The following is a 230686-nucleotide window of genomic DNA, read 5'->3' as shown; positions in this document are numbered from 1 at the left end:
CCTGTGGTTTGGTAAATATATTCAAGCATGGCAATTACCCTTCGCTTTTAATGTCAGTTGCCGTTGCAGCGGCTTTATCCAAGTTTTTCAGCAAACGGGCTTCCATGACTTTGCTGAAAACCACGAACACGATGTAGGAAGCAATGGCCGTTGGCAGCGCCCACAACGCCATGGTTTCTAACTGCACATCCAACTTGTTGTCAGCCATCACGCCTTTAATCAGCAGGATACCGCCCGTGCCGATAAACAGCAGTTGGCTGAAGAAGTTACCAAAGTTTTCACTGGCAGCGGCGAGTGCGCGAATGGCCTGACGCTTCTCTTCTTGCAGCTTCGGTGAAACTTTCTCTGCTGCCGCTTCCGCCATAGGCGCAATGAGAGGACGGATCATGGATGGGTGACCACCGATACTCAAGCCCATGCCATTCGTCACTTTCCGCAGCAAAAGGTAGGTCATCAGAATTTTGCTGACAGACGCTTTTTTCATGGAACCAATCAGCTGTTCTGCGCGTTGGCGAAGACCATAACGTTCAAGAATGCCGATCATTGGAAGAATAAGGATGAAAAGGGACATATAGCGGTTTTGAGTGAAGGACTGGCCGAGTGTGGAAAGAATATCCATCAAGGCGATGTCAGCGACCAGGCCCGTTGCTACCCCAGCAACTAAAATAACAAGCAAGGTGTTTAGCTTTAATGCCAACCCCACCGTAATTATTACGATGCCAATCAATGGCCAGAAATCTATCATGTTTGCCCTCTACACGGCGTTATTATTGTGTTTGTGGGCAGGTTTTTACCTGCCTTCCACCCGAGTATACGAGAGCCGAAATTTCTCCTCCAATCAGAGTTTTTTGTTATAACAACCAATAAATCACTTCAATTAATCCAATTATTCATTTCCACCACTAAAGTTGGATAACTCTCTTCCAGTAAAGTAAGAACCCTGCTTTGGTCTGCCTATTTATTTTCCTTTGGCTCTAGCTTCAAAGGCAATGAGCGCTTCAAATACGGCCACCGGGCAAAAATTGAACGAAATGCGCTAAAACCAAGCAACTATTAGAATTATCACTTTATCCAGAGGTTGTGGTGTTTAGGTCTCAATTTGAAAACAAAAATGAGCTGCGAAGCTGGATATACTGGGCGCTTGTTTTGTTGTCGCGAATCGACGCAGTCAATAAGGAAGTATGATGGCACCGACTCGTTCTCTGCTAACTCTGATTTTATCTATCTCAACGCTGTCAGCCTGCACCAATCAGCCGGAACCCATTAAACCCATCCAGCTTTATAGCAATAAAGAAACGGTTCAAATGTCTTACTGTGCTGAGCTTGCAGACATGGCATACCTTGTCGCCTCTCAGAAGTTACAAGAACAACCCAAGCAGTCCCAGATTGATCGTTTTGCTACCGGCACTGCCGCGCAAATCAAACTCAATCTGGTTGAAGACGTTTACGCTGCAGATTTCACCAGCGCGTGGGATTACTCAGTGGCTCTGTTCGACCAATGCGCAGTGAAAGTGGCTAATGTTCCACAAGAAAGATTGAATATCGCCAGCTTTTGCGCGCAGAAGTCTTTGGTCGCCGGTGGCGCGTATGATCTCAAACAAGCTGGCGCGCCCAAGCTTGATGCCTACATGGTATTTGCAAGCTACAAAGCGACCAAGCCGTACGAGGTGATCGACGCAGTTTACGAGAAATCCTCTTCACATGATGCGGTTGCAAAGAAGACTTGGGACAGCTGCATCGACATTCTCGCTGAATAACACACCAGCGTAATCATCAGTTTGAGAGCCCCATTCCGCTGATGGGGCTTAATATCACTTCTGAAACACCACCTTTTTCACATCCCTTGTTTTACTGTTTTTCGATACGCCATGCCGTTTAAATGATTGGCTTACGGGCTTCTTATTGCGACTTTTCTGGTGTTGTCACCAATAATGAAACGGAACACTTAAATTTTAGGGATGCCATGAAATCGTTTTTCAGAGCGCTGAGTCTGGTTTTTCTGTGCAGTGCAGTATTCTCAGCCAATGGAATGGAAGCGGAGCACAAAATCGATTTAGTGAAAGTCGACAAATCTGCTCGTAAGATGTACCTGATACAAGGGAACAAAATTGTCCGTTGGTACAGCATTTCCCTCGGAGCAAACCCCAAAGGCCACAAACTCCGCGAAGGTGACAAACGCACGCCGGAAGGCCGCTATTTCCTCGACCTGATTAACGAACAATCCAGCTTCTACCGTTCAATCCGCATTAACTACCCCAACGAAACCGACAGCAAACGCGCCGAAAAGCTGGGTTTTAGTCCTGGCGGACAGATCATGATCCACGGACAGAAAAATGGTAACGGTCCTCATCCCAGTATTAAACGGGGCAAAGACTGGACGGATGGTTGTATTGCCATTGATAACGAGGAAATGGATGAGTTTTTGAGCCTCGTTAAAGTAGGCACCCCTATCGATATCGAGTGGTAAGAAAAAAGCCCAACAAGATTAATCCTGTCGGGCTTTGTTCATTTCGCCTTGTTTTTAAAACCTACGCTGTTTCTTGCGTGCCATCTGCAATGAGCACAAGAAGCTCAGGAGCAACAGCCAAACTGATGCACCACCACCTCCACCACCGCTGATTTCTGGTTCTCCATTTTCAGGTGTTGTCTCCGGTTCATCAGTTAGAAGAATAGTGAGTGTTGCCGTTGCCTCCCTTCCATACTGAGGATCAAAAATATAGTAAGTGATATTCACTTCCTGTGATTCAGGCATCGTGGTTGGGGCTGTAAACCTGATCATGTCATTATCAAGGGCAACACCGAATACGCCTGATGTAGAAGCACCTGAAAGGTAGAAGTAATCACCGTCATGGTCGTAGTCATTGCTTGTAACATCGTAGTAAACCGTTGTCCCCAGAGTTTGGGTGGCATAATCATCCAAAGCGACAGGCACACTGTTCTCAACGGTCAAACGAATAACCTGTGTCGTCACTGCACCGCGAACATCAGTAACTTCCACTGAAAACTCCAGAATGTCATCGGCCTTTACAGAGTCAGGGACAACAAACCGAATTGAGGCTGTATCCAGACTCTCTGCCATTGTCACTTTGCTATCGATTGACCATTGGTAAGACACGGCATCGCCATCAGCATCTGTCACTTCTGCACCTAGAGTCACACCATTTCCAGGGGTCAGAGAAGCATAAAAAGGAACGATCATGACTTCAGGGGCATTGTTTGTCTCCGTAACTTCAACTGTTACTTGAGCAATATTCGATTGTTCTCCGCTATCCTCTTCCACCAGACGATAGGAGAAGCCATCTACTCCTACAAAACCTGTATTAGGGATGTATTGTTCACCCTCTACTTTTCCGTTTTGTGGCGATTCAACGACCTCAACTTGGTACGACTCCCCAACCTTGTAGAAGTCATTTGTCAGCAAGTTCAGTGCAACGGTACCGTTTTCCTGTACTCGCACATTATCATTGGTTGCGACTATCCCAGCAGGAACATCATGATCAAACAGCGCTGCAAATGGCGTCGTATAATAATTTCGCATAGTAAGGCCCGTCGAGGACGCTTGTGACTGGTCTCCAAACCATACCCTTTCTATGCGACGATTCTCTGCGACCTCAGGTTGCGCAAACAGATAGTTTGCCTCAAACATCGCGGTACTTTCGACTTCGACCACCAGCAAGTGTTTGCCGGCGTTAAATACAAACGGGGTATCAAATAAAATCCGTCCCCCTTTCTCTGTTTGTCCTTGGTGAATAAGGTCTGCTGCAGAGGTGTCTATGCTAAGGTTGCCAAACACTGGCGCACTGTAAGGAAGACGCCAAACCTTGTAACTATGCTCAGTAAAGAACGATGTTGGCGATACATGGAACTGAACACCATCAAGCCTTGCGTCGGTTTGGATCTCAAAGGCAAATGCCGCCATATCTGGCTGCTGTCTGTCATCAACATATGACCTTTCAAAGGTTGTCAGCAAGCCAAAGCGGTTGCCAGGCTCAGGTTTATCGACAAAGAAGCTTGCCTTGGATGAATTAGCATTAATACCCGATATGCTTAAATTGCTCGGTTGGCCCGTAATAGATTGCAAAGACGGTTGAGTGCTATCTGAAATTTCCGTTTTTCCATACAGGCCGGGGAATATATCCCCCGAATCTGAGCGGCCACCAATCTCAAGATCCTCTCTGTTGTCAGCTTGAAAGACTTGCACCTGCATTGGACCAGTGTGGTTGAACGCGTTATTCACATTCACGCTGGTCATCAGCAACCCTGTCGCAGCAAGGGCTTGGTCGTAGCCATCAGACACACGGTTTTCCAGATACAGTTTGGAGCCATATTCGCGAAGATAAGGGTCCAAATGCACAACTGCAGCTTCCTGGTTGTCTATTTCTACAAAGTTGTCGCTCGGGACGATTTCGCGTGGAACGAAAAACCCGGCTTGCTGTTTACTCCATGCCGTCATATTTACAGGCGTTTCGCCTGGGTACCGATCTCCAGGTTTCATCCCCCATGAGCCCGCGCCCATTAGGCCCCAACTGCCAATAGACCCATCGTGTTCATACGAGTACAGGTCTGGCAAATCCAGCATTAAGTGTCCTAGTTCGTGCGCGATCACCCCCATGGTGGATTGATGATCACCTTGGAAGTCAGCGAACAGGCAGTAACTGCGGATCTCTTTGCCATCGACAAAAACCGAATCATGAGAGAATTTATGAGGCCAAATCGCTGGGCTTCCAGATAAGGAACCATACGACATATCGTTGCCCGCAAACACAAACATCACCGAGAGTTCATTGGGCGAAATTGTGCCGTCACTGTTGCTGTCGTAGGCCGAAAAATCCAAATGGCTGTCTAAAGAACGATAAGCCTCTTTGAAGACTTGGTTTAGCTTCAAATCACAGAACGAACCACGGTGACAGTTGGGGTGATCAAGATCCAAAGAGACAGAAATGACACCATCATTAACTTGCCCTTGGGATTCAACAGCAGGCACGACACGATAGTTGTTCATTGAGTTTTTAAGGAAGTAATCCGTCACACTCTGCTTGCCATCTGTGCCGAAAATCAGTGGCTGGAAATCATTTTGCATCACCACGTCTTTGAAAGAGACTGTCACCACAAGCAGAGGCTGCTCGACAGAGCTGGAAGCAAACGAGACTCCCTCTCTAGCCACAGGTGCCGGAGATGTTTGCATTTGTGAGTAGGTAAACTGGGCGGTTTTGTCAGCCATGAGCTGTGCTCGGGCGAAGGGATGAACAGATACAGATTCAGGTCTGTATTGAGAGAGTGCCACCGTGTGTTCTTCGCCCGTTTTTAACACCCCCGTTGATTTAAGCAGGGCTTGGCCGTTTTCGAGACGCATTTCAGCCAAATACCAGTTTTGGTCCTCGAAAACCAAAGCATTGCCTGCTCTATCTTCGTGCCAATGAAACGCTTCATTACCCCGAAGTCTCACTTCTATCTGATCGCCACTTTCCAACTCTACCTGATGCCAGACTGGTGCTGGCATTGTTGTAGAAAATGCGCTGCTGGAGACCACAGATCCCAACATGGCGATCATCAGGCTTGTTACCTGTTTGCATCCATTCATAAAACCCCGTTACCCCTTCTACAGCGAGAAAAATCGCTAGCTTAATATTTCCCTTATCAATGCAAGCGGGGTATTTAGGCATCTTTTATCAATATTGAGAATGCACCGGAAAACACCTGTCGACCGAAATCACCTTTTCAACTTGGCGGCCTCGTCAAATTTAGGGAAAGGTGTTCGGTAACTTTAATAAGTAAAATTCGACGGGTCAGAGAGTTAGGTAGGGCCTGTCGTCTGCATCCTTCAAAAAGCCCAAATTAAAAGGCATCGCTGAATTTGTCTCTGTATTTAGACGTTGCAATCGCTTTCACCGATCCGCCTCCAAAGTGTAAGAAAAGCTTCATACACCCCTCCTAGTTTTAGCGCTGGAAAACATAACAACTCAGTTGACTAGGGATAGAACTATGGCACAAATAGAAGCTGTGAATCAGCAGGCGGAGAAGCCTGTCAGTTTCATCGTATGGCTAAAAATCGTTGTACTCGTCTACTTGCTCCTGCTGGCAGTAGGCATGATAGGAACAGGCTTTAAATGGGCGACAGGTGGACAGGCGAAAGAACTGTTCGAATTTGCTTCAAACCCCTTTACAGCACTCATCATTGGTACGGTTTGTACCGCTCTGATTCAAAGTTCCAGCACAGTGACATCTATCATCGTAGGGATGGTGGCAGGCGGTCTTCCCGTCGCTACTGCAATCCCCATGGTGATGGGGGCGAATATTGGTACCACCATCACCAATACCTTGGTGAGTCTGGGTCATGTGCGTGACAAGGAAGAATTTAAGCGCGCATTTGCTGCCGCCACGGTCCACGATTTCTTCAACCTTATTTCCGTGGTTATCTTCCTGCCTTTAGAGATCGCAACTGGGTTCCTTCAGAAGATAAGCGCATGGATGGTGGCCCCTCTTTCCAGCACCGATGGGATGAGTATGGGTGACCTTAACTTTATGAAGGCCATCACCAAGCCGATCATCAAATCAGTGCAAGGTGCCATGGAAGTGCTGGGTGACCCTTGGGGTGGCGTGGCTATGATTTTGCTGGGCATTGGTTTGATTTTCGTTTCTATCACCTTTATCGGCAAACTCCTGAAAGTTGCCATGGTAGGTAAAGCCAAGCAAATCCTGCATAACGCGATTGGCCGTGGTCCTGTTACCGGCATTTTCTCTGGCACCATTATTACCATTCTGGTTCAGTCGAGCTCTACAACCACCAGTCTTGCAGTCCCATTGGTTGGCTCGGGCGTATTTAAAGTGCGGGATATTTATCCCTTCACGCTGGGCGCGAATATAGGTACCTGTGTGACTGCCTTACTTGCCGCCACAGCGGTGAGTGGTGAACTCGCCAACGCCGCCTTGCAAATATCCTTGGTGCACCTTGTCTACAACGTGCTCGGGGTCGTAGTGATATTTGGCATACCCTTGTTGCGGGAGATACCGCTTAAAGCCGCAGCATGGCTCGGCAATCTCGCCGCCGAGAATAAACTCTATGCCGTTGGTTACATCCTATTCGTGTTCTTTGTTATTCCGTTGTTCCTGATATTGCTGAGCTAGGAGGAAACCATGCCAGATACCAAAATGTCTTACGACGAGCTGGTTGAAGAGATCAACCGCGCACGCCGACTCTTGTCTCAGTTGGAACTCGCCGCACAAGAGGAGGAAGAACGTCAAAAGCACTTGATGATCGACAACCTTGAAGCCGTCATTGAAGACACTGAACACAACGGTGCGAATGTAAAAGAGTTCAGCAAACTTGCGGCAAGCGAGCTCAAAGCCTTGATCGAGAAGCTGCATAAAAAGCTTCATGATTGAGTGTTAGCGTTAAACCGTTAACTACAGCACTCACCTAAGAAAAAAGCCCGGTGCAGTCCCCCGCACCGGGCTTTTTTTTGCTTCTATGTTCTTTTAATTATGCTGCTTATTCGCAGTCGAAAGCACCTTTGTCACTCCACGCTTCTGGTGCAGAGGCTGGGCTGCTGTTTACCCACCAGTTTGCCTGATATAGACGACCTTCGAAGATCACTTGCTCACCCGCCAAATACGCTTTACCTGATGTCCACGCTACTGGCATTTGACTGATCAGTTTCCACGCATCACTGGAATCCGGTGAAGCGCCCTGAACCCAGTATTTCGCTTCCCATACCAAGCCATTGAAGTTAACTTTCTCACCGCCAGTATACGTCGTCGCATTTGACCAAGCTGGGTGGTTAACGGCTTCAGGGTCTGTGCCACATTGCTCGCCTTGTTCCAGTAAGAAGAAGTCAAACATTTGCTGATCGACCAGATTGCCTTCTGCATCTTTTGCTCGGGATACCAGCATATGGTGACCGGCTTTTGCGTTTTCCAGCACCATATCAACAGCGGTCGATGTGCCATCAGCCAGAGACAGTTTTTCGTACGCCAGTGCTTCCTGAGCATGGTTATAAACTGTCATTTCAACGGTCAGATCGCCAGAAGCGGTCACAGCCAGATCCAGCGCCACCTTGCCGTCACTAATCACATATTCCTGCGCCACACCATCAATGGTCACGGTGTATTCCGGCTCGGGTGATTCAATCTCGTAGCCCACTTCTACACGGGTCAAACCGCTGGCTGATTTCAGGTAGATTGGGTTTGCGCCAAACACTGGGTTAAACGCGCCGTTGGCATCACGCTGACCCGCCTGGATGTTCTCATTTTTCTGGTTGATTTTGGTCGCCAGATTGTAAGACCAGGTATTCGCTTCACCGGCTTTTGCACTGTCGATGTCAAGACGGGTAGACAACTCTGGGCGCTCGCCTTCTGAATCAAATACACGGGTAAACACGGCATCACCCTTTGTTAGGTTCATACCTGGGTTGATTTGGCCGCCTTGCGTCCACTCTGGCAGTACAGGCAGGTCACCATCAAATTGCACGTCAATGACGTTATAGAACGCAGCAGCAGTATCACCCACGTCCCATACCGCCAGAATCACGTGGTAACCTTCACGCTCTGGCACATCACAGCTGTGCAGCATGGTTTTCGGTGGCTTTTGCATGTTGCCTTCAACCACACAGAAAGGATTCAGATCGAAGGTGCTGCGCGCCAGCGGCAGGTTCGGGTTCCAATCTGCTTTTGTGATGTAGTATTCCCAGTTACGGGTGACGTGGTTAGCCGTAAAGGTCCACTCGAAGTCGTTCATACCCGATTTGATTGGCTGTTTTACCCAGCGCGATGCGGTTTGTTCGTCAAGCGGAGAAAACTGAATCAAGCCAGCACTGGCGATTTTGCCGTCTTCAGGACCGAACTCAGGAAAGCCTTCTGGGCCTTCAACGCTTTGAGGTTCCCATTGAACCTGACCACACGCAGAGTTCTGCTCGCCGGTTGGTGTGCTGTATTTACAAAGCGCGGCACGGCCAGCAGCAATGCCACCGTCTTTGGCACTGATGTAACCGTGGGACATAACACTTGCGCTGAAAAGCGCTGCCGCGACTGGCAGAAGAGTGGTTTTGAGTTTGAGCATTTGTGTGCTTCCTAATGGCTATTTTTGTTTTGTTAACCAAGCACGGACAAACTTTCGCATCGGAACATTTTCGGCCCTGAATACTGGCTTTCGAAAATGGCGGCCCCGCTATCGTAAGTGACATTCAAATCACTCTTAGACCGGAAGCTTTGCGTCCTACCTTTTCAGGCAGTTTGCCGTTGACTGTGGAATGGCGCGCATCGTATTCAGAAATTGATATCGCACAATCTTTTTCTTCATCAAAATTTGCCAATCGATCTATTTAATGAACCAAGATCACAAATTTATCGCTATTTAGGCGATTATTTACTCTGGCAGCATGTGGAGATAACCTGCTGTAATAGAAAGAAAAAAGCCAGACATCCTGTACAGCCTGTCTGGCTTTTCTAACTTCATTGAGCCGTTAAGCGATCTGCTTTGTCATCCGGTAGAGTGTCCACTCCTCTCCCTGAAACTCACGTGTTTTTGTTTCATCGGGAAGCAATTCAAAACCTAACGATTTGTAACAGCGAACCGCCGCCTCGTTATGCGCGAATACGGCCAGCGACGCAGTGCGAATTTTTGGATCTTCGCTCACCACATCAAGCGCCAGTGAAACCAATTGTTTCCCCAGCCCCTGACCACGTGCCGATGTGTCGGCAATCAACACCCGACATAAACGGACTTCAGACTTGGAAACCTGGTAAATATCGATGTAACCGACGGCAATGCCGTCGTGCATCACCAGATAAGGAGTGACCTCCTTTTTCGCAATGTGTTCGCGCACTTTATCGACCTGCAAAGGAAACTCAAAGGCCGGGCCTCCCCATAGGAAGTTATCCCGGGCACTTTTTATCCAATCGCAGATCTGTGGTGCGTTCTCATCGCGAAACGGGACCAATAGCATCAGGCTGGTTTTTCCTCGGATTTGTCTTCAGCGTCATCGTTGAAGTCATCGAGGTAACCTTTGGGCGGCGGCGTCCACTCACGCTCTGTCATGCTGTGACGATCCATTCTGTCTTCGCTCATCGCTTCACGAATGGTTTCTTCAAGCTGGATAAACAGATGCTGGTAATGGGTATCGTAAGACTTGGACTCCTCGCCCCCCATCCAGGATTCATAGAGCTTCTCAGAACTGTCCTTCTCAATACGGTTAAACGTCGCTTTCTGCTGCTCTACCGTGAATGGGTGTGTGCCCAATGCTCGCAGCGCCTCCGAACCAAGTTCAAGCGCAGAATGGAAGGTCTCTTTCACCACATAATCCGCACCCGCATGACGAAGCATGTATGCATGTCCGCGGTCAAATGCACGAGCTAGGATCTTCACATTTGGATAGGTCTGTCTAACGTATTCCACCAGCTCTGTCGTGGTTTCCTGATTGTCCATCGACACTACCAGCAAGGCCGCTTCTTCAATCCCTGCGGTGTGTAGATGCTCTGGTCGCGTTGCGTCGCCAAAGTAGCTTTTGATGTTGATTTGACGAAGGTTTTCCACCTGCGTCGCTTCGTAGTCAAGGACGACGGTTTTCACACCATTAGCCGTCAACATACGGTTCACTACCTGACCAAAACGGCCAACACCCGCGATAATTACACTGCCCTGCTCCTCAATTTCATCGGCTTCACGATCGTTCGAGCTTTTCTCGAAGCGCGGCAGAATCACTTTGTCATACAAGATGAATAAGCCCGGCGTCAGGAACATCGAAATCGCCACCACCAGAGACAGCAATTGTGCAACGTCCATTGGCAGTACATGGTTCTGCATGGAGAAACTCAGCAACACGAAACCAAATTCACCTGCTTGCGCAAGGCTCAGGGTAAACAGCCAACGAGCCGTTCCTTTGATTTTAAAAATCAGCGACAGAATGAACAGAATCGCCGCCTTCAGAACCATCAAACCAATGGTTAATCCAATGATGACAAAGAAATCATCAAACAGAATGCCAAAGTTAATGCCCGCGCCGACGGTGATAAAGAACAAGCCCAACAACAAGCCTTTAAACGGCTCAATGTTAGATTCCAACTCGTGGCGGAATTCACTGTTCGCCAGTACGACACCCGCAAGGAAAGTTCCCAGTGCAGGGGAAAGTCCAATCAAGCTCATCAGCGCGGCGATTCCAATCACCAGCATCAATGCTGTCGCAGTAAAGATTTCGCGAAGACCAGAGCTTGCCACAAAGCGGAAAAGTGGACGGCTTAAGAAATGCCCGCCAACAACCACACCCGCAATTGCACCTGTGATGACCAAGCCCAGCGCCCAGCCCGGAAGACCAGCCACCAGACTCATTTCTTCATGGTGATCAGCCGCTGCAGCGGCGGCAGATTGAGCCTGTTCTACCAGTTCAGGCAATGCCAGAAGCGGGATAAACGCCAGCATTGGGATGACGGCAATATCCTGGAACAACAACACAGAAAATGCGCTGCGACCACCTTCGGTTTTGGTCAAACGCTTTTCATTGAAGGTTTGCAGCACGATGGCGGTAGAAGACAGCGCGAAGATGAGACCAATCGCCAGCGCGACGCTCCATACCTGATTCAGCGCCAGTGCAATACCCATGACGATGGCCGCAGTCAGGCCGACCTGTAAGCCACCCAAACCGAGCAGTTTATTGCGCATCGCCCACAGCATTTTTGGCTCAAGCTCAAGGCCGACCAAAAACAGCATCATCACGACACCGAATTCCGCAAAATGCTGAATGGTGGTGGTTTCGTCACCCACCAAACCAATCACAGGACCGATGACCACACCAGCAATCAGATAACCCAGTACGGAGCCCAAGCCCAGTTTCTTGGCAATTGGCACTGCAACAACGGCAGCAATCAGGTAAATGAATGCCTGAAGAAAAATCCCTGTCATGACTCACCTTCCTTGAGCACGTGACCAATATTGGTTGCGGTAATTTTCTCGCTCGCCGCTGCCTTTTCCAGATCGACAGTGCCGTTCACAAACGCATTCAACAGCATTTCATAGCTGGACGTATGTCGTGAAACTTTGCCGTCTTCCACCGCAGTCCGGGAACCAAACAACGCATAAGGTGCGAGATAATTCATACCCGTCAGATTGGCCATTTGCTCCATAGGTGCCAACAGCTCACGGATTTTAAAGTGGTTAAAACCATCTGCTTTATAGGCTTCTTCCTTACCCCCAGCAGTGATAGCACATAAAAATTGCTTTCCGTGCAGCGCAGTGCCTTTCGAGCCATAGGCAAAGCCATATTCCAACACCAAATCTTGCCATTCTTTCAAAATGGACGGCGTGGAATACCAATAGAGAGGAAACTGGAAAATCACCACATCATGCTCAAGAAGACGTTTTTGCTCCAGATCGATATTGATGTGGTAATCGGGATATTCAGCGTAAAGGTCAACGGTTGTCACTCCCTCCACGGACTGAGCCACTTTATAGAGTGGCGCGTTCACTTCTGATCGCCTTTGCGAAGGATGCGCAAACAGCACCAGAACCTTGTTTTTATTGTCTGCCATAGCTTTCCTTAGTGACTGACTGAGTTAAGTCGCAAAAGCGAATCAATGTGTGACCCACTGCGTCTAGTCTAGTTGTTAGGGTCTGTTGACCTTTGGGTAAGTGTTGTTATTGCAACAATCATCACCAAAGATCAGCCGCACCTCATAAATTACAGCCCTATCTTACCTTCTGAATCTAACTAATATTTTCTCAATTTAGCAATTACTCACCAAATGGTTACTAAAAGTATACTGGTTGACAGTGGTAACCTAGGTTAGCAAAGTATGCGAAGTAAAAACAATAACGCATGCAAAGAGGCAGAAATGAACATCCTGGTTATCAATGGTCACCACTACTATCCGTTCTCTGAAGGTCACTTGAACAAAGCAATGGTAAATGTGGCTTCTGAGACACTAACAGCACTGGGTCACAGCGTAAGATTGTCTTCAAGTGAAGACTATGAGGTGGCAGAAGAAATCGAAAAACACCAATGGGCTGACGTTGTTATCCTGCAATCCCCGGTCAATTGGATGGGTGTGTCATGGAAAATGAAGAAGTACATGGACGAAGTCTACACTGCGGGTATGGGCGGTGAACTCTGCGCTGGTGATGGCCGTCATCGTGACACCGATGATCAGTATGGCACTGGCGGAACCCTCAGCGGCAAGAAGTACATGCTTTCTCTGACTTACAACGCCCCGAAAGAAGCGTTTGATGATGAAGGCCAATGGCTGCTGCAAGGCAAAGGGGTTGATGACATGTTCTTGCCGATGCACCTAAACTTCCGCTTCTTCGACATGGAAGCTTTAAACACTTTCGCGTGTTTTGACGTGATGAAAAATCCAGACACAGAAAACGACAAGATCCGCTTTAAAGCGCACTTGGAATCACAACTGGGAGGCTAGAAAATGGCATATTCAAACAAACTGGCTGCGGGAGGCGAATTCCCATCAATAACGCTGAAGGATCTTGAAGGCGGCGAGCATACGCTTGGCAAGCCGCGCGAGGGAGCAACCTGGCAGATGGTAGTGATTTACCGCGGTCGTCACTGTCCAATGTGTACGCGCTACCTGAACCATCTTGAAGATTACAAAGATAAACTGGCGGATATTGGCATCGATATCGTTGCTGCATCTGGTGACAGCAGCGCTCAGCTCGAAGAGCACATGGAGCGCTTGGAAGTGTCCTTCCCGCTTGCATACGGCTTATCTGAAGCGCAAATGAAAGAGCTGGGTCTTTGGGTTTCTCTTCCGCGTTCAGAGCAGGAAACTGACCACAACTTTGCTGAGCCAGGACTTTTCGTGATTAACGAGCAAGGTACAGTGCAAGTCGTCGATATTTCCAATAACCCATTCGTTCGCCCTGATGTAGAAACGCTGGTGAATGGTCTGGCGTGGATTCGTAATCCAGATAACAACTACCCAATCCGTGGTACAGCGCCTTACTAACAAGTTAAAAATGAAAGCCTCGCTTGAGGCTTTCATTTTCTCCCTTCAGTCAAAACGCGTGCTTAATCGTCAGCCAAAACTCGTCATCTTCATCAGCATTAATGGCTAAACTGGTTTCCGGTGAAATGTTGTGACCAACCTGAGTCACCATTTCAAACAACCTGATCTTCCTGCCATCCAGACTGTAGGTGTACTGGGGAACCAGATTGACGAACCAGTCATCGCTCACTTGCCAACGCACAAAGGTATACAAGGTCGCGATAGAGGTATTCGGAAAAGCAGTCCGTTTTACCCGTTCATCATCTGTCCAGGTCTCGCCGTAGAGCAATGCCGGATTCATTCTTAAATTGTCGCCAACCGGAATGATTTGAATCACACCCAGTGATGCCCTGTTCACCGCAAACTGACCGCTGTTGTCATGTTGACCATCAAAGAAAATTCCGGTGCCGCTTCCTTTGTACACAGAAAAATGACGCAAATGAGCGGTTTCAAAATCGTTCTTCAATTGAAAGAAACTGTTGTGTCCAAAGGTGCTTTCTTCATCATTGAGGCCGACCTGAAAAATGGCGCCATATCCGTTTGTACCTGTCCGTAAACCCACAAATGAACTGATAGAGGTAGGATCATCTTTATCCCCAACAATGGTCTCGGTGGCAGAAACCATAACCGCTGCCAACATGGTGACCAGATACAATGTGATTGAGCCAAATAATGACTTCATCTTGCTCTCCTTGCCTATTTTCAGACAAGACTCACCCCGGCCAGAGGTCCTAGCCTCTGCCCTGCGAACTGATGAGCATTGTCTATTTGAATGAATTAGTTATTCGAACATGGGAAAAACAATTCGAACTTGCTGGTTGTGGTGTAGAAGGTTTTAGGGAAGTACTCACCCATGACGGAAGGAATGTCTTTGTCCTGATAGATATTCTGAATGGCCTGTTTAAACTCAGGTTTAGCCAGCATATGTCGAATTTGAACAATCGATGCATCGTCATCAAACACGCCATCTCCATCATCTGCCATCGGAATCCAACCAATACCGCACTCAGGAAACGCATTTCTGGGTCTGTCTGATTCGCGGCTCACCACCACGGTAAAGTAGCCATTTTGATCAACCGGGATATGCTCGTCATAAAGGCAATCATTCACGCGGGTGTCCGCAAAACCTTTGTTGGAGCACACAGACCAATAACGCAGATCACCGGCTCCCATGGTCTTATCACCGTTAAAGGTTTTCGGAGTGGTAGGTGCCTTTGCTCTCAGCACAAATACGGGCCCTAACTTACGGTTAACCACCGTACGAATGTAGTTGTTATCCAGGTTAGGATAAAAGCCTCCTTCACTTCGGCGCGAGTTGGGGTCGATGTCTCCCGTAAAGATCCCCAGCAAGCTCTTTCGGTCTAACTGGATGTGCCATTTCGCAGGATTTGTGGCAGGAAACCCAAGGGGCTTGTCGGGCTGGTCGGCAAGTTCGATGTATTGCGCAACTGGAATACCTAATGCGCTAAAATTCGCTCTTAACATCTGCTTGGCATTTAGCGCATCACAGGCGTCCTGCCCTCGCAGCTCTTTTCCATCCGCCAAGGTAACCACAGGAGTTGGCAACGGACTACCCGCGGTTTCCCCAGTATTTTGATCTTGCGCGTAAATTCGGTAAATCAACACTTGCTGCCCATTGGCATAGCTTGGCGCGTGAATAACATCAGATTCAAATCCATCCCGCACCAAAGCGCCAGTATAATCTTCAGACGGTTTTGCATCCCGCACCTTGACGTAATAGCTTCGTTGCTCGCTATCTCTTGGACTCCCTTCGCGGTAAGGATTCTCACTGCCTTCCAGCGGTTTTATCGCGTAGTCAGGCAGGGATTGGACCGGCCTTCCTCCTTCGTCATAGCTAATGAGGGACATGTATCTGGAATAAGGAAATTCGCCTTCCAGATGCATTTTGGCACCCTTGGGAACACTGAACGCTGCTCCCCAGTATTTCACCGCTGCATCGGGATATGCCACATTGATGTAGGGGTCGGCTGAAACAGGCCCATAGCGGAACAGGCAGGAACGTTCGCCGGGCAGGCTTTCAAAACCCTCCGTTGCAGATGCCTGAGACGCTAGGAGTCCTGAAAGGATCATCAACAGACTTAAACTTGTCGCCATCTTCTTTGAACGATAGTGATTTCGCAGTTTTTTCATTCTCGATACCTCATTCGTAGTTTTAATTGCTTTAGAATCGACTTAACAATTCATTAACAACGGTATCAGTGCGTTGATCGAGAGAATGTCAAAAACCCTACATTTGAAAAATTCGTCATTGGAACGGGAAGAAATTCGCCATGAGTTGTTTAGCAACGGAGCATTAGCCACATTGCCGAAAGAGGCGATTGAAGAGCTGGCGCAAGGCGCAAAGCTTGAGCATTACAAGATACCGACGCTGCTCAACGCCGCTCATCAACCCGTCGAGATGATGCGCTTGGTCGTTAATGGTCACGTCGAATTGTTAGGAAGAAACATTGACGGCGATGAAGTGTGTATTGCCGCTTTGGGTGCAGGAAGCTGGATCACCTGGTTGGGATGTTTTGACGACACACCATCGCATTACGACTTCTATACCTCAACCAATACCACTGTGATATCACTCCCCACCAAACACATGCGAAATGTGGCGAATCGCTACCCTGAGCTCTATCAAATTGCTATCCGCGCCATCAGTTACCGCTTCCGGTTACTAATGGAGTGGACCACAGACTCCGCAATGCTGAAAAACGAATACCGCGTCGCCAAGCTGTTGTTGCTCCTCAGTAAGCTCAACGCTTCGCACGGCGAGATTTGCCCAATCTTTTACACTCAGGACAAGCTGGCTCATTTACTTCGCTATACCCGACAGACCGTCAATCGCTCACTCAAGCTACTCGCCAAAAAGAGGCTCATCCAATTGGGCTACAAACGCATTGATATCGTCGACAGCGATAGGATGGAAGATTTCATCAACAGCGGGGATTTACATTCTGAGAAAGAGCTTGAGGAGTGACCCATGAAGGAGAAACAAAAAGGCCCCAAATGAGGCCTTTCATAAATTTCGGTAATGCAAAAGGCTACTTGGTGCTGGTAAACAGCAACTTCACACCAAATGCCAGCATCACTGAGCCAAGCACACGATCAACCCAGTGGCCGATACGCTTGAACTTGGCCTGCACGGTAGGTTTGGAAAGTACCAACGCCACTGAACCAAACCAAACCAGCTGGATGAACATCATCCATACACCTAACAGGAATAATTCAATCACTGGCATTTCTGGCGACAGCACAAGGGTGAATACCGACAGGAAATAAAGCGGCGCTTTCGGATTCAACGCGTTACACACAAAGCCCATCGAAATCAGCTTGGATGCGGAGCGGGGCTTCACATTCACGTTTTGCTCATCATCACCCACCGCGGCTTTGCTGCGAATACCCTTCCAGCCAAGGTAAATCAGATAGGCCGCGGCCAGATATTTCATCACCGTCAGCACCATCGAAGATTCACTGATCACAGTCGCTAGGCCAATGGAGGAATATATAATGTGAACAGAAAGGCCGAGAGCAATACCAAGACTAACAAGAAGGCCGGCACGACGACCGTGGACGAGAGACTGCTGCGAAACCATCACAAAGTCTGGACCTGGTGAGGCGGCACCTAATAAGTGCACTAAAGTTAATGTTAAAAACGCCTGATAGAACTCCATTCCCTTTCTCCTTTGCTTTGATAACTTTCTTAGGATGATATTATGGCGATCCGATTTGAAATCAAGGTCGTACTGTAAAGTACATTAGACAAATAAAAGTGCTCCGATGACCTTCACCCTTTTTTACGATGGCAGTTGTCCACTTTGCGTGGCTGAGATGGATCAGCTGCGGGCGCTTAACCGCGCGGAAAACCTGAAGTTTGAAGATATACTCGCACCGGATTTCAAAACCCGCTTTCCAGATATCGACCCAATAGAAGCAAGCAATATTCTGCATGGCAAATTGAGCGATGGTACTTTGTTGTTAGGGCTAGATGTCACCCATAAAGCCTGGTCTCTTGTTGGGAAAAAACGCTGGATTGGTTTACTTCGATTGCCAGTTATTCGCTGGTTTGCAGATAAAGCCTATCTTTTCTTTGCCAGAAACCGCTATAAAATCTCTTACCTCTTCACCGGCCGCTCAAAATGCGAGCCTTGCCAGAATGGTGTTTGCACAATTGCGGATAAAAAACCAACAGATAATGAAAGGTGACCAAAAAGCACTCTCATTACGCAACCAAACTTCAATCTAACGTAATGATTGTTATCAAATTAATTGAATTTTTGTGGCGCCCTTCAATCTATTGACTAAACAGTCATTACCCCTCACCATCGTGGCAGTACAATATGTGTCGCAACATTAAGAAGAAGAAGATGGCTTAGGTTCATCCAAACAAGCGATGCGCATCAACTGCTCTATTTGAAACATGAAAACCACCGATATTCTTACACCTTCAGAATTCCTGCCAACGCTGCCTGTTGGAACGCCTTTGACTTTCGAACTTAGGTACAAAGACAAGATCAAAGCGTTTGGTGGCGCCTCACGCCTTATAGGATACCGCGAGAAAAAGTACATCCTGCTGGAAACGCCCACTGATCCCGAACTCTCGAAACTGCTGACTGATACATCCGGCATGCAGGCGGTTGTCCGGGGGTTAACCTCATCACGCTATGGTGAGATCTTTGCGTTCAAATCCCATATTCTCAGCGTATTGCACCGCCCAGAGAAAATGATCGCGATAGCACTGCCTCCTCAAGTGAGTATCCATCGCATGCGCTCTGATGCCAGATATGCTGTTTCGCGTATTGTTCATCTCATTATTGATGGACGTAAAGCCTTGGCTAAGCTGTCTGACTTTTCGTTAAGCGGTTGTGCCATTCGCGTGTCCAGCAGCCAGTTCATTGATGAAGGTGAAGCCATCGGGTTTGTCATCAATGCGCTGTTTGATTACCCCGTGGAATTTGAAGGAACGGTCATGAACGTGACCAGCAATGGCGAGGGTGTTCAACTCGGCATCAAATTTAGTGACGCAAGTAAAAGCAAATCTCGCGATACCTTGGCTAAACTCATTCTGGCGTCCGAATTGAGTGCTGATAACTCCACCAGCGCTGTCTCAACTGTCTCCTGACAGCCGCTACTCCCCTTCACGACAAGGAACACAGATTATGCAAGAATCCTTTATCGACAGTGGCGTGCTTTTTCGTCAACACCAATTCGACCTGCCGCTCAACTACAGCGAGAAAGATGGCACTCGCATCACCGTGTTTGCCCGTGAGGTAGTGGAATTATCGAAAGCAGACGCAAATCTTCCATGGCTGGTTTACTTTCAGGGCGGCCCAGGATTTCCCTCTCCGCGTCCTGATTCAAAAAGTGGCTGGCTGAAACGCGCCCTGCAAGATCACCGTGTATTACTGCTGGATCAGCGCGGTACAGGCATGAGTTCGCCGCTGACTCACCAGACCTTGAGCCATATGGACGACGCAAAGCAGGTCGAATACATCAGCCAGTTCCGTGCAGATAACATCGTCCGTGACGCTGAAGCCATTCGCGAAGCGTTGGGGGCGGAGAAATGGTCAATTCTGGGCCAAAGCTTTGGTGGTTTCTGCTCTCTAACCTATCTGTCGTTCTACCCACAAAGCCTGCATCGCGTTTACATTACAGGTGGTGTGCCTTCTCTCACCCGCCATGCTGATGATGTCTACCGTGCCACGTATCAACGCGTGTTAGACAAGAACAACGGCTTCTTTGACCAGTTCCCATCCGCACAAAGACGCTGCGCAGAAATTGCTGAATTCTTGCGAACGCGCGATGTGAAGCTGCCAAACGGTCAAACCTTTACCGTTGAGCAGTTCCAACAGATTGGCATCAATTTGGGCCGAAGTGGTGCAAATCTGCCTATGTACTACCTGTTGGAAGAGGCCTTCACTGAAACCGCCCAAGGCAGAGTGCTGAGTGTCAGTTTCCTCCAGGCGATGTTGACGGAACAAAGCTACCAGACCAACCCGATTTACGCTTTCCTGCATGAACCGATTTACAATCAGGGCGAGGCGTCAGTTTGGTCTGCACACCGCATTCGCAATGCGGAATACGCCGAGTTTAATTACGAACCTGGTAAACCTTTCCTGTTTACCGGTGAAATGGTTTATCCGTGGATGTTTGACCAATTGCAAAACCTGCTACCACTCAAACAAACTGCAGAAGCACTGGCCACCAAATCGGACTGGCCAGCACTTTACGATGTTGAGAAACTCACTGAAAACACGGTACCTGTTACCTGCGCCGTTTATGCTGACGACATGTATGTCGAAATGGATTACTCACGCGAAACCCTGAAAGGCATTCCAAACAGCCACGCTTGGATCACCAATGAATACGAGCATAATGGCCTGCGTGCGGACGGTGAAAGAATACTAGGTAAACTCATGGAGATGGGCGAGCAGATTGGGAACCTACCTAACTAGCTCAGAACCCCTTCGTGGGAAAGGTGTGCAGTTTAAGCACACCTTTTTTATTCATTTCATCAATGATGACTGCCTTTCGAAATATCCATAAACCAGGAAATCACCTTATCTACCCGTTTCGGTTGATTGAAGGTATTGAGCTTGATGATGTAGATATGGTTAAACAGTGGCTCCGATACTGTGGAGCCTAATTGGCACTCATGTAATTGCCCACTATCGATGTATTCCTGCACACAGTGACGTGGAAACACTGACACTCCCAAGCCACCCAGCACCATCAAAATCGCCCCTTCAATGCTGTTGATGCGCCCGGCAAAGTGAACAGATAAATCATTGATAGAATGCTGATTTGGGAAGAAGTGACGACGCCAGAAATTGAAATAAACATCCATCCCCGGGTATTCGATGTAATTGTATTCGAGAATGTTCTCCTCGTTTATCTCAGACACTTCGCAGGTTGGCGCTGCGACCATCACATACTCTTCCTGACAGAAGCTGAAATACTCCAGCCTAGGATGGTCGACTTTCTCGGTCACAAAGCCAAAATCGACCTGACTCGACAACACTTTATCGAACACCTGACTGTTGTGGATCAGGGTTAAATCAATTTCCAGTCTTGGGTAATCCAAACGCCGTTCAAGCAGCATGGGAAAGTGAGGAGAAAGCAAACATGACGGCGGCATCGCATAAGCGACAACCCCCTCTATTTGATTGAAGTCGCTCTTTACTTCCAGAGAGAAATCGCTGTTTAGATCTTCGATATTTTTGATGTGTTGGAGCAGTTTCTTGCCAGCATCCGTCATCACCGGACACTTGGGTGTCCGGATAAACAGCTCATACCCAACTTGTTCTTCTAAACTGCGGATATGTTTGCTGATGTTTGCTTGTGTCATCGCCGCCATTTCGGCTGCGTCATTAAAACTGCGTGATTCCGCGACCGCTTTAAACGCGCGGAACAGCTTCGGATCTAAATGCATCATTATCTCTTCCCTCTGCCTGCTAAAAGTTGAGAGCACCACTGAGCATTTCTTGTTGTCATTTTCGTTTAAAACAAAAACATCAAATTAGTATGAGTGTAGCGCCTAGCTGATACACCAAATGTCGCGTTACGAATACACCTTCCAAAAAAAGAGCAGCGAGTAATTTCGTTATAAGGGGTATAACAAATTGGATTTGTCTTCTTAGTAGAGAGCTATCAATACTGTTGTTTTCTGTGCCTTTATCGAAACCAGACTTGGGGAGTAGATATGAAGACAAAACTCATCACGCCGAACGGGATCCGCGTATGGCAAGGCTATCGCAGCCAGCAATACCAAGGTAATACGCAAGGTTTTCTGGAAAAACTGGGGCAGATATTTATTCCCATCACAATGCAACTGATGTCGCCTATGGGTCTTCGGATGTATTACCCTGCTCTTGTCCCCCAAGCCCCTGATTGCCGCCAAATCAGATTACCTGATGAAATCGCATTGGTCGGGTATCCATCCCAGCAGATGTATTTCGATGCCTCCCGACACACTGTTGCGGGCAGAGCCTATTCGTCGCTCCATGAAACAGTGTTTAACTTCTCGGCGGGCACGACACCCGCTAGCTTTTCGGACTTTCCCATCGCCTATCCCGGCGCTTCTGAGTTCCAATGGAAAATCCCGTATTACTTCTCTGGCGAAGCTATCGACTGGCATGGACTGTATGTCGGTGTGCTGATTTGGATGTGGCCAGACGACGCTTTGGATAACAAAACCCAAGTCGCCACAGCGCTTTTGGATCTATGCAATCAACGAATCACAGGTAACAGAAATCTGTTCGAGATCATCGCCGTGTTGCAGGAAGACTACGGCATTTTATGGTTCGCCTCAGACGCCCTGAGTTGGCCTGATAGCATTATTCACTTCTTGGGCGACAGGCAGTGCAACATTGCCATGCAAGCTTTCCATGATATCGCGAACATCTCCCCTCTATTCAGCGAAGACGATGACGGCCTCAAGGTCTCTGTGGGACAGGCGCTCGATGTCCGCCTGTCGACTTAGCGCCAGCACACCACTTTTCTAAAACCAATAGCACATCAGGTATCTATTCAATACAACAAATAAGGAACGCGCCATGAATACAAAAGCGCTCATCGAAGTCACGGTATTGCCGGATAACTCCCTTCAACTGGAAACGTTGCCCAAAGTCCAAATCGGTACTGACTGCCATACCGTCAATGCCAGCACCAGTGTCGAAGTCAACGGCACCTCGTTTTCTCTTTTCTCGCAGCAGGATCCAGACACTTTTATTGTCTGTAAAACCTACGATGTCGAGACAGAGAGCTACTTTAAACAAGAAGCAGTGATTCCCGCCAAATACCCCATTGCTATGCTTCACAGCTTCTATTTCGGCGGGCAGCCTTGGCTGCTGAGTTATCACCCTGATTCAGACTATGTACAGTTTTACCGCTTCGACGGTGAAGCTATCACTATTATTCCAGTAACCTCCATCCGGGTGGGCAAAGGGTTTACGACTGTTCAGCCGCTTTACTATCGCAACGATGTTTTCTTCGTCGCATACAACAAAGAAACGGGCGATGTGGTGAAGATGCAAATCGTCGCACCTGCATATTCCGAGCTTTATGCCCAAAAGGTATGGTCAGCAACATGGGCGCAGGGCTGGACGCGGTTTTCTTTCTTCCGCCTTGGAGCAGAAAACTTCTTCATCAAAACCAACGAGAACTACCACAAGGTCAATATCGACCACTTTATGGATAGCATTGAACTCGGCTCTCACCCTGTGCTGAACGAACCCGCATCTCAGGAGATGCTGAGCCTATCCGATGTACAAACCTTCTACGACATAAGCCAGAACCCTTACTTCTTTACCTATGAGCCAAACGGCAAGATGACCTTTAACCGGTTTGATGGCGACTGTGAAGGCTGGCAATTGGCACTTTCAAGTCAACAAGCGGCGGACACCTCGCTCCGTCATACCGTTCAGCTTAAAGAGTGCACCTTGATTTTGATGCTATAAGCCGTCCAATTAAGATAAGGAGATAAAACCGTGTCTCGTTATACCGATATCAATATAAGCACGCCCCAGCTTTTCACTGCCGCATCCAATACACCGTCATCTAATTCACTTCCTTTGCCCACGGTAGATTGGCAAGCCATCAAACGATCTGCGCCCGCTCAACTGAGTATTGAGCCTGGCAAATTGCCCAAGGCAGATATCATTCTGGTCACCTGGACATCTGCAGAGTGGTCGGCGCTGGATCATGTCATGCTGAACAGCGGGGAAAAACGCTACCCGGATGATACCGACTGGCGCAAAGAGTGGCTGGGATATGCGGAAAATCAGGAAGTCTCGCCTTACTGTGACTCGCCTGACGACAATCCTATTTTTTACTTCCAACTGGTTGGCGTGAATGACTCCGCTAACCAGCAACAGCGTGTCTTGCTGGTTAAATCTCAGGTTCACCTCGCCCATCCGCCATGGATTTCAGGACTGGAAGCCATGATTGATATTTTGCTTCAAAACGTCGGGGCAAAGCGGATAATCTCAACAGGAACAGCGGGAGGTGGCGCACTGACCGACATGTTGGGTGCTGCGGTCGTTACCAATAAGGCACACATCCTTCTAGCCAAACAGGAAAACGAAGGCTGTGATTACAACCACCAAACTTTTACCTGCGACACTTGGTTTCCTTCCCAGTCCTTATACCAACCTGCTCAGGATGCTCTGATGTTTGGCATGGATCAGGTATGGAATGACCACACCATCAGCGATGCCATCGCCGAGCTTAATCAAGACCCACAGGGCGACCAAAGTACCAATCAGCCAACTTATACCTATGACGACCTGATCAATGCCCCCCTCGACCCTGCGAATCTCAAACAGGCGCAGATAAAAGTCGCTAAAGACCAACCTCTTCTTACGACGGATTACTATTTTATCGAAGGAGAAGAGCCGAGCGACCCCTATTGTTTTCTGGAAATGGATGATGCTGTTGTCGCGCATCAGGCAGCAAAAGCGGGCGTCGATTATGCCTTCATCCGCAATGTCTCCGATCCAATTGTTGTCACTCACACTGCTTCAGGTCAGCCTATTCCGGATTCAGTGCGTGGTAATTGGTCTGGCATTATTTATAAGCGATGTGGTTTTTATAGCAGCTTCAACAGCGTGTTGATGTGTTGGGCGGCCATTGCCGGCGAGGGAAGAAACGACGATTAATTTCTCGCTTTCGCTATAAAGCAAACGAGGTTTAATCCATTCGATTAAACCTCGTTTGCTTTTGGGCTACTGGTTCGCCACCAGAGTCTGTTGAGCTTAGGGATACTTGGTGAGCTTAGTGGCAATCTTGCTCGCCTTACCCGACAACAAACAATGCTCAGGATTACCCGGAATGGGGTCAGTCACTACCTTCGCACCCGCTTTGTTGAGCCCGGCAACCGTTGAAACACAGTATTGGCTGTAACCTCCAATCCCGTTCAGGTAATTGGAATAGGCCGCTTTGTTGCTGGTATTGGTTGTGCAATTCACGCTGAGGCCGGAGATGGTGTCACCGTCGCTGCTGACATGAACGCCACTGCCGTTCTTAAAAGCGGTTGCAGAGCATTGCCCTGCCCGTACGACCAATCCTGTTTTCAATGGCGGATTAGCACCAAGTAAGATTTCTTGTCCGTCGTTTTCCTGCTTGGTGCAACCTGACAAAAGCATTGCCAGCAACGGCGCAGCAAGAATGAATTTGGTAGAAATACTATCGCGGTTCATATCAACCTCCCATCACTTGGCTAGAGGAAGCACTGGCTTGTTGGTTAAGGCGCTGCAGCTCAGAAAACCCCTCAACCGCTTTGGTTAACTGCGGTTTACTTCCCGGGTCCAGGCTGAACTTCAAATTGCAGCAAGGACAGGAGAAAGAGGTGCCTGAAAGCAGCATTTTCAAGTCAAAAGAGATACTGGTTTTGCAGTCTGGGCACGGTAGCTCGCTTTTCATAATTGCTCTCCCATTTGGAAAAAGCCCGGCTGTTCAAAGAGCCAATGACTCCGGCAGGCAAACAGCCAGGTGGAAAAAATGGCAACGAAAAATCTTTAGAAAATGAGGACGGAATTAAGACGATTTTTCTGCCGCTTTCGCTGACCCAAGGGTGATTGGGCTAATGCTGTTGGTGAACGCCTGAATAATGGTCGTTACACCTTCCGGCAACGAGAGTTGCCCAGCGTGCACACTCACCGTGTACTTGGCGTTGTTGCTTTTCTGATAGGTCGATTTCTGTGCCGAAGCGGATTGGCTGTCGTGACTGATGCTGCCTTTCACTTCCACCGACCACCAGCCTTCGCCCAGTTTGGCGGAGAAGCTGCCTTGCTCGCTCGTTTTGCTGGATGTAGATTGCGACGACTCATCGGTATAGCTCGACTTCACTTCCATTTCGAAATCGACCTGAACGTTGTCGACACCCAGAGAGTTGAGCGGAACAATCGTCAAAAGAGGCACATCAAATTCTGTGGTGACTTCCGTCACGTTCACCTCCGGTGGATCACCTTCTTTGGTCTCCCCTTCAGTGATTACGCCACGGGTGATTTGCATCGTCACCATGATGGGTTCGAGCGTATCTTTCCCTTTATCCTCGGTATCTGATTTTTTGTTGAAGCAGGTATCCAACATAAATTTGGTTTGGGTTACCGCCATCATGCTGTTGGCTTGTGCAGCTGCGTTTAACGGGCCCCCGATCAGGGCGTGCATTGGTAGCCCGGCAAATTGCTGAGCCATCGAGACCAGTGCTGGTCCAGTATTGACGTCTGGCATGGTATTTCTCCTGATTGATGAATAATTGCAAAATTAAGCCAGACCCAATTAACCAGGGATCTGCGCTCTTAGTGCTCTGTCATAACCTTCAATTAATTTCCTTAATCCTTCGGGCGGTTCATCGGCATTAATAGTTATTTCTAATTCAGCCATATGATTAGGTTTTTTATCCGATTTAAATAAACCGCCTGAATTATTCCCAACGAAAGAAACTTCCAGCGCATTACTTTCATTTACGTTAACTTCTAGATTGGTTCTAAATTTCACCTCACTCACTCTAGGACTCGCCACCGGAACCAAAGTGAGCAAAGGAACATCAACCGCTAAGGTCTGAAGTCCGTCTGTGGTATCCGTCGGATATTCAATGGTCACATATTTAGGGCGATAAGCAGTTCGCTCCGGCTCTTCTGGGGTTTCGGCACTTCCCAACCTTCCTGAATTACTGCTTGGGACTTCGTCGAAGAAACGGCTGATCAACTCCTGGTTTTCGTTCTGTAGCGCCTGATTGGCTTTAGTCACGCTCAAATGAACGGCCGAAACCAAAGAGTCTAAATTAATCATGACTTGTTCCTTTCGCGTTTTATTTTGATAGATCCAGTTTTGGTAAATAAAGAAAAGAAGACAAATCGGATTTGGAATAGAGGATATAACGAAGGAGAAAGCCAAGAGCTAAGATAATGAAAAGGATGAATTTCATAAAATAATATCAGAATTAAATTTTCCAGTATTATTTATATGGTACAAGCCCACATTCCTATAAAAGAAAATGGCATGGGCGCTTACCTACTGCTTTGCATTTTGTTGCACGGCCTAAGTGGTTTTTCTCACCTAAACAGGTAAAATCACGCCCCCAAACCGAGATACCGATAGACGATGACCATGCACCAAGAAAAGCTGTTTACCCCTGATGAATTGTTCACCCGCTTTCAAGGCGATACCGAACAGTTCGAACTACCAGGTGCATTTACCTTTCCTTTTTACTATCAGCCACATCCGCTTTGTGTTTTGGCAGCCGATGAACTGCAACAACACCTCGCAAGTCAGACAGATTGGCAACATGATTTCGGTTTAGACGAGGCTCTGGCTCCGCGACTTGATGAATCGGCTGAAGGTACAGGCAAAATGTTTGGTGTGCTGCTGGTGCGATCGCCACAAGGTGAGCTCGGCTATTTCAGTGCCTTCTCCGGCAAAATTGCCGACCAAAACTTACTGCCTCACTTCGTTCCACCTGTGTTCGACATGCTCGCGGAAGAGTGTTTCTTCAGAACAGAACTGGAAGAAATCACTGAGCTAAATACCCAAGTCTCAGCACTTTCTTCCAATCCGTTGTTAGAGAAGTTGGGTGCTCAACTTGCTCTAATGCAGGCCGAATACGACGCAGATGAACTGCAACAACGCCATCGCATGATTGAAGGCCGCGCCGCACGAAAACAAGAACGTAAAATCGCAGAAGAAACCTTAACAGGCGATGCCCTGAAAGCGGCATTAGACGATCTGGCAAAGCAAAGCGTGGCAGAGAAAAACACGCTCAAATACCTGAAAATGGCGTGGGACGAAAAGATCCAAGCTATCGAATCACAGCTCATTGCATTAACCACAGATATCGAGCACGCGAAACAGCAACGTAAAACGCTCTCGAATGCCCTTCAGAACAAGCTTTTTGAGCAATATCGTTTTCTCAATGCGCTTGGTGAAGAGAAGTCACTAAAGGCAATCTTCGCGCCCACCACTAACCCAACACCACCAGCGGGTGCCGGTGAGTGTGCAGCACCTAAACTTCTTCACTTCGCCTACAAACACGGTTACACACCGTTGGCGATGGCGGAATTTTGGTGGGGCGTTTCACCGAAATCTGAAGTCCGTCAGCACAGGAAGTTCTACCCTTCTTGCCACGGTAAATGCCATCCCATCCTTGGGCATATGCTGGAAGGCTTAACGGTTGACCCAAACCCACTTGAACAAAACTGGGCAGAAGATAAAACGCTGGAAGTGGTTTATCAGGACGAAGCGATTGTTGTCGTCAACAAACCTTCTGGCATGCTCTCAGTACCGGGTAAGACAATTAAAGATTCCGCCTACACCCGCGTGATTGAAATGTTCCCAGATGCAGAAGGCCCTTTTGTGCTTCATAGATTGGATCAGGCGACATCAGGTTTGTTGGTATTCGCCCTCACCCGTCGCGCGAATAAAAGCCTGCAAAAGCAGTTCATCACCCGAGGTGTGGAGAAGCGCTATATCGCCATGGTGGAAGGTGTGATTGAGCAAGAACAGGGTGAAATAAACTTGCCGATGCGCGGCGACCCAGACGACAGACCCCGCCAGTTGGTCTGCTTTGAACACGGCAAACCCGCCACCACTTATTGGCAGTTGATTGAAGTAAAAAACGGCCGCAGCAAACTCTACATGCACCCCAAAACCGGCCGCACCCACCAACTCCGCGTCCACTGCGCCCATTCGAAAGGACTAAATATGCCCATGGTCGGCGATGTGCTTTATGGCGAACCCGATACCCGTCTTCACCTGCATGCTGAGCAGTTGTCGTTTGATCATCCGTATACGCATGAGCGAATGACGTTTGAGGCGGAGTGTGGGTTTTAGAGGAATTAAAAGCTAAGGCTGAGGTTTGGCTGTTTTTGGGCTGAAGCGTTTTTGGACAATTCTGAGTTAGGAATTGTATCCGTAGCAGCTCACTTCGGATAAGTTGAGTTTGGGCAAAGAATGGATTTTGAGTGTCTGATGAAGATTTATGAAACTGATTTACAACGCTTGTCTATTAATAAGTGACGGGCGTACACCCACACTGCGCTCATCCTAGCAATTTACTAAATAAAGGACGGGCTTGTTCAACACCCAAATAAAGTGTCGACTGCGCGACACTTATTCTTATCTGTTAGCCGATACACTAGCTACTACTTTGAAGCTAACCATACTTCCTCAAACTGCTCTTTAGTAAGTTCAATTCCATCGAGATTCTCTTTTGAATACTCAATATCCTCTTCTCTAACTTCAGGTTGATCAGTGAACATGTAACATTCATCTTTTTCCTCATGGAGAGTTGACCATTTCAAATCTCCATCAATCTCCACTATCTGACGGGTAATTTCTCCATTGATGACTTCTGAATAGTAGAATCCATCAGATTCTTCACCTTCCCAGATACATCTAAAGTATTTCGAGCTCATATTCCTTGCCACCTAAACGTTGAAATAACGGGCGCTTATCAAACCGCCCCAAACTGCTTTAATCCTTTGCATTCACAACCCTTTGAAAAGCTGCCACAGTGACAAAGCGTCTCGTTGAGAGCCTTGGTATGACGACTTTTTACCATTCCTCTAACTCTAAGATTTTAACCAACTCAGTGAATGAATCAGCCAACTCCTTCATAGTGCCAGGAAACTGGTTTTCGGAAGGTTTGAACTTTGCTATTTCTGCTTCAAATGTGTCTTCTGACATTTTACTGATCGTAGGGTTTGATTCGCAAAAGTATATTTTTCCAAAACTATCCTCTCGTAGGGATATCACTATTTCTCCTTCCTGTACATCAACGAAAGGAACCATACCTATCGGGAAAGATACTCCTGCACGAGTGTCATAATTTAAGAACAATGTATCCGAGGGTAAAAACATTTCAAATTCTAATTTTTCCCGTGTACCAAATGGCGCGTCGAACCTGTAGACGAACATTAGATCTTGGTTTATTAGTTTAAAGCCATTGTATTTACGATAGAAATCGTAGAATTCCTGCGGTATTGAAAATGGGTACTTATCAAGAAACTCGTCAATTTCTCTGGTCGATGGTTCCTCGTAAAACCCTTTACCCCTTTCGTCCAGTACATTCATAATCTTGATTTCTTAAACGTGTCATAACGTCGCAATAACGGGCGATTACCAAACCGCCCAAAACCGCCTTAATCCTTTGTATTCTCGACACTTTGAAAGGCTGCTAAATTGACAAAACGTCCCGTTGATGGCCTTTATTAGCAAATTCACCTTCCAGTACTTATTCGATTTGATAAAACATTATGAATATCTTCCGCTGTTATAGTTACCGTATTAGACGTGTAAACTCTAGCTGGAATGAGTTTAGAAGGCCTCATTGACTCTAAATGAATACATACGTTTTGGTTATTATTTCTTAGGTCGAAGTTCCTAAATAGATGTTTGTTGAAACTCCCATCGGACTTCATGTGTGGGCTTAAATCCGAAAAGTCTATTGGTGCAACATTATGTATATCGCGAGTGTTGAGATAAATGTTGTATGTATATAATTCTTTAATCGGATTATTGGCCAGAGCATCTTGAATGACATCTCTATTATAAAATTGATTTTTTATCTCTTTACCATGCATATATACCCCTGATGCTCTGAGGCGAGTCAATTCATGCTTTTTATCACAAAAGTATACGCGAGGAGAAAACGGGGCTTGATACTCAATAGAGCTATCCCATAAGTTCTGGGATGATGACAAAGTCACTAGCAACATCTCCTTACCGAGAAGTTTCTTCATTTTAGCTTCTCGATACTCAATGGAAAACCTCACGTCTTGTGATAAATATAACTCGTTGTTTTCACTTACATACAACACATTCAGTGACGAAATAGAGAGATCATCAATAGGTTGGGACGAGCAACCCAAGAGTAGAGTGCTCAACAATATGCACGTTAATACATTGTTCATATGTTCTCGCTAACGCCTGCAGTTGCGGCTGGCTTGGACCGCAGCGGAAAATCAGTCCGACAACCTGCGCTTGTTAGGCAATTGGGGCTACCTTAACGAATGGTAAAGTAGGAAATACCCTTACTAATACTTCGCTGTCTTGATGCTTTTTGATGTTAACCACAAAGAGCCCAGTGTTTGCGCGAATATGAATCCATATTTTAGATTCTTCACCTAAAGCTGATTTTAAAGCCGATTTATGCTGCCCAGCATTTTCGATTATGGCTAAGTCTTGGCCGCTGATAATATTACCCCCTATTTCCTTCTGATCAAAGAAGGTAAACATTTCTAGATTTGCTTCAGAGAAATCACAATCTTCAACCTTGCCTCTGATGCGCCCTGACCATGTACCTTTAAACTTACAATTTACAAAGTTTGCCTCTATGGTACTTACGGACATCTTTCTTCCTGGCCAGATTAAGCAATTAGTAAATGTATTAGTACCGAGTATGTTTGGCGTAGCAGACGAGTTTGAATTAACTCTTATACAGCAGTTCTCAAAAGTACAATTCTGGAAAATATGAACCGCATTTTTAAACCCGAGGTCGATTTCAACTCCCTCGAAGGGTTCATTGTAATATTTGTGTTGCACCTGTTCCGGCACATTGTGTTCGAGTTTACGGTACATACCTGTATTCCTAACGCCTAAAGCAAGCGCGCGTTTACGCGTCGCTTTGCCTTTGATTGTTATGTGCTAATTGCCGAAATACACTCTTCGCGAGCGCTCCATACCCTATCAAATTCAGCCTCACCAAATTCTCTGCGCACGTACTCTCTATGATATTCCTGCTTCTCAGCTCCTATTCCCTGAGGTTCAATAACTTTCTCAGTCAGAAATTCAGCGATTTCCTCTTCAGCCTGAGCTCCATGTCTAGTCAAGTCGATCCTACTTCCACTATACCGCAGATAGCAGTGTGCCTCAGGTATGTATGCTAATCCATATTCACTTAGAACATCCCCAACACCTGGAGTATTATTCTCGTGCATGAGATAAATGCCAACAATAAGATCAATATCTAAAGCCAGCTCGTTCGACAAAGCCTTCAACAGTGCATGCTTGGTACTACAAGCACCTTTTCCTTCAGAAAGTACCAAATCCCAATTCGATCGATCACTCGTCCTCCCATAAGGAAGCTTCCATACATATTCACAGGCCTCATGAAAGTCAGAAACACCAACCTCCCGAAACATATTTGAATACTTCCCTGAGTTCAGAAGTTCTCTATTTGGAATGGATTTATACATAATTCTCTCTTTGCACATAACGTCGCAATAACGGGCGCTTATCAAACCGCCCAGAACTGCTTTAATCCTTTGTATTCACAACACTTTGAAAAGCTGCCGCGTTGACAAAGCGTCCCTGTTTATAGCCTTGTTATACGCTACAAAAAGACAATCGCGGCTTGCCGCCAACACCCTTTTGAACAAGACCTTTTGACTTAAATTCAAACGAAGCAGCTTTAACAAACCACCAAGAAAAAGCCTTTTCGTTTGAACTCAACACTGAAACCTGAGAAACAAACACTTTAACCAATCCGCCAGATGACAATTCAAAGCAAAATCAATTTAAACCGCCTGCTATGAAAAGCGGGTTTAGCTTGCCAAACCTCGGACTGAGTAAACACAAAAAGATTAAGCGATATAACAGTGTATTGGACACCAAAGTGGTGAACTTAAACACCCCATTGTGTCCAACAATAACAAGCCACTGTATTTTTAAAGTAGCTTTCCCTATGTTTTAAACGCCCTTTCTCGCAGTGCTAAAAATGGCCTTGTGAAAACGCCCCAAAATGGGGCTACGTAGGTATTATGCGACACCTTTGTGTTTACTGTGTGTACCAACAGTGAAAAAGCACGTTTAGGATTACAAAAAGTAGGGTGAACAGGAGACTTTTAAACACCTCATCAAAAATGATGCTGGCTTACTTTGGGGCAAAGAAGAGCCAGCGTAGGTATCGCTAGCTCGAAGGTGGGCAAGGCTATCCAATCACCTGAAAGAACATTTTTGCACTGAGCATGACGCAAAGGATACCGATGAATTTCTTGAGTGTTTCACTTGGGAAATAGTAGGCCAAACGGACACCCACACGCGTTGTTAGATAGCTACTGATTGAAAAAGCAATCAGCGCTGGCAGGTAAATGTATCCCAAAACCATGTTGCTCATATCTGTATTGTGCAAGCCGTTTATGAGGTAACCAAAGGTACCAGACAGGGCAATAGGAAAGCCGATAGCGGCAGAAGTACCAATTGCCCGTTTTATCTCAACGTTTTGTTGTACAAGGTAAGGGATGGTCAACCCTGCACCGCTTATTGAAACAAGCGCAGAAACCGATCCAATTGAGAAGCCAGTAAAGATATTCCCCACAGGGCCTTGCGGATTTTCGTTATAGTGATGCAGTTTCTTCTTGAACATTTTGAAAGCCACATAAAGCATGAATAAGCTGAAGAATCCCGCCAGATAAACCCCATTTAGATACGATGCGATGAAAGTGGCCAAAAATGTTCCGACAAGTACAGCGCCCGACATTCTTATTGCCATTTTTGTATCCACGTTTCCTTTTCTCAAATGGGCTTTCATGCTGCCAAAGGTGGTGAAAATCATCGCGGCCATTGATGTGCCCAGTGCTAGGTGAACCACATCATCATGCCCAATTCCCTGTTTTGTGAATAGAAAGGTAAAAATGGGCACGGCCATGCCTCCACCACCAACACCGACAAGCCCAGCAAGTAACCCAATGCCGAGTCCTGCTGCTATGTAATAGGAAATAAACAGATACTCGTTCATAAGAACTCCATTTCAAACATTCGGTTGGTAATCTGAAATGCTAAGTGAAAGTAAACGTGTTGTGATAATGTTATTTGGACATTAAATAATGAAAAATGGCCATCTATGAAACGTCGGTTACAGAGTGATAATTGTGACTATAGCGAGTGGAGGGAGGGTGCCGAACTCATTGCCCGACAATGGTTACATGAACGTGAAGACAAGATCTCTCGCTCTCAGCGACCCTATAAAAGCCATAAGCATTATCGGGGGCAGCTAATTTGTATCGATGAAGGACTGATACAAGTTAACACCGAAGAGGGGACGTGGTTATTGCCTCCTCACCGTGCAGGATGGATACCACCGGAAGCAATGCACAGTGTCTACTTTCATGGGTCGGTGAAAGGTTGGTCACTGTTATTTTTACCTTGTGCCTGTCATCAACTCCCAAAATCCCCATGCGTTATCGGTATGAATGATGTGATTAAAGTACTTGCGAACCGCACACTAGGTTGGAGTAAAACCACGGAGGTCTCGCCAGACCAATCACACATTCTCTGCGTTATTCTCAATGAGATTCGCCGCGCTCCCCATGAAGATCTTTATTTTCCGCTACCGAGAGACCCAAGGTTACAAAGGATAACCCATGCAATGCTGGATAATCTTGGCAGTACAAAGTCTGTCGAGCACTGGGCCAGTATCGGTGCCACGTCTTCGAGAACACTGAGAAGATTGGTAAGAACCGAGCTGAATATGAGTTTTAACATGTGGCGACAACAGATACAGTTGATCCACGCAATGGAAATGCTGGCTCGTGGGAAATCCGTCGGAGACGTTTCATTTGCTTTGGGTTACGCGACACCGAGCAACTTTATTGCCATGTTTCGCAAAGTCTACGGCGAGTCCCCTGCACGCTATTTTTCCAAACGTCCTGCAAAATATACCTAAGCCAACTGAGTTCGAGCATCGTTAGCTAGATTAGGTATACGTGGTTATGAATTCGTCTTAGAAGGCCGAGGGAAAATGAAAACCAAATTAGTCATGTCGTTTGCGTTAGCTCTGTTGTGCTTCAGCGCGAGCGCCGTTGAACCTAAATACCATTCTTCGCTGACGGTTAAGTCGGTATTCAGCGGTGACAGAAACAAGCCTGTCGACGTGTATTACTGGTATCCCACGTGCAAAGAAAATACCAATTTTACGTTTGGTAATGGCAACCTTTTTAAGGCGGTCGAAACGCAGTTAGATGCCCCTTTAGCTGGAGAGAAATTTTCCGTCGTTCTCTTGTCTCAGGGCGGAACACGGTCAGCGTTTTCACACAGTGGGTGGATAGCATCAAGCTTGGCACAACAAGGTTATATCGTTGTTGTGCCAAAACCTCCTGCTCCCAACGAAATCACGCCAGACAAAGCAGTCGATGAAATTACACTCAGAGCCAGTGATTTGAAGCTTGGGCTGAAGACACTAAATTCAGTTGAGGCATTATCTGGAGGGGCGGATACGGATGAGGTTTTCGGTGTCGGCTTTTTTCTGGGGGGGACATCAATGCTAATGTTATCCGGCGCTCAAATAAGCCCAGAGAAGTACCGTGCATCTTGCGACAACAAAACAAATATAGACTGTCGTTGGTTACGTAATAACAACATAGACGTTGCTACTATACCGGATGAAAAATTCCGCCCACTTCAGACTGAAAACAAACTGAGATCAGTGGTTGTTATCAGCCCAGAGCTAACTGCAACCTTTGCTGCCGATACGCTGACCATGATAGACAATCCGATTACGTTGATTACGCTGTCTGCCAATCAACACCCTGAACTGGTGCCTGCCCAATCAATGATTGAGCTTTCTTCAGTAACGCTTAAAGACATTCCAGGCGCGAACCAGTTTAGTGCATTTTCTGAGTGTACTGAGCGTGGTTTCAGCATCCTTGCCTCAGAAGGAGAAAAAGCACTTTGTCAGGAACCGGGGCAGGTTTCCCGAGTGGAAAATCATCAGGAAATTTTAGATGCGATTTTGACTGCTCTGACTCGGTAAGAAACAAGGAACGAAAGATGAAAGAATGAAAGAATGAAAGAAGGACAGTCACTTTTAGCTATCATCTCTTTCGGATTAGGAATTTTAGGGTGAACTAGCAAAATGACATTCGAATAAATTGAATTTTCTAAGCCAAAATGGGGCAATACCTTGTCAGAACCATACTTCATCCCAACCTTTCCCTTAGAAAGGGAGAGGACTAATAGCGGGATTGGAGACGGAATCTACCTCAACGACTACCAAGCAATTAAAAGTGACAGGCTGAACGCTTTGCAATGACCAAAATTCCGAGTAAAACACTCAACTTTTAATGTTAATCTATTTCGCATAATCCTGTTAGATAACTGTTATTTCAACCATTGCGAACATCCGAAAATTCACCATTTCTATACGTCCACACAAATCTAAAGCTCAACACGTTATTCTTTCATCTTTGTCACTTTACAAATCCCGATCTCGCTATACAATCGCGCATCCTCTGACCACTTTTCATCCAGGTATTTATCTATGAGTCCAACACGTTTTGGTAACGTGATGGCGGCTGTTGCCTTCCTGTTTTGGGGCGCAATGCCGCTCTATTACCAATTTTTACCCAACGCAGCCATGGATGAGCTGTTGGCACTTCGTATTCTCGCGTCGCTGCCGTTTTTGCTTTTGGTGCTTCAACTGCGCAATGCCAAGTCGCCAAACTGGGCAGCGCTGATTGCGGACAAACGCTCGTTTCTTTTCTCTGGCATCGCCTCTGTCATGATGTGTGTGTCGTGGAGTGCCTTTACGTGGGCGATGACAAACGATCGCGTATTGGATGCGAGCCTTGGCTATTTCATTAACCCACTTTTAGTGATTGCACTGGGTGTGGTGGCGTTTAATGAAAAGCTCTCTTTGGGGCAGAAAGCCGCTGTCGTTTTCGGCACCTTGGGGTTGAGCTATCAAATCTGGCAATACGGTGAGCTGCCTGTTGCTGCTTTGCTGATGGCGGTGGGTTTTGCGCTGTATGGCTGGTGTAAGCGTCATGTGAAGTACGATGCGATTTCGAGTCTGTTGGTGGAAACCATTGTGCTTCTGCCGATTGCGGCAATCTACATGGCGTACAAGATGGGTTCAGGTACCAGCGTGGCGGTATCCGGTGATATGTCTACTCTGTTGCTTTACCTCGGTGCTGCGCCAGTGACCTTGTTGCCGCTGTTCTTCTTCTCCGAAGCAGTAAAATATGCGCAAATGTCGATGATTGGCTTTATGCAGTACATTGAGCCGTCATTGCAGTTTGTTCTGGCGGTCGCAGTATTTGGTGAGACGTTTGATAGCGTGAAAACCGTGAGCTTTGGTCTGATTTGGCTGGGCTTGGCGATCAGCATTATCGAAAGTCTAGTGAAGGTAAAACCTAAGCCGGACTTACCGCAGCACTAGGGTCTGTTGGCCTTTGGCCGATTGGCTTTCTAGAAAAGCTTTCGAAAGTAAAAGTTAAGGGGCGTCATGCCCCTTTTTTGATCAAATCACATATCGTCCGATGCGCATTTATCCAGTTGCTCCGCGGTCAGTCCCGTCATCTTGGGCACTTTTTCCGTCAGGCACACGGACATTCCTTCAAGGGTTTTAATCTCGTCATAGCACTGGAAAAGAACCTCTTTGTACCCTTGCTTTAACTCGCTTTCAGACTTGCCAGAACACTTGGCGATGGACCCAAGAATTCCGCCCGCTTCCAACATCATCATAGTGCCGGATACGAATTCTTCTTTCTGCGCATCAGTCAGCTCCAACGCAGTAGCTGAAGGCGTAATACCTGCGGTAAACAAAGACAACGAAACCCATGCACATTTAGCGATTTTTGTTATACCCGACATACAAACTCCTTTTTGGAACATGCTCTTAGGTGGCTCTGATTGAGCCAAGTATTTCTACTTTTTATCAGGGTATTCTAAGGCGACGCCGCAGCCTTTCTTCTCCCTTTTTTAAGAAGGAAAGGTATCTTTCTTGAGGCGTTGGATAAAAAAATCCCCGGGCAATGCCCGGGGATTGGTTCGTACTTACTGATAAATTCAGCTAACAATTAGTCTTCCAGTTCCACCAGTTTGGTTGAACCACCGTGGTGTTTCTCTCGACCTTTCTGGATGAGTGCGAAGAAACCAGGGATCAGGAAGGTACCGGCCAGCAGCACACAGAGCAGGCCGCCCGTCAGCGAGATACCGAGTGAGTTCTGGCTGATGTGGCCAGCACCGCTTGCGAAAATCAGCGGCAGAATACCCAGAATGAATGACCAGGAAGTCATGTTCACCGCGCGGAAACGCAGCTTACCGCCCTTCACAGCTGCCTGCTCAATCGGCAGTTCATTCTGTTCACGCTCGTTCTTACCGAATTCCACAATCAGGATGGCGTTCTTCGCTGCCAGTGCAATCAGCAGAACCAGACCAATCTGTGCGTACAGGTTGAGTGGTGTGCCTGTCATTGCCAACGCCAGGAAGGAGCCAAGCGTTGCCACTGGAACCACCAGAATGATCGCCAGCGGAATACTCCAGCTTTCATACTGTGCCACCATGAACAGGTAAATAAAGATCAGTGCCAGTGCAAACGCGTAGATAGCCAGGTTACCTGCTTGTTTCTCTTGGTAAGCCATACCTGTCCACTCGTACTGGTAGCCTTGTGGCAGCATTTCTGCCGCAACACGCTCCATGGCTGCAATCGCATCACCGGATGAGTAACCCGGTGCTGGAGAGCCCTGAATCACGGCAGAACGGTACATGTTGTAACGCCACGCAACGTCTGGCTCAAACACCTGCTCCACATCAATCAGCGTACCCAGTGGGATCATCTCACCAGAGGTTGAACGCACATGGAAACGGCTCATAGATTCCAGGTCATTACGGTAGTCGCCATCCGCCTGAATGGTCACGCGGTAGTTCTTACCGAACAAACTGAAATCGTTCACGTACATACCTGCCAGATTGCCCTGCAGTGTGGTGAAGATTTCGGAAAGCGGAATGCCCAGCTGTTTTGCTTTTTCTCGGTCAATGTCGATGTAGAAGTGCGGTACGTTCGCACGGAAGGTGCTGAAGGTACGCGCAATTTCCGGCTGCTCATTCGCTTTTTCCATCAACTGCTGCATCACCATCGCCAGATCGCCACGGCTACGCCCAAGCGTGTCTTCCAGCACGAATTCGAAGCCTGACGCTGGACCCATACCCGGCACTGCAGGCGGCCCCATCGCGAAGACAACGGCTTCTGGTAACTGCATCGCCGCTTTCATGTTGATGCGGTTGATGATGTCGAACGACGAATGATCGCCATCCAACGTCTGACGGGTCTCCCAATCTTTCAACTTCACGAACATCGACGCACCGTTAGATGCTGCCGCACCGGTCAGGAACGCATAACCGTTCGCAACCGTTGCGCCATCTACGCCCGGCTCAGACGTTACGATTTCACCCAGTTTACGGGTGACTTCTTCGGTACGGGACAGAGAAGCCGCGTCAGGAAGCTGAACGTTAATCAGCATCACGCCTTTATCTTCCTGCGGAACAAAACCGGTTGAGGTCGTTTTCGCGAAGTAGCCTGCGGCACTGACCGCGACCACAAACAACACACCCAGCACCGCGGTTTTACGAACAAGGAAGCCTGCCGCTGCACCATATTTGTTCGTCACTTTCTCAAGGCCATTGTTGAATGCCTTGAACCAGCGCGCGTGGTTATCACCACCCTGACGCAGCACCAGCGAACACATTGCAGGAGACAAGGTCAGTGCGTTGATAGACGAAATCAGTACCGAAATACAGATGGTCAGCGCGAACTGGCGATACATGATCCCCGTGATACCCGGCAGCATAGCAACTGGCAGGAACACCGCCAGCAGTACCAGCGTAGAAGTAATGATTGGCCCTGTTACCTCTTTCATCGCCAACAAGGTTGCCTGACGAGGAGTGAGAGATGGGTCTTTCGACATGTTGGTATCTACGTTCTCGATAACCAGAATGGCGTCATCCACCACAATACCGATAGCGAGGATAAGACCAAACAGAGTCACTGTATTGATGGTAAAGCCTGCTGCCAACATGACCGCAAAGGTACCAATCAAGGAAACCGGAATCGCAACAACTGGGATCAGCGTTGAACGGAAACTACCAAGGAACAGGTAAGTAACCGCGATGACAAGAAGCACCGCTTCCACCAGCGTTTTTACTACGCCCTTGATGGACTCAGCGACAAACAGCGTGGTGTCGTAGCTGGTTTCGTAGGTCATACCATCAGGGAAGTTCTGGGAAAGCTGCTCAAGACGATCCATTACCAAACCACCACTTTCCAACGCGTTCGCGTCAGATTGCAGGTTCAGAATAACAATGGACGCAGGCTGGTCACGGAACTGACCATTACCGGTATAGAACTTCTTGCCCAGTGAGATTTCTGCGATGTCTTTCAGGTACACCATAGAACCGTCTGGGTTCGCGCGGACAACCACGTTTTCAAACTCTTCCACTGAGCCTAAACGGCCTTTGGTCACCAGTTTGAACGTCATTTCCTGTGCGTTGTTGAACGGTGGCGCACCAATATCACCGGCAGCTACCTGCACGTTCTGCTCAGAAAGCACCGAGCGCACATCAGACGTCGTGATACCAAGGTTAGCCATCTTCTCTGGGTTCATCCAAATACGCATCGCGTATTCGCCGCCACCCAGAACGTTCACTTCACTGATGCCTTTAACACGCGCGATCTGGTCTTTGATGTTCAGGTTGATGTAGTTCACCAGGAACTGGTCATCGTACTTGCCTTCCGGCGAGTAAAAGTTCAGAACCATCAGAAGGTCAGGAGAACGTTTTTTCACCGTCACACCGACCTGACGCACTTCCGGCGGAAGCTTAGATTCAATCTGCGCCACACGGTTTTGCACGTTCACCTGCGCCATGTCAGGGTCAGTGCCGATATCAAACGTCACGTTCAGGTTATAGGAGCCATCGTTCGCACTCTTGGAAGACATGTATATCATGTCTTCCACACCGTTGACCGAGGTCTCTATCGGGTCGGCAATGGCCTGTTCAACCACCTCTGCACTCGCACCGGAATATACCGCTGTCACGCTCACCGAAGGCGGGCTGATGCGCGGATATTCCGCCACTGGCAGGTTAAGCAATGCGATGGCACCTGCGAGCGTCAGAATAATAGATATCACCAGCGCAAACTTAGGGCGCTGGATAAAAAAGCGACTCAACATATTCGGTTACGCCCCTTGCCCTTCAAGGCGAACAGTCATGCCATTGCGCACGCGTTGCAGACCTTTGGTTAGCACTTGCTCACCATTGCTCAGACCTTCGCGGATAATCACACCCTGCTCGGTTTGAGGGCCCAATTCGACGTTGCGGCGCTCAACAATGTTGCCTTCTTTCAGCACCATCACGAAATCGCCTTCAAGGTCAGTTTGTACTGACAAACGTGGGATAACCAGTGTCGGCGTGGTGTTCTTGTCTTTCACAATCACTTCCACGTACTGACCTGGCAACAGGCGGTGCTCTGGGTTAGGAAATTTGGCACGAAGTGCAATGGTACCGGTTTGGGTGTCGATACGGTTGCCAAGGTAGTCAAGTTGGCCAGCGTGCTCATAGTCGAAGCCTTTGCCGAGTTTCAGCCAGACTTCCACATCACCACTGCGACCTTTGCCAAGACCTGACATTCGGTCAGCACCAGATTGCAGGCGATCTTTTTCACTCATCGAGAAAGAAGCTTGCATTGGGTCAAGGCTGACGATGGTGGTCAGAACGCCCGTTGAAGGCGATACCAGATCACCGATACTTGCACGGCTTTCACTGATGCGGCCGGTAAACGGCGCACGAATCGTGGTGTGGGAAAGGTCAGTTTCCGCCGCTTGAAGCTGTGCTTCTGCTGATTTCAGCGCCGCTTCCGCCTGCAGTTTCACAGCAGTTAATCGGTCGAATTCAGATTGGCTAATACCGCCACGCGGCAGAAGGTCCTTTCCGCGATCGTGGTCGAGGTTGGCATTGGTTACGCCTGCTTTAGCCTGTGCTACTGAGGCTTTTGCACTCGCGACTTTTGCTTCGTAGAGGGAAGGGTCGATTTGATAAAGAAGTTGGCCGGTATTCACCATTTCGCCTTCGTTAAAATAACGGGACTTCAGGTAACCGGAAACCTGAGGAACAATGCCGACGTCTTCCAACGCTTCGGTGCGACCGACAAAGCTTTTCTGAGGCTGGTAATCAATGAACGCCGCTGATTCAACAGCAACCAGTGGCGTGAACGCATTCTTCTGTTGCGCATCCTGACCACCACAACCGGCCAGAAGCGTTGCGCTAATCAGCGCAGGAAGTAACAACTTCCGTTTAATCATTTTTTTCTCCTTCCCTCAACCAAAGGTCAACAGACCCTAAATAAGCCGAGCAAAAATAATGGATATGATGCAAAAGCACCGGGCTGGCATAGCTCGACGGGACTTGATTGTTTTTCGTGGAAAGGGTGGGTGCAGTTGAGAATAACTGTCCGTAAATTTGCCACTTTTTGCCGCTCAGCGGCCATGCCGCTTTGATTATGCCAGTGGTTCCTTACGGGAACCTGTACGAGCCCAGTAAACATCGACTCAGAGCAAAAATTTAGAGAAAGGAATCAACACGTAAGAAACAAAAAAAGGCCAACAACGTAACAATTGTTGACCTTCCACTCAAAAGCGCTATTTCTAGCGTAATTGTGCCATGGCTTCTACCAGCTGAGCATCGAGAGATTCATCGCTCAATTTGCCTGTTTCTACATCGAAATTATCGTAGAACGACGGCACAGAAAGCGTGGCTTTGACATCGCCATTGAAATGAGGAATTGAGGTGGTTGCAGACGCCAACACATTCTTCGCGCCGCCTGGACCCGGTGACGTTGAAAGCAGCACCATCTTCTTGCCTTGGAACACTTTCTGATTAATGCGGGAAGCCCAATCAAACAGGTTTTTGTAAGCCGCAGAATAAGAGCCATTATGTTCTGCGAAAGACACCACTACCGCATCAACTTCACCGATTTTGGCAAAGAATTGTTGCGCTTTTTCAGGGCTTCCAAGTTCTTGTTCAACATCCACGCTGAAAAGTGGCATTTCATAATCATTCAGATCCAACACTTCGGTTTCAGCATCTGCCAGCAGACTTACTGCGTAAGTCACAAGTTGTTTGTTGATCGACGTTTTGCTGTTTGACGCTGCGAAAGCAAGCACTTTCATAACCTTCTCCTTGTTCTAATAAATCCTGACTAATTTAGTCATTTCTGATGCTTCTACTCTCTAAGTCTCAGCAAATAAAGTCAATGCCTATGTGTAAAGTTAAAAATCACTATTAATTCATGATTTTCATAAGGTTATTCATAATAGTGAGAATTATTGAGACATATGCTTCTAAATTAAGTCAAAGCTTAACTACACTTTTGATTATCAAATCAATTATTAGCTGCAGGTCTACTCGGCCCATTTGTTAACTTTTGAACGCCAAGGTAGTTGAAATGAAGACAGTCAAAGCGTTGTTAAAAGGTGTTTTAATTTTTGTTCTTTTCGCTCCTATGGCCATTTGGGCCAAGCCTGTCCCTAACTCTCACCTGAAGGTTTTTATTCCGAGCCTCCCTTATATCTATATTTCCCACTCTATTAATGCCGCCTTGCTTCGTCCGGCAAATAACGACAAAGGCTGGGAATACGATATGGCGGTAGCGCACCGAAAAATCGATGACAAAACCTATGAATTCGATCTTCGCCAAGGTGTGAAATTCCAGGATGGTAGCCCGTTTAATGCGGATGCCGTCATTATGAACATGGAATATTTCAAAAAAGAACCATTCCTCTTTACCAAAATTGATAGCGTTTTTGACCGTGCAGAGAAAGTTGATGATTACACGGTACGTTTCCACCTGACTGAGAAATATGGCCAGTTCTTGAATGACGCCATTTGGATCCAGTTCTACACCCAGCCTTACCTAGAAAAATACGGCTGGAACGGCAAACCAACCTGCCCCAACCTCGCTGAGCCCGGACCATACGGCTTGGGGCCTTACATTCTGAAAGAAGGTTATATCGAAGGGGATCGCCAAACACCTAAAGCGGTATTGGTTGCCAACCCAAATTACTGGAATCCCGAATACCCAAAAATTGAAACCGTGACCGTTTATACCGAGCTCGACAGCAAAGTGGCCTTAGAGATGGCAGCTGATAAAGAAGGTCAGTTAGACATTATGCCCATCCCGGTTTCAGAGAAAGACCGCATTGTCAGTTCGCGGTATTCGAAGCTGGTGACCGCTCCATCAACAGATAACATTGCCATTCACATGAACCTTCGAAATGGTAACGAGCGCTTGATGGATGAAGAAGTCCGCGTCGCGCTGAACAAAGCTATCGACCAACGCAGGCTACTGAACAAATACTACCAAGGCGAGGGTCAAATAAAGCCAACACTGGCAGCCCCGCTCTACCCCGGCGTCGATAAAGTCGTCAGAAATCTGAAAGCTTATTCCGAAGTGCAGGATCCGAAAGCGATTCGTGATGATCTAAAAGCCAAGCTCGATGGGTTGGAGCTGAATGTTTATACCCAAGATCGCTTTATGTACCTCTGGAAAGGGATAGACCGCGATCTGCGTAAAGTCGGCGTGAAGTTGAATTTCGATATTACATCTAGCGAAAAAGATGTCTTCAGCCAACTGCTTTCAACCAATGCCAGAAAGAACACCAAAGAATGGGATTTGCTGGTGTGGGGCGATGACGATTGGTACTACAACCACCCTTGGTCTGCATTCCTCGTCTACCGCACACACAATTACTGGAGCACCATCTTCCCTGACAGCAAGCTGGACGGATACATCGAAGAAATGTTCAGGGAATCTGTCGGCACACCTGCTTTTGATCAGGTGACCGAAAAAATCATGAATCATGTTTATAACAGCGGATACATGCTGTTTGTACCTACACCTAACAAGGTGTTGGCGGTGAACAAGGAAGTGACATACACCCCTTACCGGATGGCCAACATGCCTCTTTGGGAAATTGAGGTTTCGCCATCTCACTGGTCGGTGCGCTAACGCGTAATCCGCCAGTTGCACTTTCGCAATAGTAGGGAAGCTTCTTCACAGAAGCTTCCCGTTCGACAATAAAAGGGTGTCAGATGTTCGGAAAGCTAAAGATCAAACTCTTGCTTATCTTCCTCTTTATTGGCGTTTTGCCCATTTTGGTGGTGGGTTATCTAGCGCTGGTAAAATCCAGCGATGCGCTGCATAAACAGGCCTTTGCTCAGCTTGTCAGTATGCGGGAAGTCAAGAAAACCCAAATCGAGTCCTACCTAGACCGGGCGATGAAGGACATCCGTATCCTTGCTGGTAGTGAAGACACCAAACTAATCCAGAAGCAGCTCTCTTTCTACGCTGTCGATGAAGAAATTGAGGCCGACGAAGAGTTTCTGACCGACACCTACGAATACGAGGAAATCTGGCAAGCCAGCGGCAAAACCCTCAACGACTTTGTGAATGTTTACGGCTACTCAGACGTTTACATCATTCAGGCGGACACAGGCCATGTAATCTTTTCCGCCCGCAGGGACAAAGATCTTGGTGCAAATTTGGCTTCTGGTGAATACAGGGATAGCCCGCTCGCCACCTTATACCGCCAGGTTATCAGCACCAATGCGATAGCCGTCCAGGACTATGAACGCTACGAAGTAAAAAATAATCAACCTGTAGCGTTTGTTGGTAGCCCTATTACAGACTTAGGCGGTAATACACTGGCCGTTGCGGTGCTTCAGTTGTCGATTGATGAGATCAACCAAATCATGCTGCAACGCACCGGGATGGGCGAAACTGGCGAAACTTTCCTGGTTGGCCCTGATTTCCTGATGCGTTCAGATTCTTACCTTGCGGATCAAAGCCACTCTGTTGTCGCTTCCTTTGCTGACCCGGCAAATGGCAGCGTAAAAACGGACATCACTGAAAAAACGCTGGAGGGCGAAACCAATTTCGAAGTCGCTCTCGATTACCGTGGTGTGCCGGTACTTACGGCATACTCCCCCATCAAGTTCGGTGATACCACATGGGCACTGGTTGCAGAAATAGACCGCGCTGAAGCGTTTAGCGAGGTAGACGCGCTGAAGTGGCTCATTGGCTTTATTTTGCTGGCAGGCGTTGCTGTTATCACCACGATCGCCATGTTAGTCACACGCTCGCTGACTCAGCCAATTCTAAAACTGACTCACAGCCTTGAAAACGTAGCTGTCACGGGGGATTTTTCTACCCGCGTCGATGTGACGAGCCGCGACGAAATTGGCCAGTCTGCTGTGGCCTTTAACACCTTGATGGACAGCACTCAAAGCGCGGTTGAAGACATTAAGAAAGTGATGGAAGGTTTGGCAGAAGGTGACTTCAGCAACCGCATCGATTCAGACCTTAAGGGCGACCTACTGGTTATCAAGCAGGCGACAAATACTTCACTGGAAAACGTTGAACATTCAGAGCGCGCCAAAGCGAAACTGGAATGCGAAGCGCAGGAAAAAGCCGAAGAGAATGCCCGGGTGCGACAAGCGTTGGATAACGTTTCCACCAATACCATGATTGCTGACCGCGATTACAACATTATCTACATCAATAGCGCCGCAACGAAAATGCTTACCGATGCCCGGGAAGATTTCGCCACTGTGATACCGCAGTTCAACCCAGAGAATGTCATGGGTCATAATATTGATTTCTTCCACAAAAACCCTTCGCATCAGCGACGTATTCTCGATCACCTTGAGGATGTTTACAAAACAGAGCTCATGGTTGGCGACCGCACAATGGCCATTTCTGCCAACCCTATTCTTGATGAAAACGGAGAACGAATTGGTACCGTTATCGAATGGAAAGACAGAACAGCAGAAGTCGCGATTGAGCGTGAAATTGACCAAATGGTCGATGCTGCGTCCCGCGGCGACTTCTCCATTCAGCTGTCGCTCGAAGGCAAACGCGGCTTCCATAAAAATCTGGTGAAAGGCTTAAACGGCTTAACCACGAACACAGACGCGGCGTTAGCCGACATGCAACGCATTCTTGGTGCCATGGCACGCGGTGACCTGACAGAGCGTATCGACAAGGATTATCACGGTCGTTTTGCGCAGCTCAAGATTGACGCGAACTCAACGATTGAGCGGCTGACACAGGTCATCGGTAATATCCGACATGCCGCCTCAACAATCTCTAACTCTTCGAACGAGATTGCCTCTGGCAACCGGGATCTCAGCCAACGCACGGAAGATCAAGCAACCTCGTTGCAAGAAACCGCGGCCAGCATGGACACCATGACGGATACCGTCAAACAAAGCGCTGAAAATGCCGTATCTGCAAACAAACTCAGCGATGAAGCGGTGGACAAAGCCCGAGAAGGTGGCCATGTCGTCATGCGTACTATCACCGCGATGGATCAAATCAGCGGCGCGAGTAACAAGATTTCCGACATTATTGGCGTCATCGATGAAATCGCCTTCCAGACCAATCTTCTTGCTTTGAATGCTGCGGTAGAAGCCGCGCGTGCCGGTGAGCAAGGACGTGGTTTTGCTGTTGTTGCAGGTGAAGTGAGAAGCTTGGCTCAACGCTCCGCAGGGGCGGCAAAAGAGATTAAAGACTTGATCCGTGATACCAACAAGAAGGTTGAGGATGGCGCAATCTTGGTCAGTGAGTCCGGTGATACCCTGCAAGAGATTCTCAGCATGGTAGAAGAAGTGGGAAGCAAAATGTCTGAAATCAGCGAAGCCGCCCAAAACCAGAGTTCAGGGATTGAGCAGGTTAACATTGCTATTTCCCGCATGGACACCATGACTCAGCAAAATGCGGCTTTGGTTGAAGAAGCTGCAACGGCTGGTGAGAGCATGCTCTCACAAGCTCAAGACATGAGCACCATGATGGAATTCTTCACCATTGAAGAAAACAAGGAGCCCGTAAAAACACCCAAGTTCAACAAGACGCGCAAGAAAGCCGTCTTACCTAAAAAAACAAAAGCGAAGCCCAAACCAAAAGTCGACGATGACGACGAAATAGAATGGGACGAGTTTTAAGCAACATTTAGGGGAGCAAATGCTCCCCTTCTTTTTTGTTGGCCAGTCTATTGGCCTTAAGCGATGGCAGGACGCAATTCCGGCTGCTTGTTTCGCTGCTTCAGAATGTCATGCCACATCACTGGAATCACCACTGAAGCCAGCACCACATTCGAAATGGGCATTGCCAGCCAAACACCTTCCACGCCATAAAACTTTGGCAAAGTATAAAGGAATGGGAACTGCACCAGCATGTTGGCGACCGAGATGCTCAAAGATTTTCCACCTTTGCCGACAGACAAAAAATACATGGACGCAAGAATGATCAAACCATCCAGATACATTGCCGAAAGGTGCAGCCTGATCCCCACAGTTGCTTCCTTCAGCAAAGCCTCGTTGCCACTGTTAAACATGCCAATGACAAAGTCCGGGAACAGGTTCAGTACTGCCAGCCAAATAAAACCCGCAGCCAGCGACACCATAGTGGCCAGTTTCGCGACCTTCACTATCTTCGAGTAAGACTGCGCACCGTGATAGAAGCTCACCTGCGGCTGCATACCTTCTGCGATACCTTCGGCAACCACATAGTAAAGCGTCATCAAGTAGCCCACGACTGCAAACGCTGCCACACTCACAGGCGTACCGTATTCAGCAAACAGACGGTTATGGAAACCCACCAGCACGCCGTAATACATGAACATCACTAACGACGAGCAGCCAAGCACCAGACTTTGTCCCGCATCGGACAGACTCAGCTTGAGTGGATGACGAAAGATGGCCAGAAATGAGCGTGAAGAGCAGAGATAAATCAGTCCCATCGCCACACTGACTAATTGTGCTAACACAGTCGCGACAGCAGCACCTTTCAGACCCCATCCCAATACACCAATGAAGAGGTAGTCCAACACGATATTGGTCAACGCACCCACCACCATCATGGATGTGGCAACGAAAGGGCTATCATCATTTCGGATCAAGAACGGCAAGGCGCCTGCAGCGACGGTTGCCACTGCGCCATACTTGAACACGTCCAAATAGTTGTTGGCATAGCCGTAAGCCAGACCCGTTGCGCCTTGTAGATTGACCAAGTTATTGCCGAACAAGATCAAATACAGGGACGCCAGAGCACCCAGCACAATAGTTAACGCTAATCCTGTTGCCATTGCACTGCGGGCTTTACCCAGGTTTTCCTCTCCCCGGTAAATGGAAACCAGACTGCCTGCCCCCATGCCAATCATTAAGCCAAGGCCACCTACTACGGCAATCACAGGCCAGGCAATGTTAATGGCTTCAAGGCCTTCCGCACCGATGTAGTGGCCGACAAATATACCGTCCACCAACTGATAGAGACCGTTGACGATCATTGCTGCTATGGCAGGAATGGTGAATCGCCAGAAAGTTTTGGTGATGGAATCACCTTGGTTGAGATCTGTTACAAGCATAAAAGAAAAGCTAAAAATGGAAATGAACAAGGGGATTTTCCCGTTGTATAGCTATAGATTAAAGTTACAATTAATCCGAAAAACGGATAGGTCAAAACGAGAACTGCTCATGCAATGGACATTGGAACAACTCAAAGCGTTTGTAGAAGCGGCAGAAACCGGCTCATTTTCAGCGGCGGCGAGAAAGCTCGGGAAGGCGCAATCCCGCGTCAGCACAGCAATCGCTAATCTCGAAATTGATCTTGGGTTTGAGCTTTTTGATCGCAGCGCCAAACTACCCGTGCTGACAGAAGCGGGAAAAGAAATGCTGATCGATGCCAAGGCGATTTTACAGCAATGCCACCGAATGAATTCACGTGCTATGGCGGTAACCGGTGGTGAGCCAGTCGCGTTCAATGTCGCTATGGATGAAGCAGTGCCCATCCAGACGTTTGAAATCCTATTTGAACGGCTTGCGGAAGCGTTCCCTGAGCTCAAACTCACCATTCTCAATGGCTCTCAGGACGACATTGCCACCTGGGTTAATGAAGGTCGGGCAGATATTGGATTTATTTTCCGCGTAAAGCCGCTTTCGGAATCTTTAGATTGGTATGACATTGAAACCGTGAAGCAGTGCCTGATCACTGGTCATGACCACCCTCTTGCCCTTATTGAACATCCTCACGAGGATGACTTGGTAAAATATCGCCAACTCGCGATTCGAGATCGACTCGGCTATTCGCAAGAAGAGCCGCTTTCTCCCCGCTACTGGCACGTTGACAGCTATTACTACATTTCAAACCTGATCACGCGAAATCTCGGCTGGGCCTTTGTTCCTGAACATATCGTCACCCATGAATGGATGGAGGGCTCGGTGAAAGAACTTTCAACGGCAGAGTTATCAAGTCCGCCTTTGCTCACTCTTAGCGCCATCAAACGTAAAGCCAGAGGGTGGGACAAGGTGATGATTTGGATTGATACCACCCTGAACACTTTGTTCCATAACCAATAAGCGCAAAAAAGCCCGCTATTTGCGGGCTCTCACTTAATCCTTTAGCTCAGGCTTTATTCATCGTCATACGGTTCAATCGCTGAACCCTCGAGCAGGTAACCTGCTTGGGCAATGTCGTGGCTCACTGTCTGTGTTTTCAGTTGACCAACCACGTACACCACATCCCAAAGTTCCTGTACCGGCGCACCTTCTTCAAACTTCACATAGACGATTTGATTTGGTGGCGGTGGCGGTACGTGGATACAAGCGCCAAAGAAAGGAACCAACAAAAACTCGGTCACTTTGTTGGCGTCGCCTTCAAGCGGAATCACAAAGCCCGGAATTTTCACTTGGCTGTTGTTGAGCTCAGGACGGACATTGCCGACCAAGTTTTGCAATGGCGCTTCGTTGGAGTGGTCAATCATCGGCATTCCGCGATCGTTGAACTGATTACGCTCAGACTCAGGGATCAAATCTAACCAATCCAGTTTCAGCGCCTCATCAGCCTGCGCAATCATTGGCAGGCAAGCGGTTAAAACTAATAACCATTTTTTCATTATCTATATCCGTATCGTCATGCCGTCTGACAAAGATTGGCGATACGCTCGAAGCGCAGGCAACACACCAACCAGAAAACCTGCTACCAGAACAATGCCAAGCAGCATCCATTCATGTTGACTCAAAAATGCCGCGGAAAGTTGCAATCCATATTGGCTCAACACAAAAGGAGCAGCCAGATTAATCATAATTAGCAGCACTGTCACCCCAGCAATGATTCCCAGCAGAGTGAGAAACAAAGCTTCGCTGATAAGCAGGAAGAAGATATGCGCAGGTCTTGCGCCCATTCCCCGCAGTATTGCCATTTCACGACGGCGCTCGTTCAGGCTGGTCAACAGACTTGAGAGCATCCCCATCAAGCCTGCAACCACCACAAATCCGGACACCACCAGCAAAGCTTGTTCAGCTACCGACATCATGCCCCACAGCTCATGCAGCGCGATACCCGGCATAATTGCCGTCAGCGGTTCTTGTTTATATTCATTAATGGTTCGTTGCAAAGCAAATGTCTGAATGCGGCTTTTCAGCCCGAGCAACACCGCTGTAATTTGCTCTGGCTGCAGCGAGTCTGGATCGATATCCTCAGGTTTTACACCCGGCCCCATTCGAGCGCCGCTTTCCCAACCAATGTGAATGGCTTCGATAGCAGGTAGCGACACATGCACGCTGCGATCCACCGGTGTGCCGGTTGGCGCTAGGATGCCAGTGACCTTAAATGGAAGGTTATCGTGTCGGGCAAAACTTTTATCAGCCAAACCGTGAGCAATGACGATTTCATCACCCAGCTGGTAGCCAAGCTTCTTGGCCACTTCTGAACCAATGACCGTATCAAACAATCCATCAAACGGCTTACCTTCTTTGAAAGATAACAGCTGTTTTTGGCCGTAACGATAGTATTTGAAGTAGTCGTCTGTTGTACCGACAACACGGAATCCACGGTGAGAGTCGCCCAGCGAAATCGGGATAGACCAGGCTACAGAAGGGTGATTTTTAACATCTTCAACGCTTTTCCAATCGATGTTATTCGTCGCGTTGCCGATGCGGAACACAGAGTAAAGCAGCAGATTCACTTGCCCAGAACGCGCGCCAACAATCAGGTCAGTACCTGAAATGGTGTTGGCAAAACTCTCTTTTGCTTGTGTTCTTACGCGCTCCACACCAATCAACAAGGCCACTGAAACTGCCACGGTAAAAATGGTCAGAAGCGCCGTCGCTTTGCGGTTACGAAGGCTTTGAAGTGCTAATCGGAGGATAGCCATTTAGAGCACCTCCGTTGGTATTGCCGCACGGTTGAGTTCCGGCAGGGAAATTGAACGATCAAAGTGCGATTCAAGTGAACTGTCGTGAGAAACAAACAACAGGCTGGAACCGGCGTTCTCACACTCATTCATCAAAAGGGAGATAAACGCATTACGCGTATCCGCATCCAGAGCGGAAGTCGGTTCATCAGCTAAAAGCAATGCAGGCTTACCAATCAATGCTCGCGCTGCAGCCACACGTTGTTGCTGACCAATACTGAGCTCGGTTACCGGTTTATTGAGGCAATTCTCTGGCAATGCCAGCGCACGGAGTAATCGCTCCGCTTCTTGCTGTAAGTTCTCCCCTGCCTTTTCTTTGCGCGCTTTAGAAAAACGACAAGGCAGAGTCACGTTATCAATCACAGAGAGGTAGGGAAGCAAATTGAATTGCTGGAAAATATAGCCAAGATGATCCGCACGAAAAGCATCGCGTTTAGCACCTTTCAGAGCGGTTAAGTCCGTCCCCTGAATATGCAACGAACCTTGATCAGCGGTATTAATACCAGCAATCAGACCCAGTAAGGTGGACTTACCACACCCACTGGCGCCTTTGAGAAAAACGCGCTCTTTGGCTTCGAGAGAAAAATCTGGAATATCAATCTGCCATTGTTCTTGGCCTGGCCACCTGAAACGGAGGTCTTTAATCAATAACATAGAATTACAACCAAAAGGCCCCCGAAGGGGCCTGAAAATTTAAAAACGGAACGTCGTAGACGATGGCAGCAGTTCTGCGGCCGCTACACCTTTATCAGTCACAGCCTGAACACTGATTTTCTCAGTGTTACCAAATGCCGTGAACCAATCCGTTGTAATAGATTGAATCTTGGCTGGCTCTTTACAGTGGAAGGTATATTGTGCTGAGAACTCGCCATGTTGCGCTTTCTTGTGGTCATGTCCGTGGTCATGGTCTTCATGATGATCGTGCCCTTTGTGTTCGTCATGGTGATCATGATCATCGTGATGGTCATGGCCTTTGTGCTCATCATGATGATCGTCATGCTTGTCATGGTCGTGGTCATCGTGATCATGACCATGGTGGTCATCATGCTTATCGTGGTCATGGCCGTCGTGATGTCCATGACCATGGTCGTCGTGGTCATCTTCACCTAGCGTATGACTTACCTGCTGGGCTTCCAGTTCACAGCCAGCTTCTGCATTGATTGCAAACAAAGCGCCCGGTTTTGCCAGTGCAGCGACCGCTTTTTCAATCGCAGCTTTTTGCTCTGCATTTTCTGGCGCGTGCTCGAAACCCACTACATCGCTACCAGGTGCAGTGATTTCTGCAAGAAGCTCGTCGCCATCTTGCGCAATATGCCACTCAACAACACCATGTTGGTGAGCGTCATGCTGACGGAATTCATGGTTTTCTGCAGACGCTGCCGACGTCACACCCAAAGCAATCGCACTCAGTGCAAACAAATGTTTAGTACGCATAATTTCTCCAAAGATTAGTTTTTAAAATGTAGATGATTGAAAAGTTTAACTTTGGCGGGGAACGCGCATTTTGGGCGATATGTGCTGTCGACAGAGACGAAAGCCAAAGGGTAGGTTCTGTGAAAGTCAGTATGTTGTTTAAGGGGGAGTCAACAACATCGACTTCAATGACTGGCATACCGAGAATACAAAGCGTGCATTCATGATCGACTTTGTGCTCGTGGTGATGTTCGCCCTTATGGTGCGCAACCGCAAAACCCTGCCAGCCGAGAAGTACAGCTAACAGTAAAGGGAGCAATTTGCGGAAGGGTAACAACATGATCCATCAAGAGCCTTGAGCAATAATGTTATAATATAACATTACGTTCTCACCAATTTGAACGGATTTATTGAAATAATCTGCTGAAATTTAACGAATGTAGGTTCTTGAAATGGAGCTGTTGAGAGTTGGCGGTTATAGAATCGCCAGACCGAAAAGATTCTGTTTATCAAGGGGGTAAACGAAAAAAGCCCCGTCTTCCGACGAGGCTTTAAATCGGGCCGCGCAGGTTTGGCTCCCCCTGCTGGACTTGTGACGGGGCCGCCTAGGTCAGCGACATATCGCGAAGCGACCGTCTCGACAGTTTCATCCATTCCTAAAGAAGTAAACGAAAAAAGCCCCGTCTTTTGACGAGGCTTTAAATTTGGCTCCCCCTGCTGGACTTGAACCAGCGACATACGGATTAACAGTCCGCCGTTCTACCGACTGAACTAAGGGGGAATAGTCTGTGTTCCTGAGAACGAGGTGAATATTATGGAAACCGCCCAAGCCTTGCAAGCACTAATTTGTGTTTCAGGTCGAATTTAGTCTCAAGTGACTAAATCATGAGCTATTCGCCTTTCAAATCAGCAGATTCCTCACCACATTCCAAAGGTCAACATACCCTAGCCGTTAAGAATTTGTTCCATCGCCCATGTTGTATTTCTGCCAGCGAACCCTGAGCTTGGATGTTCTTTATCGCCATTCAAGTGCGCAACCAGGTTCTCAACATGGAAATACTGCACCGGATCAGGGTTCTTGATATTTACCGTCGCTTTTTCTTTTCCATCAAGCTCAAAGTCGTCTTCACCAAATACTGAGCAAACAATCCGCCCTTCACTGCCAATAATCTCCACACGATCTTCACGGTTTGCTGCACCAAAATTCCAATACCCTGAACCCAGCACGCCTTTTTCAAAAGCCAGACTTGCAGCTACCGCATCCTCGGCTTCGTAATAGCCTTGCTGATTGGTCTTGATACCTTTCGCAACCACAATGCTCCCAAACCACTGCTGAAACAAGTTCAAACCATGGCTGGCGAGATCCACAAAGTAACCTCCTCCAGCTAGAGCACGGTTTACACGCCAGTTGTCTTTACCTGATATGTCATCTGGACTTGGTGCGCGGTGATACGTCCAATGGATGTGTCTAACATCGCCAATCATACCCTGAGCAATCCAATTTCTTACTACGTCAAATCTTGGCAAAGAGCGGCGGTAATACGCCACGAAAATAGGCACTTGCGCTTTCTCAAATGCTGACAACATCTGGTCACATTCTTCTGTCGTCAGTGCCATGGGCTTTTCAACAACACACGGCTTACCCGCCTTCGCCGCCATTAATGCATATTCAAGATGACTGTCGGGCGGCGTGGCAACATAAACGGCATCAACATCAGCATCGTTGATCAGTGCATTGGCGTCTGTGGTGTATCGCGAAACGTTGTGCCGCTCGGAATAATCTCTGGCCTGCTCTTCGCGTCTAGCCATCACCACTTCCAGTGATGACCCATCGACCTGCCAAAAAGCAGGGCCGCTTTTTCGCTCAGTCACGTTGCCACAGCCAATCATTCCCCAGCGAACGGTTTTATTGCGCATTGCTTTTCCCTCTATGTCTTGCACCCAAACAATCTGATGATGCGGGATTCAGTTTGGGTATATCTATTCATTAAAGATACACGATTCAGTCAGTTACCCGAACCAATAAGAATGAGACAGAGGCCGGGTGAATATTGGGGTAAAAATTGGCCCCAAATTCTCGCAAGCTTTTCGTTAGAACAGGAATGAAATTTGTATTAGCAGTATCACGAATAAGACAACTCATGACAATCTGATGACGTATAGTCCTGCATCCGAATTCACCTCTCATAAAAATGGAACTTTGAACACGAACTAACAATTCGTTGTGACAAATATCACGGATATCCGGTCACTATAGGGTGAGAAAAGTATTAACACAGTTTGAGAGGACGCTGATGCCACATCGCAGTAAGAATACAGCCGCCATCTTTAACGCCTTTGCACACTTTTTATTTCTCGCTGTCTTGGTCTCCTTGCCGGTTTTGGTTATCAGGTTAGATATCGACACGCTGAAAACAGGCGCTTCGGAAGGCACTCTGGTCGAATACATGGAACAGTTCCTTATATGTTTGACCATTCTTTGTTACGCATATATCGCGAAGCACAATCCATCGTTCAGGCGCTTTGGTGTTTTGGTGATGGGCTTCTTCCTTTGTATGCTCATCCGCGAACTAGATATGTTCTTTGATGAGTTGGTTTTCCACGGTTTCTGGGTGTACCCAGCATCGATCGTTGCTGCCAGCGCCATCATTTATTCGCTGACTGACAGGGCAGAAACCGCCAACCAATTTGCAGCCTTTGTAAATCACAGAAACTTCGCGCTCTTGTGCATGGGGCTTGTTATGTTGTTGGTCTTTTCAAGACTCTTCGGCATGGGCTCGCTTTGGCGAGAAGTGCTAGATGAAGGTTATGTCCGCGCCGCAAAAAATATCGCGGAAGAAGGCACAGAGCTGATGGCATATGTCACCATCTTTTACGCTTCTCTTCGTTATGCGTTTGCCATGAAACCAGTGAAAGATAAGGCTGCGCACAAAGCGAACTCCAATGTTTTTTGTAAACACTGACACGCAACTCCCCATTTGACCGCACGATGTGCGGTCAAATTCATCGGCCTTTTCTCAATGATGGGAAAGCGAGCCATATGCCACTCCTTTTACACTCATTCCATTGCTGTAAAAGGAATGAAGTATGAAGTGGTTACTTCCCGCGCTGCTGGTCACAGTTGCAGCTTGCTCTGAAGAAACGGAATTCGCCAACACTAGCTGTCCAACGCTCGAAAATTATTCTGAAGCATTTTTGGAAAGCGATTTTTATCTGGGTTGGCAACACCTCCAGAATGGTCAATACCCTACTGAAAATTGCCGTGCTGCCTCCCCGTACTTTCTCAGAGGGGTAAACGATAGCGCCGTCTTTGAACTATCTACCCTTTACCTTGACTTCTGTAACGAATCGCCGCAGCAAGATGCTCTAACAAAAAGCAGCATTTACCACAGCGAGCGACTGGCAACCGGCGTTGATTACGACGAATTCAAATGGGTGTTGGATCTCGCGCTATGTAACAGCCCTGTCGAACAATATGCACTGGGACAAATGCTGTTTAATGGTTTTATTACTGATAAAGACGTAGAGAAAGGCATCTACTTCTTAAGCCTTGCCGCCCGACAGGACCACATACAGGCGCAACTCGCCCTTTCAACAGCATTACTGGATATTGGCGAAAATGAGGTTGCAGCCCAGTGGCTCGCTAAAGCGCAGGACAATGGCGCAAACATCCTTTCTGAAAGACGCCAGCTCGATTGAAAGAGTATATTTGCATGACTTTACAGTTACGCTCCTACAAATCATGAGCAAGAGCGCGTAAAGTGAAGGTAATAAACAATAAAGTTGAGTTACCTCGTGGCGTTACCTGTTTTTTTAGCTGGCCCGATATTAAGGCGGACAACCCAGGATGAAGTCTGCATTTGGGCAATCACTTCTGAGCCTCTCACAGCGGATTTCCTTCTGTATCAACCCGAGCAGAATGAAGCGTTTTATCAGGCGAACTTTGCTGAGCAAAAGCAGGTTCAACTTGGTGATCATTGCTTTGTTGTTATGGCGCAATTTAGCGCAGATGCTCACTTCGAGATCGATAGACCGTTCCAGTACGACATCATCCGCGATGGTCACTCACTGCTGTCACCACTGGATGCATTTCTCTATGAGGATGAATCCCGCCCGACATTCGTCATCCCATCAAAGGCTGAGCACATAGCACATGGCTCTTGCAGACATCCACACCACCACTGTGAAGATGCCCTGGCCGCTCTCGACACAAGCTATGAAGAAACGCCTGTAGAAAAACGGGCGGATTTACTGATCATGAGCGGTGATCAAATCTATGCAGACGATGTTTGTGGACCTTTGATGTCTGCCATCCGCCAAACCATCAATTTGCTTGGAATGAACGATCAGGAGTTCGAGGGCGCTGACATTCGATTTTGCAGCGAGCTTTCTCCTGACAAAACGCCATATTACAGTCGTACCGAACTACTCCCATTCAGCGATATTAACCACGGTCTGATAAAGCGACTTTGTAAAGCCAAACCAGAACCGGTTTTTAGCTCCCGTACCACTGAAAATCACCTGATTAGTCTCAACGAATTTATTGCCATGTATGCGCTGGTATGGTCTCCCGCTTTGTGGCAACACATAGAGCTGGAGCAATCAATTCAGAGTCTTTCCGCAGAACTTCAAAAACGATGGGACATTGAGCTGGCAGAGTTGGCTCGCTTCCGAACCGGGTTGGTTCACCTGCGCAGATTGTTTGCCCATATCCCGACTTACATGATTTTCGACGATCATGATGTCACTGATGATTACAACCTGACTGTCGGCTGGGAACGAGCGGTTAACAATTCGCCCTTCGCTCAAGGGATTATTACCAACGCGATGATTGGTTATTTCTTCTGTCAGGGGTGGGGAAATCAGCCAAAAGCCTTTACTCAGGATTTCTGGACGCCATTGCAGGCCTTTCTTGATTCGCCAGACCCCGCGAATCTGTATGCGATGACGCAGGTCATACACCACTTTGAGCAATGGCATTACACCATTCCTACCACACCAAAGGTGGTAGTGATTGATACCCGTACACGCCGATGGCGTTCTGAATCAAGTTACAACAAACCATCCGGTCTGATGGATTGGGAATCTCTGATGGATTTCCAGCAAGATGTTTTCAACAATGATGCGGTAGTTGTTGTTTCCCCTGCTCCCATGTTTGGGGTTAAGTTCATTGAAACCATCCAGCGTATTGTGACTTTTATGGGTCACCCGCTCGCCACTGATTCTGAAAACTGGATGGCGCACCCAGGCTCAGCTAACGCGCTGCTGAATATTTTCAAACACCCTAAAACGCCAAAGAACTTTGTGATCCTGTCTGGTGACGTTCACTACTCTTTTGCCTATGACATTCGCATGCGTTTTCGTAAAAGCAGTCCCCGTATCTGGCAAATTACCTGCAGTGGTTTCAGGAACCAGTTCCCAGAGCCGTTTCTGTCGATATTTGAATGGCTGGACAGAAAGCTATTCTGGCCTGAGTCCCCCCTTAACGTTTTCACACGAAGAAAGCGTATGCGTATTGAACGCCGACGACCGGATAACGGCAATCCCGGACTACTCGTCAACCAAAGCGCGGTGGGTATTGTGAAACTCAACCATGATGGCGCACCGAAATACATTGGCCTGTTGACGGGCAAGGGAGAGCGTGTCGCGTTTCACCCGTGTGAAGAAACGGACAAAGAGGAAGAGTTCGCAAGCGCGGATCTCTCCCGTTGATGATTTCAAGTGTGGGATTGACTTGGGCAAGTCGTTAAGAAATACTCCGCCCCCGTTTCCCGAACAATGAGTGCAGATATGTCACGCCAACTTCAATATGTCTATAAAGGCGAAACCAAAGTGATCACTTTCTCTTACCAGAAACATCGCTCGCCTCATGAAGCCGCTGCAGAAGCAGAAGGTATCGACCTTACTGCATTCCTGAAAATGGAGCTTCAACTGGAAATGGTCGCTGATGGTAAAGCAGTGAAAAATCACAGAGACAGCTACTTCAGCAAACTGGGATTTGGAAAAATTATCCTGTTGAAAAAAGAAGCGGAGTCCATCAAGGACAAGCGCTGAATACTTCGCAATCCCAAGAAAAAAGGCGCTCTCAGCGCCTTTTTCGTTTCTGTGAAGGATTCTTTACCCCTCCTGTTAAGTTGTTAAGACTCCCCTTCAACTTGTGCCCTATCACTAGAATCCCGTTCGGCGAATCCCTATTCTGAAAGAGTGGCGAAAGACACTTTTAACACTTTTCGCTACACCATCGCCGACAAGTCCCTTAAGGACTTCCCCGATGATCCACTGCGATCAAGACTTTCGCAGGAGCCGACTACAGGAGGTTATATGCAAGGTGAAAACCACGCGCTCATGTTCGAGTTCCCTGAATACAAAGAAAAAATTCACGATATGAAAATGGCCGACAAAGCCTTTTGCAGTCTTGTCGATGAATATCATCATCTTGACCACAGGATACGTGGCTTGGAGATGGCAAAAATTCCCACTGATGATGAGAACTTCCGCAACATGAAAGTGCGCCGCATGCAGCTCAAGGATGAAATCTACGAGCAAATCAGCAAATAAAAGCAGCGCTCTGACCCGACACTATGGCGAATAGGGTACGTACCCACCAATGTTTAAGTCGCCAGTAGCGGGGTTTGCGTCACAGCATCAAAGCGCTGCTGCACGTTGTGGCAGTGCTGCTTTCCTCCATAAATCCTTCACTCTCAGGCAAAACCTTCTATCACTGCCTAAGCTTATCTAACAACCGATAAGGAAATTCATACATTCGGCTCAAATTTAATACAAAGTCCTTACAATGCGTTGGGTAATCTATGTCCGCAAAGTGGTCCCAAGATGTTGTTTTCCCTTCAATGAGTGCGTCTTGGGTCGGAACAAAAAAACAACAACGAGTTGACGTTTAGCTAAGTCGATCATGGAAGCTTCATCAATGCAAAAAACGCTTAAAAACCTCTTTTTCTTTCTCGTCATTTTTGCCGGGGCAGCACATGCTTCCGTGGAAAAAACGCAGTCATTCGAGAAAACTCTTAATGGCGTCCAGTCCATCCTTTATTCCGTTCCAATTAAAGCCCGGGCCCTGCTCAGTGAATTGGAAAAAGTAGAACTGAAACAGAACCAGCCTTTACCTCTTTTGGTTCGGTACTATCTGCAAAAATCCACCGTTGATCTTTTACTTAACGATCCTGAAAGCGCTGTCACAGCGGCTAACACTGGTATTGAACTGGCGAAAAATGACCCGTTGTTGAAAGCGGATCTCTACCTGATGCAGCTGCGATTGGGGCAAGCCCGAATTCTTCAGGGTGAAGAGGCCTTGGTGCTTAACCAGTTGGATACATTGCTGGCGGAATCGAAAACCCTCAACGATCCTTCGGTCACCGCAGAAATCCTGCTGGTGAAAGGTGAGGCATACAAAGCGCAAAACGATTACGACGTATCCATGGCGGCTCTAATGAGTTCATTAGAAGCAGCAAAGACCACACAAGACGCCCTTTTGGTTGAACGCATTGCTTCCAGTTTGGGTGGTATTTTGGTTCAGTTGAATGGTTTTGATAAAGCATCGCTACTCCTCGACCAGTCTTATCAGTTCTTCAGGGAACGTAAGATGTCGTTTAACCAACTGCTGGTTAAGCTTGATATGGCCGAGCTTGCTAAAAAGCAAGGCGATAAAAAGCAAGCTCTGCTTGAATACAAGCAAGCGTTACAGATTGCTCAGGTGCTAGGTGACGGCTCCCACCGTTTCCGTATTAACCTTCAGATTGCCGATCTCCTGCTGCAATCCGGTGACATAAAAAGCATGGCGCGCTATCTCAAGCAGACTGATGCTCTGCGTGAACGTGAAACCATTCGCTACTACATCAGCAAGTACAATTACTTGAAAGCCAACGAAAACCTGTTGAATGAGAATTACCAAGCTGCCATTGATTTGGTCACTCCGCTCATTACTGGTCAAGCTGATCTCACACGCCTTTATCGCACAGAAATTGAGTTGTATCTGGTTGCTTCCAAAGCGCACTTTGGACTTGAAGATTACAAGAATGCATACCTGACTCTGTTGGATTACCAAAACCGATTTAACAATTTCAGCGCAGACGAACAGGTAGACAATCTGGAACGCCAACAGATGCTGTTCAATCTGGAAAAGCTCAAAGCAGAAAACCAGCACCTCAGCTGGAACAATGTGCTGCAAACGCTTGAGCTGAAAACCAACGAAGACAAAGTGGAATACCTTAACGTGCTGGTTGTGGCAGGTGTTGTCGCCACTGTCATTGCAACACTGGCTGCCCTGTGGATTAACCGCCGTCGCGTGCGTTGGGGCAAGATCGCGAACACCGACAGCTTGACGGGCCTCTACAACCGACGCTATCTCAGCACGCAGCTCGATAAGTTGAAGACTGAGATGGAGAGCGACGATAACCCAGTCAGCTGTTTGCTACTTGATGTCGACCACTTCAAAAAAGTGAACGATACCTATGGGCACCCAGTTGGCGATAAAGTGCTAACCGGCATTGCGGAACTGTTCAAAAACAATCTGCGCCGGAATGATGTGTGTTCCCGTGTTGGTGGTGAAGAGTTCATGCTTTTACTCCCAAACAGCCAACTTGAACAGGCTCAGTTGATCGCAGAAGATTTACGAACACGTATCAGTGAACTCTCGTTCATGACGGAACAAGGTGATGAGTTTAACGTCACTGCCAGCTTTGGCGTGTCTGCGGTAGATGCCGGCCAGTCACTATCTGATATATACAGTGACGTGGACAAGCTTTTATACCGCGCCAAGCAAAATGGACGGAACCGTGTGGAAAGCAGCGGTCAAAACAATACAGACAGCAGCGCAGAGCAAACAGCGGAACCTGCTTCATCTATGTCTGATAAGTTTTCCAGACTGGGTAGAGGCATGCGCCGACTGAAATTCCGCTTTGCTCAGCATTTCTCGTGACCCTATCGACATGAGGTAAGATTGAGGGGTGACGGATAAATTGGATAACAATGGAGCGGAACCCCTTATGAAAACAACAAAATTTATCACCACTGCCCTGCTCTCAACCTGCCTTCCTCTGGTGGTAAACGCCGACACCATTACTTCAGAAAAACACACTTTCACTATCGACAAACTGACTCAGGGGCTAAATCACCCTTGGTCGTTGGTATTCCTACCTAATGGCGATATGTTGGTGACGGAACGAAATGGTGGGATTAAACGTGTCAGCCCTGAAGGGAACATCACAGATATTCAAGGTGTTCCGCAAAACCTGGTTTATCGCGGACAGGGTGGCTTGCTGGGGCTTACCCTTGCCCCTGATTTTGAAACATCCAAGCGGGTTTATATTGCTTATGCCGAAAATGGTGAGTTTCGAAAATCCGGTACGGCGGTTTCTTCTGCCATCCTGAATGGCAACACGCTCTCAAACTTCACACTGTTATTCTCCCAAAGTCCAAAATTAGCGGGCGGCAGACATTATGGGGGCAGGTTGCTGGCAACTGATGAATATCTTTATATCGCATTAGGCGACCGCGGTAACCGCGATAAAGCCCAGCAGAATGATTCCCACATCGGCACACTGGTTCGGTTGAACCTAGATGGCTCTGTACCGCCAGATAATCCATTTGTGAGCAATGCCGATAACTTGCCAGAAATTTATTCTTACGGTCATCGCAATATTCAGGGCATGACACTGGATAACGATGGAAAAACACTTTGGACGCATGAACATGGCCCCCAAGGAGGCGACGAACTTAACCCAATAAATAAGGGAGCTAACTACGGTTGGCCGACTATCACATATGGTGTTAATTACGGCACTGGGAGCCAAATTGGCACTGGAACTGAGAAAGCAGGTATGGAGCAGCCCGTCCATTACTGGGTTCCTTCCATCGCCCCTTCCGGGATGGAAATGATCTCAGGCACCAAGTTCACTCAGTGGAATGGAGACATTCTTCTTGGTTCTCTCAAGTTCGGATTACTGGTTCGTCTGGATATGGAAAACGGTAAAGTGCTGAGCGAAGAGAGACTGCTCGATGGCAATTACGGGCGTATCAGGGATGTGGTGGAATCTCCAAGCGGTGATATCTTTCTGTTAACAGACTCATCCAACGGTGAAATCTTAAAACTAACGCCAAAAAATTGACAGAATTATTCTTTAATTTCAATAAGTAACACCCGCACTGTAAACTATTATTTACAAGCATAGATTTCATTTTCTGCTGAGAAATAAGATTATTTTTGGAAAAGACTCTCCAAGAAATTTATGTAACTTATTTTATTGCATTGTAAAAGTGATGCACTGCCCATCATTTAACAAAGCTTGCAGAAGCGTTGGACACAGAGTGATCGCTCAGATTATAGTCAGCGCATACAAACAAAAACAAAGATATCTTTGCTTGCTGAAAAAGACAAAACCCCGCTCTGCGGGGTTTTGTCTTTTTGACGTTCTTATGTTCCTAGAGCGCGTTATCTCATCGATTTCAAACGACTTTCTTCACAGCGTATATACTTATCTCAATAATTAGACTAGGGTCATTGAGAGCCAGATATGCGCAAAACACTGACGACAGTATTACTCGCTGCCTTCACCTTGCTGGGCTCTTCTGCATATGCGCGAATTTCAGGCGACAATCATTTCATCATCGGTGTACAGGCATTCGAAGACTACTCCCCTTACTCGCGCTATCAAAACCAAAGCTACCAGGGTTTTAACCGGGATCTTTTAGACGCTTTTGCCCGCGAGTATAACTACAGCTTTGAATATCAGGCCCTGCCACTGAAAAGGCTGTATTCCGCATTTTTGCGTGGCGAGGTGGATCTAAAATATCCTGATAATCCCAATTGGAGCGCTTCGAGAAAAGAAGGGCACGACATCCTCTACAGTGATTCTGTGGTGTCATTTGTTGATGGCGTCGTAACATTGGACGACACCCAAATACTCTCCGAAGATTCTTTGAAGCGACTCGGCCTAATCTCAGGGTTCACGCCTTGGCCATTTATGGACAAAGTCAAAAGCAAAGAGATAAGTCTGTTTGAAGTAAAGGAGATGGAATCACTAATCCGCCTACTGTCTTCGAAAAGAATTGATGGTATTTATACCAACGTGGCAGCGCTCAACGTGAAATTGAAAGATTCAGAACAGAACTTACCCTCAATGTCACTGAACAAAAACCTTCCTTACCTGAGCGGTAGCCGCCATCTTTCCAGTATCAAGCGCCCTGATGTTGTTATACAGTTTAATCGCTTCCTATCCATGCAAGGAGAACTCATCAATAAGCTGAAAAACCAGCATGGGTTGCAAGAAGCTGAAGAGATACTTGGCTCTCCGCAGTGATATACCCAAAAGAAAACCCGGCGTATAGCCGGGTTTGTTTTCTAGGGTCTGTTATTTCTTTGCCGTTTTGCTATGAAGCACTTCGTGCATCACAGTGGTCAGCTCATTATCAGGGTCGCCGGAAAGCTCCCAGGTGAAAACACCCGCCAAGCCTTGTTGCTTCGCCCATTCCGCTTTCGCTTTCACTGAGCGCGCATCTTCAAACGAGATAAAGACTTTCTTCTCTGGGTTCCACAGATATGGCGCCTGAGAAGCCTCATCATAGCCATACTGATAACCTTCAGATTGGGTATAATTTTGCTTCAAATCCCAATACATGAAATAACCTGGCTCACCGGTACCGAAGCTCGCACCTTTTTCAGACGCCAAGTCAGAGGTTGGCAGGCTGCCATCAAATTGAGAGCCTTCCCAACCGCGACCATAGAATGCAGCTCCCAGCACCAGTTTCTCTTTTGGAATGCCTAAATCGATCATCTGGTTAATGAACACATCTGCACCCATTCCCCACCAGCTGCGATCCGTCGCATGCAAATTTGTCAGATGGCCCGTTTGCGCGCCCCAACCACCGAGAAAGTCATAGGTCATCGCAAACATATTAGTCAGCTTAGGCGCGGCAGCTTCCCAATCAATCTGCGCAGCTTTCTGGCTTACACCTACTGCGGTTGAAAGTTCATATTCACGGCCAGTTTCGGCAGATAAAGCATCCAGCTCGTCACGAAGCTGTGTCACCAATGTGGTAAAGGCTTCGCGCTCCTGTGCTTTAACTTCGTCAGAAAGCTTGGTTTCAGGGTTCCACGGGGATGTGGTTAAACCACCACCACCAGGATATTCCCAGTCGAGATCAATACCATCAAAGAAGTCATATTCAGCAATCAGCGCAACGGCAGATTTCGCGAATTGTTTGATAGCTGCATCATCCTTTGCCATTGCATGGAAAGGCTCAGACATGGTCCAGCCACCAAATGAAGGGAGGATTTTCAGATCAGGGTGTGTTTTCTTCAGCTCCGCAAGCTGAGCAAAATGCCCTTTGTAAGGGACATCGACGGAAACGTCACCAAAGTCCACCTCCATCGCAGCTTCCTGATCGACCACGATGGCAGAGTAAGGTGCCAAGCCTTCACAGGCTTTAGCGACTTGCTGTTGGACAAGCTCAGATGCACCGGTATGAGGACCACACATGCTGAGGAAGGCGTAAATCACATGAGTTAACTGGTCGGCAGGAATATCTTTCACAGTGTAAGGGTTATCAGCGTTGGCATATTGCCAGTCTGCAAAGTAGCCACCTACAACGTGATTTTCCGCAAGCGCTGGAGTCGCCAAACAGGCACTGAGCGCTGCACCTGCTAAGATCTTTTTCATACCATCTCCTTGTTAGGCACGTTCACAATACCTAAGCCACTCAACTCATTGTTGGCTCAGGCATAAGTGGCTAATTATTAGTCGAAGTAGGTATTCAAAACTGACGTATTCGTACCGAACGGGGCGTTCATAACAGTTAGGTTACAAAGTTTGCGAGCCTCTTGTTTTTTGGTGATAAAACTGGACCCTTGGTCTACATAAACTTGCATTACAGCGCACAGTTTTTCGGCAGTAAAAATCAAGGTGTAAGACGCATTCAACGTAAAGGAATTCCGTTTTAGGCATTGAGGGGTTATGCTGCCGCTAGTTTGTTGAATATCAGCTCATTATTCCCAAGTATCCTCAATCCAACCCACCAGAAGTGGGCAGTGAGTTCGAGGCTTGGACAGTTACAAGGAAACCGCTTTGAGCAATAAACTCATCAGTATCGATTTGTTTTTTGTTATCGAAAAACTCTTGCCGGGCAAGCGCTCTGTAGAACTCTTCAGAAATAATAAGAAGCACTTACCTGTCACCACGCTGTCTTTAGAGCACTGCGACTCTGCGTCTGCACTGCAATTAGCGTTGTACAAATACTGTAAAAACTACGCCGCTTTTTCACAGGGACAGCCACTGGCCGATGAGTACGCCATCGACGGGAAAGATGAGCAAATCGAACCCGCAACCAGCATTGTCGCCGCATTTATTCGTGGCGCTTACTGGTGGGTTGAGCATTATCACGAGATTTACCGCAACGATTGGAGTGAAGATCAGAAAGCCCGCTGGCTTCGCGACTTTAAACTGCTGGTACAGGCCATTATTGGTGTTGGTAACATAAGCAAGGCGGAATGGCTTATCAATAACCACAGCGCTATCAAAGCACTCACCTACAACACCCACATTTCTCCTTTTCTGCAACACTACGATTGATAAGAGAAGCTGCATGATGCAGCTTTTTTTGTGCCTGTCTTTTTCCTGTCGCTGATTCGTCATTTTTCATGACTACACTTACCCGTTTTACGGTTCATATTGATTTCACGGGTGAAAAGACTTAAACGCTATCAATACGAGCGCTACGCCATCCTTTGTCGAGATGCTTATCCCAAGCACTTTGACCATGTCCACTATGGCTTTTCAAAAAATGGACGCAGGGATATTCACAACCGTTGGGGCAAAACCATTATTCGAGTTTTGTGGCGCGAAGATGGTGATGCTGTCATTGTGTTTAAAGGCTCCCAGAGCATTTGGGACTGGCTGCTCAACTTGATTGTTTTGCCAAGCAAAGTTGACGCCCCGAAGAATGCGGGGCACGTCCATTGGGGCTTCCAGTTCCTGTTACGCCAACCCAGCATTTCCACACGCTTCGTCTTTGAAAAAGACTACTCAAGGCTCTCACCCAGCCAACAAGCCGAATTCAAACACTCTGAAGACATTAACCGTCTCGAAGGCCACAGCGTGATGGACAAACTGGAATCCTGCGCCTCAAGTCTGGTGGCTCAGGGTAAAAGGCTATCGCTCACTGGCCACTCTTCTGGTGGCAGCATGGCCATAATTGCTGGTGAGATCCTAGAGCAAAAATACCCGGGCTCGATTAAGCGCATCGTTACCTTTGGGCAACCCGCGACCGGGTTCTGGAGTTTTAAACAACGCTATCGTTTAAAAAACCGGACTTACAGAATTTGCTGCGATGTCGACATCGTCACTTTTTTGCCAGGACTTCCCCTCATGTTCTGGCATGTCGGGGAATTATTATGGCTGCACAACGACAAGATTTATCACAATATGCCCTCACTCATCCGCATTATTCGGGTATTGACCAGTTGGCTACTTCGCCCTATCGCCTACCACTTTATGGACAAATACATCCGTCGGAAAGACTACTTCGACAAGCATTAGATTTTACTTAATTAGAGAAAAATTCATGATTCTCACTCCCGTCGTGAAATTTTTCTTTATGAGAATCTTGAATCACACTTGGCTTATCAAACAGTGAGAAGACAAAGAAAAGAGGTGTCAGCCTGTTAAACAGATCAGACTTTACTAGCACTTTGCCTTTCTATCCTTACAACATTTTCTCATCAAGTCACCATACATTTCCGCCACTTAACAACCACACGACTTATAGGGTTCTCCTTAAAAAACATCAAAACAAACCATGTCTCATTTATAAGAAAGAAATGACCAAGTTAAACGCTTAGGCTCTGTTCACGGTTAGACGGGGAGTGCTTGTTTGACCACGGATAGAACCCAAACCACTCAGCATGCCCAAGCTGTTGCGAGCACTGAGTACCGCAACAGATGCGTTTTAAGTGGTTTGGGTACGCTAACGAAAATGAAATGGACGATAGGTATCTTTCACCATGAAAAAGACTCTAATTTCAATGGCCGTATTGGCCGGCGCTTTAACATCAGCGCAAGCGGCCGCCAATTGTGCAGGTAACGTATATTCAATGAATGCTGGACGTAACCACGTTGGCGTTCTTTTGGATGTACAAGAACTGGATAAAATGACTGGTGTATATGCGAGCGATGCAGTCAACCGTACGAGCTACCATTCTCGCGCTCTGTTCGCCGGTCCTGCAATGTCCTACGATCGTCAGACTGACCGCCTTTATTATGCGAATGCACCACAGCCAACCGAATTCTATGTCGATATCCCAACAAGCGACTTTACAGCTGAAGAATATGCAGCGCTGGATATCCATGCCAAGAAGATCAAACCTTACCAGCTGGCATACATGGACCCAGCCACCGGTAATCATGTTGCTGGCCCAACGGTAAACCGACAAATCATGCGTATGGCGTTCCACCCGGATACCGGTGTCCTGTACGCATCTGACGCGACCAAGATTTTCAAAATAAACCCAACCACCGGTGAAACCACTGATATCGGTACTTTTGACAGTAACCTGCGATTTGGCGGTTACTCCAGCTGGGGCTCATTTGTATTCTATGAAGGCGAGCTGCTGTTTGTGACCAATGGCCGCACCTTCGTGATAGATACCACTACAGGTGCGCAAACGCTGAAAGCGTTCCACTTTATCGACTTTATTGCAGCAGCAACGCTCGACCAAAACGGTCAAATGCTGGTTGCAGCAAAGAACCAGAACGTCTCGGGCAATGTAAACAGTAATATCCTTTACCGCATCAAGCCTTCTACGGGTGAGAAAGTCAAAGTTGGCCTGTTCCCGAGCCGCATCAGTGCGATGGGCACCGTGACGTCAGAAGACCATACCTGTTATCCAAAAACGATTTTCCCAAGCGATCTGAAGCCAGAAGTACAGGGCATCACACTGGCTTCTTCTTCAGTCAGTGAAGGCTCTACGGCTTACTTTACGGTCAACTTTGATAAAGCAACTGGAGATGCCAATACTAAACTCCGCGCTGCGCTGAAGAATGGTTCTGCAGTATTGAACAGTGACTACCGAAACACCGTTGCCCTACTGTTCTCTGATGGTTCGACAGGCTCAGCGACCATCTCTTCAACACTGACTGAAATTGCATTGCCTAAAGGTGTCACGTCAGTGCGCATTGGTGTGCCGACCATCAACGATTCTACTCATGAAAACAATGAGTACTTCACGCTGCAAGCTTGGGTGAAAGACGATAAGAGCGATGTAGATTCTGCGAACGTCACCATTATCGATAACGATCCAGACGTGCATACTCTGCTGACAAACGCAGCTAACAACAGTGGTGTTGCATGGCACGGTAGCCGTGGTGGTAACTGGGGTACTAAAGACCAGTGGATTCGTGGTGTACACGCTAACATCAACGGCACTATCCCAGCAGGCACAACACTTGAGTTCTTCCAAACTGGCTCGCACCTGAGAAGCATCACTATCAATGGTGGCGGTAAGTACTATGAGCAACATTCAAACCACGAGCGTTACTACCACCATGGTGATATCGCCTGGGCACGCCTGAAAGGCTCAAATGGTCGTTACTACAACCTGCGTACTGGTCACCGTGCGCAACTGCACTGGAACAAGAATGTGGATTGTTCGAACGGTTGTTGGTCACGCATCTACAACTAATCGAAGTGCAAATGACAAAGGAGCGATTTATCGCTCCTTTTCTTATTCATTTTTTCTCTTGGATTACCGATTCGCACGCTGTAAAAACTTATCCAGCTCGTTGGCAAATTTCTGTCTTTCCTGCTGGCTCATTGCTGCAGGGCCGCCGGTTTGAATGCCGCTTGAACGCAGGGTATCCATGAAGTCACGCATGTTCAGTCGCTGGCGGATATTCTCTGGTGTATACAACTCTCCACGGGGATTCAACGCTACGGCTGATTTCTCAATCACTTCAGATGCCAAAGGAATGTCTGCGGTGATGACCAAATCGCCCTTCTCAACCCGTTTAACGATTTCGTTATCCGCCACATCAAACCCTTTTTCAACCTGAAGGCTGCGGATAAAGCGGGATGGGGGAGTTCTCAAAGATTGGTTGGCCACCAGCACACATTCAGTTTGCGTGCGGTCTGCGGCGCGAAACAGCACCTCTTTGATCACGGCCGGGCAAGCGTCGGCATCAACCCAAATTATCGGCATGTCTTTTTCCTGTCTTCGATTTTGCGTGAACATTATCAGCGAGTCCGATCTCTCGCAATGGTTTACTCAGGCTTTCCACGTTTTTGGTTGGCATAAAAAGCGGCAATGTCTTTTATATCCTGATCGCTCAGTACCGACATTTGCTGACGCATCATATTACCCATTGCGCCAGTGCGCTCCCCTGCCTGATAAGACTTCATCACATTGTATAGATAAAGTGCATTCTGGCCGTTGATGTGTGGATAGTCTTTCTTTGGCGTATGACCCGTTTCACCGTGGCAGAACTGACAGGTATAAGCCTTTTGTTTTCCTAAAACAGGATCGCCCTCTCCTTCGATTGCCATCACATGGGTTGATAACAGGACGGCACCCAGCATTCCCAAGATTCTCAGCATCGTTTTTTCCTCTTCTTTTCGTCAGGCTAAAGATGCCGAACTTCTAAGAAAGGGACTTTGTGTCTGATCAATTCTGACGTATCGCCGAGTGTGATTTGCGCAAGAATTCGCACTCGCACTAAAAATGGATGAAATCAGACTCATATAAACATGCCCGAATATTATTTATCAGTGCATGGTTCTCGATACTGACATTTACATTTCATTGAGAGTTCACGAACTTTTAACAATCGAATCCCAGAATTCGGTTCCTGTAGATAGCCAAACGCACAGACAACCTGCGTTTGCGGAAATCACACGATTAATTATTAAAACCATCTGGAAAGGAAGTCATCGTGAGCAAACATATTGACCAACGCCAACTGGACAACGAGCCAGAGTTCAACCGTTTTATCGATGCGGCGATGAATCGTCGTAATTTCCTGCGTGCTGCTGGTGCAGCGGGCTCTGTGGCTTTCTTCGCGGCAAGTCCGGTTGCAAAAGCGGTTGCGGGTTCTATGGACAAGAGCAAGCTGATGGGCTTTGAAGCGATTCCCGCTTCTACTGCTGATACTGTTGTTGTTCCAGACGGCTATGTCGCTGAAACTCTGATTTCTTGGGGTGACGCTCTGTTCCCTAACTCTCCAAAGTTCAGCCAGTCGAACGATTCTAAAGCGCAGGAAATGCAGTACGGTGACAACACTGACGGCATGACCTTCTTCCCGCTGTCGAATGATCGCGCCGTACTGGTTGCGAACAACGAATACACTAACAACGAATACCTTTACACCCACCAAGGTAAGAACATCTCTGCCGACGACGTGCGTAAAGGCCAAGCGGCACACGGTGTTTCTATCATCGAGCTGGTGAAGAAAGACGGCAAGTGGGAAGTTAACACTGAAGGCCGTCTGAACCGTAAGATCACGGCTTACACGCCAATGGAAATGACAGGCCCTGCGCGTGGCGATGATCTGCTGAAAACCAAGGCAGACCCAGAAGGTGGTGAGACCATTCTGGGTACTTACAACAACTGTGCAAACGGTCAAACGCCTTGGGGAACTTACCTTGCCTGTGAAGAGAACTTCAACGGTTACTTCGCAGCTTCTGAAGAAGTGGATCTAGGCCCAACCTATAAGCGCTATGGCGTGAAAGACAAAGATTGGGGTTACGACTGGTGGAAACACGACGAGCGTTTCGACGTAGCAAAAACACCTAACGAACCACACCGTTTTGGTTGGGTAGTCGAAATCGACCCAATGGATCCAAACTCTAAGCCGAAGAAACGTTCTGCACTGGGTCGTTTCAAACACGAAAACGCAGCTCTGACTATCAATAAAGACGGTCACGTTGTGGTTTACCTCGGTGATGACGAGCGTGGCGAACACCTCTACAAGTTCGTTTCGAAGAACAAATACAAGCCAGGCACTCACGCTTCAAACCGTGATCTGCTGGAAGAGGGCACGCTTTACGTGGCGAAGTTCGATGGTAAAGAGGGCGAACTGAACGGTAAAGGCGAATGGGTTGAACTGACCTTTGGTAAGAACGGCCTCACACAAGAAAATGGCTTCAAGAGCCAGGCAGAAGTCATGATCTTTGCCCGTGAGGCAGCGACACAAGTTGGTGCGACCACCATGGACCGTCCTGAGTGGGTTGCCGTTCATCCAGACAACAAACATGTGTTCTGCACCCTGACCAACAACAAATACCGCGGTGTTCGCGAGAACCAGCCTTTGAACGTGGTTAACCCTCGCGAGAAAAACCCGTATGGCCACATCATTCGCTGGGAACCACAAGATGGTGACCACACAGCGTCTGATTTCAAGTGGGACATTTTTGTGATGACGGGTAACCCTGAAGTTCAGGAAGGCCTGATGGCAGGTACGCCAAACATCAACAAAGACAACATGTTCAACAGTCCAGACGGCATTGGTTTTGATGGCGCTGGTCGTCTGTGGATTCAGACTGATGGTAAGTACTCAAACGAAGGCAACTTCGCTGGCATGGGTAACAACCAGATGCTGTGTGCAGACACCAAAACTGGCGAAATCCGTCGTTTCCTGACGGGTCCTATCGCGTGTGAAATCACCGGTCTGACATTCTCGCCTGATTACAAAACCATGTTTGTTGGCATTCAGCACCCAGGTGAAGATCTGGCTCCATCACACTTCCCTGACGGCGGTGACTCTGTGCCACGTTCTACCGTTATGCGTATTACCCGCAAAGATGGCGGCGTGATCGGCGCTTAAACAGCATCGAGCAGGCGCAATTCAAAACGGCTCCTTAGGGAGCCGTTTTTCTTTTCTGGTGCATTAATTTATACCAATCACAGTAGGTAGGTGATCAGAAATAGCGTAGGCAAAATGCTCGAGAACAAGGCGAAAAATTTCGATAAGTAGTTATTCTACAATCAAATTTTTCAACGCAGTTATCGAGCATTTTAGCAAGCTAGGATGAGCAGACATTTACTACGATTGGTATTAAATCAATGTACCGCTTGGGGTCAGTGTCATGCGTGTAGAAACGGCATGCAACGCGATAAGGTGCAAAAGCTCTGAAACTGTCGTACTGAGATCCGGCAGGATCGCCACTTCATATTTCTCTGCCGCCTTTGAAATCGCAGTATGCGTGACACAGTTCTGCGTCATCATACCTGCCACCCAAAGTCGCTCAATGCCTTTCTCTGTCAATACCGCTTCCAAGTTGGTTTGTTCAAAGCTGTCGGCAAAGTGCTTCACCACAACCGCTGCGTCCGGTGCTGCCGCCAATACGTCAGCATGAATATCCGCACCTGCTGTTCCTTGGTTAAAGAAAGGCGATAAACCCATTGCTGGATCAGCGATATGCTGGACATGGATGATTTCCACACCCTCTGCCTTCGCTTGTTCCATAAAAGCCACAATGCGATCTTTAGTTTCTTCCGCTTGCCACAGAGGGAACGCGCCGTTTTCGAAATAGTCGTTTTGAAGATCAATCACTAACAGGGCTGTCTTTTCCATTACTGTCTCCTTGTTTGTTGGAGTCATTATGGTGCAGCGATGAAAACTCAAACAGTGACCCATAAGGCCAATAACGATAAGATTGGGTCATTATTGATATACTGGGAATCATCGTAATGATACATGTTGCAGTGTATGCCTTTGAGGGAATGAGTCCTTTCCACCTTTCTGTCCCATGCGTGGTGTTTGCCGATGCAGCCGGAGATTTCTCGGTGACGGTATGCAGTGAGCTTGATACGCCGATACACACTACTGCAGGTTTCAGCATTCACACCGAACATGGTTTAAGCAAAATGGACGATGCCGATATCATCATTATTCCCAGCTGGCATTCACCCTATCTGCCCCCGTCCAACGCTTTAGTTAATGCTCTCAAAGCAGCACACAGCAAAGATGCCTTAGTGGTGGGGTTGTGTCTTGGAAGCTTTGCGCTTGCGGCGGCCGGGCTCCTTGATGGAAAGCGCGCTACCACGCACTGGGCGTACTTTGACGCGTTTAAATCTCTGTTCCCGCACATCGCCATCGATAGTGATGTGCTTTATGTAGAGGAAGGCAATGTTGTCACTTCTGCCGGTACAGCAGCAGGTCTGGATTGCTGCCTTCAGATTGTCAGAAACCTAAAAGGCAGCGCAGCTACCAATGACATTGCCCGTCTATTGGTCGTTCCACCACAACGTCAGGGTGGGCAGTCTCAGTTTATTTCAATGCCTGTGCCGGAACGCGGTGGCGACAAGCGGTTAGCTATGTTGCTTGATGAGGTGCTGAAATCGCTCAAAGAGCCTCACTCCATCGATGCGTTGGCAGAAAAAGCCATGATGAGCCGGCGAACCTTTACACGCAGATTTCAAACCATCACTGGCCGTTCCTTTGGGCACTGGCTACTTTCCGCAAGACTGGCGCATTGTCAGCATCTTTTGGAATCTACCTCATTAGACATCGAAAATGTCGCCTTTGAATCCGGCTTCAATAACGCCATTACTCTTCGCCATCACTTCAAGAAATCCTTCGGCGTAACCCCCTCTTATTGGAGAAAGATGTATCGCGATTAAACATTAGCTGTAAATAAATTAGTGTTTAATTTCACAACATTACGTCCTCAAAATAAGAATCACGTTTCAGTGCAGCGAAGGTGAAACCTATTCATTTATTTATCAAAGTAAATGATATTCGTCGGTGTTAGGGTGCGTTCCTAGACATTTTTACAACTTGCTATCCAGAAGTTTTGACCGCGGTTGTCACATGTCAGCCTGTTTCAGGAATAAAAAACTAAGTGTAAAAATCTAAAGGACATAGGAGCCGGGAAATGAAAAAGACACTGCTATCATCACTCGTACTAGCAGCCAGCACTTTTAGCATGTCAGCTGCATCAGCAGAGTGTGATGGTAACCTCTACACCATGAACGCAGGCCGAGGTGATGTAGGTGTGCTTGTTAACGTTCACGAAGGTCTTGCTCGTAGCATTACTCGCAAAGAGTTCCATATGGAAGCCGCTAACCTCGCTGAGATTAATTCTCGCGCGCTATTCAGTGCTTCTGCGATGGCATACGACGCAGCCAACAACCGCATTTACTATGCAAGCACGCCAACGCCGGATGAGTTCTACATTGATGGTGTTGAAGAGGGTGGGTTTTCAGAAGAAGAAATTACTGATCTGCCTTTTCAGTCCAAAAAATATCAGCCTTATGAGCTAGCTTACTTTGATGTCGATTCACAAACTCACCACTTGGTTGGTACCACACCTTACCAAGTATGGCGAATGACCTTCGACCCAGAGACGGGAACCCTTTACGGCTCTGATATCCGTCGTCTGTTTACCATCGACGCTGCAACTGGTGAGTCAACGCTAATTGGCAATCTGGACTTGAACATCCGTTTAGGTGGCTATGCGAACTGGGGGGATTTGATCTTCAAAGATGACGAACTTCTTTTCGTCACTAACACCCGCGTTTTCTCTGTAAGCACTGAGAATGCATCAGCATCAGTGAAGTTCTTCCACTACATCGACAATATCACAGCAGCAACGCTGGATCAGAATGGAGAGATCTTGGTTGCCGCCCAAAATGGTAATGTCACCGGTTCTCAAAACAGTACCAATCTGTGGGTGCTTGACCCAACCACTAATGATAAGAACTTTGGCAGCCAGTCCCACGCTGGTTTGGTGCCAATGCGTATTGATGCGATGACGCGAGTAACGGCAGAGACAGATACCTGTTACGCGCCAAAGTTCCTGCCAAACTAAGCAGCTTAATTGGAACTAAAAAGCCAACCTCAGGGTTGGCTTTTCTTTTTTAGGTCTCGCCGCGAGGCGTCAAGGGAAGGAAAAAATGAAACACCCACGCCGGCCCTATCAGTAGAAACTGCACATCTTTAAAAAAGGATGGTTTCTTACCCTCAATATGGTGGCCGATAAACTGAAGTATCCAAAGTGCCACAAACATAACGAGTGAAATCATAAAGATATCAGCTTCTGCACTTTGTAATTCCACCAGCACCATGGTGCAAAACGCAGAAAATATCGCCATCACGACAAAGGCTTTGAAAGACAGTGCAAGATAGAAGAACAATACCAACGCTAATACAGCAAAGTAAGGCGCAATTGCCGCTCCAAAAACAGAAAGAGAGGGGATGAGCCAAAGCAGCCCCGCGACTGAGAAAAAAATTCCCGGCACTGCCACTTTGTGAATTTTCTGATTGGTTGGGTTTTGGTGGCTTTCGCCGTACTCCTCAAACCATTCTTCCAAACTTTTCATCACTCACTCCGTTCTTCAGTCTAGGTCTCTTACCATATAAACAAAGTGCTCATCTTCATTCACGTACTTAAAGCCAAAACGTTGATACAACGCAGAAACCCGGTTTCCCTGTAAATAGCTAAGTTTTACTGGCAAGCCTTCACTGTCGGCCTTGTTCAAGCATTCACGCAGGATAGAGGATCCAATGCCTTTTCCCTGGCACTCAGGCCAGACAAAAAAACGACGGAAGTAATAATGATCGTCGTATTTCTGAAGTAAGAAGCTGCCGATGCGTTCGCCATCAAGTTCAATCACCTGAGGTATGGCATCTTCCCACTCTGCTCGGTGAATACGTGTTTGCACATCATCATCCCAACCAAATACCGCTTCGACCAATTTTCCTTCCGCCTGTTTTTTTACTTCAAGCAGAAACTCGTAGTCTTCGATGGTTGCCAAACGGTGTTTTATTGCCTTCATATAGCTGCCAAAATTTCCAAAAACACTGGGGCGACGGACAATACCAGTAAAGTCGCCATAAAGTAATTAAACAATTTACGGCGGGTAGGAGAAGACAATACCTGTTTCAATGCTGAACCGAACAATAACCAAATGCCTACGCTGGGAAATGAAACTAGAAAGAAAGTGACAGCAATAGTCAAATTTTGGCTGTAATAACCAGCACCTAAGGTGGTGAAAGCCGCAATTGCCCCTGTTGCGACCACCCATGCTTTGGCGTTCACCCATTGGAAAAGTGCGCCTTTCAAGAAAGTCAGAGGTTTGGCTTCAGTGCCGGTTTCCGCTATATCGCCAGAGCGGGCAATCAAAACAGCCAGATAGAGAAGATAAACTGTACCCACACACTTAATGATGAAGTGAAGCTCAGGAAACTGTTGGAAGATTTGCCCAAATCCAACGCCTACCAGAAATAGCATCAGCGCGAAACCAAAGCAGATCCCACACATTAACGGCAGGCTTTTCTTCACGCCGAAGTTAGCGCCAGAAGACATCAAAAGAAGATTGTTTGGGCCTGGTGTTGCAGAGGCAGAAATCGCGAAAAGTGTTACGGCAATCAGGTAATCCATATCAGCTGTCATCCCTAAGCGTTGGTGTCTCTATCAAGACAACCCGAAGTCAAAACATTCTGAGAGTTCGGGTATAAACAACCTTGCGTCTCGCTAAGGGATTTTCAAGTGCTACAGACTGTGAAGAATCATTTTTGGTCGCTTTCTTTGAGAAATAGATAAAAAGGCAACCCAAACGCCACGCCGATCGTCAATGTACCTGCAATCGCCCAACCGCGAAGCCTTACGTTATTATCCTTGCCATCAACCACGATGAAAACGACAAGCGCCACGCCCGCGATGATGACATCTAGCCAAGCCATCATGCTGATGGGGTTTGCCATCGCATCAGCAAGAAGCTGAGAAACATTTAGGCCATTCTCCACCAACCAAACACCAAAAGCAGCATAGGGAAACAGTGCGCCAAGAACGGCAAGAATGAAGTAGATGATCGCCAAGTTTATTCTCCTTTTCTGCTAAGTCCGTAGATCGCATGGTCCACCACACGACCGTTAAGATTTTCGTTACGGGTGATTATTCCTTCAAGCACAAAGCCAAGGCGTTCAGCCAGCTTTCGGCTTGGCATGTTTTCCGTTGCCGCCGCTATTTGGACTTTTTCCATCACCAACTCTTGGAAAGCGATATCTATCAATGCCTGAACACAGCTCGAAGCAATGCCTTTACCTTGAAAAGATTGACTCAACCAATAACCGATCTCGACTTTCTTGAGCTCATGGTTAATGGAGTTGAAACTGACATTGCCCACAACCTCACCACCATAGACCATGGCGCAGGTCAGAGATTTACCGTCCGCGTAGTCATGAAGAGAACGTTCTACGAAGCTTTCAAAGAATGCCTCTCCATTGGCATGAGGAGGCCAGGCCAACCATTGCGACAAGTACTCTCGCTCTCGGCACACGATTTCATAGAAGTTTTTAGCAAAAGAGGGCTGAACTAACGCTATAGAGAGGTCATCAGTGATTTGACGCGTAAACATAGGTATTTGCCTCTTCTTAGGGTCTGTTGACCTTCTTTGCAACACAGATCAGCGAATTCGAGTTCTCTGACCATTCAGATCTTCGCCAGTCAGCATATCGCTTGTCGATAGTAAAACCTGCCTCGGCGAGACATCGTTCAATGGTTTCTTTTGAACGATACTTAAGGTCAATGCCCGCTTCTTTGACGCTACCATCGGCATAGATGCGCCTGGATAGTGAATACAATACTTTGTTTTCACTATCATATCTTTCCGCACGCCTAAAACATTGGACTTGTTCACCTTTCGCGTCAAAGTAGCTTGGGTAGTTTTTAAAGTCATCGTCCAACGCTAAATTGCTAGGTGTTGGCAGGCGGGTATCAAAGATAAATACCCCTTCATGATTTAAGTGTGCTGCGACGTTCGGCAGTAATCTTGCGAAGTCCTTATCGTTTGCAAAGGCTTGAAAGGCATTCCCCGTCATAATCGCGATATCAAAACGTGACTGCAGTGAAAAAGTGACTGCGTTTTGTTCTAAAAAGCTGATTGAGGAAATCTGAAAGGCTTTCTTTTTTGCCCACTCCAGCATTGTTGGAGCAAGGTCAACACCTACCGTGCGTTCGAGTTTTTCAGACAAAGGAATGGTAACAATACCCGTTCCACAGCAGACATCGAGTAAGCTCTTTGCCTGAACCTCATCTATCACATTTTCAATTAGGGCAATGTCATCTTCATAGAGATGAGCATACTGACGATCGTAGTCTTCTCCAGACCAGAACTCGGAGAGGTCTTACACACTACTTCCTTGTTTTAATTAAAGTTAGCTACAAGATTAACAGTCAATCGTAATCCGCAATCAAATCCTTTGATGAGTTTAGAGATAGTTCGAAACCTCAATGAGATTTCCATCTGGATCACGGAAGTACACAGATTCAATCATCCCGATGGCACCTGTCCTTTTTACTGGCCCTTCTAGCAGTCTCACATTTGCGCTATGAAGACGGCTGATGACAGCTTCCAACGGTGTCTCTGCGATAAAGCAGAGGTCGGCGCTCCCAGTTTGGACATGCTGAGCGTGGGGGTTGAATTCATGACCCCGCTGATGAAGATTGATTTTCTGGTTACCAAACCGCAAAGCAACACGCCCTTCTCCAAACACCTCATGTTCCATTCCTAACACTCGGGAATAGAAATCTACCGTCACTTCAATTGATGCCACTGTCAGGACCAAGTGATCCAGATGACTGATTTTCAAATGCGGCTCCCCCATCTCTTTGTTATGAAAACAAATGAATTCCCTAAGCTAACTGAAAATTAAAAATCTTTCAGTAATCTTAATTTCAGAACAAAAGCAATCAAATGCATATAAGTAAATAAAGCACTATAACAATCGATTAGAAAAGAATTAATTTGTTATTAGATTAATTAAAAAGTTAACCAAACAAGCCTTAATCGCAAGTGAAATATTTCATTTTATATTAGTCACTTAATGATTCATGCAAAAGTCAAAGTGACTGCATTTTCGCTTTTACCAATCATAGCCATCGAAATATTCCCTTTTATCGATTGTGGTTTTCATTCCTATAATCCAAACATGACGAATTATTAGGCAATCCGTTAGGGAAAATAACAATCTGCTCTGTTGAGGAGTAAAACAAACATCGCTAACACAGCATGTTAGCTAATCATCATCTTGCATGCACAGCCTAAACCGCTGCGGTTACTCTGTGCTTATAAATTAATACAAACCCAATTCAACATTAGAAATAAGAAAAATTGTTAATTAGGGAATGCTTTTCAAAGCGATCGACAAAAAGAAAATTAATCTTATTCGAAAAATCCAATCAATTCGAATTTTCTGACGAAGATTGGAAATGGAAAATCCAATTAACTTTTCGAAGTTAATAAACAACTCAAGAAAAGAAAAAGCAGTTGGCACGACCAAAAGGAGGCAATTATGTTTAAACGTACGCTACTCTCCATCGCCCTAACCGGAGCGCTAATTTCAGCGCCAGCTATGGCTCAGGGGGAACCAAAATCCAACCAATTCTGGTGGCCTGATCAACTCAACCTTGCACCACTCCGCGACCATGGTCAGGAATCCAATCCCTTCGGCGAAAGCTTTGACTACGCATCTGCATTTGAACAACTCGACCTCAATCAAGTGAAGAAAGATATCTCCGATGTGCTCACCACTTCCCAACCTTGGTGGCCAGCGGACTATGGGCACTACGGGCCATTCTTTATCCGCATGGCATGGCATGCAGCAGGGACTTATCGTGTGCATGACGGACGTGGTGGTGCTGGCGGCGGCCAACAGCGTTTTGACCCACTAAACAGCTGGCCGGACAACGGTAACCTCGACAAAGCTCGCCGCCTACTCTGGCCTGTAAAACAGAAATATGGCGCGGCGCTTTCCTGGGCTGACCTCATGGCACTGACAGGTAACGTGGCTCTCGAATCTATGGGTTTCAAAACATTTGGATTCGCCGGTGGACGTGAAGACGATTGGGAACCGGATTTGGTTTACTGGGGTCCGGAAGAAGAAATGCTCGCTGATGAGCGTCGTGATGAAAACGGCAAGCTGAAAGAAGGTTTGGCAGCCGTTCAAATGGGTCTGATTTACGTTAACCCCGAAGGCCCGGGCGGTAACCCGGATCCACTTGCTGCCGCCAAAGACATTCGTCACTCATTTGGCCGCATGGCGATGAACGATGAAGAAATCGTTGCTCTGATCGCAGGTGGCCACACCTTCGGTAAAGCGCACGGCGCGCACAAACCGGAAGAGTGTCTGGGCGATGCACCCGCTGCCGCGCCTGTCGAAGACCAAGGCTTTGGTTGGAAAAACAAGTGTGGCGATGGTAACGGCAAAGACACTATTACCAGCGGACTGGAAGGCGCATGGACAGTTACCCCAACACAATGGACCACCAACTTCCTGGATAACCTGTTTACCTTCAACTGGGTGCTAACAGAAAGTCCAGCAGGCGCGAAGCAATGGGTTCCTGACAGCGAAAGCGCAAAACTTCTGGTGCCTGATGCACACGATCCAACCAAACGCCATGCGCCAATTATGTTCACCACTGACTTGGCACTTAAAGAAGACCCTCAATTCCGTGCGATTGCCGAGCGTTTCCGCCAAAATCCGGAGGACTTTGAGCTGGCCTTCGCGAAAGCCTGGTTTAAGCTGAACCACCGTGACCTTGGCCCTCGCGCCCGCTATATCGGCGCTGAAATCCCCGAGGAAATTCTGGTATGGCAGGACCCGGTACCAGAGGTTGACCACCCTCTGATCAACGACATGCAGGCGCAGAAAATCAAAGCGGCAATTCTGGAAACAGATCTGACAGTACCTGAGCTGGTGAGAACCGCATGGGCATCGGCCGCCAGCTACCGCGGCACCGACATGCGAGGTGGTGCTAACGGCGCACGTGTTGCTTTGCAACCTCAAGTTGACTGGGCTGTGAACAATCCGAAGGAACTGAAAAAAGTACTGAAGGAACTCACCAAGGTTCAAAAGGCTTTCAACAAAGACGCTGGCGATACCCAGGTTTCTCTGGCTGACGTGATTGTGCTTGGTGGTGATGCAGCGATTGAAAAAGCAGCCAAAGCGGGAGGTGTAGATATTACTGTGCCATTTAACCCTGGCCGCACCGATGCCACTCAAGCCATGACAGACGTTGAATCGTTTGCCGTTCTTGAGCCGACGGCTGACGGTTTCCGTAACTACTACGACGCCTCAAGCAACTACCGTTCTCCCGCAGAAATGCTGGTGGAACGTGCGGATCTTCTCACCCTGACAGTACCAGAAATGACGGCACTCATCGGTGGTATGCGCGCCATGAACGCAAACAGTGATGGTTCAACTAACGGCGTATTTACCGACAAGCCGGGCACGTTAAACAATGCATTCTTTGTGAACCTGCTGGATATGTCTAACGCATGGGCACCTTCAGAGAAGGAAGAAGGTATTTATGTCGGTTACGACCGAGCGAGTGGTGACCAAAAATGGACCGCTACGCCGGTCGATCTCATCTTCGGATCTAACGCGGAACTGCGCTCAATTGCCGAGGTTTATGCCTCGAATGACGCTCAGCAAAAATTTATTGATGACTTTGTTCAAGCATGGACAAAAGTGATGAATAACGACCGTTTTGATCTCAACTAATCCATTAACGCACAAGCGTTTTGCGCCGTCATTGACGGCGCTTTTTTTGTACAAATGGCTGGCCACTTGAACTTCAACAATAAATCAGGCCGCTAAAAGACAATAAAGTTGTTGGAGAACACACCTAAATCACGCCTCACAACCTCAAATATTGTCACTACAGAACCCACTGGCAGCGATTGAAATGCACCAGCCTAACCAACCCAGACCGATCAAAGAAAGTAAGTCATTACACACATTATATGTCCTGATACTTGGACAATAATTCATTGACGATTCGCGTAGAGTCAGTGAATAAATTCACGGAAATGAGTGCAGAAAAATGTGTAATTTACGCCAACGCTATCCACGGACATGGAGCTTCGTCACCTTTCCATTCCGTATCACCGCAGATGCCTTCAACCGCCTGTTGCAGTTCCTTTATAACTGGCTGATCAGCCTTCTCGAAACAGGCGAACTGACGATTGACCTAGAATCCGTCGGTCTCACTCCCCAAGCTGCCAAAGCCCGTTGGCAAAGAGACCGCGAAGGCGTTATCGCCATGGCACAACGAAATCAGGTCAAGCTTGAGCAAGCGTTGAGGCTACGTGATTTGAACGGCGATCCTGTGCCGCCATCAGATGAACGCTACGATTTTCATGTCGTCATGGGAAAAGGCTATTTCCCCATTGTCGGAAACTTGTTAGTCCCCACGGGCTCCGGAACTTTCAGAGGGCAAGGTAGCTATGTAAGAAGGAAAGCCCTCTCTGGCGCTTTACGTGATGTTACCACTCACCCAACCGCACTGTGTCCGATTGGTGGTTCAAATAATGACGGTATTTATACTCAGTGCGGCTCTACCCGATTGTTTGATTTTGCCGTCAGCGGCTGTCTGAAAGATCCAGGCGATGGAGGCAACGGCATCGTCATCGGTCATACCCCGCCTCAGCCGAGTGTTGCAGCAAGTTCTCAGCCCAACTCCCCGAAATACTGGGCAGGCCAGCCAAACCGCCTACCGCAAAAGCGATTCAACATCCCTTTGGTTTGGTCTGATCTCACCAGCTTTGAGCTCAATAATGGCGAAGGTGATACGGAAATCATCGTCCCCGCTCGCGGTACCTACAGCGATTCCAAAGAAGTATTGCTTGATGACACCATCGATGTGCCACTCGTCCGTTGGGTCAGAGCCTTTGATGCCAAGGGAAAAGAAGTCGCCCGTATCGCCAACATCGGCAAGAAACTGGATGGTAAATCCGTTGGTATCAAAGCGTCCGACAAACAAACCACCAGCAAGCCCAAAACACAGGGGGAAACACGGGTCTACCACAAACCCATCAAACGTTTGGATACAACTACAACCGTTGTGGTGCCGGGTGGCTTACCCTCGTCTACAAAAACGGTCGAAGTCTCCTTCTATAATATGGAAGCCTATTACACTCTGCTTTCACAAATGACCCCTTATCTTCCAGGCAACTACTCCACCACTGCGCGCGCGTCCTACAACGAGTTCATGAACATCGTTGTTGACGCCATGCCATGGAACGGGTTTGTCGGCATTGATGGTGCTTACAACACCCACATCAATTTGATGGCTCGAGAAAATGGACTGGATGGCTGGTATTTCCCAGGCGGCTACGAAGACTACATGCACAACAGCTTTATTGGCTGTGCGGCAGTTAATAATGATGGTTGGGGCATTTATATGTCTGACCCAACCCTGGGCAGTCGAAATACGGCTGATGAAAACCGTTGGCCAACCCCTGACGGTCAGCTGGAAGTACACCGTAAATGGACCTACATTGCATCGTCGAACGATCTCGGAAACTTTGACTGCTACGGCAACAAAGGTGGTGCGATTTATATGGGCGCCTGCTCTAACTCCATGCAGACTGGCAGTGTCGAGCACCATTTTGACAGCAACAACTACGACCCTTTTAACACCACTCAATATGGCGACCGCGCCGATCGGAACCCACTGCGTTGGACCAGTCTGATCGTATTCACCGCAGATTCGCGCCAGAATGAAATGGTGATCACCAGTACCCCCACAGATTCCCGTCGCGTCACCTATTGTAAAGCGCGTTTGTTCTGGGAAACCCCAAGATCAAGCTACCCGGACAGCAATATTTACAGCGGTCTTAGCGGTAACCATTACACACATCCAAGACCGGATGATCTTGGTTCTCTGGTCAACGTGCGCCCGCCATCCATTGCTCACCTTCATATTACCCCGTACGATGAAAACGAGCGTGCAGCTGGAGATTTACAGGCTGAGAAAGGTGGCGCGGTAGAGTTGCAGGGGCTTTTCGCCGGAACCCGGAAGGTGCTCTTCAGACCTTGGATTTATGACATTTCACCACCGAAAAACCACCTCCCTCATGGTTGGAAAGTGGTGTTTTCTGCCAAAGACAAAAAACTCCCCGGCGCGGGGAAAGATGTCGCCCTTTCGGCAGACTCGATTGGTATTGCAGGCCAACATAAGCTCGACACCTTGTACTTCGGCACTCATGTACAGAACTTCAAAGGCGTTTCTATCGAACCTGGCAAAGTATTTACCATCTCCACGGATATATCGTTTCTGAGTGAAGATTTCGACGAGATAGATATGAACTTGCTGTCGGTTTCTGCCAACTATCTGGTCGATGAGATCAAGAAGACAGCAGGAACCCCAGCACCTAAGTTGCCAACGTCACTGCTTGTTATGCCAGCAAGAATTCGTTTGTGGAAGAATGCAGCGGGGGATAAAAAATTCTACGTTGAAATCCCTCTACTGAATACGGACAGTGACGCCGTCGACTTCCCTGATACCACAGACCGCAAACACTATTTTAAAATTAAGGTGGAAACCGCCACAGAGGACGATTCTCTGTAGAAGAGGCAATTCAGACCCAAAAAAGAAAGGGAGAGCCAAGCTCCCCTTTCTTTATCGAGATTTCCTCTAAGCCCACTTCACAGACTCAGGCAGTGTTTGTTCCAGAGCAAATAGATGTCGAATCAATTGGGCTTCATGGGTTGCTTCGTGTTCCAGCAGGTAAACCAATAATTCGTTTCGCTCTGGCGTCCATTCATTTATGTCTTTGATCGCCGCTTCAAACGCTGCTTCGGAAGATCTGAGTTTCTCTATCACATCGCCACGATGTTCTGTAGATGCCAGTGAACATTCAAAGCCTGCCCACTCGCCTTTCAGCAACGATTTTGTATAGCTCTCCCGTGCACCGACAATACACCACATATGTTCACCAACAGACTTGTTCTTCGGTACATTCAAATGGGTGGTAAACAGCTCTGGGTTTAAGGTATCAACAATCTCATTCAATGATTGAAAACGTTCGCGCAGGTTCTTTAAAACAACGTCTCTCATGGTCTTCCTTGGGCTTTGAAACGAAAATCTGCACGAACCTTACCACATCGAAATACTGTATATTTAGACAGTCATCTCAAATCAAACTTTAGACCATGAAATAGAGTAATTACCATATTTCATATAATTACGTCTTCATCAAACGCTTTACCCCAAACTTTTAATTCAAAGCTCCGCAGCTCAGGTACGTAATAAGGGTCTTGTTCGATAATCGCCTTTGCGCGAGCCAGGCTTTCCACTTCCATAACCCAAAGACCACCCACATACGCGCCCCCGTCTTCATCTCTTAGCCCGCCGCCAACCAGAATCTCTGATTGGTTAGCACGCAAAAAATCGAAGTGTGCCTGACCGTGCTGTTTACGGTGTTCGAGCATTTCTGGGGTATCAGTAAAAATCGCAACCACTCTCATCGTTCTTCTCCTTGCTGGGCATCCAGCCCGTAATCTCTCACCACGTTTGCAACGCGAATTCTATAGTTTTTAAACAAGCTCTCTTTTCCTTTTTGCTGCGCCAGTTGATGACGAAGGTTATTCCGCCAATGAGCGATCGCCTCTTCACTTTCCCAGAAAGACAGCGACAACATACGCTCCTCATTAGTCAGACTCTGAAAGCGCTTGACCGAGATAAACCCTTCCACCTCCATCAGTTCCTCACGAAGTACGGCAGCTATATCAAGATACGTGCTTTTGTGCTCCGCATGGGGCTCCAGTTCAAAGATAACGGCGATCATTTTGCTACCCTCGCTTCTTGCTTGTAGGTCGCATCCACCACACTTAGGAATGAGCGTTTTTCAGCTGCAATAAACTGTTCTTTGTTGGCGAAAAGAAAATTCCGCTTTCCAGCCTCATCCGATTTAAGCCGCTCGCGGTAGGATTCATACGACGCTAAATCCGGAAACGAAATCAGCCCGTAAGCCACATCATTGGTTCCTTCATGGGGCATGAAATACCCAAGCAAGTCCCCTCCACAGTCAGGAATAATCTTTCCCCAGTTCCGGGCATATTTTTCAAACTGACTTTGTTTGAACGGGTCGATACGGTATTCAATAAAACAGGTGATCATAGCGCCACTTCCTTATCCATATTGAGCGTTGGAAAACAGCTTAAGCGTTGAAATCACCCTATGCTTCGAGCGTCGTCGAAGTATTCTCTAGGGGCTGTTGACCTTTGGTGATGATTTTTGCAGCAGTTTGTGGGGATTTTATGCAAGGCAGAGGCTTCGATGTGTAGCTGGCCTACATGAGAAGCCGATAACGCTGGAGAAAATCCCCACAAACGCTGCCCGAAGGGTTCTGCTCTAAGCGTTTTATGCTTTGTTGAGGTGTATTTGCTTAGAATGACTAGGCGGCACACACCTCGCCGCGCCTAAAACGCTTATAGCGAGAACAAAATTCAACCACCAAAGGTCAACAGCCCCTAGCCACGACTGCTAACCTTATCGCAGTCACATCATCGAGTTTTTAAAATGGAACCGGACATCACTCAAACCGCCGCGCTTGTTGCCGACAGCGCCCGTTCAAAAATGCTCATTGCACTGCTTGGCGGTAAAGCGTTAACCGCAACTGAACTGGCGTTGGAAGCTCACATTTCTGCGCAAACCGCCAGCAGCCACTTATCAAAGTTGGTCGAGGGAGGTTTGCTGGTAGTGCGAAAACAAGGTCGCCATCGATATTTCCAACTTGCCGGTTATGAAATCGCAGAACTGCTCGAACAATTGATGAACGTAACCGCTTCTATCAACCCTATTCACACTGGCCCTAGCGATAAATCACTTCGTCATTCGCGTGTATGTTATGACCACTTGGCCGGTGAAGTTGCCGTTCAACTCTATGATTCACTGGTGGCGCAAGGTTTGATTGAAGATGCATTAATTGAGGCGAAGCTGACGGAAAAAGGGAAAGCCTTTTTTATTAGCTTGGGTGCTGATATTGAGGCGTTTGAAAGACAAAAGCGCCCTGTTTGTAAAGCCTGTTTGGATTGGAGTGAAAGGCGAACGCACTTAGCGGGTAGCCTTGGAAAGTGGATATTGGAATACTTACTTAGTCAGGGTTGGGCGCAACAAATACCGGACTCGAGAGTTATCGAATTTACGCCTAAAGGTATCACCCGTTTCAGACAAACTTTTATTGCATAACGTACTGATTCAAAGTCGCATTAGTGACTCAACTAGCCTATAGAGCTGGAGTGAATCCGTTAGCTACACTTAGCTCAACACAATAACAACGAGCTAAGGACAAGGACGTTATGAGCATACCCATTCCCCACCGCCCAAGTGGAGTTCTACTTGGTGACCCAGCCGCATCCGTCACCATCGATGTTTTCGTCGACATTCAATGCCCGCATTCACGCGCTATCTGGCCGAACCTGATAGCGGTAATGGAGCATTACAAAGGGCAGTCCGTAAGCCTGAAAACTCACCTCATTACGCTAAGTAACCACCGTCAGGCGTGGGACATGAGTTTGGGGTTATTTGCTTTGGCCGAGAGTGATTCACAGAAGTTTTATCGCTTCGCCACCTTCTTGTATGAGCGGCAGGATACGTTCTACAACGGCCAGTTTCTCCATAAGACCCATGAAGACTTGAGAAACTTGGTTGCTGATTATGCCGTGGAACATGGCAAAGTTGACCGTGAAGCTTTCATCGAGCGAATGGACAGCAGCGATGTCTATGTGCAGGGCAGAACGCCGATTCGCTATGCGGCGACACGGTCCGTTTGGGCTACACCCACGGTGTTTATTAACAATGCGGGCTTGGTTCCGGTCGACCACCATTCCAGCTTGGAAGACTGGCAGGCGGCGATTGATCCTTTGTTGAAATAGACAAACTGCATTAAAAGAAAAAATCAGCCCCAAGAGGCTGATTTTTGTATTCCCTTACAAGCCGTTAGGAGAGGTCTGCTTTATCCGCTGCAGCAATCTGTTGTTGCGCTTTTTCGGATTCTGATTTGAGCAAATCAAACCACTTCTTACCGTCTTTCACGTTCTCCTGGAACCAGATATAAACCGGCGCTGCGGATTCCTGGAACTTGGCTTTTTCTTCAGGAGTTGGCACGTAGAGCTTACCGCCTGATTTCTTGAAGGCATCGTAAGCGGCAATCGATTTACGCTTTGGAGAAGCGAACGTTGCCTGTTGCAGTGCACGGAAGCCATCGACAATCACTTTGCGTAGCTCTGGTGGCATATCAAGGAAGGCTTCGTTGTTCATATACCAAAGCGCTGACATGTAGGCATGGCCGTCCAAGGTGACGTATTTCAAACCTGCTTCTGGGAACTTCATGCCCATGATGTCGGTAATGCCGTTTTTCGAACCTTCAACCACTCCCGTTTGGAATGAGGTATAAAGCTCAGGCCAAGGGATTGGCGTTGGGCTTGCCCCCAGTGCTTTCACCAATTCTTGCGGCAAATCTGCAACCACGGTGCGGATTTTCAGGCCTTCCAAATCACTTGGCTGTTTTACTGTACGCTTGGTGTTAGCAAAGTTACGCCAGCCGCCAGTATTACCGATCGCCATCAGGCGCAGTTTGTCGTCTGTGTCCGCAAGAATGGATTTACGCAGTTCACGCACAAAATCACCCTGTAGAACGGCTTCTGCGGTTCGGTCATCAGGCAGCACATACGGAAGGTCAAGAACCTGAATGTACGGGAACATGTTTGCCGCACCGCCAGAGGTAGATATGTAGATATCGACTGAACCGTCTTCTACCGCCTGAATACACTCGGTACCGTTACCACAAAGTTGGGTACCGATATACAGGTCAACTTTGATTTTGCCGTTCGAGTGCGCCTCAACAAAGTCTTTAAAGACGATCAGGCCATCATAGTCTTCGTCATTTTCATTAGAGTTAGCCACTGCGCGAAGGTTGAAGTCCGCCGCCATGGCTGGTACTGACAATGCTGTGGTAGTCATCAAACCAGCCAGCAACGCCAATGCACTTCCCTTCAATGCTGTACGCATTTTATTTACCGTTATTTTCATACTTCACCTTTTCACTTCCGTGATTGCCAGCCCAAAGGCCGTTCCACATAAGGTGAGAACTTACGTTCTCGGTTGCTTTAAAAATCCTGAATCATGCCAGACCTAGCCATTGCGGAATGGTCATAGAAAGAGACGGGAAAAACGTAATCAGGAAGATCACTACCACTTCCACTGCCAGGAACGGCAGAATCGCGCGGGACAGCGTTTCGACTTTCTCGCCAGATACGCTTGATGCCACAAACAACACCAGTCCCATTGGAGGCGTCGCCAAGCCCACCGTGAGGTTCACGCTCATGATGATGGCGAAATGCACTGGGTCTATGCCCAGACTGACAAAAACCGGCGCCAGAATTGGCCCCAGAATAATGATGGCCGGCCCTGCATCGAGGAACATGCCAACAATAAAAAGCAGGATGTTGATAAGGAACAGTAAGATCAGCGGATTCTCACTGATGCTCAGCGTCCAATGCGCCATGGACTCAGCTGCATGGGAAAGCGAGACCACGGTTTTGAACGCCAGTGCTGCGCCAACCAACAATAGAATTACGGCTGACGACTTGGCACTTGCGGTAAAAATGTCCGGGATGTCTTTCAGCTTCACAGTGCGAAGCACAAACATGCCGACGACCAAGGTATAAAGCACCGCAACGGCAGAAGCTTCCGTCGGTGTAAAGATGCCACCCAATATGCCGCCCAAAATGATCACGGGTGTCAGCAATGGCCAGAATGCTTTTCTGGTGGCTGTTCCGCGTTCACGCCATGTCGCTTTTTCACTGGCAATTGGCAGGTTCTGACTTTTCGCCAGCAACGCGATCAACAGCATCAAGCCACCACCAATCATCACACCCGGAACCACTCCCGCCGCAAACAGTGCTGCCACGGAAATTTCCATGGTGTAGGCATAAATAATCATGATGCCGGAAGGTGGAATGATTGGGCCAATCACCGAAGAAGCCGCTGTAATGGCAGCCGCGAACTTACGCGAGTACCCGTTCTTTTCCATCGCTGGAATCATCATCGAACCGATTGCAGAGGTATCGGCGACGGCAGAACCGGAAAGCCCTGCAAACAGCATGCTCGACATTACGTTCACATGGGCCAGACCACCGCGTACATGACCAATAAGTGATTGAGAGAAATTCACCAGACTCAGGGTGATCCCACTCCGGTTCATCACCTCACCCGCGAGCATGAAGAATGGAATAGCCATCAGCGGGAAAGAATCAATACCGTTGTAGATATTGCGGAACAGCAGGGGAATATCCCTGTCCATGCCTTCGGCATAGAGCATGAAGCCCGGAGCGGCGAGCAGCGCGAAAAACACTGGCATGCCGACGAGAAGGAAAACTAAAAACAGAGGTAGAAAGAAGATCAACATTTACAGCCACATCCTTATGATTACCAAAGCCTGACTACTCAGCTTTCTCCAGCTTGCGCAGCGATGGCATCCTCTTCTTTATGAGTAAGCGCTTTCAGGAACATTTCTAAATTCGCGAGCAACATGGTGCCGAAACACACCGGCATCGCGAGATAGATCCAAGCCCGCTTTAGCGGAAAAGATGCTGCACGGGTTCGAAAGCCGCGGTCAAAGAATTCCAGTGCGATGACGAACAGTTGGATAAGAACAGCAAAGGCAATCACCAGCAGCAGAATCCGAATTACCTGCGCCACTTTTGGTGACAGATAATTGAAAATCATATCGATGGAGACAAACATGCCCTTTCGATACGCCTGCCCCGCAACCAGTGCCATCATCCAAATCATCAATGCCCGGGCGACTTCTTCCGGCCAAGGCAATGCAGCATTGAACACATAGCGACACACCACCTGCAGCAGAATGCTGGACACCATCAAGGCCACCAGCACCCAAGCTATAGATGCGCCAATGCGATCCAATGTGTTATTGACGGTTTCCAGCACCGAAATGACTGACTTCACCACTGCCATTAAGCGACTTCTCCTACCTTGCCGAAGCGGCTGCGTTCAAACACTAATCCATCACCCTGCTGCGAGTGAAAGTCGGTCACTTTGCCAAGCAGGATATCGTGGTCACCTGCACTGACGACGCCGTTTAAGTCGCAGTCAAACCAGGCCACAGCACCTTCAATGATGGCACGCCCACTCGGTGCACGTTGGATCTCCACACCACGGAAGCGCTCTTCATGGCTGTCACGGCAGAACTTCATCGCAAGCTCGGAATGTTCCACCGCGAGCACGCTCACTGTGTAGCCACCAGACTCCAGAATCGGTTGTTTGGTTGACGATGTGCGGTTGATGCTCCAAAGCACAATCGCTGGCTCCAAAGAAACAGAGTTGAAAGACGAGCACGTCAATCCATAATCCTGCCCTTCATGGCGCGCTGTAATCACTGTGACACCAGTGGCAAAGCAGGAAAGTGCGTTTCTCAGTTCGCGGCTCATGCTACTTCCTCCCCTGCTGCTGCCGTCCAAAGTTCAAACCAAGTTTCTCTATCTATCGAGACTTTCAGCGCGTCGTTTATGCCACGAATACGTTCAATATTGTTGGTACCCAACACAGGCAAAATGCCTGCAGGGTGTGCGAGTAGCCAAGCAATCGCGACAGCATCAATACCGACATCGAACTTCTCTGCCTCACGATGCAACAAAGGTTTCACGCGCTGCGCTGCCTCGCTGTTGCCAAACAGCTCGCCACCGGCCAGCGGCGACCATGCCATTGGCTTAATGCCGCCTTTTTGCATGAACGACACTGTGCCGTCGGTAAAGGAATCGCGGGTCATCAGGCTCATTTCAATCTGGTTGGTCACTAGTGGATGACGCATACCAGATTGCAGCAATTCCCAATCCCACGATTTGAAATTGGACGCACCGACGGCTTTCACCAAACCTTCATCTATCAGTGAATCCAGCGCATTCCCTGTTTCACTATGATCCATAAACGGGTCCGGGCGGTGTATCAGCAGTAAGTCAAGATGGTCAGTTTTCAGGTTTTGCAAAGAATTGGTAACTGATTGACGGATATGCGCTTCTGAGGTGTCGTAGTATTTAACACGGCGGTTCGGGTATTTTTCTGATAGCAGCATAATGTCGCACTTCGACACCAACTGAATCTGGTCACGAAGTGAAGGGGTCGCTTCCAGCACCTGACCAAACACCTCTTCACAAGAGTAGTCACCATAGATGTCAGCATGATCAAAGGTGGTAATCCCTTGTTCCAGACACGCATCGACTTTCGCGCGAACATGCGCCTCAGAGGTATTCTCATCATCCGACAAACGCCAAACGCCATAAACCAGACGGCTGAATGCAGACAGTGACGGATGCAGTTCTGTGTATTTCATTATTTGCGCTCTCCTGCGCCAAGTGGAGTCAAAGGGGTGGTCGCCGGAACACGGCCGTATTCTTCAGGCATTGAGCAGGTTTTAAGCTCTGGTAGAATTTTCTGGCCGACAATTTCACATTCAGATTTGTGCGGGTAGCCAGAGAAGATAAAGGCGCGGATACCCATTTTCTTGTAGCGTTCAATCTTGGTCAGCACCTGATCGACACTGCCCACCAACGCTGCACCACAACCAGAGCGGGCGCGGCCAACACCGGTCCAAAGATTCGGTTCGGTAAAACCAAACTGGTCTGCCTGTTCACGTTGTTTAGACTGAAAAGCAACACCAAGACTCTTCGAGTCCAATGCGCGCTCGCGAATCGATTGACCAAAATCGTCGTCTAGCTTTGATACCAGAGACTCAGCATATTCACGGGCTTCTGCTTCGGTATCGCGAACAATCATGTGAACACGAAGGCCATAGTCGAGTGTGCGTCCATGACGTTGTGCCACCTCGTTCACCGCTTTCATGCGTGATTCCAGCATGTCTTCGGTTTCCGGCCACATCAGGTACACGTCGCAGTCTGAACCACACAGTTCAAGGGCATCCGGAGAATAGCCACCAAAGTAGAGAAGTGGACCACCGTTTTGCTGATAAGGACGAACAGGATCAGCAGAAAGTGTGTCGAGTTTGTAGATCTCTCCGTCGTAGCGGATTTCATCTTGCGTCCAGGCTTGGCGAAGAATATCGACCACTTCTTTTGAACGGCGGTAGCGGTAAGCGCTATCCGCTTTCTCACCTGGGAAATCAGAGGAGATGACATTCAGCGTCAAACGCCCTTTCATGATGTGATCAAGCGTCGCGACCGAACGGGCTAACATCGCCGGATGTACTTCTCCACAACGAATCGCTGCCAGCAAATTGATACGCTCGGTAAGCGGGCCCATTGCTGAAGCGAAAGTCAGGGTGTCTTGCCCCACCTGATACGAGGACGGGCAGAGAATGTTACGAAAACCCTGCTTCTCAGCAGTCAAAACGATGTCGCGTGTGTTTTCCCAACTGCTTCGCAACGCGCCATCAGGCACACCCAAATAGCGATAATCGTCGCTACAAAGCGGCGCAAACCAAGATACCTCTGCGGCATCTAACCCCTCACTCGTGATAGGCACGACACTCATCTGAACTCTCCTGTTCTTATTGTAAAAAGCCAACCAACGTTATTGTTCTTGTTGCTTTTCACTCTCATCGAAATGAAAATGATTAGTGAATGAATTGTTAATAAATGCTATAAGATTTACAAATAAAGTAAATCAATGATGAATGAATTCATTCACTCTCTGAGCGGGGAAACAGAAAAAAGCTCAGTAACCTTCTAATATATCGGCGGTTATTAATTTTGAGATTTTTAGAAAATGAGTGAATCAACACGATTACCCTTGTTCATCCAGATAAGCGAGTTGTTGCGCAGAGAAATCTCGGCAGGTTATTGGTTGCCGGGAGAAAGGCTGCCTACTGAAGCGGAACTGGCAAAAAAGCTGGGCGTTGCGGTCGGCACGCTGCGCAAAGCATTGAACGAGCTTGAACAGAATGGATTGCTGGAAAGGATTCAGGGCTCCGGCACTTATGTGAAAAACACGCCGGATAATTCCGCGGTGTATCACTTTTTCCGCCTTGAACTGAAATCCGGTGGTGGGTTGCCAAATGCTGATTTTCTTAGCGTGGAGCAACACACCAACACCTATGTGGCGTCTTTGTTGGGACTAGAATCAAACGCACAACTATGGCGTTTTCGCCGGTTAAGAAAACTCGACCAACAACCTGCTGCCATGGAAGAGATTTGGATCAGCGGAGAGCACAAAGACGATATCGCCCCAGACGATCTCGTGGAGTCACTGTATGTGTATTACCGCGAAAAACTTGGCTTTTGGATTTCCAAGGTGCAGGACAGCATCACCGTCGATCATGTACCGGACTGGAAACACAAAGACTTTAAACCTGAGATTGGCTCTGCATGTGGCTATATCGAGCGCTTGAGCTGGTCAAACCGGGATCGTATCGAAGAGGTTTCTTTCACTTGGTATGACCCGGTAAACGTGCGCTATGCAGCGCGATGGACATAACGACAACGATAGCCTCTCAGGCTACCAAACAAACGTAAGGGACGGACTGAATGACAGATCAAGTAATTCGCTACGGCATCCTCGGCTGCGGCATGATGGGACAAGAGCACATCCGGAACATTCAACTTTTAGAGAATGTAGAAATCACCGTGCTTGCCGAACCTAACGCAGAAATGCGCGAAAAAGCACAAGCGTTGGTGCCAAATGCCCGCACGATTGAAGGTCTGGATGAATTACTTGAAGCAAACGATATCGATGCCCTCGTTATTGCGACCCCTAACTTCCAGCATGCCGAGCAATTGCTAGGCATCATGAGCCGCTGCTCACTGCCGATCTTGATTGAGAAACCCATCTGTACACAGATTGATGAAGTGTCGCGTTTGGTTGAAGCAGCAAAATCCCACCCTGCTCCCATTTGGGTTGCGATGGAATATCGCTATATGCCACCTATCACACTGATGCTTGATTTACTTGCGCAAGGCGAGATTGGCCAGCGCCATCTGTTTTCAATTCGCGAGCATCGCTTTCCCTTCTTGCATAAAGTGGATGACTGGAACCGATTTAACCTCAAAACTGGTGGGACTCTGGTCGAAAAGTGCTGCCACTTCTTTGATTTGATGCGACTGATGGCCAATGCCAACCCTGTCCGTGTCTTCGCATCAGGCAGTCAAGCCGTCAACCACAAAGACGAATCCTACAACGGCGAAGCACCTGACATCCTTGATAATGCTTATGTCACCGTAGAATTCGACAACGGCACCCGCGCCAGCTTGGAGCTTTGCATGTTCGCTGAGGGCTCGCGCTATCAAGAAGAGATCAGCGTTGTTGGCGACAAAGGCAAGGTTGAATGTCTGGTTCCAGGCCCTGGCCGTTTCTGGCCGACAGAAACCCTTGGCGAGCCCCCTGTCGCTCAAGTCATTTCCAGCCCACGCGAACCTAAGGGACCAAAACAAATGGAAGTGCCTGTAGACCCAACACTTCTCGAAGCTGGAGATCACAACGGTTCCACTTTCTACCAACACCAGAAATTCCAGCGTGCGGTGTTAGGTGAGCAAGAAGTTGAGGTGTCACTGGAAGATGGCCTGAAAGCCGTGGTAATTGGGCTGGCGGCGCAGGAGGCTATTCGTGCTCACAAAGTTGTAACGCTTACCGATAGTGGCCTTGGCTTCAAAGCCGCAGACTAATTGAGTAGTCGTAGTTACTTACTCGATAGACATAATTTTACCGATGGCGTTCTTATATACTCGAACGCCATATGAATCACATTTTTCGTCAACTCAAGTGTAAAAGTAAAAAACTCTCGCTATTATCAACTCTGTAACTCCGCATAGCATTTTATATCGCCTCTTATTACCCACCCGCGCAGACCGTCCTAAATCAAAATTCTTGCACCAAGTTTTTGAACAAGTCCCACGAATTTTTCCGATTTTTTTTCTATCGGTACAAACCTATCGTTATCCCTGTAGCAACACGAAATCAATAACAATGCAATTGGAGATACGATTATGAAAACGACAATTACTGCAATCAGCCTTCTATTCGCTTCAATGTCTGTAACGGCGATGCCAAGTCACGGTCTTGACGTTTCAGTTGATGCTCGCAATGGTGCAGCCATCATCGAAGTACTTCGCGACGGTCAACCAGTCGAAGGCGCAAATGTTTCTGCGAAGAACTTTTCGCAAAGCACAAACGAAAATGGCACCACGTTTTTTAACCTGTTGTCTAAACGCTCACAGTACGTAGATTTCACTATTACTGACGATCAGGGCAACACTGAGACCGTGCGCAAGTACGTTCCACGTGACCGCAGTTAATAGCTAATAACCCTAATAAAAAGACTCCTTTGGGAGTCTTTTTGATTTACTGGTAACCTAACCAAGTGCGTCTTTAGTCATCATTCCTCAATTGTCTGCTCCAGCGCTTTTTTCAATTCCAGTTCGGCTTTTTCAATCACCTGTTGAGCCTGCTCACGCTGCGCTCTACCCTCTTTCACTCGCGAAAGGGTATTATTCAGAGTTTCGATCGTCAGTTTGTTCACCGTTTCGAGTGAATCCAGATCCAGAATACCGCGTTGATAGTTTTCTGCGATTTGCTCTTCCAACACTTTCAACTTCTCAGCGTTCTGAACATATTGCTTGTTGGTGTAGTCCTTAACGGCGCGTGTAACTTTAAGCGCCTTCTCTTTCTCATAGTTTGAAATAGCAATAAGGAACTGGCGTTTCCAAAGTGGGAAGGTGTTATGAACGATGTCTTGGATATCTTCCATCAACATCTTGTTGCCTTCCTGCGAGAGGCGAATTTGAGGCGCGGTTTGAATGGCAGCAAGACGCGTTAGCTCCAAGTTGTGCACACGCTTTTCCAAGCGGGCAACCGCTTGCGAAGCATCTCGGTATTTCTGTGCATCCAGCGCATCTCCGCTCTGCTCTGACTGTTGTAGCAGTTCAGGCAACACCTTTTCATTCAACTCGTTGAGCTTGTAGCGTCCAGCAGCAATATATTGTTCTAACCCTTTCAGGAGATCGAGGTTGTGGTCGTACAAGGTATCCAGTTGAGTGATATCGTGCGCCAGTTTGACTTCCTGCGCTTCAAGACGACCAGAGAGTTGCTCTAATTGGCTTTTCACTGAATCAAAGCTAGCGGAAAACTTCTTGAAGGAATCAAACATTTCACCAATAAGCGGAAGCTTTGATAGGAAGCTGCCTTTCCCAAGGCTATCGAACTCGGTACTGTCCATGGAAGACACCATGGCATGAAGAATGTCACCCGCCTCACCGCTATCACGAACGCGAACCTGATCCAGCACTTCATCAGAAAAAGCCGTGATTTTCTCTAAAGCATCTTTACCAAATGTGATGGTGGCAACCGTATCAAACGGGTCGAAGCGGTCGGCAATTTCAATTACCTCTGGTGTTACTTCGATTTCCACCGGCAGATTTTGAGAATTGGTCAATTCAGTCATTGGATCTCCATATCATTTAGGACGGCATCAGGCAGGGGAATTTCTGCCACAGCTGTTCAAACTGTCGACTGAACGCAGCAACAAATCTGCGGTCGTCCGTAAGTGTAATGTCTTCCTGATTATATTTTGAGGCGCTTCGGGTCCAGTTGAAACTGCCGTTGATCAAACGGCACCCATCAAATATTGCAAACTTATGGTGCATATGGTACTGAGTCGTATCAATTTTGACGGAAACACCCTGCTCTGCGAGATACTCCACATCGCTGCCTTTGTCGTTCATTTTGTCGTTGTCAGTGACAATACGCACTTTCACTCCACGCTCGTGGGCATCAAGGATATGCTTGGTTAAGTCATTATCTGCAATGGTGAATACGCAGATATCAATGGTGTTTCTCGCTAACTTCAACTGTTCGATGATGCCTGAAGCACAGGTTCGTCCCGGTGAAAACCAGCTTGTCGCGGTTTGTGCTGAATTCGCATTAATTACATTATCCAGCACCTTGATAACGCGTTCTAACCAACGTACCAATGCTGCCGCATCTCCCTGATTAGCAAGTTCTTTCTGAACCAGCTTGAAGCTCAGATTGCGTAAGTAAGATCTGTCTTCATCACTGAGCACAGACTCTGCTAACTCAGCTTGTAAGGTTCTGCGCTCGCTGTCGTCGAGGCGGTAATCTTCCAGCGAGGCTTCAAGCCACGCCGACCATTTTTGTCGGTTCACTTATTCCCCTCCTTGGGAGTCGCTACCAAAGCGCGCAACGTGTTGGTTTAACATGGCGAGTTGCTGTACAACCTGGCCTGCACGATCTTCTGAATCGCCCATCATTTGCTGACGCTGATAACCGTCGGTGATTTCTTGCCAACGTGCTTTCTGTTCAGGCGTCATATCACCGCGCAGTTCAGCCAACTTAAGCAAGTTTTCTTCCGTTCCTGCTGCGAGCGTCTGCGCTTCACCTTGATAGTGATCCCGCAACATGGTGTACAACTCATCGTCCGTCATTACCGACGAAATCTTCTCCGCCAGTTTGTTCATGTTCCGGTAAGACCCTTGCAGCTTGAATGGCGGCTCAACGCGGTACTGATCAGCCGTAGCAGCAGACTTGATATACTGTTGGTTAACCTTCAGCACAGTTTGCTGAGCGGCCATTAACTTCTGAAGCGTTGAGATAATTTCGTTGGATTCCGTCGCAGAATACGCGTGGCTCATCTCACTGAGTGCAATACTTTCACCGTCTGCCATTCGCACGAAACGATATAAGTCGTTCAGGTCACGGGTTGCCAGCGGCGCAAGCACAGAGTTCGACGTGAGTGAGTTTTCAATGAAACTCAACTCAAAGGCTTGCTTCTGATCAGACAGCATGTCGCCAAGGTTATAAATGTCTGCACGGTTAGCTAGCATATCGGGTATACGGAACGATTCACCGCTTTCTGTGTAAGGGTTACCCGCCATCACCACGGCAAATTTCTTACCACGCATATCATAGGTCTTGGTTTTCCCTTTCCACGTTCCTTCAATTCGACGTGTACCATCACACAATGAAATAAACTTCTGGAGGAATTCAGGGTGTGTGTGCTGAATATCATCGAGGTAGAGAAGCACGTTGTTACCCATTTCAAAGGCAAGGTTGATCTTCTCTATTTCGCGGGCAGCATTCTGATCAGGCGCATCTGCTGGGTCTAATGAAGTTGCCTGATGACCAATAGACGGGCCATTGATTTTCATAAATACGAGCCCAAGTTTGTGCGCCACGTATTCGATCAAAGTCGTTTTACCGTAACCTGGAGGGGAAATAAGTAACAGCATCCCCATCAAGTCAGTGCGTTTCTTATCGCCCAGTGTGCCCATCTGTTTGGCAAAGTTATCGCCAATAAGGGGCAGGTAACTCTCACTTATCAATTTGTTTCGAACAAATGACGTCAGAGGGCGAGGTTTGAACTCGCTCAAACGGAAATCTTCTTTAGCCGAGTTCAACAGTAAGGTACGTTGGCTGAGATAGGCTTCAAACTGCGGCACGACTTTGCATCGGTGGTGCTCGTTACGCTGGATAAAGTCGTCCAGCACGATACGCAGCTGCCCTTTCTCGATACGGTCATGTTCACCCAGCATTCCTTCCACATCAGCAACCAATGAGAAATCGACACTGCAGATATTGAACTCTGAATAGGCTTTCAGAACGGCAATGGTTGCAGCTTCAACCACAAAAGCTTGCCCGTAGCCCTTTTTATGAGTGTATGCGGTAAGCCACTGGAGGTGGTCAGAGTATGCTGACTCAATATCAGCACCTCCGGCTTGCCAACCCAGACTGCGGCGGAATTGAAGATAATCCTCATACAGACTCAACGCATCCTGACTGACATCGATGCTTAAATCAGACTGGCCAAGCAAGTTAACCAAGAAATCTGCGGCTTCATCACTTTGTTCAGTTGCGAGCTCAGTCGCCAGCTGTTTTTGGAGTTGCTGATAAGCATCGCCTGAATTCAGGTGCTCTCTCAGCAGTTGCGCGTTATTGGCTTGCTGGCGAAAAGCACTCAAGATGTCGGTATCTTGCGCCAACATCCATCGAATCGCAGCGGAGCGAGCGCTTTGACTGAAGCGTAATAAACCCGCTTGCTGATAGATAGGCAGAACCTTATCCAGAATACGCGTGGCATCGTTGTCATGGATGCCTTTCACATACCCCTCTTTATAGCGAGGTGCGGCAAACTTCTGTACACGTTCAGCCAGTGCACTGCCTTTTTGAGCCGCATACAGATCGTCGAGATTCAATCCGTCTTGATTATTCTCTGCACCATACAAAATGAGGTATGCCAGATATTCCGCGCGGTAGACGTCATCACTTTCCGATGTCACGTCCAAGCGGGAAAAGGATTGCAGCTCAAGAAACTTCTCATCTTCAACCGCTTGATAGAAATCCGTTCCAGAAATATGGGTCGAAAGCTCCCCATCATGCTCTACTAGGCTGAGATCCAGTGCCTGTTGGTTCACGCTGAACCTGTGTTTACCCAGACGTAGAACCTTGCCACCTTGCTCAAAAATGTCCTGATTATCGCGAAGAGAGCGAAGGGATTGGTCTTGTAGTGATTTGAGCTTGGAATCGACACTATCCGCTTTAACACTGTCGCCCAAGTCTCGAATGGTTTGGGACAGCTGGTGAAGCTTGAGTACCATGGCATCGGTAGCGAAGTAGCTGTTCAAGCCTGCTACATCATCAAAGCGTTCCACCCGCTTTTCAATACTTGCCATGGTGACATTCGCGGCCTGCAACAGGTTCTGTACGCGGCGTTGCTGCGCTGAAATCAGCTGCTGTTTGTGGTTGTCGAGCGTTGACTGGATTTCATCACGTTTGGCATAGATTTCCGCGAGGAACTGGTCAAAATCCGCAAAACGGGATTCCAGCTTATCTAGCTGTCCCACCAGCTTGGCGAGTTGGTTGTCACACTCATCTGGTGTTGACGCCTGCTCCATCGCGCTGCTGACGGATTGGCTAAGCAGCTTAAACTGGGCGCTGAATTCCGCCTGCGCTTCTTCGCTCTGTAACCCCTGAGATTTAGAACGCAGCTTGGCCGATACCGTATTCAGCATCGACGATACTTCGGTCGTCAAGTCCAGAATGCGCGTGGCTTGTGTGGGATCGTCCGTTTCAATGTCGGTAACTTCTTCCGTCACCAGTTGGAGTTCGTTGCGGAGCGTGTCGACCTGCTCTTGCAGCTTCTGGATTTCAGCCGTTTTATCTACCGTTTCCAGTTGCTCCTCGATACTCTGAATTTGCTTCTTAAACGGCACGTACGCCTTTTCTTCCTGAAGCAGGTTGAGCAATTGAAGATTTAAGCTTTCGCGCTGTTCCTCTAATTGTGTTTGCAGTTCATCGACTCGGGCTTCATCAATGTAGTGTTGCTGTCGAAGCGCCATGACTGCACCAACCTGACCTTTCACTTCGGCCAAGAGGCTGAGCAAGGTATTCGCCTGCTCTTTTGGTGCCAGTTTAATTTTACCAATGAGGTCAGAAACAATAGTCTGCTGCGCTTCAATACTTTGCGCGGCATGCTGCTGCAGTTGCTGCACCTTGGCAAATTCATCAATGATTTTGTCGGCGGTGCCCATCAACTCATTGATGGCAGAGCCAATACCCAGGGCATATTCATGGCCCAACCAGGTGTAGTGGTCGAGCGTTGACTGACATTGCTTCAATAGCATTTCATAAGCTGCTTGTGTGACTTCTTCTGTCTGGGCTAACTGACAAATCGAAAGTACAGAAGAAAGCGCCCTAACAAGTTCTGCATTACCCAAATTGAACAGCGGACTGCTTCCATCTGACTGCGCATTCACACTTGCGTAGTGCTCTGGTGTAGAGAACGGCGTATCCCAGATCCGTAAGGGGTGGATCGTTGACGCTTCTGCGTTTTCAGAAAGCTGAAACACAAGAAAGCGACCATCTGGGTACAGGCTATAACCATGACTTTCCATGGGTGCCTCAAATTTCTTTTCTATCAGGTTGTAGGTATACGCGACGTAATAGCCATCAACCGCATTGAAAAAGAAATACAGAATGTCCTCACCATTGGGTGACACGATTTTCTGGAAGAATTTCAAATGACCTGAAGGAAAGTCAAACTGCTTGCGTTCGCCGTTAGCCAGTACATAGCCGTTGGCATAAAGCACACCGTGGTCTTCCGGCAGCGCTTTAGCACTGACGCCCAATGCATCTGCGCGGGTGACCGACTGGTTAAGCGGGTTAAAAAGAAAATAGCGGCTGTGTTTTTCACGGTTAGGCTTAACGCGAAGGGCGATTAAATCGCCGACAAAGGCATAATCGATTTGCGCATCTGCCACACTTTGGTGCGCATCTTCAACTTCTTCGCGGTAAATTCCCTTGCCTTCGGATGTGTTGTCCTCAACCTTAATGGTCAGGTCACCACCCACACATTCCACAAACAGCTTGTCGCGAATAGACACATGCGGGTGTTCTCCCAGCACGTGGTCATCGCGGTTTGTCGCAATCCAATCAAAGTCGTGTTGAACAGTGCTTTCCAGCGATTCATGCCCATAGGAATCCATGTACTCCACAGCATCTGTTTTTAGCTGGAAGCGAAACACTTTACGGTCTTCAGGACGGCTACCTATCTGAAAAGCGATATAAAGAATGCTTTCTTGACGGGAGATTTGGGAAAGGCGCGCATCACGGTAGTAGGTGAACAGCTCAGTAAATTCATGAACAAAACGCTGATCACCGAGAAAGCTGCTTTCAATGGGGAGTGGCTCTACACGGAACGTACCGTCATTTTCGTGCAGCTGATAAAGGCCAAAAACATCGTCCAGCGATGGCGATGCCTTCATACCGACCTGTACGTGGTAACCAAACAATAGCTGCTGGTTCACTTGCGCCATGTCGATAGGAATACACTTCGCATCGGTCTGCACATTAGCTTTGCCGACGAGCTTGAGTTCCTGACCACCGAATACGGTCTGGCGAGTTTGATTGAATGACTGGGAAAGAGTTTTTAGCTGGTTGCCCTGTTGGGACAGGCGGGATTTGAGAACTTCATATGCACCACCTTCACTCACAGCTTTTTGAGTCGACTCTGACATGCTAATACCTATTCATCCCGCCTCCAATGAAGCGGGACTCTGTGAGAGTAATTGAGGGTGTTACGAATTTTTGTCTGACGATGGCTCCAGTGTGCCTTGCAGTTTCTTCAGAAGCTCAGTCGCACCACCTTGCGAGTTCAGCAAGCTCGCCAAAGCGACATTGCTTAAATCACTGCTCTTCAAGTCTGTGTTTTCCAGAATCGCTTTCAGATCTTCTGGCAAGCTACGCTCACCATCAACGTACTCAGAAACCAATGGGTTTAGCACTTTAGACTGCTCAAATTTCGCATCGACGGCTGAGGCATCCATGATGGTACGGCGGATCTGCTCCATGCCTTCACCACCAAACAGACGGATATCTGCTTTCGCCAGTGCTTCTGCCAATGCCTGCGCATTTGCACTAACCACGGTTTTCTGCGCTTCGATACGTGCGATTTCCAGCTCTTTGTCTTGCTGGAGTTGCATAACCCACTTGTCGTGTTCGCGCGTATGGTCATCATACTGTTGAGCCGCTTCAAAACGTGCAGTTTGAGATTCGGCTTCCGCCAAGCCTTTCGCACGCAACGCTTGCGCTTCTGCCTCACCTGCACTTTGCAGGGCAAAGGCTTCCGCTTCACCAGTTTCTTTAATCGCCTGTGCACGCTCACGGTCAACTTCTACTTCTGCCAAGCCCGTTGCGCTGATCAGTTCTTTCTCAGCTTGAGCCATGCGTTCTTTTGCTGCGGCTTCGCGCTCTTTCGCCACATAATCAGCTTCAGCACGTTTTGTCGTTACGATTTGGTCTGCCTCTGCTTCTCGCGTCTTCACTGCCAATGCATTTTCTGCATCACGCGTCTTCACTTTCAGCTCTGCTTCATTCTCTATCAACAAGCGTTCTGCGCGCTCTTTCGCCGCTTCTTTCTCTGTACGAGCCGCCACCAGCGATTCAAGCTGCTTGGCTTCTGCGGCAGCTTCCGCTTCAACCAGACGCACACGTTTTTCACGGGCAACACGCTCGTTAACACGCAGGTTTTCCGTTTCTTCTTCTTCACGGGCAATCTTGCGTTCAATTTCTACGCGCTGTGAACGTGTTTCAGAGACTGATTTCAGCGCTTCTTCCACCGTGGTCTCTTTCTGCATTTCGCGTTCAGCAACTTCAGATGCCGTGCGTACTTTCTCTGTTTCGACTGAACGGTTGAGTTCTTCTTGTTGGATAGCGACCTGACGCTGGTTGGCGATACGCGTCATTTCCACTTCCATTTCCACACTTTCACGCTTCTTCGCCACTTCCTCTTGCGTTTCCAACTTCGCAAGCTGCGTGACACGTTCATATTCTTCGCGTTTTTCTGACGCAAGCGCCTCTTCCTGCGCCTTGATAATATCTACTTCGCGTTGGGTGCGGGCTATAGACTCCTGCTCTTGCTTGTCGAGTTGCAGACGGTTTGCTTCCGCTTCGACGTTTTTCTTTTTCATCGTTGTACGCTCATCCTGACGGATAGCGTTGGTTTCAGTATTTTTCTGCGCAGTAATAGCTGAAATTTTACGGATACCTTCAACATCGAGGATGTTGTCAGGGCTGTGGGCATCCAGCGCAGTCTGGTCAACTTTGTCGATAACCACGTCGTAAATTTTGAAGCCATCCATTTCACTGCCGATGACATCAACAACCGCATCACGGAAAGCGCGGCGGTTGGTTAACAGCTCTTCAAATTCAAACTGCTTTACTGCGGTTTTTAGCGCTTCTGAGAATTTTGGCTGGAAGTGTTCTTTGAGGCGATCAAGGTTCGAAGCTTCATGTGCGGTAAAGAGTTTTGCCACACGGATGATGTCATCTTCTTCGTGGTTTACACCGATGTAGAAATCCACCTTCAGGTCTGCGCGGATATTGTCGCGACAGTGCAAACCTTCATACTCTTCACCTTCCTGATCTTTGCGGCCACTGCGAATCACAGAGATTTTTTTACGGGTGATATCCATGTATTCAAATTGGTTAACGATCGGCCAGACAAAAGTACCTGTGAGAGATGCGCGTGTGCGATGAAGGCCATTAACGATCAACGCGTCACCCTCACCACGCACTTTTTTATAACGGGATGTGATAAAAATCATCACAATGAGAAAAACAGCAATGCCACTGGCGATAAAAATAATGCTTGGGGAAATTTCCATTTCCTACTCCTGATAATTATTCCATTAAGCTTTTTTTGCTACGACGTAGCGGTCTGAAGCATCATCTTTGTAAACAATGATCACTTCATCTCCATATTGAATCCAACTGTCATCCTGCAGCATTGCATCGAGTAGAAATTCATTTCCTTCATGCAAAACGACGACTTCACCTTTTTCCCTATTAACAACATTGCTATGAACACGGCCCTTCAAGCCAATAAATTCCACCTTCGCAAACGTTTTTTTACGGTCGAACAATGGAGCCAAAGGCTTCAATAGCCAGGCTGATATCGCCAGAGAAATGTAAGCAACAAGAGGAATAGAGATGATATTTGCAACCAAGAGTATCGAGCCGGAAATAAAACCTTGAGCGATATCTGATGCATAAAACGAGATAACGGTTGCCACGAAAAACGAGACGCATAAAGCAACCATTAGAGGAACTTTTGAAAGGACTTGCGGAAGGAGAAGGCCTGAACCAGGCAGATTATCAAGATCGAAGAGATCGATATCCGCGGTAAAACCTTCCACTACGTTGAAGACTAAATCGACCAGCATAATGAGAAAGAACACCACAAACGGAACAAAGAACACGCTTGTAGGGAACGTCATCAACATACCCAGAAATTCACCAACTGCCATTTATACTTCTCTAAACAAAGTGTTATATGATTTTTTAGTTTTACTTTGACGTCTAATTGCTTAAACAAGCTTGTCCAGACTAACCTGAATTGGACACGTTTGAAGCAGTATCGTGTTCTTATATGATTCGGTTCAAATAAACGCTTCAAAATTCCACCTGTCACACAATTGTCACCATATTAAGAATTCGATGATGTGAATTAACTTACTAATATACTTAAATTAGATGTACTGGAAGATTACATATCTAAACAAATGCGCCCCACCAAGCTTTCGGTCTACTACTAGTAAACGGAAGAAGTGTAAATCTACGCAAATGATAATCGTTATCATTGAATTATTGTTAAAGGCGACGTATTTTAGGGTGAAGTAAAGTAGTCAGAGAAGAATAATGAAGAAACCGAGCCCGATTCAGCTTACTGTCGAAGCAAGCACAGCCATTACTCCCAATATGCAGCGTATCGTGATGCATGGTGAAGGACTTTCCCGCTTTCCTGCCAACTGCGAAGGCGGATATATCAAGTTAATGTTTGCGCCGGATGGCAACACAGATCTGAGTTCACTTCCAGCGGGCGAAAGGCCTGTTATGCGCACCTACACTATCCGCGAGTTGGATTTCAGCACACACACGATCACAGTAGACTTTGTCCGCCATAAGGTTGATGACTGTGGTTGTGGCCATGCCGCTCGTTGGGCAATGAACGCCAAAGTTGGCGATACCATGACGATTGCTGGTCCTGGCACCATTCAGGAAATCAACAAAGAAGCCGATTGGTTTTTTATGGCTGCTGATATGACTGCCCTTCCAGCACTGTCTGTCAAAATTGCATCGCTACCTCAACATGCTAAAGGCCATGCGGTCATTGAAGTGCTTTCTCAAGACGATATTCAGCCGATTCAAGCCCCTGAAGGGATGCAAATCGACTGGCTGGTTAAAGGCGAAAAAACGCTGGCAGAGCAAGTTAAGGAAAAAGAATGGCTGAATGGCAACGCCGCCATCTGGTGTGCTTGCGAGTTCGATTCTATGCGTTCACTACGCCAATATTTCCGCAATGAAAGAAACGTCGAGCGAGACAATATTTACATCAGCAGCTATTGGAAAAATGGCGTGACCGAAGAAGGCCACAAAGTGATAAAACAGAAAGATGCAGAGGCAGTTGCTTAAAGAGCGTCTTCGTTCATCTAAAATGCCGCGTAACGCGGCATTTTAGTTTTACCCAAGCGATTATCCCGCTTTGAGCTTATATTCCTCTGCCAGTAATTCCGCTGCCTTTTCAGCAATAGGGTTCAACAATCCACTTCCCATCGCTGCAAATAGACTTTGTTTCATATCACGCGACCAAAAACGGCGAATATGGGAAGCGACTTCGTCGACAGTCTCTTGCTCGGTTCTGCCATGCTCAAGGTTGTCAGCGATTTGGTTCGCCATCGCGTAAAGGCGTTCGTTACGATGAAGTTCACCGTCCATGTTCACTCCTGATTAATCGCTGCTTTCCTGTGTCGCTGCGGATAGATGGGCTTGTTGCTGTTCATCGAACTCACGGAAGCGTTGTTGCCAATCCGCCTGTTCTACTGCCACTTTGACTTGCACCGCCGTCACTTTGTATTCAGGGCAGTTTGTCGCCCAATCCGAATTTTCTGTCGTGATCACATTGGTGCCAGACACCGGATGGTGGAAGGTGGTGTAAACCACGCCCGGTTGCATGCGGTTGCTAATTTTCGCAGGCAAGGTAATCTCACCCGCGCGGCTCGCAATCCGAACTGGTGAGCGATCTGTAACACCACGATCTTCTGCATCCAACGGATGAATTTCCAACACGTCTTCCTGATGCCACTGGCTGTTGTCGGTACGACGTGTCTGAGCACCAACATTGTATTGCGTGAGGATACGCCCTGTGGTCAGCAGCAGTGGGAAGCGTTTATTCACCTTCTCTTCTGTCGCCACGTATTCCGTCACCACAAAGCTGCCTTTGCCTTTCACAAACCCGCCGATGTGCATAGTCGGGGTACCCAGCGGCGCTTCATCGTTACAAGGCCATTGGATAGAGCCCAGTTCATCCAGTTTTTCGTAGCTGACACCATGGAAAGTCGGCGTCAGCTTAGCGATTTCATCCATGATTTCGGAAGGATGCTTGTAATGCATCTCGTAGCCAAGGGCGTTGGCAAGCTCCATGGTCGCTTCCCAATCGGCTTTGCCCGAAAGCGGAGCCATCACTTTACGCACCGGCGAGATACGGCGCTCTGCATTGGTGAAGGTACCGTCTTTCTCCAAGAAGCTGGCACCCGGAAGAAATACATGCGCAAACTTCGCCGTTTCGTTGAGGAAGATATCCTGAACGATCAGGCATTCCAACGATGTCAGCGCTGCTTCAACGTGTTGGGTATTCGGATCAGACTGCGCGATGTCTTCACCTTGCACATACATACCTTTAAATCGACCTGCGATAGCGGCGTCGAACATGTTGGGAATGCGAAGGCCAGGTTCATCATCAATCGGCACGCCCCATTCACCCTCAAATAACGCACGTACTTCTGGGTCTGACACATGACGATAACCCGGCAACTCATGCGGGAACGAGCCCATATCACAGCTACCTTGCACGTTGTTCTGACCGCGCAGTGGGTTCACGCCCACCCCTTCACGACCGACGTTACCTGTCGCCATGGCTAGGTTGGCAATCGCCATGACCGCTGAGCTGCCTTGACTGTGCTCTGTCACACCAAGGCCATAGTAAATGGCACCGTTTCCGGCTTTGGCATACATACGCGCGGCTTCTCGGATCAGCATGGCTGGAACGCCTGTGGCACTTTCCATCGCTTCGGGTGAATGATATTCATCGGCAATAAAGTCGCGCCATTTTTTGTACGCTGCCATGTCGCAACGCTCTTCAATGTACGAATTGTCTTCCAACCCTTCATTGATGATGACGTGCGCCAACGCATTCAACACGGCGACGTTGGTTCCCGGACGCAATTGAAGATGATATTGGGCGCGGACATGCGCTGCATTGACCAGATCGATTTCGCGTGGGTCGATAACTATCAGCTTTGCGCCGCTGCGAAGACGACGTTTAAGCTGGGAAGCGAACACCGGATGACCATCGGTTGGGTTGGCCCCGATAACAATAATCGCATCGGCTTTTTGCACTGATTCAAAAGTCTGTGTCCCTGCCGATTCACCCAGCGTAGTTTTCAGACCATAACCCGTCGGAGAGTGACAAACACGGGCACAGGTATCCACGTTGTTGGTACCAAAACCCGCACGAACCAGTTTCTGCACCAGATAGGTTTCTTCGTTGGTGCAGCGGGAAGAGGTGATCCCACCCAGCGCATTTGCGCCATGTTTATCTCGGATCGCTTTGATCTTGTCTGCGGCAAAGCCAATCGCCTCTTCCCAACTTACCTTGCGCCAAGGTTCATCAATAGAATCTCGGATCATCGGGTCGGTCACGCGATCTTTGTGGGTTGCATAGCCAAAGGCAAAGCGGCCTTTCACACAAGAATGTCCCTGATTCGCTTTGCCATCTTTGTGCGGCACCATTCTGACCAGTTCATCACCCCGCATTTCGGCGCGGAATGAACAGCCAACGCCACAATACGCGCAGGTCGTCACGCGATAATGACTCGGCGTACCTAGCTCAATCACGCTGTTTTCGGTCAAAGCCGCTGTCGGACAGGCTTGTACGCAGGCACCACAGGACACACACTCAGAGTCCATAAATGATTCTGACCCCGCGACGATACGGGATTCAAAACCCCGACTTTCCACTGTCAGAGCGTGTTGACCCTGAATCTCTTCACAGGCACGCACACATCGGGAACAGACGATGCATTTGCTGGTATCAAAGGTGAAGTAAGGGTTGGACGTATCCTTTTCCATATTGAGGTGGTTGCTACCTTCAAATCCGTAGCGCACGTCACGAAGACCAACTGCCCCCGCCATGTCCTGCAATTCACAGTCGCCATTCACCGCACAGGTCAAACAATCCAGTGGATGGTCTGAAATGTACAACTCCATTACGTTACGGCGTAACTTACGCAGCGCTTCATTTTGTGTGGTGACCACCATGCCTTCAGCAACGGGTGTGGTGCAGGCGGCGGGTTTTCCGCGCATTCCTTCAATTTCCACCACACACATACGGCATGAGCCAAACGCTTCCAGCGAGTCGGTCGCACACAATTTTGGAATTTGAATATTCAGCATGGTAGACGCATGCATGACCGATGTGCCCTCTGGCACAGAGATTGGCCAGCCATCGATGGTCAGTGAGATTTGCTTAACATCTTCGCCTTTAACAGCAGGCGTACCAAAGTCTTTGCTGCCTTGCTCAATGGGAATATAGAACTCAACCATTGTCTTCTCCTCGACGGCTTACTTACCGCCACTGTTCACTTGGGCACCCGTATCTTTCGTGAGCCCGAAATCTTCTGGAAAGTACTTCAATGCGCTTTTCACCGGAAAAGGCGTCATCCCGCCCATAGCGCAGAGCGACCCCTGCTCCATGGTCTCGCAGAGATCATCCAGTAGCTCTTTGCGTTCCAGCTTGTCATCGCCTTTCGCATCCAGCAGTTGGTCAATCACTTCCGCGCCTCGGACTGCACCAATACGGCAAGGCGTGCATTTCCCGCAGGATTCCAGCTCGCAGAATTCCATCGCAAAACGCGCCATCTGGCTCATGTCGGTTTGATTGTCGAACGCGACGATGCCGCCGTGCCCCAGCATGGCACCACGGGCAGCGAGATGTTCGTAATCCAGATCCGTATCCCAGTCATGTTCAGCAATGTAAGCGCCAAGAGGTCCACCAATTTGCACGGCTTTAAGAGGCTTTCCTGTCTTACTGCCACCACCGAAATCAAACAAAAGTTCTCGAATCGTCACGCCAAAAGCCAATTCAAACAGACCGGGACGTTTCACATTCCCCGCCAGTTGGATTGGCATGGTGCCGAGGGAGCGGCCCTGACCAAAGTCTTTGTAGTAATCCGCCCCTTTGGACAGGATGATAGGCACCGAAGCCAGCGAAATAACGTTATTGATGACGGTAGGTTTGCCAAATAAGCCTTCAATGGCCGGAAGCGGCGGCTTACTTCTAACCAAACCACGTTTGCCTTCCAGGCTCTCCATCAGTGAGGTTTCTTCACCGCAGATATAGGCTCCCGCCCCCATCCGAAGCTCTAAATCGAAATGTTTTCCGCTGCCGCAGATATCTGACCCCAAATAACCTTCCGCATAAGCGTTTTCTATCGCTTGGGTGAAGATCTTGCAGGCATTTGGATACTCAGATCGGGTATAGACATATCCCTGTGTAGCTCCGACAGCGATGGCGCAAATGATCATCCCTTCAATCAGGGTGAACGGGTCGCCTTCCATAAGCATGCGGTCAGCAAAAGTCCCGGAATCGCCTTCATCTGCATTACAAATCACATACTTTCGTCCTGCAGGTTGGTCTGAGACCGTTTGCCACTTAATGCCGGTTGGAAACGCCGCACCACCGCGACCACGGAGGCCAGAGGTTTTTACTTCGTCGAGAATTTCTTGGGTGCTCATACCCAGCGCTTTTTCCAGCCCGACGAACCCACCTTTACTGCGGTAATCTTCAACATCTAATGGGTCAACAAACCCAACACGTTCGAACGTAAGCCGTTGTTGTTTTTTCAGCCAGGGAATTTCCGTGGTCAGCCCTAAACAAAGTGGGTGCTCCAGCGCAGCGCTGCCCGCTTCATCTGGCGCAAAGAAACGGAGTGCTAATAGCGAATCCACGTCATCTTCGAAAACCGGACCAAAGGCCACTCGACCTTGAGCCGACTCCACTTCAATCATGGGTTCGAGCCAGAACAAGCCGTGGGAACCGTTACGGACAATGGTCAAAGATTCGCCCTTGGTGACGGCACCATGAGCCAAACGTTGTGCGACTTTCTCAGCGCCTCGGGAAACAGAAGAAGAGTCGAGGGGAATATAGATGCGATAACTCATGGCGCTTTCACCTCGATCACTTGGGTGAGCAACGAATCGACGAGGTCGTCGAATGCCTCATCGTTCATTTCACCGTGGATATCATCACCGACTCTCACACACGGTGAGTACATGCAGTTGCCCAAGCAGTAAACGGGCTCGAGGGTGAAGTTGTTATCTTTGGTCGTTTCATGAAAGCCAATACCTAGCCTTGAGGCGGCGTGCGTTTCAAGAGCACGCGAGCCCATCGACTGACAAGATTCAGCGCGGCAAATTTGAATGACATGCCCGCCCGGCGGGTGATTACGGAACTCATGGTAAAAGCTGATCACGCCATGCACATCAGCATTGGACAAATTCAGTCCGTGCGCAATCATCGGCACAGATGCCGGAGGCACATAACTCAACTGATGCTGAATGTGGTGCAACACTGGCAACAACGCGCCCGGCTTGGCTTTAAGCGAATTGATCGCTTCCGCCACGACCGCACGCTCTTGCTCCGTCAAAGCGCTACGCTGACCTTTGTTTTCCATTGGCTTTCCTTGCTCATCAAACATCTTTGGGTATTCATCTTTGATAAGTGTAGCGCCAAACCTTCCCCTTCCTGTTCCCGATATGAGACCTTATAAAGCCCCTTTGCGACCTATTCGGTCAGATACCGACATCCCGAACAGGCTGGTTTATATACAATTTTTAATCGTGCCGTCACACATTGGTGAATTATTACTCAACAGTAATTGACAGTTTACTCACCTCATTTAAAACTAACATTTGTTTAACAACCAAACAGGTGTTAGGTGTCATGACGTCGCGCGAAGATGAAATTCTCCAATTGATCAAAGATGATCCCTTCATCCAGCAACAGAGCATTGCCGACAAACTGAATATCAGTCGCTCTGCAGTGGCTGTGCATATCATGAACATGACACGAAAAGGCGTGATTCGCGGAAAAGGCTACATTGTTGACCGTCCACAGTATGTGGTCGTGATTGGCGGCACCAATATGGACATTCTGGGTCAGCCGGAAGTGGCGATGGTCGAACGCGATTCCAACCCCGGAAAAATCACGGGTTCGGCCGGCGGCGTCGGTCGGAACATTGCAGAAAACCTGGCAAGATTAGGCGTCGACACTAAATTGATCTCAGTGGTTGGGGATGATGCCTACGGTAACGTGGTACTGGAAGCTACGCGCAAGGCGGGTGTCGATGTTAAAGCGGTCAGTCAGCTTACCGGACAGACCACATCCACCTATCTTTCTCTACTGGATGCCCATGGAGACATGCTGGCCGCGGTGTCAGACATGTCGATTCTCGATCACCTGAATATCGGGTTACTCGCCCAACATACTGATCTAATCCAACACGCTGCGGCGATTATCATCGACACCAACCTCAACGACGATGTTCTCGCTTACCTGTTTAGTAAGTTTCACGATCAGGTCATTTATTTAGATACAGTGTCGACCGCCAAAGCCATCAAAGCCAAGCCATACCTAAAGCATATCCACACCCTGAAACCGAACCTGTTGGAAGCGCAGACCATTTCGGGTTTGCCACTTAATTCCGATGAAGATATCGATGACATTGCAGACTGGTTCATTCAACAAGGCATCACCCGTCTATTTCTAAGCCTGGGGGCAGATGGCATCCTTTATCGCTCCGCTGAAGATACAGCTTTGATTCGCTCACCAAAGGTCAATGTCATCAACGCAAATGGTGCGGGAGATGCCTTTCTCGCCGGATTGGTTTACGGACAAATGAATAATCTGACTGACGCAGAATCGTGCCGCTTTGCGCTCGGCTGTGCCATGTTAACGATGGAGCACATGCAAACCATCAACCCAACCATTACCGAATTGATGGTGCAACAGCGCCTAGAGGAAGCCTTATGTTAAACCCCTATCTCGACATTCACCCGGACGTTCAGCAAGCCTTGTCTGAAGGCAAACCTGTAGTCGCACTGGAATCGACCATCATCTCTCATGGCATGCCTTATCCCGAAAATGTGGAAACTGCCCTGCGCGTAGAAAAAGCGGTACGTGATAACGGCGCCATTCCTGCCACTATCGCGATCCTCAAAGGCCGTTTAAAAGTGGGTCTCAGCGAAGAAGAAATCACGTATTTAGGGCAGCAAGGTCAGTCAGCGATTAAAACCAGTCGTCGCGATATTCCTTTCATTGTCGCGAACAAAGCAGATGGTGCAACTACTGTCGCGTCGACGATGATTCTGGCCAATATGGCAGGCATCCGTGTGTTTGCCACGGGTGGCATTGGCGGCGTTCACAGAGGTGCCGAAACCAGCTTTGATATCTCCGCTGACTTGGAAGAATTGGCAGAAACCAAGGTCGCCGTTGTGTGTGCCGGGATCAAGTCCATCCTCGATTTGGGACTGACACTTGAGTACCTGGAAACCAAGGGTGTGCCGGTCATTGGCTATGGCACTGAAACATTGCCTGCGTTTTATACGCGCGAAAGTCAGTTTGGTGTCGACTACCGAATCGACAGTCCCGAACTCATCGCGGCCGCACTGAAAGCGAAATGGGAAATGCAGCTTAAAGGCGGTGCAGTGATTGCCAACCCTGTACCTGAAGAACACGCACTGAAGAATGAAGAAATTGATAGCGTGATCGACGCTGCGATTGCGGAAATGGATGCTAAAGGCATAAAAGGTAAAGATTCCACGCCATTTTTACTCGCAAAAGTCGCAGAAAAGACGGCAGGAAACAGCTTAAAAGCTAACATTGCCTTGGTATTGAACAACGCCGCCCTCGCCGCGAAAATCGCGGTTGCATACTGCGATTAAGTCGTTTTTCTCCAACCCACCTCAAAATTGATTACACCTCTAAACACCTTGAGTGCCGGAAAATAGGCCTCAAGGTGTCCGTTTTCATACGATAAATCCGCTTCAAATGTCGCAAATCAGAGTTTTTGGTTCATGACGTCCGTGTTTCAAATAAATTAATTTTACTTTTTATTAACATTGTCCTACCCATAGGGGAGAAGCTGCGTTCTGGACTGCGCCAATCTCTAAGAGCTGTAACTAAATTAAACATGGACGGTTTAAAACAAACCGAGAATGGAGAGGTTCCTATGGGCACAGTATCCTCATTACGCCAACCCGTTAACATTGGTTTCTACCTTTGCGATAGGTTCACTATGTTGGCAATGGCTTCAGCGATTGAAGTATTGCGAATGGCAAACCAATTGTCAGGAGAAACGCTGTACCAATGGCATACGCTGAGTGAAGACGGCCAAGCAGTATCAGCAAGTGATTCACTACAGATAGGTGTTGATGGGGGAATACCTTCCCAACAACCTCTGGACATCGTGATTGTCTGTGGTGGTCTGGACATCGAAAAGTCAGCCAATCCACGTCTACTCAGCTGGCTTGCTTCGCTAGATCGTAAGCACGTCACTATTGGTGCTATATGCACTGGAAGCTTCATTCTGGCAAAAGCTGGGATCATGCAAAACAAAGCCTGTTCGATCCATTGGGAGTATCTGGCTGGTTTTCAGGAGGCCTTTCCTGCAGTGCGTGTCAGCAACAAGCTATTCTCTATTGATGAGCAACGCATGACCAGCGCGGGCGGTACCGCCCCCATGGACATGATGCTCAATATGGTCACCAAAGAGCACGGAAATAAATTGAGTGCCGCGATTTCTGAAATGTTCATGTGTGAACGTGTTAGAAACAGCGAAGACGTACAGAAGATCCCTTTGAGGAATCTGATTGGTACCGCACAACCCAAATTGCTCGAAACTGTCTCACTGATGGAAGCCAATCTGGAGGAACCTTTCTGTATCGATGAGCTTGCCAGCTTAGTGCAACTCTCACGCCGTCAGCTCGAACGACTGTTTCAGAGGCACATTCAGTGCTCGCCTTCACGTTATTATTTGCACCTCAGGCTTAGCCGCGCGAAGCAGCTTCTGATCCAGACAAACCTATCCATTATTGAAATCTCGATTGCCTGCGGGTTTGTTTCAACCCCTCACTTCTCCAAATGCTATCGCGATTACTACGGTATCCCGCCGCGGGAAGAACGTGTAGGCATGCGCCAAGACCAAGAGCCAACACTCGGCAGCGTCAGCCTAGAAAGCGCACAAATAGCCAGCTAAACATCGAGTCCCTTCCAAAACATCAGCCCCGGAATTTCCGGGGCTTTTTTTATTCTGCGGATTCAGCCCTCTCATCCTCTGGAATAAAGTGTTCAATTTTTGTTCAGCGCTGAAATCTACGCTTTTCACCCTCTCTATCCTGCCGATAATCTGGACGAAATGAATAACATGATAAGAATCAAGACACATAACAAAACTCGTTTCGTTCAAAACTAATTTGGGTAAAAAATAAAGCGGTCAACGTTTAACCACCACCCCCGCAACCCGCGTGCTTTTTGAACAAACCGCCACATTCCATAATGACGTTTGTATTAATTCAACGTTACCCAAAGGGTTATCCACCGTTTCTGTGGGTAACTTTCTTCGCAACACGTAATAGATTGAGATTAGGTGATTAAATCTTGACCGACCGAATTTTGCGACGCAGGACAAAAATTGCCTCCAGACATTCCTTTGTCATCTCAATGACATATAACCTGCCTAAATCACCATACAAGAAAGGAGTCATTTGATGGGTACAATTGTTGTGACAGGAGCCTCCCGTGGAATAGGATTGGAACTGGTGAAAACATATCTCGCGAAAGGCGATAAAGTGATCGCCACATATCGCTCGCCAGAGCCACCAAGTACACTGACACTCTTGCAAGGAACTAATCAACTAACGCTCCACCCTCTGGAAGTTACCGACTCACAAAGCATCGAAGCCTTTGCAGCATCACTTGAAGATACTCATATTGATGTCTTGGTGAACAATGCGGGTATTATTGGTCCTGACCATCAGAGTTACAGTGATATGGACGTTCAAGGCTGGAAACAGACCTTTGAGATTAACACCATCGCCCCATTAATCATCACCAATGCTTTGCTCAGTCATTTAAAGAAAAGCCGTTCACCTAAAGTCCTGACTATTTCCAGCCAGATGGGAGCTTTGAGCCGTGAGTCCATCGGAATGTTTGCGTACCGAAGTTCTAAAGCTGCCGTTAACAAAGTCATGCAGGTGCTGGCATTAGAACTAAAAGCAGAGGGCATTATTGTGTGTCCGGTACATCCAGGGTGGGTGAAAACCGATATGGGTGGTGATGAAGCCGACATCACGGTGCAAGAGAGCGCAGAAGGTATTGTAAAACTCTCACAGTCACTGACAATGAACGACAGTGGCAAATTTTTCACCTGGGAAGGTCATGAACACGCTTGGTAAGCACATTGAGTATCGTTGGCTGAATACAGACTCGGAGCAGTATCAGCAGGCTTTGAGCCTTCGTTACCGTTTGTTTTTCGAACCGGCAGCACTGCCTTGGGAAGTTTTATTTGATGCGGATGAAGATAACAGCCTACATCTTGCGGCTATCTGTGGCGGGGAATTGCTGGCATATGGTCGGTTGACCAAACGGGATGATTCAACCATGCAGATATCACAAATGGTGGTTTCACCGGACCAACAGCGCAAAGGGTTGGGAGAAGCAATGCTTAGCCGACTGGTTGCCAATGCGAAAAAGCACCTAACAAAAAGTATTATTTTAAGTGCACGCCTGCATGCAATGCCGCTTTATGAAAAGTTGGGATTTAATAAAATGGGCTACGTATATACCTCTCCAAAAACTGGCATTAAACATATTAAAATGAAATTAGTTCTATGAAGGGCTGAATGAATCAGCCCTTTTATTTAACGCAACATCATGAAATTTAATTAAGCAATAACTTCTTCTTTGTTTTCAATAGAAGAAGGTGAACCGCCATTGATTGCAATGGACTTAGCTTTCATTGCTTCAGGAATAACTTTCAGAAGGTTAATCTTCAGCAGACCATTTTCCAGATCTGCACCGGTGACCTCAACATAGTCAGCCAGGTTGAACTTACGCTCGAAAGTACGGTTTGCAATGCCTTGGTACAGGTAGTTTTTACCTTCTACCTTCTCTTTCTCACCACGGATTGTCAGCACACCACGCTCGACGTTAATGTGAAGCTCTTCTTGAGTGAAGCCAGCAACTGCAAGCGTTATCGCGTACTTGCTGTCTTCAAGCGATTCAATGTTATACGGAGGGTAACCCGCTGCAGCGCTTTCTGCGCGAAACGCGTTATCCAGTAAATTGGCAAAACGGTCAAAGCCAACGCTATTACGGTATAGTGGGGTCAAATCGATAGTTTTCATCATATATCCTCCAAAGAAGCGATAATAAATTCAATTAGTATATTTACCTGAGAGGCTGCACGAATATCGCCACAACCTCTACACCACTATATTTGGAGACGGTCAAAAACACTTTCAAGGGTAATAACCAAAAATTTTTCTATTTTCTTTTAAAATCTTGATTATTTATCGATGAAATTTGTAAATGTGGATTATTTGTTAACAGGGAAAAGTAATCACAAATTTTTAACATTGGGGCTGTCCGAAGAAGATTCAAGTCAACAAACGAAAAATTCAGTAACTGATGTTTTTATTATCTATCAACAAACCTTCTTCCAATGGCGCTGCGCGCGATTTTTCGTTACAAACACGGTGCATGCAAGTGTTTAGGCAAAGAGCCTGAACCATTTTCTTCGAGTTGGCGTTTAAACAGCTAAATTCCGCTGCGCATAACTGGCCATTCATGAATAGACGTTCCAGTGTTTCCACACTGAATTCAAGTTGCACTTTTTCTGTTTGTTGAACCGCGATGGCTCCTTTGCCTTTAACGTGCTTGCTATCCATTGCCTTCACCCGTCTAATTTTCCTATCACATACTCTGAATTTAGATGATAATAGTTATCATTACAACCCAGAGTAAATTATGGATATGAACGACACGCTGACGGTAACGCTACATTGAATGAACAATTTGCACTGTAAATTTCTTATTCGGTGGGTTCTCTGAGGTACCTTCCGGGTGTATTGCCTGTCATTTTTCTAAAGAAGCTGATAAACGCGCTATCGCTGGAGAATTTCAGTCCAGACGCCACTTCTGACACGCTTTCTCCTTCAGACAACCGTTCGATCGATGCCTGCAATCGCCATTGCTGACGCCATGATTGATAAGGCATGCCGGTTTCACGGGTAAAAATGCGGCTGATGGTTTTGGCACTTGCACCAATACCTTTTGCCATCTCGACCAAGGGTTCTGGAAGGTCTCTGCCCCCCATAACATCTTCTAGCCATACCTTTAATCGACGATCAGACGGTAATTTAAGCGCGAAGTGTTCTTCCTGTGCGCTTCCGAACTCCTGACAAAACAGAGAAAAGATCGCACGCTGATCTTTTTCCGGCATCTCCCACTCCCAGTAAGCCATGCGCTCGATAAGCTCCCTCAGTAAACCATTAACCGCGATGATCTTTATCTCTTTCGGAAGGTGCTGGGATACCTGAGCATCAAAATACAACGAACGATAGGCCACAACGTTACGCATCACAGCGCAATGTATTGTACCAGCGGGGATCCAGGCTGCACGGCTTGGTGGTAACACGCACCACAATCCGTTCAGGTTGATGCTCATACAACCCGAAGAAGCGAACAGAAGCTGGTGCTTCTTGTGCTTGTGCATGCCCGAATCGTGACGTCCTACTTGTGCCGCAACACCAATAATGGGGGCCTGCAGCACGTCCGCATTGAATCGGGTTTCCTCAGTAATAACTGCCATTTTGCCTAACGTTATACCTTAATGATTTAGAACAAACTTCAGCATTTCAGTACGGCAGTGTTGGTGCTCTCGGTTTACTTTTGTGCACTATTGTTGATGCTAAGAGGAAGCAACGAGCAAGAATCCTTGAAAAAGCTGATTTGTGAGAGGGTCGATTACCCAGAGCCAACCCAACAAAGCTATGCCGGGTTGGCGACAGACAGGTGTTTATTTAATGGCGGTGCAGAAGCTCACATCAGCATGATGGGTTTGCATGTCAAAGCTATGGTAAAGCTCGAAGCATGGACGATCATCTGATTCAATGCCCATTTCAATCACTTTACCCATCAGGTCATCCCATGCTTTGGGGTATTGACTAAAGTCCGTGATATTCTGGCGCATGACCGCATATTCGCCACCGGGAAACTCCTGAAGCTCAATACCTGCAGGGACATCGGTCTCATCCGGCACCATTAGGCAGATATCCGTCCTGCACTTCTCATTTGGGGTGATTTCAGGGTTATCGTGGTAAATGAAAATACAAGTGTTCCCTGCCAAGCCATTCATACCCGCCCATTGATAAAGGCGACCACTCGCTTCTTCATATCCCTGACCATAAGGGCCTGTCACACGGACATAGGCCAGTTTGCAGCGCTCGAAGTGTTGCTTTTCCATTGTCTCGCTCCATGTTGATGTGTCAGAGCCAGTATATGAATCAGTCACTTCCGCTTCGTTTCCAATCTTGCGCAGCGTGTGTCCAATCTTGCTGTTTCGTGTTAGTTCGGAAAATGCCTTGTAGTCTTCACAGTCGCGAAAGGCCGTTGGTGTCACGCCAAAATGTTGCTGGAAGGCCTTCGCGAGGCTCTGAGAAGACGAAAAACCAAACTCTAGGGCAATGTTGAGCACTGGCTGTTTGTTTTTAAACAACTCATCAGCGGCCGCTTCGAGACGCAGACGCCTGATGAAATCTGCCAGCGTTTCTCCCTGTACCGCCTTAAATGTGCGGTGAAAATGATAAGGTGAGAGATTTGCCAAAGCAGCGACTTCGGGCAGGTTGAGTGGTTCGTTAAAGTGTTTTTCCAGATACCGAATGACAGGCATCAGCCGCTTTTGATAATCGACGCGCATGAATAGGCTTCCTTATTTTCTTGCAAACAGCCTAACTGATTTCTTTGGACTGAGGCCACAATGAAGCACGAAAACACTGGCATACCTTTACGCTGATCGCGATAAAGCGCTGAAAACTTGCCGTTGGCGAGACGACGGTCACCAAACCTGCCAATCCTCCTTTAGCCCAGTCCCCCTTGGGTTATAGTGAGCGCACTGAGTTGTATATAGTGATTAGCAATGAGTTTCGAGCAACAACTGGACCGTGCACATGAGGTCCTTACTGAGAAAGGCTTTTTGCCATCTTCCGCCAATCCTTTGATTTACCGTCTTGCGCGTAAATTGGGATTGAAAGTTCCACCACCGCAGTTCTGTTCGTTCAGCATCAACACGCTGCTTGGTACCCTGTGGTTTGGTACCTTGTGGGGATTAATCATGTGGTTTATGCAGTGGGAATCTCTCGGCGTGTCCCTCAGCTACGCGTTTAACGCATCTCTGGTTACCGGCCTGTTTTTCGGTGTAATGATGTCTGCGTGGTACAAGCTTTCCGCTAAAAGAAAACAGCTTCCTAGCTGGGGCGAAATCTAGATCAGTCTGGTTTGCCGACCACCCTGATTAGGGGGATGGGTGGTCAGCAAGCCAGCTATTTCAATTAGCTTCTCTGCCTTAGCAAATATTGATATAAACAAAAACACCCGCATGAGGCGGGTGTTTTTGTTTTTCATAAGCTGAGATGATTACTCCTCAATACCCCGCATTCGCGCGCTGCGTCTTCGCAAGAATTCCAAGGTTGTCAGCAAAGCGATAGACAGCACCACCAGCAAGGTCGCTGCGGCCAGTATGGTTGGGCTGATCTCTTCCCGTATTCCCGACCACATCTGAATCGGCAGCGTCGTCTGTTCTGGGCCTGCAATAAAGAGCACTACGACCACTTCATCAAATGATGTGATGAAAGCGAACAGCGCGCCGGAGATAACCCCGGGCGTAACTAACGGCAGGACGACCTTGAAGAAAGTCTGAACCGGATTCGCCCCTAAGCTGGCTGAAGCCCGTGTTAGCGAGTGATCAAAGCCGCTCAACGTCGCTGTCACAGTAATCACCACAAATGGAATACCCAATGCGGTATGCGCCAGAATCACGCCTACATAGGTTTGGGTAAGCTGGAAACGGGAGAAGAAAAAGAACATCGCCGCAGCGGAGATAATCAAAGGCACAATCATTGGCGAGATAAGAATGGCCATGATCGCGTCTTTATAAGGCATGTAACGGCTGGAAAGCCCCAGCGCCGCAATGGTTCCCAGCACCGTCGCCAACAAGGTGGAAGCAATCGCCACAATCACACTGTTTTTGACCGCTGTTTGCCACGCCTCAGAGGTGAAGAAATCGTCGTACCAGCGAAGCGAATATCCGGCAGGGTCAAAACTCAACATTTCAGGCGTAAACGTAAAATAGGGTTCCGAGTTGAAACTAAGTGGAATAATGACCAACAAAGGGCCAATCAAGAACAGGAAAATCGCCGCACAGATCAGGCGAAACACCACATACCAAACCTTTTCTCCTGTAGTGGCGCATTCAGGTAATGCCATAACTTCCCCCTTACCCTAACTTCACGTTGTCGACGCCAATAAGGCGGTTGTAAACCCAATACAGCAAGATCACCACAATCAGCAGAATGGAAGCGATGGCCGCCGCCAAACCCCAATTGAGTGAGGTTTGCATGTGGTAAGCGATGAAGTTGGTGATAAAGGTACCCGTTTGACCACCCACTAAGGCCGGTGTGATGTAATAACCAATCGAGAGGATAAACACCAAAATCGAGCCAGCGCCGATACCCGGCAGCGTTTGCGGGAAATAGACCCGGCGGAATGCCATAGCTTGCGTCGCCCCCATCGAGCGCGCAGCCCGCATATAACTCGGTGAGATGGTTTTCATGACGGAGTACAGCGGTAGGATCATAAAGGGCAGCAGAATGTGTGTCATCGCCACCAAGGTACCCGTCTGGTTATAGATCATCTGTATTCTGTTTTCGTCATCCAGAATGCCTGCTCCCACCATTAGATCATTCAACACACCTTGTTGCTGCAAAATCGCAATCCAGGTAGCGGTACGAACCAAAAGTGACGTCCAGAACGGCAGCAGAACCAGAATCATCAAAAGGTTCGCCTGTTTCATTGGCAGGTTCGCCAACAAATAAGCAACTGGGTAGCCCAAGAGCAGACAAAGGAAAGTAATGCTCATACTCATATAGAGCGTTCGCCAGAACAGGGCATTGTAAATTTGTAGATGTTCAGGCTGGGCGACGATACTGCCGTCATCGCCATATTTAAGGTCAACCGCATTCAAGTAGTAAGAAAGCGTATAAGGTGACGACTCACGTTCAATCAGCCGCCAGACGGCAATATCCATCCAGCGCTTATCGATTTTCGCCATCGCTTCTTTGTACGGGCCTTCATTGAGGCGTTTGGATTTTCGCGCTGATTTCATGATCAGCGAACGCATACCGGACTTTGCATAGTTCAGGCGCGACGCTACTTTACCGATATTGCGCGCTTCAGCGCCGATTTTCAGGTCTTGCACTAAAGCAGCATAGGTTTCTTCACCAGGCAGCTCTTCGCCATTCCAGTCTTGTAGCGCGGCTTTGGTGTTCGGAAGATAGGTAGAGACTTCAGGGTTTTCGACACTGCGTTGAAGCATGTCAACGATGGGGAATACAAAAGCCACCAGCAAAAAGATCAGTAGCGGCGATACCAATAAAAATGCCCTGATTTTGTTGCGACGGATAGAGCGTTGCTGGCTGACTCTCAGCGATACCCCATCAGCTGTGGTTATTTCATTGACTGGACTTCCCTGCACCAGACTCTCCCAACTTCAAATAAAAACAAAAACGGCGGGCCCCCTTTCAGAAACCCGCCAATGACTTCAGATTACTTCGCTAACCATGCGTTGAAACGCTGGGCCAGCTCATCACCGTTATCTGCCCAGAACTCATCGTCTTTCGGAATCGCGGTTTGGAAGTTTGGTCCATAGGTTGGCATGTGTGGTTTCATGTCGATACCGGTTTCAGCATGCGTCGTCACCATGCCTGCTGAAGAATTGCGCGCAGGACCGTAAGAGATATATTTCGCCTGGTCGGCAAGACGTTGTGAGTCCGTTGCAAAGCGCAGATAATCTTTCACTTTGTCCAGTTTGCCTTTTGGCACAACCCAGCCATCCAGCTCGAACACCTGACCATCCCAGATAATCTCAAACGGTTGCTTCTCATTGACTGCAGCATTGAAGATACGGCCGTTGTAGGCAGAAGCGAACGCCACTTCTTTGTCCGCAAGAAGCTGCGGTGGCTGCGCGCCCTCCTCCCACCAAATCACATTGTCTTTGATGGTATCGAGCTTCTTAAATGCGCGCTGTACGCCCTCTTCGGTGCTCAGCACGTCATACACGTCTTCCGCTGCTACGCCATCTGCAATCAAAGCCCACTCAAGGTTGTTGATGGGTTTTTTCTGCAGAGAACGCTTACCCGGGAAGTTTTTCAGATCGAACACATCGTCGATTTTGGTAGGCGCCTTATCAAACATCTCTTTGTTGTAAGCCACGATGTTTGAATAAACGATAGACGGAACAAAACACTCACTCAGTGAGCCAGCCAGGAAGTCTTTGGTCGCTGGCGTGCCATCGGGTGCAGCCGCCAACAAGGTATCGTGATCCAGCGGCTCAGCCAGACCTTCATCACACGCGACAATGGCGTCTGAAGGCAGGATGTCCACCAAGTCCCAGGTCACATTGCCCGCTTCAACCTGCGCGCGCAGACCTGACAGGCCGTTCTGTGATTTATCGATATTGATAACCTTAGTGCCGGTTTTTTCCGTCCAAGGTTCATGGTAAGCCTTAGTTTGGCTGGCAGTGTATGCACCACCCCATGAAACAACATTCAAGGTTTCATCGGCTACAGCGTGAGTCGCCATGCTTGCAACGCCTGCCAGAATGGCAACGTTTAACGCGAGTTTTTTCATTTTTCCTTCTCCTCAAGTCTTTCGCTTGTTTACGTCTGATCATGAGCAGGAATCAAAATCTGCGCGTCACCACGACAGAAAAACTGCGTTCCTTACTAACCCAAATCAGTTGTCGAGCCCTGTACAAAGTACTTGTGCTAGATATTTCCTTACGAGGCGTCCAACGCCCTGCAATCTTCTTCCGACCAACCAATGCGAATGGTATCGCCACGCTGAAGGTTCGGGTGCCCTTCCGCATTGGGGGTTTTGATAATGAATTCATCGCTCTCACAGACTGAGACGCGGGTACGCAGGTGGTCGCCGAGGTAAATCACTTCCTCTACCTTGGCGTCGAAAATATTGGAAAGCACGCCCTGTTCTGGATTAATCACAATGCGTTCTGGGCGGAGGGAGAGGGTAGATTTTTCGCCAGTCTGGCCGACAGCCACAGGTTTGGCCGTAATGATATCGCCGTTGGGGATTTTGACCTGACAGGCCTGATTATTCATTGAAATCACATCGCCGCGCAGACGGTTGTTTTCACCAATAAACTGCGCAACAAAAGCGTTAACTGGGCGCTCATAGAGCTCTTCTGGCGTCGCTAACTGTTGCACCACACCGTCGTTAAACACCGCAATGCGATCTGACATGGTCAGCGCTTCTGACTGATCGTGAGTCACGTAAATCATGGTCACGCCGAGATCTTCCTGAATGTGTTTGATCTCGTACTGCATTTCTTCACGGAGGTTTTTATCCAGTGCACCCAGTGGTTCATCCATCAAGACCAGCTCAGGCTCAAACACCAAAGCACGGGCAACTGCGACACGTTGCTGCTGACCACCGGAAAGGTGCGCAGGACGACGATGACCGAAATCAGACAAACGCACCATATCCAATGCGCGCTTTACCTTTTTTTCGATTTCAGATTTAGAAAGGTTTCTGACCTGAAGAGGAAATGCGAGGTTTTCCTCTACCGTCATATGAGGGAAAAGTGCATAGTTTTGGAACACTAGTCCAATGCCACGTTTGTGTGGCGGCAGCTTTTTGATCGGGTTGCCGTTCAGGTAGATCTCACCATGAGTAGGCTGCTCGAAGCCGGCCATCATCATTAAAACCGTTGATTTACCTGAACCTGAAGGCCCTAGCAGTGTGATAAATTCACCCTGCTCGATGTCCATTTCAAATCCTTTGACCACCAAGGTTCTTCCGTCATAGCTTTTTTGTACGTTATCGAAGCGTACAAAGGGCATTCCAGAATCCCCATTACTCCCGCTCTGGTGCATAAATTACGCATTCCTTAACATCACTAATCATTTAGAGCCTATAACAGGGATTTAACATTGATCAAAAAGCGACCTTCCGAGTGAGAGACGGATCATGAGCGCGTCATGATTCTGTGAAACATTGCACTTACTTCATGCTCATAGAAATGATGCAAAAGTCACGAATATCACTATCTTTCAGATATCGTTTTCAACACTTTTGATAAATTGGAAACCACTATTAAAAGACGTTCTATCGTCACAAATGGAGTCGCTCTCTATGCAATCCCGCTACTTACCTTTTGCGCTTCTGGCGCTCTCCCCTTTAGCTTCTGCTGATGAGTGTGGTGATGTCACCATCGCTGATATGAACTGGAACTCTGCGACCTTAATGGCACATGTTGATCAATTCATTCTGGAAAACGGTTATGGCTGTAACGCGGAACTGGTTCCCGGCGACACCATGCCAACCGGTGTATCGATGACGGAAAAAGGCGAACCTGATATCGCACCGGAGTTTTGGAGTAACTCCCACAAAGAGATGCTGCAAAAAGGTGTCGATGAGAAGAAGCTTCGTTTTGCTGGCCCGGCTTTCGCAGAAGGCGGTGAAGAAGGCTTCTGGGTACCCAAGTACATGGTCGACAAAAACCCTGAACTTGCAACGATTGAGGGTATCAAGGCCAACGCCAAACTCTTCCCTCACCCTGAAGATGATTCCAAATCTGGCTTTATGACATGCCCTGCTGGTTGGACATGCCAGATCACTGCAGGTCACCTTTTTGATGCCCTTGGCCTTGAAGAGGCGGGCTTTGAAATGATCGACCCAGGTTCAGGCGCTGCGTTAGCAGGTTCAATTGCCCGCGCAAATGACCGCGAGAACGCATGGTTTGGTTACTACTGGTCTCCAACACCTGTTCTCGGTCGCTATGACATGGTGAAAGTCGATTTCGGTGTACCGGCAGATTCAGATCACTACGAAAGCTGCATTACTCAAGCTGACTGTACTGACCCGAAAGTGACGGCTTACCCGCCTTCTGCCGTGAACACCATCACCACAGAGAGCTTTGCGACGGGATCACCTGCAGCATACGAATACATCAGCAACCGTGCATACTCGAATGCAGATATGAGTGCGATGATGGCATGGATGGAAGAAAATCAGGCTGACGGCGAAATTGCCGCGTTTGAATTCTTGGAGTCCTACCCGCAGGTTTGGACCCAATGGGTACCGGCAGAGGTGGCTGAGAAAATCAAAGCTGCAATGTAACCGCCAACCCTTCATCTCAAAGGGAGGCATTCGCCTCCCATTTTTGTTCTCGCAAGATTATTCAGTGGGAGAGTCATTCTGCCCTAGCGTATGAGAGCAGAATTTAAATGCATGCTGTAGTGACAGATGAGCGCGCTTATTCGAGCCAGTAACTTTCAAGTTACCGCTACTCGGCGGGTAGCATACGCACTTTCCGTTCAAGAAACCTACGGGAAGCGCTGCTTGGAGCAATCTCAATGGCTTTCAAATATGCGTCGCGCGCGCCCGAGAACTGGCCAAGTTTTTCGAGCACGTGAGCATGTGCTGCATGCCATGGTTGGTAGTTTTTTAGCTCAAGTTCCAACTCATCCATTTTCTTCAAAGCGAGTTCAGGTTGACCGGTTTCAGCGATAGCCACTGCCCAGTTCAGCGCTACCACAGACGTCGGTTCGAAAGCCCAAAGCGCTCGATAGAGAAAAGATATCTGCAGCCAGTCGGGTTTGGGACGCATCATTTGGCAATCTGCGATAGCAGCTTTAATTTGGAAAGGACCCGGTCGTCCGCATTCAATGGCATCCTCAAGAATGCTTCTTGCCTCGGTGACAATATCAGTTTGCCATTGCGTTTCGTTTTGCTCTTCGACAGGGACGATAGCGCCCTCTGCATCAATTCTTGCCACTCGCCTTGCGTCCGTCAGAAGCATTAGAGCGAACGCCCCGTCAATCTCCGGATCATCCGGCGACAGTTTGCGCAGAACGCGCATTAAAAATATGCTCTCCTCACACAGGAATCTTGGCCCAGAGTCTTCTTTCACATACCCGGTGGTAAATATCAGATAAATCGTGGATAGCACAGTTGCCAACCTATCCGCCCACAACTCAGGCGCCGGAATAGAAAAGCCAATACCTTTCGCTCGAATCTTGGCTTTCGCTCTCGACAGTCTTTGCCCCATTGCTTGCTCGCTATCGAGGAAAGCCGCGGCGATCTCTCGCGTCGTCAAATTGCAAACGGTTCGGAGCGTTAAAGCAATGCGGGATTTTTCCTCAAGAGCCGGATGACAACAGGTAAAGATTAATCGCAGACGTTCATCTGGAATGATTTCCGTATCGTCTTTAATAAGCTGATTTTGCTGAATTCTGGCGATAAGGTCTGAATCGTTTTGTTTCTGGGCTTCACGTTGAATCGCACGGATTTGGTCTATGCCTTTGTTCAACCCCACCTTCATCAACCAGGCGACGGGATCGTGCGGAATACCTGTTCGACTCCAATGCTTGAGCGCTGCGATTGATGCTTCCTGCAATGCATCTTCGCCCAATTGGAAATCCCCCAGTCGGGCGATGAGCCCAGATAGAAGCCGGCCCCGATCGCGACGTAGCACCTCATCAATGACGTGGCTTACGGCTATAGCTTTGGGGACGGCATTCTTCACTAACTAGTTCTCCACTTCATAGTCCAGCAGTGGCCGCACTTCGATAGTGCCGAAATGAGCAACGGGTATCATCGCAGCGTATTTCAACGCAGAATCCAAATCATCAACATCGATAACGTAGTAGCCCCCTAAATGCTCTCGGGTTTCCGCAAAAGGACCATCCATGGTTTCTACCTTGCCAGACGTTATCCGGAGAGACGTCGCGGTTTCGATACCTTGCAAGCCTTCACCACCCACAAGCACACCATCGTTTTTGTAGGTTTCACTGGTTGCAGCAAACGCAGCCATCATCTCATCGAATTCCGGGGTACCGTATGCAGGCTCTTTATACGGTGCGGCGTACAGTAACAGCATATATTTCATGTCTTGCTCCCTTGGTTTTGATGGTTCTCGCTACAAGGACGATCCCGTTTTGCCTTTTTCGACAGGTATAGAAAAATAATTGTCCAATTGTTACTGGAATGCGTGAAAAAGATATGAGCAGACGCTAACTCTGTGGACTTGGGCCTTTGGTTGTTCCCGCTTATAAAGGGGGAAGCTAGATAGATCTTTAGCTCTTGGCCCTGAAGCGTTGAGGACAAAGCGGATTAGGTCTTTGCTCCAACCCAAACGGTTCGAACAAACTGGATTAGAGTAAAAATATATCTATCTACAGTCTGCAAACTTGGTGACTAATCAACACATCCAAACTAGATCCCCAACAATGAATTATTATTTTAACTTTGTAGTCTCTGCCAAATTAATAACTCCCAAAAGATTCTCCCAAGAAGTCATTGGATGAATTTTCTCATCAACATAACCTTGCTCCCCATAAAAACGTATCGTGACTGTATCAGGCGAAGCTGTAGCTATTTTCTTCGCATCTTGCATACTCAATGGTATTTTAAAGTGCTCATGTGTATAAACTGTATTTCCTAGACTTCCACCATCGACGATCGAAGTATTGGTATATCTACCTTCTTTCCAATTCGCGACTATCTTTTCCTTTCCTACAAAAATAGTTACTGAGTCTGCATGAATCCAGTTCAGTTGCATCGTGCGAACATCAGTGAGAATAATGTTTTCTCCTGAGTCCGGATGATAAGTAAAGTTAATTTTGCGATAAGCTTCACCGAGGAGCCAATCATCAAAGTCAGAACCTGTATAATAAAATCGCCCTTCCAACTCATCTGTAACAACCAAGTTTGAATATTTAGTTAATAATGTTCCATCTACTGAATACTCCGATGCATCAATTACTGCTGTGTTCAATTTTGTTGACTGACAGCCGAGTAGGGAAAAAGATAAAACAATTGAAACCATTAAACTTTTGACATTCATTTTTTCGATTTATCCAAAAACATTCTCAAAACTTCACCTTTAGTAATATAACCGATGTATTTTTCACGAAATTCACATGGCAGAATCTATCACGTAGTACATAAGAGTAGACTTGATTTTCATCATATTAAAAACCAATTGGTTATTCATTATTCAACCAGCCCCCCCATTTTAATAAACGAATAAGCTAAGAGGGAAAATTAGTTTTAATAAAAAAGGGTTGGTATTGCGAGACGAATGAAGAACGCACTTAACTGTACAAGATCAAAGATGGTTTATATAACCAAGAATTTTGTATTCCTAGTTGCAAAAACCATATGAGACAAATCTCCCAAGAGCCAAACCCCACCCTAACCTTCCCCTTAAAAAGGGGAAGGAACCAGAGCTGGTTGTTAAGCCTTACTGAACGTCCGCGCACTCCACGTCGCTTCCACTGGTTGCTTGCCGCAACAGAGTGCCATGATGATGCCGAAGCATGCGCCTTGGGTGATCATCGCCGTGCCGCCGTAGCTGATAAATGGCAGCGGGCTTCCCATTACGGGTAGTAAGCCACTCACCATGCCCAAGTTGATAAAGGCATACAGGAAAAAGCTCATCGCCAGTGCGCCGCTAACAAGACGGGAAAACGGTGAGGCCGTATTGACTGCCAGCCATAATGCGCGGCCTGAGATAAACAGATACAGCGTAATCATGACCGCACTTCCGAGAAAGCCCCACTCTTCGGCAAAGGTCGAAAAGATAAAGTCGGTGTGGCTTTCAGGGATGAATCCCAACTGCCCTTGTGTTGCGTGCATAAAGCCTTTGCCACGCACACCGCCCGAACCAATCGCAATCAGGGACTGGATAATCTGATAACCCGCGCCGAGTGGATCCAATTCCGGATTCAAAAACTGAGTGACACGCAGTTTCTGATAGTCCGCCATAAAGAAGAACCACATTACCGGCACTGTCGCGGCAACAGCTGCTAACACCGAACCAATGATTTTCCAGCTCATGCCTGCTAGATACAGCACGAACAGTGCGTACATCACGGTAAAGATCGCGCCGTCCAAGTCTGGCTGAATCACAATCAGCCCTGCGGGTAATGCGGTGACTAACGCGCAAAGTCCAATCTTTTGCAGACCCGGTCTGCCGGGGTCTCGCACTATCAACCAGGCGATAATCATAGGTACCGCCACTTTCACAATTTCAGAAGGCTGGAAACGAATTGGGCCAAGCGCGAGCCAGCGTTTGGCACCGTTGACCGTGTCCCCCGCCACAATCACGCCAAGCAGAAGCACAATCGCCAAACCAAAAAGGTGCGGCGTGAGTGCCCGGTAGGTTTTGGCGGGGATCAGTGAGAAAAACAGTAAGGCCAGAAGCGCAATCATGGCGCGGGCGACGTGTCTCTCAAGGGTCGGAACACTGTAGCCACTGGCGCTCCATACGCTCATGGAGCCAAGGGTGATCAGCGAGACAATCGCGATCAGCAACGGAATATCCAGTCGTGGGCGCAGTATATTCATGGGTTAAAACGCCTTCGTTAAGATCAGAAAAGCCACGTCGGTTTTGCAAGCGACGTGGCGATGAAATAGGTCAGGATTAAGCTTGTGCTGAAGGTGGCTTATTGCCTCTCAGCAATTTACGGACTCGCCAAGTAATCGCAGTCAGAATCGCGGCACAAAGCGTGATAACAGGAGCAGCCATCAGTCCCATGGTGACTGCACGTCCCAACGCATCCGGTAGCGATGGCAGCAGGAATCCGATACCCGCCAGAAGAAACACCCAAAGTGTTGCACTCAGCCAAGCGAAGTAGTGGAAACGTGGCGCTTCTTTCACGCGGATGCCCATCATCATTGGCACTATCGAGCGGACACCCGGAATAAAGCGCGCAGCAAAAAGCGCTACCAAACCATGCTGACGCAGCAAAGCATCCACGGTTTTCATGTTCTTTTCCGGCACTTTCTTCAGCCAGGATTGCACCATTGGTAACTTGTTCAGCCAGCGACCTTGCATAAAGGCCATCCAGCTTCCCATTGAAGCCGCCACAATCAGCAGTGGAAATGCGATAGCTGGCGTTAACACACCGACGGCCGCCAAAGTACCGACCAGTACAACGACGCTGTCGCAAGGTAAGGGAGCCGCTGGTAAAAAGCCGCTTTCAAGGCAAATCAACACAGCCACAATGATATAGATTAGGGTCGCACTGCCAGGAGCCAGCAGCGCATCGAAATCCTGGTTCCACAAGGCCACCAGCACTTCCTGAATTGCTTCAAACATTTTCTCTCCAAGATTCAAAATTAACAGGGTTAAGTGATGCTGGAGAAAGCTTCCCTAGAGTGGATAAAGCGGAACTGGAGATGGCAAGGTGCGCAGAAGCCTGTGATGTTCTGTCGGCTCTGGCGAGTACAGAAGTAGTCTGACGACAAAAGGCCCAAGAGAAGCAGAGAAATGCCTGAAGCTGGAAAGGCTGGCAGTGATGAAGGTTCGTCATCGATAAACTCGCCGTCATCGGGAAGAATGCGTGATGCCATGGTGCGCAGCAGCGAATACTCTTCTTTCGCCAGCGGCACGCTTTCTCTATCCTGCAAAGCGGCGTGATACCCCTGCGCCAAGTCGACCCCAATAACCCCCACAGCACCGCTTAACAGCAGCACCATCATCAGGGCAACATAGAGGGGAAGTCGCGTGGTCGGCGTTTTCACAGCGTATTCTCAAAGGTCAATTCAGGCAGAATTTACTGCTAAAACCACAAAAAGAACAACACTTTTTATTGCTTATGACGACCTTGCATAAGGCGGCGATTTTCCAACCAAAAACCGCCTGAAAAGCGCGCTATTTTTCGCCGTTTTTCGACCAGTTTTGGCGCGCGGATTCATTGAGGAAAGTCCATGCCACAATACGGGTTACTTTCTGGCCTTGCGCCATTTCGATGGTGCGGACATCTTCGACTTTTAACTCTTTCAATTGCTTGTAGATACCCGGCAGGTTTTCTTTCTTAGAAACCATGGTGGTGAACCACAGGCATTGGGTTTTGAAGTCGGCACTTTGCTCTATCATTCGCTTGATAAAAACGGCTTCGCCACCCGGACACCAAAGCTCTGCGTTCTGACCACCAAAGTTCAGCACTGGTTTGCCCTTGCCTTTCATTGGCTGCGCTTTGAAGGGTTCTGAGCCTTTCTTGCGGGCATTGGCGGCAAGGTTCTTCACTTTGCGCTCAGAGCCTTTTGTTGCCTCTGCCATCGAAGCATGGAAGGGCGGGTTGCACATGGTGAAATCGAAACGCTCTTTGGCGTTAATCATGCCCGCGAAAATGTGGTCTGGGTTCTTTTGAAGGCGGCATTGAATGCCGCCTTTGAGGCTTGGGTTCATCTCCACCATCAGCTTGGCACTTTTCACAGATACCGGGTCAATATCCGCACCCACGAACTGCCAGCCATAAACGCGGTGGCCGACCATTGGGTAGACGCAGTTTGCGCCCATACCGATATCCAGCCCCTTCACGGCTTTGCCTTTTGGAATTTCTCCGCCGTTGGATTCAGCGAGCAGATCTGCCAGGTAATGCAGGTAATCCGCGCGGCCGGGGATTGGCGGGCAAAGATAGCCTTCTGGAATATCCCAGAAACTGATTTGGTAGAAGTGTTGCAACAGAGCCTTGTTGAGGATTTTCACTGCTTGCGGGTTGGAGAAGTCGACGGACAAATCACCGAACGGATTCTTCTTCACAAAGGCTTTCAGCTCTGGCGTGCCTTTCATCAGCGCCGGGAAATCGTATCGCGCACGATGAGGATTTCTCGGGTGCAAGCCTTTCTTTGGTTGTGAAGTGGTTTTGTTCGGTTTTGTCATGGTGGCGCCTAGTCGACTTTGTCCGGAAATTGCAGGGCAGCGATTCTAGCACGACAGCCAGAAATTCCGAGCTGATTTCCGCTAGTTGTCAGGTCTTTCGATACTGTGTTCAGTCGGCTGCGGTGTCACTGTCATCACTTTCACGCCGCTCGGCGTATCAAAGCGATGCCAGACATTTTCGGGAACCACGACCAACTCTCCTGCAGATAAGGAAATGAGTGTTTCGTCATCGCCATTGAGCAAGAAAATGGTGGTTTGTCCTTCCAGCACATGCACCAGCTCGTCACCGGGATGGCGTTCCCACTCGCTCTTTCCTTCGTAGTGGGCAATGAATACGCCGCCATCGCGATACTCCGAAAGCGTGGCAAATGCATCTTCACCTTCCCCACTCAGCGAGTGCTCCGGCGTTCGATCCTCAAGGAAAGTGACTTTCTCAAACGCATCCTTGAGGTTGACTCTGCTTCCTTTCATGCCCTTTCCCCTCTCTGGGTAAATTAATTGAGCTTCTTAAACCACTGATCCAGCTTCTCGCCTGCTTTCTCACCGTGTTCTGTTTTCACATGCATCACTACCGCAGCGGCGGCTGCCGCCAGTACACCAAGGTCATCAGAGAAGCCGACGGCAGGCGTGAGGTCGGGAATGGCATCAATAGGCGCGATAAAGTAGCCGAGCGCAGCGAAAATAGTCGTTTTCGCCCATTTCGGTGTGTCGTCATCTGTCGCGGAATAATAGAGCTTGAGGGCATTTTCCAATACGTCGTAACCCGCTTTTTGCGCAAAGTTACGGGCTTTGGTCCAGAATCCATCGTCGGAAAATTCATCGAGATATTTGTTGTCACTCATGGCGCGATCCTTTTCGTCACTGATTTCAATCTACACGCTAATTAATGCGACTGCCTAGCGCGAAGATGAGAACTTTTTCACAGTCGGCAAAATTGAGAAATTTGCTGATGGATTAGACTGTTATAGTGGCACGCTAGTTTGAACTCTAAGAAGGTTAAGGAAAACGGCTGATGAACAAGTGGTACATGGTTCGCCGATGGATCACCTCTCAATTTCAGCGTTTGAGCGGGAAGCACGTCCTCACTGCTGTGTTGGCCTACGCCATCATAAGCTGGGTATTGCTTCGCTTAGCGGGAGAGCAGGCACTCACTTCTCCCTTCGTTGATTATATCTATTATCTGTTAGTGACCGCGTCTACCGTGGGTTACGGCGACATGTCCCCCACTACAACGGCGGGTAAATGGATTGTCGCCCTGTTTGTCATCCCCTGTGGACTAAGTATTTTTGCCATTGGTGTTGGCCGGTTGGCAGGTGTAACCATTGAGTATTGGCGCAAAGGACTGTTAGGAAGAAGGAGCATTGACGTGTCCGGACACATTTTGATTTTGGGTTGGAATGAGAACCGAACCCTTCACCTCATCGACATGCTTCTCCATGAAGAAAAGGACAAGCGCCCTATCGTACTTTGCGTGCGTGCTGACATCGAAAACCCGTTACCAAAGGAAATCGATTTTGTCCGCACCGCCAGTTTTACCGATGAAACCGCCATGAGTCGCGCTGGCGTTTCCGATGCAGACTGTATCATTATCGATAACCCGGAAGACGACATCACCTTCGCTGCTGCCCTATTCTGCGCCAGCAAAAATCCGGATGTTCACATTCTCGCTTACTTCCAGGAAGAAGTGCTGGCCAGCCTGTTGAAAACGCATTGCCCGAACGCGGAGTGCATTCCTTCTGTGTCAGTGGAAATGATGGCGAAATCCGCCGTGGATCCGGGCTCTTCTGAGCTTCACCATGAGCTTTTGAACACACGAAAAGGCATGACCCAATATGCGGTCACCTATCCTGGCGATGCGCAATACACAACAGTGGAAGCACTCTTCCTGCGGATGAAGAAAGAGCATGACGCGACCTTGATTGGCTTCCGACGCGATAGCCATGTCAGGCTGAACCCGCCGCTTGATCAGGAAATCAAGCCCAACGATTTGCTGTTCTACATCGCCGATGAAAGGGTGCTGGACTTTAAATGGGATTAATACCAATCGTAGTAAATAAAAAAGGAGCCATTCGGCTCCTTTCTCTTTATTTATAGGCGCTTAAGCCAGATTCAAACGCTTGCGCAGATTGCGACGAAGCAGGTAACCAATCTCTCGCCCTTGCTTGCCCATGTACGCGCCAAGCAATCCACCAAATCTGGCACCACCGCGCGCTCCTTGGTAGATGGAATCAAACAGGGAGTTTTCTACTTCCACCACGTAATTCATGCGGTCATCACTATCAAACCAAGCCAGTGATTGCTGGTTCAGCGGTGTATCCACCAAGGTGATTTTTTTCTCTGCGGGCAACTTCGCTACGATTTGATTGAGCAGCTTGATGGTGTTGAACGGACGACGACCGTCGCCGTTTGAACGTTCAAAGTCAGCGGCATAACAAACGGGGGCAATCTCAAGGCCAGACTCATCCAACATGCAGTGACGAATCAAAGACGCCGTGCTTTCCGGCCAGATCTCTACTTCGTTAGCAGGTGAGTCGTTAATGAAATCCCACTCGTAGCTATGGCTCGCCAAGTCTACTTTGTTCAGGCCAACCACGAGACGATCTTCAAACTTGCTACCCAGGGCAGGCACTATCACATCGCAAATCAGTCGATAGCCTTGGTTCAGGTTTCGCTCCGCAGCATCCAGCACCACAACCACCATATCGATAAGCGGGTTACCCTCAGCATCGCTTTCGCTAAGGGTCGAACCAATCTGCATATCCAGCATTTTGTCGTGCTGCTCATCACCGTTGTGACCGGGGTAATCCCACACAACCAGATTGCCATTTTGGAAACGGGTAATACCAGACGATGCATTGAATTCTTCGGTCAAATCATTGCCAAACATCGCTTTGATCGTGGTTGTTTTACCCACGCCTTTAGGGCCAGCAACCATAATGTTCAGCGGCTGATCTTCCAGCTCATGCAGACGCAGTTGCAAAGTAGATTTTTTGAACTCGTCCACCAGTGAAGAGTGGCTGATGTCCCAGGCCAGTTGTTGAGAAAATGACTTGCTGTTTTCCATGGGTATGTCCTCGGTAAATACTTCCTATACCCAAGCGTTTTTCACGCCAGCGACTTCCTGTCAGCTTGGGTATTACCATTCACGTAACCAATTTGTCATCTGCAACTATACGCAATGCACAAGCACCGATTTGTCTCGCTCTTGATAGTGCTTAACAATTTGTTTACTTAAGGAATGATGTGCGGTTTGAAGCTGATGAAACTAGGGGAGTTAAAGGCTCACTGAGTAGTGAGCCCTTTTGCACATTTATACAGAAATACCCAGTTGACTGCGGATTTCATCTGAAACAATGTTTCCAAGCGCACGGCCATGACGTCCTAAAAACGCACCGAGCTGACCACCAAATCGATCACCATCGTGCGCACCAAGATGAATGGCGTCGAAACAGGCATTCTCAATTAACTGAAGATAAAGCAGGTTGTCATCATGCTCGCGCCAGTGGTCATCCCCACGGCTGATTACATGATTGAGTAAGGTAAGTGCTTTGTCTTCCGGCAGAGTTTCCATGGTGCGTGCCAGAAGTCTAAGCAGGTTGAAAGGACGCCCATTTGGGGATTCGCCCGGCACCGAGCTGAACGCAAAGGGTCGGGTCTGAACACCTGCATTATCAATCAGTCGATACCGAAGCGTAGCCGCTGTGCAATCTAGCCAGATTTCGGCATCCATCGGCATCACATCCTTTACGTATTCGCCACGAATAGCATGAGCGACTTTGTCACACTTGCTGAAAAGTACCATTAATCGACCATCAGCGTTCCGACCCATCATGGGAATGATCGTGCGGCAGATATCGAGGTAACAATCGTCAACGTTGCTGGAAGATGCATCAAGTACCACCATGACCAGATCAATCAGTGGCTTGTTGTGGTCATCGGTTTCAGACAATAGTGCAGACAATTCCTGGATTAGAGGCTTAGACTCTGGGCTGCAATCCGGAAGGTTAGCTTCCCAAAGCGTCACTCGGTTGAGTTCTGTTCGCTGAATCTCGTTGGCCGAGCGAGACCAATCTCTCTCTCCAAACAGCGCAGACAACATGGCGGACTTGCCTGTTTTGGGCGAACCGAGCACAAGAACATTCAATGATTCATTGGAAAGCACCTGAAGGCGGCGTTTCAATCTCGCCTTATACCCATGTTCCATTTCGACGCTGTTTTCGACCTGACTGAGCACACGGTCAAAGAAGGTATAGTCGGGAGTAGATGTATTGGCGCATTCATCTTGAAAAGCGGTCAGCTTTTTAAAAAGCTGAGTATCGACGTAGTTGTTTCCCTGCATGATGGTGGTTCTCCTCTTCAATCAGATTCACAACGGAACCATCCATCACTATATGCATGAAATGTCGTAACCAAGTGTCTCGCTGTTGATAGAAAGTAAGGATTCGCAACTAATAACGTGTTCGAAAAATCCAAGTATTCAACGTTTAGAAATCGTGGCGGGCGTAAAAAATTCTGACTATTCAATATAATAATTTCCCAAACGCTCGAACACATCGCAATCCTGTACCTCCTTATTTGGTTCAATTAGCCACTTCATTAAGTGTTGAGGGAATAACATGAAAAAAGTCGTTAGTTTGGCTCTGTTTGCCGCCATTGCACTATCAGGTTGTGCGACTGTACCTACAGTTTCGGATGCTGATACCAATGCAGCAAAACAGTTCAATCCACCAGCCTCCTCAGATAACGCAGGCATCTACGTATACCGTATTGATTCTCCAGTCGGTGCAGCGTTGAAAAAAGATGTTTTCATTGAAGGGGAATGTATTGGCGAAACCGCTCCAGGCGTCTTCTTTTATCATGAAGTATTGGGTGGTGGTCAGGTGAAGGTATCTACTGAGTCTGAATTTTCACCTAATGATCTATTAGTTGATACCGAAAAAGGCCAGCTTTATTTTGTAGAACAGTACATTAAGATGGGCGCTTTTGTCGGCGGCGCAGGTGTCGAGCTTGTTGATGAAGCAACCGGTAAAGAAGAAGTTTCTAAGTTGAAGATGGCAATAAAGGGAACATGTTCGGCGAAGAAATAGAATTGAAAGGAAGAGCCCGCGATTGCGGGCTTTTTCTTCAGTACTCTCCAGCGCTCAACTTCTGTTGCGCTTCAGAAACGCTTATTCGCCCAAACAAAATATCCATCATGGCCTGAATGCGTTTGTTGTCGTCACCGTACTTCGACAATGTGGCATGGTTTGGCGCTTTAAATTCTACTTCTCCCACTTGGGCGTCATTCTTGTAAGCTTTGATTTTCGCATCAGCAACAAAGGTTCGAATATCCCAACTCCAGCGGGAGATATACGTTAGAGTCAGTGCCTCTGGATCGGGAGTGGTATTGGGGTTCGCCACTTTGCATTTTTTGCCTTCATCCATACACCACGTCAGCATATTATCGAGAAACACACTACGGGTAGCTGGATGCTCTACGATAGTAACTTCAGTACTTTGATTCGCTTCGCTGATTGGCGTCGCTGTGTATTTGGGACCAGAGCAACCTGCTAGTAAGGCTACGAGAAACAACCCAAAGGTAATTTTCTTCATTGTCGTACATCCATATTATTCATTTCCTTTTGTAGAGTTGAATATAGCTATGTTCCAAAGCCTTACGCGTCGATTTAATAAGAAAAGCTCACCGAAGTGAGCCATTTCAAAAGACAACTTTAGCTTTGAGTTTGATTTAGCGCTGTCTTTTTACCGCCCCAACCAAGGCTTTCAATCCCGCTTCCACTTTCGAGCGCGGACAACCCAGATTCAGGCGAACATACCCTTTGCCCGACTCACCATAAACACTGCCATCCATAATCGCGACATTGAAGTGTTCGATCAGATCGCCTTGTAACTTCTGCATATCTAGGTTTAGAGGCGACAAATCAATCCATGCCAAATACGTCGCATCAGGCACCACATAGTTCAGTTCAGGGAACAGGCTAAGTGTATCGCGCACAAGCTCGTGGCTTTCACGTACATAGGCATTCAGCGCATTGAGCCATGCTTCGCCATGGTTGTAGGCGGCCATCATGCCTATCACGCCGAGAATAGAAGGCGATGACAGTCCGTCCACTTCTTTCAGTTTGAACAGGTAATCATTGCGCGCTTTGTCTTCCGGTATGAAAGCGTAAGCGCCGTTCAATGCCGGAATGTTGAAAGACTTGGAGGCAGAGGTCACGAGCGACCATCGCTGCGCCATGCCAAAGCCCGTCCATGGGGTATGTGCTTTTAAGGACACATCCATATGGATTTCATCTGAAATCAAAGCGACATCATGCTCATCGCAAAGCTCAGCGATGCGCTGTAGTTCCTCTTTTTGCCAAACACGACCGGTTGGATTGTGTGGGCTGCACAGCAGGAAAATCGTGTTATCGGCTTCTGCCAATTGCGTTTCCAGCAAGTCCCAGTCTATTTCCCAGCCGAATTCTGTTTTGACGAGTGGGTTTCGCACACAGCGACGCCCTGCCCCTTCTACCAACTTGTCGAACGCATCGTAAGCGGGCGTCTGAAAGACTACGCCATCACCCGCATGGCTCCACTTTTCAATCAGCTTGGCGATGATGTAAATCACCGAGGGACCGTAAACGATGGTGTCTTTATCAATTTGCACATCGAAGCGGCGCTGATACCAGCTTTCAATCGCACTTTTAAAGTCATCGTGATTCCAGCGCGAATAGCCCAAAACAGGATGTTCCAAGCGTGCTTTCAACGCCTCCATAACAGGTACTGGCGCAGCGAAGTCCATGTCTGAAATAGTGAATGGAAGTAGCCCAGCTTTGCCGAACCTGTCCTGCACATAATCCCATTGGGTGCAGTAGGTGCCCATGCGGTCAATTGGGGTATCGAAATCAAATGTCATGTGTGCCTTCTTGTCGTTTTTCATCTAGACAAACAGGAAAACCCCCGACTTATTAAGCTGCGGGGGTTTAAGGGGAACAAGTTATCAGCTTGCTGTTGCGGTCATCAGTGCCTGCATTTCATTTTTCACCAGGTGAACCTGAGTACCAATCACGACTTGCAGGTTGTGGGCATCCAACTTCACCACACCCAGCGCACCGTATGATTTCAGCTTGTCAGCATCCACCAGATCCATATTGTTGACAGAGAGACGCAGGCGGGTAATACAGTTGTCCAGCGCGGTGATGTTATCTTTACCGCCCAGTGCTGCCAGAATCGCTGCACCTTTGCCAGATTCGTTGATAAACGCGGCTTCCAACTCAGAATCTACTTCTGCAGTATCCACTTCGCGGCCTGGGGTTTTCAGGTTGAACTTGGTAATCGCGAACTTGAACACGGTGTAGTAAACCGCAAACCATGCGCCTGCTACTACCGGAACCAGATACCATTTGGTTGCCGTACCTTGCAGGATACCGAACACCAGGAAGTCAATGATGTTTCCGTCGGTGTTTCCGATAGTCACATCCAGCAGACCCATAACCATGAAGCCAAGGCCAGTCAGGATAGCGTGGATGAAGTACAGAGCCGGTGCAACGAACAGGAACAGGAATTCCAGAGGCTCTGTGATACCGCCGACCACACACGCCACCACACCAGAGATCAGCAGCGCTTTAATTTTGCTGCGGTTTTCAGGCTTAGCACTGTGGTACATCGCCAGTGCTGCACCCGGCAGACCGCCAAGGAATGCTGGCATCTTGCCTTGAGACAGGAATGCAGTTACTTCAGGGCTGAAGCCGTTGGTGTCTGCACACGCCAGTTCAGAGTAGAAAATGTTCAGCGCGCCAGAGACAGTCTGACCACACACTTCCATGGTGCCGCCTGCTTCAGTGAAGCGGATCAGTGCAACCAGAATGTGGTGAAGGCCAACAGGCAGCAGCAGACGCTCACCCGTACCGAACAGGAACGGACCAAACGCGCCAGCACCTGCAATCAGGTTACCAATACCGTTGATGCCTGCTGCAAAGTAAGGCCATACGAATGGGATCAGTACACCCACGACACCCAGCGTGATTGCTGAAATGATTGGAACAAAACGTGCGCCGCCGAAGAACGCCAGTGCATCCGGCATCTTGAAGGTATAGAAACGCTGATGCAGCTTGGCGACGATGATACCCACCATCACAGCACCCAGAATACCGGTGTCGATAGATTCAATGCCGATAATGCTCTTCACGCCGTAGGCTTTGCGTTCCAGATCGTCACCCAGCACACCGTTCACGGTCAGGAAGAAGTTGATCGCCAGGTTAAACGCAGCATAACCCACGAAGCCCGCAAAGGCTGCCACGCCTTTTTCTTCGCGTGCCAGGCCCAGTGGAATCGCAATCGCGAACATCACTGGCAGATAAATGAATGCCACCAAGCCAATCTTGGTCATCCACATAAACAGGTATTGAAGCAGAGTGTTATCTAAGAAAGGGATCGCTTCGCGAATAGCATTACTCGATAACGAGCTACCCACACCGAGCAAAATACCTGAGAACGCCAGCAGCGCGACAGGCAACATAAAGGTTTTACCAAGACTTTGGAGGAACTCCCACATGGTGGTTTTGGTGGCTTTCTTCGTCATTACAACTCTCCGAATTATGAGCATATGACTGGTGTGGAGTCCTCAACCAAAGCATGAATCGGTTGTCTGCCCCACACACGGGACTATGTGTTTTCGTCGCTCATATTAGGGAAACAAAATTTTGGTAAAACGTTTTATCAAAACATTTGTGATCTGCGCATCGGTGCTTAATCCACAAATTTGATCAGGTTTAAATAATGGGAATTTGGCAGTATTCTTTCTGGGTAAAACGTTTTACTAATGTCACGCTAAACCCATACTCAAACGACGTGAAGATGCTCGCTGAATCCTGCATTTTCACGTCGTCTGGTTATTCAGTATCAAATAAGGAATTCACTTGAAGAAAGTGACGATCACGGATGTCGCTGAGCACGCAGGCGTCTCAGTCACCACGGTCTCAATGGTGTTGGGCAACAAAGGGCGTATCTCTCCGGATACCGCTGAGAAGGTCAACAAAGCCGTATCTGAGCTAGGCTACGTCCGAAACCGCGCTGCCGCTAACCTTCGCTCTAACAGCAGTGAAATTGTTGGTTTGATCCTGAAAGACATCAGTGACCCTTATTACGCGCAAGTCGCTGCCGGGCTTTGCGAAGAAACTGAAAAACAAGGCTACATGGTGTTTCTTGCGCAAAGTGGCGATGCTGAAAAATTTGAACAGTGCATGCTGACCATGGCACGTCAGGGTGTGGGCGGCATTGCTTTCTGCCCGACCAATGAAAACCAGCAGGTCGATGCAGATGTACTCAAAGCCCATAACTTGCCATTGGTGTGTATCTCCCGTGCATCGGTCAACCACCAGATTGATTACGTCGGGCCGGATAACGCCAGCGCAGCGAAAATAGCGACGGAATACCTGATTGAACAAGGTCATCGTCGTATTGCTTATGTTGGTGGGAAAAGCAGTTCACTTTGTCGTGCTGAACGCGTGGGAGGCTATTGCAGCACGCTGATACAGTTTGGTTTGCCGTTTAAACCGGAATGGGTGGTGGAATCCGAACCCGGTCAGGCTCCCGCCGCAAAAGCAGTCGAAGCATTGCTTGCCAGCCATCCGCAAATCAGCGCGGTGCTCTGTCATTACTCCTCAACGGCAGTCGGCGCGGTACAAGGCGTTCATCGACTTGGCAGAAATGTTGGGAACGACACCATTTTCAATAAAGAAATCTCCATCGTAGGTTTTGATGCCGTTCAAGACGCGGAGCTCACTGAGCCGCCCATCGTGTTTGTGAATTCAGATGCCAAAGAGATTGGCCGACAAGCTGCAAAACGCTTGATTGAGCAGTTAGAGAAAAGCGATTCCGCACCGCGTAAAATCATCGTCGCTCCTTCATTGACTAACCATTCGGGTTAGAGAAATCCGGCGCTAATGCTGGTACATTAGCGCCAACGTTTTCTGATAAAGCATTCACACCTTGGAACTATTCAACATCACCTGTCTCGGTAAGCCTCTGCGTCTTGAAGGATCGCTGGCGGGCTGGCAAGCACTTTACTGGGACAACCAACTCGTTTCTCAACTCGCCGCAAGCGCTGATAACGACGGCGAGAAAGTCCACACTTTTCAACTGACAGCTAACGACCAAATCATTACCGTCGATGTCTCTTCCCGCCTCAGTTGGCAGCCATTCAGCATCGACTACAAAGTCGCGATAGACGGTGAAGTGGTGGAGTCTGGCTCGCGTAGCGAAAAAGACATCGAGCGCCAGCAACCCGAAGTGAAACCCCAAGCCAAACAGAAATTCAGCCTGATCGGTCTGGCGTCACTGGGCTTAAAACTCTTCAAGAGTGCCAAAGTCATCAAAGTGGTACTCGCGGGCGCGAGTGTTGCTGCCTATTCCTGGTTGTTTTCCTGGCAATTCGCTTTGGCGTTGATTGCTTGCCTTGTGGTGCATGAATATGGCCACATCCGCGCCATGAAGTACTTTGGCATGAAAACCAAAGGCATTTACCTCATCCCGTTTATGGGCGGATTGGCGCTTTCGGATGAAAAGATAAATACACGTTGGCAGGATGTGGTGATTTCCATCATGGGGCCAACCTTCGGCCTGTTTATGTCTTTGGCGGCGCTCGTGGCTTACTGGGTAACAGGGAATGTTTTCTTTGCCGGTCTCGCGACCTTTAATGCGCTATTAAACTTGTTCAATCTGCTACCGATATTGCCTCTTGATGGCGGACACATCCTCAAAAGCATCAGCTTTTCGATGAACAGTGTTGCAGGCTTGGTAGCCTGTATTGCGGGCGCTGCGGTGGGCGTATATGTCAGTTACGCATTCGGATTGGCCCTGCTTGGCTTCCTGCTGCTGATTGGTAGTGCTGAAATTATCTTCGAATGGAAATACCGTCATCACTCGCATTTGCTGCCGCTGAGCCGCTATGGCCAAATCTTCAGTACCGTGTGGTATTTCTCAACGGTTGCCGCTTTGGTTGGCGTGATTATCTACTTTGCCACCAAAGGTGATGAGATGTTGGCACTGCCGCTGTTGATTCTGCAGAGCTAACTGAAAAGACTTCTCTTAGAACGCCAGCCATTGCTGGCGTTTTTTCTTTCCAGCCTAAGCACAAATTCATGATGTGATTTATATCGCACTAAAATGAAATCCGATGTAGGATGCGCCACCTTTTTCATTTCGGTGTGTTTTACGTGATTACTCCATCATCAAATGCGCTGTATACAGATCTCTCGGGTTATTACGATCTGATGTGCGCAGACATTAACTATCAGTCTCAAAGTGACTGTGTGCGCAGACTTCATCAACTGTTTGGTAACCAAGGAAAACGTCATCTTGATCTGGCATGTGGTACTGGCCCACATATTCGCTATTTTATTGATACCGGCTTCTCAAGCGATGGCCTTGATCTGAACCAGCCTATGTTGGATCAAGCGAAACTGCGCTGTCCGGAAGCACAATTCTCGCTGCAGAATATGTGTGAGTTTGTGGTGGATGCACCTTATGACCTCATCACCTGTTTTCTTTATTCAATCCACTACAGTGGCAATATCGAAAACCTCAGCGCTTGTATTCGCAGTGCTCACGCAGCACTTAAGCCCGGCGGTGTGTTCTGCTTTAACGCCGTTGAGAAGAATCTGATCAACAATAACTCTTTCGTGCGCCATATTGTTCAACACGAAGGCAGTGAGTTTGCATTTAAGTCAGGCTGGTTCTATTCCGGTGAAGGCGACAGACAAGCACTGAAACTGAGCATCGAAAAGACCACCGACAAGGTGACCGAGGAATGGCATGACGACCACCCTATGGTTGCCGTGAGCTTCAAAGAACTTGAAGAACTCCTTGAGCCATACTTTGAAGTCACAGTGTTTGAACACGATTACGAAAAGCTGGAGATGTGGAACACCACGTCAGGCAACGCCATTTTCGTGTGTGTTAAACGATAAGCTAAATCATGATAGAAAAGGCCGGATGAATCCGGCCTTTTTGGTTTAGATAGGATTGCCGTTGATGGTGGCAGAAACAAGCTTGTCTGAGCCTGTCATGGTTTCCCCATTTTCAGCAGTTGACACAAAATCTTCCCGTATGGTTAACCCATTTCCCACGCCAATATACTGCGTAAACACCACTTTAAGCCTGTCTCCACTCGAATTTACGTTATCTACAACAAACTCAAGTACACAAGTTTCAAATGTCCCTGCAGGAACCGTGATATTTTCCGTTCGCAAATACTCGAGAGAATAATCGGTTGTATTGCTCAGAGCATTGTTTTCGTATTCGGTGACAGTGGAGAATGTTTTCTTTTCACCCAGAGCTAGATCGTAATTCAGAACAAAGCCGTTGGGACGATAAGTAATTTCATCGCTGCCAAGAATCTGGCCTAGAGTTGTCACATTTTTTTCTGTCTGATCTACAAGGATATAGAGGCGATTATCTGAACCACTGCCGTTTGTGATTCTCTCTTCAATGACATCGTTGTAGCCACGATAAGACGTTTTTTGAATCACTTCTGTGGTTTCAGAATCATTTGATAATGATTCACCGTTGAAAATAACGGCATTAACTTCATTAACCACGGTACCAACGCTGTAAAGCGATTCATTAAAACAAGCCGAAGAATTGGCACGCTGGGCCACTGTGTTTCCGTCTCCGCTACTACCTCCGCTTCCTGCTGAAAATAGTGCAACACTTACGCCCAATAAATACGACTTCATACTTCATTCTCCAACTGCAATCCATGGGCAGAATGCCCTTCGCAAGCGAAATACCCATCGATTCTATCGACCGTATTTCGGAGAATTTGCGTTGAAAACGAGACGAAATATAAATAGAAAAACAACAAGCCCAAATTTGTTCTTTAAAGCTGAGCTACTGCACACTTTGCAATATCAATACACCAGGAAAGCGCTTTCTTTCTGATGGCAATTTTTATTGAGCACCTTTGTAATGAGCCACTATCTCCGCATTGCCGATTGAACACTCAGACTTGGCACCAAGGAAAAACACGCCATTGGCCGCATCAACATTGTACTTTTCAGGGATTAGACGGTCGAACAGCATCACCCAAAACAGCGAAAGCTTGATTGCTTTCCCCGCCCAATGAGAGCGGAAAAGTCCGCTAAAGAAACCTTCTAGCGCCCACAACAACTGAGTACCTGCCCCGGAACAAACCCCTGATTTAACCAGACTGAACTGACGAAATAACAAACGGTGACCACTTTCTGTAAAACGCATGAAATCGTAGGGACCTTCATGAACGTGCTGTAAAAATGGGGTTTCCGCGTAAACCAGACCATTGGGTTTCAGTACACGATGGATTTCGGACACGACCATTCCCGGATCCATAACATGCTCTAGCACGGCCTGAATGATCACGGCATCGAAACTGTTGTCGCCCAGAGGAATACAGTGAGCATCAGCGACGAATTGGACGTTTGGAGACGCGTAAACATCAAAAGAAACTAATTCGATATTCACATCTTCGTAAAAGCGGTCCATGCCTTCACCAATGGTACCTCCCCCTACTATAAGCACGCGTGGCTTTCTGCGTACCTCAAACAGTGTGGAGATCAAAGTGTCGACATTCTTCTTCGTCGCACCGGAAGGTGGAGAAACCAGGCGCTTCATCACTTTCATTGCGCCGGAATAGGTGTTTCGTGGTACAGCAGAGGCATCGGATGACAATTGCCACCCCAGTCCTTTACAGCGTTCAGAGCACAACAAAATCGGGTACCCATTCACTACTTCATAGTGAATGTCACCCGTGCTTGACGCCACCTTGGCGTTTTGATCGTCCAATTTATCAAGCTCAGCGCCGCTACGCGGACAGCGCAACAGTGCTAAAACTTCTTTTTGATCCAGAAGCATTATTAGCCCCAATTCCTTACTGCAAAAACTAGGCGTCTAAACCTTTGTCTAAGTCTAAAAAATCTGAGTTTTTAGTATTTCATTTTTATGTAATAAACCTTATAGATTTTATGGTAACCGATCTAGGGATTATCATTCTTTAATGAAAAATTGGGACTTAAAGACTAAATAGTTCCCATCCTGTAAAGGGGAATAGTTGCAAACAGAATGTATCTTACTGATTAAATAAGATATTATTTCCTTCAAATACAGAGAATTAAATTGAAAGTCCGTATTTCTTTACAGTATGAGTAAAACATAATTTAGAAAAAATTATTTCTTGTCATTCTGTACGAAAAACTTTCAATTTCATGGCATCGGCTTGACGGCAATATTCTATGCGGAATAACTACTGAATGACAATCAAGACACTATGCACAGATATGCATTCAATGCTATGCAATTCATTATGACATGACAACCCGGATCAGGTGTATTAATTACACCTTACACCTGATTGCAATTAAAAATAGTCAATGAAACAAAATGTTGGCGGGCTTAATCAACCACCATGTAAAACAGGCAGTCGGAGAGCGCGATGTGGTGTTTGGTAGTGATCATGAAAAGCTTGGAAGCATGCTTTAAGCGAAGCTCACCGTCATGTTCGTAGAAGAGTGATTCAATAGGATGACCACCTTCACCATCGTTAGTGGTCATCCCATCCAGCCCTTTTTCCCCGAGCCAGCCGATCATGCTGTCTGCAGCCATCCAACCAAAGTTGTGTCGGTCAATATCAGGTGGAAGTGTCAGATCGGCATCGTCGACTTTTCGGTCGTGATAACAAAGCTCCAGTCCTTTTTTCAACTGCACCCGTACAGGGTGGTAGAGCAAATCTAACGGCCAGAAGCCTGAATGATTGGCAAAGATATTGTCGGCTGTCAGGAAGTGATGAAGTCCATTTTTCGCCACTTCATGAGCTGCATGATCAGCTGCCCCACCGCACTCGACAGTGACGATCGGTGACTCGTCAGTGGTTTGCTCCATCAGAGCCCCCAAACGAACGCTGGTACAAAGCATTCGTTCAGTAAACAGCGACGCTATCTGCTGATGTTTTTCATCATCAATCGTGGAAACCGAAAATGAAGGGCTAGTGCCGGATGTATTATGAAGATCAACAACTGCCTCGGGTTTCAGCGCAGTGATTCGTGTCATGATTTCAGCCGCAATGTCATAGCTGTCATCCTCACCCATTTTGCCAAAGCAACGGTTCATGTCCGGCTTATCAGCAAAGTGGCGAGTGGTAAATGGCTTGTCATACAGCGCGGCTTTCACATTAGCTAGGCAGAAATGTGTCGTCACGGCACACTCTGGTGGATTTTGCGCAAAATGCCAGAGCGCTTTGGCACCCGAGGGTTCATTCCCATGAAGTAAAGTCACCACTACACGATGTCGTTTAGGATCCCGGCCTGGCAACGTCAGCCAACTGGATCCCGGCAGTGTATCCAACCAGGCAACCAATCCGCGTCGTAAATCTTCATCGTTAGGCCAGCTAACATCATGCAGCATCATGACTTTCTTGCACTCCTTGTGAAATTCTTAGGGTCTGTTGCCCCTCGCACCCACTGCATCATAAAACCGGCCAATGTGAAACAGGCTCTCCTGATAAATATTGCTTTTGATACAAGGCGAACATCTTGTTCAGGGCAACTTCCCGACCATATTTTCTCTCAAGCTCAACCAAGGTCGAAAGCTGCCAACTCGCCCCGTTCTGACGCTTTGCCAAACGGTGCTCAATCACGACCATCAGCATATCGGCCTCCACTCTGGAAACACCCAGTTCAACCAAAGAATCAGCAACTCGAGGTAATAACTTATCCAGCACATCCACAAGCGCGTATTCCTGCAAGGTGCCGTTTTCTGATTCCCAAAGGATGTTGGCGTTTACGCCATACTGAGCAGCCCTGTAGAAATTATACTTCGCGAATTCAAAGGGTAGCCTATCCATTAATCTGTCGAGATCATTCTGAAGTGCATGCGCCAACCCAATGCAAAGTGCGGCGTTGGCCACCATATCAATCGTCGTCGGTCCTGCCGGCAAACTCCTTAGCTCAACGCGGAGATGACCGCCATCTGCATCATCATAGACAGCACGGTTCCAACTCCAGATCGTGCTCTGATGAAGTCGAAGTGCATCAAGCCTTGGGCCACAGCCTTCCCGGCATTTGGTTTCCGGCAAATCTGGCAAGAGCACAGGTTGAAGGCTGACTCCTTGTCTGAACAATTCCAGGGCACTTTTACGCACATACCCTTTTCCAAAGGAAACACGCGCTGGCGTGTGCCAGCTCATGCCGCAAAGATTTCGGCTATCGATTGACTGCTTAAATAATGGTACCCGGGTTTCATGCCAGAGTTTTTTCTGAAGGAAGACTGGGGAGTTCGCTGCCATCGCCAAGGTGAAAATCGTGGCAATCTGAATACCGTTGTACCACTGAGCAAACTCATTCGGTTTAACCCGATAGTGCACTTGGAAAGAGGTATTGGCACCTTCCAGAGTTAAATCGTCCGCGTCAATTTCCAAGCTTTCTGCACCGTGAATACGGATGTGGAAAGGTCCACCACGGGATTCGCAAAGAATATCGGTGAGGGCATGATAACGGGGAGAGTCCGTCATCGATGCCAGCCCAAAATCTCCATCTTTTAATGTTGGCAAGATCCCGATAGGTGTGACATCTACGCCATCATTGTGCGCAATGGTCTGCAATGATTGCAGTCGTTCATCCATTTTCTGCTTGAGGAAGGTGAAGGGAGAACCGCTGAATTCGGTGTAAGGGCAATTGTATTCAACGTTAAATCGATTGATTTCAGCCGTCATTAGGGGGTCTGAGGCTTTATCGAGAATATCGAGGTTGTAGTGTGCGGGTCGATGATGTTTGTCGGTAAGATAAAGCTCCAGTTCGGCACCCAAGGTGCACTTTCCTATTCCCCAACCCGGCGTGTTCAACAATCCTTCGAGTTGGTCCAGTTCTGACTTTAGCTGCTTGGCGAATTGCTCATGATCGCTGGCGCTAAACGAGGTTTTATTAATATTCTGTCCCACTGCCTCACCCTCGCTTGACTTCAATGTTTAACATAGAACAAAAACACCGCCATTACAGGCAAGTAGCGACTTCCGGGTCGACAATCACGCCAATATTCGCATTCCTGAGCTAGGGGCTGCTGACCTTTGGTGGTTAAATTTTGTTCTAGCTATAAGCGTTTTAGGCGCGGCGAGGTGTGTGCCGCCTAGTGATTCTAAGCAAATACACCTCAACAAAGCATAAAACGCTTAGAGCAGAACCCTTCGGGCAGCGTTTGTGGGGACTTTCTGCTGCGTTATCAGCTTCTCATGTAGGCCAGCTACACATCGAAGCCTCTGCCTTGCATAAAATCCCCACAAACTGCTGCAAAAATCACCACCAAAGGTCAGCAGCCCCTAGTATACGAGTGCAGATTATGCACAGCATTTCCGTGAAATCAGACTATCTGATACACTCGCGCCCCTTCTTTATGGCGGAACTTTTTACCAATGTCAGACAACGTATTCTCACTTCTTCATCCTACGCTTCAGCAAACGCTGAACGAGCTTGGTTATAGCGAGCCAACGGATATCCAGCAGCAAGCGATTCCAAAAGTGCTGGAAGGAAAAGACGTGATGGGTGCAGCGCAAACAGGTACAGGCAAAACCGCCGCCTTTACGCTGCCGCTGATTCACCAGCTTCTGGAACGTGGTGTGAAAGGTTCTGCGCGAGTGTTGATCGTTACGCCAACACGCGAGCTTGCACAACAGGTGTATGACAAAGTTGCAGAGTATGGCCAGCACACCTCTCTGAAATGTGTGGCGCTGTATGGCGGCGCGAACATTAATCCTCAGAAAAATCAGTTGGCGAAAAAGCCAGAGATCATTGTCGGCACGCCGGGTCGCCTGCTCGATCACCTTCATATTGGTACCTTGCAACTGAGCAGCCTAGATGCGCTGGTTCTCGATGAAGCAGATCGCATGCTCGACATGGGCTTTATTTCAGACATCAAGCGCCTGATGAAGAAAATGCCGAAAGAGCGCCAGACACTCTTTTTCTCCGCAACCTACCCAAAACAGGTCATGGATCTGGCTTACCGCCTGCTTAACGACCCTGTGCGAGTCGAAGTATCGACCGCCAACAGCACAGCTGAAACCGTCAATCAGTTGGTACATCCCGTTGACAGAAAACGTAAGCGCGAACTACTTTCCTACCTGATTGGCAGCCGCAACTTGCAGCAGGTATTGGTGTTCGCTAAAACCCGCCAAAGTACTGAAGCGCTGGCAAACGAACTCAAACTCGACGGGCTGGCTGCAGAAGCCATTCATGGAGAGAAAACCCAAGGCGCACGCAACCGCGCATTGGAAGGCTTTAAAAACGGTACTGTGCGTGTGTTGGTAGCAACCGATGTAGCAGCGCGCGGCTTAGATATCCCCTCGCTGGATACCGTTTTCAACTACGAACTGCCACACCAAGCGGAAGACTATATTCACCGAATCGGCCGTACCGGTCGCGCGGGAAAATCTGGCATGGCGATATCGCTCGTGAGCCGTGAAGAAGAAGGCATGCTCACCGCTATTGAAGCCCTGATTGACCAACGCCTCCCTCAGGAATGGCTGGCAGGTTTCGAACCGGATATCAACGCAGATAAAGAGCACCATGAAAAGCGTGGGGGCCGCGGTGGAGAGAAGCGTCGCCTCAAGCGCCAGTTGTTGAAAAAAGCGGGAGCGAAAAAGCGTTAGGTAACACACACTGGCTGAACATTTATTGAAACCGATAAATCCGAGTGCCTTCCTACACTCGGATCTTTTTCTGTTCCCCAAACGACATTGATAGAAAAAAGGCATAAACAGATCGGTCCATAAGCCTTTATTTTCATATTCATTGTCAATCCACTTTCGTTAATCGAATGTAACTCGCTTGTTACAATAAGTGCGTATTTCGATGTTCCTCAGTTTTCTCTCATGACAATTTGGTTATTTTGGGTTTGTTACTACTGAGCAATATTTCTAAAAGTATGACGAAAAAACTAAAATACCCTCTTCTGCTTGAAGCCAATATTTTCCTCTGATTCATTAATTTTGTGTTTAATCACTGTTGGATTGATGAATATGAAACCTATCGCCGTTTATGCAATGTTGAGTATGTCTTGCTTAATGAATAGCTCCGTATTAGCCACAGAGGATACTAACCAAAATGATCTAAACCTGAGCACCAAGAATATCGCTGGTGAAGTCAGCCACATATTTAGAGACGAGTATGGGCGTGAAACAATATTGAGAGGGTTCAATGTTTCAGGTTCTGTGAAATTACATTGGACTGGCTTTAAGCCTTTTGTGAATGCGAACGACGCTGCTTTCAGTTTTGAACAAATGCGAAACAAAACAGGGTCGAATGTTGTTCGATTTACCGTTGCTTGGGAAGGTGTGCATCCCGAAGTGGATTATATCGACCAAAACTATGTTGACGAGGTCATAGCCCAAATGCGGGAAGCGATAAAGCGCGATATGTATGTCATCGTCGACTTCCACGCCGATCTATACTCTCGCCACACCTTCATTAGAACAGACCGGATTACAGGTAATGGCGCGCCCGAGTGGATTGTTCGTGGTGGTGGGCATGGGCGCAGTGGATGCAGCGCTATCGGTTCCTTTCATTGCTTATCAAGTTGGTTTGCCAATCTCATTTTCAACGATACCGCGCGCGCAGCACAGAGAGACTTTTGGTTAAACAGCTCAATAAATACCACCGCAGGTGAACGAAAAGTACAGGATGAATTTCTCTGGCAAATGTCCCATTTAGCAGAGGCAATTAAAGATCAACTGACCGAAGAAGAATTTCAATATGTGCTGGGAATCGAACCAATTAATGAACCATCAGATGGCGGTATCCATGAATTAGGTATTAACAACCACGCAGAATTTGATAACCAGTTTCTTTGGCCTTTTTATCAGCGCGTTCGTACTAGTTTAAATACGCTTGAAGGTTGGGAAAATAAATGGGTATTTGCCGAGCCTCTTGTATTTTGGAATACGCCTATTCCGCTCGCAACATCAGAAACAGGAGGCGGCTATCTGGAAACGCCACCAGGGGAAGGTTTTGTATTTTCGGCTCACTACTATGACAGCAACCGAAGAGCGTTTGACCTGAGTACCCCACGAAATGCGAGCTATTTTAGAAATCTGGATTTCGTACGCAATGAGTCAGACTTCCTTGAAATTCCCGTGATACTGACAGAATTTGGCGCGCCAAATGGTGGTTTTGGACACACGGATAACCATCGACTGTCCAATGCAACCTATCAAGCCATGGAGATCAGTGACCGTAAGTCAGGAACCGACCGTTTTGTTGATTTCCATACGACCATGATGTCAGGCACACACTGGCAATGGGACCACAACTATGACAATCACCAAGAGAACATCCACAACAACCCTGATTTGTTTGTGAGTGCCACGGATGCCTGGAACGGCGAAGATTTCTCTGTCATTCGCAACTTCAGCCAGGAATACACCGTCGATGAAAGACTGGTGGAGCGTTTGTATCCGCGAAAAGTTCAGGGTGATCTTATTGCGTTTCACTTCAATGCCATCGTACGTGATAGATGGAATGACCCGCTAGATTGGGCGATTTTGCGCGTTGATTTGCCAGACGTTTATGAAGACCGCCCATTGTTCGCGGACACGCGTTTTGCATTGATGACATGGCAAGGCAAGGCGCTACAAAAACCTACAGAAATGTTCATTCCAGGACATATGAATCCCTCTTCTGCTGTTTTAGTTACCGACTGGGGAATCGTTAAAGGATTAACAGAAGGTGACCTCGGAGACGGTATCTCTGTTACCGGGCAAGGGACAGGTATCATGCTTAATCTCGATCGTCAGGACGATGATGTACATTTCGCACTCATTGTCGAAAGCACTGACCATGAAGCCATTTCCCTTAAAGAGCTTCAAACTGCCCTGAAGAACAATTTACTTGAACGTCAGGAAAGCGTGGTTTACCTGCCTGGACAAATGACACACGGAGGTTACCCAGAAGACCACAGCCGAAGCGGTGAGTTTTCACTTGTGAATCAAGCAACAGGTTTGTGCCTGGATGTGGCAGGTGGATTCACCTTCAATGGCACGAACGTGCAAAGTTACCCTTGTAATAACACCAATGCTCAACGCTGGATATATGATGAGCAGAATCATTTTCTGCGCTCTAGCCTGGATAGAAATCAATGCTTAGATATTGGTGGCGACAGAACTCAAGGAACCAACGTGAAGATTTGGAACTGCAATGACTTCTTTACGCAGAATCGTCATTTCTCCTTTAACGATAACGTGCTGGAGGTAAGAGGCTTCCCAAATCTCAGCGTGAGCGCAACCAGTGACCAGGCGTCTTCTAATGTTGTTCTCGGTGATCCGCAGAAGGCGCTGGAAAACGCCCAATGGCTTCGCGTTTATCGCTAGTTTTAAAAAAGCCGAGTCGCTATGCGGCTCGGCCCTCAAGAAACTTCTCTTCGCGTGGTTCGGATGCACTGCATTCACGCAACGTCTTTATTGTTCAGTCCACCAACTCAATACCCAGACTTTCCAGCAGGTTAAGCGCTTCGTAGCGAGAGAACTTAGCACCTTTGAGCTGATTTTCTAATACATTGATGGCGTAGTCTGTCGATTCAGTGAAATCGACCTCTTGCAGATTGGTGCGCATAAACTGGGCATGGGTAAAATCGCAGTATGTCATCGAAGATTGCTGGAAGTCCCCTTCCCGGAAATCCACTTCATGTAACTTACACTCTTCGAGTTTGAGCTCGTGCAGCGTCAACCCAAAAAACGAAGCATCATTCAAAATGCACTGCTTGAACCTGAGTTCGAAATCAACATGGTAAGAAGGCCAGTCGGCCTTGCTCCAGTCCACGCCCACCAACTTACATTCTTCAAATTGCACCGTAAAAAGACGTGAGCCGGACAGGTTCATCAAACTCAGATTACAGCGTGCAAACTCACAATTGATGAATTTACAGTTTTTGAAAATAGCATCAGAGAAGTCGCATTCTTCAAAGCGACACTCCTCAAACTCTATGCCCGTGAACGATTCGCCTTGCAGGTCTTTCTTCGCGAACAGCTCGTCATAATAACTTTCGCCACTTTCAATCATTATCGTTGTTCCCAAATACGGTCTATAGACAGCATTATGCCTGACAATCCGCCTCTATTGCCTGAGCATTCTTGCTCTGACTAAGCATCGAATTCACTTTTACGACCACTTTATCAATTACAAACTCATCCAGAAAAATGTCATGACCACCGGGAATAACGTCGGTCTGCACTTTCTTGCCATTCTGATTCAAGGCTTTCGCGTAGTCTTCAGTCAGATAGGGCTGGGTGACATCGTCTTCTTTGCCGCAAATCAGATGAATACCTGTCTTAGCATCGATCCTGTCCACCAGCGCCATCGGAGACGTTACCCGAAGATTGCCCCAAAACAGAGGATTGCGATGTTGTTCATACATGTCTTTCCGCCAACGGTTAATATCCGCAGGACAGGAAACCATCACAGCTATATCAGCAAGGCTCGGATAATACGCGATGATTTTTCCTGTTATCGCTGCGCCTCCAGAATGGCCACAGATGATGATCTTGGAAGGACTATAAAGATCTTTGAGCGTTTGGATGGCTGAGACAATGTGATCGATACGTTTACGGTTGTAGTTATCACCAACACAGAAGCCTTTCCAACTGCCAGATTTTCTCCCCAAATCGTCCTTGAACCCCGGTCTCAATAACCCAACAGAAACGACATTACTGGCACGCTTGGCGATGGCTTTCGCAAACTGATTTTGATAGCTCACCGCGCCAAAAGGACTGTCGCCATGAATTGCCACAACCAGACAAGGATGAGCACGCACACCATTCTCGTGAATATCGACAATGGTTCTGCGTTTATCTATTTTAAGTTCCAAGCAAAAGTTCCTTGAAAGAAGGGGGACAGGCCACCGTTTTCCTTTTACGATGTACATCTCGTTCGGCATTCAATTTATTTCATAGTCAATCACTTAGTCACGCTTTGGCTTCACATTGGGCTAGAATGATTTCATCTTTTTCCTAATTTTCGCGACGCACATGGCAATTCCACTGATCGACTTTAAGCAGCGCGATGCTGCCTTGCCCGATGTAGAGATCATTGAACTCTCCCAACTCTATACTCGGGAATTCAAAAATCATCATCCAGAAGCGCCACACCGTCTTTCGTTTTTCATGACAGTGATCTTCGAAAAAGGTGAAGGTAAGCAGATGGTCGATTTTGAGGAATATGATTTCAAACCTGGTACCGTCATCAGCGTTCAGCGTGACCAAGTGACAGCGTTTGATTTATCGAATAAGCCGGAAGGAAAAATACTGATATTCACACAGGAATATCTGGATGCGGTCCACGCCAACATGAGGCTACCCAGTTTCACGCCCACACACCTCAACAGCCAATATTCACCAGCCTTTGAACTCGATGAAGAAAACCGTCAACGCACATTTTCATTGCTGAATGAAATGATCGCCGAGCTTACCTGTGAAGGTGGTGACCCATTGATCGTGATGTATTTATTCTCGGCGCTGACCTTGCTTCATCGACGTTTGAAAACTGTCGGGGAAGTCGACAACCTTTCTCCTTCGCAAAGTCGCCTTATCTCACGTTTTATCGAGCTCCTACAGGAACATTTTGAACGTACGCGCGATGCAAACTGGTATGCAGACCAACTTGCGACTACCTATAAAACCCTCAACCAGGTTTGTAAGGCTTCCACGTCTCTGACCGCCAAACAAATGATTGATGCCTTCACCATTACAGAAATCAAACGGCGGTTGGTGGTGAGCAAAATCACCTCTCAACAACTCGCCTATGACTTCGGGTTCGAAGACCCAAGCAATTTCGTTAAATACTTCAAAAAGGAAACGGGCCTCACGCCTAGCAAGTTCAGAAATCACTATCGATAACCATTGATGCATAAAAGGCTTGCAGTGAACTCAGTTTACATCGGTTCGATATTGACCATTTTTCTGCCTATTTCCACTCTGCCCGATTTCATTCCTTCGTCTTAACATTGCCTCAACACCGAACAAAAGGACGAGACAATGAAAACAATCAAAAACAAACTTCTTCGCTCTGTTGCTGTGGCCAGCGTGATGGGAATTGCTGCATGCAGCGCCCAGTCAGCGTCGGAGTCGCTCTCAAACAAAGACAAGGCCGTTGCACTGATTAGCAGTATTGAAACCGGTGACCATGCGCCTATCGCTTATGTAAAACCGAACAAATACATTCAGCATAACCTTGCGGTTGGAGATGGCCTGGAAGGGTTTGGCGAAGTGATGAAAGCCCTGCCAGAAGGCAGTGCAAAAGCGGACGTGAAACGTGCCTTCCAGGATGACGATTATGTTTTCCTGCACACTGAATACGATTTCTTTGGCCCTAAAGTTGGCTTCGACGTATTCCGCTTTGAAAACGGCCAAATTGTTGAGCATTGGGACAACCTGCAAGACATCGCCCCGGCAAACCCCAGCGGCCGCACCCAACTCGACGGCCCAACAGAAGCGGTTGATCTGGATAAAACTGAAGAAAACAAAGCCATTGTTGCAGACTTCGTGAAAACCATCCTGATGGAAGGCAACATGGCGCGCATCAATGATTTTATCGACAACGAACCTGAAGCCTACCTGCAACACAACCCAATGGTGGCTGATGGTTTGGCAGGTTTGGGCGCAGCACTGCAAGCGCTAGCTGAGCAAGGCATGCCAATGTCTTACACCAAAAACCACAAGATTCTGGGCCAAGGTAACTTCGTGTTGACGATCAGCGAAGGGACATTCCTTAATGAACACGTTGCATTCTACGACCTGTTCCGCGTCGACAACGGAAAAATCGTTGAGCACTGGGATGTGATTGAAACCATTCCACCACGCAGCGAGTGGAAAAACGACAACGGCAAGTTCGGCTTCCAATAAGCGTATCTTCCACTGTCAAACATCCATCATGAGGCCACAAACGTGGCCTCAGTTATTAGGAGGTCAGCATGAGACAATTAACTGTCAGCGACTACGCCGATCGCATCTCGCTCCATCGCCCGTATGTCCCAACCACATTGCAAGGTCTGACGAACCCCGCATTGGTACTCAGAGTATTGCAGGAACTGACACTCGTTCTGCAAAAATCTGGCATCAAAGACGTTCGCGAGTTGGATTCCGACGAGCAGCGCACTCTGCTGGACTCCGCCATTACTGTTCTTCCTCCAGGGTTCTTGAGTGATAACGGTAAAAGTGCGCTGGATACCCTGCTATCTGCAGAGTGCCAAAGCCAATCAATCACAGATGTCAGCGAATTAGCGCCATTTCTAAAAATCGGTGATACCAAGGTAGTGCTCTGGCGTGGAGACATCACCACACTGAAGGCAGACGCGATTGTGAATGCCGCAAATAGCCAGCTTCTCGGGTGTTTTCTGCCCCAGCACAAATGCATTGATAACGCGATTCACAATCGAGCAGGAGTTCAATTACGTGAAGACTGCGATGTCATCATCCAGCTTCAGGGTGGAGAGGAGCCAACAGGCGAAGCGAAAATTACGCGGGGTTATAACCTGCCTGCCAAATACGTCATCCACACAGTTGGGCCGATTGTACAAGGCAATGTGACTAAAGAGAGCGAGCAATTACTCGCCGCCAGCTATCAGCACATTCTGGATATCACTCAAGAAGTCAAAGATGCACGCAGTGTCGCCTTGTGTGCGATTTCTACCGGTGTATTTGGCTACCCGATTGAACAAGCAACACCCGTGGCGATTAACACCGTCGCAAAATGGCTGAAAGCCAACCCCGGCAAACTGGATACGATAGTTTTCAATGTGTTCAGTGAACGGGATTACGATGTGTACCAATCAGAACTGGAGGAGTTTGTATGCAAAAACTGAATCTTCAAACATTGAGAAATGTCTCCACTCTGATCAAAGACGCCGATGCGATCTTGATTGGTGCAGGTGCCGGGCTGACGGCAGCGGCGGGGATCAATTACCTCGATCGCGACAAGTTCGCCGAAGTGTATCCAGGCTGGAAAAAGAAAGGCTTCAACGCCCAATACGAGCTCATGGGTTATCCCTACTGGTCGCAACAGGAGCAATGGGGTTACTACAAAGTCCATCTGGAATACGTGTATTTTTCTCAGGGTGTGAACCCGCTTTATGAAGCTTTGTATGATCTCGTGCGCGACAAAGACTACTTTGTGATGACCTCCAATGTGGATGGTCTGTTCTACAAAAGCGGATTTGCCCGGGAACGTTTTTACGCTCCGCAGGGCGACTACGGGAAAATTCAGTGCACCAAACCGTGTTCACAGGAAGTGTGGGACATTAAACCCTTCCTCGATCGCATGGAGCCCTACTTCGATTCCGTCGAACAGGTGCTGACATCAGAGCAAGGCGTGCCTAAATGCCCAAACTGTGGCGAAGACATGTTCATTCATGCCCGCGTAGATGGTTCATTCATCGACACTGTGCATGAAGACGAACGACAGGCATTGATCCAGTGGTTGGACAACAACCGAGAGAAGAAGGTCGTGGTGCTGGATTTGGGATCAGGCTTTAACACGCCAACCGTTATCCGAATCCCGATGGAACAAATCACCCATACGTTCCCGAATGCAAACTTGGTCAGGGTGAATATGGATAATGCCTCCACGCCGCCGGAATTGGGATTTAAATCGACGTCAATCAAAGGTGATATCGCAGAATTTGTTCATCAAACCCGCGCATTGATGGTTGCGTAATCACCCCAATATCAGGGCCGTAAGTGCTGCCCTGATATTGTATTCAGTATGCCAAAACACGCTATCTCAAGGCGTAGACGTAAGCATCGACCATATTGCCATTTTCACAGGCTGCCTGGGTCAATACTCGCTGATATCCCTCGCCTTCAAACTCATCTAAGCGTTTCCAGTGTGAGGGTAACGCTTCAGAACTGAAGATAAACCCTTCCACGTTATCCGATGATTCTTCAAGCACAATACCGGGGTAACCATGCTCTGCACCCCAACCTTCCTGCAGCAGTTTTCCTTTTACCGACGCAGGTTCCCAAGTACCTGGAACCATTGCCAATATATGTTCGTTCGGACGCCCCGGTGCCAGCGTTCCATAGACAAATAAACGGGAAACCATCTTCAACTCCTCCAATGGCTTTTTCCGCCATCCTATCATCGGATTTGCTCGCAGAATTTATCGAATTTTAGACGACGCGAAGTTTATATCTGGTATGTGTCACATCCTGCTCCAACATCAAATAAATGGATAATAATCAATAATCTAGTTGGATATCGCTCGCCTTTTTTCATTCTCTCACTCACGTCTTCACTAGCAAAAGTTAACATCCGGCAATCACTCTCATTGCGCAACCACCTTTTCCAACTAACAAAAGGCTCGAAAACTTATGAAAAAACTCATGATCGCTGCTGCTATCGGCCTCACCGCTTTTATTATCTATTCCGAAGCAAACCGAGAACCAAGAGAACGCATTAACTATGCGCAAACGTTGCCTGAAGCGCCTGCCTTTGAAGCATCTTCAAACTTCGACGGTCAGTGGGAAGGAAAGCGTATTGATATCAGCGGTGACAATATCTGCCTCGAAACCCGCATTATTGGGAACATAGAAGACGGCAAAGTCTCCCTTCGTCTGATGTATAACAACACCCTGCTGAAGGGTTGGATTGCCGACGATGGAAAGCTTGAACTCTATAGCGACAACGAACGCTGGGGTTACGATTTCAAAGGCACAGCAAAAGACGGGCAAATTGATGGAGAATGGAAGGTATCAAATGCGCCATGCCGTGGGTCTTGGAAAGTGGTGAGGGTGTAATCAGCTGAGTAGTTAAAAAACTAGCTAAAGTCATAGATGAATGAGGGAATAAAATGAAATTCCCAGACACTTAGAATATTATGGAATGGTGATGCCTGAAATTAGTCGCTTCAGGCATCAAGAGTTTTAATTAAGCTACTGACAGTGTGTTTTGATAAGTGCTCGCCACTAAATCATTTTGTTCTTGAGGCGAGGACTGTGTAAGCCTCTTGTAAATCTCATTGAGATCATCAAGCTTTTTAATGATCTCCTCTGCTGTTTCATCTCCAGCTTTCAAAACATTCTGATATAAAGCTACAAATGTCTGAAAATCAACTTTATGTGCATCAATAACAGATACTGTATAGTAATAAGCTGATACAGACTCAGTTCTATTCAATAGTGACTTTGCCTTGACATTTCTTTTCCAGCATAAAAGGTCAAATCGTAATAAAGTAATACCATCTGTGTATGCTAAATATTTTTCTTGGGTTTGCTCTTCTCCATCACTTGAGCCAAGGAAGCCGCCAATTACCGTCTTAACTATGCTGGAAATACCTTTAGTCACTGTACTTTTTTTATCGCCTTCATTGAGAAACATTCCGGCGACATCATCCACTACACTATTTATTCCTTCTGCCTCTGATTTAACAAAAGAGCGAGTTTGGCCATCTCTGCTAATTATTGAAGTAATAGGAAGTGTTTTACTTTGCTCCGCATTTTTTAGTTCGTCAGTTATTGTCATTTTATATAACTGTAATTGTTTCTGAGCCAAAGCAGACAATGCGTCTAGTGCTTCAGTTGTTTCTTCTGTTAGTTCACCTGATTTATCTATTTGTTTTGCCATATTTATTCTCCTAGCCACTTTTTAGAAACTTCGATTGTCAGTAAAGTAGTTATAGAATAAAAGCAGACATTTATTTTGTGAGATAAAACCCATAAGTTAACCCGCAACACATAAACAAACCTGTCAGTTTCCTAATATTACATGGAATATCTAACCAGTTTAGGTATATAAAAAATAGTTTCGTACTCTATTGATTATTCTCCAAGGTCTGATAAGAAAAAATCAGAATCCTTCTCGAAGTAATCCGTCTCACCCTTGCGTCATCTTCGTTTTGTCTTTTTTTCTTTACTTGAGTGACACAAAGCTTCAATAGCTTAGTCCGCTAAAGAAAGCGCTATCTTCACTAAGGAAGGAACGAAGAATGAAAACCAAGGTTCTTGCTGCGGCTGTCGCAGCTCTGTCTCTCACGCTCATGGGCTGCTTTGAACGTCCAATGGATCTCACCATCGCACATATCAATGACCACCATTCTCATCTGGAAGCTGACGATGGTTTAGACATTACTGTTGGTGGTGAAAGCACGCGCGTTGAAGTGGGTGGTTTCCCGCGCGTCGTCACCAAAATCCGTGAAATCGACGAAGCGAAACAGAACGTTTTGAAACTGCACGCGGGCGATGCCATCACCGGTGACCTCTACTACACCCTTTTTGGCGGTGAAGCAGACGCAGCAATGATGAACCAAGTATGTTTCGATGCTTTTGCGCTGGGTAACCATGAGTTTGACGACGGCGATGCGGGCCTGAAAACCTTCCTGGATCAGTTGGCAACCGCTGACTGTAATACCCGTGTGGTAGCTGCAAACGTTCGCCCAGAAGTTGGCGTTTCTCCGCTGACACCTCAAGGCAAGTGGGATTCGTTCCGTCCTTTCGTTGTTAAGAAATTCAACGGTCAGAAAGTGGGTATTATCGGTATTGATATCGCTACTAAAACCAAGAATTCTTCGAACCCAGATGCAACCACTGAGTTCTTGGATGAAACCAAAACCGCTCAGAAATTCATCAACAAGCTGAAGAAGAAAGGCGTGAACAAGATTGTTTTGCTGACTCACTACCAATACGGCAACGATCTGGAGCTGGCGAAGAATCTGAGTGGTGTTGACGTGATCATCGGTGGTGACTCTCACAGTCTGCTGGGCGATTTCGATGCGGTCGGTCTGAACAGCGCGGGCGACTACCCAACTATGGTGACCAATAAAGATGGCGACCCGGTTTGTGTCGCGCAAGCTTGGCAATATTCCTCAATCGTTGGCGAGCTGGATATCAGCTTCGACCGCAAAGGTGTCGTTGAACAGTGTTCAGGTACCCCTCACCTGATGCTGGGTGACACCTTCAAGCGCCGCAACGCTGAAGGTACACGCGTAGAACTGGAAGGTGCTGACCGCGATGCCGTTTACGCAGATATCGATGCAAACCCTGTGCTTTCAATCGTTGAGCGTGATGCAGAAACGCAAACTCTGCTGGACACTTACACGCAACGTATCGAAGAAGAAACCCAAACCGTCATTGCGAACGCAACCTCTAATCTGTGTCTTGAGCGTGTTCCAGGGCAAGGTATCAGCTCCCTCTGTGACGTGTCTGAAACCCAATCTAACGGCTCTGATGTTTCGAATTTGGTGGCGAAAGCTTTCATGTTGCAGAGCTTAGAAGCAGATGTTGCCATCCAGAACGCGGGCGGCGTGCGTGCCGACGTACCTATGGGTGATGTGACTATCGCGACCGCTTATCAACTGCTTCCATTTGGCAATACCTTGGTGAACCTGAACATGAGTGGCGCTGAAATCAAACTGGCCCTGGAACAAGGCGTGGATTATGTTCTGAATCCAGACGGTTCAAGCGGTGCCTACCCTTACGCTTCAGGTCTGCGTTTTGATGTGGATATTTCGAAAACGTTTGGTGAGCGTGTCACCAATATCGAAATCAATTCGCGCTTAGCAGGTGATTGGGTAGCGCTGGATACAGCAAGCACAGAAGCCAACATTCAGGTTGTAACCAACAGCTTTGTAAGCGGTGGTCGCGATGGTTATTTCGTGTTTGGTGATGTCACCAACGATGGCAGAGCCGTTGATACTTACCTCGACTACGCAAAAGCCTTCGTAGATTACGCAGAAGCGGTTGGCACACTGAGCAAACTTCCTCTCGAAGAGTACAGCACCCAGCGTTTTTACGACGCTGACGGTAACCTGCAGTAATCAAACACCTATCTAATCAACAAAGCCCGCTAATGCGGGCCTTGTTATTTGGATGCTAGGGTCTGTTGACCTCAGGCCTTTGCAGGCTCAAACCAGTGGGTTGTTCTGTTCGCAAACCACACTAGAGAGAGCATCACGGGGACTTCCACCAGTACGCCCACGACCGTTGCCAATGCTGCTCCTGAATGCAAACCAAACAACGAAATCGCGACAGCGACTGCCAGTTCAAAGAAGTTAGACGTACCAATCATTCCAGCAGGAGCGGCAACGTTATGAGGCAGCTTGAGCCATTTGGCTGCGCCGTAAGCAATCGCGAAGATGCCGTAAGTTTGAATAAGCAGAGGGATCGCAATCAACAAAATGGTTTGGGGCTGACTGACGATAGTCTGCGCCTGAAAACCAAACAACAGAACAACGGTGCCCAGCAAACCCACAATAGACCAAGGCTTCACTGCCGTCAGGAAGCTTTGCAGTTTTTCCTCTCCCTTTGCCAGCAAGTGTTTGCGCGCCCAAGCACCCGCAACCAGCGGCAGAACAACATACAAGGCAACGGAGAGAATCAAGGTTTCCCAAGGCACCAGAATATCTGTCACACCCAGCAAGAATGCCGTAATAGGGGCGAAAGCAAACACCATAATGAGGTCATTCACTGACACCTGAACCAAGGTGTAATTGGCATCACCTTTGGTGAGTTGGCTCCATACAAAAACCATGGCGGTGCATGGCGCCACACCAAGCAGAATCATACCCGCTATGTACTCGCTCGCACTTTGTGGATCAACCCAATCTGCGAAGATGCCTTTGAAAAACAACCAGCCCAACGCTGCCATGGTGAAAGGCTTCACTAACCAGTTGATTACCAGCGTCAGAGCCAAGCCTTTTGGCTTTTTGCCCACGTCTTTGATGGCGGAGAAATCAACCTGAACCATCATCGGGAAGATCATCACCCAAATCAGTACCGCAACCACCAGATTTACGTGTGCAAATTCCAGATTGGCCACCAATTCAAAAGCAGAAGGAACAAGATTTCCCAGCAGTACACCCGCACCAATACACACTGCTACCCACACGGAAAGGTAGCGTTCAAACATGCCCATAACTCAATCCCATTTACCAAATATATGAAAAATCATATATATTGAATTATAAAAACCATCATCCTAGCTCTCTTGTCTTAACAGCAGGTAGAAGCGCGCTCTGGGCGATCGCCCATTTTGCATAGACGGGTCATACATTCTTGCAGGAAGACCGGATTTGAATCGGTCGTCACGGCAAGCACCTCTTTCGCCCACGTCGGCAATGCACTGGAAATGCTGTAAAACACCCACTGGCCCTGACGGCGATCGGTCAGCAGTTGGCATTTACGCAATTGAGCAAGATGACGGGATACTTTTGGCTGGCTTTCTTCGAGCGCTTCCATCAATTCACACACACAAAGCTCCCCTTCCTGTTGCAGCAACATCAGGGTTTTCAGACGGGTTTCATCCGCTAAGCATTTGTAGAAATTAACGGGAGAGATCATTCATATTCACCAAGTCGTTGTTCACCCTGCATACTGTATATATGTTTTTCCATATGTAAAGTAACATTTGGATGTCAGCTTGGTTTTCAGCGCCTTGTTCAGGTCGTGATTTGGTTTCGATAATCCCTCGGTGAAGTGCCACTCCACTTGCGAAATGCATGGCGGAAGTTAGCGGGATCTGAAAAACCGACCCGCTCGGAAATATCTTCAATGCTGATGTGGGTTGAGCGCAGATAGTGGCGGGCAAGACTGAACCGCACATGATCCAGAATGTCCTGAAACCCAGTATTTTCGTTTTTAAGATGACGGCGAAGCGTGCGGGAAGACATACCGAGCGCAGAGGAGACCACTTCAATCGATGGATACCGACCGGGGTTTTCCAATAACATCTGGGTGATTTTTTCATTCAACGTCAGCGCGCCCGAGACTTTCTCCAGCATCTCATCACAGGATTTGAGACACATACTCAGCGTCATCGGATTCGCGGTTGGCAGTGGTTCATAAAGCTTGGTGGCATCGAAATGCCATTCAAGGTGTTTGCTGTTGAAATAAACCGGACAGTGGAAGGTTTCTTCATAGAGTTCAGCATATTCCGGCTCACGGAAGGGAAAGTAAATGGCTTTAGAAGGGAAAGGCTGCTGAATCACCTCTTCACACAAACTCAAGATCGCCGCAAACCAGTATTCAGAACAAAACGGCAGCAATGAATCCAGCTCCACCAGCTGATCAGCACGGAAGTAGCCAACATCATCTTCCACCCACATGGTTTTCTTGAGCACGGGCCCCGCTAAGCGAAGGTATTTGAAACCCATCATCAAGGCATCAAGCAATGTATTGCTGCTGAATACGGCGTAGCCCAAGACGCCAAAGTCGCTAAACCTCGCTTGCTGACCCACTCTCAGGCCAAGCCCCGGCTCTGAAGTGTTATTGATGGCATTGCTGAAGGTAGCGAGTTTTTGCATCAGGGTAATGTGAGTATCTGGCGCATACAGCCTGTCTTGTTGTAGTCCCGTTCCTTCAAGGAGGGCTTCCATCGGCACGCGATCTTGCAGATAACGGCTCAAAAGCTGTAAATCCAACACGCCACAGGACTTCATGTCTGGCTCATAAACCGCGGTGTACTTCATGACACTTCCCCATGCTGCTCATCACTAGAAACAGTGACAAGTCTATAAATACCGCAATTCTGTCCGAATATCACCGGATTTTGTCTTTTTGGCACCTGTTCGGGAGTTTGACCCGATGTTGTAATCGAACAGTAAATGACAAAACCATCAGGAATTCGGGCATGAACAATCAAAGCAGTACAGTACCTTTCTCCCAACACGCTGCGCTTAGTGAGCTAGAGTCGTGGTTTTACGCGCTCAAATCAGCCTATCAGCAAGATACCCAGCCCACACTGGAAGACAGAAAAGCACAGCTTTCCGCGCTGAAAACCCAGCTTCGCCGGTACCAGAACGTGTTGGCTCAGGCCATGAGTGACGATTTCGGAGGTCGCAGCCATTCAGAGTCTTTGATGGCAGATGTGCTGGGGCCGATCCTAGACATTAACCATGTACAAAGTCACCTTCGCCGCTGGATGCGTCCGAAACGCCGCCCAACAGAATGGCTCTTCAAAGGCAATAAACTGGAACTGCGTTACCAGCCTAAGGGCGTGGTTGGAATTATCTGTCCTTGGAATTTCCCGCTTTACCTCTCTCTGGGTCCTTTGATCACCGCGCTCGCTGCAGGCAACCGCTGCATGATCAAAATGCCGCCAAACTGCCCCAAAACCACCTCTGCGTTGACAGCAATGCTGGCAGAAGTCTACTCAGAAGATCGTGTTCGTGTTGTGCCGGGCGATCACCCTCAGGCAATGGAAATCAGCCATCTGCCGTTTGATCATATTGTCTTTACTGGATCGCCAAACAGCGGAAAGATCATCATGGCAAACGCAGCGAAAAACCTCACGCCAGTCACCCTTGAGCTAGGTGGAAAATCCCCCACGGTGATCTTCGAGGATTACGACATCCAACAAGCGGCCAACCGCATTGCCCACGGTAAGAGTTTTAATGCCGGGCAAATCTGTATCGCACCGGACTATGCGTTCGTTCCGAATGAAAAAGTGGATGCTTTTGTTGAAGCACTATCCCACGCTTATAAAAAGATGTATTCAGGCATAGCTGGCAATGCTGATTGCACATCCTTGGTCGACAATGCCCAGTTCGAACGCTTTCAGGCACTCGTTGAAGACGCCAAAGCCAAAGGTGCCAGCATCATCAAATGCCGCGATGACAGCGATAAACGCAAAATGCCGCTGCACATTGTGACCAATCTGTCGCCGGATATGCGGATTTGTCAGGAAGAAATCTTTGGGCCTCTGCTACCAGTCCACGGCTACAACAGCCTTGAAGAGGTCGCTGATTACATCACCAACCGACCAAGACCACTGGCGTGCTACCTGTTCAGTCACGATAAAGAGCGTCGTGAATGGATGCTTGAGCGCACCCACAGCGGCGGCGTCACCATCAATGATTGGGGTTGGCATGCCCTGAACCATGCCGTGCCGTTTGGTGGCATTGGTAACTCTGGCATCGGTAATTACCACGGCGAAGAAGGCTTTCGCGAACTTAGCCATGCCAGAACCGTTTTGCAGATGCGCCGTTGGTTCCCAATCAGCCTGTTCGCGCCGCCATATGGCAACCTCGCACAAAGACTGGTGATGCGTATTTTTATCGGGAAACCCGATCCCATGCTTTCCACACAAGACAATGCCAACGCCGCTATTAAAACCCCAGACATCGCTTCTGGACGATAGTGCTCGATAAAAACAAGGCAAACTAAAAGGAAGATAAGGAGTACAAGGAATGCACAATCTTGCTGTCAATCTGGAGCGCAGTGCGGCGCTCTTTTCCGATAAAATCGCTGTTCGAATGGCCGACACCGTCTTCACCTTCGAACAGCTCGACAAACTCGCCGCCAACGTCGCCCAACACCTTGTTTCGCTGGGCTTGGGACCGGGCGACAAAGTTGCCCTCTCCTGTCCCAATATCCCCTACTTCCCCATCGCTTATTACGGTATTCTGAAAGCAGGCTGCGTTGTAGTCCCGATGAACGTATTGTTCAAACCCCGCGAGATTGCCTATCACCTGAATGATTCCGACGCTAAAGCCTATCTCTGTTTTGATGGCACAGAAGAATTGCCCATGGGCACTTTTGGTCAGGAAGGGTTTAGACACGCGGAAGGCTGCGAGCATTTTGTGTCCATGCCGGGAAATGATTCTTCAGCCCATTCCCTTCAAGCCTGGCTGTCAGAAGCATCAAAGCCATTTGAAGCGGTTTCCCGACAAGGCGATGATACGGCGGTTATCCTCTATACCTCTGGCACCACAGGCCAACCCAAAGGTGCTGAGCTTTCCCACACCAACATGATTACCAATGCCATGGCATCGCAGAACCTGATGCGTTTGGAATACAGCGACACCACCATGGCCGCGCTGCCGCTGTTCCACAGCTTCGGACAAACCGTGATGATGAATGCCAGCATACTCACTGGCGCGACTGTGGTGCTGGTGCCCCGCTTTGAACCTGCCAGCGTGATAGAGCAAATCATCGAGCATCGCGTGACTGTATTTGCTGGCGTCCCCACCATGTATATCGCCCTGCAACGTGCCAGTGAAGCATGCTTCGAGAAAAGCGAAAAAGTGCGGCAGAGCCTGCGACTAGGCATTTCTGGCGGCGCTTCTCTGCCTGTTGAAGTGTTGCGCCAGTTTGAAGCCACCTTTGGGCTTCCAGTTCTCGAAGGCTATGGCTTATCTGAAACTGCACCTGTGGCGACTTTCAACCATATCGACAGCGACAGACTTCCCGGTAGTGTCGGCCAACCGCTGTGTGGTCATATGATCAAGATTGTCGACTTAGCAGGAAACAGTGTCCCGACGGGCGAGCGCGGTGAAGTGTGCATCAAGAGCCCAAGCGTGATGAAGGGCTATTACAACCGCCCAGAAGCAACAGAAGAAACCTTTATCGACGGCTGGTTCAAAAGTGGCGACATCGGCTATCTTGATGAACACAGCAATCTCTTCATTGTTGATCGCGTGAAAGATATGATCCTGCGCGGAGGCTATAACGTTTATCCGCGGGAAATCGAAGAAGTGATGGTGTGTCACCCTGCTATCGAAATGGTGGCGGTGGTTGGCGAACCCCACGAGAGACTCGGCGAAGAAATCCATGCTCATGTACTGTTGAAGCAAGATGCTGATGTGGTTGAAGAGACTGAGATCATCGCTTGGTGCAAGGAACAACTGGCGGATTACAAATATCCGCGCCGTGTCATTATCCGTAACAGCTTCCCAATGACCGCAACGGGCAAAATCCTCAAACGCGATCTCCACCCTTCCAAAAACGGAGACGCGTAAATGGATAGCTTCGATTACATTGTGGTTGGCGGCGGCTCCGCTGGGTGTGTGATGGCATCCCGCCTGTCCGAAGACCCGACAGTGACTGTCTGCCTGCTCGAAGCCGGCGGCAAAGATACCAGCGCCCTTATTCATACCCCGGTAGGCGTGGTGGCGATGATGCCTACCAAAATCAATAACTGGGGATTTGAAACCATTCCCCAACCAGGATTAAACGGACGCAAAGGTTATCAGCCGCGCGGCAAAACCCTCGGCGGTTCGAGCTCAATCAATGCCATGATGTACTGTCGCGGACACCGTTACGATTACGATCACTGGGCCAGTCTGGGAAATCAGGGCTGGAGCTATGATGAATGCCTGCCGTACTTCAAGAAAGCGGAAAACAACGAAGTTCACCACGATGAGTTTCATGGTAAAGGCGGCCCTCTCAACGTTGCTGAACTTCGCTCGCCAAGTCCTTTGATTGAGCGTTTTCTGGATGCCTGTGAAAGCATTGGCGTTCCCAGAAACCCAGATGTGAACGGTGCAGAGCAGTTTGGCGCGATGGCGACTCAGGTTACTCAGCTTAACGGAGAACGTTGCAGCGCTGCCAAAGCCTATCTCACCCCCAATCTCAATCGCCCCAACCTGACTGTGGTCACCAATGCCACCACTTGTCGTGTGCTGTTCGAAGGCAAAAAAGCAGTTGGCGTGGAATACGAAAAACAAGGACAACGCGTTCAGATTCGCTCACTACAAGAGGTGATCCTGTCAGCCGGTGCATTTGGTTCACCACAAATTCTGATGCTTTCCGGTGTCGGTGCGAAAGCCGATCTGGATGCCCACGATATCAAGCAAATTCACGATCTTCCCGGCGTGGGCGAGAACCTGCAGGATCATATCGATCTGGTGCATTCATACCGCTGCAGCGCCAAACGCGACAGCTTTGGTGTGTCGCTGCAAATGGGTGTTGAAATGGCGAAAGCTCTGCCTGAGTGGATGAAAGAACGCAAAGGTAAACTGAGCAGCAATTTCGCTGAAGGTATTGGCTTTTTGCGTTCATCGGATGACGTTGATGTGCCAGATTTAGAGTTCGTCTTCGTCGTTGGTGTCGTCGACGACCACGCCCGTAAAATTCATGCCAGTCATGGTTTTTGCTCGCATCTAACCCTGCTTCGCCCCAAGAGCATTGGCACGGTAAAACTCAACAGTGCCAACCCTTCGGATTCACCGCGTATCGACCCCAATTTCTTTGCCGACCCTGATGATATGCGCGTGATGATTGAAGGCTGGAAGAAGCAATATCAAATGCTTGAAAGCGACGTTTTCAAAGATATACGTGGCAAGCCTTTCTATCCGGTCGATGCCAATGATGATGCAGCCATTGAGCAAGACATCCGCAGCCGGGCAGACACCCAATATCACCCGATTGGTACCTGCAAAATGGGAACGGATGAAGACCAAATGGCCGTGGTGGATAACCAGCTTCGTGTATACGGCTTAGATGGGTTACGTGTGGTAGATGCGTCTATTATGCCGACGCTGGTAGGCGGTAACACCAATGCGCCCACCATTATGATTGCAGAGAAAATCGCCGACATCATTAAGCACCAGCGGAAATCACTCACCACCGTGGCAGGCTCGAACTAATCTCCTTCCAAGGCTTTCTCCACCGCTTTCACGTTGAAGCCGTGGAGAATCTTGTCACCAATCTTTATCACCGGCACGCCACGCGCTCCTAGCGATGCGTGCTCTTTTCTGCCTCTTGGTGTACCCACATCGCACAAACGGTAGGCAATTTTCTTGCTATCGAAAAACTGCTTGGCTGACTGGCAGTGCGCACAATTTTTGCTGGTGTATAAAACGATGCGTTTCATCTTCTGTCCTCAAGTTGATGTTTGATTATGATCTGTTAATTTTCAGAACAGTTGATTCAAACACCACCTCCTAATTTAGATCTAACTTATTAATTTTATTAATCAAACACAAAGCGTCTTATTCAGTAAACGCTAATTATTTATTTCCGACGCCGCATCATATTCGAGACAAAATACGTCTGTCTCCCCTCATACGATTTTCATGCTTATGCAGTTGATTTAATAACAATATAAACACTAGGGAAATTGTATGAAGAAGCATACTTTGGCAACTTTCATTCTGGCAACCTGCGCCTCGTCTGGCGCTTTTGCACAGTGTAATGGCAACGTCTACGCGATGAATGCGGGACGCGGACATGTGGGTTTTCTTATAGACCTGCAAGAAGACAAAAAACTCACAGGTGCTTACGACGGCTCACGCGCACTGAAAGAGTCACGCACACTATTCAGCTCTTCGGCTATGGCTTATGACGCAGTCAACAATCGTATCTACTATGTAAGCGCGCCAAGGCCGGAAGCCTATCATGTGCAGGGGCTTGAAGACGACACCAATTCCGGTGAATTTCCTAGCCTCGATTTCCATGCGTCAAAGCTGAAGAAAAACCAGCTCGCCTACTATGACCCAGATACAGGCACTCACTCGATTGTTGGAGACACGCCGGATGTATTCCGCATGGCATTTGACCCCACTACAAACACTCTTTATGCCTCTGATAACAGTGATATCTTTACCATCAACACCAGCGACGCCTCAACGGCAAAGATTGGCGAATTTCCCAGTGGTATGCGCTCGGGAGGTTACTCAAGTTGGGGTGACTTTGTGTTTTATCAGGGCAAACTCCTGCTTGTCACCAACACCCGAACATTTACCATTAACACCTCTACGGGTGAAACCAAGCTAGAGTCTTTCCATTTCGTCAATTTCGTCACGGCCGCCACCCTCGACCAGAACGGTCAAATGCTTGTTGCTGCCAAAAACCAAAACGTCACAGGGAACATCAATAGTACCCGGCTTTGGCGACTGAACCCTGATACGGGCGAGAAAGTCTCTGTCGGGCTTTTTCCAAATCGCATCAGCGCGTTGACGACCAATACACTGGAAGCTTACAAGTGCTATGACGGCACCGTTTTTCCAAGCGAAACTGTCATTGAAGTCACTGGTGTTTCCGGCGACACCGTTACCGAAGGACAAAATGCCACCTTTACCGTCAACTTCGACAAAGAGCTCAAAGCCTCAAAAGAAGTTACCCTTGCACTTCGCGATGGTACGGCCATTGCGGGAACCGACTATCAGACTGGTGTCACGGTGAGATTTGGAGATGAAAGCACATCAGCCACTCTCACCAGCGCAGGCGTGAAGGTAGACATCCCGCCGGGTGTTTCCAGCATCAGCGTGATCGTACCAACCATTGATGATGACGATGACGAAGAAGCCAAAACCTTTTCGCTCGACGCCTGGATTAAAGATGACCAAGGCGACAAAGCATGGGGAACCGTTACCATTAACGACAACGATGAACCACTTGGTGCCTGTAGCTCAGGCGTGAAACTACAAATGTCTGCAGGCGGGGATGGTGCTTGGTCTTACTTTGGTGTGGATTGCGATAAATCTGATGTCTACTTCAACGCTGCCGGGCTATACCACTCATCAGCGCGCCACACTCGACTCAGATGGACGACTGATTACGGCAGTTTCTCGACCACAAGTTACGACCGTTATTCTGGCGGTATCCGCGGCTATGTTGGGGTGACTGAAGTTAAGACTTTGAAGACACTGAGCATTAGCGGCAGTTCAACCATTAAGCCTGCCTGCCAGCATGGTGATGTGCGTGGTACACCGCTTTCCTATGTGTACAACGGCACCATCACCATCAAAGAGGACGGTTCACAGCAGTGTTTCCTACAGTTGAATTACGACTTCTGTGACGGTGCAGATAACCGGGTGAGGAAAGTGGCAACCAGCTACAGCTGTAACTAGCCCAACTCTAGACTTGCTAAAACGACAATGCCCTCAAACTGAGGGCATTTGTTGGCAAACCCGTTTACGTTCACTTCCTAAGACCTTTCTCTTCAAGCAGCTTCAGAATCGCTTCTGCCGCTTCTTGCGGGCTTGGGTTCATCATCACTTTTCCGCCAGAAGATGCGGGCGCTGCAGTGGCAGCTTTAAAGCGGTCGCGGCTGGAGGCTTTAGCGGCGACGGTTTTAGTGCGCTTCGGACGTTTCTTGGCTGGCTGCCATTTCCAGCCCTGTTGCTCCAGATCCATTTTCACTTCAACTTCCAGCACATTCACTAAACCATCTCTCGCTTTGGTAAACGCGCTTTGCCTTGCTGCAGGCGCTGATGCACTGGCGATCAGCACAGCAGGTAGTTCGACCCTAAGCTTTCTGCGCTGACCGCCTGCCAAAGCCTGAAGCACTTCAACGTGAGAATCGGTTTGTTCCATCACATCGACCACTTCCGGCACAACGGCTGCACCTAACCCATCAGCAACCAAATACGGCACCATGCCGGATGATTCCCCCTGCTCTGCCCGGGCACCGCAGAAAACCAGTTGGGGCTTCTGGGATTTGACGAAATCCGCCAGTGCCGCGCTAGTGTCTGCCCCTTCTGGTTGCTTCAACACGTTGACCTTGGAGACGCCCATACCAAGATATTCCCGAATCGCGGGTGATTGAGGATCGCCGGCGAATAAAACCATTGCAGATTCCGACTGGGTCAATGCCATTTCCAGCGCCTTGGCATCACGCTCTGCCCGTCTTGGACGTCCAGAGAGCGGGTGTTGGCCGGCTGAAACCAGTACCAGGATGTTTGGGTTATCCGACATCATCAAGCTCTCCTTTACCACCAAAGGTAGCGTCAACCAATGCCTGCATCACTTCGCTGCTATCAGCGATAATGCTGAGATCAGCACGCTTAATCATCTCGCAGTTGGCATCAGTATTCAGTGCGATGACGGTTTCGCAGGTCGTCATCCCCTGCAAATGTTGAATCGCGCCCGAAATACCCACGGCGATATAGATCTTGGCGTTCACATAGGTGCCGGTAGCGCCAACCTGAGTTGTTCTTGGCATGTGCCCGTTATCAACAGCGACACGGCTGGCCCCTTCTGTCGCACCCAATGCTTGCGCACATTGGTGGAACAAGGCCCAATTACGAATACCGTTACCACCGGAGAGAATAAATCGGGTTTCCGCCAGAGGAATGTCAGCCGGATCAACGGCGACGCCACCAAGGTCTGTGACTTTGGGTATCACACCCGCCACTTCTGTGACATCCAGTGAAGACGCTTCAGTGATAAAGCCAGCAATCGGGTCAGCCACTTGTTCTTCCACCAGCAATATTCGGGAAAGCTTCCGGTTAACACTTTTCGATGCGTCACCACCACCACAATTCAGCGTGCCTTCTGCGTAAAGGTTGCCGCGAGTCACTGGTCTTACGCCCAATGAAGCCGCTAATCTTCTCGCTAAATCTCCACCGACTAAGGTGTCATCCGCGAATATCCAATGTTTGGGGGATAGCTCTGTATCAATGGTTTGTAATATCGCGAGCCAGTTGTCAGGGGAATAGTTGGCTGCGTCGAGCGTCAATGCTCTGTCAGCACCGGCCGAGGCAAGGTCATCCTCACGGTTGTGAAGGTTAATCATTACGACGGCTGTGCCACCGTCCGCCAGCGAATGTGCAAGTCCCAGCATGTCTTTGTCCAGCACCGTCAGCTTGGCACTATCAGAATCCGAGAACACCACAATATAGTGGGAAGGATTCACAATGGCCCTGAGTGGCAGGCTTTGCTCTTGCTGTTTTTTCGCCACGCCAGCCGCTGCGACCGCAGCACCAGAGCGGTCGATCCGTTTAATGCCTTCCGCCGATAAGTACCCCTGCTTGTGGGGATTTTTGCGGTTGGTACCACCTGACATCAGCAAATCATGGTCAACTGCCATCTCATCATACTGAGGGTGCAGGCGATTTCTCAGGATATGTTCTTTACGGGGATCGCGTCGTTTGATGTCGTCCATTTACTCCCCCACCGCTTTTGCTTGGCCAGCGTCGGCATTTTCTACCACGGCATCGAGCAGCATGACAGCAACGTCCTTCACTTCCGGCCTTGGCATCACCACGCCTTCGAGCATCACTGCACACTGCGGGCAGGCAACCGCCACCATATCAGCCCCCGTCTCGCGGGCATCATCCATCCGCATATCCGCAATGCGATGTTCGCCCGGAATATCGGTGACTGGCGCCCCACCTCCACCGCCACAGCAACGCGAGCGATAGCCTGAACGCTCCATCTCACTGACCGTCAGCCCCATGCTGCTGAGCAGGTAACGCGGTGCATCATAGCCACCGTTGTAGCGCCCGAGATAACAAGGATCGTGATACGTCACCGATTGGGATTTGGCCTGCTTCAGCTTGATATCACCTTGCTCAACCAGCTTCGCCAGATACTCGGTGTGATGGAAAACATCATAGCTGCCGCCAAAGTCCGGGTACTCGTTTTTAAGTACATGGAAGGCGTGAGGATCCGGGGTAACAATTGACCTGAACTGGTATTTGTTCAGGGTTTTGACATTGGCAATCGCCAAGCGCTGGAAGGTGGCTTCATCACCCAGACGACGCGCCAGATCGCCGCTATCCAATTCCTCGTTACCCAAAATGGCGAAATCGATATTGGCGTGACGCAGCAGTGTAACCACCGCACGAAGCGTGCGTTGGTAAGCCAAATCAAAGGCACCGTCACCCGCCCACAAAAGCACATCCGTGGTACCCACCTCTGACAGATGATTGAGCTTCAGATCGACTGACCAGTTCGCTCGGCTGTTTGGCGACAGGCCATTCGGGTTATCGGTTGCAATCAGGTTTTCCAACACCTCTGCGCCTTTTCCGACCGTTTCACCTTTTGCTAGCGTCAAGTTGCGGCGCATATCGACAATCGCATCAACGTGTTCGATCATCATTGGGCATTCTTCGACACAGGCTCGACAGGTAGTACACGACCAGACGGTTTCTGCATCCAGTAAACCCTCGAACAAAGGTTTATCCGGCGCTCCGCAACGGGCTTCATCAGATTTGCCGGGGTACTGGCTGCCGGCGTAATTTCCCGTTTCCCCGCCAGCCATGCCTACCACCATATCCTGAATCAGTTTCTTCGGATTCAGTGGCTGACCGGCGGCAAACGCCGGACAAACTTTTTCACAGCGTCCGCACTGCACGCAGGCATCAAAGCCCAACAGCTGGTTCCAATAAAAATCGGACGGCTTTTCAACGCCCAGAGTTTGCTCATCAAGGTTGATGGGCTTCAGGCCCGTTGATCGGCCACCACCAAAACGTTCCTGACGTCGGTGAAAGCCAAGATGTAAGGCGCCCGCAAAGGCATGTTTCATTGGGCCGCCCCAAGTCATACCAAATAGCAGCTCTGCTAAACCTAACAGAATGCCAACGATAAGCAGCGCCGCGACGATGATGGGTACATTGCCGATGCCCAATAACAACAGCAACGACATCATCAAGCCAGAGAAGGAGAAAACCAGCAGACTGTTAGGTAGCCTCTGCCAAGGCCCTTTGGAAAGGTTAGCAGGAGGGTTTTCGCGACGTTTTTTCACTTTCACTGCACCAAACGCCATCGCAGCAAACGTCGCACTCATCAGTGCAAATGTCAGGGTATTGTCTAACCCCAGAACGAAAACCAGCACCATTAAAATGCCAGATGCCACAAAGCCCCCAGCAGTGGCGACATGCGTGTTTGCGAACGCTTTGTCACGTGCAACCACATCGTGAAGATCAACCAAATACCGTCGGGGAATGGCAGCAAGGGCTCTCCCGATGGGAAAGCTGGCTGGCTTCCCTTGCTGCCAGAGACGAATCCGTTTTACTGTGCCGACAACCGCCAGCGCAATCATGATGACTAACAAAGGACCGATAAGCGACGTCCACATCACAGCTACCCCGCAGTCGCTCAGAGGTCTTTAAACAGACGCAGTGAATCGTAGATGGCAGCGTGAATATTGCGCTGCGCGCTGCAATCACCGATGCGATAAAGCAAGTAGCCCCCTGCATGTTCCGTAAATGCGGGTTGTGGCTCAAAGGCAAACAGGGTGTCGATATCTACCTGACCACGGTTACGGGAGCCTTCTTTGAGCGCATAGTAAAGCGCCTCGTCTGGTCTGACGCCGTTTTCAACCACCACCTGGTCGACCACGCGCTCTTCGCGCACACCTGTGTATTCGTTTTCGAAGCGGGCAATCAGTTTGTCACCCTCTTTGTAGACTTCTTCCAGCACCAGATCCGGCGTCATCACTACATCGCGCTCATAGAGACTGCGATAGTATGTGGGGAAGCTGGTGCCACCGACAGCGACACCCGGTTTGATGTCATCGGTGACAATTTCCACCAATGAGCCTTTCGCCGCGAGATAATCCGCGACAGACATACCCGCGAATTCGCAAATGGTATCGTACACCACCACGTTTTTGCCCGGCTCAACGGCACCGCTTAGAATGTCCCAGCTACTTACCACCAGACCGTCATCACCGCCCCATTTAGCTTCCTGATTGATAAACGGTTTACCGCCAACAGCCAGCACAACTACATCGGGTGATTCAGCCATAATGGTGGCTTCATCTGCCGCCGTGTCGAATACAAGGTTCACACCCAAACGGCGCAGTTCCAGATCGAACCAGCGGGTAATACCTGCGATTTGTTCACGTTGGGGTGCAGCGGCTGCCAGCGTGATTTGCCCGCCAAGTTCACGGTTTTTCTCAAACAAAGTGACCTGATGACCACGCTCGGCACAGACACGCGCCGCTTCCATGCCACCGGGGCCACCACCGACCACCACCACTTTGCGAATTGGGCCGTCGGTTTTGCTGATGATATGAGGTACTTTAGATTCACGGGACGTCGCTGCATTCTGGATACAGAGAACATCAATACCCTGATATTGGCGATCAATGCAGTAATTGGCGCCGACACATTGGCGGATTTGATCTGTCTGTCCCAGCTTCACTTTGGTGATGAGGTGAGGGTCAGCGATATGGGCGCGGGTCATACCGACAAAATCAATCAGGCCGCTTTCCAGCGCTCGCGCTGCCTGCACCGGGTCTTTGATGTTTTGTGCGTGCATCACAGGCACATTCACCACACTGCGAATACCTGCGGCGAGGTGAATAAACGGCTCTGGCGGGTAAGTCATATTCGGGATGACGTTCGCCAACGTATTGTGGGTATCACAGCCCGAGCCGACCACACTGAAGAAATCGATCATGCCGAGCCCATCATAGTAAGCCGCAATTTCTTTCATGTTCTCGTGGTCAAGGCCGTCAGGATGGAATTCGTCCCCCGTCATGCGGATGCCCACCGCGAAATCCGGTCCTACTTCCGCACGCACCGCTTTCAGAATTTCTACGCCAAAACGCATGCGGTTTTCGAAGCTGCCGCCCCATTCATCAGTACGACGGTTAACACGCGGACTCCAAAACTGGTCAACAAGATGTTGGTGAGCAAACGAGAGCTCAACGCCGTCCAAGCCACCTTCTTTTGCACGACGGACTGCTTGCGCGAAATCATCGATGATGCGCCAAATCTCTTCAGGTTCAATGGTTTTACAGGTCGCACGGTGAACCGGTTCGCGAATACCGCTTGGGCTCATTAGGGTCGGCCAGTTGCCACCGTCCCAACGAGAGCGCCGCCCCATGTGTGTCAGTTGGATCATGATAGCCGCGCCATGTTTATGCATGGCATCAGCGAGGTTCTGGAAATGTGGAATGACGTCATCAGTACTCACGTTCACCGAACTCCACCAATGCTGTGGACTGTCTATAGACACCGGGCTTGAGCCGCCGCAGACACACAGTCCAATACCACCCTTGGCTTTTTCCTCGTAATACTTGATATAGCGCTCAGTCGGCATGCCATTTTCCGTCGCATACACCTCGGCATGTGCCGTACTGATCACCCGGTTTCTGATCGTCAGCTTGTTGATCGCAAGCGGCTGAAAAATAGCGTCGAACTGAGACATTGCACTTCCTTATATTTGTTTTGAGGTCCTAGGTCCTAGGTCCTAGGTCCTACACAGATTTCAGAGGCCTAGATTCAGATTCAAACTCTTTGCTCTCCCTAGGACCTGCTCTTACCTGCTCTTACCTGCTCTTACCCAATCGGCTTCACTTCAAACAGTCCAAAATCACAGCCTTCTTCAGAGCCGCTTTGCAATTGCACTGCCTGGGTTTTGAACGGAAAACCGACGCTCTCCGTCACCTGATCCATAGCGCCGGCAAACCAACCTGTGAACATGTAATCCACCTTGCGGTTGACCTTGCCGTAGTAATACACGAACGCCGAGTTTTCGAGGCGCACACGGGCAATACCCTGGGAGACATCCAGATGCTCAATGAAGAACTGTCCCCAACCGCGCTGGGAAAGACGCCTCATGTAATGGTCGAACACTTCTGCACCTGATATGCCATGGGTCTCCCCTTCCTGTTCGCACCAGAAATAAGCGGATTTGTAGCCCGCTTTGTAGAGCAAATCCGCGTATTGATCTGCGCCAATCGCGTCTTCTACCGCAGCATGATTGTTGATGAAAAAGTGTCGGGGGACATAGAGCATGGGCAAGCCATCTGTGCTCCAAACGCCGGTTTCGTCGTCGACCTGAATAGGGATTTCCGGTGGATGATGACCCATTAATGCTTCCTCTCTTTCGCAGTCAGGCTTATTCGCCCCAAACGTCTTTAAGAACTTTGACCCAGTTACCACCCATGATTTTCTGCACTTTCTCTGGCGACCAACCGCTGTCGAGTAACGCTGCTGTTAAATTCGGAAACTCACCGACAGTGCGGATACCTTTCGGGTTAATGATTTCGCCAAATTTGGTCAGCCTTCTCGCGTAGCCTTTGTCATGGGTAATCCATTCAAAGAATTCCTGATCGTGGCCCTGGGTAAAGTCCGTGCCGATACCAACACAATCTTCACCGACCAGATCAACGATGTAATCGATGGCTTCGACGTAATCTTCGATGGTGGAATTGATACCGTTTTTCAGGAAAGGGGCGAACATGGTGACGCCGATAAAGCCGCCGTGTTCAGCAATGAACTTCAGCTCTTCATCGGATTTATTACGGGGATGATCTTTCAAGCCAAGTGGTAGGCAGTGTGAATAGCAAACTGGTTTTTTCGATTCCAGAATGACTTCTTCTGAGGTTTTGGGACCAACATGAGAAAGGTCGCACATGATGCCGACACGGTTCATTTCCGCGACGACTTCGCGGCCGTAACCGGACAAGCCACCATCGCGTTCGTAACAACCCGTACCGACTAGGTTCTGGGTGTTGTAGGCCATTTGCGCGATACCTACACCCAGCTTTTTGAAAATCTCGATGTAGCCAAGTTTGTCCTCAAACGCGTGAACATTCTGAAAGCCCAGCATGATGCCGGTTTTACCTTCACGCTTTGCAGCAAGAATATCTTCTGTGGTGTGTACCGGACGAATGAGGTCGCTGTTTTCACGCAGCAATTGGTTGAACTCGACAATGTTATCGACAGTGCCCTGAAAACCTTCCCAGACCGAAACCGTGCAATTGGCAGCCGTCAGCCCGCCTTTTGCCATGTCTTCAAACAGTTCCCGGTTCCATTTGGCGATAATCAGGCCATCAATAATGATGGAATCTCGATGCAGTGCTAGAGCATCTGACATGGGTGCGTCCTTTGTTGGTTTTTCCTTTCGTATATTTAGCCAACTTAAACAACACTCAGCTGATCCAGCGATGCGAATGCGACAGGATGTATTTGGAATGCGCCGCGAACGGCGCATAGAGGAAAACTTTGAATTTATTTTTGCTTTTTAATCAGTGCAGTAAGCGGATACAGGGTTTGTCCGATTACACCCTTCGGCATAGGCTTGGTGGTGCCATATTTTGCTGGCCAATGCTGTTTAGGCATGTGCATGGTGCCGAACAACCAGTCAAACAACACCAGATGCGCACTGTAATTAGTATCAATCGCAGGCTTTTCTGAGCTGTGATGCCAGTGATGGAATTGCGGCGTCACAAAGATATATTTCAGAACACCAAAGTGCATGCGGGTGTTACAGTGAATCAGCACCGCTTGCAGCGCTGCGAATGCCACGTACGCATTCAACGCTGCCTCTGAAGGCCCCAGCAAATACAGCGGCACCATCACCATTGCACGTTCTGAGAACACTTGAATGAAATGACCGCGCGAGCCAGCTAACCAATCCAGTTCTTCAACCGAGTGGTGAACCGCATGAACCGGCCACAGCGCTTTTACTTCGTGGAACAGGCGATGTTCCCAGTAAAGAACAAAGTCCGCGGCAATCAGAATCAGTACAAATTGAAAAATCACTGGCAAGGATTGTACTGACTCTTGCAATGAAGCACTCACTGCCCAGTCAAAGTGTGAAGTATGGTAGTTGGCGTAAATCAAGATGGCGGAAATCGCCAAATGGTTGAAGCAGAAATAGAAGAAATCCGTTTCCCACTCTTTACGCAAGATCACTTGGTTCTTGTACTTAGGCAGCAGTTTTTCCAGCGTCATAAAAATCGCCGCAGAACCCAAAAACGCCAGGATTAACCAATCCACTCCCAAGGAGAGTTCTTTCGGCTCAACCGGGCCAACAGGCACGGTATAACCCCCCAAAGCAAAAGCCACCAGCGTCAGCAGTATGCCGATACAACCCAGACGACGATACCTTTTCAGTAGGTGCGTGATGGCGCCAAAGAAAAGAGAAAAATACATGCCGTATTTCAGAACATGCTGCAGGCTTTCCGCATCGTAGGTTTTACGAAGTTCAGTCGTGGTGAGATAGGAAGGAAAGAGATAAGCCAGCACGGCAAGCAGCGACAAACCACCCAATATCACGGACAGATAGCCGCTGATTTTGCCTTCGCCAAGACGAAACGCGCGGTCGGTATCTAACTCAACCTGACGCTCCTGATACTGATACGGTTTGTCCTTCTTACACATCACTTGCTCCTGATACCGCAAAACTGATTCGAATTGATTGGTAGGTACTTTACGTGCTTCAAGTCAGGAGAAAAACGTTCAGGGAATAAGTAACAAAAAGCGCTACCCAAGGTAGCGCTTTTTGACACCGTAACCGGAAAAGACTTAGAACAAGCCCACAATCTCGCCATCATCATCCAGTGAGATGCTGAGTGCGGCGGGTTTGCGCGGCAATCCTGGCATGGTCATGACGTCACCACAAATCGCGACAACAAAGCCTGCACCCGCCATCAGGCGAAGTTCGCGCACAGGCAGTATGTGTCCTGATGGTGCACCAAGCTCCGATGGCTCTGAGGTGAAGCTGTAAGGTGTTTTCGCGATACAAACAGGAAGATGCCCATAACCTAACTGGTGGATTTCATCGAGTTGCTTTTGGGCGGCGATATTGAACTGCACGTCTTCCGCACCATAGAGTGAAGTGGCGACTTTGCGGATTTTGTCGTCAATTGGAAGATCATCTTCGTAGAGGAACTGCACATTTGGCGCTTCCCCATCCAGCAAAGCTTTCACTGCTTCGGCAACCGCTTTGGCACCGACACCACCTTCTGCCCAATGCAGCGCTTCTTCGACGCGCGCGCCCAAACTCAGGCAAACTTCTTTGATGACAGAAAGCTCTTTGGCATCATCGGTCGGGAAACGGTTGATCGCTACCACAGGCGTAAGGCCAAACTTCTGCATGTTTTCGATATGGCGCGTAAGATTGGCTGAACCAAGCTTCACTGCGTCAACGTCTACTGAATCAAGATTGTCTTTCGCGACGCCACCCTGCATTTTCAGTGCACGCACGGTACACACCAATACCGCAGCATCCGGTTTTAAGCCGGAGATACGGCATTTGATGTCGATGAACTTCTCTGCGCCCAAGTCTGCACCAAAGCCCGCTTCCGTCACCACAACATCGGTCAGACCCATGGCTGTGCGGGTCGCCATCACAGAATTACAGCCATGAGCGATATTGGCGAATGGACCACCATGGATAAGCGCTGGATTATGCTCCAAAGTCTGGATCAGGTTTGGCTGAATCGCGTCTTTCAATAGCACCGTCATTGCGCCTTCTGCGCCTAAATCACGTGCGGTCACTGGCTTGTTGTCGCGGTCGCGTCCAATGATGATGTTACCCAGACGTCGTTGGAGGTCTTTTCTGTCTTCTGCCAGACAAAGGATTGCCATGATTTCAGACGCCACGGTAATGTCGAAACCAGATTCGCGCGGCTGACCATGAGCAGGGCCGCCCAATCCCACTAAGGTATGGCGAAGCGCGCGGTCATTCATGTCCATCACACGACGCCATGATACTTTACGCGCATCCAGATTAAGCTCGTTACCCCAGTGAATGTGGTTATCAATCAAGGCTGCCAACAGATTGTGCGCGGAGGTGATTGCGTGGAAATCGCCGTTGAAGTGAAGATTTAAATCTTCCATCGGAATGGCTTGCGCACGGCCACCGCCAGCAGCACCACCCTTCACACCAAAACATGGTCCCAGCGAAGGCTCACGCAAGCATACGCTGGCGCTAACGCCGATAGCATTCAGTGCATCAGCCAGACCAATACTGGTGGTGGTTTTACCTTCCCCAGCAGGGGTCGGCGTAATTGCAGTGACCAGCACAAGTTTGCCCACCTTCGAAGTGGTATCAATCTGAGATAAATCCAGTTTGGCTTTGTAATGCCCGAACGGGATCAAAGCATGTGCGGCCACACCAAGTTTACGCTGGGCCACTTCAAAGATCGGCCAAGGTTTGACGGCACGGGCGATTTCAATATCCGGCGCGCCGGGTGGAGGTAAAGCTGTCATATTTTCAGTCACTAATACGGTATTATTTTGATTATTCATTAGAGTGCCCCAAATTTCACTATTTCAGAGTCTCGGCATCAAGATTAAATGCCGGGTTACTACCAGTGAATTGGATTATCTGGCTTTGTTAGCGAGCCATTCGGCGGATTGTTTCAGCCCACCAAACGGAAACAAATGGATCCCCTTCAACACAGATTCCGACCTATTCGATTGATAAACTGCCAGCCCTTCCAGCAATGAATCTGGCGTCCAAGGTCTCAGCAGCCTGACAGCATTTATGTTTTTGGTCAGCGCCTTTGCTGATGTTGCAACCCCGCACTGCGCCGCGTAAGAGAGCAGGTTTTTCAAACGCGTAGGCCCAGCGAGTCCGAGATAAACCGGAATGCCAGCAAGTATGGTTTGGTGTTCATCAAGCCACTGCTCCAAAACCGTCTGATCAAACGAGAATTGCGTCACCACCCAAAGGGATAGTCCGTGTTCTTTGGCATAATTTATTTTGAATTCAAGAGCATGTTTTAGCGCTGTTTGGTCGGCGTGGGGATGCCCTTCGGGGTGCCCCGCAACACCAAAGCTTTCAATGCCGTATTCCTGCAACAAACCAGATTGCAGAAGTTGCATGGTATCCGCATAAGGCCCCTGCACAGTTTCAATGTCGCCAGATATAAGCAGCAGTTGCTTTACGCCCAGCACATTGAGCGCTAATAACCATTCACGAAGTTTCTCTTCGCTCGGGACAGCGCGTGCAGGAAGATGAGGAACCGGAACCGCACCCCAAATCAACAAGGCTTTACAGGTGTCGAAAGCATCTTCAAAGTTTGAGGAGGGAAGAAAAGGCACGTACACACGGATACCTTCCGGTAGCCATTCAGGGCGGCTTTCCAATGCGCTCACTTGACGTGGTGTCGCCTCGAGGGATGCATGATAAATAAGCTCTGCCGCAGCAAAAGCAGGATCGGGAAGCTGAGGCATACAATCAACTTTGCCTTGTTCAAAATTCATGGTCATGAGCATTTCGCCAGAAAGTGGCGGCGCTTTGCACCGCCAGCAAATAGGTCAGGAAACAGGCGCACTGGTACGCGATTTCTCTACTTCCCGGGAGTTAGGATTCACGGAAGGCCGGAAGGGTATACTGACAACCTCGGCTTCGACAACCTCTCCGCCAAATTCCGTTGGCAACGCCACCCTGTATTTGGTACCGACATCCCGTCCATTCCAGGGTACATGGCAAAGCGCGATGTTGGTTTCCAGTTCTGGGCTGTACCAAGGAGATGTCACGTAGCCGACTGCATCATCACCCTCTTCGCCATAAATCAGCCAAAAATCGTTGGCGTAATCGATCACTGGCTCGCCACCAAAGACAATCCCAACCATACCAAGGGGATACGGAGATGCTCCGGCTTCAATTTGTACCCTGGCTTTCTCAAGTGCCGCCTTGCCTATGTAGTCGCCTTCTTTATCTTTCGGCACTTGATAGGCGAGGTTACATTGAAAAGGAGAAACTTCCTGATCAACATCCTGCCCCCAGGAAAGAATGCCAGCGGCAATGCGGCGGTGATGAGCGACTGCGGTCACTTTCAGATTATGTTTTTCACCTGCTTCCAGCACGCCATACCAGACTTTTTCCGCGTTCAACGTCGCTTCCAAGCAGTAGATTTCGTAGCCCTTTTCGCCGCTGAATCCGGTCTGGGAGATAATCACGTTAGCCCCATTGAGCGTACCTTCCATCAAACCATAAAAGGGAATATCACTAACTGCTGAGCCAAACAGATCCGTCATCAGCGCTTCGGATTTCGGCCCTTGGATTTGTACCGGACAGACATCAATTTCCGCAATGGTGACATCAAAGCCTTTGCCGATGTTCACGCCACGCAGCCAAAATTCGATGTCACTGTCTGAAATCGAAAACCAGAATTCATCTTCCGCAATACGCAAAAGCACAGGGTCATTCATGATCCCGCCTTCTTCGTTACACAAGATCACGTACTTTCCGCGCATGGGCTTGATGATATTGGCAGGGCGAGTGATAACGAAGTCGACGAACTTTTCAGCATCCGGCCCTTTCACCTGAATCTGGCGCTCAACCGCAACATTCCACATCGCCACATGGTTGACCAGCGCATCATACTCCGCCATCACGCCGCCTTGTTCTTTAGGAATATGAGCCCGGGGGTGATACATGCGGTTATAAATCGTGGCCTGCCAGCAGTCAGATTCGTAAGAGAGATGCCAATAGGGAGATTTTCTCACCCGTGTAGAGATCAGTAGTTCGACCGGTGTGGGACCCGACTGCCTGAGATTGATCGGCACTCGTCGATTAGATTGATCAACAGAGGTTGTGTGCCTGGCTTCGGCGGCTCGCTTCTGCATGGGTGTTTTTTCATTCATTGCATCTGACCTCCTTGTATTCGGAACCCTATCTACCTAAGACTCTGACATCCCTTATTGCAGATCCCGCTTCGTCCCTTGCTTGGGTGCTTCGCGCTCTGATTAGAAGCGCTTTCTTGAACCGATAGTGGATAGGCCTCATCCCTGCTGCCTAAATTGAGCCGTTTTAAACATCCGAGCCATTCAACACGCGACACGGTAAAAATGAAAAGCGTCAATCCATCGCAGTCAATTGACGACGAATTCCGCTAATCATCGTAAAATGGAAGCACTTGAGAAAAAGGGATACCTCCATGCCACGGATTTTATGTTTTGGTGATTCAAATACTTGGGGTTACAACCCTTCAAATGGCTCGCGCTGGGGCGAGGGCATTCGCTGGACTTCACGCCTACAACTCGCGCTCAACATTGGCAAAGACGACGGCCCCAAAGACCGTTTTGTGATTATTGAGGAGGGTCTCAACGGGCGCACCACAGTGTGGAATGACCCAATGAAGCCTTACCGCGATGGAAGTGCCGCTCTGCCCATGCTGCTGCTCACACACCGCCCACTGGATTACGTGATGATCACACTCGGTACCAATGATTTGAAATCCCAGTTCCCTTCCGAGCCCGCCTGGATTGCAGAAGGCATTCGCAAACTGATTGGCCAGGTCAAAGAGTGCGACAACGCAGGCCATCCAACACCACGTATTTTGATTGTTTCGCCTGCACCAATGAATGACGCCAACAACTGGGCTTCAGGTTTTCGTGATGGTCGAAAGAAGTCTCTTGAGCTTGCGAGCTTTTTCCGTGCAGTGGCAGAGGAAGAAGGCTGCAGTTTCTTCGAAGCAGCCACCGTCTGTGAGGCATCACCTATTGATGGCCTCCATCTTGATGAAGCAGGTCATGCGGCATTGGCTGATGCACTGACGAAAATTCTTCGTTAAATGAGCTACAAGGTGTTTGGCACCGTACTAAAAACAATTACTCCAACAAATAAAAAGAAGACACGATTTATGTTTAAAGCGCTTTTGATTGCAGCCTCCCTTTTTGGCCTGACTGCCTGCCAATCCGTTCCTGAAGGTGTTGAGCCTGTCACCGGATTTGACGAACAACGCTATCTTGGAAAATGGTACGAGATCGCAAGACTCGATCACTCCTTCGAACGCGGTCTTTCTTCGGTTTCCGCAGAGTACACACCACGCGAAGATGGCGGGATAAACGTTATTAACCGCGGTTACAAGGATGAAGACAAAGAATGGAGTGAAGCGTTAGGCCGAGCCTACTTTGTCGGTGAACGTGATGTCGCTCATTTGAAAGTCTCCTTCTTTGGCCCTTTTTACTCGTCTTACGTGGTGTTTGGATTAGGTGAAAACTACGACTATGCCTTCGTCTCAGGCTTCAATACAGATTACCTATGGTTGCTAGCGAGAACACCAGAGGTTTCGGAAGAGGTAATGCAGAAATTCATCGAAGCTGCCAAATCCCGAGGCTTTGATACTGAAGCCCTGATTTACCCTACCCACAGCGAGTAGGCGTCTAAATTATTCGAAGTTGATCGCAAAACTTCAGTCCTCTTAGAAAGCAAGTAACACGTGCTTTCCGCGCTTGAAATGACATTCAAACTATTTAATGAATGGCCGCTTTGAGTAACTTTAAGCGGCTAATTTCATTACAATTGGGTGACAAGTCTAATTTTCTGGTTAATTTTTGCGCCAACTCTGCCGCCTATGGCACCAAGCGCTACACTTCGATTGACTGAAACAATCCGTTTCAAAACCAGATTGTTTCCTTGAGTCGCTTTCTGATTAAATAGCCCAACATTAATAACAAAAAAGTCAATAACAATGCCTATTACAACCGATACTCCGGCGACGCGTGATGCACTCGCCAGACTTAACAACGACGCTATAAACTCGATGGACAACGAGGGCAACTGCACGGTGAAAGTGAGTGATCTTTCCACCCTATTGGCTGCCTATAAAATTGAACTTAACAAAGCCCGCTCGCTGAAAAAATCCCTGTCTGAAACGTCAGAGGTCTAAACTCAACGCCGCGGTCGCAGAACACTGAGATCTATGCCGATATCACTGACAAAATCTACCCATCCTGACGATTGGCGAACAATTGAAGGGTTTCTTTTCGAAGCCATTGAAAGACTCGAAGGCGCGGGGATCCCTCTTTGGGAGCGTGAAGAGGTCTCGGTGTCTGCACTACAAAAAGCATACGGCGATGACAGCCTGTATCTGGTCAAAGAAGAAGACCAGATCATCGGCGGTGTCTTCATCCTCGAAAGAGATGCTCTTTTCTGGCCTCAAATCACTGCTGATGACTCTTTGTTTTTTCACAAACTAGTGATTGGCGACGCCTTTATCACCCGCGGTATTGGTCATCGCGTTTTACAGGCTATGGTGGACCTAGTTAAATCAGAGGGGAGACAGTGGCTGCGCTGTGATTGCCACGGTGACAGACCGAGGCTTCGTAATTTCTACGAATCGTTCGGTTTTTATTTTATTGACCGGCGGGAAATCGAAGGCTTCGATGCCGCGCTTTACGAATATCCCTGCCTGTAACCAGCGCTGATTTCGACATCATAAAATCTCAATAATGAAACATTGGCTATGTTTCCTATACTCACTAATAACCAAATAGTTAGTAAGGGACTTTGTGATGAAATTCTTACGCTGGATATTGGTGTCCTTTCTCGCGCTACCATATACCGTTTTTGCTGAAGTCGGCGTCACTGACACCACCATAACATTAGGCATGAGTAATGCCCTTTCCGGCCCAGCCTCGGGTTTAGGCACTGGGGTGAAAGCGGGTACCCTCGCCTACTTTGAGAAAATTAACCAGCAAGGCGGCGTTCATGGCAGGCAGATCAAGGTCATTTCCCTTGATGATGGTTACGAGCCGGATCGCGCAGCCAAGAATGCCAAGAGGCTGATTTACACTGACAAAGTCTTTGCCCTCGTCAGCTTCGTTGGCACACCCACTTCAAAAGCTGTCGTTCCCGAAGTGAACCGCGCAAAAGTCCCTTATATCGGCCCTTTCACCGGCGCAGAGTTTCTCCGCACCCCTGCGAATCCAAATATTTTTAATATCCGCGCCAGCTACTTCAATGAAACCGAAAAGCTGGTTAACCATTTCATCAATGATTTGGGATACAAGAAAATTGCCGTGTTTATTCAGGACGACGGCTATGGCGCAGCAGGTAAAGCGGGCGTGCAGCGCGCGCTCAGAAAACGCGGTCTCAAAATCCATGCGGAAGGCAGATATACCCGGAATACCTTGGATGTCGAGCAAGGGCTGAACAGCATCATGAGCAAAAATCCGGATGCCGTGATTTTAGTCGGCGCCTATAAAGCCTGTGGTGCTTTCATCAAACTGGCGAATCAGAAAGGCTTTGACGCTAAGTTCGCCAATATCTCTTTTGTGGGCACTAAAAAGCTGATTGCAGAACTGGGTGCTGATGGCAACGGCAGTTATATATCTCAGGTCATGCCTAACCCAGATGAAAGTGACCTTCGCATTATTGAAGACTTCAAAAAAGATCTCGCCGCCCAAGGTGTTGATAGCCCTTACTACACCCAACTGGAAGGCTATTTGAATGCCATGGTGATTGTTGAAGCCTTACAGCAGGCTGGTCAATCACTCACCCGTTCAAATTTTGTCAGTGCGATGGAGAACATCAGCAACAAGAACTTTGGCGGTCTTAACGTGAACTTCAGTAAGTCTGATAGACAGGGCCTGGACGATGTATACCTGACGAAAATCGAGAATGGCAAAGCGATTCCAGTCAACAGTATGAAGTGAAGCCATGAATAAGTGGATGTCGTTTTTTAAAGGGTTGTCGCTTAAGTACCGGATTCTTGTTCCCTTAATCGGGAGTATCACCGCATTGCTGGTTTTGGCGGCTGTGTTCTTCCACCACATGACTGCGCAAGAGCTTTCCCAAATACAAAAAGGGAAGGTTCAGTCATTGGCCAACTTTCTGAATCAATCCAGCAAGACATACATCATGAATTATGACTTGTCGGCGTTGGAGGAGTTTGTTCAGGTTGGAATGAAAGATCAGGATATTGACCATATCCAGTTTATGGACAGCCTTGGGGTGCCTTACACAGAAACTGCCCCCAAGGAAACCAATGAAGGGGCATTGAAGTATTCGGAAGAAATCCTCTCTCCTGATGGTACTTTGCTCGGTGTGCTGAATATTACCTACAACGAAAAGGCCTCAACGGCGGCATTGCAAAGGAATCTGCAAGTGGTGCTGTTTTGCTTTGTCAGCATCATCGTTCTGCTTTGCCTGATCATCTACTTCGTTTCAATGCGACTTTCTAAGCCGCTCATTTCAATCACCAAAGACCTCGCCTATGTATCTGAAGCTGCTCAGGAGAATTCCCAGCTTGTTCTACAAGGCGCCAAAGACATTGCCAATGGGGTTGAGAAACAGCGAAGCGCGCTGGATTCCAACGTATCTGCCATGTCTGAAATCCGGGAGATGGTGGAGCGCACCAATGAGAACGTCCTGACCTGTCTGGATGTGTCCAAAGGCACGTTAGCGCTCAGCTCTGACGGTAGCAAGAACATGGACAAAATGGCGCATTCGGTCGTGCTGATTGAAAACTCCAACAAGCAATTGCAGGAGATAAACGAGATCATCAGAAAGATCTCCGACTACACCAAGGTCATTCATGACATTGTTTTCCAAACCAAGCTGCTGTCGCTCAATGCTTCTATAGAAGCCGAGCGTGCAGGTGAGCACGGACGCGGGTTCGCCGTTGTGGCTCAGGAAGTAGGCCAGTTGGCCTTAATGTCGGGTCAGGCATCGCAAGATATCGATAAGCTGCTGAAAGACTCGATGGTCACTGTTGGCCAGATAGTGCAAGACACAGAGTTACGGGTGAAGGAAAGTAAGGCGCTTTCGGAGCAAACCCAGGTCAGTTTTTCGAATATCTCCAACAAAATTGAAGGGCTGGCGCAGGAAATTGATTCCTTTAGTCAGGCGTTCAACCAGCAAATGAAAGGCCTCATTCAGGTGAATTCTGCCATGGAGTCCATGACAGGAATCGTCAACAACAACCACCAGATTGCCAATGAAACCTCGGAAGTTTCGATGAGTTACAAAGAGCAAAGCCTAAAACTCAAACAAGTGACTGAGACCATCGAAGATCTCATCAAAGGTAACCGGCAAAGCTAGGGGCTGTTGAAAGAAACTTCCCCCATTTCAGTTCTTCTTTTTTATAGAAAGGAGAGCTGTAATGAGAAAAAGCGTCATATCAATCCTGTCCCCTCTATTGCTGTCTGTCATCGCGACGCCAGCTTTAGCACAGGATAAATACAAGGATTTTGGTTTTGTCGGTGCCGGAGTGACTGTTGGGGAATCGGTCTTTTCAAATCAAGGCACAAAGGCAGGGGCAGAGCCATACCTGTTTTACAACAGTGAACATGGCTTTATTGATGGCAGCTTGTTCACTTACAACCCCATCCCGTTTATTGGCCTTTCCGGTAACCTGCGCTTTGCAGAAGTTTCTGACGATTTTGACGACATTCCCTCAGGGATAAATAACCGCGATGGCAACGGCGAGCTTGGCGTGACTATCGGCACTGTCGGTGCCCGCCTCACCTATCTTCATGATGTCACCAACGAGCACAATGGCTACGAAATCCAACTTCATCTTGGCCGAGCGTTCGACACGCCCATCGCTGACTTTGTCTTGTCACCTTACGTGGAAGTGAATTATCGCGACGAGAAGCTTTCCCAGCATCTGTATTCCATCTCAGCCCAGGAGTCTTCTGCCTCTGGCTTGGCTGAATTCAGCGCTGACGAAACCTGGGTTTACAAAGGCGGTGTTATCGCCCTTTACGATCTTTCTGAAAACTGGCTGGCCATTTCTGAAGTTGCACTTGAGCACCATGATAGCGACAGCCCCCTTGTACAAAACGATTTGGGTTGGGAGTTCAGCCTTGGGGCTGTCTACAAGTTTTAGGGGCTGTAGACAGCCCCTAGACAGGCTTATTACACTGATGGAGCAAGATCATCGGCGCTCAACACACCCTCTTCCATCAGCCCTGTCAGTAGTGCAGTACACTTTTCCCGGAGCATATCCCGCAGCAGCCTTGCTGCGGGAGTGATGGACTGACGACTGGGGAAGACCAACCATAATTCAGTACTGACAGGTGGTGTCTCTCTCATCAGATTCACTACCCTGCCCGCCATCAAGTCTGCTGCCATATCCAACGAGGACTTCGCCGCAATACCCTTCCCAGCAACACACCAGCGGCGCACCAAATCTGCATCGTTTGATGCGCGGTTTCCACTGACCCGAACCTTCTGTTTACAATCACCACCATCAAACTCCCAGACATCATGCAGCATGTCACTCAATTGAAACAGCAGCGCATTGTGTTCTGTCATGTCCTGGGGATGTGATGGCACGCCATATTTTTCAATGTATTCGGGCGCCGCGCAAAGCAGTCTTGGTACGTGACAGATTTTGAAGCCATACACGTTACTCTCCCCTGGCGAGCCATATCGTAGTGCGATATCTATAGCATCCCGATAAAAATCCACATTGCTGTCGCTGATGTTAGTACGAAGGGTCACCCCAGGGTGCGCATCTATAAATTCATCCAACCAAGGCAGGACAACGTTTCGCCCTAGATCTGATGACACAGCAAGACGCAATTCACCGTCGATGATATCCAGTTCATCTTTCATGTTGCGGTTTGCTTGCTCCAGCATCTGGAGAGCTTGTTCACATTGCGGAAGGTATCGCTCACCCGCACTGGAAAGGCGAAGACTACGTGTTGTACGAACAAACAATTCGACACCTAGTTCATGCTCCACCCGCTTTACGGCGGCGCTGGCCGTTGCCGTTTGCATGTCAAGATGCGTGGCAGCAGCCGTAATACTGCGAAACTCTGCCACCTTAAGCACAATCTGAAGATCGTTAATCTGCATAGTCTCATTCTCAAATTTATTTTGATAATAAATTTAATATTACGCTGTTTATCATTAACTCTCCAACCCCTAATCTTTCCCCATCAAAACAAAAACACATTCGGAGAATTAAAATGAAAGCCATTGGATACGCAAAAAGCCTCCCCATCTCTGATGCAGAATCTCTGATTGATATCGAGCTGCCTCAACCTATTGCTGCTGGTCGCGATTTGCTGGTTAAAGTCGGTGCGATTGCTGTTAACCCTGTGGATTACAAAATTCGACAAAATGTCGCTCCCGAAAACGGTGGTCATAAAGTCATCGGTTGGGATGCGGTAGGTGAAGTCGTCGCAGTCGGTGAGGAAGTCTCAAACTTCAAGGTTGGCGACAAGGTTTATTATGCCGGTGATTTGCTGCGACAAGGCAGTAACGCCGAATACCAATTGGTGGATGAGCGCATTGTTGGCCATAAACCGAAAAGCCTGACCGACGCCGAAGCGGCAGCATTGCCACTCACGACCATCACTGCCTATGAGTTGTTGTTTCATCATCTGGCACTGCCGCAAACAGCTAACCAATCTGAGAAATCAGAAGAGGTATTGCTGGTTGTTGGTGCGGCTGGTGGGGTTGGTTCTATTCTTGTGCAATTGGCGAAACAACTTACTGGCGCAACGGTGATTGGCACAGCTTCCCGCGAAAGCTCGCAGGAGTGGGTGAGAAATCTTGGCGCTGACTATGTGGTTGACCACAGAGAAGCACTGCAGCCACAAATCGAAGCACTAGGTGTGGGCGCGGTCACTCATATTGCCAGCCTGAACGCCACAGAGTCATACTTTGAAACCTACACAGAATTGCTCGCTCCTTTCGGCCACATCGCGATGATTGATGACCCGAGCCATATCAATGTGATGCAGTTGAAGAACAAGAGCCTGACGTTACACCTCGAATTTATGTTTGCGCGTTCCATGTTTAACGCAAAAGACATGCAAAAACAAAGCGATCTGCTAAACCATGTAGCAGAGCTTGTTGACCTCGGCCGTATTCAAACCACTGCGGGCAAAAACCTTGGAGCCATCAACGCAGCGAACCTGCGTAAGGCGCACGAAGAGCTCGAATCCGGCACTGCCATTGGCAAAATCGTGCTGGAAGGATTCCAATAAAAAATAATTAGGAAAGAAGTCATGAGTAAATTAACGATTGTTGCCAACATTATCGCCAAAGAAGACAAAATCGAGCTGGTTAAAGCTGAGCTTCTGAAGCTGATTGAAATCACTCGCGCTGAAGAAGGCTGCATCAACTACGACCTGCATCAGGACAATGAAAACCCAGCGCACTTCCTGTTCTATGAAAACTGGGAAAACCGCGAGCTGTGGCAAACACACATGGGTAACCAACACTTGGCAGATTACCTGGAAGCCACAGATGGTGCGGTAGAGACCTTTACAGTCAATGAAATGACAGTGATTGGTTAATCACTAAAAACAGAAAAGGGCTGCGAAGCAGCCCTTTTTAATCGCTAAGTGCAACTAAGCAAATACCCAAGTATGCAGTAATCTTCCTGGTGTAAACGCCAATGCTCCCGCTACCAGAAGCGCCAACACATACAAAATCACCATGCCTTGCTGATGTTTTTTCACATTACCCCTTCTAATCGCCATTAAGGATTCAGGCACGGTGTAAAGGGTGACAATACTGAGAATATGAATATAGCCAAAGTGGTAGAACACCTGAGGCCCCACTTGCGCTGGGATAAATAGTGTTGAGATAGCGGTCGCTATCATGAGCAGCATATATATCTTACCAAGCCGCTTATGAAGAGGACTCCCTTTTCTGCGGGCAAATAAATAGGTTCCCAGCAAAAATGACAGCACTGCCGTTACCAGATGAAAATAAATCAGCCCCAAACTTTCCATGTTCTCTTGTTCCCCTTCAGATCATCTCTCCAGAAACACGCAGATAGCGAGCTACTTTCAAGCTTTCGGCGAAGGTATCAAAAGCCAGAGTTGGCTTCAGAAGTAAGAGGATGCATAGCGAGTGACCTCTCAATCAGACCTGCCGAAGATTCAAGCTATCAACAAATCGGACTGTGGACAGGACAGAAATTGCTATATCGCGTGCGGAATGGGTTTTAGGTAGCCGCCGCTAAACAGTCGCAGCTAGACTTTTGTTATGTTATAACATTTCAAGTAAAGAATAACTTGGAGACTGTCCATGATAGCGGAAATCGAAACAGCAACCCGGCCAGTGACGGTTCAGAATACCCACCCAGAATGCCTGACCGAAATATTCCGGGAAGACGTGAATCTTACCGTCTGGCAACGCGAGCTTTCGCAAGATTGCAGAGAGTTTGCCGACCAGTTCGCTGCACGTGTAGGAAAATACAATCGCTTTGTCACACTCGAAAATTCGCTGTCTATCTGGGAACTTCTGCCTAAATGGGCTTTGGAACTCAAAGGCATAGAAAGCTGGTTAGCGGATGTGGAAGATGTGATCGAAATGTATCGATGCCTTTTTGAGCCCGACGCATTAGGCGTTCGCCTGCAGGTGTTGGATACAACCATGTGTCCGCGTTTCCATATCGACCGTGTCCCAGCGAGATTGCTGGTCACATACTCTGGTCGTGGTACGGAATGGATTGATGAGAATGACGTTGAGCGCTCTAGCTCACCGGGGCAATTACCAGAGCAATCTGTCGCCCCTTCTGGTATCAAAGAAATCCCAACCGGGGCCGTGGCGATATTGAAAGGTGAAGCCTGGGTCGGCAATGAAGGCCGAGGTATTGTTCATCGCTCTCCCGCTCCCGGAAGTGCCCCAAGATTGCTGCTCAGTCTGGATTGGCTATCTTAACTGATAGCAAAAAGCCCGAGTTACCGGGCTTTTTCAAATAGTCCTCTTATTCCCCTTTTACCGTCCATTGCTTCAGAGACGCTTCAGTTTTCTCACAATTTTCCAATTTTAGCGGACGCTTTACCCATGGGCCTGCTGGTTGCGTCTTTGAATCCACGATCACACAGAGTGACTGATCTTCATTAAGTCGAAGCGTGCGGTCACCGCTGTTAAAAACAAATTGCTGACGCGGATGATCGCTGCACTCCAGAAGTGCAAACACATTCCATCCGTCTGCCATCAGAACCTGCATACAATGACCCTCGAATGCCCAAGACTTCACCTGACCGCTTTCTTTGTCATAGCTAAAGCGCGCGTCATTGTCTTGATAATCTCTTGGTACCCCTTCTTTTTCTGGTTTACAGGTGTGGGTTTGCACAAGGTCGCTTTTACCCCGACCCAAGGTATCAATGCAAAACCCATAACCGTTTGGCTCGTCTAAATTCTGGCTCAGAACGATGTAAGGTCCAGGGTTCGGAACTGTGGGCGCTTCAGCTTGGGCAAAGCCACAAAATGCCAGCAGTGCGCTGAGTAAGGTGATCTGTTTCTTGTGCATGTCTATTCCTTTCTACACGTGTTGGTTAGCCTTCTGACTAAAAACTTCTGACGAAGCCAGCAATATTAATTGTCACAGGCTTTTGGCTTTTTGCTGGTAAAGATATGTAAATGTTCGAAAAGAACGGGCTCTACCATGCGAGATTATTCAAGACCATATGGTCGTAATTAAGCTAGTCAGAATAGTCTTCATACACCTTTTAAAAGCGTTCTGATAATGCTTAATTTATATCAAGAGGTAGATTTCATATATGGCTTCTTCCAATCACATTCATAATTTGAGAACCCCTACATTCCATCGCCTTTTCCATCAGCTTTTTAGCATCTTTATACTTAGGGTGATAGGACAAAAGCCAACTTAAGTTACTGACTGAATCAACGCATTGTCCATTTAGGAAATACATTCTACTAAGATGATAACGACCAAAAACATGTGCCGGATTTAAATTCATCGATTTTTCAGCAGCTTCTTTAGCTGAATTAACATCCTGAGAAATATCAAAGTATAGTCTCGAAAGATCTAACCAGGCTTTATGATTGCCAGGATTAATATCAACGGATTTAGCGACAAGTGATATATCCCGTGAGGAAACCCCTTTATAGTGATAGTAATCTGATACGCTGGAGGCAATACTTAAACTAGGAACAAAAAAGAATGCATAGAGGAAAGTCTTTTTAATAGTTAATAAACGCCCACATACCAGACCGCTCCTACAAGATATAGTTGAAAATAAAACAGCCCCGAAAATATAACTCAGTGGCGAGAGATATACTTGGCTTAGAAGCGAATGAAACAAAAAGGCAGAAAAAGGAATGACTAACCAGTAACATCTTTCTTTAAGTACGGTTTTTATAACATTTATAGTCAAATAAAAATACAATAGAATTATAGAGATTAATCCAAACCATCCCAACTCCGTCGATATCTTCGCAAAGAAATTGTGAGGTGTCTTTAATATTGTCCTTTCATCAACATATACAGATGCCTCTTCATCCCCGATCTTCGCATAGAAAGGATGAAAGTATTCGAACTGATTTACCCCTACTCCAAAAGGATTGTCTTTGGTCATATCAATACTGTTCATAAGCATCGTCATTCTAGGCTGATAGGCGGCAGAAGGCGTTTTTACAACTTGCTCCAACGAAGCCATCATATTGACTGAGGTAGATTTTTTTCCTGTAATGAGATCTGTTTGCATACCTAAATACAGACCACTAAGAACGATAAAAAATCCTATGGAGTGAACTAGAGTCCTTTTGCTTTTCTTCTTTTCTAAAATTAGTAAAAGCAACAAGTACAGAATAAACCCAAGCATTAGCCCTATAACCGTTGCCCTGATATCTGAGAGTTTTAGTATATAGAGTATTGAAATGATTGCTAAAGTTGCCAAAATACGATAAAGGAATTTGACTTTTATATTTAATATGAATATTAAAATAACTGGTATCCAAATATTAAAAACATGACCGGCATTGTTAGTAAATCCTATCGGAGTAAATGCACCATTACTAGTAGGAACATCCATGTATCTCTCAATGAAGTATGCAGAAGAGAAAACAATCCCAGAGAGCACAGAAGACATAGTCAATAAACCGACTCTCTCATCAAATGAATACTCCTCCCGAATTAACATTAAAAACACTCCAAAAGCTATAAATCTTAGAATAAAACCCAGAGCTGAGGATAAATTCGACACCCATATTAGAGATGTCAGCATGAAATACGACATTGCCAAAAATACAATCACTGGCACTGTCAACGGAATTTCTAATTTTCTCGCATGAAGAACTATAAAAAATGAAATTAGTATATCTATGACTAGCCACTTAGGTACATCATGGCTATACATAAAATTACTACTGTGCAATACGGAAGTTATTGCCAAGCATACAGGAATTATAGTTAACCATACTTTACTATGGCTCATCTCTTTCACGTAAAATAGCCCCAAAAAAAGGGGGCAAACTGCCCCCATTTAACACTTAGCTTAATGCGCGAACTCAACTTCTAATTTGAGTTGGTCAAGGTATAAGCTTGAATTCCAATCAAATGAGTCCAAATCATCATTCATGGCCAAGAGTTTTAGCACACTGCCATTGAGCACTGCATTGTTAAGTGCATTTAGCCCGTTTTGATTAAGTTCGCCTTCTGGGCTACTGCCCCCATTAACCCGTGCTGGAATGACAGCAAGTAAGCAGTCATCGTTCCCAGTTTTACAGGGGGAGGCGAAGCGTGACGCGACATCTTCAACAGTTAACGTTTCAGACTGGTCGCCGAGGAAAATATTTGCATCAGCATAGTTCCAAGAGTTATGTACAAGCTTTGCGCTGGTAATAACGGCGCCTTGTGGAATCGTGCTTAGGTCAAACGCAAAATATGCACGCGTTTTGGTGCCGGTAAACACCGGATAGCGTTCACTCCAAGTAGAGTGTATGCAAGGCGTCTCTTCTCGGTTGCCATCAGCATAAGGGTCGGCGTAAGGATCGATAACTTCCAAACAGTAACCCATTTGACCGTCATAAGTATTGAGCGTGTCAAACTCTAACGTATCCTGAACAAAAAGCGTTGAACGGTCGACTGTTACCAATGGAATGTGGAATTCTCCACCAGCATCATTACTTTCCAGGACTACCTTCGCTTTCTCTTGCGCCCAGTTTTGCCCAGAGTAAGTGACTGTAAAGTTTTGGTGGGCGTAGAAGCCTAGTCCAGTCAAACTCGTTGGTGATACTTCCCAGTTAGTAGCTGGAATACCATCTGTATCGACGACTGAAATATCGCTAACAGTTAGTTCCTGTTCACCTAAGTTTGAGACTTTTATATCAACTTCTGCGTTAGCCGCATCATTTTCAGGCTGACGAACCTTAACGGCAGCACCGTTGTGTTCAACACCTCTCCATTGACGATCAACTTGAGCTTGAACAGTTAGATATGCCTGGCTTCCATCAAGCACCAGCGTTCTGCTGTATGGCTTACCATAACCTGCCACTCCCTCGGTATGATCAAGAAAAAACTGCATTGATGTTGGTTCACTGCGAAGAATTTCCCCAGCATCAAGATTTGGCTGATTCTGCTCCGCTGAAATAAGGTATGAAATCGATTCCCACTGTTCTCTTGTTGCCGTAGGGGAAAAGGGTAACTTGGTGGTGATTCGCCCTAAATGGTCAGTGACTACGGATTTGCCAAAGCCAAAATTGCCTTCACCTTTTAAGATAATATTGGCATATGGGGCTGGATTACCTTGCGTATCAACTACATTAAAATCAGCACGAATCCAAGGACAACGACCCGAATCAGTAACTCCACAAGGGTAATCAAAATTCCACCAGCTAAAGTGAGACACCTCTCCTACATACTTCCCGTCTATTAAGACAGCTTCTCCCTCTTCTACCCAATTTCCTTCTTCATTCAGGTGCCACAAAGGGATCGTCGCCGGAGCGGTTTCTGGGTTAGCTACAGCAATACTGACAGTTGCTTTTTTTCCATTTCTCAACACAACTTTGCGATTGTCTGCGGTTGTAAGAGTGGCAGCGACAACGCCGAAAGAAATGATATCGACTTCTTCAGGCTCCCCGTCTATACCAGTTGTAATACCGGTAAATCCGCCGGGGAAAGTATCAAGGAATGAAGAGTCTGAAGGTGTAACAGAAGTATGGCGAACTCTGACGGAGCCTGTATATTCGGTACCATCTTCTAGTTCAAAAGCGTCTTCTGGAAATTCGAAGGTTGCCTGACGATTATTCCAATCAATGCCGCTAATAAAGGTACCACCCGAGGTTCCACTCACGGTATTTACGTAGCCGTAGGCCAGACGAATCACTTCTGCGTTGTATACACGACTGCTATCGATAGTAATGGCCTTGGAGTAAGGGAAGTAGCCATCGCGGGTGATTGTGAGTGTATAATCGCCAGATGGAATGTTTTCTAAATTGAACTCGCCAGAATCTCTCGCCCCCAGACTTTGTGCATCATAAATGTTGGATACGCCTTCAGAGCCAGTTAAGGTCAATGTGTAATCATTGATATAACTATTGCCTGTTGTGTAGTAAACACGGCCTTTCAATGAACCTGCATTGTTCAGTGCAATCTGAGAGCCGGTTACTTCAAAATCATAACTAGCAGATCCGCTACGGTCACCCGTTAGAGTGAAAGCAACAACATCAAGGCGATAGTTCCCAGATATATACTTTCCGTTATAAGTAGAAGGTAGCGGTGAAGTAGCTGCATCAAACGTAAAAGTAGGCCCAATACCAACAAGGTATCCGTTGATATACCATGATTTGATTATCTTACCGTAGGCACTATCCGTAGAAGGAACATTAGCGTCAATTGTAAATTCTGTCGCCGAGTCAAAAGTAAATGCTTTTGGGTAGCTCTCAGGTTTGATTATCTCGATGGGTAGGGAATCTTTAACATCAAGCTCAACATTTATATCGATTGAACCAATACCTTTGACACCTTCCAAGGTTTTTCTTACCGTCGTGACTTCGTTCGCTACTATACGAATAGTTTCTGCAAATCCAGTCGCTAAGTGCGCATTTTCATTGCCTTGGCTCCCATCATGAACGGTAAACACCAGAGAGTAATAACCAGATTCAATGCTACTATCGAGTTTGCTTTTGAGCAGCCAATAGTTATCGTCAAACTCCAACTGCTCAACAGATAGGACTGGTACATCATTACCTTCACTATCTTTGATTCCAATAGATGAATTCGGAGATAGCGCGATATCTTTAGGCCATAAAACCTCGAAATCTAGCGTGCCATTTCCCTCTTCCATAGTAAGTTCAACGATAGAGGTTACTGTTTCTGAAGGCTGAACTCTGACTGATTGCTGCCCGCGAGCGAACTCAACACCATTTTTATCTTTTGCGATAACGGTAATTTGCCAGCTACCAACTACAAGACCATCAATTACCTGAGCACCTCGACTATTCGCCTCAATATCGAAAGATTCTCCATTTGGGCCGATACCTTGAACAAGAAAAGTATCGGCTTCCAAGTCTAATGTAGGCTCCGAAGTAGTGTTACTTGTGCTAGTAAACTCTGTCGAATAAGTCTCTGTATAACTTAGCGTATTTTGACTACTTGAATTTGTATGGCTGTAGCTCGCCTGTGAAACAGCGCCAGATGGTTGAAATTGATATTCGTTAGTTTCATCCATTAAAGCTAATGTCAAACTACCAGTACTACTTGAACCAGCAGAGCTTCCCCCTTCACCGCTTCCATTACACGCAGCCAGGAATAGGGAAAACATCAGCATGTAAACGTAATAATATGTCCTTTTTCCGTTCATAATGCTCTCTTTTCGTTAGTGATTGATGCCTTTTTTATCCCTATAAAACGGGATAACCTAAAAAACTTAATCGACTAAAGACGAATATTTCTGGTGTATTTACATACTGTTACTTCTCAACATCTTAAGAAAAGTCTTATTGATTTCATTCAGCATTAGAATTTGATCGCAACAACGACAAGTATCAATATTGTCAGTAGAAGTGAAGGGATATGAGTGACAGTTGGTATGTAGTCTTAAGTAGCACTCTTTCAATAAAAAATCGACAACACAATGAATGAACCCATATAGATCTATGCTTATGTTTTATATGTCAACATGAACAAGAAAAAACGGATGACTGTTTACAAAGTGTTACTCTGGATAATTGAAAACAATCTCGAGTTACTGAATATTAGTATTCACAATATGAAAATTGGCTAGAAATAATCATGAAAAAATATAGCGTTCTGTATCTGTGTGACTCCGAGTCTTATCCTTTTACTTTTATAAGCTTTAACACACTAGATATGCATGTGGAAAAAATTGGCTATAGAAAGGATAATAATGAAATACTTTTTAACTCAATTAACACTTCAGAGCGTAGGTACCATTCTGTAATCATAAGCACTAAAGATTATAAAGAAGATTTTATAAGAAACGTTACTAACCTTGCTGGCCTTCATAATTCAATAAAATTTGTTAGATGCTCATCTCTATCACGTTCGGAAAGGATTTCATTGCTTAGAAATGGCGTGGATGACGTTATAACTTCGGATGTTGATTGTGACGAGCTGGCTATTAAGACCTTCAATTTGGTCCAACGAGTTTTTTGTTGCTCTTCGGATGAAGGCCACAACTTCACCATTAGGTTCGGAAAATTAAGAGTTGATCCTGAAAATAGGCTCATACAGATTGGAGAAAAGACCCACTCTTTAACTGATGGCGAACATCAAATACTATTGCACCTGATTGGAAATAGGGGCAAGTATACTTCGAGAAAAGAATTATCAAAAGCCATAGGGAAGAACCATCATTCAAATAATAGTAGATCAATTGACATGCTAATAGGGAGGTTAAGAAAAAAGCTACTGGATAACCCCAAAATGCCCGAATATATTGTCACATCACGAGGAAGAGGTTATATGCTCATTGATAGAGCTTGATATAAAAACAACATCAAGTCATTCGTTTCATACCCTTATTTCCATAGAAAGGAGACTATTAAACTACTGATCTATCTGAATTGATTCTTCAATTAGACCACACCTTATATTTTATGTTGGCACTGTTATTAAATTATCAATTTCATAGCCTTTTGGACAAAATCATTTTCCTTGTTGTCGCACACTGATTGCGTTTTAATCACTTCTCGACTTACTCTCATCGCGCAAGGATTGCTGCCCCATGCTGAAAGCGCCATTCCTTTTATCTTTGTCTTGCTTTGGAGCACAGGCTTTATCGGTGCCAAATTTGGCCTTCCCTATGCGGATGCTGCCACTTTCCTCTTTATTCGCATGGTGTTGAACGTTTTGGTTTTTGTGGTGATTCTGGGCGTAATGAAACCTGTGATGCCCAAAGGCAAAGTACTGTTTCACGTTCTAGTGTCTGGGCTTCTAATCCACGGTTTTTATCTCGGCGGGGTGTTTGCGGCGATTGGCTTTGGCATGCCTGCTGGTTTGTCATCTTTATTGGTTGGGTTCCAACCGATCCTCACGGCGCTGATAGTGATTAACCTTTCCAGCGAGCGTCTTAACCCAGCACAATGGGTTGGCCTACTCGCAGGTATTCTCGGTATCGCACTGGTCGTGCAAGGTAAGATGAGCTGGAATATCGACGCTCAGCCTTTCTATGCTTACCTCTTTGTTTTCCTTGCATTGCTAGGCATCACCCTTGGCACTTTGTACCAAAAGCACTTTTGTCAGGGTGTTGATTTGGTTGCCTGTGCGATGTGGCAATATGTCGCAGCTGGTGTGTTCTTTTTGCCAATTGCTTGGTTGGTGGAGGGCTTCGAAGTGACTTGGTCGTTAACGTTCACCCTCACCATGATATGGTCAGTACTGGCGTTGTCAGTCATTGCGGTGTTGCTCTACCTCTACATGGTTGGACAAGGCGCAGCATCTAAAGTTACCTCTGTCATTTATCTGGTTCCGCCCGTTACCGCTATTCAGGGGTGGCTCTTTTTCGATGAAGCATTTTCAACAGCCACCATTATTGGCTTTGCAGTGTGCGCTCTGGCAGTGTTCCTTGTAATGCGCGCGCCCAAACTCAGTATTAGTCGCTAACGAAAACAGCCCTCCTGACAACAGGAGGGCTAAGCGAGTTAGGCCGACTTCTTCGGCGTCAGCGTTTTGGTATACAAACTGCTGCCGACCAAATCTTTCAGCGTCACCTTCATTTCTTCCGACTCACCGTCAATATCAACTTGCCCAAAGAACTGTAACCCCGCTGAAGGTGGCAGATTAATTTGCCCACCTTCCGGATGCTTGCTGAACAAGACCTGTGGGCCAAAGGTGTTATCCATGTCGTTCGGGCCAAACGTACCCGCATGGAGTGGGCCAGAGACAAATTCATGGAAAGGTTCGAAGTCCTGGAATTGCGCCTTGTTTGGATCGTAGTAATGTGCAGCGGTGTAATGAACATCTGCCGTCAGCCAAACTACGTTTTCAATTTTGTTTTGTTTGATAAAACGCAGCAGTTCAACCATTTCGAGCTCACGCCCTTTGGGTTGTCCATCACCATTCGCCATGTTTTCGAAAGTTGATTTGGTTTTCCAGTCATCGTAAACAATCATGCCTATTGGCATATCTGAAGCAATCACCTTCCAGGTCGCTTTCGATGCTAGCAATTGCTGTTTTAGCCAAAGGATCTGCTTGCTACCAAAGAACACAGTGTCAGCTGAAGACTCGGTTTGGTTGTTCGCACCATTGTCAGCACGATAACTGCGCATGTCGATGCGTAAACACATCCAACAGTGGGCCATAATGAAATTTGCGGTAAATACGTTGAGGATCCGCAGCCGAGCTGCGGATAGGGTTCATTTCGAAGAAAGCACGACGCGCTCGGGCTGAGAGCAAAGCGACGCTCTGCTCGTTCTGGTAACGTTCATCGTTTAACACCTCGGCCGGATACCAGTTGTTAACCGTTTCGTGGTCGTCCCACTGCACGATCATCGGCACTTCGTTGTTAAACGCTCGGACGTTCTTGTCAATCAAGTTATAAGCGAAATTGCCACGGAACTCTTGAAGCGTTTCTGCCACTTTGGCTTTTTCCGGCGTGACAATATTGTTCCACACTTCGCCGTTTTTCAGCGTGACTTCTTCTTTCAATGGGCCATCAGCATAAATGGTGTCACCACAGTGAATAAAGAAATCAGGTGCTGTCTGGCGCATGGTTTCGTAAATACGCATGCCACCCCATTCTTCGTTGATGCCCCAACCCTGACCCGCGGTATCACCAGACCAAAGAAAACGAATGTTAGATGCAACTGCTGGCGGAGTATTAAACGAACCCACCACTGGCTCACCCCAGCTCTGCCAGTCTTCTAAAGACTGGTAGCGCACACGATAGAAAACTTTCTGACCAGGTGCTAAATCATTGATTGCCAGTTTGCTGGAAAACCCGGTTTCTGCCAGCGCATTTGGTCCTTGTAGAGTGATGTGCTTTCTGAAATCTTGGTGATAGGAAATGTCGACCCACATTTGGGCTGGGGCATCAGACGAAGACCACAGAATGGCTTCCCCCTGAGTCACGTCGCCACTGGCAACGCCATAAGGGGTGCCCGGTCGTTTACTGTCACCACGCGCAAATGCCGGTGCGATACCGCCAAGCATCAATGTGCCCGAGGCGGCCGCTGAACCCGCAATAAAACGACGTCTGTTGATTCCATTTTTTGATTGTTCTGACATTGCGTTCGTCCTTTTCGAAACTGAAAGAAGCCAGCACAACGTCAATGAACGCTATGCTGGCGGAGCAAGCTTTACAGTGGAAAAAGACAGCGTAGTGATCGTCAGTTTTCTTCTACATGACGGTATTGAGACAAAGATAATGCATTGACTAATTTTCAATGTCTTAGATAACTATCTTACTTCTGAAACGAAAGAGATTTTGGTACTTTCTTGTCATCCGCGCTCATTATTCAACCACTTCTGCGCCTGGCTCTGATGACGTCGTACCAAATAGCCGCTCGCAGTGGATCCAATCCTTCACGCCTTCTTCTTTGCTCACGTTCACCACACATTGACCCGTCAGCAATCTCACTTCGGTTTCTTTCTGAAGGTCATACTGCACTTTCATCCCGTAGATGAAGTCTGGTATTCGGTAGATGTAGAAACCTGCAAGCACGATCAACACAGCAAGGATAGGAATCGTGATTTTCTTGTGTTCCTTGGCGAAGTCGAACAAAACTTCTAGGTTACTCATGGCTTTCCCTCGCGAACTCTTTGTTTGTACAAAAGATATCCAATTGAAAAACGTGTGTATACCCAAAACCAAGGATTAGCCGTCCTTTAGTGGCTAAATTTCGTTCTCAACTCATGCCATTCACATTCCACTCCCCCACCAGCGCAACGCGCTATTTTTTGCGCGAGAATAAGGATTAATTGAATAAATCGTGGCGACTATTAAATTGAATTGACTTCTTATTCAACTATGACGACATTTCATGCTTTCTTTTTTATTGAGAATGATGGAATGTCTCAAACACATCTTGAATCTCAGGACACCGCTTCCTCGCCGAAAAAATGGCAAATGCCGGATACGCTGATCCTGATCTTTTTTGTCGGCCTATTTGCCGCAGCTATGACATACCTGATCCCTATCGGTCAGTTCGACAGTCAACAAGTCAGCTTTATGGTCGACGGTGCCGAAAAATCCCGAACTGTTATCAACCCGGAATCCTTCCGCTTGATCACTGATGAGGCGGGTAATGTGGTTTATAACCCAGTCCAGTTCTTTGCTTCTGGTGGTGGTATTGGCCTGATGAACTTCCCATTTGAAGGCCTGGTTTCCGGCTCGAAATGGGGTTCCGCGATTGGCGTCATCATGTTCATGCTGATCATTGGTGGGGCTTTCGGCGTAGTGATGCGCACGGGTACCATTGATAACGGTATTTTAAAGCTTATCGATAAAACCAAAGGCAGCGAAGCGCTGTTTATCCCTGTGCTGTTCCTATTGTTTTCTCTTGGTGGCGCGGTATTTGGCATGGGTGAAGAAGCGGTCGCGTTTGCGATTATTATCGCTCCGCTGATGGTACGACTCGGCTACGACGGCATTTCTACCGTGATGGTCACTTACGTTGCGACACAGGTTGGTTTCGCAACGTCTTGGATGAACCCATTTTCTGTTGCTATCGCGCAAGGCATCGCTGGCGTTCCAATCCTGTCAGGCATGACATTCCGCATGGCGATGTGGGCGGGCTTTACGCTGGTGGGTATCGCTTTCACCATGATGTACGCTTCGAAAATCAAAGCGAACCCGAAAGCGTCGTACAGCTTTGAGTCTGATGCCTACCTGAAAGACAAAGCAATGGAAGAAAGCGAACCGCGTTGGGGCTTTGGCGATACACTCGTGATCCTGACTGTTCTGGCGACTACTATTTGGGTCGTCTGGGGTGTAGTCATGCACGCCTGGTACATCCCAGAAATTGCGTCCCAGTTCTTCACCATGGGCTTTGTGGTAGCCATCATCGCTATCATCTTCAAGCTTAACAACATGACCTTTAACGACGTTGCTGACTCGTTTAAAGAAGGCGCAAGCATCATGTTGGCACCGGCTCTGCTGGTCGGTTTCGCAAAGGGTGTTTTGTTGATGCTGGGTGGCGGTTCTGACGAGCCAAGTGTATTGAACACTATCCTTCACAATGCGGGCAGCACCATCAGCGAATTACCGTCAGCGGCTGCAGCATGGCTGATGTACGTATTCCAATCCGTGTTCAACTTCTTCGTGACATCCGGTTCAGGTCAGGCGGCGCTGACCATGCCTCTGCTGGCACCTTTGTCTGACATAGCTGGTGTAACACGTCAGGTTGCGGTTCTGGCTTTCCAGCTGGGTGACGGCTTTACCAACATCATTGTACCGACATCTGCTTCATTGATGGCTACACTGGGTGTGTGTCGAATTGATTGGGGTAACTGGGCGAAGTTTGTCTGGCGATTTATGCTTTTACTTTTTGTAATCGCAAGTATCACAGTTGTGAGTGCACATCTCACTGGCTTCGCGTAAGCTTAAAGCATTAACGACATGAATGAAGGCGGGATGACAATCTCGCCTTTTTTGAGTTTTAACGACCCATAAAATTCTTAAAAATAAGAAATTACGTAATGACGAAGTGTATTGAAGGAAACAAAATCGACGGATTGTCAGTGATTTCATCACTTGATGTGAGCCAATTGGATGCAGGCGCACACAAGTTTTGGTTCCGCGCGGCAACCGATGCTTTGGCACAGTGGCAACATCTTCCTGTCTGGGTGTTTAAAGGTACTGAACCAGGCAAGAACATCATGATCACCGCAGGTGTTCATGGCGATGAATACAACGGTGTATTGTCAGCACAAGCCATTGCACGCGCTTTACGAGGCAAGTCGCTGAAGGGCTGTGTGACTATCGTCCCAACCGTCAACCTGAGCGGTATGCTGCACCACAGCCGTGATTTCTTTTCCTCTGACCCAGACGTTTCCTGTGGTAACCTGAACCGGCACTTCCCGGGCAATGCGCATGGTAACGAGCCTCAGCGTTACTTAGATCCGATCTGGCGTAACCTTCTTCAGCCAAATGCAGATTTGGCGATTGACCTGCATACGCAAACTTCAGGCACATGCTATCCACTTTATGTGTTCGCAGATTACCGCCTGGATGATGCCGTGAACATGGCCCGCATGATGAATCCTGATGCCATTCTGAACGATCCAGGCGACCCGGGAATTCTGGAAACCGTTTGGAACCAGAGCGGTATTCCAAGCATTACGGTTGAAGCCGGTGTCGGCCGTTACACTGACATGGAAATGGTGAACCGTACGGTTCGCGGTGTTCTCAACATCTTCACTCTATACGGTTTGATCGATGGCGAGTTTGCAGCCGTGGAGCCTGCAATTGAAAGTGCCCGCGTGACAAGTATTCGCGCTGTTCAGGGCGGTTTTATTCTTCCACAAGTTGAATTGTTACAGACAGTAGAGAAAGGTCAGGTGTTGGCGATCCAATACGATAGCTTTGGTGAAGAAGAGCACCGTTACCATGCGCCTGAAGGTGGTGTGGTATTGAGTCACAATGTCGAATCCATGCGTGCAGCAGGTTCACTGGTTATTCGTCTAATACACCCTGGTGCAACACTCTGATTTTTCAGTACTTCCCGATTTGACATGCAAAATCATAAAAAAGCGCGCCGAATCGGCGCGTTTTTCTTTTCACTATTCTAACCATTTGTTTTTAAGACACTTTGTATATCTTCTTTCTCTGGCGCACATTTTGCTGGGATCTCTGCTTTACTCAATGCATGGCATATCTTTCTCAGAAAAATGCAATTATTCGAATGGCTTAACGAGCAAAGACAACTTCTGCTTACCCGCATCCGAACGCATTTCGTTCATGCGACAGCAGCGTTTGTCGCACTGTCCTGCATGGTGTGGCTGGTTATTCCGCATCCAGTGATCCCAGTCGCCATTGGTCTCGTTCCTCTCGCCATTCTTATCACCCTGTCCCAACCGGTATTGCTTGGTCTACTTTTTATCGCCTTTTCCTTTTTCCGGCTTCACGAGGCATTTGCACCGCTTTATAACCTTAAGTTCCCGCTTCTTTTGTCGCTCGGTACCCTGACAACACTCGCCTGGCATATCGGCCTCAGCGGCAAAATCAAAATGTGGACATCCAAGGAACTAAATGCCTTTTATATCTTTTTTGCGCTGGTGTTTATTGGTATTCCCCTCTCCAGCAACGTGGGCGAAGCCATCGCCTATTTCAAGAACATCTACGTGAAAATCGGCATCATGACACCAGCCTTGGCGTGGCTTTTAACCGGCATACATCACTATCGCAATGCCATGATAATGATCACTGTGTCCGGCACTGCTGTTGCGATTGTGACCATGTTCAACAAAGTAAACGGCATCGGCATGGTGGAAGGAACGCGCGTCACCGTTGGCCGAGAGTTAGGCTCTGTGCTTGGCGACCCTAACGATTTAGCTTTGGTACTACTATTCCCCTTCTCTTTTACCATCAGCATCCTGATGACACCCGGCTTATCGAAGAAAACCCGCTTTATGGCTTTTCTCTCTGCCATTGCTATATTCTCCGCGATTATCGCAACACAAAGCCGCGGCGGACTGCTGGGCATTATGTCTGCGGTTGGTGTGTTGGCTTGGCGACGGGTGAAATCAAAAACCCTGCTGTTCATTGGTGGCGGTATTGCCGCAGCAGTGTTATTTGTGGCGGCAGGGATAAGCGGCCGTAAATCAGGTGGTGCTGCAGAGGAAGGTCTTGACGCCTCTGCCGCTGGTCGCCTATATGCGTGGGAAGCTGCTTTTTATATGGCGGTCGACAACCCATTCTCCGGTGTCGGGTTAAACAACTTCTACTTCAACTACTTTGAATATTCCAAGCATTGGGATGGCTTAAACCATGCTGTACACAGCACTTGGTTTGGCGTATTGGGTGAAACGGGATTTATCGGGCTTATCGCCTTTATGGTCATGACCATCACAGTGTTCGTTTCCGCAAAACGCGCGACAGGCATCGTTATGGCTAACCCAGTCGAATATGGGCCTGTCATCCGCGCTATTTCTGAAGGGCTTTATTCTGGCATCGTCGCCTTCTGTGTGTCAGGGACCTTTCTCACCCAAGGCTTTACTTGGCCTATTTATATCCTCTTAGCGCTGACAGCCTCAGTATTCAGGTATGTGTCGCTTCGAGAAGCAGATCTTTTTGAGCAAAGGAACCGCTCGGTAAAACAAGTAGACGACGACAATCCCGAGCCAGAGCCGCCCCCAAATCCATTCGCAAAAAAACGCTAATTACACGTTAATCAGAAACTTGGCAAAGTCCCTGCATTATCTCTTTCAGCACTCTTCCAACCTTTTGAAATTGGCAGGAATCGCGCTCAAATTGGTCAAAGTGACAGTCAAAGTCATTTTCAAAGTGAGAGACCGCAGCTTAAAACAGCCCGGCAGCGAGGACAGCAAAGGAGATGATGATGAAGCAGTTACCACTATGGCTGAGATACATGCTGTCTGTTCTGGCGCTGACAATGGCGCTGAGCTTTATCGCCGGAGAAGCTGTCCGTTCTTTCGAGCGCAACTATCTCTCAGAGCGCATGGATAACCAGATCCGCGCTAATTTCTCTGCACTCACCTCCGCGCTGTCTTCCGACGTGCTGACAAAAAGCTCCGGAGCACTGAACAACAAACTCGCTTTGATGGCCGAACACTACCCGGACCTTTGCTATATCTCCATTGTCACTGAAGGTGGAGTAGAAATCGGTCAATGGGGTGATAAACCGCACGACGATAACCCGATGGCCCTTAACTTCATCAACCCTGTCAATTACCGTGATATTCGTGTCGGTGACATGCAAATCTCCATGAGTAAGAAACAAATGTTGGCCGACATTGAACTTCATGTGGAGAAGATGCGCATTTACACCGCAGTCACGCTGCTGGTTCTGGGTTTAATGATTTACCTCATCTCACAAAAAATGGTGTTCAGCCCTCTATCGAAGATTAATCAGCGCCTTATAGAAGTGGCGGATCAGGAAGGCCATCCCCGCGAGCATTTAGATGAAATCACACGTCTATCCAAATCTGTCGATGATTTGGAATTCCATATCGAACGCCTGAAATTCAGGGAGTTAGAACTCGATCATGCCCGTGAACAAGCTGTTGCCGCCAACATGGCGAAGTCACAGTTTATAGCAACCATGAGCCATGAAATCCGCACCCCAATGAACGCCATTCTCGGAGCCATCGACATTCTCAAAGAAGAGGAACTCCCCGAGCAGTGTGAAACGCTCACTAACATGGCGGACGATGCTGCGCATCTTCTGCTTAATCAGCTCAATGACATTCTTGATTACTCGAAAATCGATGTCGGTGCGATCAAAATCGAGGAGAAAGAGTTTGATGTGACGGAAATGGCCCGGGGTGTAATGTCAATGTTCGAGAAATCTGCAAACGCCAAATCCCTCCAACTTCGATTCGATGATCGCCTCAATCACCACGTGGTGGCAAAAACGGACGAGGGCAAATTATCTCAAGTCATGACCAATCTGGTGGGAAACGCGATCAAATTCACCCAGTTTGGTGAAGTAGAATTAATGCTTAGCCACCAGTTTCCTAATGGACTTCGTATTCAAGTCCGCGATTCCGGTATTGGCATTGAACCCGAATATCAAAACCTGATTTTTGAACCTTTTACCCAGAAAGACGCGACCTTCTCACGCACTTATGGCGGCGTTGGTATGGGCCTTGCGATATCGAAGCGTTTAGTCGAATTGATGGGAGGCGAAATCAAGCTAGAGAGTCACGTTGGACTTGGCAGTGAATTCACCGTTCTTTTGCCCTGTGAACTCCACTACCCAGAGGAATATGAGCCCGCAACACTCAGTCGCAAAGCATTCAGAAGTGATACTGGAACGGCAATCCTATTGGTGGAAGACAACGCCGCCAATCAGCTCATCGCCAGAACCATGCTAGAACGAGCAGGCTTTAAGGTCACTACCGCCAACAACGGCAAGGAAGCTATCAATGCAGTCGAAAAGGACGAATTTGCGCTTGTTCTAATGGACTTGCAAATGCCAGAAATGGACGGATTCACCGCTTGTGAAACGATTCGAACCCTCAACGAGCAAGGCCGTACTCTGCCTATTCTCGCCATGACCGCCAACGTGAGTGAGAAAGATAAAGCCAAATGCAAAGAAGTGGGCATGGATGACTTTCTCGCCAAACCCGTCAATAAACGCACCATGATTGACGTGATTGAAAACTGGACAGGGAAGAAGCACATCAGCTTTGATGCTTAACTTTATACAGCAAAGCGTCTCTCTCTCGCCAACGCGAAGAGGTAAGGCGCTTTCTCAATTACCACTCTCATCTTCACATTAAAAACTGCATGAATCATTAAGTAGGTAACGGCTCAACCCAATATAGGCTCATCTCCATTTGGAGACATATCCTAAACGATCTCTTTGCGCGACAATTATCGTTGGTTTAGATCCAATAACTCCCTGCCATCCACAATTCCACCAATGTTTCCCGCGAAATCATCGAATTACTTCTATCTTATATTTGAGACAAATGCACCTAGGGACTGTTGATCTCTGGTGATTAAATTTTGTTCTAGCCCTAAGCGTTTTAGGCGCGGCGAGGTGTTAGAGAAGCACGATATTTCAGCACAATTTGATGATCGCGAGATTTTCCCATTTTTACTTTCAAAATGAGAAATCCGAAGTAAGCCCATCATCCGACATTAAGTATCTCTTTGTTTTTATTTGACATTGCAACATGGTACGGAATTCGCATTAGAACCCATATCTATACAGGTGAGGCAAAAAAATCATGCAAATTGAATCCATTAAACAGCCTGATGAATCCCTCCTACTGATCGTCCGAGGCGACATGGATGCCCAAGGATGCAGCGAAGCACAACCTACGCTCGATGAACTCGTTGCTGAAGAAAAAATGTCTGACATCACCATGAACCTGGGTGAGGTCGACTTCCTCGACAGCTCCGGTATTGGTGCCATTGTGTTTTTGTTCAAAAGACTAAAAGCCAAAGGCCACACATTGTCTTTGACCAATGTGCACGGGCAACCCATGGAAATCATCACTCTGCTCCGCATCAACAGCGCCATCTCTGTAGAAGCTGCGCAAACCACTCAGTAAACCGAATCGCCACAGGGAGAAACGGGATGAGAAAACTCTTTACGCTTACCTTTGCGATTGCAGTACTTTCAGGCTGTTCAGCATTTCCCGACCATGGTCAGGGCGGTATGGCTGAGGCTTATCATTCAACCATTTCTCCTGTTATGCCAGATGAGCCACTAGGCCCTGAACACGGCTTACGCTTTGAATGGGAACTCGGTGCCAGACATTTGGATGTGTTGGTGCTTGAAGGAGCAGAACTTTGCTTTCCAGCCACCGTGCTGCAAGCGAGAAGAATGCAAGACCGCATTGTGCGTGAGCTGCATGGTGGACTCGAATTTGATGCTGCCAACGACATCATTATCCAACGTGCCACTCTCGAAAGGCTCGAAAAACAGCTAGATGCAGTAAAACGCAGTGGCGCATGTGTACCAGCTTCGGCAGACGGCTACAACAACGCCTCTGACCTCGCCGCTAAAATCTATGCTCTGCTGAATGTTGATAATCAGTTTGCTTTCAACTCACCAGAAGTGAACCCGAAATACATGGGACACCTCGCGGAGGCCGCCCATCTTCTCCGTGATATTCCGCAGTACAATCTCCACGTAACGGGGCATGCAGACTCAATCGGAAACTCAACCGCAAACCAAAAGCTCTCTCTTGCTCGTGCTAATCAGGTCAAACGTTACTTGCAGATTTTCGGATTAGCACCGTCGCGCATTACTGTCGCAGCTGTTGGCTCAACCGATCCTCTGTTTGAAGGCAATGAGCCTGAAACCCGTTTGGTCAACCGCCGCGTCTCGATTGAAGTCATCGAGGCTGGCTCGAAATCCGGCGATGGAGGAAGCAAGCAATGATCCGAATTATTATCCTCCTTGCTACATTGTTGCTGAGCTTCGCAGCACAAGCAGAAGACTACCGCGTTCAAGTTGGTGACCAAATTGCCATCATGTTGCCCGGTGAAGTTACGCTAAACAAAGAATTCCAGATTGACCGTCAGGGTCGGTTAACGCTCCCAGAAGTCGGTATGATTGAAGCGACGGGGATGACAGAAGCCGAACTGGATACCGCGGTGAAAGAGACCCTCAGCGCCGTTATTCGGGATTTGTCGTCTTTGCAGGTATTTGTCAGCAAGCGACAACTTTTGGTCACCATCGAAGGTTATGTGGAGGAGCCAGGCGAATTCACGCTTAACCAAAATGCGTCGGTTCAAATGGCACTTTACGCTGCAGGTGGCCTTAGAGCCGGTGCCCAACTTGACCGCTTCCAACTTCGTCGTGGCGAAGAAGTCGTCATCTTCGACTACAAGAAATTCCTCGACACAGGCGACTCGTCCATTCTGCCCGAACTTCGTTCATTGGATACGCTTTTCATCCCAGTCTCTCCCATGATCGGTAACATCGAGCAAACCTTCGACCCTACAGCACTGGCGGACTCTGGTGATGCAGCGGAAGACAGGGAAGCCATCAAGGTTTTCGGGGAAGTGTTGCGCCCTGGCAGCTTTTCAGCCAAAGACGAAAACAACCTCGTCGACATGCTAATGCGTGCCGGTGGCGTGACCCGTTATGCGGCTGTTGAGCAAATCCGCGTCATATCGGGCAACGAACCTAAGATCTTTGACCTTAAAAAATACCTCGACTCGGGTGATGAAAGCCTGCTGCCAAACATCGTGGCTGGTGCGACCATCTTCGTACCCAAGCAGGAAGAAGAGATTAAGGCTGGTTCAAACATTGTTTATGTGATGGGTGAAGTCGCTAAACCCGGCGCTTACGAAGGTAAAGAAGAAGCGACCTTCATCGATATTCTTGCCAATGCTGGCGGCCCAAACCGATTTGCTGACAGTCGACAAATTCGCATTATCCGCCGTGATGGTTCGACTGTACCTTTTGACCTTTCAGAGTTTACTGATGGCCGAATGACGGGCCCTATGCCAGCCATCAAGCCGGGTGACGCCATCTTTGTGCCCGAAAAACTCGACCAGAATGAAAAATCCTGGCTCAAAGTGGCTCCTTCCCGTGCAGTACGTGTCATTGGCGAAGTACTCCGTCCAAGCCGCGTCGAATGGTCAGATGAAATGTCACTCTTGGATTTGCTGGCTCATGTTGGAGGCCCAACCTCACGCGCTGATACCAGCCGTATTGAAGTGGTAACACCTATCGGCGGGAACCGCACCAAAACCTACGTACTCAACCTCGACACCTTTATCAACGAAGGTCGCCCTGACAGCGAGCTACCGGAAATTCGCGCAGGCTCCACCGTACGTGTGCATGACTTGCCTGATGATCCAGTCGACAACAAATCAAAATGGATTCGCCAAAGCTCAGACAGCTCCATCTATGTTTTCGGACAGGTGGGCGCACCCGGTCGATACCGTTTTACAGAAGAAATGCATTTTCTCGATATTCTCTCTGCAGCTGACGGCCCAACGGCAGACGCAGATCTCCATAACATTCGTATCACGCACTTGGATGGAAAACACGCTAGAGTCAGCCGCCTGAATCTCGCCCTGTTTTTTGAAACGGGAGATTCCAACTTACTGCCGGAAGTAAACATTGGCGATACCATTTATATCCCGGAGAAAGACAGAAATTGGTTGGATCGCCCAAAAGAAGAAACTATTCGCGTTCTAGGCGCGGTTAACAGGCCCGGTCGCTACAACTTTGATGACCATATGACGATTTTGGATCTTCTTGCTGAAGCAGGCGGAACATCTAACAACGCGTATGTTGAGAAAATCACTGTGGTGAACCTATCCTGCTGCCGCGATCAAGCACGCACCTTTAACCTTTCAGAGTTCAGTCGTACAGCCCGTTTTCAGGATCTACCTGTTCTTCGAGCCGGAGATACGGTGTATATCCCGAGCAAAGATGAAAGTACCGCTGAGAAAATCCGACAGGGCATTACTGACCTGTTCCAGCTCGCCGGTATCGCAGCGCTTATAGGAGTATTGTGATGTTTATTTCGCCGTTAAATGTCGAAATCGAGCGTATTTATTTTCAAATCGTTCGTAACAACTACAAAACCCTCACTATCACTGCCACAGAGTCTGGCGAAGGCGTCACCTCACTGGCTTCGGCTATTGCTCACCGTTCTTTACTGGCAGGCCAGTCTACCTTGGTCGTGGATCTTAATCTCTACCACCCAAGTCTGGTAAGCCAAGGTATGACAGTGACCACCTATGACAATCACTATCTGCCAAATCCTGAGCTTGTTGGTGTAGATGGAGAGAACACCTATTTCACTGGCATTATCGCGCCTTCCAAGCGTGAAACCATCATGGAACTGCGCCGCCCGGGTTCGCTGGAAACGTATGTCGAGGAATGGCATAAAGACTATGACCTGATCATTTTCGATACCTCACCAGTCGCTCGCCTTAATGCCAATAATATTCCACCAGAGCGGGTAGCAGCGGCTTCTGATGGCACCATTATGGTGGTCATGACCGGTCAGACGACAGAAGCGCAAGCATCAGAATCAGTCAAAAAGCTCAATGACGCTGGCGCCCATCTGTTGGGCTGTGTCATGAACGATAAGAACAATCCATCGCTGAAAACCGAAATCCTCCGTGAGATTGGCAGGTTAGGGAATCGCTTCCCGAAGCTCACACAAAAGCTCCGCAAGTCGATATTCAGCAGCCATCTGCTGTCGTTGGAGATTTAATCTATGGTCTCAGTAGTTCAGGATATCTGTCGACCAGCAACACTAGGAAAAGTCAGTGATACTCGCAAGCGGCTTGGTCAAACGCTCAAGCAACGCGGTGTCGCCGATCATCTTTCTAACAAGATTCAGCTTTGTTTCTCTGAAGCGGCCGCTAATCTGCTGGAACACACGGAACCTCATCCAACATTTATCGCCGTCTCATTGGAATGCGTTGATGGGCTGTGGCTGCTGCACATTGACGATGACGGTGAAAGCTGGGATCCCACTCTCGCTAACCGCGTTAAATCACTAGACACTTTTGAAGAAAAAGAAGGCGGACGTGGTTTAGCGTTGATACACAGCCTGACAGATGGACTTGAATACACTAAACGCACCACCTTTGGGGAAAACCGCCTCACCCTCAAATGGAGCATTCAACAAGTGGCGACCAAACCTAGTGTATTGGTCGTCGAAGACGATGACAGCCAGCGTAGACTCATCAGTGCTTACCTTTCTGAACACTTCAAAGTCTCAGAAGCCTCTAACGGTCAGGATGCACTCCAGTTTTTGATGAATAACAACGTTGATCTGGTTATTTCCGACATTCGGATGCCAGGCATGGACGGGCTGGATTTAAAAAAGGCGCTTCACAACCAGACAAACACCTTGCTCACGCCGTTTATCTTCCTCACGTATGCGGACAGTCAAGAGATACGCGACAACGCCATGGGGTTAGGTATTGACGATTACATTCTTAAGCCCGTCACCAAATCTGCGTTGGTTCAGAGTGCTCGGCGGGTTTTGCACCGCTCCGAACAAATCTACCGTCAGCTCACCGATAAGGTAAACCATCGCATCACCAATGCTTTGACGCCTTCTTTGCCGACAGAATCCCGACAATGGCAAATAGCATTTGCTACAAGAAATACGGGCATCGGCGGCGGTGATTTGATCCTTCATCGTGATACCGACGATTTCCTGATGATCAATATGGTCGATATCATGGGTCACGATGTGGCGGCGAAATTCTTCTCATACGCCTATGGGGGTTACCTTCGCGGGCTTATGTATCACGTTGATGATACTGATGATCCCTGTGGCACCCTGCTAAGCCGCCTCTCCGATTGCGCCATGGACGACAATCTGCTTTCTCAGGTCATCCTTACCTGCTGTTCTGTCGCCCTTTACGACGATGCGAAATTCTCCATGGCAACTGCAGGTCATCCAGCCCCTATCAAAGTCAGCGAGGAAGGTGCAGCTCTCATGAACGTTGGCGGCATTATGCCCGGAGTGCTCTATGGCGCTGATTACGACACACTTACCACCACGTTGAAGTCAGGTGAGCGTATTGCCATGTATACAGATGGGTTGTTTGAAGCCGCAGACTCACCGGAAAGCCGGCAAACACTCGAAAAGGCAGTAATGAGGGAACTAGAAAACACATTGGCACTTCCCGTTACCGAGGCCGTTCAGCATGTCATCCAGGTTTTTGATAATTATGGAGATTGGCACCGGGACGACGCCACCATCATGCTATTGGAATACGCTGACCCTGTACTAGACTGAAAGATACGCCCGCTCGTTATCGAAGCATGTGACGCATATAAGAGAGATAGAGGCTTGGTTTGAAAATTCGCATTAGAGCTGTTTTTAGCGTTGCCATCATTTTGTCTGTCATTTTGGCAGTCATGATTGCTCTCGCCGCTACATTGCTGAAAAAAGAAAAAGAGCATGACGTTTATCATCTAGAAGCACATATTTCCCAGCTCGTTACCTTAACTACTCTCCCCTATCTGGAGCGCCGTGATCTTGCCGGTCTTCAACGCATCGCAGACGAAATTACAAAACAACCAGGGATCCTATACCTTACGATTGAAAAAGGCGGAGACATTTGGGCACACTCTCACTCAAGCCGCGACCCGACGATTAAAGTCACCACGGTTGCGGTTCCTATTGATAAAAGTCCAGTTCCCAATGTCGATGCGGTCATTGGCTTCCAAGCACAACACTTTGAGTCAGCCTCATCTGAGCTCGGCCAAATCATTATTTTCAGCACCATCGCGATCGCTGTCATTGCCATTTTGACCCTCTATTTCATGATGGTCGGCGCTATGCGCCCATTAAAACGGCTGAACCACCTTCAGAGCATGAACACTGACCCTGACGACGTGAAGCTGATTAACTATTCAGATGACATCAGCGCAACGGTTGACCTGATTCTCAATACAAAAGAAAAGCTTGAGCAAAGCTATACCCAACTTCACTGCTCTTTGAAAGAGCAGCGGTACTCCTACAGCGAAGCGCGCCAAATCGAGGAACAAAGCGAAGCCATTTATAAAGCGTCACACGACGCAATCATCGTTGCCAACGATCAAGACATCATCATTGAGTTCAGCCCCGTTGCTGAGCAAATCTTCGGTTGGGATCGCGATGACATCGTTGGCAAGCCCATGGCAGATACCATCGTCCCTCCCCCAATGCGTGATATGCACATCCAAGGCATGCGACATTTCCTTGAAACTGGTGAAGGCCCCGTACTCAACAAACGTATTGAATTAACGGCAATCAGACGCAGCGGGCGGGAGTTCCCGATTGAGATTTCTATTTCCGCCGCGAAGACCGAAAAAGGGCATATTTTCGTTTCCTATATTCGTGATATTACCCAACGCCTGCAGAATCAGACCGAGCTCAAGATTGCCGCTCATGCTTTCGACACCTCTGCCCCCGTATTCATCGCCGATAACAAAGGGCACATTATTCGAAGCAACCCTGCATTCACCGCCATCACAGGTTACCAAAGCGAAGAAGTCGAAGGGGAAAAGCCAAGGTCACTGAGTGCAAACCCAGAAGACTTAGGGTTCCACAAGAAGATCTGGCGAATTCTCCACTCTGAAGGTAGCTGGGATGGCGACATGCGCTTGCGCCATAAAGATGGACACGAAATTCCTGTCCATATGTCCATCACCTCAATCACCGATGAAAGCGGTGACCTCACACATTATGTTGCGCACTTTTTTGACCTGACAGGCCAAAAACGGGGCGAGAAAAAGCTCAAGGAAATGCAACTTGCCGCTGAAAACGCCAACCGCGCGAAAAGCCGTTTCCTCGCTGCCATGAGCCACGAAATCCGCACACCAATGAATGGTGTATTGGGCGTGTTGGGACTTCTGAAAGAAACTGAGCTTAATGACCTCCAGCGAAAACTGGTGAAGACGGCGCGCGAGTCCGGTGAGCTGCTGCTTGCCATCATCAACGACATTCTCGACTTCTCGAAAATGGAAGCGGGAAAACTCTCGCTCGAAAACAACCCCTTCAATATGTACGACCTGTTTGAGCATACGGTCGACATCGTGTATCCGCAGGCAGAAAACAAAAACCTACAATTGACATCTCGCATTGTGGAAGGGGTTCCAAAGTATCTGGTGGGCGATGGCGACCGGGTGCGTCAAATCATGCTCAACCTGCTTTCAAACGCCGTGAAATACACCAATACCGGAGCGGTCAGCATTACGCTTAAATGCCTCCATCGCCGTCCAGACTCTGTGCAGCTTCAGTTCGATGTTAAAGACACAGGGATCGGCATAGATGAGAAACACATTCCGACGCTGTTTGACGAATTCACCATGGCTGAAGCGACCTATAACCGGATTCACGAAGGCAGCGGACTGGGGCTCGCTATTTGTAAACAATTGGTCAGTCAAATGAATGGGGAGATTTCGGTGATGAGTGAAGTCGGTAAAGGGTCCGTGTTTACCTTCACCATTGAGCTTGATATTGCTGATGATCAGCAATCATTGGAAGCCACTAATAAACGTAAGCAGCAAGTTGACAACAACATATCGTCTTCCTTGCGCATTTTGGTGGCAGAAGACAATCCCGCGAATCAGATTGTCCTTCGCACAATGATGGAATTCTCAGGCTTGTCTGTCGACATCGTCAGCAACGGCGAAGAGGCCGTCGAAGCCGTATCCCGTATTCCTTACGACATCGTCCTGATGGATATCTCGATGCCGCGCATGGACGGTATGGAAGCAACCAAGAAAATCAGAGCCATGGGCTCACCTACCAAAGATGTCATTATTGTCGCGCTCACCGCACACGCACTCCGTGGAGATCGCGAACACTTTATTGAGCTTGGCATGGATGACTTTGTTTCCAAGCCTTTCACTCGCCAGTCAATTCTGGATTGTCTTGCCCGTTGGCAACCGGACAAACCCAACACCTTGGTTGAATCTCAACTAGACAGAAGCGCACCAGCAGCAACCCATATTACCGGTATTGCCGAAGCCGCTGGCATTGCAGATTCATTGAGCATGTCAAAGCCTGAACCTGACAATGCAGAAGTTCAGCCTGAGTCTCGCGAACACATCACCAACAAAAATGAACAGCTCGTTTCTCCACATCAAGAAGCCGTTTCAACGGAATCTATTAGAGATAAGGCAGTAGCGGAACAACCTGTTGTTGATGAGACTCTTGCTGATGAACCTATTGTCGATGAGCCTACGCTGATCCAGCTTGCCAGAGACACATCAGCAGATTTGGTGCCAGAACTCATCGAGTTCTACATCAAAGATGCTCGCCAGCGGATTGAGACAATCGCGACCGCAGCATCAAACGCCGACCATTATGCGCTCGAATTTGAAGCCCACACGTTGGGCAGTAGCGCCGCCGCGCACGGCAACAAGCAACTTTGTCGTTTCTGCCGGAATATTGAAAAGAATTGTATTGACCAGAACTTTGAGCTGGCACTCGAAAGCGCCCAAGCCATTGCCGGCGTTGCAGAAAAATCTTTTGAAGCATTAGAAGCTAGGGCAGAAAGAGGCTTTTCTGAGCAGTAACCAGATCAAACTGTCTTACACTTAATATAAAACAAAAACTTAGGTCATCTTTCCCAGTCAGGGTACGCAGCAGGATGACGACAAAAAGGAATAAGATCACATGAAGTCAACGTACCGTGTGCTGATCATCGAAGACTCGCTGCCACTAGCCAATTTGTACAAACAGTACTTGGCTAACGAGCCAATTGAACTCGCTTGTGCAGAAACTGGACAGGCGGCACTCGACTACCTCCAGGAGAGCACACCTCATCTCATTCTCCTCGACTTAAAGCTCCCAGACATGCCTGGCGAAGAAATCCTGCAATGGATTAAGAAGCAAGGCCTGCCTTCTTCTGTCATCATTGTTACCAGCCACGGCACGCTAAATACGGCAGTGGATTTGATGCGTCAGGGTGCAGCCGATTTTCTCGAAAAACCCGTCAGTGCAGAAAGGCTAAAAACCACCATCAAAAATCAGCTTGAGCATGCCCGCCTGCAAGGACTGGTCGAAGATCTTCAAAGTAGTTTTGAACGCCACACCTACCAAGGGTTTATTGGTGCCAGTCTACCTATGCAGAACGTCTACCGCATCATTGACTCTGCTGCGCCAAGCAAAGCAACCGTGTTTATCACTGGGGAAAGCGGAACGGGTAAAGAAGTGTGTGCAGAAGCCATTCACAACCAAAGCCCCCGTGCCGGCGAAGCTTTTGTGGCCCTGAACTGTGGTGCCATTCCCCATGATTTGATGGAAAGCGAAATTTTCGGCCATGTAAAAGGCGCATTTACGGGTGCAAGCAACGACAGGAAAGGCGCTGCGGCTCAAGCCAATGGTGGCACGCTGTTCCTTGATGAAATCTGCGAAATGGACTTGGAATTGCAGAAAAAACTGCTTCGTTTTATCCAAACAGGACGCTATCAGAAAGTTGGTGCCAGCAAAGAAGAAACCGTAGATATCCGTTTTCTCTGTGCCACCAACCGCGATCCCATGAAAGAAGTCGCCGAAGGCCGCTTCCGTGAAGATTTATATTACCGCTTGCATGTGGTGCCTCTTGCTATGCCACCGCTTCGCGAACGCGGCGATGACATTCTATCAATCGCCACCAGCTTTCTTGTTTCTTACGCCAAGGAAGAAGGCAAGCAGTTCACCCGTTTCTCACCTGAAGCGGAGGTGGTGCTTCGTCACTACCCTTGGCCTGGCAATGTTCGTCAACTTCAAAATGTGGTGCGCAACGTAGTGGTGCTTCACGACGGCGAAGCAGTCACTATTAAACAACTACCGCCACCGCTAAACGAGACACTAAGCGATCAGGAAATTCGTTCGATAACCCAAACCATGAAACCTGAGCCTACATCGAGTGGATTTGGCGAGGAAACGTCAAGTGAGGAGGTAACTCCGGGCTCTGACATTCGTCCGCTGAGTGAAATTGAGCGTGAAGCGATTCAGAAAACCATCGCTTACTGCGATGGGAATGTGCTTAAAGCAGCTGTACTGTTGCAAATCAGCCCTTCCACTCTGTATCGGAAAAAACAAGCGTGGGAAACCGACGAAGCCTGAGACACTCAAGATAACGCCGCTTTCGAGCGGCGTTTCTTATGGTCTTCTTCCCTTCGCTTACCCAACAGAGCGCTCCCCTTCTTGATTCAGGTAAGCAATCAACTCTCTCAAACCCTCTGTCACCGAGGTTTGAGCCATCAACCGCAACTCCTTCTTCGCATGCATCGGGCTTCCGATGGAAGTACGGATATCGCCTTTACGGGCAGGAAGGAATGAAATCTCAACTTCCGTTCCGGTCAAAGACATCAAAGTCGTTGCAAGGCGATTAACTGACAAGGCTTCACCGCGACAAACATTAAATACGTCCGACGATGTGGAAATATTCGACATGGCTCCGCGAAGGAAACGCACCACATCACCGACGTAGATAAAATCACGTGTCTGCTCACCATCGCCAAAGATGGTCAAAGGCTGCGATGCCATAATCTTATCCGCGAAGATTGAGATAACGCCAGAGTAAGGTGATTTCGGATCCTGTCTTGGTCCAAACACATTAAAGAAGCGCATGCCTGCGGTTGGCACACCGTGCACCATCGATGCAACGCGGGCATGTAATTCTGACCCCAGCTTGTCGGCACCGTAAGCAGTAAGCGGTCTGGGAATAGAACGCTCGGATAACGGCATATCAGCATTATCGCCGTAAACCGCGGCTGAAGATGCATAAACCACAGGGGTTTTAGCTGCGCGAGCGGCTTCCAAAACGCGAATGCTGGCAGTCAGATTAACATCGTGGGTCTCAATCCACTCCTCATTTGAACGCTCGACAGAGGCGATGGCGGCAAGGTGAAAGCAGCCGTCCATTTCTTTCATCGCATCTTCGAGTACTCCGGGATGACAGATATCAGCCACTCTAAGCTCGCAGTGTCTTGGCACATTGGTTCGATAGCCGGTAGAAAGGTTATCGACCACTCTCACATGATGACCGTCAGCCAGCAGCGATTCGACAAGGTGAGATCCGATAAATCCGCATCCACCTGTAACTAAATAACTTGCCATATAGACCTCTGTCTTTTTTAGGGTTCTAAACGGGCTCTTTGCAAAGGGTTTGCCAGATTTTAATTTCTGGAGGGTTTCAGATAAAAGACAGGCTTAGAAAGCAGTGATTAACTCTTTATAAAACATAAAGATAAATTGTAAATCGCATTCTTTTAGCATTTTAAATGCCTACCACTCACCTCATTTGTTGTTTCACTTTTCTACGCGATTGGATTTCGTGCAGAGGATGAATTCGTCATTTTGACATGCGCTTTGACGAATTAGCCGTTCATGGTTTCTCATTTTGATGAAATTCAATAGGTTGCAGGCCAGCCCCGTTATGACCAATTATTACATTTCAATGAGTTAGCACTCTGGCACCAACTTTGCTCTTGGTATTTATCGATCAACTTTCTTCATTGATAACGGGTGGTAAAAATGGACACAAAGAAGATTTGGTTAGTTTTAGACAGCCGCGGATTTGGTGGTATCGAATCCCATGTTGAACATCTCGCTATGGGTTTAGCCAGCGCCAGAAATGAAGTTACCGTTGTGTTTCTCAATAACTACGGCAATCACCCCGTTCAGCGTCGTCTTCTATACGCAGGCCTTAAATGTGACGTATTAGACGGGCGTTTAACGACGTTATGGCGTGAAATCCGTAAGCAGAAACCTGATGTTATCCATACTCATGGTTACAAAGCCGGGATTCTAGTGCGCCCAATCTGCAAAATGATGGGCATCACCTGCGCCAGCACTTTTCACAGTGGAGAAGAAAAGCACGGCAAGCTAAAAATGTACGATTGGTTTGATCGCCATACCGCGTTCTTAGCTGATAAAGTGTTTGCCGTCAGCACGCCTATTCTTTCGACTATCCCTTGTCCTGCTGAGTTGTCAGACAACTTTATTAACGTGCGCGATATTTCCTTGTCGTCCGGTGAGGAAATTGCTTTTGTAGGTCGATTAAGTAAAGAAAAAGCCCCTGACCGTTTTGTATTGCTCGCCAAGCATTTCCCCTACTTAGATTTTCATGTTTACGGAGATGGGCCAATGCGAAAAGAACTTGAGCAGTCTGCCCCTGCCAACGTCGTCTTTCACGGCGCACAAACTGACATGCGCCGAGTATGGCCAAGTATCGGTTTACTGGTACTTCCTTCCCGGGCAGAAGGCTTGCCTATGTCATCGCTGGAAGCTATGGCTCGTGGTATTCCCGTTGCTGCCTTCAATGTTGGAGCTTTGGACAAGCTTATCGAGCATGACAAAAACGGTTGGCTGCTCAAGCAAGGTGACGTCACCTCCATGGTTGATGTTGTGCATGGCTGGCGTAATAGTGACCCACAAAAAAGATCGATGTGGCAGCTCAATGCCATTTCAACCGTGAAAGAGCATTATTCCGCCGAAGCTGTCGTTCCAAAACTGCTGAAGGCTTATTCACTATAAGCATCTTCTTATTTGATTCTCAAAATGAAAGAAAGCCGAGAGCCTGGGTGAGGAACTTCACTCAGGCTCTTTTAATTCAGTCGCTTAGAATCTTGGCGTGGTCTTTGCAGAAGTCACTGAAAAGCAAGTCCGGCGCATTCATCGCCAAACAGGACTGGAGGAAGAACAATGATGCATTTACCACAAGCCCAACAAACCCGTCAGAACATTTTGTTTGTACATTATGGTGACAACTGGATTCGCGGCAGTGAACGTTGTTTGATTGATCTGCTCACTCACCTCGACAAGTCGGCTTTCGCACCTGTGCTTTGGTGTAACAACGAAGCGTTGGCGGAAGAGGCACGTAAGCTTGATATTCCAGTCTATGTCAGCAACTTTACTCTGCTGTTTGGCGAACAGGCGCCAAAGTGGGATGTGGTCGGCTACAGCAAGCTGGTCAACGAAGGGCTTCGCATTGTCGATAAGCATCAAATTTCCCTTCTGCACTCAAACAGCGGTGCTCCTTCTCAGTGGTTAAATCTGGTTGCCCGCGCAAGAAAGTTACCTTTGGTGCTTCACCTGCATTCACGCTATCCACTTCGCGACCGCATTACTCTTGGCTTTCATCATGCCAGCATGGCAGTAGGCGTTAGCCAACCTGTTGTTGACCAGTTACTAAGTGATGGCGCAAATGAAGCCCGTTGCCAGGTGATCCCAAATGGTATCGACACAGAAAAGCTGCTGAGCCAACCCGTCGAGGATATTCGCAAAAAATGCGGCATTCCTTACCACGCTTTCGTCGCTGTTACCGTTTGCTCCCTGATCCACCGCAAAGGTGTTGACCTTCTTATTGAAGCCTGTCGCCAAATGCGTGAACTTCGCCTACCTATCCATTTAGTGGTCATTGGCGAAGGCAGCGAGCGTGAAGCATTGGAAAACCAAATCGCGGAAGCTGGTCTTGAAGACCGCATTCACCTGATTGGTGAGCAGAAAAACGTGGTTGGGTTGATGCGTGGCGGTGCGGATGTGTATCTCTCCGGCGCACGGGAAGAAGTGTTTGGTCTGACTCTGGCAGAAGCCAATCTTGCTGGCCTTCCGGTAGTAGCGCCTCGTGTCGGCGGTATTCCGGGTGTGATTGCCCACAATAAAACCGGCATTCTGGTTCAGCCTGACAATGCTCATGCCATTTCACAGGCTGCTTATCACCTCTTCACGAATCCGGAACAAAGCCTTCAGTTTGCACAAGATGGTTATCGTCGAGTGATGGCAGAATTCACCATCACCCAACATACCGAGCGTTTCGAGGCGCTTTACCAATCGCTGTTGGCTAATCCGAAGATGACCGCTCGCTGGACAAATCAATGGCAGTTTGTACCACCAGTGAAAGCATCACTCAACTTTGTAAAAAAGCTGCGTCGTCAACCTTCGGAGGCTGCGTAATGAACCGTTTAAAGCATATTGTGATTCTCGATCCGATCCCATTTGCGGGCGGATCAAAGGTATCAACCAAACATATTTTGAGCCAATTGGAGTCGCAGCAGGTGCGGATTTCGATTCTAACTTCAGATCCTGATACCTGGGCGAAAACCAAGGCTTACGTAAAACCGTTACATATGCCAAAGCCACTGGAGAAAACAGAGCAAGGTTTGAGTTACTTTGCCCGCCACTTCCTGATTGCTTTGCAGCTTATCTGGCTTCGCCTATTCGTTGGCAAAATGGACACCGCACTCGCCGCCTCAGGACCTGGTGTTGACCTGGGTTTGTATATTGCGCGTGCTTTGCTGGGCTATCGAATTGTACAAATGGTTCATGGCCCGGTTGCCCGCTCGCGCACCATTGGCCGGTGCCTGCTGTCAGCGAATGAAGTCTACTATCTCGACTCGACCCGCGATTCACTAAACAACGCCATCAGCGCGACAGGCAGTGGCGACGATGTTTCAGCCTATCCACAATTTCAAACATTTCGAAATGGCCTTCCAAAAGCGCTCTGGCCGAGTCGCTGCCAATACGATTATGCGGTTTTGTTTTGGGCAGCATCGCTCCTTAAATGGAAGGGATTAGACACACTGACCAAGGCACTTTCGCACATGAAGCCTTCGGATCGTCCTGAAACCCATATCTGCTTTATCCGCCCAAAACAGACTAATTTGGCCGTCAGTGACGCACCACAAAGCATATCCAAAGTGTTCTGGCATGAAGCGCC

The 230686-nt window shown here is 48.1% G+C and carries 206 protein-coding genes, 1 tRNA gene, 1 pseudogene and 1 riboswitch (2 of these 209 cut by a window edge); of the genes and pseudogenes, 93 read left to right on the top strand and 115 right to left on the bottom strand.

The window, feature by feature from the left end; translation table 11 throughout:
- Positions 1 to 29: the beginning of a DUF979 domain-containing protein gene (locus GCE9029_RS13040; RefSeq protein WP_062663678.1), read on the bottom strand. The gene continues 877 nt to the left of window position 1, outside the view; 29 of the gene's 906 nt are visible here — the first part of the coding sequence; it begins with the start codon at positions 27 to 29; its stop codon lies off the left edge, out of view.
- 5 nt (positions 30 to 34) lie between these two features.
- Entirely contained in the window at positions 35 to 745 is a 711-nt protein-coding gene (locus GCE9029_RS13035) for a DUF969 domain-containing protein (RefSeq protein WP_062663677.1), read from the bottom strand.
- A gap of 439 nt (positions 746 to 1184) precedes the next feature.
- On the opposite strand from GCE9029_RS13035, the gene GCE9029_RS13030 reads away from it, so the two are divergent.
- A complete protein-coding gene (locus GCE9029_RS13030) occupies positions 1185 to 1757 on the top strand; it encodes a hypothetical protein (RefSeq protein ID WP_062663676.1) in 573 nt (190 codons plus the stop codon).
- Positions 1758 to 1963: 206 nt separating this feature from the next.
- Positions 1964 to 2467, top strand: coding sequence for a L,D-transpeptidase family protein (locus GCE9029_RS13025; RefSeq protein WP_062663675.1), 504 nt, complete (start codon positions 1964 to 1966; stop codon positions 2465 to 2467).
- Positions 2468 to 2521: 54 nt separating this feature from the next.
- On the opposite strand, the gene GCE9029_RS13020 is transcribed toward GCE9029_RS13025, so the two are convergent.
- Positions 2522 to 5581, bottom strand: a complete 3060-nt coding sequence (locus tag GCE9029_RS13020; protein ID WP_082804352.1) for a M6 family metalloprotease domain-containing protein — start codon at positions 5579 to 5581, stop codon at positions 2522 to 2524.
- A gap of 419 nt (positions 5582 to 6000) precedes the next feature.
- Between GCE9029_RS13020 and GCE9029_RS13015 the strand changes: the two genes are divergently transcribed.
- Both GCE9029_RS13015 and GCE9029_RS13010 read left to right on the top strand, forming a co-directional pair.
- Positions 6001 to 7125: a Na/Pi symporter gene (locus GCE9029_RS13015; protein WP_062665658.1), complete on the top strand. Its 1125-nt coding sequence runs from the start codon at positions 6001 to 6003 to the stop codon at positions 7123 to 7125.
- Positions 7126 to 7134: 9 nt separating this feature from the next.
- Positions 7135 to 7383, top strand: coding sequence for a hypothetical protein (locus GCE9029_RS13010; protein ID WP_062663673.1), 249 nt, complete (start codon positions 7135 to 7137; stop codon positions 7381 to 7383).
- A 106-nt stretch (positions 7384 to 7489) separates the two neighbouring features.
- Here GCE9029_RS13010 and gbpA read toward each other — a convergent pair whose 3' ends face one another.
- From gbpA to GCE9029_RS12990, 4 genes are all read right to left on the bottom strand, one after another.
- Complete coding sequence (gbpA, locus tag GCE9029_RS13005) at positions 7490 to 9055, bottom strand: N-acetylglucosamine-binding protein GbpA (protein WP_062663672.1); 1566 nt, start codon at positions 9053 to 9055, stop codon at positions 7490 to 7492.
- A gap of 95 nt (positions 9056 to 9150) precedes the next feature.
- Positions 9151 to 9243, bottom strand: a riboswitch (cyclic di-GMP riboswitch).
- 215 nt (positions 9244 to 9458) lie between these two features.
- The gene (locus tag GCE9029_RS13000) at positions 9459 to 9941 is read right to left on the bottom strand and encodes a GNAT family N-acetyltransferase (RefSeq protein ID WP_062663671.1); all 483 of its coding nucleotides are present in this window, start codon (positions 9939 to 9941) and stop codon (positions 9459 to 9461) included.
- On the bottom strand, positions 9941 to 11890 hold the full coding sequence (locus GCE9029_RS12995; RefSeq protein ID WP_062663670.1) for a monovalent cation:proton antiporter-2 (CPA2) family protein: 1950 nt from the start codon (positions 11888 to 11890) through the stop codon (positions 9941 to 9943). Before GCE9029_RS12995 ends, GCE9029_RS13000 begins: the two co-directional genes overlap by 1 nt.
- Entirely contained in the window at positions 11887 to 12516 is a 630-nt protein-coding gene (locus GCE9029_RS12990; protein ID WP_062663669.1) for an NAD(P)H-dependent oxidoreductase, read from the bottom strand. The genes GCE9029_RS12995 and GCE9029_RS12990 overlap by 4 nt, the downstream gene beginning before the upstream one ends.
- Before the next feature lie 303 nt (positions 12517 to 12819).
- Between GCE9029_RS12990 and GCE9029_RS12985 the strand changes: the two genes are divergently transcribed.
- On the top strand, positions 12820 to 13401 hold the full coding sequence (locus GCE9029_RS12985; protein ID WP_062663668.1) for an NAD(P)H-dependent oxidoreductase: 582 nt from the start codon (positions 12820 to 12822) through the stop codon (positions 13399 to 13401).
- 3 nt (positions 13402 to 13404) lie between these two features.
- A complete protein-coding gene (locus tag GCE9029_RS12980; protein ID WP_062663667.1) occupies positions 13405 to 13944 on the top strand; it encodes a peroxiredoxin family protein in 540 nt (179 codons plus the stop codon).
- 49 nt (positions 13945 to 13993) lie between these two features.
- On the opposite strand, the gene GCE9029_RS12975 is transcribed toward GCE9029_RS12980, so the two are convergent.
- Entirely contained in the window at positions 13994 to 14665 is a 672-nt protein-coding gene (locus GCE9029_RS12975) for a hypothetical protein (RefSeq protein WP_062663666.1), read from the bottom strand.
- A 95-nt stretch (positions 14666 to 14760) separates the two neighbouring features.
- Positions 14761 to 16134: a hypothetical protein gene (locus tag GCE9029_RS12970; RefSeq protein ID WP_197475361.1), complete on the bottom strand. Its 1374-nt coding sequence runs from the start codon at positions 16132 to 16134 to the stop codon at positions 14761 to 14763.
- A gap of 85 nt (positions 16135 to 16219) precedes the next feature.
- Here GCE9029_RS12970 and GCE9029_RS26000 point away from each other — a divergent pair, with 85 nt between their 5' ends.
- Positions 16220 to 16969, top strand: a complete 750-nt coding sequence (locus GCE9029_RS26000) for a Crp/Fnr family transcriptional regulator (protein WP_082804350.1) — start codon at positions 16220 to 16222, stop codon at positions 16967 to 16969.
- A 64-nt stretch (positions 16970 to 17033) separates the two neighbouring features.
- On the opposite strand, the gene GCE9029_RS12960 is transcribed toward GCE9029_RS26000, so the two are convergent.
- Positions 17034 to 17663: a LysE family translocator gene (locus tag GCE9029_RS12960; protein WP_002541851.1), complete on the bottom strand. Its 630-nt coding sequence runs from the start codon at positions 17661 to 17663 to the stop codon at positions 17034 to 17036.
- Positions 17664 to 17769: 106 nt separating this feature from the next.
- Here GCE9029_RS12960 and GCE9029_RS12955 point away from each other — a divergent pair, with 106 nt between their 5' ends.
- From GCE9029_RS12955 to GCE9029_RS12945, 3 genes are all read left to right on the top strand, one after another.
- A complete protein-coding gene (locus GCE9029_RS12955; RefSeq protein WP_062663665.1) occupies positions 17770 to 18195 on the top strand; it encodes a thiol-disulfide oxidoreductase DCC family protein in 426 nt (141 codons plus the stop codon).
- A 214-nt stretch (positions 18196 to 18409) separates the two neighbouring features.
- Positions 18410 to 19111 (top strand): PilZ domain-containing protein, encoded by a 702-nt coding sequence (locus GCE9029_RS12950; RefSeq protein WP_062663664.1) that lies wholly within the window; start codon positions 18410 to 18412, stop codon positions 19109 to 19111.
- 37 nt (positions 19112 to 19148) lie between these two features.
- Positions 19149 to 20444, top strand: coding sequence for an alpha/beta fold hydrolase (locus tag GCE9029_RS12945; protein WP_062663663.1), 1296 nt, complete (start codon positions 19149 to 19151; stop codon positions 20442 to 20444).
- A 59-nt stretch (positions 20445 to 20503) separates the two neighbouring features.
- On the opposite strand, the gene GCE9029_RS12940 is transcribed toward GCE9029_RS12945, so the two are convergent.
- Positions 20504 to 21424 carry a LysR family transcriptional regulator gene (locus tag GCE9029_RS12940; RefSeq protein WP_062663662.1) on the bottom strand — a complete coding sequence of 307 codons (921 nt, stop codon included), beginning with the start codon at positions 21422 to 21424 and terminating at the stop codon, positions 20504 to 20506.
- Positions 21425 to 21691: 267 nt separating this feature from the next.
- Here GCE9029_RS12940 and GCE9029_RS12935 point away from each other — a divergent pair, with 267 nt between their 5' ends.
- The 3 genes from GCE9029_RS12935 (at position 21692) to GCE9029_RS12925 (ending at position 24647) form a co-directional block, all read left to right on the top strand.
- Entirely contained in the window at positions 21692 to 22471 is a 780-nt protein-coding gene (locus tag GCE9029_RS12935; protein ID WP_062663661.1) for a hypothetical protein, read from the top strand.
- A 73-nt stretch (positions 22472 to 22544) separates the two neighbouring features.
- Positions 22545 to 23447, top strand: coding sequence for a hypothetical protein (locus GCE9029_RS12930; protein ID WP_062663660.1), 903 nt, complete (start codon positions 22545 to 22547; stop codon positions 23445 to 23447).
- Between the two features lie 30 nt (positions 23448 to 23477).
- Positions 23478 to 24647, top strand: a complete 1170-nt coding sequence (locus GCE9029_RS12925; RefSeq protein ID WP_062663659.1) for a hypothetical protein — start codon at positions 23478 to 23480, stop codon at positions 24645 to 24647.
- Between the two features lie 96 nt (positions 24648 to 24743).
- Here GCE9029_RS12925 and GCE9029_RS12920 read toward each other — a convergent pair whose 3' ends face one another.
- The 4 genes from GCE9029_RS12920 to GCE9029_RS12905 all read right to left on the bottom strand — a co-directional run bounded on the left by GCE9029_RS12920 (position 24744) and on the right by GCE9029_RS12905 (position 26781).
- On the bottom strand, positions 24744 to 25187 hold the full coding sequence (locus GCE9029_RS12920; RefSeq protein ID WP_062663658.1) for a hypothetical protein: 444 nt from the start codon (positions 25185 to 25187) through the stop codon (positions 24744 to 24746).
- Between the two features lies 1 nt (position 25188).
- Positions 25189 to 25410, bottom strand: coding sequence for a hypothetical protein (locus GCE9029_RS12915; RefSeq protein WP_062663657.1), 222 nt, complete (start codon positions 25408 to 25410; stop codon positions 25189 to 25191).
- Between the two features lie 114 nt (positions 25411 to 25524).
- Complete coding sequence (locus GCE9029_RS12910; RefSeq protein ID WP_062663656.1) at positions 25525 to 26220, bottom strand: DUF2589 domain-containing protein; 696 nt, start codon at positions 26218 to 26220, stop codon at positions 25525 to 25527.
- A gap of 48 nt (positions 26221 to 26268) precedes the next feature.
- A complete protein-coding gene (locus GCE9029_RS12905; protein ID WP_062663655.1) occupies positions 26269 to 26781 on the bottom strand; it encodes a DUF2589 domain-containing protein in 513 nt (170 codons plus the stop codon).
- A 318-nt stretch (positions 26782 to 27099) separates the two neighbouring features.
- Between GCE9029_RS12905 and GCE9029_RS12900 the strand changes: the two genes are divergently transcribed.
- Positions 27100 to 28818, top strand: a complete 1719-nt coding sequence (locus GCE9029_RS12900; protein ID WP_062663654.1) for an RluA family pseudouridine synthase — start codon at positions 27100 to 27102, stop codon at positions 28816 to 28818.
- 311 nt (positions 28819 to 29129) lie between these two features.
- Here the strand turns inward: GCE9029_RS12900 and GCE9029_RS12895 are convergent, their stop codons facing one another.
- From GCE9029_RS12895 to GCE9029_RS12870, 6 genes are all read right to left on the bottom strand, one after another.
- Positions 29130 to 29402 carry a hypothetical protein gene (locus GCE9029_RS12895; RefSeq protein WP_062663653.1) on the bottom strand — a complete coding sequence of 91 codons (273 nt, stop codon included), beginning with the start codon at positions 29400 to 29402 and terminating at the stop codon, positions 29130 to 29132.
- Positions 29403 to 29541: 139 nt separating this feature from the next.
- Positions 29542 to 30060, bottom strand: a complete 519-nt coding sequence (locus GCE9029_RS12890; protein WP_062663652.1) for an SMI1/KNR4 family protein — start codon at positions 30058 to 30060, stop codon at positions 29542 to 29544.
- 146 nt (positions 30061 to 30206) lie between these two features.
- Positions 30207 to 30728, bottom strand: coding sequence for a hypothetical protein (locus tag GCE9029_RS12885; protein WP_157487814.1), 522 nt, complete (start codon positions 30726 to 30728; stop codon positions 30207 to 30209).
- A gap of 244 nt (positions 30729 to 30972) precedes the next feature.
- A complete protein-coding gene (locus GCE9029_RS12880; RefSeq protein ID WP_062663650.1) occupies positions 30973 to 31566 on the bottom strand; it encodes a hypothetical protein in 594 nt (197 codons plus the stop codon).
- Between the two features lie 59 nt (positions 31567 to 31625).
- On the bottom strand, positions 31626 to 32183 hold the full coding sequence (locus GCE9029_RS12875) for a hypothetical protein (RefSeq protein WP_062663649.1): 558 nt from the start codon (positions 32181 to 32183) through the stop codon (positions 31626 to 31628).
- 734 nt (positions 32184 to 32917) lie between these two features.
- The gene (locus GCE9029_RS12870) at positions 32918 to 33724 is read right to left on the bottom strand and encodes a sulfite exporter TauE/SafE family protein (RefSeq protein ID WP_062663648.1); all 807 of its coding nucleotides are present in this window, start codon (positions 33722 to 33724) and stop codon (positions 32918 to 32920) included.
- 105 nt (positions 33725 to 33829) lie between these two features.
- Between GCE9029_RS12870 and GCE9029_RS12865 the strand changes: the two genes are divergently transcribed.
- From GCE9029_RS12865 to rarD, 3 genes are all read left to right on the top strand, one after another.
- Entirely contained in the window at positions 33830 to 34651 is an 822-nt protein-coding gene (locus GCE9029_RS12865; protein WP_062663647.1) for an AraC family transcriptional regulator, read from the top strand.
- Positions 34652 to 34726: 75 nt separating this feature from the next.
- Positions 34727 to 35737, top strand: coding sequence for an alpha/beta hydrolase family protein (locus tag GCE9029_RS12860; RefSeq protein WP_062663646.1), 1011 nt, complete (start codon positions 34727 to 34729; stop codon positions 35735 to 35737).
- A gap of 507 nt (positions 35738 to 36244) precedes the next feature.
- Positions 36245 to 37144, top strand: a complete 900-nt coding sequence (gene rarD, locus GCE9029_RS12855) for an EamA family transporter RarD (RefSeq protein ID WP_062663645.1) — start codon at positions 36245 to 36247, stop codon at positions 37142 to 37144.
- Between the two features lie 86 nt (positions 37145 to 37230).
- Here rarD and GCE9029_RS12850 read toward each other — a convergent pair whose 3' ends face one another.
- From GCE9029_RS12850 to GCE9029_RS12835, 4 genes are all read right to left on the bottom strand, one after another.
- A complete protein-coding gene (locus tag GCE9029_RS12850) occupies positions 37231 to 37578 on the bottom strand; it encodes a hypothetical protein (protein WP_062663644.1) in 348 nt (115 codons plus the stop codon).
- A gap of 206 nt (positions 37579 to 37784) precedes the next feature.
- Positions 37785 to 40934, bottom strand: coding sequence for an efflux RND transporter permease subunit (locus GCE9029_RS12845; RefSeq protein ID WP_062663643.1), 3150 nt, complete (start codon positions 40932 to 40934; stop codon positions 37785 to 37787).
- A gap of 6 nt (positions 40935 to 40940) precedes the next feature.
- Positions 40941 to 42062 (bottom strand): efflux RND transporter periplasmic adaptor subunit, encoded by a 1122-nt coding sequence (locus GCE9029_RS12840; RefSeq protein WP_062663642.1) that lies wholly within the window; start codon positions 42060 to 42062, stop codon positions 40941 to 40943.
- A 342-nt stretch (positions 42063 to 42404) separates the two neighbouring features.
- Positions 42405 to 42929: an NADPH-dependent FMN reductase gene (locus tag GCE9029_RS12835; protein ID WP_062663641.1), complete on the bottom strand. Its 525-nt coding sequence runs from the start codon at positions 42927 to 42929 to the stop codon at positions 42405 to 42407.
- Between the two features lie 275 nt (positions 42930 to 43204).
- On the opposite strand from GCE9029_RS12835, the gene GCE9029_RS12830 reads away from it, so the two are divergent.
- Together GCE9029_RS12830 and GCE9029_RS12825 are read left to right on the top strand one after the other, a co-directional pair.
- Positions 43205 to 44767 carry an ABC transporter substrate-binding protein gene (locus GCE9029_RS12830; RefSeq protein WP_062663640.1) on the top strand — a complete coding sequence of 521 codons (1563 nt, stop codon included), beginning with the start codon at positions 43205 to 43207 and terminating at the stop codon, positions 44765 to 44767.
- Positions 44768 to 44850: 83 nt separating this feature from the next.
- Positions 44851 to 47760, top strand: coding sequence for a methyl-accepting chemotaxis protein (locus GCE9029_RS12825; protein ID WP_062663639.1), 2910 nt, complete (start codon positions 44851 to 44853; stop codon positions 47758 to 47760).
- A gap of 56 nt (positions 47761 to 47816) precedes the next feature.
- On the opposite strand, the gene GCE9029_RS12820 is transcribed toward GCE9029_RS12825, so the two are convergent.
- Complete coding sequence (locus GCE9029_RS12820; RefSeq protein ID WP_062665651.1) at positions 47817 to 49181, bottom strand: MATE family efflux transporter; 1365 nt, start codon at positions 49179 to 49181, stop codon at positions 47817 to 47819.
- 109 nt (positions 49182 to 49290) lie between these two features.
- Between GCE9029_RS12820 and GCE9029_RS12815 the strand changes: the two genes are divergently transcribed.
- On the top strand, positions 49291 to 50172 hold the full coding sequence (locus GCE9029_RS12815) for a LysR family transcriptional regulator (protein WP_062663638.1): 882 nt from the start codon (positions 49291 to 49293) through the stop codon (positions 50170 to 50172).
- A 53-nt stretch (positions 50173 to 50225) separates the two neighbouring features.
- Here the strand turns inward: GCE9029_RS12815 and GCE9029_RS12810 are convergent, their stop codons facing one another.
- From GCE9029_RS12810 to GCE9029_RS12785, 6 genes are all read right to left on the bottom strand, one after another.
- Positions 50226 to 50708, bottom strand: a complete 483-nt coding sequence (locus tag GCE9029_RS12810) for a DUF3299 domain-containing protein (RefSeq protein WP_062663637.1) — start codon at positions 50706 to 50708, stop codon at positions 50226 to 50228.
- A gap of 3 nt (positions 50709 to 50711) precedes the next feature.
- Complete coding sequence (locus GCE9029_RS12805) at positions 50712 to 51968, bottom strand: ABC transporter permease (RefSeq protein ID WP_062663636.1); 1257 nt, start codon at positions 51966 to 51968, stop codon at positions 50712 to 50714.
- On the bottom strand, positions 51969 to 52661 hold the full coding sequence (locus GCE9029_RS12800; RefSeq protein WP_062663635.1) for an ABC transporter ATP-binding protein: 693 nt from the start codon (positions 52659 to 52661) through the stop codon (positions 51969 to 51971).
- Between the two features lie 39 nt (positions 52662 to 52700).
- Positions 52701 to 53441 (bottom strand): zinc uptake protein ZrgA, encoded by a 741-nt coding sequence (gene zrgA / locus GCE9029_RS12795; RefSeq protein ID WP_062663634.1) that lies wholly within the window; start codon positions 53439 to 53441, stop codon positions 52701 to 52703.
- Between the two features lie 684 nt (positions 53442 to 54125).
- A tRNA-Asn gene (locus GCE9029_RS12790) sits at positions 54126 to 54201 on the bottom strand.
- A gap of 164 nt (positions 54202 to 54365) precedes the next feature.
- A complete protein-coding gene (locus tag GCE9029_RS12785) occupies positions 54366 to 55337 on the bottom strand; it encodes a Gfo/Idh/MocA family protein (protein ID WP_062663633.1) in 972 nt (323 codons plus the stop codon).
- Positions 55338 to 55714: 377 nt separating this feature from the next.
- Here GCE9029_RS12785 and GCE9029_RS12780 point away from each other — a divergent pair, with 377 nt between their 5' ends.
- From GCE9029_RS12780 to GCE9029_RS12745, 8 genes are all read left to right on the top strand, one after another.
- Positions 55715 to 56383: a hypothetical protein gene (locus GCE9029_RS12780; RefSeq protein WP_062663632.1), complete on the top strand. Its 669-nt coding sequence runs from the start codon at positions 55715 to 55717 to the stop codon at positions 56381 to 56383.
- 124 nt (positions 56384 to 56507) lie between these two features.
- The gene (locus GCE9029_RS12775) at positions 56508 to 57119 is read left to right on the top strand and encodes an SEL1-like repeat protein (RefSeq protein ID WP_062663631.1); all 612 of its coding nucleotides are present in this window, start codon (positions 56508 to 56510) and stop codon (positions 57117 to 57119) included.
- Between the two features lie 96 nt (positions 57120 to 57215).
- Positions 57216 to 59132: an alkaline phosphatase D family protein gene (locus GCE9029_RS12770; RefSeq protein ID WP_231870097.1), complete on the top strand. Its 1917-nt coding sequence runs from the start codon at positions 57216 to 57218 to the stop codon at positions 59130 to 59132.
- 78 nt (positions 59133 to 59210) lie between these two features.
- Positions 59211 to 59474: a DUF2960 family protein gene (locus tag GCE9029_RS12765; RefSeq protein WP_062663629.1), complete on the top strand. Its 264-nt coding sequence runs from the start codon at positions 59211 to 59213 to the stop codon at positions 59472 to 59474.
- A gap of 150 nt (positions 59475 to 59624) precedes the next feature.
- The gene (locus tag GCE9029_RS12760) at positions 59625 to 59978 is read left to right on the top strand and encodes an HP1242/YdcH family protein (RefSeq protein ID WP_231870096.1); all 354 of its coding nucleotides are present in this window, start codon (positions 59625 to 59627) and stop codon (positions 59976 to 59978) included.
- 367 nt (positions 59979 to 60345) lie between these two features.
- Positions 60346 to 62352, top strand: a complete 2007-nt coding sequence (locus GCE9029_RS12755; protein ID WP_062663627.1) for a GGDEF domain-containing protein — start codon at positions 60346 to 60348, stop codon at positions 62350 to 62352.
- Between the two features lie 67 nt (positions 62353 to 62419).
- Positions 62420 to 63541, top strand: coding sequence for a PQQ-dependent sugar dehydrogenase (locus GCE9029_RS12750; protein ID WP_063856885.1), 1122 nt, complete (start codon positions 62420 to 62422; stop codon positions 63539 to 63541).
- Between the two features lie 405 nt (positions 63542 to 63946).
- Positions 63947 to 64732 (top strand): substrate-binding periplasmic protein, encoded by a 786-nt coding sequence (locus tag GCE9029_RS12745; protein WP_062663626.1) that lies wholly within the window; start codon positions 63947 to 63949, stop codon positions 64730 to 64732.
- A 51-nt stretch (positions 64733 to 64783) separates the two neighbouring features.
- Here the strand turns inward: GCE9029_RS12745 and GCE9029_RS12740 are convergent, their stop codons facing one another.
- The gene (locus GCE9029_RS12740) at positions 64784 to 66091 is read right to left on the bottom strand and encodes a glycoside hydrolase family 18 protein (protein ID WP_062663625.1); all 1308 of its coding nucleotides are present in this window, start codon (positions 66089 to 66091) and stop codon (positions 64784 to 64786) included.
- Between the two features lie 405 nt (positions 66092 to 66496).
- Between GCE9029_RS12740 and GCE9029_RS12735 the strand changes: the two genes are divergently transcribed.
- The 3 genes from GCE9029_RS12735 (at position 66497) to GCE9029_RS12725 (ending at position 70107) form a co-directional block, all read left to right on the top strand.
- A complete protein-coding gene (locus tag GCE9029_RS12735; protein ID WP_062663624.1) occupies positions 66497 to 67000 on the top strand; it encodes a hypothetical protein in 504 nt (167 codons plus the stop codon).
- Between the two features lie 111 nt (positions 67001 to 67111).
- Positions 67112 to 67966, top strand: a complete 855-nt coding sequence (locus GCE9029_RS12730) for a lipase family protein (RefSeq protein ID WP_062663623.1) — start codon at positions 67112 to 67114, stop codon at positions 67964 to 67966.
- Between the two features lie 464 nt (positions 67967 to 68430).
- Positions 68431 to 70107, top strand: coding sequence for a YncE family protein (locus GCE9029_RS12725; protein WP_062663622.1), 1677 nt, complete (start codon positions 68431 to 68433; stop codon positions 70105 to 70107).
- 63 nt (positions 70108 to 70170) lie between these two features.
- Here the strand turns inward: GCE9029_RS12725 and GCE9029_RS12720 are convergent, their stop codons facing one another.
- The gene (locus GCE9029_RS12720) at positions 70171 to 70623 is read right to left on the bottom strand and encodes a YaiI/YqxD family protein (protein ID WP_062663621.1); all 453 of its coding nucleotides are present in this window, start codon (positions 70621 to 70623) and stop codon (positions 70171 to 70173) included.
- A 62-nt stretch (positions 70624 to 70685) separates the two neighbouring features.
- Complete coding sequence (locus GCE9029_RS12715) at positions 70686 to 71018, bottom strand: c-type cytochrome (protein ID WP_062663620.1); 333 nt, start codon at positions 71016 to 71018, stop codon at positions 70686 to 70688.
- 404 nt (positions 71019 to 71422) lie between these two features.
- On the opposite strand from GCE9029_RS12715, the gene GCE9029_RS12710 reads away from it, so the two are divergent.
- Positions 71423 to 73243, top strand: coding sequence for a PhoX family protein (locus tag GCE9029_RS12710; RefSeq protein ID WP_197475390.1), 1821 nt, complete (start codon positions 71423 to 71425; stop codon positions 73241 to 73243).
- 231 nt (positions 73244 to 73474) lie between these two features.
- Here GCE9029_RS12710 and GCE9029_RS12705 read toward each other — a convergent pair whose 3' ends face one another.
- Entirely contained in the window at positions 73475 to 73993 is a 519-nt protein-coding gene (locus GCE9029_RS12705; RefSeq protein WP_062663618.1) for an isochorismatase family protein, read from the bottom strand.
- Positions 73994 to 74109: 116 nt separating this feature from the next.
- On the opposite strand from GCE9029_RS12705, the gene GCE9029_RS12700 reads away from it, so the two are divergent.
- Entirely contained in the window at positions 74110 to 75042 is a 933-nt protein-coding gene (locus GCE9029_RS12700) for a GlxA family transcriptional regulator (protein ID WP_062663617.1), read from the top strand.
- Between the two features lie 254 nt (positions 75043 to 75296).
- Positions 75297 to 76232 (top strand): hypothetical protein, encoded by a 936-nt coding sequence (locus GCE9029_RS12695; RefSeq protein WP_062663616.1) that lies wholly within the window; start codon positions 75297 to 75299, stop codon positions 76230 to 76232.
- Between the two features lie 49 nt (positions 76233 to 76281).
- Here the strand turns inward: GCE9029_RS12695 and GCE9029_RS12690 are convergent, their stop codons facing one another.
- The 7 genes and pseudogenes from GCE9029_RS12690 to GCE9029_RS12660 form a co-directional block, all read right to left on the bottom strand.
- A complete protein-coding gene (locus GCE9029_RS12690) occupies positions 76282 to 76743 on the bottom strand; it encodes an Mpo1 family 2-hydroxy fatty acid dioxygenase (protein ID WP_062663615.1) in 462 nt (153 codons plus the stop codon).
- A gap of 15 nt (positions 76744 to 76758) precedes the next feature.
- The gene (locus GCE9029_RS12685; RefSeq protein WP_062663614.1) at positions 76759 to 77199 is read right to left on the bottom strand and encodes a GNAT family N-acetyltransferase; all 441 of its coding nucleotides are present in this window, start codon (positions 77197 to 77199) and stop codon (positions 76759 to 76761) included.
- On the bottom strand, positions 77196 to 77804 hold the full coding sequence (locus tag GCE9029_RS12680; protein ID WP_062665647.1) for a LysE family translocator: 609 nt from the start codon (positions 77802 to 77804) through the stop codon (positions 77196 to 77198). The genes GCE9029_RS12685 and GCE9029_RS12680 overlap by 4 nt, the downstream gene beginning before the upstream one ends.
- Positions 77805 to 77932: 128 nt before the next feature.
- On the bottom strand, positions 77933 to 78241 hold the full coding sequence (locus tag GCE9029_RS12675) for a DUF2834 domain-containing protein (protein WP_062663613.1): 309 nt from the start codon (positions 78239 to 78241) through the stop codon (positions 77933 to 77935).
- A gap of 2 nt (positions 78242 to 78243) precedes the next feature.
- Positions 78244 to 78780, bottom strand: coding sequence for a GNAT family N-acetyltransferase (locus GCE9029_RS12670; RefSeq protein ID WP_062663612.1), 537 nt, complete (start codon positions 78778 to 78780; stop codon positions 78244 to 78246).
- A gap of 16 nt (positions 78781 to 78796) precedes the next feature.
- Positions 78797 to 79507, bottom strand: a pseudogene (locus tag GCE9029_RS12665) (class I SAM-dependent DNA methyltransferase); the annotation flags it as partial.
- A gap of 126 nt (positions 79508 to 79633) precedes the next feature.
- Complete coding sequence (locus GCE9029_RS12660) at positions 79634 to 80014, bottom strand: VOC family protein (RefSeq protein ID WP_062665645.1); 381 nt, start codon at positions 80012 to 80014, stop codon at positions 79634 to 79636.
- A gap of 702 nt (positions 80015 to 80716) precedes the next feature.
- Between GCE9029_RS12660 and katG the strand changes: the two genes are divergently transcribed.
- Positions 80717 to 82927 (top strand): catalase/peroxidase HPI, encoded by a 2211-nt coding sequence (gene katG / locus GCE9029_RS12655; RefSeq protein ID WP_062663610.1) that lies wholly within the window; start codon positions 80717 to 80719, stop codon positions 82925 to 82927.
- 322 nt (positions 82928 to 83249) lie between these two features.
- On the top strand, positions 83250 to 85778 hold the full coding sequence (locus GCE9029_RS12650) for a hypothetical protein (RefSeq protein ID WP_062663609.1): 2529 nt from the start codon (positions 83250 to 83252) through the stop codon (positions 85776 to 85778).
- Between the two features lie 66 nt (positions 85779 to 85844).
- Here GCE9029_RS12650 and GCE9029_RS12645 read toward each other — a convergent pair whose 3' ends face one another.
- The 4 genes from GCE9029_RS12645 to GCE9029_RS12630 all read right to left on the bottom strand — a co-directional run bounded on the left by GCE9029_RS12645 (position 85845) and on the right by GCE9029_RS12630 (position 87329).
- Complete coding sequence (locus GCE9029_RS12645; RefSeq protein WP_062663608.1) at positions 85845 to 86267, bottom strand: hypothetical protein; 423 nt, start codon at positions 86265 to 86267, stop codon at positions 85845 to 85847.
- Positions 86268 to 86386: 119 nt separating this feature from the next.
- Positions 86387 to 86677, bottom strand: coding sequence for a YciI family protein (locus tag GCE9029_RS12640; protein WP_062663607.1), 291 nt, complete (start codon positions 86675 to 86677; stop codon positions 86387 to 86389).
- Entirely contained in the window at positions 86674 to 86997 is a 324-nt protein-coding gene (locus GCE9029_RS12635) for an antibiotic biosynthesis monooxygenase family protein (protein ID WP_062663606.1), read from the bottom strand. Before GCE9029_RS12635 ends, GCE9029_RS12640 begins: the two co-directional genes overlap by 4 nt.
- Positions 86994 to 87329 (bottom strand): NIPSNAP family protein, encoded by a 336-nt coding sequence (locus tag GCE9029_RS12630; RefSeq protein WP_062663605.1) that lies wholly within the window; start codon positions 87327 to 87329, stop codon positions 86994 to 86996. The genes GCE9029_RS12635 and GCE9029_RS12630 overlap by 4 nt, the downstream gene beginning before the upstream one ends.
- Before the next feature lie 402 nt (positions 87330 to 87731).
- Between GCE9029_RS12630 and GCE9029_RS12625 the strand changes: the two genes are divergently transcribed.
- Together GCE9029_RS12625 and GCE9029_RS12620 are read left to right on the top strand one after the other, a co-directional pair.
- Positions 87732 to 88400, top strand: coding sequence for an ArsR/SmtB family transcription factor (locus GCE9029_RS12625; RefSeq protein WP_062663604.1), 669 nt, complete (start codon positions 87732 to 87734; stop codon positions 88398 to 88400).
- A gap of 110 nt (positions 88401 to 88510) precedes the next feature.
- Complete coding sequence (locus GCE9029_RS12620) at positions 88511 to 89086, top strand: DsbA family protein (protein ID WP_062663603.1); 576 nt, start codon at positions 88511 to 88513, stop codon at positions 89084 to 89086.
- A 64-nt stretch (positions 89087 to 89150) separates the two neighbouring features.
- Here the strand turns inward: GCE9029_RS12620 and GCE9029_RS12615 are convergent, their stop codons facing one another.
- The 6 genes from GCE9029_RS12615 to GCE9029_RS12590 all read right to left on the bottom strand — a co-directional run bounded on the left by GCE9029_RS12615 (position 89151) and on the right by GCE9029_RS12590 (position 94718).
- Positions 89151 to 90242 (bottom strand): TRAP transporter substrate-binding protein, encoded by a 1092-nt coding sequence (locus tag GCE9029_RS12615; protein WP_062663602.1) that lies wholly within the window; start codon positions 90240 to 90242, stop codon positions 89151 to 89153.
- A 91-nt stretch (positions 90243 to 90333) separates the two neighbouring features.
- Positions 90334 to 91620 carry a TRAP transporter large permease gene (locus GCE9029_RS12610; protein WP_002540010.1) on the bottom strand — a complete coding sequence of 429 codons (1287 nt, stop codon included), beginning with the start codon at positions 91618 to 91620 and terminating at the stop codon, positions 90334 to 90336.
- A gap of 38 nt (positions 91621 to 91658) precedes the next feature.
- Positions 91659 to 92189, bottom strand: coding sequence for a TRAP transporter small permease (locus GCE9029_RS12605; protein WP_062663601.1), 531 nt, complete (start codon positions 92187 to 92189; stop codon positions 91659 to 91661).
- Positions 92189 to 92662 (bottom strand): flavin reductase family protein, encoded by a 474-nt coding sequence (locus GCE9029_RS12600; RefSeq protein ID WP_002540006.1) that lies wholly within the window; start codon positions 92660 to 92662, stop codon positions 92189 to 92191. The genes GCE9029_RS12605 and GCE9029_RS12600 overlap by 1 nt, the downstream gene beginning before the upstream one ends.
- Entirely contained in the window at positions 92659 to 93561 is a 903-nt protein-coding gene (locus GCE9029_RS12595) for an aldo/keto reductase (RefSeq protein WP_062663600.1), read from the bottom strand. Before GCE9029_RS12595 ends, GCE9029_RS12600 begins: the two co-directional genes overlap by 4 nt.
- Entirely contained in the window at positions 93561 to 94718 is a 1158-nt protein-coding gene (locus tag GCE9029_RS12590; RefSeq protein ID WP_062663599.1) for an LLM class flavin-dependent oxidoreductase, read from the bottom strand. Before GCE9029_RS12590 ends, GCE9029_RS12595 begins: the two co-directional genes overlap by 1 nt.
- Before the next feature lie 234 nt (positions 94719 to 94952).
- Here GCE9029_RS12590 and GCE9029_RS12585 point away from each other — a divergent pair, with 234 nt between their 5' ends.
- The 3 genes from GCE9029_RS12585 to GCE9029_RS12575 all read left to right on the top strand — a co-directional run bounded on the left by GCE9029_RS12585 (position 94953) and on the right by GCE9029_RS12575 (position 97474).
- The gene (locus tag GCE9029_RS12585) at positions 94953 to 95660 is read left to right on the top strand and encodes a GntR family transcriptional regulator (protein WP_062663598.1); all 708 of its coding nucleotides are present in this window, start codon (positions 94953 to 94955) and stop codon (positions 95658 to 95660) included.
- Positions 95661 to 95710: 50 nt separating this feature from the next.
- Entirely contained in the window at positions 95711 to 96844 is a 1134-nt protein-coding gene (locus tag GCE9029_RS12580; RefSeq protein ID WP_062663597.1) for a Gfo/Idh/MocA family protein, read from the top strand.
- A gap of 321 nt (positions 96845 to 97165) precedes the next feature.
- Positions 97166 to 97474, top strand: a complete 309-nt coding sequence (locus GCE9029_RS12575) for a hypothetical protein (RefSeq protein ID WP_062663596.1) — start codon at positions 97166 to 97168, stop codon at positions 97472 to 97474.
- Positions 97475 to 97554: 80 nt separating this feature from the next.
- On the opposite strand, the gene GCE9029_RS12570 is transcribed toward GCE9029_RS12575, so the two are convergent.
- The 5 genes from GCE9029_RS12570 to GCE9029_RS12550 are packed head-to-tail and all read right to left on the bottom strand — an operon-like array spanning position 97555 to position 106996.
- Positions 97555 to 98619, bottom strand: coding sequence for a toxic anion resistance protein (locus tag GCE9029_RS12570; RefSeq protein ID WP_062663595.1), 1065 nt, complete (start codon positions 98617 to 98619; stop codon positions 97555 to 97557).
- Positions 98620 to 98635: 16 nt separating this feature from the next.
- Positions 98636 to 99340 carry a phospholipase D-like domain-containing protein gene (locus GCE9029_RS12565; protein WP_062663594.1) on the bottom strand — a complete coding sequence of 235 codons (705 nt, stop codon included), beginning with the start codon at positions 99338 to 99340 and terminating at the stop codon, positions 98636 to 98638.
- The gene (locus tag GCE9029_RS12560) at positions 99341 to 104206 is read right to left on the bottom strand and encodes a DNA repair ATPase (protein ID WP_062663593.1); all 4866 of its coding nucleotides are present in this window, start codon (positions 104204 to 104206) and stop codon (positions 99341 to 99343) included.
- Positions 104207 to 104266: 60 nt separating this feature from the next.
- The gene (locus GCE9029_RS12555) at positions 104267 to 106354 is read right to left on the bottom strand and encodes a flotillin family protein (protein WP_062663592.1); all 2088 of its coding nucleotides are present in this window, start codon (positions 106352 to 106354) and stop codon (positions 104267 to 104269) included.
- Positions 106355 to 106378: 24 nt separating this feature from the next.
- Positions 106379 to 106996, bottom strand: coding sequence for a DUF1449 family protein (locus tag GCE9029_RS12550; RefSeq protein WP_062663591.1), 618 nt, complete (start codon positions 106994 to 106996; stop codon positions 106379 to 106381).
- 391 nt (positions 106997 to 107387) lie between these two features.
- Here GCE9029_RS12550 and GCE9029_RS12545 point away from each other — a divergent pair, with 391 nt between their 5' ends.
- Complete coding sequence (locus tag GCE9029_RS12545) at positions 107388 to 108161, top strand: siderophore-interacting protein (RefSeq protein ID WP_062663590.1); 774 nt, start codon at positions 107388 to 107390, stop codon at positions 108159 to 108161.
- Positions 108162 to 108221: 60 nt separating this feature from the next.
- On the opposite strand, the gene GCE9029_RS12540 is transcribed toward GCE9029_RS12545, so the two are convergent.
- The 4 genes from GCE9029_RS12540 to GCE9029_RS12525 are packed head-to-tail and all read right to left on the bottom strand — an operon-like array spanning position 108222 to position 113479.
- Positions 108222 to 108464, bottom strand: coding sequence for a formate dehydrogenase subunit delta (locus GCE9029_RS12540; RefSeq protein ID WP_062663589.1), 243 nt, complete (start codon positions 108462 to 108464; stop codon positions 108222 to 108224).
- 12 nt (positions 108465 to 108476) lie between these two features.
- On the bottom strand, positions 108477 to 111350 hold the full coding sequence (fdhF, locus tag GCE9029_RS12535) for a formate dehydrogenase subunit alpha (RefSeq protein WP_062663588.1): 2874 nt from the start codon (positions 111348 to 111350) through the stop codon (positions 108477 to 108479).
- An 18-nt stretch (positions 111351 to 111368) separates the two neighbouring features.
- Positions 111369 to 112967 (bottom strand): formate dehydrogenase beta subunit, encoded by a 1599-nt coding sequence (locus GCE9029_RS12530; RefSeq protein ID WP_062663587.1) that lies wholly within the window; start codon positions 112965 to 112967, stop codon positions 111369 to 111371.
- Complete coding sequence (locus GCE9029_RS12525; protein ID WP_062663586.1) at positions 112964 to 113479, bottom strand: formate dehydrogenase subunit gamma; 516 nt, start codon at positions 113477 to 113479, stop codon at positions 112964 to 112966. The genes GCE9029_RS12530 and GCE9029_RS12525 overlap by 4 nt, the downstream gene beginning before the upstream one ends.
- 269 nt (positions 113480 to 113748) lie before the next feature.
- Between GCE9029_RS12525 and GCE9029_RS12520 the strand changes: the two genes are divergently transcribed.
- The 5 genes from GCE9029_RS12520 to GCE9029_RS12500 all read left to right on the top strand — a co-directional run bounded on the left by GCE9029_RS12520 (position 113749) and on the right by GCE9029_RS12500 (position 118698).
- Positions 113749 to 114840 carry a PfkB family carbohydrate kinase gene (locus GCE9029_RS12520; RefSeq protein ID WP_062663585.1) on the top strand — a complete coding sequence of 364 codons (1092 nt, stop codon included), beginning with the start codon at positions 113749 to 113751 and terminating at the stop codon, positions 114838 to 114840.
- Positions 114834 to 115748 carry a pseudouridine-5'-phosphate glycosidase gene (locus tag GCE9029_RS12515; protein ID WP_062663584.1) on the top strand — a complete coding sequence of 305 codons (915 nt, stop codon included), beginning with the start codon at positions 114834 to 114836 and terminating at the stop codon, positions 115746 to 115748. The genes GCE9029_RS12520 and GCE9029_RS12515 overlap by 7 nt, the downstream gene beginning before the upstream one ends.
- 287 nt (positions 115749 to 116035) lie before the next feature.
- Positions 116036 to 117061, top strand: coding sequence for a choline metabolism transcriptional regulator GbdR (gene gbdR, locus GCE9029_RS12510; protein ID WP_062663583.1), 1026 nt, complete (start codon positions 116036 to 116038; stop codon positions 117059 to 117061).
- Between the two features lie 511 nt (positions 117062 to 117572).
- Entirely contained in the window at positions 117573 to 118259 is a 687-nt protein-coding gene (locus tag GCE9029_RS12505; protein ID WP_062663582.1) for an SDR family oxidoreductase, read from the top strand.
- Positions 118243 to 118698: a GNAT family N-acetyltransferase gene (locus GCE9029_RS12500; RefSeq protein ID WP_062663581.1), complete on the top strand. Its 456-nt coding sequence runs from the start codon at positions 118243 to 118245 to the stop codon at positions 118696 to 118698. The genes GCE9029_RS12505 and GCE9029_RS12500 overlap by 17 nt, the downstream gene beginning before the upstream one ends.
- Before the next feature lie 50 nt (positions 118699 to 118748).
- On the opposite strand, the gene GCE9029_RS12495 is transcribed toward GCE9029_RS12500, so the two are convergent.
- From GCE9029_RS12495 to GCE9029_RS12480, 4 genes are all read right to left on the bottom strand, one after another.
- Positions 118749 to 119210, bottom strand: coding sequence for an Hsp20 family protein (locus tag GCE9029_RS12495; RefSeq protein WP_002539983.1), 462 nt, complete (start codon positions 119208 to 119210; stop codon positions 118749 to 118751).
- Positions 119211 to 119483: 273 nt separating this feature from the next.
- Positions 119484 to 119753, bottom strand: coding sequence for a hypothetical protein (locus GCE9029_RS12490; RefSeq protein ID WP_062663580.1), 270 nt, complete (start codon positions 119751 to 119753; stop codon positions 119484 to 119486).
- A gap of 143 nt (positions 119754 to 119896) precedes the next feature.
- The gene (locus GCE9029_RS12485; RefSeq protein WP_062663579.1) at positions 119897 to 120676 is read right to left on the bottom strand and encodes an AraC family transcriptional regulator; all 780 of its coding nucleotides are present in this window, start codon (positions 120674 to 120676) and stop codon (positions 119897 to 119899) included.
- Between the two features lie 207 nt (positions 120677 to 120883).
- Positions 120884 to 121783 (bottom strand): AraC family transcriptional regulator, encoded by a 900-nt coding sequence (locus GCE9029_RS12480; RefSeq protein ID WP_062663578.1) that lies wholly within the window; start codon positions 121781 to 121783, stop codon positions 120884 to 120886.
- Positions 121784 to 122002: 219 nt separating this feature from the next.
- Between GCE9029_RS12480 and GCE9029_RS12475 the strand changes: the two genes are divergently transcribed.
- Entirely contained in the window at positions 122003 to 122350 is a 348-nt protein-coding gene (locus GCE9029_RS12475; protein WP_002539977.1) for a DUF6404 family protein, read from the top strand.
- A 149-nt stretch (positions 122351 to 122499) separates the two neighbouring features.
- On the opposite strand, the gene GCE9029_RS12470 is transcribed toward GCE9029_RS12475, so the two are convergent.
- The 4 genes from GCE9029_RS12470 to GCE9029_RS12455 form a co-directional block, all read right to left on the bottom strand.
- Positions 122500 to 123348 carry an ABC transporter permease gene (locus GCE9029_RS12470; RefSeq protein WP_062663577.1) on the bottom strand — a complete coding sequence of 283 codons (849 nt, stop codon included), beginning with the start codon at positions 123346 to 123348 and terminating at the stop codon, positions 122500 to 122502.
- A gap of 10 nt (positions 123349 to 123358) precedes the next feature.
- Positions 123359 to 124615, bottom strand: a complete 1257-nt coding sequence (locus GCE9029_RS12465) for an ABC transporter permease (protein WP_062663576.1) — start codon at positions 124613 to 124615, stop codon at positions 123359 to 123361.
- 71 nt (positions 124616 to 124686) lie between these two features.
- Positions 124687 to 125769: an ABC transporter substrate-binding protein gene (locus tag GCE9029_RS12460; RefSeq protein ID WP_062663575.1), complete on the bottom strand. Its 1083-nt coding sequence runs from the start codon at positions 125767 to 125769 to the stop codon at positions 124687 to 124689.
- Positions 125770 to 125918: 149 nt separating this feature from the next.
- Positions 125919 to 127031 (bottom strand): ABC transporter ATP-binding protein, encoded by a 1113-nt coding sequence (locus tag GCE9029_RS12455; protein ID WP_062663574.1) that lies wholly within the window; start codon positions 127029 to 127031, stop codon positions 125919 to 125921.
- A gap of 259 nt (positions 127032 to 127290) precedes the next feature.
- Here GCE9029_RS12455 and GCE9029_RS12450 point away from each other — a divergent pair, with 259 nt between their 5' ends.
- On the top strand, positions 127291 to 128277 hold the full coding sequence (locus GCE9029_RS12450) for an ABC transporter substrate-binding protein (protein WP_062663573.1): 987 nt from the start codon (positions 127291 to 127293) through the stop codon (positions 128275 to 128277).
- Positions 128278 to 128443: 166 nt separating this feature from the next.
- Here the strand turns inward: GCE9029_RS12450 and GCE9029_RS12445 are convergent, their stop codons facing one another.
- The 9 genes from GCE9029_RS12445 to GCE9029_RS12405 form a co-directional block, all read right to left on the bottom strand.
- Entirely contained in the window at positions 128444 to 129685 is a 1242-nt protein-coding gene (locus tag GCE9029_RS12445; RefSeq protein WP_062663572.1) for an RNA polymerase sigma factor, read from the bottom strand.
- 3 nt (positions 129686 to 129688) lie between these two features.
- A complete protein-coding gene (locus GCE9029_RS12440; RefSeq protein WP_062663571.1) occupies positions 129689 to 130048 on the bottom strand; it encodes a YciI family protein in 360 nt (119 codons plus the stop codon).
- Between the two features lie 348 nt (positions 130049 to 130396).
- Positions 130397 to 131005, bottom strand: a complete 609-nt coding sequence (locus tag GCE9029_RS12435; protein WP_062663570.1) for a hypothetical protein — start codon at positions 131003 to 131005, stop codon at positions 130397 to 130399.
- Positions 131006 to 131397: 392 nt separating this feature from the next.
- Complete coding sequence (gene rodA, locus GCE9029_RS12430; RefSeq protein ID WP_062663569.1) at positions 131398 to 132510, bottom strand: rod shape-determining protein RodA; 1113 nt, start codon at positions 132508 to 132510, stop codon at positions 131398 to 131400.
- A 76-nt stretch (positions 132511 to 132586) separates the two neighbouring features.
- Complete coding sequence (locus GCE9029_RS12425) at positions 132587 to 133264, bottom strand: DedA family protein (RefSeq protein WP_002539946.1); 678 nt, start codon at positions 133262 to 133264, stop codon at positions 132587 to 132589.
- A 29-nt stretch (positions 133265 to 133293) separates the two neighbouring features.
- Entirely contained in the window at positions 133294 to 133689 is a 396-nt protein-coding gene (locus tag GCE9029_RS12420) for a hypothetical protein (protein ID WP_062663568.1), read from the bottom strand.
- Positions 133690 to 133819: 130 nt separating this feature from the next.
- Positions 133820 to 134830 carry a 23S rRNA (adenine(1618)-N(6))-methyltransferase RlmF gene (gene rlmF / locus GCE9029_RS12415; protein WP_062663567.1) on the bottom strand — a complete coding sequence of 337 codons (1011 nt, stop codon included), beginning with the start codon at positions 134828 to 134830 and terminating at the stop codon, positions 133820 to 133822.
- A gap of 81 nt (positions 134831 to 134911) precedes the next feature.
- Positions 134912 to 135301, bottom strand: a complete 390-nt coding sequence (locus tag GCE9029_RS12410) for a cupin domain-containing protein (protein ID WP_062663566.1) — start codon at positions 135299 to 135301, stop codon at positions 134912 to 134914.
- Positions 135302 to 135324: 23 nt separating this feature from the next.
- A complete protein-coding gene (locus GCE9029_RS12405) occupies positions 135325 to 135672 on the bottom strand; it encodes a YkvA family protein (protein WP_062663565.1) in 348 nt (115 codons plus the stop codon).
- A 170-nt stretch (positions 135673 to 135842) separates the two neighbouring features.
- On the opposite strand from GCE9029_RS12405, the gene GCE9029_RS12400 reads away from it, so the two are divergent.
- Complete coding sequence (locus GCE9029_RS12400; RefSeq protein ID WP_062663564.1) at positions 135843 to 136868, top strand: ion channel; 1026 nt, start codon at positions 135843 to 135845, stop codon at positions 136866 to 136868.
- A gap of 60 nt (positions 136869 to 136928) precedes the next feature.
- On the opposite strand, the gene GCE9029_RS12395 is transcribed toward GCE9029_RS12400, so the two are convergent.
- Together GCE9029_RS12395 and GCE9029_RS12390 are read right to left on the bottom strand one after the other, a co-directional pair.
- Positions 136929 to 137894, bottom strand: a complete 966-nt coding sequence (locus GCE9029_RS12395; RefSeq protein WP_062663563.1) for a GTPase family protein — start codon at positions 137892 to 137894, stop codon at positions 136929 to 136931.
- 246 nt (positions 137895 to 138140) lie between these two features.
- Positions 138141 to 139169: a GTPase family protein gene (locus tag GCE9029_RS12390; protein ID WP_062663562.1), complete on the bottom strand. Its 1029-nt coding sequence runs from the start codon at positions 139167 to 139169 to the stop codon at positions 138141 to 138143.
- 277 nt (positions 139170 to 139446) lie between these two features.
- Between GCE9029_RS12390 and GCE9029_RS12385 the strand changes: the two genes are divergently transcribed.
- The gene (locus GCE9029_RS12385; protein WP_062663561.1) at positions 139447 to 139917 is read left to right on the top strand and encodes a DUF2846 domain-containing protein; all 471 of its coding nucleotides are present in this window, start codon (positions 139447 to 139449) and stop codon (positions 139915 to 139917) included.
- A gap of 37 nt (positions 139918 to 139954) precedes the next feature.
- On the opposite strand, the gene GCE9029_RS12380 is transcribed toward GCE9029_RS12385, so the two are convergent.
- From GCE9029_RS12380 to malX, 3 genes are all read right to left on the bottom strand, one after another.
- Positions 139955 to 140422 (bottom strand): Sbal_3080 family lipoprotein, encoded by a 468-nt coding sequence (locus GCE9029_RS12380; RefSeq protein WP_062663560.1) that lies wholly within the window; start codon positions 140420 to 140422, stop codon positions 139955 to 139957.
- A 136-nt stretch (positions 140423 to 140558) separates the two neighbouring features.
- The gene (locus tag GCE9029_RS12375) at positions 140559 to 141728 is read right to left on the bottom strand and encodes a MalY/PatB family protein (RefSeq protein WP_062663559.1); all 1170 of its coding nucleotides are present in this window, start codon (positions 141726 to 141728) and stop codon (positions 140559 to 140561) included.
- An 84-nt stretch (positions 141729 to 141812) separates the two neighbouring features.
- On the bottom strand, positions 141813 to 143393 hold the full coding sequence (gene malX, locus GCE9029_RS12370; RefSeq protein WP_062663558.1) for a maltose/glucose-specific PTS transporter subunit IIBC: 1581 nt from the start codon (positions 143391 to 143393) through the stop codon (positions 141813 to 141815).
- A 331-nt stretch (positions 143394 to 143724) separates the two neighbouring features.
- On the opposite strand from malX, the gene malI reads away from it, so the two are divergent.
- From malI to GCE9029_RS12355, 3 genes are all read left to right on the top strand, one after another.
- Positions 143725 to 144741 carry a Mal regulon transcriptional regulator MalI gene (malI, locus tag GCE9029_RS12365; protein WP_062663557.1) on the top strand — a complete coding sequence of 339 codons (1017 nt, stop codon included), beginning with the start codon at positions 143725 to 143727 and terminating at the stop codon, positions 144739 to 144741.
- Between the two features lie 61 nt (positions 144742 to 144802).
- The gene (locus tag GCE9029_RS12360; protein WP_062663556.1) at positions 144803 to 145885 is read left to right on the top strand and encodes a site-2 protease family protein; all 1083 of its coding nucleotides are present in this window, start codon (positions 144803 to 144805) and stop codon (positions 145883 to 145885) included.
- A 110-nt stretch (positions 145886 to 145995) separates the two neighbouring features.
- Positions 145996 to 146781, top strand: a complete 786-nt coding sequence (locus GCE9029_RS12355) for a class I SAM-dependent DNA methyltransferase (protein ID WP_157487813.1) — start codon at positions 145996 to 145998, stop codon at positions 146779 to 146781.
- Positions 146782 to 146826: 45 nt separating this feature from the next.
- Here the strand turns inward: GCE9029_RS12355 and GCE9029_RS12350 are convergent, their stop codons facing one another.
- The 4 genes from GCE9029_RS12350 to GCE9029_RS12335 all read right to left on the bottom strand — a co-directional run bounded on the left by GCE9029_RS12350 (position 146827) and on the right by GCE9029_RS12335 (position 151778).
- Positions 146827 to 147549, bottom strand: coding sequence for a hypothetical protein (locus GCE9029_RS12350; RefSeq protein ID WP_157487812.1), 723 nt, complete (start codon positions 147547 to 147549; stop codon positions 146827 to 146829).
- A gap of 214 nt (positions 147550 to 147763) precedes the next feature.
- Positions 147764 to 148702, bottom strand: a complete 939-nt coding sequence (locus tag GCE9029_RS12345) for a class I SAM-dependent methyltransferase (RefSeq protein WP_062663554.1) — start codon at positions 148700 to 148702, stop codon at positions 147764 to 147766.
- 537 nt (positions 148703 to 149239) lie between these two features.
- The gene (locus tag GCE9029_RS12340) at positions 149240 to 150250 is read right to left on the bottom strand and encodes a M14 family metallopeptidase (protein WP_062663553.1); all 1011 of its coding nucleotides are present in this window, start codon (positions 150248 to 150250) and stop codon (positions 149240 to 149242) included.
- Positions 150251 to 150308: 58 nt separating this feature from the next.
- Positions 150309 to 151778, bottom strand: coding sequence for a glutamate-cysteine ligase family protein (locus GCE9029_RS12335; protein WP_062663552.1), 1470 nt, complete (start codon positions 151776 to 151778; stop codon positions 150309 to 150311).
- Positions 151779 to 152246: 468 nt separating this feature from the next.
- Here GCE9029_RS12335 and GCE9029_RS12330 point away from each other — a divergent pair, with 468 nt between their 5' ends.
- Complete coding sequence (locus GCE9029_RS12330) at positions 152247 to 153479, top strand: DEAD/DEAH box helicase (protein WP_062663551.1); 1233 nt, start codon at positions 152247 to 152249, stop codon at positions 153477 to 153479.
- A 363-nt stretch (positions 153480 to 153842) separates the two neighbouring features.
- Positions 153843 to 156194: a ricin-type beta-trefoil lectin domain protein gene (locus tag GCE9029_RS12325; RefSeq protein ID WP_082804346.1), complete on the top strand. Its 2352-nt coding sequence runs from the start codon at positions 153843 to 153845 to the stop codon at positions 156192 to 156194.
- Between the two features lie 94 nt (positions 156195 to 156288).
- On the opposite strand, the gene GCE9029_RS12320 is transcribed toward GCE9029_RS12325, so the two are convergent.
- Both GCE9029_RS12320 and GCE9029_RS12315 read right to left on the bottom strand, forming a co-directional pair.
- Positions 156289 to 156882 carry a pentapeptide repeat-containing protein gene (locus GCE9029_RS12320; RefSeq protein WP_062663549.1) on the bottom strand — a complete coding sequence of 198 codons (594 nt, stop codon included), beginning with the start codon at positions 156880 to 156882 and terminating at the stop codon, positions 156289 to 156291.
- A 34-nt stretch (positions 156883 to 156916) separates the two neighbouring features.
- Positions 156917 to 157687: an alpha/beta hydrolase family protein gene (locus tag GCE9029_RS12315; protein ID WP_062663548.1), complete on the bottom strand. Its 771-nt coding sequence runs from the start codon at positions 157685 to 157687 to the stop codon at positions 156917 to 156919.
- A 160-nt stretch (positions 157688 to 157847) separates the two neighbouring features.
- Here GCE9029_RS12315 and GCE9029_RS12310 point away from each other — a divergent pair, with 160 nt between their 5' ends.
- The 4 genes from GCE9029_RS12310 (at position 157848) to GCE9029_RS12295 (ending at position 161529) form a co-directional block, all read left to right on the top strand.
- Positions 157848 to 158714, top strand: a complete 867-nt coding sequence (locus GCE9029_RS12310) for a helix-turn-helix domain-containing protein (protein WP_062663547.1) — start codon at positions 157848 to 157850, stop codon at positions 158712 to 158714.
- 138 nt (positions 158715 to 158852) lie between these two features.
- Complete coding sequence (locus GCE9029_RS12305; RefSeq protein ID WP_062663546.1) at positions 158853 to 159719, top strand: nuclear transport factor 2 family protein; 867 nt, start codon at positions 158853 to 158855, stop codon at positions 159717 to 159719.
- Between the two features lie 68 nt (positions 159720 to 159787).
- Positions 159788 to 160678: a protein-ADP-ribose hydrolase gene (locus GCE9029_RS12300; protein WP_062663545.1), complete on the top strand. Its 891-nt coding sequence runs from the start codon at positions 159788 to 159790 to the stop codon at positions 160676 to 160678.
- On the top strand, positions 160666 to 161529 hold the full coding sequence (locus GCE9029_RS12295) for an SIR2 family NAD-dependent protein deacylase (RefSeq protein ID WP_062663544.1): 864 nt from the start codon (positions 160666 to 160668) through the stop codon (positions 161527 to 161529). The genes GCE9029_RS12300 and GCE9029_RS12295 overlap by 13 nt, the downstream gene beginning before the upstream one ends.
- A 61-nt stretch (positions 161530 to 161590) precedes the next feature.
- Here the strand turns inward: GCE9029_RS12295 and GCE9029_RS12290 are convergent, their stop codons facing one another.
- Positions 161591 to 161917 carry a gamma-glutamylcyclotransferase family protein gene (locus GCE9029_RS12290; protein WP_062663543.1) on the bottom strand — a complete coding sequence of 109 codons (327 nt, stop codon included), beginning with the start codon at positions 161915 to 161917 and terminating at the stop codon, positions 161591 to 161593.
- Positions 161918 to 162185: 268 nt separating this feature from the next.
- Between GCE9029_RS12290 and GCE9029_RS12285 the strand changes: the two genes are divergently transcribed.
- A complete protein-coding gene (locus GCE9029_RS12285; protein WP_062663542.1) occupies positions 162186 to 162611 on the top strand; it encodes a hypothetical protein in 426 nt (141 codons plus the stop codon).
- 130 nt (positions 162612 to 162741) lie between these two features.
- Here GCE9029_RS12285 and GCE9029_RS12280 read toward each other — a convergent pair whose 3' ends face one another.
- Complete coding sequence (locus GCE9029_RS12280; protein ID WP_062663541.1) at positions 162742 to 163437, bottom strand: hypothetical protein; 696 nt, start codon at positions 163435 to 163437, stop codon at positions 162742 to 162744.
- 361 nt (positions 163438 to 163798) lie between these two features.
- Between GCE9029_RS12280 and nadN the strand changes: the two genes are divergently transcribed.
- The gene (gene nadN, locus GCE9029_RS12275) at positions 163799 to 165625 is read left to right on the top strand and encodes an NAD nucleotidase (protein ID WP_062663540.1); all 1827 of its coding nucleotides are present in this window, start codon (positions 163799 to 163801) and stop codon (positions 165623 to 165625) included.
- 71 nt (positions 165626 to 165696) lie between these two features.
- Here nadN and arsB read toward each other — a convergent pair whose 3' ends face one another.
- The 3 genes from arsB to GCE9029_RS12260 form a co-directional block, all read right to left on the bottom strand.
- Positions 165697 to 166722: an ACR3 family arsenite efflux transporter gene (gene arsB, locus GCE9029_RS12270; RefSeq protein WP_062663539.1), complete on the bottom strand. Its 1026-nt coding sequence runs from the start codon at positions 166720 to 166722 to the stop codon at positions 165697 to 165699.
- A 77-nt stretch (positions 166723 to 166799) separates the two neighbouring features.
- A complete protein-coding gene (locus GCE9029_RS12265; protein ID WP_197475360.1) occupies positions 166800 to 167147 on the bottom strand; it encodes a metalloregulator ArsR/SmtB family transcription factor in 348 nt (115 codons plus the stop codon).
- 98 nt (positions 167148 to 167245) lie between these two features.
- On the bottom strand, positions 167246 to 168274 hold the full coding sequence (locus GCE9029_RS12260) for an AraC family transcriptional regulator (protein WP_062663538.1): 1029 nt from the start codon (positions 168272 to 168274) through the stop codon (positions 167246 to 167248).
- A gap of 161 nt (positions 168275 to 168435) precedes the next feature.
- On the opposite strand from GCE9029_RS12260, the gene GCE9029_RS12255 reads away from it, so the two are divergent.
- From GCE9029_RS12255 to GCE9029_RS12245, 3 genes are read left to right on the top strand one after another with little or no spacing between them, the layout of a single operon-like run.
- A complete protein-coding gene (locus GCE9029_RS12255) occupies positions 168436 to 169944 on the top strand; it encodes a coniferyl aldehyde dehydrogenase (protein WP_062663537.1) in 1509 nt (502 codons plus the stop codon).
- 49 nt (positions 169945 to 169993) lie between these two features.
- Positions 169994 to 171544, top strand: a complete 1551-nt coding sequence (locus GCE9029_RS12250) for a long-chain-fatty-acid--CoA ligase (protein ID WP_062663536.1) — start codon at positions 169994 to 169996, stop codon at positions 171542 to 171544.
- On the top strand, positions 171545 to 173173 hold the full coding sequence (locus tag GCE9029_RS12245; RefSeq protein ID WP_062663535.1) for a GMC family oxidoreductase: 1629 nt from the start codon (positions 171545 to 171547) through the stop codon (positions 173171 to 173173).
- Here GCE9029_RS12245 and GCE9029_RS12240 read toward each other — a convergent pair.
- Complete coding sequence (locus GCE9029_RS12240) at positions 173170 to 173400, bottom strand: glutaredoxin family protein (RefSeq protein WP_062663534.1); 231 nt, start codon at positions 173398 to 173400, stop codon at positions 173170 to 173172. The genes GCE9029_RS12245 and GCE9029_RS12240 overlap by 4 nt on opposite strands.
- Positions 173401 to 173650: 250 nt before the next feature.
- On the opposite strand from GCE9029_RS12240, the gene GCE9029_RS12235 reads away from it, so the two are divergent.
- Positions 173651 to 175378 (top strand): hypothetical protein, encoded by a 1728-nt coding sequence (locus GCE9029_RS12235; RefSeq protein WP_062663533.1) that lies wholly within the window; start codon positions 173651 to 173653, stop codon positions 175376 to 175378.
- A gap of 70 nt (positions 175379 to 175448) precedes the next feature.
- Here the strand turns inward: GCE9029_RS12235 and GCE9029_RS12230 are convergent, their stop codons facing one another.
- The 10 genes from GCE9029_RS12230 to GCE9029_RS12185 all read right to left on the bottom strand — a co-directional run bounded on the left by GCE9029_RS12230 (position 175449) and on the right by GCE9029_RS12185 (position 188593).
- Positions 175449 to 176228 (bottom strand): adenine nucleotide alpha hydrolase family protein, encoded by a 780-nt coding sequence (locus GCE9029_RS12230; protein WP_231870092.1) that lies wholly within the window; start codon positions 176226 to 176228, stop codon positions 175449 to 175451.
- The gene (locus tag GCE9029_RS12225) at positions 176215 to 177414 is read right to left on the bottom strand and encodes an electron transfer flavoprotein subunit alpha/FixB family protein (protein WP_062663532.1); all 1200 of its coding nucleotides are present in this window, start codon (positions 177412 to 177414) and stop codon (positions 176215 to 176217) included. Before GCE9029_RS12225 ends, GCE9029_RS12230 begins: the two co-directional genes overlap by 14 nt.
- The gene (locus GCE9029_RS12220) at positions 177415 to 179331 is read right to left on the bottom strand and encodes a (Fe-S)-binding protein (RefSeq protein ID WP_062663531.1); all 1917 of its coding nucleotides are present in this window, start codon (positions 179329 to 179331) and stop codon (positions 177415 to 177417) included.
- 20 nt (positions 179332 to 179351) lie between these two features.
- A complete protein-coding gene (locus GCE9029_RS12215) occupies positions 179352 to 181412 on the bottom strand; it encodes an NADH:flavin oxidoreductase (protein ID WP_062663530.1) in 2061 nt (686 codons plus the stop codon).
- 131 nt (positions 181413 to 181543) lie between these two features.
- Entirely contained in the window at positions 181544 to 182077 is a 534-nt protein-coding gene (locus GCE9029_RS12210; RefSeq protein WP_062663529.1) for a DUF5943 domain-containing protein, read from the bottom strand.
- A 28-nt stretch (positions 182078 to 182105) separates the two neighbouring features.
- Complete coding sequence (locus GCE9029_RS12205) at positions 182106 to 183086, bottom strand: dipeptidase (protein WP_062663528.1); 981 nt, start codon at positions 183084 to 183086, stop codon at positions 182106 to 182108.
- Positions 183087 to 183220: 134 nt separating this feature from the next.
- Positions 183221 to 184375 (bottom strand): sterol desaturase family protein, encoded by a 1155-nt coding sequence (locus tag GCE9029_RS12200; RefSeq protein WP_062663527.1) that lies wholly within the window; start codon positions 184373 to 184375, stop codon positions 183221 to 183223.
- Between the two features lie 144 nt (positions 184376 to 184519).
- On the bottom strand, positions 184520 to 186208 hold the full coding sequence (locus tag GCE9029_RS12195; protein ID WP_368664810.1) for a formate--tetrahydrofolate ligase: 1689 nt from the start codon (positions 186206 to 186208) through the stop codon (positions 184520 to 184522).
- Between the two features lie 114 nt (positions 186209 to 186322).
- Positions 186323 to 187213, bottom strand: coding sequence for a methylenetetrahydrofolate reductase (locus GCE9029_RS12190; protein WP_157487811.1), 891 nt, complete (start codon positions 187211 to 187213; stop codon positions 186323 to 186325).
- Positions 187214 to 187261: 48 nt separating this feature from the next.
- Positions 187262 to 188593 carry a glycine cleavage T C-terminal barrel domain-containing protein gene (locus GCE9029_RS12185; RefSeq protein ID WP_062663525.1) on the bottom strand — a complete coding sequence of 444 codons (1332 nt, stop codon included), beginning with the start codon at positions 188591 to 188593 and terminating at the stop codon, positions 187262 to 187264.
- A gap of 293 nt (positions 188594 to 188886) precedes the next feature.
- On the opposite strand from GCE9029_RS12185, the gene GCE9029_RS12180 reads away from it, so the two are divergent.
- The 7 genes from GCE9029_RS12180 (at position 188887) to GCE9029_RS12150 (ending at position 194565) form a co-directional block, all read left to right on the top strand.
- Positions 188887 to 189522, top strand: a complete 636-nt coding sequence (locus tag GCE9029_RS12180; protein ID WP_062663524.1) for an SGNH/GDSL hydrolase family protein — start codon at positions 188887 to 188889, stop codon at positions 189520 to 189522.
- A gap of 69 nt (positions 189523 to 189591) precedes the next feature.
- On the top strand, positions 189592 to 190110 hold the full coding sequence (locus GCE9029_RS12175; protein WP_062663523.1) for a lipocalin family protein: 519 nt from the start codon (positions 189592 to 189594) through the stop codon (positions 190108 to 190110).
- Between the two features lie 312 nt (positions 190111 to 190422).
- A complete protein-coding gene (locus tag GCE9029_RS12170; protein WP_062663522.1) occupies positions 190423 to 190620 on the top strand; it encodes a hypothetical protein in 198 nt (65 codons plus the stop codon).
- Between the two features lie 33 nt (positions 190621 to 190653).
- Positions 190654 to 191148: a GNAT family N-acetyltransferase gene (locus GCE9029_RS12165; RefSeq protein WP_062663521.1), complete on the top strand. Its 495-nt coding sequence runs from the start codon at positions 190654 to 190656 to the stop codon at positions 191146 to 191148.
- A gap of 97 nt (positions 191149 to 191245) precedes the next feature.
- On the top strand, positions 191246 to 192388 hold the full coding sequence (locus GCE9029_RS12160) for an ABC transporter substrate-binding protein (protein ID WP_062663520.1): 1143 nt from the start codon (positions 191246 to 191248) through the stop codon (positions 192386 to 192388).
- A gap of 4 nt (positions 192389 to 192392) precedes the next feature.
- On the top strand, positions 192393 to 193775 hold the full coding sequence (locus GCE9029_RS12155; RefSeq protein ID WP_062663519.1) for a methyl-accepting chemotaxis protein: 1383 nt from the start codon (positions 192393 to 192395) through the stop codon (positions 193773 to 193775).
- A 61-nt stretch (positions 193776 to 193836) separates the two neighbouring features.
- Positions 193837 to 194565, top strand: a complete 729-nt coding sequence (locus tag GCE9029_RS12150; protein ID WP_062663518.1) for a MipA/OmpV family protein — start codon at positions 193837 to 193839, stop codon at positions 194563 to 194565.
- A gap of 29 nt (positions 194566 to 194594) precedes the next feature.
- Here the strand turns inward: GCE9029_RS12150 and GCE9029_RS12145 are convergent, their stop codons facing one another.
- Positions 194595 to 195539, bottom strand: coding sequence for a LysR family transcriptional regulator (locus GCE9029_RS12145; protein ID WP_062663517.1), 945 nt, complete (start codon positions 195537 to 195539; stop codon positions 194595 to 194597).
- 113 nt (positions 195540 to 195652) lie between these two features.
- On the opposite strand from GCE9029_RS12145, the gene GCE9029_RS12140 reads away from it, so the two are divergent.
- The gene (locus GCE9029_RS12140) at positions 195653 to 196678 is read left to right on the top strand and encodes a zinc-binding alcohol dehydrogenase family protein (protein WP_062663516.1); all 1026 of its coding nucleotides are present in this window, start codon (positions 195653 to 195655) and stop codon (positions 196676 to 196678) included.
- A 21-nt stretch (positions 196679 to 196699) separates the two neighbouring features.
- The gene (locus GCE9029_RS12135) at positions 196700 to 196990 is read left to right on the top strand and encodes a putative quinol monooxygenase (RefSeq protein ID WP_062663515.1); all 291 of its coding nucleotides are present in this window, start codon (positions 196700 to 196702) and stop codon (positions 196988 to 196990) included.
- A 54-nt stretch (positions 196991 to 197044) separates the two neighbouring features.
- On the opposite strand, the gene GCE9029_RS12130 is transcribed toward GCE9029_RS12135, so the two are convergent.
- The gene (locus GCE9029_RS12130) at positions 197045 to 197431 is read right to left on the bottom strand and encodes a DUF2306 domain-containing protein (protein WP_062663514.1); all 387 of its coding nucleotides are present in this window, start codon (positions 197429 to 197431) and stop codon (positions 197045 to 197047) included.
- 298 nt (positions 197432 to 197729) lie between these two features.
- Between GCE9029_RS12130 and GCE9029_RS12125 the strand changes: the two genes are divergently transcribed.
- On the top strand, positions 197730 to 198365 hold the full coding sequence (locus GCE9029_RS12125; protein WP_062663513.1) for a DUF1826 domain-containing protein: 636 nt from the start codon (positions 197730 to 197732) through the stop codon (positions 198363 to 198365).
- 46 nt (positions 198366 to 198411) lie between these two features.
- Here GCE9029_RS12125 and GCE9029_RS12120 read toward each other — a convergent pair whose 3' ends face one another.
- The gene (locus GCE9029_RS12120) at positions 198412 to 198960 is read right to left on the bottom strand and encodes a ricin-type beta-trefoil lectin domain protein (protein WP_062663512.1); all 549 of its coding nucleotides are present in this window, start codon (positions 198958 to 198960) and stop codon (positions 198412 to 198414) included.
- 244 nt (positions 198961 to 199204) lie between these two features.
- Positions 199205 to 200485, bottom strand: a complete 1281-nt coding sequence (locus GCE9029_RS12115; RefSeq protein WP_062663511.1) for an O-antigen ligase family protein — start codon at positions 200483 to 200485, stop codon at positions 199205 to 199207.
- Here GCE9029_RS12115 and GCE9029_RS26530 point away from each other — a divergent pair.
- A complete protein-coding gene (locus GCE9029_RS26530; protein WP_062663510.1) occupies positions 200484 to 200744 on the top strand; it encodes a hypothetical protein in 261 nt (86 codons plus the stop codon). The genes GCE9029_RS12115 and GCE9029_RS26530 overlap by 2 nt on opposite strands.
- A 203-nt stretch (positions 200745 to 200947) precedes the next feature.
- Here the strand turns inward: GCE9029_RS26530 and GCE9029_RS12105 are convergent, their stop codons facing one another.
- Positions 200948 to 204253 (bottom strand): carboxypeptidase-like regulatory domain-containing protein, encoded by a 3306-nt coding sequence (locus GCE9029_RS12105; RefSeq protein WP_157487810.1) that lies wholly within the window; start codon positions 204251 to 204253, stop codon positions 200948 to 200950.
- 515 nt (positions 204254 to 204768) lie between these two features.
- Between GCE9029_RS12105 and GCE9029_RS12100 the strand changes: the two genes are divergently transcribed.
- Positions 204769 to 205398, top strand: coding sequence for a winged helix-turn-helix domain-containing protein (locus tag GCE9029_RS12100; protein ID WP_197475359.1), 630 nt, complete (start codon positions 204769 to 204771; stop codon positions 205396 to 205398).
- Positions 205399 to 205629: 231 nt separating this feature from the next.
- Positions 205630 to 206517, top strand: coding sequence for a DMT family transporter (locus tag GCE9029_RS12095; protein WP_231870091.1), 888 nt, complete (start codon positions 205630 to 205632; stop codon positions 206515 to 206517).
- Between the two features lie 38 nt (positions 206518 to 206555).
- On the opposite strand, the gene GCE9029_RS26525 is transcribed toward GCE9029_RS12095, so the two are convergent.
- The 3 genes from GCE9029_RS26525 to GCE9029_RS12085 all read right to left on the bottom strand — a co-directional run bounded on the left by GCE9029_RS26525 (position 206556) and on the right by GCE9029_RS12085 (position 208654).
- Positions 206556 to 207200: an alkaline phosphatase D family protein gene (locus GCE9029_RS26525; RefSeq protein ID WP_197475358.1), complete on the bottom strand. Its 645-nt coding sequence runs from the start codon at positions 207198 to 207200 to the stop codon at positions 206556 to 206558.
- Positions 207163 to 208140 (bottom strand): alkaline phosphatase D family protein, encoded by a 978-nt coding sequence (locus GCE9029_RS26520; RefSeq protein ID WP_197475357.1) that lies wholly within the window; start codon positions 208138 to 208140, stop codon positions 207163 to 207165. The genes GCE9029_RS26525 and GCE9029_RS26520 overlap by 38 nt, the downstream gene beginning before the upstream one ends.
- 226 nt (positions 208141 to 208366) lie before the next feature.
- Positions 208367 to 208654 carry a hypothetical protein gene (locus GCE9029_RS12085; protein WP_062663507.1) on the bottom strand — a complete coding sequence of 96 codons (288 nt, stop codon included), beginning with the start codon at positions 208652 to 208654 and terminating at the stop codon, positions 208367 to 208369.
- A 327-nt stretch (positions 208655 to 208981) separates the two neighbouring features.
- Here GCE9029_RS12085 and yfcC point away from each other — a divergent pair, with 327 nt between their 5' ends.
- From yfcC to GCE9029_RS12030, 11 genes are all read left to right on the top strand, one after another.
- On the top strand, positions 208982 to 210454 hold the full coding sequence (gene yfcC / locus GCE9029_RS12080) for a putative basic amino acid antiporter YfcC (protein ID WP_062665633.1): 1473 nt from the start codon (positions 208982 to 208984) through the stop codon (positions 210452 to 210454).
- Between the two features lie 98 nt (positions 210455 to 210552).
- Positions 210553 to 211563 (top strand): succinylglutamate desuccinylase/aspartoacylase family protein, encoded by a 1011-nt coding sequence (locus GCE9029_RS12075; protein WP_062663506.1) that lies wholly within the window; start codon positions 210553 to 210555, stop codon positions 211561 to 211563.
- Between the two features lie 180 nt (positions 211564 to 211743).
- Positions 211744 to 213234, top strand: a complete 1491-nt coding sequence (locus GCE9029_RS12070) for an O-antigen ligase family protein (RefSeq protein ID WP_062663505.1) — start codon at positions 211744 to 211746, stop codon at positions 213232 to 213234.
- A gap of 179 nt (positions 213235 to 213413) precedes the next feature.
- On the top strand, positions 213414 to 215237 hold the full coding sequence (locus tag GCE9029_RS12065; RefSeq protein ID WP_082804342.1) for a response regulator: 1824 nt from the start codon (positions 213414 to 213416) through the stop codon (positions 215235 to 215237).
- Between the two features lie 535 nt (positions 215238 to 215772).
- Positions 215773 to 216099, top strand: a complete 327-nt coding sequence (locus GCE9029_RS12060; protein ID WP_062663503.1) for an STAS domain-containing protein — start codon at positions 215773 to 215775, stop codon at positions 216097 to 216099.
- A gap of 26 nt (positions 216100 to 216125) precedes the next feature.
- A complete protein-coding gene (locus tag GCE9029_RS12055; protein WP_062663502.1) occupies positions 216126 to 216935 on the top strand; it encodes an OmpA family protein in 810 nt (269 codons plus the stop codon).
- On the top strand, positions 216932 to 219031 hold the full coding sequence (locus GCE9029_RS12050; RefSeq protein WP_062663501.1) for a polysaccharide biosynthesis/export family protein: 2100 nt from the start codon (positions 216932 to 216934) through the stop codon (positions 219029 to 219031). The genes GCE9029_RS12055 and GCE9029_RS12050 overlap by 4 nt, the downstream gene beginning before the upstream one ends.
- Positions 219031 to 219738 carry a P-loop NTPase family protein gene (locus GCE9029_RS12045; RefSeq protein WP_062663500.1) on the top strand — a complete coding sequence of 236 codons (708 nt, stop codon included), beginning with the start codon at positions 219031 to 219033 and terminating at the stop codon, positions 219736 to 219738. Before GCE9029_RS12050 ends, GCE9029_RS12045 begins: the two co-directional genes overlap by 1 nt.
- Before the next feature lie 3 nt (positions 219739 to 219741).
- Positions 219742 to 221283: a response regulator gene (locus tag GCE9029_RS12040; protein WP_062663499.1), complete on the top strand. Its 1542-nt coding sequence runs from the start codon at positions 219742 to 219744 to the stop codon at positions 221281 to 221283.
- A gap of 122 nt (positions 221284 to 221405) precedes the next feature.
- Positions 221406 to 224555: a PAS domain S-box protein gene (locus GCE9029_RS12035; protein ID WP_062665631.1), complete on the top strand. Its 3150-nt coding sequence runs from the start codon at positions 221406 to 221408 to the stop codon at positions 224553 to 224555.
- A 100-nt stretch (positions 224556 to 224655) separates the two neighbouring features.
- Positions 224656 to 226089 carry a sigma-54-dependent transcriptional regulator gene (locus GCE9029_RS12030; protein ID WP_062663498.1) on the top strand — a complete coding sequence of 478 codons (1434 nt, stop codon included), beginning with the start codon at positions 224656 to 224658 and terminating at the stop codon, positions 226087 to 226089.
- A gap of 57 nt (positions 226090 to 226146) precedes the next feature.
- Here the strand turns inward: GCE9029_RS12030 and GCE9029_RS12025 are convergent, their stop codons facing one another.
- A complete protein-coding gene (locus tag GCE9029_RS12025) occupies positions 226147 to 227085 on the bottom strand; it encodes an NAD-dependent epimerase/dehydratase family protein (RefSeq protein WP_062663497.1) in 939 nt (312 codons plus the stop codon).
- A 417-nt stretch (positions 227086 to 227502) separates the two neighbouring features.
- Between GCE9029_RS12025 and GCE9029_RS12020 the strand changes: the two genes are divergently transcribed.
- The 3 genes from GCE9029_RS12020 to GCE9029_RS12010 all read left to right on the top strand — a co-directional run.
- On the top strand, positions 227503 to 228504 hold the full coding sequence (locus tag GCE9029_RS12020) for a glycosyltransferase family 4 protein (RefSeq protein ID WP_062663496.1): 1002 nt from the start codon (positions 227503 to 227505) through the stop codon (positions 228502 to 228504).
- A gap of 168 nt (positions 228505 to 228672) precedes the next feature.
- A complete protein-coding gene (locus tag GCE9029_RS12015) occupies positions 228673 to 229923 on the top strand; it encodes a glycosyltransferase (RefSeq protein ID WP_062663495.1) in 1251 nt (416 codons plus the stop codon).
- Positions 229923 to 230686 carry the 5' portion of a glycosyltransferase family 4 protein gene (locus tag GCE9029_RS12010; protein WP_062663494.1) on the top strand. It continues 379 nt past the right edge of the window, so 764 of the gene's 1143 nt are visible here — the first part of the coding sequence; it begins with the start codon at positions 229923 to 229925; its stop codon lies beyond the right edge, outside the window. The genes GCE9029_RS12015 and GCE9029_RS12010 overlap by 1 nt, the downstream gene beginning before the upstream one ends.

This window comes from Grimontia celer, assembly GCF_900055185.1.
Classification (GTDB): Bacteria; Pseudomonadota; Gammaproteobacteria; order Enterobacterales; family Vibrionaceae; genus Enterovibrio; species Enterovibrio celer.
This window is presented reverse-complemented; position numbering and strand designations above follow the sequence as displayed.

What these genes read in the sequence shown, in the direction of transcription:
- GCE9029_RS12930 (WP_062663660.1), top strand. Translation starts at nt 22,545, where the DNA reads ATGAATACAAAAGCGCTCATCGAAGTCACGGTATTGCCGGATAACTCC.
- GCE9029_RS12850 (WP_062663644.1), bottom strand. Translation starts at nt 37,578, where the DNA reads ATGTCGGGTATAACAAAAATCGCTAAATGTGCATGGGTTTCGTTGTCT.
- GCE9029_RS12285 (WP_062663542.1), top strand. Translation starts at nt 162,186, where the DNA reads ATGAAAAAACTCATGATCGCTGCTGCTATCGGCCTCACCGCTTTTATT.
- GCE9029_RS12550 (WP_062663591.1), bottom strand. Translation starts at nt 106,996, where the DNA reads ATGGCAGTTGGTGAATTTCTGGGTATGTTGATGACGTTCCCTACAAGC.
- GCE9029_RS12500 (WP_062663581.1), top strand. Translation starts at nt 118,243, where the DNA reads ATGAACACGCTTGGTAAGCACATTGAGTATCGTTGGCTGAATACAGAC.
- GCE9029_RS12525 (WP_062663586.1), bottom strand. Translation starts at nt 113,479, where the DNA reads ATGGAAAACAAAGGTCAGCGTAGCGCTTTGACGGAGCAAGAGCGTGCG.
- GCE9029_RS12435 (WP_062663570.1), bottom strand. Translation starts at nt 131,005, where the DNA reads ATGAATGTCAAAAGTTTAATGGTTTCAATTGTTTTATCTTTTTCCCTA.
- GCE9029_RS12295 (WP_062663544.1), top strand. Translation starts at nt 160,666, where the DNA reads ATGCAAAAACTGAATCTTCAAACATTGAGAAATGTCTCCACTCTGATC.
- GCE9029_RS12070 (WP_062663505.1), top strand. Translation starts at nt 211,744, where the DNA reads ATGCAATTATTCGAATGGCTTAACGAGCAAAGACAACTTCTGCTTACC.
- GCE9029_RS12085 (WP_062663507.1), bottom strand. Translation starts at nt 208,654, where the DNA reads ATGAGTAACCTAGAAGTTTTGTTCGACTTCGCCAAGGAACACAAGAAA.
- GCE9029_RS12820 (WP_062665651.1), bottom strand. Translation starts at nt 49,181, where the DNA reads ATGCTTGTAACAGATCTCAACCAAGGTGATTCCATCACCAAAACTTTC.
- GCE9029_RS12990 (WP_062663669.1), bottom strand. Translation starts at nt 12,516, where the DNA reads ATGGCAGACAATAAAAACAAGGTTCTGGTGCTGTTTGCGCATCCTTCG.
- GCE9029_RS12745 (WP_062663626.1), top strand. Translation starts at nt 63,947, where the DNA reads ATGCGCAAAACACTGACGACAGTATTACTCGCTGCCTTCACCTTGCTG.
- GCE9029_RS12540 (WP_062663589.1), bottom strand. Translation starts at nt 108,464, where the DNA reads ATGGACGGTGAACTTCATCGTAACGAACGCCTTTACGCGATGGCGAAC.
- gbdR (WP_062663583.1), top strand. Translation starts at nt 116,036, where the DNA reads ATGGGCACAGTATCCTCATTACGCCAACCCGTTAACATTGGTTTCTAC.
- GCE9029_RS12945 (WP_062663663.1), top strand. Translation starts at nt 19,149, where the DNA reads ATGCAAGAATCCTTTATCGACAGTGGCGTGCTTTTTCGTCAACACCAA.
- GCE9029_RS12485 (WP_062663579.1), bottom strand. Translation starts at nt 120,676, where the DNA reads ATGGCAGTTATTACTGAGGAAACCCGATTCAATGCGGACGTGCTGCAG.
- rlmF (WP_062663567.1), bottom strand. Translation starts at nt 134,830, where the DNA reads ATGACAAAACCGAACAAAACCACTTCACAACCAAAGAAAGGCTTGCAC.
- GCE9029_RS12065 (WP_082804342.1), top strand. Translation starts at nt 213,414, where the DNA reads ATGAAGCAGTTACCACTATGGCTGAGATACATGCTGTCTGTTCTGGCG.
- GCE9029_RS12235 (WP_062663533.1), top strand. Translation starts at nt 173,651, where the DNA reads ATGAAGAAGCATACTTTGGCAACTTTCATTCTGGCAACCTGCGCCTCG.
- GCE9029_RS12180 (WP_062663524.1), top strand. Translation starts at nt 188,887, where the DNA reads ATGCCACGGATTTTATGTTTTGGTGATTCAAATACTTGGGGTTACAAC.
- GCE9029_RS12595 (WP_062663600.1), bottom strand. Translation starts at nt 93,561, where the DNA reads ATGAAATACACAGAACTGCATCCGTCACTGTCTGCATTCAGCCGTCTG.
- GCE9029_RS12865 (WP_062663647.1), top strand. Translation starts at nt 33,830, where the DNA reads ATGAAACGTCGGTTACAGAGTGATAATTGTGACTATAGCGAGTGGAGG.
- GCE9029_RS26000 (WP_082804350.1), top strand. Translation starts at nt 16,220, where the DNA reads ATGTCAAAAACCCTACATTTGAAAAATTCGTCATTGGAACGGGAAGAA.
- GCE9029_RS12060 (WP_062663503.1), top strand. Translation starts at nt 215,773, where the DNA reads ATGCAAATTGAATCCATTAAACAGCCTGATGAATCCCTCCTACTGATC.
- GCE9029_RS12975 (WP_062663666.1), bottom strand. Translation starts at nt 14,665, where the DNA reads ATGAAGTCATTATTTGGCTCAATCACATTGTATCTGGTCACCATGTTG.
- GCE9029_RS12845 (WP_062663643.1), bottom strand. Translation starts at nt 40,934, where the DNA reads ATGTTGAGTCGCTTTTTTATCCAGCGCCCTAAGTTTGCGCTGGTGATA.
- GCE9029_RS12150 (WP_062663518.1), top strand. Translation starts at nt 193,837, where the DNA reads ATGAGAAAAAGCGTCATATCAATCCTGTCCCCTCTATTGCTGTCTGTC.
- GCE9029_RS12160 (WP_062663520.1), top strand. Translation starts at nt 191,246, where the DNA reads ATGAAATTCTTACGCTGGATATTGGTGTCCTTTCTCGCGCTACCATAT.
- GCE9029_RS12075 (WP_062663506.1), top strand. Translation starts at nt 210,553, where the DNA reads ATGACGAAGTGTATTGAAGGAAACAAAATCGACGGATTGTCAGTGATT.
- GCE9029_RS12245 (WP_062663535.1), top strand. Translation starts at nt 171,545, where the DNA reads ATGGATAGCTTCGATTACATTGTGGTTGGCGGCGGCTCCGCTGGGTGT.
- GCE9029_RS12205 (WP_062663528.1), bottom strand. Translation starts at nt 183,086, where the DNA reads ATGTCAGATGCTCTAGCACTGCATCGAGATTCCATCATTATTGATGGC.
- GCE9029_RS12035 (WP_062665631.1), top strand. Translation starts at nt 221,406, where the DNA reads ATGATTGCTCTCGCCGCTACATTGCTGAAAAAAGAAAAAGAGCATGAC.
- GCE9029_RS26520 (WP_197475357.1), bottom strand. Translation starts at nt 208,140, where the DNA reads ATGTCAGAACAATCAAAAAATGGAATCAACAGACGTCGTTTTATTGCG.
- GCE9029_RS12450 (WP_062663573.1), top strand. Translation starts at nt 127,291, where the DNA reads ATGCAATCCCGCTACTTACCTTTTGCGCTTCTGGCGCTCTCCCCTTTA.
- GCE9029_RS12625 (WP_062663604.1), top strand. Translation starts at nt 87,732, where the DNA reads ATGGAACCGGACATCACTCAAACCGCCGCGCTTGTTGCCGACAGCGCC.
- GCE9029_RS12165 (WP_062663521.1), top strand. Translation starts at nt 190,654, where the DNA reads ATGCCGATATCACTGACAAAATCTACCCATCCTGACGATTGGCGAACA.
- GCE9029_RS12025 (WP_062663497.1), bottom strand. Translation starts at nt 227,085, where the DNA reads ATGGCAAGTTATTTAGTTACAGGTGGATGCGGATTTATCGGATCTCAC.
- GCE9029_RS12045 (WP_062663500.1), top strand. Translation starts at nt 219,031, where the DNA reads ATGTTTATTTCGCCGTTAAATGTCGAAATCGAGCGTATTTATTTTCAA.
- GCE9029_RS13000 (WP_062663671.1), bottom strand. Translation starts at nt 9,941, where the DNA reads ATGCTATTGGTCCCGTTTCGCGATGAGAACGCACCACAGATCTGCGAT.
- GCE9029_RS12700 (WP_062663617.1), top strand. Translation starts at nt 74,110, where the DNA reads ATGATACATGTTGCAGTGTATGCCTTTGAGGGAATGAGTCCTTTCCAC.
- GCE9029_RS12830 (WP_062663640.1), top strand. Translation starts at nt 43,205, where the DNA reads ATGAAGACAGTCAAAGCGTTGTTAAAAGGTGTTTTAATTTTTGTTCTT.
- zrgA (WP_062663634.1), bottom strand. Translation starts at nt 53,441, where the DNA reads ATGCGTACTAAACATTTGTTTGCACTGAGTGCGATTGCTTTGGGTGTG.
- GCE9029_RS12555 (WP_062663592.1), bottom strand. Translation starts at nt 106,354, where the DNA reads ATGGAAATTTCCCCAAGCATTATTTTTATCGCCAGTGGCATTGCTGTT.
- GCE9029_RS12055 (WP_062663502.1), top strand. Translation starts at nt 216,126, where the DNA reads ATGAGAAAACTCTTTACGCTTACCTTTGCGATTGCAGTACTTTCAGGC.
- GCE9029_RS12265 (WP_197475360.1), bottom strand. Translation starts at nt 167,147, where the DNA reads ATGATCTCTCCCGTTAATTTCTACAAATGCTTAGCGGATGAAACCCGT.
- GCE9029_RS12630 (WP_062663605.1), bottom strand. Translation starts at nt 87,329, where the DNA reads ATGATCACCTGTTTTATTGAATACCGTATCGACCCGTTCAAACAAAGT.
- GCE9029_RS12575 (WP_062663596.1), top strand. Translation starts at nt 97,166, where the DNA reads ATGAAAACGACAATTACTGCAATCAGCCTTCTATTCGCTTCAATGTCT.
- GCE9029_RS12705 (WP_062663618.1), bottom strand. Translation starts at nt 73,993, where the DNA reads ATGGAAAAGACAGCCCTGTTAGTGATTGATCTTCAAAACGACTATTTC.
- GCE9029_RS12290 (WP_062663543.1), bottom strand. Translation starts at nt 161,917, where the DNA reads ATGGTTTCCCGTTTATTTGTCTATGGAACGCTGGCACCGGGGCGTCCG.
- GCE9029_RS12995 (WP_062663670.1), bottom strand. Translation starts at nt 11,890, where the DNA reads ATGACAGGGATTTTTCTTCAGGCATTCATTTACCTGATTGCTGCCGTT.
- GCE9029_RS12835 (WP_062663641.1), bottom strand. Translation starts at nt 42,929, where the DNA reads ATGAAAGTGCTTGCTTTCGCAGCGTCAAACAGCAAAACGTCGATCAAC.
- GCE9029_RS12610 (WP_002540010.1), bottom strand. Translation starts at nt 91,620, where the DNA reads ATGTTGATCTTCTTTCTACCTCTGTTTTTAGTTTTCCTTCTCGTCGGC.
- GCE9029_RS12515 (WP_062663584.1), top strand. Translation starts at nt 114,834, where the DNA reads ATGTTAAACCCCTATCTCGACATTCACCCGGACGTTCAGCAAGCCTTG.
- GCE9029_RS12895 (WP_062663653.1), bottom strand. Translation starts at nt 29,402, where the DNA reads ATGAGCTCGAAATACTTTAGATGTATCTGGGAAGGTGAAGAATCTGAT.
- GCE9029_RS12775 (WP_062663631.1), top strand. Translation starts at nt 56,508, where the DNA reads ATGAAGTGGTTACTTCCCGCGCTGCTGGTCACAGTTGCAGCTTGCTCT.
- GCE9029_RS26525 (WP_197475358.1), bottom strand. Translation starts at nt 207,200, where the DNA reads ATGTGTTTACGCATCGACATGCGCAGTTATCGTGCTGACAATGGTGCG.
- GCE9029_RS12385 (WP_062663561.1), top strand. Translation starts at nt 139,447, where the DNA reads ATGAAAAAAGTCGTTAGTTTGGCTCTGTTTGCCGCCATTGCACTATCA.
- GCE9029_RS12380 (WP_062663560.1), bottom strand. Translation starts at nt 140,422, where the DNA reads ATGAAGAAAATTACCTTTGGGTTGTTTCTCGTAGCCTTACTAGCAGGT.
- GCE9029_RS12440 (WP_062663571.1), bottom strand. Translation starts at nt 130,048, where the DNA reads ATGAAATATATGCTGTTACTGTACGCCGCACCGTATAAAGAGCCTGCA.
- GCE9029_RS13025 (WP_062663675.1), top strand. Translation starts at nt 1,964, where the DNA reads ATGAAATCGTTTTTCAGAGCGCTGAGTCTGGTTTTTCTGTGCAGTGCA.
- GCE9029_RS12755 (WP_062663627.1), top strand. Translation starts at nt 60,346, where the DNA reads ATGCAAAAAACGCTTAAAAACCTCTTTTTCTTTCTCGTCATTTTTGCC.
- nadN (WP_062663540.1), top strand. Translation starts at nt 163,799, where the DNA reads ATGAAAACCAAGGTTCTTGCTGCGGCTGTCGCAGCTCTGTCTCTCACG.
- GCE9029_RS12605 (WP_062663601.1), bottom strand. Translation starts at nt 92,189, where the DNA reads ATGGCAGTGGTGAAGTCAGTCATTTCGGTGCTGGAAACCGTCAATAAC.
- GCE9029_RS12135 (WP_062663515.1), top strand. Translation starts at nt 196,700, where the DNA reads ATGAGTAAATTAACGATTGTTGCCAACATTATCGCCAAAGAAGACAAA.
- GCE9029_RS12970 (WP_197475361.1), bottom strand. Translation starts at nt 16,134, where the DNA reads ATGAAAAAACTGCGAAATCACTATCGTTCAAAGAAGATGGCGACAAGT.
- GCE9029_RS12475 (WP_002539977.1), top strand. Translation starts at nt 122,003, where the DNA reads ATGAGTTTCGAGCAACAACTGGACCGTGCACATGAGGTCCTTACTGAG.
- GCE9029_RS12950 (WP_062663664.1), top strand. Translation starts at nt 18,410, where the DNA reads ATGAAAACCACCGATATTCTTACACCTTCAGAATTCCTGCCAACGCTG.
- GCE9029_RS12505 (WP_062663582.1), top strand. Translation starts at nt 117,573, where the DNA reads ATGGGTACAATTGTTGTGACAGGAGCCTCCCGTGGAATAGGATTGGAA.
- GCE9029_RS12155 (WP_062663519.1), top strand. Translation starts at nt 192,393, where the DNA reads ATGAATAAGTGGATGTCGTTTTTTAAAGGGTTGTCGCTTAAGTACCGG.
- GCE9029_RS12600 (WP_002540006.1), bottom strand. Translation starts at nt 92,662, where the DNA reads ATGAGCCGCGAACTGAGAAACGCACTTTCCTGCTTTGCCACTGGTGTC.
- GCE9029_RS12620 (WP_062663603.1), top strand. Translation starts at nt 88,511, where the DNA reads ATGAGCATACCCATTCCCCACCGCCCAAGTGGAGTTCTACTTGGTGAC.
- GCE9029_RS12140 (WP_062663516.1), top strand. Translation starts at nt 195,653, where the DNA reads ATGAAAGCCATTGGATACGCAAAAAGCCTCCCCATCTCTGATGCAGAA.
- fdhF (WP_062663588.1), bottom strand. Translation starts at nt 111,350, where the DNA reads ATGGTTGAGTTCTATATTCCCATTGAGCAAGGCAGCAAAGACTTTGGT.
- GCE9029_RS12815 (WP_062663638.1), top strand. Translation starts at nt 49,291, where the DNA reads ATGCAATGGACATTGGAACAACTCAAAGCGTTTGTAGAAGCGGCAGAA.
- GCE9029_RS12640 (WP_062663607.1), bottom strand. Translation starts at nt 86,677, where the DNA reads ATGAGAGTGGTTGCGATTTTTACTGATACCCCAGAAATGCTCGAACAC.
- GCE9029_RS12635 (WP_062663606.1), bottom strand. Translation starts at nt 86,997, where the DNA reads ATGATCGCCGTTATCTTTGAACTGGAGCCCCATGCGGAGCACAAAAGC.
- GCE9029_RS13030 (WP_062663676.1), top strand. Translation starts at nt 1,185, where the DNA reads ATGGCACCGACTCGTTCTCTGCTAACTCTGATTTTATCTATCTCAACG.
- GCE9029_RS12920 (WP_062663658.1), bottom strand. Translation starts at nt 25,187, where the DNA reads ATGAACCGCGATAGTATTTCTACCAAATTCATTCTTGCTGCGCCGTTG.
- GCE9029_RS12390 (WP_062663562.1), bottom strand. Translation starts at nt 139,169, where the DNA reads ATGCAGGGAAACAACTACGTCGATACTCAGCTTTTTAAAAAGCTGACC.
- GCE9029_RS12805 (WP_062663636.1), bottom strand. Translation starts at nt 51,968, where the DNA reads ATGGCTATCCTCCGATTAGCACTTCAAAGCCTTCGTAACCGCAAAGCG.
- GCE9029_RS12220 (WP_062663531.1), bottom strand. Translation starts at nt 179,331, where the DNA reads ATGTGGACGTCGCTTATCGGTCCTTTGTTAGTCATCATGATTGCGCTG.
- rodA (WP_062663569.1), bottom strand. Translation starts at nt 132,510, where the DNA reads ATGAATATACTGCGCCCACGACTGGATATTCCGTTGCTGATCGCGATT.
- GCE9029_RS12195 (WP_368664810.1), bottom strand. Translation starts at nt 186,208, where the DNA reads ATGACAGCTTTACCTCCACCCGGCGCGCCGGATATTGAAATCGCCCGT.
- GCE9029_RS12105 (WP_157487810.1), bottom strand. Translation starts at nt 204,253, where the DNA reads ATGAACGGAAAAAGGACATATTATTACGTTTACATGCTGATGTTTTCC.
- GCE9029_RS12570 (WP_062663595.1), bottom strand. Translation starts at nt 98,619, where the DNA reads ATGACTGAATTGACCAATTCTCAAAATCTGCCGGTGGAAATCGAAGTA.
- GCE9029_RS12905 (WP_062663655.1), bottom strand. Translation starts at nt 26,781, where the DNA reads ATGATTAATTTAGACTCTTTGGTTTCGGCCGTTCATTTGAGCGTGACT.
- GCE9029_RS12190 (WP_157487811.1), bottom strand. Translation starts at nt 187,213, where the DNA reads ATGACCATGAATTTTGAACAAGGCAAAGTTGATTGTATGCCTCAGCTT.
- GCE9029_RS12410 (WP_062663566.1), bottom strand. Translation starts at nt 135,301, where the DNA reads ATGAAAGGAAGCAGAGTCAACCTCAAGGATGCGTTTGAGAAAGTCACT.
- GCE9029_RS12125 (WP_062663513.1), top strand. Translation starts at nt 197,730, where the DNA reads ATGATAGCGGAAATCGAAACAGCAACCCGGCCAGTGACGGTTCAGAAT.
- GCE9029_RS12940 (WP_062663662.1), bottom strand. Translation starts at nt 21,424, where the DNA reads ATGATGCATTTAGATCCGAAGCTGTTCCGCGCGTTTAAAGCGGTCGCG.
- GCE9029_RS12050 (WP_062663501.1), top strand. Translation starts at nt 216,932, where the DNA reads ATGATCCGAATTATTATCCTCCTTGCTACATTGTTGCTGAGCTTCGCA.
- GCE9029_RS12650 (WP_062663609.1), top strand. Translation starts at nt 83,250, where the DNA reads ATGTGTAATTTACGCCAACGCTATCCACGGACATGGAGCTTCGTCACC.
- yfcC (WP_062665633.1), top strand. Translation starts at nt 208,982, where the DNA reads ATGCCGGATACGCTGATCCTGATCTTTTTTGTCGGCCTATTTGCCGCA.
- GCE9029_RS12480 (WP_062663578.1), bottom strand. Translation starts at nt 121,783, where the DNA reads ATGCGCGTCGATTATCAAAAGCGGCTGATGCCTGTCATTCGGTATCTG.
- GCE9029_RS12305 (WP_062663546.1), top strand. Translation starts at nt 158,853, where the DNA reads ATGAAAACAATCAAAAACAAACTTCTTCGCTCTGTTGCTGTGGCCAGC.
- GCE9029_RS12685 (WP_062663614.1), bottom strand. Translation starts at nt 77,199, where the DNA reads ATGAAGGCAATAAAACACCGTTTGGCAACCATCGAAGACTACGAGTTT.
- GCE9029_RS12580 (WP_062663597.1), top strand. Translation starts at nt 95,711, where the DNA reads ATGACAGATCAAGTAATTCGCTACGGCATCCTCGGCTGCGGCATGATG.
- GCE9029_RS12530 (WP_062663587.1), bottom strand. Translation starts at nt 112,967, where the DNA reads ATGAGTTATCGCATCTATATTCCCCTCGACTCTTCTTCTGTTTCCCGA.
- GCE9029_RS12800 (WP_062663635.1), bottom strand. Translation starts at nt 52,661, where the DNA reads ATGTTATTGATTAAAGACCTCCGTTTCAGGTGGCCAGGCCAAGAACAA.
- GCE9029_RS12300 (WP_062663545.1), top strand. Translation starts at nt 159,788, where the DNA reads ATGAGACAATTAACTGTCAGCGACTACGCCGATCGCATCTCGCTCCAT.
- GCE9029_RS12210 (WP_062663529.1), bottom strand. Translation starts at nt 182,077, where the DNA reads ATGGGTCATCATCCACCGGAAATCCCTATTCAGGTCGACGACGAAACC.
- malX (WP_062663558.1), bottom strand. Translation starts at nt 143,393, where the DNA reads ATGACGAAGAAAGCCACCAAAACCACCATGTGGGAGTTCCTCCAAAGT.
- GCE9029_RS12880 (WP_062663650.1), bottom strand. Translation starts at nt 31,566, where the DNA reads ATGTACCGTAAACTCGAACACAATGTGCCGGAACAGGTGCAACACAAA.
- GCE9029_RS12015 (WP_062663495.1), top strand. Translation starts at nt 228,673, where the DNA reads ATGATGCATTTACCACAAGCCCAACAAACCCGTCAGAACATTTTGTTT.
- rarD (WP_062663645.1), top strand. Translation starts at nt 36,245, where the DNA reads ATGAGTCCAACACGTTTTGGTAACGTGATGGCGGCTGTTGCCTTCCTG.
- GCE9029_RS12225 (WP_062663532.1), bottom strand. Translation starts at nt 177,414, where the DNA reads ATGGACGACATCAAACGACGCGATCCCCGTAAAGAACATATCCTGAGA.
- GCE9029_RS12425 (WP_002539946.1), bottom strand. Translation starts at nt 133,264, where the DNA reads ATGTTTGAAGCAATTCAGGAAGTGCTGGTGGCCTTGTGGAACCAGGAT.
- GCE9029_RS12935 (WP_062663661.1), top strand. Translation starts at nt 21,692, where the DNA reads ATGAAGACAAAACTCATCACGCCGAACGGGATCCGCGTATGGCAAGGC.
- GCE9029_RS12585 (WP_062663598.1), top strand. Translation starts at nt 94,953, where the DNA reads ATGAGTGAATCAACACGATTACCCTTGTTCATCCAGATAAGCGAGTTG.
- GCE9029_RS12960 (WP_002541851.1), bottom strand. Translation starts at nt 17,663, where the DNA reads ATGGAGTTCTATCAGGCGTTTTTAACATTAACTTTAGTGCACTTATTA.
- GCE9029_RS12725 (WP_062663622.1), top strand. Translation starts at nt 68,431, where the DNA reads ATGAAAAAGACTCTAATTTCAATGGCCGTATTGGCCGGCGCTTTAACA.
- GCE9029_RS12840 (WP_062663642.1), bottom strand. Translation starts at nt 42,062, where the DNA reads ATGATTAAACGGAAGTTGTTACTTCCTGCGCTGATTAGCGCAACGCTT.
- GCE9029_RS12890 (WP_062663652.1), bottom strand. Translation starts at nt 30,060, where the DNA reads ATGAATGTACTGGACGAAAGGGGTAAAGGGTTTTACGAGGAACCATCG.
- GCE9029_RS12310 (WP_062663547.1), top strand. Translation starts at nt 157,848, where the DNA reads ATGGCAATTCCACTGATCGACTTTAAGCAGCGCGATGCTGCCTTGCCC.
- GCE9029_RS12495 (WP_002539983.1), bottom strand. Translation starts at nt 119,210, where the DNA reads ATGAAAACTATCGATTTGACCCCACTATACCGTAATAGCGTTGGCTTT.
- GCE9029_RS12955 (WP_062663665.1), top strand. Translation starts at nt 17,770, where the DNA reads ATGACCTTCACCCTTTTTTACGATGGCAGTTGTCCACTTTGCGTGGCT.
- GCE9029_RS12020 (WP_062663496.1), top strand. Translation starts at nt 227,503, where the DNA reads ATGGACACAAAGAAGATTTGGTTAGTTTTAGACAGCCGCGGATTTGGT.
- GCE9029_RS12915 (WP_062663657.1), bottom strand. Translation starts at nt 25,410, where the DNA reads ATGAAAAGCGAGCTACCGTGCCCAGACTGCAAAACCAGTATCTCTTTT.
- GCE9029_RS12615 (WP_062663602.1), bottom strand. Translation starts at nt 90,242, where the DNA reads ATGAAAATAACGGTAAATAAAATGCGTACAGCATTGAAGGGAAGTGCA.
- GCE9029_RS12765 (WP_062663629.1), top strand. Translation starts at nt 59,211, where the DNA reads ATGTCACGCCAACTTCAATATGTCTATAAAGGCGAAACCAAAGTGATC.
- GCE9029_RS12280 (WP_062663541.1), bottom strand. Translation starts at nt 163,437, where the DNA reads ATGGCAAAACAAATAGATAAATCAGGTGAACTAACAGAAGAAACAACT.
- GCE9029_RS12145 (WP_062663517.1), bottom strand. Translation starts at nt 195,539, where the DNA reads ATGCAGATTAACGATCTTCAGATTGTGCTTAAGGTGGCAGAGTTTCGC.
- GCE9029_RS13035 (WP_062663677.1), bottom strand. Translation starts at nt 745, where the DNA reads ATGATAGATTTCTGGCCATTGATTGGCATCGTAATAATTACGGTGGGG.
- GCE9029_RS12825 (WP_062663639.1), top strand. Translation starts at nt 44,851, where the DNA reads ATGTTCGGAAAGCTAAAGATCAAACTCTTGCTTATCTTCCTCTTTATT.
- GCE9029_RS12490 (WP_062663580.1), bottom strand. Translation starts at nt 119,753, where the DNA reads ATGGATAGCAAGCACGTTAAAGGCAAAGGAGCCATCGCGGTTCAACAA.
- GCE9029_RS12325 (WP_082804346.1), top strand. Translation starts at nt 153,843, where the DNA reads ATGAATATGAAACCTATCGCCGTTTATGCAATGTTGAGTATGTCTTGC.
- GCE9029_RS12255 (WP_062663537.1), top strand. Translation starts at nt 168,436, where the DNA reads ATGAACAATCAAAGCAGTACAGTACCTTTCTCCCAACACGCTGCGCTT.
- GCE9029_RS12350 (WP_157487812.1), bottom strand. Translation starts at nt 147,549, where the DNA reads ATGAAGTCGTATTTATTGGGCGTAAGTGTTGCACTATTTTCAGCAGGA.
- GCE9029_RS12345 (WP_062663554.1), bottom strand. Translation starts at nt 148,702, where the DNA reads ATGCTTCTGGATCAAAAAGAAGTTTTAGCACTGTTGCGCTGTCCGCGT.
- GCE9029_RS12785 (WP_062663633.1), bottom strand. Translation starts at nt 55,337, where the DNA reads ATGCGCAATAAAACCGTTCGCTGGGGAATGATTGGCTGTGGCAACGTG.
- GCE9029_RS12120 (WP_062663512.1), bottom strand. Translation starts at nt 198,960, where the DNA reads ATGCACAAGAAACAGATCACCTTACTCAGCGCACTGCTGGCATTTTGT.
- GCE9029_RS12320 (WP_062663549.1), bottom strand. Translation starts at nt 156,882, where the DNA reads ATGATTGAAAGTGGCGAAAGTTATTATGACGAGCTGTTCGCGAAGAAA.
- GCE9029_RS12875 (WP_062663649.1), bottom strand. Translation starts at nt 32,183, where the DNA reads ATGTATAAATCCATTCCAAATAGAGAACTTCTGAACTCAGGGAAGTAT.
- GCE9029_RS12355 (WP_157487813.1), top strand. Translation starts at nt 145,996, where the DNA reads ATGCGCCACCTTTTTCATTTCGGTGTGTTTTACGTGATTACTCCATCA.
- GCE9029_RS12395 (WP_062663563.1), bottom strand. Translation starts at nt 137,894, where the DNA reads ATGGAAAACAGCAAGTCATTTTCTCAACAACTGGCCTGGGACATCAGC.
- GCE9029_RS13020 (WP_082804352.1), bottom strand. Translation starts at nt 5,581, where the DNA reads ATGAATGGATGCAAACAGGTAACAAGCCTGATGATCGCCATGTTGGGA.
- GCE9029_RS12860 (WP_062663646.1), top strand. Translation starts at nt 34,727, where the DNA reads ATGAAAACCAAATTAGTCATGTCGTTTGCGTTAGCTCTGTTGTGCTTC.
- GCE9029_RS12175 (WP_062663523.1), top strand. Translation starts at nt 189,592, where the DNA reads ATGTTTAAAGCGCTTTTGATTGCAGCCTCCCTTTTTGGCCTGACTGCC.
- GCE9029_RS12130 (WP_062663514.1), bottom strand. Translation starts at nt 197,431, where the DNA reads ATGGAAAGTTTGGGGCTGATTTATTTTCATCTGGTAACGGCAGTGCTG.
- GCE9029_RS12910 (WP_062663656.1), bottom strand. Translation starts at nt 26,220, where the DNA reads ATGCCAGACGTCAATACTGGACCAGCACTGGTCTCGATGGCTCAGCAA.
- GCE9029_RS12460 (WP_062663575.1), bottom strand. Translation starts at nt 125,769, where the DNA reads ATGAAAAAACTCGCGTTAAACGTTGCCATTCTGGCAGGCGTTGCAAGC.
- GCE9029_RS12980 (WP_062663667.1), top strand. Translation starts at nt 13,405, where the DNA reads ATGGCATATTCAAACAAACTGGCTGCGGGAGGCGAATTCCCATCAATA.
- GCE9029_RS12710 (WP_197475390.1), top strand. Translation starts at nt 71,423, where the DNA reads ATGAATCGTCGTAATTTCCTGCGTGCTGCTGGTGCAGCGGGCTCTGTG.
- GCE9029_RS12545 (WP_062663590.1), top strand. Translation starts at nt 107,388, where the DNA reads ATGAAGAAACCGAGCCCGATTCAGCTTACTGTCGAAGCAAGCACAGCC.
- GCE9029_RS12670 (WP_062663612.1), bottom strand. Translation starts at nt 78,780, where the DNA reads ATGTTTACGCGTCAAATCACTGATGACCTCTCTATAGCGTTAGTTCAG.
- GCE9029_RS12520 (WP_062663585.1), top strand. Translation starts at nt 113,749, where the DNA reads ATGACGTCGCGCGAAGATGAAATTCTCCAATTGATCAAAGATGATCCC.
- GCE9029_RS12590 (WP_062663599.1), bottom strand. Translation starts at nt 94,718, where the DNA reads ATGAGTGTCGTGCCTATCACGAGTGAGGGGTTAGATGCCGCAGAGGTA.
- GCE9029_RS12170 (WP_062663522.1), top strand. Translation starts at nt 190,423, where the DNA reads ATGCCTATTACAACCGATACTCCGGCGACGCGTGATGCACTCGCCAGA.
- GCE9029_RS12400 (WP_062663564.1), top strand. Translation starts at nt 135,843, where the DNA reads ATGAACAAGTGGTACATGGTTCGCCGATGGATCACCTCTCAATTTCAG.
- GCE9029_RS12870 (WP_062663648.1), bottom strand. Translation starts at nt 33,724, where the DNA reads ATGAACGAGTATCTGTTTATTTCCTATTACATAGCAGCAGGACTCGGC.
- GCE9029_RS12750 (WP_063856885.1), top strand. Translation starts at nt 62,420, where the DNA reads ATGAAAACAACAAAATTTATCACCACTGCCCTGCTCTCAACCTGCCTT.
- GCE9029_RS12900 (WP_062663654.1), top strand. Translation starts at nt 27,100, where the DNA reads ATGCACCAAGAAAAGCTGTTTACCCCTGATGAATTGTTCACCCGCTTT.
- GCE9029_RS12185 (WP_062663525.1), bottom strand. Translation starts at nt 188,593, where the DNA reads ATGAATGAAAAAACACCCATGCAGAAGCGAGCCGCCGAAGCCAGGCAC.
- GCE9029_RS12375 (WP_062663559.1), bottom strand. Translation starts at nt 141,728, where the DNA reads ATGACATTTGATTTCGATACCCCAATTGACCGCATGGGCACCTACTGC.
- GCE9029_RS12200 (WP_062663527.1), bottom strand. Translation starts at nt 184,375, where the DNA reads ATGTGTAAGAAGGACAAACCGTATCAGTATCAGGAGCGTCAGGTTGAG.
- GCE9029_RS12690 (WP_062663615.1), bottom strand. Translation starts at nt 76,743, where the DNA reads ATGAAAAGTTTGGAAGAATGGTTTGAGGAGTACGGCGAAAGCCACCAA.
- GCE9029_RS12885 (WP_157487814.1), bottom strand. Translation starts at nt 30,728, where the DNA reads ATGAAGAAACTTCTCGGTAAGGAGATGTTGCTAGTGACTTTGTCATCA.
- GCE9029_RS26530 (WP_062663510.1), top strand. Translation starts at nt 200,484, where the DNA reads ATGTATCTCTCAATGAAGTATGCAGAAGAGAAAACAATCCCAGAGAGC.
- GCE9029_RS12455 (WP_062663574.1), bottom strand. Translation starts at nt 127,031, where the DNA reads ATGCACCAGAGCGGGAGTAATGGGGATTCTGGAATGCCCTTTGTACGC.
- GCE9029_RS12405 (WP_062663565.1), bottom strand. Translation starts at nt 135,672, where the DNA reads ATGAGTGACAACAAATATCTCGATGAATTTTCCGACGATGGATTCTGG.
- GCE9029_RS12680 (WP_062665647.1), bottom strand. Translation starts at nt 77,804, where the DNA reads ATGGATTACCTGATTGCCGTAACACTTTTCGCGATTTCTGCCTCTGCA.
- GCE9029_RS12260 (WP_062663538.1), bottom strand. Translation starts at nt 168,274, where the DNA reads ATGAAGTACACCGCGGTTTATGAGCCAGACATGAAGTCCTGTGGCGTG.
- GCE9029_RS13010 (WP_062663673.1), top strand. Translation starts at nt 7,135, where the DNA reads ATGCCAGATACCAAAATGTCTTACGACGAGCTGGTTGAAGAGATCAAC.
- GCE9029_RS12780 (WP_062663632.1), top strand. Translation starts at nt 55,715, where the DNA reads ATGCCACATCGCAGTAAGAATACAGCCGCCATCTTTAACGCCTTTGCA.
- GCE9029_RS12695 (WP_062663616.1), top strand. Translation starts at nt 75,297, where the DNA reads ATGAAAAAGACACTGCTATCATCACTCGTACTAGCAGCCAGCACTTTT.
- GCE9029_RS12230 (WP_231870092.1), bottom strand. Translation starts at nt 176,228, where the DNA reads ATGATGTCGGATAACCCAAACATCCTGGTACTGGTTTCAGCCGGCCAA.
- GCE9029_RS12215 (WP_062663530.1), bottom strand. Translation starts at nt 181,412, where the DNA reads ATGTCTCAGTTCGACGCTATTTTTCAGCCGCTTGCGATCAACAAGCTG.
- GCE9029_RS12810 (WP_062663637.1), bottom strand. Translation starts at nt 50,708, where the DNA reads ATGAAAAAATGGTTATTAGTTTTAACCGCTTGCCTGCCAATGATTGCG.
- GCE9029_RS12985 (WP_062663668.1), top strand. Translation starts at nt 12,820, where the DNA reads ATGAACATCCTGGTTATCAATGGTCACCACTACTATCCGTTCTCTGAA.
- GCE9029_RS12560 (WP_062663593.1), bottom strand. Translation starts at nt 104,206, where the DNA reads ATGTCAGAGTCGACTCAAAAAGCTGTGAGTGAAGGTGGTGCATATGAA.
- GCE9029_RS12645 (WP_062663608.1), bottom strand. Translation starts at nt 86,267, where the DNA reads ATGAGAGACGTTGTTTTAAAGAACCTGCGCGAACGTTTTCAATCATTG.
- GCE9029_RS12715 (WP_062663620.1), bottom strand. Translation starts at nt 71,018, where the DNA reads ATGCTGAGAATCTTGGGAATGCTGGGTGCCGTCCTGTTATCAACCCAT.
- GCE9029_RS12250 (WP_062663536.1), top strand. Translation starts at nt 169,994, where the DNA reads ATGCACAATCTTGCTGTCAATCTGGAGCGCAGTGCGGCGCTCTTTTCC.
- GCE9029_RS12040 (WP_062663499.1), top strand. Translation starts at nt 219,742, where the DNA reads ATGGTCTCAGTAGTTCAGGATATCTGTCGACCAGCAACACTAGGAAAA.
- GCE9029_RS12030 (WP_062663498.1), top strand. Translation starts at nt 224,656, where the DNA reads ATGAAGTCAACGTACCGTGTGCTGATCATCGAAGACTCGCTGCCACTA.
- GCE9029_RS12240 (WP_062663534.1), bottom strand. Translation starts at nt 173,400, where the DNA reads ATGAAACGCATCGTTTTATACACCAGCAAAAATTGTGCGCACTGCCAG.
- GCE9029_RS12330 (WP_062663551.1), top strand. Translation starts at nt 152,247, where the DNA reads ATGTCAGACAACGTATTCTCACTTCTTCATCCTACGCTTCAGCAAACG.
- GCE9029_RS12720 (WP_062663621.1), bottom strand. Translation starts at nt 70,623, where the DNA reads ATGCCGATAATTTGGGTTGATGCCGACGCTTGCCCGGCCGTGATCAAA.
- GCE9029_RS12740 (WP_062663625.1), bottom strand. Translation starts at nt 66,091, where the DNA reads ATGAAAAAGATCTTAGCAGGTGCAGCGCTCAGTGCCTGTTTGGCGACT.
- GCE9029_RS12340 (WP_062663553.1), bottom strand. Translation starts at nt 150,250, where the DNA reads ATGATGCTGCATGATGTTAGCTGGCCTAACGATGAAGATTTACGACGC.
- gbpA (WP_062663672.1), bottom strand. Translation starts at nt 9,055, where the DNA reads ATGCTCAAACTCAAAACCACTCTTCTGCCAGTCGCGGCAGCGCTTTTC.
- arsB (WP_062663539.1), bottom strand. Translation starts at nt 166,722, where the DNA reads ATGGGCATGTTTGAACGCTACCTTTCCGTGTGGGTAGCAGTGTGTATT.
- GCE9029_RS12470 (WP_062663577.1), bottom strand. Translation starts at nt 123,348, where the DNA reads ATGGCATTACCTGAATGCGCCACTACAGGAGAAAAGGTTTGGTATGTG.
- katG (WP_062663610.1), top strand. Translation starts at nt 80,717, where the DNA reads ATGTTTAAACGTACGCTACTCTCCATCGCCCTAACCGGAGCGCTAATT.
- GCE9029_RS12115 (WP_062663511.1), bottom strand. Translation starts at nt 200,485, where the DNA reads ATGGATGTTCCTACTAGTAATGGTGCATTTACTCCGATAGGATTTACT.